Annotated in this window: 217 protein-coding genes, 1 other RNA gene, 2 pseudogenes and 2 riboswitches (2 of these 222 cut by a window edge); of the genes and pseudogenes, 125 read left to right on the top strand and 95 right to left on the bottom strand. The window is 74.1% G+C overall.

All coding sequences use genetic code 11. The annotated features are described in order from the left end of the window. Positions 1-705, bottom strand: partial view of an acyl-CoA dehydrogenase family protein gene (locus FB558_RS03215; RefSeq protein ID WP_142047926.1) — the 5' portion only. Its footprint begins 438 nt before the window's first position; the window shows 705 of its 1,143 coding nt (coding positions 1-705); the start codon lies at positions 703-705; its stop codon lies off the left edge, out of view. A gap of 90 nt (positions 706-795) precedes the next feature. On the opposite strand from FB558_RS03215, the gene FB558_RS03210 reads away from it, so the two are divergent. Beyond that, complete coding sequence (locus tag FB558_RS03210) at positions 796-1,809, top strand: alpha/beta hydrolase (RefSeq protein ID WP_142053644.1); 1,014 nt, start codon at positions 796-798, stop codon at positions 1,807-1,809. Between the two features lie 12 nt (positions 1,810-1,821). On the opposite strand, the gene FB558_RS03205 is transcribed toward FB558_RS03210, so the two are convergent. Then, positions 1,822-2,526, bottom strand: a complete 705-nt coding sequence (locus FB558_RS03205) for a dienelactone hydrolase family protein (RefSeq protein ID WP_142047924.1) — start codon at positions 2,524-2,526, stop codon at positions 1,822-1,824. Between the two features lie 126 nt (positions 2,527-2,652). On the opposite strand from FB558_RS03205, the gene FB558_RS03200 reads away from it, so the two are divergent. Genes FB558_RS03200 through FB558_RS03180 form a run of 5 tightly spaced genes read left to right on the top strand, consistent with a single transcriptional unit; the run spans position 2,653 to position 8,326 of the window. Continuing rightward, the gene (locus tag FB558_RS03200) at positions 2,653-4,014 is read left to right on the top strand and encodes an FAD-binding oxidoreductase (protein ID WP_142053642.1); all 1,362 of its coding nucleotides are present in this window, start codon (positions 2,653-2,655) and stop codon (positions 4,012-4,014) included. Next, entirely contained in the window at positions 4,014-5,240 is a 1,227-nt protein-coding gene (locus FB558_RS03195; RefSeq protein WP_142053639.1) for an SAM-dependent methyltransferase, read from the top strand. Before FB558_RS03200 ends, FB558_RS03195 begins: the two co-directional genes overlap by 1 nt. Before the next feature lie 17 nt (positions 5,241-5,257). Continuing rightward, on the top strand, positions 5,258-6,658 hold the full coding sequence (locus tag FB558_RS03190; protein ID WP_142047923.1) for a WS/DGAT/MGAT family O-acyltransferase: 1,401 nt from the start codon (positions 5,258-5,260) through the stop codon (positions 6,656-6,658). Positions 6,659-6,697: 39 nt separating this feature from the next. Further along, a complete protein-coding gene (locus tag FB558_RS03185) occupies positions 6,698-7,357 on the top strand; it encodes a GNAT family N-acetyltransferase (protein ID WP_142047921.1) in 660 nt (219 codons plus the stop codon). Positions 7,358-7,399: 42 nt separating this feature from the next. Beyond that, a complete protein-coding gene (locus FB558_RS03180; RefSeq protein ID WP_142047919.1) occupies positions 7,400-8,326 on the top strand; it encodes a GNAT family N-acetyltransferase in 927 nt (308 codons plus the stop codon). A 7-nt stretch (positions 8,327-8,333) separates the two neighbouring features. Here FB558_RS03180 and FB558_RS03175 read toward each other — a convergent pair whose 3' ends face one another. Genes FB558_RS03175 through FB558_RS03165 form a run of 3 tightly spaced genes read right to left on the bottom strand, consistent with a single transcriptional unit; the run spans position 8,334 to position 9,848 of the window. After that, on the bottom strand, positions 8,334-9,161 hold the full coding sequence (locus FB558_RS03175) for a fructosamine kinase family protein (protein WP_425467963.1): 828 nt from the start codon (positions 9,159-9,161) through the stop codon (positions 8,334-8,336). Further along, the gene (locus FB558_RS03170; protein ID WP_246106231.1) at positions 9,158-9,637 is read right to left on the bottom strand and encodes a low molecular weight protein-tyrosine-phosphatase; all 480 of its coding nucleotides are present in this window, start codon (positions 9,635-9,637) and stop codon (positions 9,158-9,160) included. Before FB558_RS03170 ends, FB558_RS03175 begins: the two co-directional genes overlap by 4 nt. A gap of 31 nt (positions 9,638-9,668) precedes the next feature. Continuing rightward, complete coding sequence (locus FB558_RS03165) at positions 9,669-9,848, bottom strand: MerR family DNA-binding transcriptional regulator (protein ID WP_246106230.1); 180 nt, start codon at positions 9,846-9,848, stop codon at positions 9,669-9,671. 252 nt (positions 9,849-10,100) lie between these two features. On the opposite strand from FB558_RS03165, the gene FB558_RS03160 reads away from it, so the two are divergent. The 5 genes and pseudogenes from FB558_RS03160 (at position 10,101) to FB558_RS03140 (ending at position 14,621) form a co-directional block, all read left to right on the top strand. Then, positions 10,101-10,352 carry a hypothetical protein gene (locus FB558_RS03160; RefSeq protein ID WP_142047915.1) on the top strand — a complete coding sequence of 84 codons (252 nt, stop codon included), beginning with the start codon at positions 10,101-10,103 and terminating at the stop codon, positions 10,350-10,352. Between the two features lie 9 nt (positions 10,353-10,361). Beyond that, entirely contained in the window at positions 10,362-11,432 is a 1,071-nt protein-coding gene (gene cobC / locus FB558_RS03155; protein ID WP_142047913.1) for an Rv2231c family histidinol phosphate aminotransferase CobC, read from the top strand. Between the two features lie 74 nt (positions 11,433-11,506). Continuing rightward, positions 11,507-12,652, top strand: a complete 1,146-nt coding sequence (locus FB558_RS03150) for a Nif3-like dinuclear metal center hexameric protein (protein ID WP_142047911.1) — start codon at positions 11,507-11,509, stop codon at positions 12,650-12,652. Positions 12,653-12,823: 171 nt separating this feature from the next. Beyond that, positions 12,824-13,561: a zinc ribbon domain-containing protein gene (locus FB558_RS03145; RefSeq protein WP_142047909.1), complete on the top strand. Its 738-nt coding sequence runs from the start codon at positions 12,824-12,826 to the stop codon at positions 13,559-13,561. Continuing rightward, positions 13,558-14,621, top strand: a pseudogene (locus FB558_RS03140) (histidine phosphatase family protein). Before FB558_RS03145 ends, FB558_RS03140 begins: the two are co-directional and overlap by 4 nt. Before the next feature lie 7 nt (positions 14,622-14,628). On the opposite strand, the gene FB558_RS03135 reads toward FB558_RS03140, so the two are convergent. From FB558_RS03135 to FB558_RS03125, 3 genes are all read right to left on the bottom strand, one after another. Further along, positions 14,629-15,117, bottom strand: a complete 489-nt coding sequence (locus FB558_RS03135; RefSeq protein WP_142047907.1) for an SRPBCC family protein — start codon at positions 15,115-15,117, stop codon at positions 14,629-14,631. Positions 15,118-15,169: 52 nt separating this feature from the next. Next, on the bottom strand, positions 15,170-16,294 hold the full coding sequence (locus FB558_RS03130; RefSeq protein WP_170231165.1) for a tetratricopeptide repeat protein: 1,125 nt from the start codon (positions 16,292-16,294) through the stop codon (positions 15,170-15,172). Between the two features lie 103 nt (positions 16,295-16,397). Continuing rightward, a complete protein-coding gene (locus FB558_RS03125) occupies positions 16,398-17,162 on the bottom strand; it encodes a sulfite exporter TauE/SafE family protein (RefSeq protein WP_142047903.1) in 765 nt (254 codons plus the stop codon). Between the two features lie 96 nt (positions 17,163-17,258). On the opposite strand from FB558_RS03125, the gene FB558_RS43060 reads away from it, so the two are divergent. From FB558_RS43060 to rnpB, 3 genes are all read left to right on the top strand, one after another. Further along, a complete protein-coding gene (locus tag FB558_RS43060; RefSeq protein ID WP_170231164.1) occupies positions 17,259-17,408 on the top strand; it encodes a hypothetical protein in 150 nt (49 codons plus the stop codon). A 56-nt stretch (positions 17,409-17,464) separates the two neighbouring features. After that, entirely contained in the window at positions 17,465-18,040 is a 576-nt protein-coding gene (locus FB558_RS03120; RefSeq protein WP_211366051.1) for an AMIN-like domain-containing (lipo)protein, read from the top strand. 28 nt (positions 18,041-18,068) lie between these two features. Continuing rightward, positions 18,069-18,470, top strand: an RNA gene (gene rnpB / locus FB558_RS03115) — RNase P RNA component class A. A 123-nt stretch (positions 18,471-18,593) separates the two neighbouring features. Here rnpB and FB558_RS03110 read toward each other — a convergent pair. Together FB558_RS03110 and FB558_RS03105 are read right to left on the bottom strand one after the other, a co-directional pair. Continuing rightward, on the bottom strand, positions 18,594-19,760 hold the full coding sequence (locus tag FB558_RS03110; protein WP_142047901.1) for an FAD-dependent monooxygenase: 1,167 nt from the start codon (positions 19,758-19,760) through the stop codon (positions 18,594-18,596). Positions 19,761-19,765: 5 nt separating this feature from the next. Then, entirely contained in the window at positions 19,766-20,380 is a 615-nt protein-coding gene (locus FB558_RS03105; RefSeq protein ID WP_142047899.1) for a TetR/AcrR family transcriptional regulator, read from the bottom strand. A 149-nt stretch (positions 20,381-20,529) separates the two neighbouring features. On the opposite strand from FB558_RS03105, the gene FB558_RS03100 reads away from it, so the two are divergent. Further along, on the top strand, positions 20,530-21,882 hold the full coding sequence (locus tag FB558_RS03100) for a TrkH family potassium uptake protein (RefSeq protein WP_142053631.1): 1,353 nt from the start codon (positions 20,530-20,532) through the stop codon (positions 21,880-21,882). Then, on the top strand, positions 21,875-22,552 hold the full coding sequence (locus FB558_RS03095) for a potassium channel family protein (RefSeq protein WP_246106229.1): 678 nt from the start codon (positions 21,875-21,877) through the stop codon (positions 22,550-22,552). The genes FB558_RS03100 and FB558_RS03095 overlap by 8 nt, the downstream gene beginning before the upstream one ends. Before the next feature lie 115 nt (positions 22,553-22,667). Here FB558_RS03095 and FB558_RS03090 read toward each other — a convergent pair whose 3' ends face one another. From FB558_RS03090 to FB558_RS03080, 3 genes are all read right to left on the bottom strand, one after another. Continuing rightward, positions 22,668-24,635 carry an APC family permease gene (locus FB558_RS03090; protein ID WP_211366048.1) on the bottom strand — a complete coding sequence of 656 codons (1,968 nt, stop codon included), beginning with the start codon at positions 24,633-24,635 and terminating at the stop codon, positions 22,668-22,670. A gap of 301 nt (positions 24,636-24,936) precedes the next feature. Then, positions 24,937-26,067 carry a flavin-containing monooxygenase gene (locus FB558_RS03085; RefSeq protein WP_142047897.1) on the bottom strand — a complete coding sequence of 377 codons (1,131 nt, stop codon included), beginning with the start codon at positions 26,065-26,067 and terminating at the stop codon, positions 24,937-24,939. A 97-nt stretch (positions 26,068-26,164) separates the two neighbouring features. Continuing rightward, positions 26,165-27,070, bottom strand: coding sequence for a helix-turn-helix domain-containing GNAT family N-acetyltransferase (locus FB558_RS03080; RefSeq protein ID WP_142047895.1), 906 nt, complete (start codon positions 27,068-27,070; stop codon positions 26,165-26,167). Positions 27,071-27,183: 113 nt separating this feature from the next. Between FB558_RS03080 and FB558_RS03075 the strand changes: the two genes are divergently transcribed. The 7 genes and pseudogenes from FB558_RS03075 (at position 27,184) to FB558_RS03050 (ending at position 33,811) form a co-directional block, all read left to right on the top strand. After that, positions 27,184-28,545, top strand: coding sequence for an NAD(P)-binding domain-containing protein (locus FB558_RS03075; protein ID WP_142047893.1), 1,362 nt, complete (start codon positions 27,184-27,186; stop codon positions 28,543-28,545). 91 nt (positions 28,546-28,636) lie between these two features. Next, the gene (locus tag FB558_RS03070) at positions 28,637-29,911 is read left to right on the top strand and encodes an MFS transporter (protein WP_211366044.1); all 1,275 of its coding nucleotides are present in this window, start codon (positions 28,637-28,639) and stop codon (positions 29,909-29,911) included. Positions 29,912-30,019: 108 nt separating this feature from the next. Beyond that, positions 30,020-30,403, top strand: a complete 384-nt coding sequence (locus tag FB558_RS03065) for an ArsR/SmtB family transcription factor (RefSeq protein WP_142047889.1) — start codon at positions 30,020-30,022, stop codon at positions 30,401-30,403. After that, positions 30,400-31,497 (top strand): ACR3 family arsenite efflux transporter, encoded by a 1,098-nt coding sequence (gene arsB, locus FB558_RS03060; RefSeq protein WP_142047887.1) that lies wholly within the window; start codon positions 30,400-30,402, stop codon positions 31,495-31,497. The genes FB558_RS03065 and arsB overlap by 4 nt, the downstream gene beginning before the upstream one ends. Beyond that, positions 31,494-31,658: pseudogene (locus FB558_RS45440) on the top strand (arsenate reductase ArsC); the annotation flags it as partial. The gene arsB and the pseudogene FB558_RS45440, both read left to right, overlap by 4 nt. Before the next feature lie 78 nt (positions 31,659-31,736). After that, positions 31,737-32,153, top strand: coding sequence for an arsenate reductase ArsC (locus FB558_RS43785; RefSeq protein WP_211366490.1), 417 nt, complete (start codon positions 31,737-31,739; stop codon positions 32,151-32,153). Positions 32,154-32,557: 404 nt separating this feature from the next. Continuing rightward, positions 32,558-33,811 carry an AI-2E family transporter gene (locus FB558_RS03050; RefSeq protein WP_142047883.1) on the top strand — a complete coding sequence of 418 codons (1,254 nt, stop codon included), beginning with the start codon at positions 32,558-32,560 and terminating at the stop codon, positions 33,809-33,811. A 36-nt stretch (positions 33,812-33,847) separates the two neighbouring features. Here FB558_RS03050 and FB558_RS03045 read toward each other — a convergent pair whose 3' ends face one another. After that, positions 33,848-35,581, bottom strand: a complete 1,734-nt coding sequence (locus FB558_RS03045; RefSeq protein ID WP_170231163.1) for a SpoIIE family protein phosphatase — start codon at positions 35,579-35,581, stop codon at positions 33,848-33,850. A gap of 180 nt (positions 35,582-35,761) precedes the next feature. After that, the gene (locus tag FB558_RS03040; protein ID WP_142047879.1) at positions 35,762-36,751 is read right to left on the bottom strand and encodes an acyl-CoA desaturase; all 990 of its coding nucleotides are present in this window, start codon (positions 36,749-36,751) and stop codon (positions 35,762-35,764) included. 381 nt (positions 36,752-37,132) lie between these two features. On the opposite strand from FB558_RS03040, the gene FB558_RS03035 reads away from it, so the two are divergent. Both FB558_RS03035 and FB558_RS03030 read left to right on the top strand, forming a co-directional pair. Further along, positions 37,133-37,819, top strand: coding sequence for a TetR/AcrR family transcriptional regulator C-terminal domain-containing protein (locus FB558_RS03035; protein WP_246106228.1), 687 nt, complete (start codon positions 37,133-37,135; stop codon positions 37,817-37,819). Next, entirely contained in the window at positions 37,806-38,048 is a 243-nt protein-coding gene (locus FB558_RS03030) for a hypothetical protein (protein ID WP_142047877.1), read from the top strand. The genes FB558_RS03035 and FB558_RS03030 overlap by 14 nt, the downstream gene beginning before the upstream one ends. A 29-nt stretch (positions 38,049-38,077) precedes the next feature. Here FB558_RS03030 and FB558_RS03025 read toward each other — a convergent pair whose 3' ends face one another. Further along, positions 38,078-38,881 carry a class I SAM-dependent methyltransferase gene (locus tag FB558_RS03025; protein ID WP_142047875.1) on the bottom strand — a complete coding sequence of 268 codons (804 nt, stop codon included), beginning with the start codon at positions 38,879-38,881 and terminating at the stop codon, positions 38,078-38,080. Between the two features lie 385 nt (positions 38,882-39,266). On the opposite strand from FB558_RS03025, the gene FB558_RS03020 reads away from it, so the two are divergent. The 4 genes from FB558_RS03020 to FB558_RS03005 all read left to right on the top strand — a co-directional run bounded on the left by FB558_RS03020 (position 39,267) and on the right by FB558_RS03005 (position 44,919). After that, positions 39,267-41,864 (top strand): ATP-binding protein, encoded by a 2,598-nt coding sequence (locus tag FB558_RS03020; protein ID WP_170231162.1) that lies wholly within the window; start codon positions 39,267-39,269, stop codon positions 41,862-41,864. A gap of 138 nt (positions 41,865-42,002) precedes the next feature. Beyond that, positions 42,003-42,275: a DUF4242 domain-containing protein gene (locus FB558_RS03015; RefSeq protein ID WP_142047871.1), complete on the top strand. Its 273-nt coding sequence runs from the start codon at positions 42,003-42,005 to the stop codon at positions 42,273-42,275. A gap of 96 nt (positions 42,276-42,371) precedes the next feature. Beyond that, positions 42,372-44,225, top strand: coding sequence for a DUF6777 domain-containing protein (locus FB558_RS03010; RefSeq protein ID WP_142047869.1), 1,854 nt, complete (start codon positions 42,372-42,374; stop codon positions 44,223-44,225). 103 nt (positions 44,226-44,328) lie between these two features. Next, complete coding sequence (locus FB558_RS03005) at positions 44,329-44,919, top strand: hypothetical protein (protein WP_142047867.1); 591 nt, start codon at positions 44,329-44,331, stop codon at positions 44,917-44,919. Positions 44,920-44,955: 36 nt separating this feature from the next. Here FB558_RS03005 and FB558_RS03000 read toward each other — a convergent pair whose 3' ends face one another. The 3 genes from FB558_RS03000 to FB558_RS02990 form a co-directional block, all read right to left on the bottom strand. Next, entirely contained in the window at positions 44,956-46,227 is a 1,272-nt protein-coding gene (locus FB558_RS03000; RefSeq protein ID WP_142047865.1) for an HNH endonuclease signature motif containing protein, read from the bottom strand. Positions 46,228-46,313: 86 nt separating this feature from the next. Further along, positions 46,314-46,763, bottom strand: a complete 450-nt coding sequence (locus FB558_RS02995; RefSeq protein ID WP_142047863.1) for a MerR family transcriptional regulator — start codon at positions 46,761-46,763, stop codon at positions 46,314-46,316. After that, complete coding sequence (locus FB558_RS02990) at positions 46,760-47,185, bottom strand: hypothetical protein (RefSeq protein WP_211366041.1); 426 nt, start codon at positions 47,183-47,185, stop codon at positions 46,760-46,762. The genes FB558_RS02995 and FB558_RS02990 overlap by 4 nt, the downstream gene beginning before the upstream one ends. A 147-nt stretch (positions 47,186-47,332) precedes the next feature. On the opposite strand from FB558_RS02990, the gene FB558_RS02985 reads away from it, so the two are divergent. Beyond that, complete coding sequence (locus FB558_RS02985; protein WP_142047861.1) at positions 47,333-48,067, top strand: HAD family hydrolase; 735 nt, start codon at positions 47,333-47,335, stop codon at positions 48,065-48,067. Here FB558_RS02985 and FB558_RS02980 read toward each other — a convergent pair. Next, positions 48,037-48,513: a DUF4870 domain-containing protein gene (locus FB558_RS02980; RefSeq protein ID WP_246106227.1), complete on the bottom strand. Its 477-nt coding sequence runs from the start codon at positions 48,511-48,513 to the stop codon at positions 48,037-48,039. The two genes, FB558_RS02985 and FB558_RS02980, sit on opposite strands and share 31 nt — an antisense overlap. An 87-nt stretch (positions 48,514-48,600) precedes the next feature. Here FB558_RS02980 and FB558_RS02975 point away from each other — a divergent pair, with 87 nt between their 5' ends. After that, entirely contained in the window at positions 48,601-49,014 is a 414-nt protein-coding gene (locus FB558_RS02975; protein ID WP_142047859.1) for an adenylyltransferase/cytidyltransferase family protein, read from the top strand. Here the strand turns inward: FB558_RS02975 and FB558_RS02970 are convergent. Continuing rightward, entirely contained in the window at positions 48,977-49,606 is a 630-nt protein-coding gene (locus FB558_RS02970; RefSeq protein ID WP_142047857.1) for a GrpB family protein, read from the bottom strand. The genes FB558_RS02975 and FB558_RS02970 overlap by 38 nt on opposite strands. A 19-nt stretch (positions 49,607-49,625) precedes the next feature. Continuing rightward, the gene (locus tag FB558_RS02965; protein ID WP_142047855.1) at positions 49,626-50,504 is read right to left on the bottom strand and encodes an alpha/beta fold hydrolase; all 879 of its coding nucleotides are present in this window, start codon (positions 50,502-50,504) and stop codon (positions 49,626-49,628) included. A gap of 99 nt (positions 50,505-50,603) precedes the next feature. Here FB558_RS02965 and FB558_RS02960 point away from each other — a divergent pair, with 99 nt between their 5' ends. Beyond that, positions 50,604-51,119: a CGNR zinc finger domain-containing protein gene (locus FB558_RS02960; RefSeq protein ID WP_246106226.1), complete on the top strand. Its 516-nt coding sequence runs from the start codon at positions 50,604-50,606 to the stop codon at positions 51,117-51,119. A 131-nt stretch (positions 51,120-51,250) separates the two neighbouring features. Next, positions 51,251-51,679 carry a DUF3237 domain-containing protein gene (locus FB558_RS02955; RefSeq protein ID WP_170231161.1) on the top strand — a complete coding sequence of 143 codons (429 nt, stop codon included), beginning with the start codon at positions 51,251-51,253 and terminating at the stop codon, positions 51,677-51,679. Between the two features lie 48 nt (positions 51,680-51,727). Here FB558_RS02955 and FB558_RS02950 read toward each other — a convergent pair whose 3' ends face one another. The 11 genes from FB558_RS02950 to FB558_RS02905 form a co-directional block, all read right to left on the bottom strand. Continuing rightward, on the bottom strand, positions 51,728-52,150 hold the full coding sequence (locus tag FB558_RS02950) for a YkvA family protein (protein ID WP_142047851.1): 423 nt from the start codon (positions 52,148-52,150) through the stop codon (positions 51,728-51,730). 31 nt (positions 52,151-52,181) lie between these two features. Further along, positions 52,182-53,069 (bottom strand): acetamidase/formamidase family protein, encoded by an 888-nt coding sequence (locus FB558_RS02945; protein WP_170231160.1) that lies wholly within the window; start codon positions 53,067-53,069, stop codon positions 52,182-52,184. A 10-nt stretch (positions 53,070-53,079) separates the two neighbouring features. Further along, positions 53,080-54,312 (bottom strand): aromatic amino acid transport family protein, encoded by a 1,233-nt coding sequence (locus FB558_RS02940; RefSeq protein ID WP_142047847.1) that lies wholly within the window; start codon positions 54,310-54,312, stop codon positions 53,080-53,082. Between the two features lie 34 nt (positions 54,313-54,346). Continuing rightward, positions 54,347-55,519 (bottom strand): macrolide family glycosyltransferase, encoded by a 1,173-nt coding sequence (locus tag FB558_RS02935; RefSeq protein WP_142047845.1) that lies wholly within the window; start codon positions 55,517-55,519, stop codon positions 54,347-54,349. A gap of 45 nt (positions 55,520-55,564) precedes the next feature. Beyond that, a complete protein-coding gene (locus tag FB558_RS02930; RefSeq protein ID WP_142047843.1) occupies positions 55,565-56,440 on the bottom strand; it encodes an ABC transporter permease in 876 nt (291 codons plus the stop codon). Between the two features lies 1 nt (position 56,441). Beyond that, complete coding sequence (locus tag FB558_RS02925; RefSeq protein WP_142047842.1) at positions 56,442-57,653, bottom strand: quaternary amine ABC transporter ATP-binding protein; 1,212 nt, start codon at positions 57,651-57,653, stop codon at positions 56,442-56,444. Next, positions 57,650-58,324, bottom strand: coding sequence for a glycine betaine ABC transporter substrate-binding protein (locus FB558_RS02920; RefSeq protein ID WP_246106475.1), 675 nt, complete (start codon positions 58,322-58,324; stop codon positions 57,650-57,652). The genes FB558_RS02925 and FB558_RS02920 overlap by 4 nt, the downstream gene beginning before the upstream one ends. A 363-nt stretch (positions 58,325-58,687) precedes the next feature. Beyond that, positions 58,688-59,563 (bottom strand): TauD/TfdA dioxygenase family protein, encoded by an 876-nt coding sequence (locus FB558_RS02915; protein WP_142047840.1) that lies wholly within the window; start codon positions 59,561-59,563, stop codon positions 58,688-58,690. 69 nt (positions 59,564-59,632) lie between these two features. Further along, positions 59,633-59,755, bottom strand: coding sequence for a putative leader peptide (locus tag FB558_RS45630; protein WP_425467962.1), 123 nt, complete (start codon positions 59,753-59,755; stop codon positions 59,633-59,635). A gap of 90 nt (positions 59,756-59,845) precedes the next feature. After that, complete coding sequence (locus FB558_RS02910) at positions 59,846-60,685, bottom strand: pentapeptide repeat-containing protein (RefSeq protein ID WP_142047838.1); 840 nt, start codon at positions 60,683-60,685, stop codon at positions 59,846-59,848. Positions 60,686-60,795: 110 nt separating this feature from the next. Beyond that, positions 60,796-62,151 carry an aminotransferase class V-fold PLP-dependent enzyme gene (locus tag FB558_RS02905; protein WP_142047836.1) on the bottom strand — a complete coding sequence of 452 codons (1,356 nt, stop codon included), beginning with the start codon at positions 62,149-62,151 and terminating at the stop codon, positions 60,796-60,798. 41 nt (positions 62,152-62,192) lie between these two features. Beyond that, positions 62,193-62,306, bottom strand: a riboswitch (SAM riboswitch). Between the two features lie 146 nt (positions 62,307-62,452). On the opposite strand from FB558_RS02905, the gene FB558_RS02900 reads away from it, so the two are divergent. From FB558_RS02900 to FB558_RS02890, 3 genes are read left to right on the top strand one after another with little or no spacing between them, the layout of a single operon-like run. Continuing rightward, entirely contained in the window at positions 62,453-63,337 is an 885-nt protein-coding gene (locus FB558_RS02900; RefSeq protein WP_246106225.1) for a carbohydrate ABC transporter permease, read from the top strand. Beyond that, the gene (locus FB558_RS02895) at positions 63,334-64,155 is read left to right on the top strand and encodes a carbohydrate ABC transporter permease (protein ID WP_142047834.1); all 822 of its coding nucleotides are present in this window, start codon (positions 63,334-63,336) and stop codon (positions 64,153-64,155) included. The genes FB558_RS02900 and FB558_RS02895 overlap by 4 nt, the downstream gene beginning before the upstream one ends. An 11-nt stretch (positions 64,156-64,166) precedes the next feature. Next, entirely contained in the window at positions 64,167-65,483 is a 1,317-nt protein-coding gene (locus FB558_RS02890) for an ABC transporter substrate-binding protein (protein ID WP_142047832.1), read from the top strand. 90 nt (positions 65,484-65,573) lie between these two features. Here FB558_RS02890 and FB558_RS02885 read toward each other — a convergent pair whose 3' ends face one another. After that, on the bottom strand, positions 65,574-66,713 hold the full coding sequence (locus FB558_RS02885) for a Gfo/Idh/MocA family protein (protein WP_142047830.1): 1,140 nt from the start codon (positions 66,711-66,713) through the stop codon (positions 65,574-65,576). Positions 66,714-66,829: 116 nt separating this feature from the next. Then, complete coding sequence (locus FB558_RS02880; protein ID WP_142047828.1) at positions 66,830-67,465, bottom strand: TetR/AcrR family transcriptional regulator; 636 nt, start codon at positions 67,463-67,465, stop codon at positions 66,830-66,832. Between the two features lie 95 nt (positions 67,466-67,560). Between FB558_RS02880 and FB558_RS02875 the strand changes: the two genes are divergently transcribed. From FB558_RS02875 to FB558_RS02865, 3 genes are read left to right on the top strand one after another with little or no spacing between them, the layout of a single operon-like run. Continuing rightward, complete coding sequence (locus FB558_RS02875; RefSeq protein WP_142047826.1) at positions 67,561-68,775, top strand: MFS transporter; 1,215 nt, start codon at positions 67,561-67,563, stop codon at positions 68,773-68,775. Between the two features lie 25 nt (positions 68,776-68,800). Further along, positions 68,801-69,724: an MBL fold metallo-hydrolase gene (locus FB558_RS02870; RefSeq protein ID WP_142047824.1), complete on the top strand. Its 924-nt coding sequence runs from the start codon at positions 68,801-68,803 to the stop codon at positions 69,722-69,724. After that, positions 69,724-70,647, top strand: a complete 924-nt coding sequence (locus FB558_RS02865; RefSeq protein ID WP_142047823.1) for a fumarylacetoacetate hydrolase family protein — start codon at positions 69,724-69,726, stop codon at positions 70,645-70,647. Before FB558_RS02870 ends, FB558_RS02865 begins: the two co-directional genes overlap by 1 nt. Before the next feature lie 100 nt (positions 70,648-70,747). Here FB558_RS02865 and FB558_RS02860 read toward each other — a convergent pair whose 3' ends face one another. Beyond that, a complete protein-coding gene (locus tag FB558_RS02860; protein ID WP_142047821.1) occupies positions 70,748-71,446 on the bottom strand; it encodes a GntR family transcriptional regulator in 699 nt (232 codons plus the stop codon). Between the two features lie 165 nt (positions 71,447-71,611). On the opposite strand from FB558_RS02860, the gene FB558_RS02855 reads away from it, so the two are divergent. From FB558_RS02855 to FB558_RS02820, 8 genes are all read left to right on the top strand, one after another. Next, positions 71,612-72,829 (top strand): serine hydrolase domain-containing protein, encoded by a 1,218-nt coding sequence (locus FB558_RS02855; RefSeq protein ID WP_142047818.1) that lies wholly within the window; start codon positions 71,612-71,614, stop codon positions 72,827-72,829. Positions 72,830-72,956: 127 nt separating this feature from the next. After that, positions 72,957-73,742 (top strand): RraA family protein, encoded by a 786-nt coding sequence (locus tag FB558_RS02850; RefSeq protein ID WP_142047816.1) that lies wholly within the window; start codon positions 72,957-72,959, stop codon positions 73,740-73,742. Positions 73,743-73,767: 25 nt separating this feature from the next. After that, positions 73,768-74,616 carry an NAD(P)-dependent oxidoreductase gene (locus FB558_RS02845; protein WP_142047814.1) on the top strand — a complete coding sequence of 283 codons (849 nt, stop codon included), beginning with the start codon at positions 73,768-73,770 and terminating at the stop codon, positions 74,614-74,616. Then, entirely contained in the window at positions 74,613-75,569 is a 957-nt protein-coding gene (locus tag FB558_RS02840; protein WP_142047812.1) for a carbohydrate ABC transporter permease, read from the top strand. Before FB558_RS02845 ends, FB558_RS02840 begins: the two co-directional genes overlap by 4 nt. Beyond that, complete coding sequence (locus FB558_RS02835) at positions 75,566-76,441, top strand: carbohydrate ABC transporter permease (protein WP_142047810.1); 876 nt, start codon at positions 75,566-75,568, stop codon at positions 76,439-76,441. The genes FB558_RS02840 and FB558_RS02835 overlap by 4 nt, the downstream gene beginning before the upstream one ends. Positions 76,442-76,456: 15 nt before the next feature. After that, the gene (locus FB558_RS02830) at positions 76,457-77,788 is read left to right on the top strand and encodes an ABC transporter substrate-binding protein (RefSeq protein WP_142047808.1); all 1,332 of its coding nucleotides are present in this window, start codon (positions 76,457-76,459) and stop codon (positions 77,786-77,788) included. A 30-nt stretch (positions 77,789-77,818) separates the two neighbouring features. Continuing rightward, complete coding sequence (locus FB558_RS43780; RefSeq protein WP_142047806.1) at positions 77,819-79,798, top strand: enoyl-CoA hydratase; 1,980 nt, start codon at positions 77,819-77,821, stop codon at positions 79,796-79,798. After that, positions 79,795-80,640, top strand: coding sequence for an amidohydrolase family protein (locus FB558_RS02820; RefSeq protein WP_142047804.1), 846 nt, complete (start codon positions 79,795-79,797; stop codon positions 80,638-80,640). Before FB558_RS43780 ends, FB558_RS02820 begins: the two co-directional genes overlap by 4 nt. 43 nt (positions 80,641-80,683) lie before the next feature. Here FB558_RS02820 and FB558_RS02815 read toward each other — a convergent pair whose 3' ends face one another. Further along, complete coding sequence (locus tag FB558_RS02815; protein ID WP_142047802.1) at positions 80,684-81,880, bottom strand: MFS transporter; 1,197 nt, start codon at positions 81,878-81,880, stop codon at positions 80,684-80,686. 172 nt (positions 81,881-82,052) lie between these two features. Between FB558_RS02815 and idi the strand changes: the two genes are divergently transcribed. Together idi and FB558_RS02805 are read left to right on the top strand one after the other, a co-directional pair. Continuing rightward, positions 82,053-82,592, top strand: a complete 540-nt coding sequence (idi, locus tag FB558_RS02810) for an isopentenyl-diphosphate Delta-isomerase (RefSeq protein ID WP_211366038.1) — start codon at positions 82,053-82,055, stop codon at positions 82,590-82,592. A 29-nt stretch (positions 82,593-82,621) separates the two neighbouring features. Next, positions 82,622-83,566 carry a ribose-phosphate diphosphokinase gene (locus FB558_RS02805; protein ID WP_142047798.1) on the top strand — a complete coding sequence of 315 codons (945 nt, stop codon included), beginning with the start codon at positions 82,622-82,624 and terminating at the stop codon, positions 83,564-83,566. Here the strand turns inward: FB558_RS02805 and FB558_RS02800 are convergent. Genes FB558_RS02800 through FB558_RS02790 form a run of 3 tightly spaced genes read right to left on the bottom strand, consistent with a single transcriptional unit; the run spans position 83,563 to position 85,203 of the window. Continuing rightward, a complete protein-coding gene (locus FB558_RS02800; RefSeq protein ID WP_142053615.1) occupies positions 83,563-84,048 on the bottom strand; it encodes a nitroreductase family deazaflavin-dependent oxidoreductase in 486 nt (161 codons plus the stop codon). The genes FB558_RS02805 and FB558_RS02800 overlap by 4 nt on opposite strands. Positions 84,049-84,064: 16 nt before the next feature. After that, positions 84,065-84,604, bottom strand: coding sequence for a hypothetical protein (locus tag FB558_RS02795; protein WP_211366036.1), 540 nt, complete (start codon positions 84,602-84,604; stop codon positions 84,065-84,067). Beyond that, the gene (locus tag FB558_RS02790; RefSeq protein WP_142047796.1) at positions 84,601-85,203 is read right to left on the bottom strand and encodes a TetR/AcrR family transcriptional regulator; all 603 of its coding nucleotides are present in this window, start codon (positions 85,201-85,203) and stop codon (positions 84,601-84,603) included. Before FB558_RS02790 ends, FB558_RS02795 begins: the two co-directional genes overlap by 4 nt. A gap of 68 nt (positions 85,204-85,271) precedes the next feature. Between FB558_RS02790 and FB558_RS02785 the strand changes: the two genes are divergently transcribed. Continuing rightward, positions 85,272-85,637 (top strand): VOC family protein, encoded by a 366-nt coding sequence (locus FB558_RS02785; RefSeq protein ID WP_142047794.1) that lies wholly within the window; start codon positions 85,272-85,274, stop codon positions 85,635-85,637. Between the two features lie 6 nt (positions 85,638-85,643). Here FB558_RS02785 and FB558_RS02780 read toward each other — a convergent pair whose 3' ends face one another. The 7 genes from FB558_RS02780 to FB558_RS02750 form a co-directional block, all read right to left on the bottom strand. Next, entirely contained in the window at positions 85,644-86,666 is a 1,023-nt protein-coding gene (locus FB558_RS02780; protein WP_142047792.1) for a S1C family serine protease, read from the bottom strand. Continuing rightward, positions 86,651-86,947: a hypothetical protein gene (locus FB558_RS02775; RefSeq protein WP_142047790.1), complete on the bottom strand. Its 297-nt coding sequence runs from the start codon at positions 86,945-86,947 to the stop codon at positions 86,651-86,653. The genes FB558_RS02780 and FB558_RS02775 overlap by 16 nt, the downstream gene beginning before the upstream one ends. A 138-nt stretch (positions 86,948-87,085) precedes the next feature. After that, positions 87,086-88,408 (bottom strand): ABC transporter substrate-binding protein, encoded by a 1,323-nt coding sequence (locus FB558_RS02770; protein ID WP_142047788.1) that lies wholly within the window; start codon positions 88,406-88,408, stop codon positions 87,086-87,088. After that, positions 88,405-89,502, bottom strand: coding sequence for a branched-chain amino acid ABC transporter permease (locus FB558_RS02765; RefSeq protein ID WP_142047786.1), 1,098 nt, complete (start codon positions 89,500-89,502; stop codon positions 88,405-88,407). The genes FB558_RS02770 and FB558_RS02765 overlap by 4 nt, the downstream gene beginning before the upstream one ends. Further along, complete coding sequence (locus FB558_RS02760; RefSeq protein WP_142047784.1) at positions 89,502-90,380, bottom strand: branched-chain amino acid ABC transporter permease; 879 nt, start codon at positions 90,378-90,380, stop codon at positions 89,502-89,504. Before FB558_RS02760 ends, FB558_RS02765 begins: the two co-directional genes overlap by 1 nt. 15 nt (positions 90,381-90,395) lie before the next feature. Then, on the bottom strand, positions 90,396-91,115 hold the full coding sequence (locus FB558_RS02755) for an ABC transporter ATP-binding protein (RefSeq protein ID WP_246106224.1): 720 nt from the start codon (positions 91,113-91,115) through the stop codon (positions 90,396-90,398). Between the two features lie 28 nt (positions 91,116-91,143). After that, positions 91,144-92,013 carry an ABC transporter ATP-binding protein gene (locus FB558_RS02750; protein ID WP_142047780.1) on the bottom strand — a complete coding sequence of 290 codons (870 nt, stop codon included), beginning with the start codon at positions 92,011-92,013 and terminating at the stop codon, positions 91,144-91,146. A gap of 99 nt (positions 92,014-92,112) precedes the next feature. On the opposite strand from FB558_RS02750, the gene FB558_RS02745 reads away from it, so the two are divergent. Both FB558_RS02745 and FB558_RS02740 read left to right on the top strand, forming a co-directional pair. After that, the gene (locus FB558_RS02745) at positions 92,113-93,381 is read left to right on the top strand and encodes a PucR family transcriptional regulator (RefSeq protein ID WP_142047778.1); all 1,269 of its coding nucleotides are present in this window, start codon (positions 92,113-92,115) and stop codon (positions 93,379-93,381) included. 344 nt (positions 93,382-93,725) lie between these two features. Then, a complete protein-coding gene (locus tag FB558_RS02740; protein ID WP_142047776.1) occupies positions 93,726-94,691 on the top strand; it encodes an endonuclease/exonuclease/phosphatase family protein in 966 nt (321 codons plus the stop codon). 27 nt (positions 94,692-94,718) lie between these two features. On the opposite strand, the gene FB558_RS02735 is transcribed toward FB558_RS02740, so the two are convergent. Continuing rightward, complete coding sequence (locus tag FB558_RS02735; RefSeq protein ID WP_142047774.1) at positions 94,719-95,912, bottom strand: FAD-dependent oxidoreductase; 1,194 nt, start codon at positions 95,910-95,912, stop codon at positions 94,719-94,721. 68 nt (positions 95,913-95,980) lie between these two features. Here FB558_RS02735 and FB558_RS02730 point away from each other — a divergent pair, with 68 nt between their 5' ends. From FB558_RS02730 to FB558_RS02705, 6 genes are all read left to right on the top strand, one after another. Continuing rightward, positions 95,981-96,556 carry a TetR/AcrR family transcriptional regulator gene (locus tag FB558_RS02730; protein ID WP_142047772.1) on the top strand — a complete coding sequence of 192 codons (576 nt, stop codon included), beginning with the start codon at positions 95,981-95,983 and terminating at the stop codon, positions 96,554-96,556. Between the two features lie 61 nt (positions 96,557-96,617). Then, a complete protein-coding gene (gene dhaK, locus FB558_RS02725; RefSeq protein ID WP_142047770.1) occupies positions 96,618-97,619 on the top strand; it encodes a dihydroxyacetone kinase subunit DhaK in 1,002 nt (333 codons plus the stop codon). Next, a complete protein-coding gene (gene dhaL / locus FB558_RS02720; protein ID WP_142047768.1) occupies positions 97,619-98,260 on the top strand; it encodes a dihydroxyacetone kinase subunit DhaL in 642 nt (213 codons plus the stop codon). Before dhaK ends, dhaL begins: the two co-directional genes overlap by 1 nt. Beyond that, positions 98,257-100,755, top strand: a complete 2,499-nt coding sequence (ptsP, locus tag FB558_RS02715) for a phosphoenolpyruvate--protein phosphotransferase (RefSeq protein WP_246106223.1) — start codon at positions 98,257-98,259, stop codon at positions 100,753-100,755. The genes dhaL and ptsP overlap by 4 nt, the downstream gene beginning before the upstream one ends. Positions 100,756-100,796: 41 nt before the next feature. Then, positions 100,797-101,780, top strand: a complete 984-nt coding sequence (locus FB558_RS02710) for a GlxA family transcriptional regulator (RefSeq protein WP_142047766.1) — start codon at positions 100,797-100,799, stop codon at positions 101,778-101,780. A 47-nt stretch (positions 101,781-101,827) separates the two neighbouring features. Continuing rightward, the gene (locus tag FB558_RS02705) at positions 101,828-102,430 is read left to right on the top strand and encodes a cysteine hydrolase family protein (RefSeq protein ID WP_142047764.1); all 603 of its coding nucleotides are present in this window, start codon (positions 101,828-101,830) and stop codon (positions 102,428-102,430) included. Between the two features lie 12 nt (positions 102,431-102,442). On the opposite strand, the gene FB558_RS02700 is transcribed toward FB558_RS02705, so the two are convergent. Further along, on the bottom strand, positions 102,443-103,657 hold the full coding sequence (locus tag FB558_RS02700; protein WP_142047763.1) for an FAD-dependent monooxygenase: 1,215 nt from the start codon (positions 103,655-103,657) through the stop codon (positions 102,443-102,445). Between the two features lie 143 nt (positions 103,658-103,800). On the opposite strand from FB558_RS02700, the gene FB558_RS02695 reads away from it, so the two are divergent. Next, entirely contained in the window at positions 103,801-104,757 is a 957-nt protein-coding gene (locus FB558_RS02695; RefSeq protein WP_142047761.1) for a TetR/AcrR family transcriptional regulator C-terminal domain-containing protein, read from the top strand. Here FB558_RS02695 and FB558_RS02690 read toward each other — a convergent pair. The 4 genes from FB558_RS02690 to FB558_RS02675 all read right to left on the bottom strand — a co-directional run bounded on the left by FB558_RS02690 (position 104,724) and on the right by FB558_RS02675 (position 108,534). Then, the gene (locus tag FB558_RS02690) at positions 104,724-105,227 is read right to left on the bottom strand and encodes a flavin reductase family protein (protein WP_211366033.1); all 504 of its coding nucleotides are present in this window, start codon (positions 105,225-105,227) and stop codon (positions 104,724-104,726) included. The two genes, FB558_RS02695 and FB558_RS02690, sit on opposite strands and share 34 nt — an antisense overlap. A 174-nt stretch (positions 105,228-105,401) precedes the next feature. Beyond that, positions 105,402-106,463 (bottom strand): sigma-70 family RNA polymerase sigma factor, encoded by a 1,062-nt coding sequence (locus FB558_RS02685; protein WP_142047759.1) that lies wholly within the window; start codon positions 106,461-106,463, stop codon positions 105,402-105,404. A gap of 162 nt (positions 106,464-106,625) precedes the next feature. Then, entirely contained in the window at positions 106,626-107,051 is a 426-nt protein-coding gene (gene dtd, locus FB558_RS02680) for a D-aminoacyl-tRNA deacylase (protein ID WP_142047757.1), read from the bottom strand. 10 nt (positions 107,052-107,061) lie between these two features. Beyond that, entirely contained in the window at positions 107,062-108,534 is a 1,473-nt protein-coding gene (locus FB558_RS02675; RefSeq protein WP_142047755.1) for a DUF7782 domain-containing protein, read from the bottom strand. Between the two features lie 348 nt (positions 108,535-108,882). Here FB558_RS02675 and FB558_RS02670 point away from each other — a divergent pair, with 348 nt between their 5' ends. From FB558_RS02670 to FB558_RS02660, 3 genes are all read left to right on the top strand, one after another. Then, positions 108,883-109,467 carry an HhH-GPD-type base excision DNA repair protein gene (locus FB558_RS02670; protein WP_142047753.1) on the top strand — a complete coding sequence of 195 codons (585 nt, stop codon included), beginning with the start codon at positions 108,883-108,885 and terminating at the stop codon, positions 109,465-109,467. A gap of 13 nt (positions 109,468-109,480) precedes the next feature. Then, positions 109,481-109,864 (top strand): ArsR/SmtB family transcription factor, encoded by a 384-nt coding sequence (locus FB558_RS02665; protein ID WP_246106222.1) that lies wholly within the window; start codon positions 109,481-109,483, stop codon positions 109,862-109,864. A 131-nt stretch (positions 109,865-109,995) separates the two neighbouring features. Then, entirely contained in the window at positions 109,996-110,310 is a 315-nt protein-coding gene (locus FB558_RS02660) for a DUF3099 domain-containing protein (RefSeq protein ID WP_142047749.1), read from the top strand. A 208-nt stretch (positions 110,311-110,518) separates the two neighbouring features. Here the strand turns inward: FB558_RS02660 and FB558_RS02655 are convergent, their stop codons facing one another. Together FB558_RS02655 and FB558_RS02650 are read right to left on the bottom strand one after the other, a co-directional pair. Next, on the bottom strand, positions 110,519-111,382 hold the full coding sequence (locus FB558_RS02655) for a carbohydrate kinase family protein (protein WP_246106221.1): 864 nt from the start codon (positions 111,380-111,382) through the stop codon (positions 110,519-110,521). Beyond that, on the bottom strand, positions 111,379-112,320 hold the full coding sequence (locus tag FB558_RS02650; protein ID WP_246106474.1) for a pseudouridine-5'-phosphate glycosidase: 942 nt from the start codon (positions 112,318-112,320) through the stop codon (positions 111,379-111,381). Before FB558_RS02650 ends, FB558_RS02655 begins: the two co-directional genes overlap by 4 nt. A 10-nt stretch (positions 112,321-112,330) precedes the next feature. Here FB558_RS02650 and FB558_RS02645 point away from each other — a divergent pair, with 10 nt between their 5' ends. Both FB558_RS02645 and FB558_RS02640 read left to right on the top strand, forming a co-directional pair. Next, complete coding sequence (locus tag FB558_RS02645) at positions 112,331-112,579, top strand: DUF3039 domain-containing protein (RefSeq protein ID WP_094927130.1); 249 nt, start codon at positions 112,331-112,333, stop codon at positions 112,577-112,579. Positions 112,580-112,589: 10 nt separating this feature from the next. Next, positions 112,590-113,264, top strand: coding sequence for a class I SAM-dependent methyltransferase (locus tag FB558_RS02640; RefSeq protein WP_211366030.1), 675 nt, complete (start codon positions 112,590-112,592; stop codon positions 113,262-113,264). 9 nt (positions 113,265-113,273) lie between these two features. Here FB558_RS02640 and FB558_RS02635 read toward each other — a convergent pair whose 3' ends face one another. Beyond that, positions 113,274-114,938: a PHA/PHB synthase family protein gene (locus FB558_RS02635; RefSeq protein WP_142047745.1), complete on the bottom strand. Its 1,665-nt coding sequence runs from the start codon at positions 114,936-114,938 to the stop codon at positions 113,274-113,276. Between the two features lie 257 nt (positions 114,939-115,195). Here FB558_RS02635 and FB558_RS02630 point away from each other — a divergent pair, with 257 nt between their 5' ends. Further along, positions 115,196-116,920, top strand: coding sequence for a DEAD/DEAH box helicase (locus tag FB558_RS02630; protein ID WP_142047743.1), 1,725 nt, complete (start codon positions 115,196-115,198; stop codon positions 116,918-116,920). 432 nt (positions 116,921-117,352) lie between these two features. Here FB558_RS02630 and FB558_RS02625 read toward each other — a convergent pair whose 3' ends face one another. Further along, positions 117,353-117,538, bottom strand: coding sequence for a DUF7455 domain-containing protein (locus tag FB558_RS02625; protein ID WP_142047742.1), 186 nt, complete (start codon positions 117,536-117,538; stop codon positions 117,353-117,355). Positions 117,539-117,872: 334 nt separating this feature from the next. On the opposite strand from FB558_RS02625, the gene FB558_RS02620 reads away from it, so the two are divergent. The 6 genes from FB558_RS02620 to FB558_RS02590 all read left to right on the top strand — a co-directional run bounded on the left by FB558_RS02620 (position 117,873) and on the right by FB558_RS02590 (position 124,952). Continuing rightward, complete coding sequence (locus FB558_RS02620) at positions 117,873-118,691, top strand: EamA family transporter (protein ID WP_142053605.1); 819 nt, start codon at positions 117,873-117,875, stop codon at positions 118,689-118,691. Between the two features lie 352 nt (positions 118,692-119,043). Further along, positions 119,044-120,174 carry a sugar ABC transporter substrate-binding protein gene (locus FB558_RS02615; protein ID WP_142047740.1) on the top strand — a complete coding sequence of 377 codons (1,131 nt, stop codon included), beginning with the start codon at positions 119,044-119,046 and terminating at the stop codon, positions 120,172-120,174. Between the two features lie 71 nt (positions 120,175-120,245). Then, positions 120,246-121,019, top strand: a complete 774-nt coding sequence (locus tag FB558_RS02610; RefSeq protein WP_142047738.1) for an ATP-binding cassette domain-containing protein — start codon at positions 120,246-120,248, stop codon at positions 121,017-121,019. Beyond that, complete coding sequence (locus tag FB558_RS02605) at positions 121,019-122,503, top strand: sugar ABC transporter permease (RefSeq protein ID WP_246106220.1); 1,485 nt, start codon at positions 121,019-121,021, stop codon at positions 122,501-122,503. The genes FB558_RS02610 and FB558_RS02605 overlap by 1 nt, the downstream gene beginning before the upstream one ends. Next, positions 122,500-123,702 (top strand): ROK family protein, encoded by a 1,203-nt coding sequence (locus FB558_RS02600; RefSeq protein ID WP_142047736.1) that lies wholly within the window; start codon positions 122,500-122,502, stop codon positions 123,700-123,702. The genes FB558_RS02605 and FB558_RS02600 overlap by 4 nt, the downstream gene beginning before the upstream one ends. 263 nt (positions 123,703-123,965) lie before the next feature. Continuing rightward, positions 123,966-124,952 carry a winged helix-turn-helix domain-containing protein gene (locus FB558_RS02590; RefSeq protein WP_142047734.1) on the top strand — a complete coding sequence of 329 codons (987 nt, stop codon included), beginning with the start codon at positions 123,966-123,968 and terminating at the stop codon, positions 124,950-124,952. Between the two features lie 160 nt (positions 124,953-125,112). On the opposite strand, the gene FB558_RS02585 is transcribed toward FB558_RS02590, so the two are convergent. The 4 genes from FB558_RS02585 to FB558_RS02570 are packed head-to-tail and all read right to left on the bottom strand — an operon-like array spanning position 125,113 to position 130,551. Beyond that, positions 125,113-126,450, bottom strand: coding sequence for a right-handed parallel beta-helix repeat-containing protein (locus tag FB558_RS02585; protein WP_142047732.1), 1,338 nt, complete (start codon positions 126,448-126,450; stop codon positions 125,113-125,115). Beyond that, positions 126,447-128,336 (bottom strand): right-handed parallel beta-helix repeat-containing protein, encoded by a 1,890-nt coding sequence (locus FB558_RS02580; protein ID WP_142047730.1) that lies wholly within the window; start codon positions 128,334-128,336, stop codon positions 126,447-126,449. Before FB558_RS02580 ends, FB558_RS02585 begins: the two co-directional genes overlap by 4 nt. Continuing rightward, entirely contained in the window at positions 128,333-129,586 is a 1,254-nt protein-coding gene (locus FB558_RS02575; RefSeq protein ID WP_142047728.1) for a glycosyltransferase, read from the bottom strand. The genes FB558_RS02580 and FB558_RS02575 overlap by 4 nt, the downstream gene beginning before the upstream one ends. Further along, entirely contained in the window at positions 129,583-130,551 is a 969-nt protein-coding gene (locus tag FB558_RS02570; protein WP_142047726.1) for a 2-dehydropantoate 2-reductase N-terminal domain-containing protein, read from the bottom strand. The genes FB558_RS02575 and FB558_RS02570 overlap by 4 nt, the downstream gene beginning before the upstream one ends. Before the next feature lie 612 nt (positions 130,552-131,163). Here FB558_RS02570 and FB558_RS02565 point away from each other — a divergent pair. From FB558_RS02565 to FB558_RS02550, 4 genes are all read left to right on the top strand, one after another. Then, complete coding sequence (locus FB558_RS02565; RefSeq protein ID WP_142047724.1) at positions 131,164-131,865, top strand: phosphodiesterase; 702 nt, start codon at positions 131,164-131,166, stop codon at positions 131,863-131,865. Positions 131,866-131,906: 41 nt separating this feature from the next. Further along, a riboswitch (TPP riboswitch) is annotated at positions 131,907-132,020 on the top strand. Continuing rightward, positions 132,012-133,040: an ABC transporter substrate-binding protein gene (locus FB558_RS02560; protein WP_142047722.1), complete on the top strand. Its 1,029-nt coding sequence runs from the start codon at positions 132,012-132,014 to the stop codon at positions 133,038-133,040. Its footprint overlaps the riboswitch before it by 9 nt. A 127-nt stretch (positions 133,041-133,167) precedes the next feature. Continuing rightward, positions 133,168-133,926 carry an ABC transporter permease gene (locus FB558_RS02555; protein ID WP_211366028.1) on the top strand — a complete coding sequence of 253 codons (759 nt, stop codon included), beginning with the start codon at positions 133,168-133,170 and terminating at the stop codon, positions 133,924-133,926. Beyond that, positions 133,919-134,692: an ABC transporter ATP-binding protein gene (locus FB558_RS02550; RefSeq protein ID WP_142047718.1), complete on the top strand. Its 774-nt coding sequence runs from the start codon at positions 133,919-133,921 to the stop codon at positions 134,690-134,692. The genes FB558_RS02555 and FB558_RS02550 overlap by 8 nt, the downstream gene beginning before the upstream one ends. A gap of 7 nt (positions 134,693-134,699) precedes the next feature. Here FB558_RS02550 and FB558_RS02545 read toward each other — a convergent pair whose 3' ends face one another. After that, a complete protein-coding gene (locus tag FB558_RS02545) occupies positions 134,700-135,479 on the bottom strand; it encodes a tetratricopeptide repeat protein (protein WP_142047716.1) in 780 nt (259 codons plus the stop codon). 173 nt (positions 135,480-135,652) lie between these two features. Between FB558_RS02545 and FB558_RS02540 the strand changes: the two genes are divergently transcribed. Next, on the top strand, positions 135,653-135,925 hold the full coding sequence (locus FB558_RS02540) for a hypothetical protein (RefSeq protein WP_142047713.1): 273 nt from the start codon (positions 135,653-135,655) through the stop codon (positions 135,923-135,925). On the opposite strand, the gene FB558_RS02535 is transcribed toward FB558_RS02540, so the two are convergent. Further along, complete coding sequence (locus FB558_RS02535; RefSeq protein WP_142053601.1) at positions 135,902-136,909, bottom strand: LacI family DNA-binding transcriptional regulator; 1,008 nt, start codon at positions 136,907-136,909, stop codon at positions 135,902-135,904. The genes FB558_RS02540 and FB558_RS02535 overlap by 24 nt on opposite strands. Before the next feature lie 309 nt (positions 136,910-137,218). Here FB558_RS02535 and FB558_RS02530 point away from each other — a divergent pair, with 309 nt between their 5' ends. From FB558_RS02530 to FB558_RS02490, 9 genes are all read left to right on the top strand, one after another. After that, positions 137,219-138,175: a formylglycine-generating enzyme family protein gene (locus FB558_RS02530; protein ID WP_425468016.1), complete on the top strand. Its 957-nt coding sequence runs from the start codon at positions 137,219-137,221 to the stop codon at positions 138,173-138,175. Between the two features lie 207 nt (positions 138,176-138,382). Further along, complete coding sequence (locus tag FB558_RS02525) at positions 138,383-138,730, top strand: L-rhamnose mutarotase (RefSeq protein ID WP_142047711.1); 348 nt, start codon at positions 138,383-138,385, stop codon at positions 138,728-138,730. Then, positions 138,727-139,884, top strand: coding sequence for an L-rhamnose isomerase (gene rhaI / locus FB558_RS02520; protein WP_246106219.1), 1,158 nt, complete (start codon positions 138,727-138,729; stop codon positions 139,882-139,884). The genes FB558_RS02525 and rhaI overlap by 4 nt, the downstream gene beginning before the upstream one ends. Positions 139,885-139,973: 89 nt before the next feature. Continuing rightward, on the top strand, positions 139,974-142,010 hold the full coding sequence (locus FB558_RS02515) for a bifunctional aldolase/short-chain dehydrogenase (RefSeq protein WP_142047707.1): 2,037 nt from the start codon (positions 139,974-139,976) through the stop codon (positions 142,008-142,010). A gap of 20 nt (positions 142,011-142,030) precedes the next feature. Then, the gene (locus FB558_RS02510; protein WP_246106473.1) at positions 142,031-143,479 is read left to right on the top strand and encodes a rhamnulokinase; all 1,449 of its coding nucleotides are present in this window, start codon (positions 142,031-142,033) and stop codon (positions 143,477-143,479) included. A 238-nt stretch (positions 143,480-143,717) separates the two neighbouring features. Beyond that, a complete protein-coding gene (locus tag FB558_RS02505) occupies positions 143,718-144,212 on the top strand; it encodes a GNAT family N-acetyltransferase (RefSeq protein WP_246106218.1) in 495 nt (164 codons plus the stop codon). A 145-nt stretch (positions 144,213-144,357) separates the two neighbouring features. Then, positions 144,358-145,542: an acyl-CoA dehydrogenase family protein gene (locus FB558_RS02500; RefSeq protein ID WP_142047705.1), complete on the top strand. Its 1,185-nt coding sequence runs from the start codon at positions 144,358-144,360 to the stop codon at positions 145,540-145,542. Beyond that, positions 145,535-146,647, top strand: a complete 1,113-nt coding sequence (locus FB558_RS02495; RefSeq protein ID WP_142047703.1) for an acyl-CoA dehydrogenase family protein — start codon at positions 145,535-145,537, stop codon at positions 146,645-146,647. The genes FB558_RS02500 and FB558_RS02495 overlap by 8 nt, the downstream gene beginning before the upstream one ends. A gap of 120 nt (positions 146,648-146,767) precedes the next feature. Continuing rightward, on the top strand, positions 146,768-147,904 hold the full coding sequence (locus FB558_RS02490) for an ABC transporter ATP-binding protein (RefSeq protein ID WP_142047701.1): 1,137 nt from the start codon (positions 146,768-146,770) through the stop codon (positions 147,902-147,904). Between the two features lie 5 nt (positions 147,905-147,909). On the opposite strand, the gene FB558_RS02485 is transcribed toward FB558_RS02490, so the two are convergent. Genes FB558_RS02485 through FB558_RS02475 form a run of 3 tightly spaced genes read right to left on the bottom strand, consistent with a single transcriptional unit; the run spans position 147,910 to position 151,509 of the window. Further along, entirely contained in the window at positions 147,910-150,003 is a 2,094-nt protein-coding gene (locus FB558_RS02485; RefSeq protein ID WP_142047699.1) for a xanthine dehydrogenase family protein molybdopterin-binding subunit, read from the bottom strand. Position 150,004: 1 nt separating this feature from the next. Continuing rightward, positions 150,005-151,006 (bottom strand): FAD binding domain-containing protein, encoded by a 1,002-nt coding sequence (locus FB558_RS02480; RefSeq protein ID WP_142047697.1) that lies wholly within the window; start codon positions 151,004-151,006, stop codon positions 150,005-150,007. Continuing rightward, a complete protein-coding gene (locus FB558_RS02475; protein WP_142047695.1) occupies positions 151,003-151,509 on the bottom strand; it encodes a (2Fe-2S)-binding protein in 507 nt (168 codons plus the stop codon). The genes FB558_RS02480 and FB558_RS02475 overlap by 4 nt, the downstream gene beginning before the upstream one ends. A gap of 116 nt (positions 151,510-151,625) precedes the next feature. On the opposite strand from FB558_RS02475, the gene FB558_RS02470 reads away from it, so the two are divergent. Together FB558_RS02470 and FB558_RS02465 are read left to right on the top strand one after the other, a co-directional pair. Beyond that, positions 151,626-152,840: a multidrug effflux MFS transporter gene (locus tag FB558_RS02470; RefSeq protein ID WP_142047693.1), complete on the top strand. Its 1,215-nt coding sequence runs from the start codon at positions 151,626-151,628 to the stop codon at positions 152,838-152,840. Positions 152,841-152,858: 18 nt separating this feature from the next. Further along, the gene (locus FB558_RS02465) at positions 152,859-153,749 is read left to right on the top strand and encodes an ABC transporter substrate-binding protein (protein WP_142047692.1); all 891 of its coding nucleotides are present in this window, start codon (positions 152,859-152,861) and stop codon (positions 153,747-153,749) included. 52 nt (positions 153,750-153,801) lie between these two features. On the opposite strand, the gene FB558_RS02460 is transcribed toward FB558_RS02465, so the two are convergent. Continuing rightward, entirely contained in the window at positions 153,802-154,281 is a 480-nt protein-coding gene (locus FB558_RS02460; RefSeq protein ID WP_142047690.1) for an Lrp/AsnC family transcriptional regulator, read from the bottom strand. Between the two features lie 59 nt (positions 154,282-154,340). On the opposite strand from FB558_RS02460, the gene FB558_RS02455 reads away from it, so the two are divergent. Together FB558_RS02455 and FB558_RS02450 are read left to right on the top strand one after the other, a co-directional pair. Then, positions 154,341-154,763 carry a DUF2000 family protein gene (locus tag FB558_RS02455; protein ID WP_170231159.1) on the top strand — a complete coding sequence of 141 codons (423 nt, stop codon included), beginning with the start codon at positions 154,341-154,343 and terminating at the stop codon, positions 154,761-154,763. Then, complete coding sequence (locus FB558_RS02450) at positions 154,760-155,368, top strand: LysE family translocator (protein ID WP_142047688.1); 609 nt, start codon at positions 154,760-154,762, stop codon at positions 155,366-155,368. Before FB558_RS02455 ends, FB558_RS02450 begins: the two co-directional genes overlap by 4 nt. Positions 155,369-155,383: 15 nt before the next feature. Here the strand turns inward: FB558_RS02450 and FB558_RS02445 are convergent, their stop codons facing one another. Together FB558_RS02445 and FB558_RS02440 are read right to left on the bottom strand one after the other, a co-directional pair. Further along, positions 155,384-157,354, bottom strand: a complete 1,971-nt coding sequence (locus FB558_RS02445) for a hydantoinase B/oxoprolinase family protein (protein WP_142047687.1) — start codon at positions 157,352-157,354, stop codon at positions 155,384-155,386. Between the two features lie 3 nt (positions 157,355-157,357). Then, a complete protein-coding gene (locus FB558_RS02440) occupies positions 157,358-159,394 on the bottom strand; it encodes a hydantoinase/oxoprolinase family protein (RefSeq protein ID WP_142047686.1) in 2,037 nt (678 codons plus the stop codon). Between the two features lie 103 nt (positions 159,395-159,497). Here FB558_RS02440 and FB558_RS02435 point away from each other — a divergent pair, with 103 nt between their 5' ends. From FB558_RS02435 to FB558_RS02425, 3 genes are read left to right on the top strand one after another with little or no spacing between them, the layout of a single operon-like run. Beyond that, on the top strand, positions 159,498-160,697 hold the full coding sequence (locus FB558_RS02435) for a PucR family transcriptional regulator (RefSeq protein ID WP_142047685.1): 1,200 nt from the start codon (positions 159,498-159,500) through the stop codon (positions 160,695-160,697). Between the two features lie 10 nt (positions 160,698-160,707). Then, positions 160,708-162,165, top strand: a complete 1,458-nt coding sequence (locus tag FB558_RS02430; protein WP_246106217.1) for a DUF2252 domain-containing protein — start codon at positions 160,708-160,710, stop codon at positions 162,163-162,165. A 3-nt stretch (positions 162,166-162,168) separates the two neighbouring features. Next, the gene (locus tag FB558_RS02425) at positions 162,169-162,945 is read left to right on the top strand and encodes an alpha/beta fold hydrolase (protein WP_246106216.1); all 777 of its coding nucleotides are present in this window, start codon (positions 162,169-162,171) and stop codon (positions 162,943-162,945) included. 762 nt (positions 162,946-163,707) lie between these two features. Here FB558_RS02425 and FB558_RS02420 read toward each other — a convergent pair. Next, a complete protein-coding gene (locus FB558_RS02420; protein ID WP_142047684.1) occupies positions 163,708-164,625 on the bottom strand; it encodes a substrate-binding domain-containing protein in 918 nt (305 codons plus the stop codon). A 26-nt stretch (positions 164,626-164,651) separates the two neighbouring features. On the opposite strand from FB558_RS02420, the gene FB558_RS02415 reads away from it, so the two are divergent. From FB558_RS02415 to FB558_RS43045, 3 genes are read left to right on the top strand one after another with little or no spacing between them, the layout of a single operon-like run. Next, the gene (locus tag FB558_RS02415; protein WP_211366023.1) at positions 164,652-165,503 is read left to right on the top strand and encodes an ABC transporter substrate-binding protein; all 852 of its coding nucleotides are present in this window, start codon (positions 164,652-164,654) and stop codon (positions 165,501-165,503) included. Positions 165,504-165,509: 6 nt separating this feature from the next. Beyond that, on the top strand, positions 165,510-166,208 hold the full coding sequence (locus tag FB558_RS02410; protein WP_142047682.1) for an ABC transporter permease: 699 nt from the start codon (positions 165,510-165,512) through the stop codon (positions 166,206-166,208). After that, positions 166,205-167,206, top strand: a complete 1,002-nt coding sequence (locus FB558_RS43045; protein WP_170231158.1) for an ABC transporter ATP-binding protein — start codon at positions 166,205-166,207, stop codon at positions 167,204-167,206. The genes FB558_RS02410 and FB558_RS43045 overlap by 4 nt, the downstream gene beginning before the upstream one ends. Positions 167,207-167,228: 22 nt before the next feature. Here the strand turns inward: FB558_RS43045 and FB558_RS02400 are convergent, their stop codons facing one another. Beyond that, the gene (locus FB558_RS02400; RefSeq protein ID WP_142047680.1) at positions 167,229-168,527 is read right to left on the bottom strand and encodes an MFS transporter; all 1,299 of its coding nucleotides are present in this window, start codon (positions 168,525-168,527) and stop codon (positions 167,229-167,231) included. Positions 168,528-168,633: 106 nt separating this feature from the next. Then, a complete protein-coding gene (locus FB558_RS02395) occupies positions 168,634-169,071 on the bottom strand; it encodes a MarR family winged helix-turn-helix transcriptional regulator (protein WP_246106215.1) in 438 nt (145 codons plus the stop codon). A gap of 73 nt (positions 169,072-169,144) precedes the next feature. Between FB558_RS02395 and FB558_RS02390 the strand changes: the two genes are divergently transcribed. From FB558_RS02390 to FB558_RS02335, 13 genes are all read left to right on the top strand, one after another. Next, complete coding sequence (locus FB558_RS02390; RefSeq protein ID WP_142047676.1) at positions 169,145-170,683, top strand: acyl-CoA synthetase; 1,539 nt, start codon at positions 169,145-169,147, stop codon at positions 170,681-170,683. Further along, positions 170,680-171,492: a crotonase/enoyl-CoA hydratase family protein gene (locus tag FB558_RS02385; RefSeq protein ID WP_142047674.1), complete on the top strand. Its 813-nt coding sequence runs from the start codon at positions 170,680-170,682 to the stop codon at positions 171,490-171,492. Before FB558_RS02390 ends, FB558_RS02385 begins: the two co-directional genes overlap by 4 nt. Next, positions 171,489-172,379 carry a 3-hydroxyacyl-CoA dehydrogenase NAD-binding domain-containing protein gene (locus FB558_RS02380; RefSeq protein ID WP_142047672.1) on the top strand — a complete coding sequence of 297 codons (891 nt, stop codon included), beginning with the start codon at positions 171,489-171,491 and terminating at the stop codon, positions 172,377-172,379. Before FB558_RS02385 ends, FB558_RS02380 begins: the two co-directional genes overlap by 4 nt. 9 nt (positions 172,380-172,388) lie before the next feature. Continuing rightward, positions 172,389-173,255: a 4-hydroxyphenyl-beta-ketoacyl-CoA hydrolase gene (gene couO, locus FB558_RS02375; RefSeq protein WP_142047670.1), complete on the top strand. Its 867-nt coding sequence runs from the start codon at positions 172,389-172,391 to the stop codon at positions 173,253-173,255. Between the two features lie 30 nt (positions 173,256-173,285). Beyond that, entirely contained in the window at positions 173,286-174,773 is a 1,488-nt protein-coding gene (locus FB558_RS02370) for a hypothetical protein (RefSeq protein ID WP_142053585.1), read from the top strand. 56 nt (positions 174,774-174,829) lie between these two features. Then, positions 174,830-175,564, top strand: a complete 735-nt coding sequence (locus tag FB558_RS02365; protein WP_425468015.1) for a hypothetical protein — start codon at positions 174,830-174,832, stop codon at positions 175,562-175,564. Then, positions 175,557-180,026, top strand: a complete 4,470-nt coding sequence (locus FB558_RS02360; RefSeq protein ID WP_142047667.1) for a hypothetical protein — start codon at positions 175,557-175,559, stop codon at positions 180,024-180,026. Before FB558_RS02365 ends, FB558_RS02360 begins: the two co-directional genes overlap by 8 nt. Positions 180,027-180,217: 191 nt before the next feature. Beyond that, entirely contained in the window at positions 180,218-181,558 is a 1,341-nt protein-coding gene (locus tag FB558_RS02355; protein WP_246106214.1) for an MFS transporter, read from the top strand. Then, entirely contained in the window at positions 181,555-182,922 is a 1,368-nt protein-coding gene (locus FB558_RS02350; RefSeq protein ID WP_142047665.1) for an LLM class flavin-dependent oxidoreductase, read from the top strand. Before FB558_RS02355 ends, FB558_RS02350 begins: the two co-directional genes overlap by 4 nt. A 55-nt stretch (positions 182,923-182,977) precedes the next feature. Next, positions 182,978-183,403, top strand: coding sequence for a cupin domain-containing protein (locus FB558_RS02345; protein ID WP_211366020.1), 426 nt, complete (start codon positions 182,978-182,980; stop codon positions 183,401-183,403). Between the two features lie 398 nt (positions 183,404-183,801). Then, positions 183,802-184,746, top strand: coding sequence for a DUF222 domain-containing protein (locus FB558_RS02340; RefSeq protein WP_142047663.1), 945 nt, complete (start codon positions 183,802-183,804; stop codon positions 184,744-184,746). A gap of 772 nt (positions 184,747-185,518) precedes the next feature. After that, positions 185,519-185,662 (top strand): hypothetical protein, encoded by a 144-nt coding sequence (locus tag FB558_RS43040; RefSeq protein ID WP_170231157.1) that lies wholly within the window; start codon positions 185,519-185,521, stop codon positions 185,660-185,662. An 11-nt stretch (positions 185,663-185,673) separates the two neighbouring features. Continuing rightward, a complete protein-coding gene (locus FB558_RS02335) occupies positions 185,674-186,252 on the top strand; it encodes an HNH endonuclease signature motif containing protein (RefSeq protein WP_142047661.1) in 579 nt (192 codons plus the stop codon). Positions 186,253-186,396: 144 nt separating this feature from the next. Here FB558_RS02335 and FB558_RS02330 read toward each other — a convergent pair whose 3' ends face one another. From FB558_RS02330 to FB558_RS02310, 5 genes are read right to left on the bottom strand one after another with little or no spacing between them, the layout of a single operon-like run. Beyond that, on the bottom strand, positions 186,397-187,434 hold the full coding sequence (locus FB558_RS02330; protein ID WP_142053579.1) for a LacI family DNA-binding transcriptional regulator: 1,038 nt from the start codon (positions 187,432-187,434) through the stop codon (positions 186,397-186,399). Between the two features lie 32 nt (positions 187,435-187,466). Continuing rightward, positions 187,467-188,252 (bottom strand): enoyl-CoA hydratase/isomerase family protein, encoded by a 786-nt coding sequence (locus FB558_RS02325; protein WP_142047659.1) that lies wholly within the window; start codon positions 188,250-188,252, stop codon positions 187,467-187,469. Continuing rightward, positions 188,249-189,340 carry an extracellular solute-binding protein gene (locus FB558_RS02320; RefSeq protein WP_142047657.1) on the bottom strand — a complete coding sequence of 364 codons (1,092 nt, stop codon included), beginning with the start codon at positions 189,338-189,340 and terminating at the stop codon, positions 188,249-188,251. The genes FB558_RS02325 and FB558_RS02320 overlap by 4 nt, the downstream gene beginning before the upstream one ends. Next, positions 189,337-190,539, bottom strand: a complete 1,203-nt coding sequence (locus tag FB558_RS02315) for a CaiB/BaiF CoA transferase family protein (RefSeq protein WP_142047655.1) — start codon at positions 190,537-190,539, stop codon at positions 189,337-189,339. The genes FB558_RS02320 and FB558_RS02315 overlap by 4 nt, the downstream gene beginning before the upstream one ends. Positions 190,540-190,548: 9 nt before the next feature. After that, a complete protein-coding gene (locus FB558_RS02310; protein WP_142047653.1) occupies positions 190,549-191,865 on the bottom strand; it encodes an MFS transporter in 1,317 nt (438 codons plus the stop codon). A 148-nt stretch (positions 191,866-192,013) separates the two neighbouring features. Here FB558_RS02310 and FB558_RS02305 point away from each other — a divergent pair, with 148 nt between their 5' ends. The 6 genes from FB558_RS02305 (at position 192,014) to FB558_RS02280 (ending at position 198,001) form a co-directional block, all read left to right on the top strand. After that, positions 192,014-192,751 carry an SDR family NAD(P)-dependent oxidoreductase gene (locus FB558_RS02305; RefSeq protein ID WP_211366014.1) on the top strand — a complete coding sequence of 246 codons (738 nt, stop codon included), beginning with the start codon at positions 192,014-192,016 and terminating at the stop codon, positions 192,749-192,751. After that, positions 192,748-193,797: an aldose 1-epimerase family protein gene (locus FB558_RS02300; RefSeq protein ID WP_211366011.1), complete on the top strand. Its 1,050-nt coding sequence runs from the start codon at positions 192,748-192,750 to the stop codon at positions 193,795-193,797. The genes FB558_RS02305 and FB558_RS02300 overlap by 4 nt, the downstream gene beginning before the upstream one ends. Continuing rightward, positions 193,794-194,876, top strand: a complete 1,083-nt coding sequence (locus tag FB558_RS02295; RefSeq protein ID WP_211366008.1) for a Gfo/Idh/MocA family protein — start codon at positions 193,794-193,796, stop codon at positions 194,874-194,876. Before FB558_RS02300 ends, FB558_RS02295 begins: the two co-directional genes overlap by 4 nt. Positions 194,877-194,905: 29 nt before the next feature. Next, positions 194,906-195,808, top strand: coding sequence for a sugar phosphate isomerase/epimerase family protein (locus tag FB558_RS02290; protein ID WP_142047647.1), 903 nt, complete (start codon positions 194,906-194,908; stop codon positions 195,806-195,808). A 192-nt stretch (positions 195,809-196,000) separates the two neighbouring features. After that, the gene (locus tag FB558_RS02285) at positions 196,001-196,954 is read left to right on the top strand and encodes an aldo/keto reductase (protein WP_142047645.1); all 954 of its coding nucleotides are present in this window, start codon (positions 196,001-196,003) and stop codon (positions 196,952-196,954) included. Between the two features lie 81 nt (positions 196,955-197,035). Next, positions 197,036-198,001, top strand: a complete 966-nt coding sequence (locus FB558_RS02280; protein ID WP_142047643.1) for a helix-turn-helix transcriptional regulator — start codon at positions 197,036-197,038, stop codon at positions 197,999-198,001. 62 nt (positions 198,002-198,063) lie between these two features. Here the strand turns inward: FB558_RS02280 and FB558_RS02275 are convergent, their stop codons facing one another. Beyond that, positions 198,064-198,750, bottom strand: coding sequence for a winged helix-turn-helix transcriptional regulator (locus tag FB558_RS02275; RefSeq protein ID WP_142047641.1), 687 nt, complete (start codon positions 198,748-198,750; stop codon positions 198,064-198,066). Between the two features lie 51 nt (positions 198,751-198,801). Here FB558_RS02275 and FB558_RS02270 point away from each other — a divergent pair, with 51 nt between their 5' ends. Further along, a complete protein-coding gene (locus tag FB558_RS02270) occupies positions 198,802-199,221 on the top strand; it encodes a DUF1761 domain-containing protein (protein WP_142047639.1) in 420 nt (139 codons plus the stop codon). A 5-nt stretch (positions 199,222-199,226) separates the two neighbouring features. Here the strand turns inward: FB558_RS02270 and FB558_RS02265 are convergent, their stop codons facing one another. After that, a complete protein-coding gene (locus FB558_RS02265; protein WP_142047637.1) occupies positions 199,227-199,946 on the bottom strand; it encodes a FadR/GntR family transcriptional regulator in 720 nt (239 codons plus the stop codon). 4 nt (positions 199,947-199,950) lie between these two features. Further along, complete coding sequence (locus FB558_RS02260) at positions 199,951-200,736, bottom strand: HpcH/HpaI aldolase family protein (protein WP_142047635.1); 786 nt, start codon at positions 200,734-200,736, stop codon at positions 199,951-199,953. Between the two features lie 137 nt (positions 200,737-200,873). On the opposite strand from FB558_RS02260, the gene FB558_RS02255 reads away from it, so the two are divergent. Both FB558_RS02255 and FB558_RS02250 read left to right on the top strand, forming a co-directional pair. Further along, on the top strand, positions 200,874-202,217 hold the full coding sequence (locus FB558_RS02255) for an MFS transporter (protein WP_342787276.1): 1,344 nt from the start codon (positions 200,874-200,876) through the stop codon (positions 202,215-202,217). Next, positions 202,214-203,227 (top strand): NAD(P)-dependent oxidoreductase, encoded by a 1,014-nt coding sequence (locus tag FB558_RS02250; RefSeq protein WP_142047633.1) that lies wholly within the window; start codon positions 202,214-202,216, stop codon positions 203,225-203,227. Before FB558_RS02255 ends, FB558_RS02250 begins: the two co-directional genes overlap by 4 nt. A 24-nt stretch (positions 203,228-203,251) precedes the next feature. Here FB558_RS02250 and FB558_RS02245 read toward each other — a convergent pair whose 3' ends face one another. The 3 genes from FB558_RS02245 to FB558_RS02235 form a co-directional block, all read right to left on the bottom strand. Further along, a complete protein-coding gene (locus tag FB558_RS02245) occupies positions 203,252-204,529 on the bottom strand; it encodes an alkaline phosphatase (RefSeq protein WP_142047631.1) in 1,278 nt (425 codons plus the stop codon). A gap of 83 nt (positions 204,530-204,612) precedes the next feature. Beyond that, positions 204,613-205,854: an RNA polymerase sigma factor gene (locus FB558_RS02240; RefSeq protein WP_142047629.1), complete on the bottom strand. Its 1,242-nt coding sequence runs from the start codon at positions 205,852-205,854 to the stop codon at positions 204,613-204,615. Then, on the bottom strand, positions 205,851-206,210 hold the full coding sequence (locus FB558_RS02235) for a YciI family protein (protein WP_142047627.1): 360 nt from the start codon (positions 206,208-206,210) through the stop codon (positions 205,851-205,853). Before FB558_RS02235 ends, FB558_RS02240 begins: the two co-directional genes overlap by 4 nt. Positions 206,211-206,350: 140 nt before the next feature. Here FB558_RS02235 and FB558_RS02230 point away from each other — a divergent pair, with 140 nt between their 5' ends. Next, complete coding sequence (locus tag FB558_RS02230) at positions 206,351-206,926, top strand: TIGR03086 family metal-binding protein (protein ID WP_142047625.1); 576 nt, start codon at positions 206,351-206,353, stop codon at positions 206,924-206,926. 30 nt (positions 206,927-206,956) lie between these two features. On the opposite strand, the gene FB558_RS02225 is transcribed toward FB558_RS02230, so the two are convergent. Continuing rightward, positions 206,957-208,312, bottom strand: a complete 1,356-nt coding sequence (locus FB558_RS02225; RefSeq protein WP_170231156.1) for an aminotransferase class I/II-fold pyridoxal phosphate-dependent enzyme — start codon at positions 208,310-208,312, stop codon at positions 206,957-206,959. Between the two features lie 76 nt (positions 208,313-208,388). Between FB558_RS02225 and FB558_RS02220 the strand changes: the two genes are divergently transcribed. The 5 genes from FB558_RS02220 to FB558_RS02200 all read left to right on the top strand — a co-directional run bounded on the left by FB558_RS02220 (position 208,389) and on the right by FB558_RS02200 (position 212,850). Beyond that, entirely contained in the window at positions 208,389-209,375 is a 987-nt protein-coding gene (locus FB558_RS02220; RefSeq protein ID WP_142047621.1) for a substrate-binding domain-containing protein, read from the top strand. After that, positions 209,363-210,178, top strand: coding sequence for a deaminated glutathione amidase (locus FB558_RS02215; protein WP_246106213.1), 816 nt, complete (start codon positions 209,363-209,365; stop codon positions 210,176-210,178). The genes FB558_RS02220 and FB558_RS02215 overlap by 13 nt, the downstream gene beginning before the upstream one ends. 73 nt (positions 210,179-210,251) lie before the next feature. Then, positions 210,252-211,121 (top strand): ABC transporter substrate-binding protein, encoded by an 870-nt coding sequence (locus FB558_RS02210; protein ID WP_211366005.1) that lies wholly within the window; start codon positions 210,252-210,254, stop codon positions 211,119-211,121. Positions 211,122-211,123: 2 nt separating this feature from the next. Beyond that, positions 211,124-212,092 (top strand): amino acid ABC transporter permease, encoded by a 969-nt coding sequence (locus FB558_RS02205; protein ID WP_211366002.1) that lies wholly within the window; start codon positions 211,124-211,126, stop codon positions 212,090-212,092. After that, positions 212,089-212,850 carry an amino acid ABC transporter ATP-binding protein gene (locus tag FB558_RS02200; RefSeq protein ID WP_142047619.1) on the top strand — a complete coding sequence of 254 codons (762 nt, stop codon included), beginning with the start codon at positions 212,089-212,091 and terminating at the stop codon, positions 212,848-212,850. The genes FB558_RS02205 and FB558_RS02200 overlap by 4 nt, the downstream gene beginning before the upstream one ends. A gap of 4 nt (positions 212,851-212,854) precedes the next feature. Here FB558_RS02200 and FB558_RS02195 read toward each other — a convergent pair whose 3' ends face one another. Genes FB558_RS02195 through FB558_RS02165 form a run of 7 tightly spaced genes read right to left on the bottom strand, consistent with a single transcriptional unit; the run spans position 212,855 to position 218,544 of the window. After that, complete coding sequence (locus FB558_RS02195; RefSeq protein WP_142047617.1) at positions 212,855-213,211, bottom strand: hypothetical protein; 357 nt, start codon at positions 213,209-213,211, stop codon at positions 212,855-212,857. Next, entirely contained in the window at positions 213,189-213,980 is a 792-nt protein-coding gene (locus tag FB558_RS02190) for an ABC transporter ATP-binding protein (protein WP_142047615.1), read from the bottom strand. The genes FB558_RS02195 and FB558_RS02190 overlap by 23 nt, the downstream gene beginning before the upstream one ends. Next, positions 213,977-214,774: an ABC transporter permease gene (locus tag FB558_RS02185; protein WP_142047613.1), complete on the bottom strand. Its 798-nt coding sequence runs from the start codon at positions 214,772-214,774 to the stop codon at positions 213,977-213,979. Before FB558_RS02185 ends, FB558_RS02190 begins: the two co-directional genes overlap by 4 nt. Then, positions 214,771-215,610, bottom strand: a complete 840-nt coding sequence (locus FB558_RS02180) for an ABC transporter permease (protein ID WP_211365999.1) — start codon at positions 215,608-215,610, stop codon at positions 214,771-214,773. Before FB558_RS02180 ends, FB558_RS02185 begins: the two co-directional genes overlap by 4 nt. Next, positions 215,607-216,749: an ABC transporter substrate-binding protein gene (locus FB558_RS02175; RefSeq protein ID WP_142047611.1), complete on the bottom strand. Its 1,143-nt coding sequence runs from the start codon at positions 216,747-216,749 to the stop codon at positions 215,607-215,609. Before FB558_RS02175 ends, FB558_RS02180 begins: the two co-directional genes overlap by 4 nt. 20 nt (positions 216,750-216,769) lie before the next feature. Then, positions 216,770-217,546, bottom strand: coding sequence for an SDR family oxidoreductase (locus tag FB558_RS02170; protein WP_246106212.1), 777 nt, complete (start codon positions 217,544-217,546; stop codon positions 216,770-216,772). A gap of 56 nt (positions 217,547-217,602) precedes the next feature. Further along, positions 217,603-218,544 carry a LysR family transcriptional regulator gene (locus FB558_RS02165; RefSeq protein WP_142047609.1) on the bottom strand — a complete coding sequence of 314 codons (942 nt, stop codon included), beginning with the start codon at positions 218,542-218,544 and terminating at the stop codon, positions 217,603-217,605. A 108-nt stretch (positions 218,545-218,652) separates the two neighbouring features. On the opposite strand from FB558_RS02165, the gene FB558_RS02160 reads away from it, so the two are divergent. After that, positions 218,653-219,132: a 2,4'-dihydroxyacetophenone dioxygenase family protein gene (locus tag FB558_RS02160; RefSeq protein ID WP_142047607.1), complete on the top strand. Its 480-nt coding sequence runs from the start codon at positions 218,653-218,655 to the stop codon at positions 219,130-219,132. Positions 219,133-219,142: 10 nt separating this feature from the next. On the opposite strand, the gene FB558_RS02155 is transcribed toward FB558_RS02160, so the two are convergent. Next, entirely contained in the window at positions 219,143-219,559 is a 417-nt protein-coding gene (locus tag FB558_RS02155; RefSeq protein WP_142047598.1) for a nuclear transport factor 2 family protein, read from the bottom strand. Between the two features lie 92 nt (positions 219,560-219,651). Here FB558_RS02155 and FB558_RS02150 point away from each other — a divergent pair, with 92 nt between their 5' ends. Next, entirely contained in the window at positions 219,652-221,262 is a 1,611-nt protein-coding gene (locus FB558_RS02150) for a phytoene desaturase family protein (RefSeq protein ID WP_142047596.1), read from the top strand. Here FB558_RS02150 and FB558_RS02145 read toward each other — a convergent pair. The 3 genes from FB558_RS02145 to FB558_RS02135 form a co-directional block, all read right to left on the bottom strand. After that, complete coding sequence (locus FB558_RS02145) at positions 221,235-221,672, bottom strand: SRPBCC family protein (protein WP_142047594.1); 438 nt, start codon at positions 221,670-221,672, stop codon at positions 221,235-221,237. The two genes, FB558_RS02150 and FB558_RS02145, sit on opposite strands and share 28 nt — an antisense overlap. A 150-nt stretch (positions 221,673-221,822) precedes the next feature. Then, a complete protein-coding gene (locus tag FB558_RS02140; RefSeq protein WP_142047592.1) occupies positions 221,823-223,496 on the bottom strand; it encodes a hypothetical protein in 1,674 nt (557 codons plus the stop codon). 319 nt (positions 223,497-223,815) lie between these two features. Continuing rightward, a protein-coding gene (locus FB558_RS02135) for a thiamine pyrophosphate-requiring protein (RefSeq protein ID WP_142053566.1) crosses the window boundary here: on the bottom strand, positions 223,816-225,462 show its 3' portion. The gene runs 147 nt beyond the window's last position; the window shows 1,647 of its 1,794 coding nt (coding positions 148-1,794); the start codon falls outside the window, past its right edge — the gene reads right to left on this strand; the stop codon is at positions 223,816-223,818.

Below are 225,462 nucleotides of genomic sequence, written 5' to 3'. Positions count from 1 at the left end.
CGCGATCAGGCCGCCGCCGACCTCGCCGAGCACGTTCGCGGCCGGCACGCGGACGCCGCTGAACGACAGCTCCGCCGTGTCCTGCGCCTTGAGCCCGACCTTCTCCAGGCGCCGGCCGCGCTCGAAGCCGGGCATGCCGCGCTCGACGACGAGCAGGGTGAACCCGCGGCTGCCGGCGTCGGGGTCGGTGCGGGCCACGACGATCACGAGGTCGGCCATGATGCCGTTGGTGATGAAGGTCTTCGACCCGTCGAGGATCCAGTCGTCGCCGTCGCGGCGCGCGGAGGTGGCGATGCCCTGCAGGTCCGAGCCGGTGCCGGGTTCGGTCATCGCGATCGCGGTGATGATCTCGCCGGAGCAGAAGCCGGGCAGCCAGCGCCGCTTCTGCTCGTCGGTGCCCAGCCGCAGCAGGTAGGGCGCCACCACGTCGTTCTGCAGGGGGAAGCCGACGCCGCTCGCCCCGGCCCGCGTCAGCTCCTCGGTGAGCACGGCGTTGTAGCGGAAGTCGGCGACCCCGCCGCCGCCGAGCTCCTCGGGCACGTCGGTGCCCAGCAGCCCGGCCTTGCCCGCGGCGAGCCAGACGTCGCGGCTGACCTGGCCGTCGCGCTCCCACTGGTCGTGGAAGGGCGTGACCTCCTTGGCGACGAACGTGCGGGCCAGGTCGCGGAACGCGTCGTGCTCGGCGTCGAAGATGTCGCGCTGCATGCCGGGATCCTGGCATACCCGTCGGTAACTTCCCTAGCGTTAGGCTCTCGTCACGTGGACCTGCCCGCGGCCGCGGCGAACCTCGTCGGCATGGCGTGCGGCGGCGTCGCCGACCTGCGCCGGATGCCCCGGGAGCTGGTCGACGAGGGGCCGCGCGGCGCCCTGTACCGGTACCTGCCGGTGCCCGGCGTCGCGCCCGCCGGCGGCGAGCCGGTGCTGCTCGTGCCGCCGCTGGGGGCGCCCGACTTCGCCTACGACCTGCGCCGCGGCTGCTCGCTCGTCGAGCACCTGCTGGCCGAGGGCCGGCTGGTCTACCTCGTGGACCACGGGCCGAAGTCCTTCGCCGACCGCGGGCTGGGCATGGAGCACTGGGTGGACGACGTCGTGCCGTGGGCCGCGCGGGTCACCGCCGAGGACGCGGGCCCGGACGTCCACCTCGTCGGCTGGTCGATCGCCGGGATCTTCACGGCGCTGGCCGTCGCGGCCGGGGTGCAGGCGGGGCACCCGCTGCCGGTGCGCACCCTCACGATGATCGGCAGCCCCGTCGACGTCTCCGCGGTGCCGTTCGTGGCGCCGCTGCGGCCGCTGGCGATGGTGGCCGGAGGGCGTGGGCTCTCCGCGGTCTACCGCGCCATCGGCAGCTTCCCGGCGCCGCTGGTGAGCGCCGCGTTCCACCTCACCGCCGTCGACAAGCTGGTCACCAAGCCGCTCACGCTGCTGTCCCGGCTCGACGACCGCGACGTGCTCGCGCAGATCGAGGCCGTGGACCACCTCATGAGCAACATGCACGGCTACCCGGGGCGGCTGTTCGGGCAGATCTACCACCTCATGCTGCGCCGCAACGACCTCGCCGACGGCGAGCTGTCGCTGTCCGGGCGCGCGATCCGGCTGGCGGCCGTGGACGTCCCGGTGCTCGTCGTGGCCGGGCGCAGCGACGTCATCGCGCCGCTGCCCGCCGTCCAGAAGGTGGTGGGGCTGCTCACCGGGGCACCGGAGGTGCGGTTCAGCACCGCGCCCGGCGGGCACCTGGGGGTGCTCACCGGGCGCGATGCGCGGACGACGACGTGGTCGGCGCTGGACGCGTTCGTCGCCGACCACGGCTGAGGTCCGAGCGCGTCAGCGCAGGTGGCCGCGGAGGAACTCCAGCGTGCGGTTCCAGGCCAGCTGCGCCTGCTCGGGGTCGTAGGTGCCGAGCAGGTTCTCGTCGTTGAAGAACGCGTGGCCGGCCGGGTAGATGTGGAACTGCGGCGTGACGCCCGACTCGGACTCGATGCGCTGGGCGAGGGCGCGGACCGCGTCGGGGTCGGCCATCTGGTCCTGCTCGCCGAAGTGGCCGAGCAGCGGCGCGGTGAGTCCTGCGAAGCTCGGGAACTCCTCCTTGAGCACGCCGTAGAAGGGTACGGCGGCGCCGATCTTGTCGCCCTGCTGCGCGGCGAGCACCAGCACGAAGCCGCCGCCCATGCAGAAGCCGACCGCGCCGACCCGCGACGAGGTGACGGCCTCGTGGCCGAGCAGGTAGTCGACCGCGCCGCCGAGGTCGCGCGCGGCGTCCTCGACCGGCAGCTCCTGCATGAGCTTGCCCGCCTCGTCGGAGTCGTGGGTGGTGCTGCCGCCGTAGAGGTCGGGCGCGAGGGCCACGAAGCCCTCGGCGGCGAGCCGGTTGGTCACGTCGGCGATGTGGCTCGTCAGCCCCCACCACTCCTGGATCACGACGACGCCGGGCCCGCTGCCGGAGGCGGGGACGGCGAGGTAGCCGTGGGCGGTGCGACCGCCGGAGGGGAACGTGACGTTCTGGAGCGGGTTCTCGGTCACGGCCGTCATCACACCACGAGCACGGGAGCCCCGCAGGGATCCCCCACACCGGGATGATCCGGACGGTGTGACGAACAGGGCTGGTGGGATCGTGTGCGTCGCCGACGGAGCGGGACTAGCGTCGCGGTCATGACCATGACGGGGCGGGACGGGGCGGCCCGGCACGACGCGGCGGTCGCGGACCTCGTCAGCCGGTACCGGGCGCTGCCGCCGGGCACGCGGGTGCGGCTGGCCAAGAAGACCTCGAACCTGTTCCGCTTCGGCGGGGCCGAGCCCACCGGGCGGCTGGACGCGTCGGCGCTCTCCGGCGTGATCTCCGTGAACGGCCCGGCCCGCACCGCCGAGGTGCAGGGCATGACGACCTACGAGGACCTCGTCGAGGCCACGCTGCCGCACCGGCTGATGCCGCTGGTGGTGCCGCAGCTGAAGACGATCACCCTCGGCGGCGCGGTCACCGGGCTGGGCATCGAGTCCACGTCGTTCCGGCACGGGCTGCCGCACGAGTCGGTGCTCGAGATGGACATCCTGACGCCGGAGGGCGAGCTCGTCACGGCCACCCCGGGCGGCGAGCACGCCGACCTGTTCGCCGGATTCCCCAACTCCTACGGCACCCTCGGCTACGCCCTGCGGCTCAAGATCGAGCTGATGCCGGTGGCGCCCTACGTCCACCTCGAGCACCGGCGGGTGGACACGGCGGACCTGGCGAGCGTCATCAGCGGGGTCTGCGGGCCGGACGCGCCGGACTTCGTGGACGGCACCGTGTTCGCGCCGGGGGAGCAGTACCTGACGCTGGGGAGGTTCAGCGAGGACCCGGGGCCCGGGGTGAGCGACTACACCGGTCAGCAGGTCTTCTACCGCTCGATCCGCGAGCGGAGGACCGACGTGCTCACCGTGCACGACTACATCTGGCGCTGGGACACCGACTGGTTCTGGTGCTCGCGGGCACTGGGTGCGCAGCACCCGGTGGTGCGCCGCTTCTGGCCGCGCCGCTACCGCCGCTCGGACGTCTACCGCCGCATCGTCGCCCTCGACCGCCGGTACGGCTTCTCCCGGCTCGCCCACCGGGTCACCCGCACTCCGCAGGAGGAGATGGTGATCCAGGACGTGGAGATCCCGGTGGAGCGCCTCGGGGAGTTCCTCGACGCGTTCCACCGCGACATCGGCATCACGCCCGTCTGGCTGTGCCCGCTGCGGCTGCGCGGGAAGCGCAGCTGGCCGCTCTACCCGATGCAACCGGGCGAGCTGTACGTCAACGTCGGTTTCTGGTCCTCGGTGCCGGAGGAGCCCGGGCAGCCCGACGCGCACAACCGGCGGATCGAGGACCTGGTGGCCGACCTCGGCGGTCACAAGTCGCTGTACTCGACGGTCCACTACGACGAGGCTCAGTTCTGGAAGCACTACAACGGGCCCGCCTACCGGGCGCTCAAGGAGCGCTACGACCCGCACGGCAGGCAACCCGACCTCTTTACGAAGGTCACCGGATCAGGAGGGGCATGATGCAGGTCGCAGAGATCATCTCCGACGTTCTCGGCGAGGACGTGCCGGTACGGGTGGTGGCGTACGACGGCAGCAAGGCGGGGCCGGACCGCTCGGACGTCGCGCTGCGGATCCTCACCCCGCGGGCGATGGCGCGGCTCGTCACCGCACCCGGCACGCTGGGGCTGGCGCGGGCGTACGTCTCGGGCGAGATCGAGGTCGACGGGGACGTGTACGAGGTCCTCGACGCGATGGCCGACGTCGCGTTGCACGACCTGAGCGGCTCCGAGCGGCTGCGGCTGGCCCGCACGCTGCTGCCGGTGTGGCTGCGGCACCGCCAGCCGCCGCCCGACCTCGAGTACCGCCCGCCGGGCCGGCTGCACTCGAAGTTCCGCGACAGCAAGGCGATCGCGCACCACTACGACGTCTCCAACCGCTTCTACGAGTGGGTGCTGGGCCCGTCGATGGCCTACACCTGCGCGGTGTTCCCGACCGCGGACGCCACGCTCGAGGAGGCGCAGGCCGCGAAACACGAGCTGGTGGCGCAGAAGCTCGCGCTCGAGCCGGGGATGCGCCTGCTCGACGTCGGCTGCGGCTGGGGCGGGATGGTCATGCACGCCGCCGCCGAGCACGGCGTCAAGGCGCTGGGCGTGACGCTGTCGCGCAACCAGGCCGACTGGGCGCAGGCCGAGATCGAGCGCCGGGGGCTGGCCGGCCTCGCCGAGGTGCGCCACCTCGACTACCGCGACGCCCCCGAGTCGGAGTTCGACGCGATCAGCTCCATCGGGCTCACCGAGCACATCGGCAAGGACAACCTGCCCAGCTACTTCGCGTCCCTGTACGAGCGGCTGCGCCCCGGTGGCCGGCTGCTCAACCACTGCATCACGCAGCCGCGCACGCCCACGCGCAAGCTCGACGCGTTCATCGCGCGCTACGTCTTCCCCGACGGGCAGCTCGAGCCGGTGGGGCACCTGGTGTCGGTCATGAACGACGCGGGCTTCGAGATCCGCCACGAGGAGAACCTGCGCGAGCACTACGCGCTGACCCTCGCGGGGTGGTGCCGCAACCTCGAGGAGCACTGGGAGGAGGCCGTCGCCGAGGTCGGCATCGGGCGGGCGCGCGTGTGGCGGCTGTACATGGCGGCCAGCCGGCTCGGCTTCGAGCGCGACAACATCCAGCTCCACCAGGTGCTCGGCGTGCGGCTCGACGATCGTGGGCGTGCCGGATTCCCCTTGCGCGGCTGGTAACGGTCCAGAATAGGAGCGTGGTCGACCGACTCTCGCCGCTCGACGCGTCCTTCCTGTTCGCCGAGCACCGCACGGCGGCCATGCACGTCGGCGCGGTGATGACGTTCGCCCCACCGGCGGGCGGCCCGTTCGACCCGGACGCGTTCACCGCCCTCATCGGACGCCGGCTCGCGCTCGTGCCGCGCTACCGGCAGAAGGTGCGGGAGGTGCCCGGCGGGCTCGGGCTGCCGGTGTGGGTGGACGACCCGGAGTTCGACCTGGCCTTCCACGTGCGCCGCTCGGCGCTGCCCGCGCCGGGCACCGAGGAGGTGCTGCTCGACCTCGTCGGGCGGCTGCTGGCCCGCCAGCTCGACCGGTCCCGGCCGCTGTGGGAGGTCTACCTGGTCGAGGGCCTCACCGACGGCCGGTTCGCCGTGGTCACCAAGAGCCACCACGCGATGGTCGACGGCCTCGCGTCGATGGACATCGGCGCGGTGCTGCTCGACCGCACCCCGGAGCCCCGCGAGACGCCCGCCGACGAGTGGCAGCCCGCCCCGGAGCCGTCGGCCGTGGAGCTCGCGGCGTCCGCGGCGGCCCACGCGCTGCGGCGCCCCCGTGACGTGCTGGACGTGGCCGGACGCGCGCTCACCGACGTACGGGAGGCCGCCGCGGTGGTCGGGAAGACCGTCGAGGGCGTGCTCGCGGCGGGCCGCAGCGCTGCGGCCACCCGGCCGGTCCAGCCGCTCAACGCCGCCACTGGCGAGGCGCGCCGGTACGGGATGCGGCGCACGGCGCTCGCCGACCACCGCGCGGTCCGCAAGGCGCACGGCGGCACCGTCAACGACGTGATCCTCGCCGTGGTCGCGGGCGCGCTGCGCCGCTGGCTGATCAGCCGGGGTGAGCCGCTCACCGCCGACACCGCCGTCCGCGCGATGGTGCCGGTCAGCGTCCGGGCCCGGGCCCGCCGCGGGGCCGACGTCCCGGCCGGCAACCGCATCTCGGCCTACCTGGTGGACCTGCCCGTCACCGAGGACGACCCGCTGGCCCGGCTGGCGGTCCTGCGGGACGCGATGGAGGTGCACAAGCGCAGCGGACAGGCCGTCGCCGCCTCCACCCTCATGCGCCTGGTCGGGCTCGCCCCGCCCATCGTGCACAGCCTCGGGGCGCGGCTGGCCAGCCAGTACTCCAGCAACTTCTACAACGTGCTGGTCACCAACGTGCCCGGGCCGCCGCGGCCGCTGTACGCGATGGGCGCGCGGATGCTCGACATGTTCCCGGTGGTCCCGCTGGCCGGCGGCCAGGCCGTCGCCATCGGGATCACCTCCTACGACGGCGGTGTGCACTACGGGCTCACCGCCGACCGCGACGCCCTCCCCGACGTCGACGTCCTCGCCGAGGCGCTCGTCGACTCCCTGGCCGAGCTGGTGGAGCTCTCCTGACGTTCCGGACGCTGAGACCCGCGTGGTCTACTCGCGGGCGTGATCGACGAGCGGCTCGCCGCCCACCTGCGCACCTGGCTCGGCCGCTGGCCGGGCGACGGACCCGGGCCCACGGTGGTCGGCTGGCCCGCGCGCGACGAGCCCGGGTGGGACGGCGGCCTGCACCGCGTCCTCGGCGTCACCACGCCGGAGCACGGGGTCCTGTCGGTGCCACCGCCGGTCGCGGACGTCGTCAGGGCGTGGCTGGCGGCCGGGCGGGACCCGGCCGGCATCCCCGCGGCCACGGGCATCGCCGGACGCTGGTTCGACGGCGTCTTCCGCTGGTGCACCGCGCCCGCCCCGCTGCCCGACGCGGGGGAGTGGCGGCCGGCGGGCGAACCGTCGGTGCCGGAGTGGTTGCGCCCCTTCGGCGGTGAGGTCCTGGTGGCCGTCGACCCGGCGAGCGGGGAGCACCTCGCGGGCGTCGGCGTGAAGCGGCACGACGCGCACGGCCGCGAGCTGGCCGTCGTGACGGCCCCCGCGGCGCGCGGGCGCGGCCTCGCCCGGCGACTCGTGGCGCAGGCAGCCCGGCGCGTCCTCGACGAGGGCGCGGTGCCCACCTACGTCCACGCGCGCCGCAACACGGCCTCGGCGGCGGTCGCGACGGCAGCCGGCTTCCCGGACGTGGGGTGGTCACTCCTTGGTGTCGAACCGGAGTAGCCCGGGCGTCCGTTCAGGGTAGGAGCAGTGCATCCTGCCGGGATGGACATCGAGGTGCGGCCGCTCGAGGCGCCCGGCGTCGCGGCGGCGGACGAGGTCTTCCGCGACGCGTTCGCCACCGTCCTCGGCGGCGACGTGCACCGCGACACCGCGCTCGTCCGCACCCGGTTCCGGGCGCCGCACACGGCCGCGCTCGCCGCGTTCGTCGACGGCGAGCTGGCCGGCTCCGCCCTGCTCGCCCGCTGGGGCAGCGTCGCCTACCTCGGGCCGCTGTCGGTGACGCCGAAGCTGTGGGGCCACGGCATCGGCGCGCGGCTCGTGGCGGCGGCCGTCGACGTCCTCGACGGGTGGGGGGCGGGGCACCAGGGACTGTTCACGTTCGCGCAGAGCCCACGCCACCACCGCTTCTACGAACGGTTCGGCTTCTGGCCGCGGTTCCTGACCGCGATCATGTCCCGCCCGGTGACGGGCGGTGAGCCCGTGCTGGGCTGGCGGCTCTCGGCGGCCGCGCCGCCTGCCCGCGCCGCGCTGGTGGACGGGTGCGCGGCGGTCACCGACGCGATCCACCCCGGGCTGGACGTCCGCGGCGAGATCGACGCCGTCCTCGACCAGGGCCTCGGCGACGTCGTGCTGATCGGCGAGCCGGAGACGCCGCGCGGGTTCGCGGTGTGCCACACCGGCGCGGGCACCGAGGCGGGCAGCGGCATCGCCTACGTCAAGTTCGCCGCGGTGCGCCCCGGCCCGGGCGCGGGGCCCGCCTTCGCCGCCCTGCTGGCCTCCTGCCAGGGCCTCGCCGCCGAGGCCGGTGCCGCCCGGCTCACGCTCGGCGTCAACACCGCCCGCCACGACGCCTACCGCCAACTGCTCGCCGAGGGCTTCCGCACCGACATCCCCGGCGTCACCATGCACCGCCCCAACGAGCCCGGCTACGACCGCGAGGACGTCCGCCTGGTGGACGACTGGCGCTGAACGCCGCCTACCCGGCCCGCAGGGCCGCCCGGGCCGCGGCGAGCGCCTGCGCCGCGTAGCCGCCGCCGAACAGCACCACGTGCACGAGCAGCGGGAACAGCTGGTGCAGCGGCATGCGGTCGCGCCACCCCGCGGCCAGGGGCGCCGCCTCGTCGTACGCGGCGAGCACGGCGTCCAGGTGCGGGCAGCCGAACAGGGCGAGCATCGCGAGGTCGGTCTCGCGGTGCCCGCCGTGGGCGGCCGGGTCGATGAGCACGGCCCCGGCCGGCGACCACAGGACGTTGCCCGACCACAGGTCGCCGTGCAGGCGCGCCGGCGGCTCCGCGGGGCCGGCGAGCGCGGGCAGCCGGTCGGCCACGGCCTCGACCTCGCGCGCCGCGTCGGGGCCGAGGCCCCCGGCGTCGCGGGCGCGGCGCAGGTAGGGCAGCAGCCGGTCGGCGGCGTACCACTCGGGCCAGCTCGGGGCCGGCGCGTTGCGCATCGGGGCGCCGCCGATGCGGGCGTCGACCGGGCCACCGGGCGGCGGGGCGCCGAACGCGGGGGCGCCCGCGGCGTGCATCCCGGCGAGCGCCCTGCCCAGCTCCGCGGCCGCGGCGGTGTCCGGCGCCGCGGCCGCCACGAACTCGGTGACCAGCCGCCCGCCGCCCGCCTCGAGCACCGCGGGCACGGGCGGTCCGTCCGCGGCGGCGAGCCAACGCAGCCCGGCCGCCTCGGCGTCGACGGCCGCCTGCTCCCCGTCCTTGACGAGCACGGTTCGCCCGTCGGCGAGCGTGACGCGGGCCGCGCCACCGCCGAGCGGGACGCGCTCGTGCACGGCCGTCCCGAGGACCGTCACCTGTTCTCGCGGACCCACTCGAGCATCCCCGGCATCGCCGCCCGGATCATCTCCAGCACGGCGGTGAAGCCGTCGTCGTCGCCGTAGTAGGGGTCGGGCACCTCCGCGCCGGGCGGGGAGTCCGGGTCGAACGAGCGCAGCAGCCGCACCCGGTCCGGCTCGGGCACCATCGCGCGCAGCGCGCGCTGGTGCGACCGGTCGAGCGCGACGATCAGGTCGGCGCCGAGCTGCTCCGCGTCCACCTGGCGGGCGACGTGGTCCACGCCGTACCCGCCGGTCCGCAGCACGGCCGTCGCGCGCTCGTCGGCAGGCGACCCGATGTGCCAGCCGCCGGTGCCCGCGCTCGACACCTGCACGTCGTCGGCGAGGCCCGCCTGCTCCAGCTCGTGCACGAACACCTTCTCGGCGATCGGCGAGCGGCAGATGTTGCCGGTGCAGACGAAGACCACGGACAGGCTCTTTGACTCGGGGTGCACCTCGTCAGTCTCCGCCCGCGTCAGGGGTGGATCACTCGGGGTCACGTTGCCGCTGGTCCCGCAGCTCCCGACGGACCTTGTCGGCGTCCCAGCGGTGATGACCACCAGGGGTCGTCCACTCCGGGGTGATCAAGCCCTCGCGCGCCCACTTCAAGATCGCGGAGTGAGAGACGCCCAGCTGACGGGCCAGCTCGCCGGAGGTCAACGACACGAGCCGACGGTAGTTGCGAGTTGTGCGAGTTGCCGATGGCTGTGTCAGGTGTGGTTGATCTCCCAGATGTGCGTGAGCTGCTAGTTGTGCGAGTTTGGCGCAATGATGAGCGCTGTACGTCACACATGAGTCGGGCCGCCGGGGTGCGCGAACACCGCCGACGGCCCTTGATCCGCAGAGAGGCCCTGCGAACCCGTGAACACCTTCTCATCGGACACGCGCGACGACCCGCGGGCCGGGACCCGTGTCCCCGTGACCCGCAACGAACGCGAGTTCATCCGACTCGCCGACGCGCTCGGCGAGTGGCCGACCCTGGTCGCGCGGTTGCTGCGTGGTCACGGCGAGGTCGGGGTCTGCTCGGGCTGCACGATGCCGGGCGGCCGGAACACGATCACGGCGCCGTGTCCGGTCCGGTACCTCGCCCTCCTCGCGCAGACGCGACTGGAGCGCGTGCGGTGGCGGGAAGCGATGTTGCCGGCGGTCGGGGAGGCACCGCCGCCGTAGGCTCCCTGCATGGATCATGCGTCCTCCGACCCGCTGCGCCACCACGGCGACGTCGACGCACGCCCGGGGCTGCTCGACTTCGCCGTGAACGTGCAGGGCAGCGGCCCGCCGCCGTGGCTGCGCGACCGGCTGGTCGCCGCCCTCGACGGGATCGCCCGCTACCCGGCCGCCGCGCACGACGCGCAGGCGCGGGAGGCGGTGGCCGCGCGGCACGGCCGGCGCGCCGACGAGGTGCTCGTGCTGGCCGGGAGCGCCGAGGGGTTCGCCCTGCTCCCGGCGCTGCGCCCGCGGCTGGCCGCGGTCGTGCACCCGGGGTTCACCGAGCCGGAGGCCGCGCTGCGCTCGGCCGGGGTGCCGGTCGTGCGCGTCCAGACCCGGGAGGCCGACGGGCACCGGCTGGTGCCGGCGGAGGTGCCCGCGGAGGCGGACCTCGTCGTCGTCGGCAACCCGACCAACCCGACCGGCGTGCTGCACCCGGCCGCGGACGTGCGGGCGCTGGCCGCCCCGGGCCGCGTGCTGCTCGTCGACGAGGCGTTCGCCGACGCGGTGCCGGGCGAGCCGGAGACCCTCGCCGGGGCGGCGGACGTGCCGGGGCTGCTGGTGTTCCGCAGCCTCACCAAGACCTGGGCGCTGGCCGGGCTGCGCGCGGGCTACGCGCTCGGCGACCCCGCCCTGCTGGCCCGGCTCGCCGCGCCGCGCCCGCCCTGGCCGGTGTCGACGCCCGCGCTGGAGGCGGTGATCGCGTGCTCCGCGCCGTCGGCGGTGGCGCAGGCGCAGGACGCCGCGGATCGGCTCGCGGTGGCCAGGGCGGCGCAGGCGGAGCGGCTGGGCGCCCTCCCGGGGGTCACCGTGCTGCCGGGACAGGCTCCCTACCTGCTGCTCCGGCTGCCGGACGGGTGCGGCGAGCGGGTCAGGGGCGCCCTGCGCGACGCGAAGATCGCGGTGCGCCGCGGCGACACCTTCCCCGGCCTGAGTCCCGACCACATCCGGGTAGCGGTGCGCCCCGCGGACCAGGTCACCCGGCTGGCCGCGGCGCTGGCCGACGCGATCCGCATGACGAACGGCACGGTCGTCGGCTAGGTAGCGACGAGAGTGCCGTTCGTCGGCTGGGAAGCTGCCCCACCGATCACCGGATCGTTCCCCGAGGAGGAACCATGACCGCGACCGTGGGCGACGTCATCGCCGCCCTGGAAGCCGCCTACCCGCCGGCACTGGCCGCCGACTGGGACGCCGTGGGGCTCGTCTGCGGTGACCCCGGCGAGCCCGTGTCGTCGGTGCTGGTGGCGGTGGACCCGGTCCCGGAGACGGTCGACGAGGCGCTCGACGGCCACCAGTTGCTCATCACCCACCACCCGCTGCTGCTGCGTGGCGTGCACGGGGTCGGCGCGGACACGCCGAAGGGTGCGCTGCTGCACCGGCTCATCCGCGGCGGCACGGCCCTGTTCACCGCGCACACGAACGCCGACTCCGCCGACCCGGGCGTCTCCGACGCGCTGGCCGCGGCGCTGGGCCTGGACGTGTCCGGCCCGCTGGTCACCGCGGCGGCCGACCCGCTGGACAAGATCGTCACCTTCGTCCCGACCGGGCCGGCACTCACCGCGGTGCACGACGCGCTCTCCGCGGCGGGCGCGGGCCGCCTCGGCGACTACAGCCACTGCTCGTTCGCCACGGCGGGCACCGGCCAGTTCAAGCCGCTCGAAGGCGCGCACCCGGTGATCGGCGCGGTCGGCAGGCTCGAGCGCGTGGCCGAGACGCGGCTGGAGATGGTGCTGCCGCGACCGCGGCGGGCCGCGGTCGTCGCCGCGCTGCGGGCGTCGCACCCCTACGAGGAGCCGGCGTTCGACGTGCTCGAGCTGGCCGAGCTGCCCTCGGCGCGCGGGCTCGGCCGGATCGGCGCGCTCCCCGCGCCCGAGCCGCTCTCGGCGTTCGCCGCGCGGGTGCGGGCGGCGCTGCCCGCGACGGCATGGGGGGTCCGGGCTGCGGGTGATCCGGACCGGCCGGTCCGCACCGTCGCCGTCTGCGGCGGGGCGGGCGACTCCGCGCTCGGCGCCGCGACCGCCGCGGGCGTCGACGCCTACGTCACCGCGGACCTGCGCCACCACCCCGCCTCGGAGCACCTGCTCGCCGGCACGGTCGGCGAGCCGACGCCCGCGCTCGTCGACGTGGCGCACTGGGCGTCGGAGTGGCCGTGGTGCGCGCAGGCGGCCGGCGTCGTGCGCGCCGCACTGGGCGACGGCGTCGAGGTGGCGGTGTCGGTGCGACGCACGGATCCCTGGACCGTCGGCGTCGCCGCGGGCTGACCGGGTCGCGGCCCGCCGGCGAACGAACGGCACCTTCGTTGCGCCCTATCGTACGAAGGTGCCGTTCGTTCGGCCGGCGGCCGCGCCGGGCGCCCGCGTGACGCCTGCCGAAGGCGGCCCGGCTCGAGGCGGTAGCGTCGGGGCCCGCATCCCGCCGGAAGGACCTCTCTCGTGAAAGCCGACCCCGCCGTCCAGCGCCGGCTGCTCGACCTGGCCGAGGTCGACGGTGAGCTGGCGCGGCTCGCGCACCGCCGCCGCACCCTGCCCGAGCACGCCGAGCTCACCGCCGCCGAGGAGGCCGTGCGGGCGGGCAAGGACAAGCTCGTGGAGGTCGAGACGGCCGCGGGTGACCTCGACCGCGACATCCGCCGCATCGAGCGCGACGTCGAGGGCGTCCGCGCCCGCACCGAGCGGGACAACCAGATGCTCGCGAGCTCCGGGATCGGCGCCAAGCAGGCCACCGACCTGCAGCACGAGCTGGAGACCCTGGCGCGCCGGCAGGGCGTGCTGGAGGACGAGCAGCTCGAGGTCATGGAGCAGCGCGAGGCCGTCGGCGTCGACGTCGAGCACTCCCGCGGCGTGCTCGCCGCGGCCGAGCAGGAGCTCAGCGCGATCACCGAGCGGCGCGACAACGCCCTCGCCGACATCGACGCGTCCGAGGCCGGGCGCCGCCGCGCGCGGGAGGAGGTCGTGGCCACCATCCCCGCCGACGTCCTCGCCGTGTACGAGCGGCGCCGCGAGCAGCGCGGCACCGGTGCGGCCCTGCTGGTGGCGCGGCGCTGCCAGGCGTGCCGGCTGGAGCTGGACCGCACCGCGATCGCCGAGCTGAAGGCCGCGCCGGCCGACGAGCTGGTGCACTGCGAGGAGTGCGGCGTCATCCTCGTGCGCACGGAGGGGTCGGGCCTGTGAAGGTCGTCGTCGAGGCCGACGGCGGCTCGCGCGGCAACCCCGGTCCGGCCGGCTACGGCGCGGTCGTGCTCGACCCGGACACCGACGAGGTGCTCGTCGAGCGGGCCGAGGGGCTGGGCGTCGCCACCAACAACGTCGCCGAGTACCAGGGCCTGATCGCAGGGCTGCGGGCCGCCATCGAGCTGGGCGCCACCGAGGTGGACGTGCGGATGGACTCGAAGCTGGTCGTCGAGCAGATGTGCGGGCGCTGGAAGGTCAAGCACCCGGCCATGCAGCCGCTCGCGCTCGAGGCGCGCGGACTGGTCGGCCAGATCGGCGCCGTGCGCTTCGAGTGGATCCCCCGCCTCCGCAACTCCCGCGCCGACGCCCTCGCCAACCAGGCGATGGACGCGCAAGCAGCGCTGTGAGCGCGCCGGCATCGGCGTCCTGGACGGGGCAGGTCGGCACCCCCACCCGGCTCCTGCTGCTGCGCCACGGGCAGACCGAGTTCTCGGTGCAGCGCCGCTACTCCGGGCGCGGCGACCCCGAGCTGACACCGCTCGGCCACGCGCAGGCCGCGGGTGCGGCCGCCCGGCTCGCGGGCGTTCCGGACGTCGCCGCCGTGCTCACCTCGCCCCTGCTGCGGGCGCGGCAGACGGCGGCCGCGGTCGCAGAGGCGACGGGCGCGCCGCTGGTCGTCCGGGAGCGGCTGGTCGAGACCGACTTCGGCGCCTGGGAGGGGCTGACCTTCGCCGAGGCCCGGGCCCGCGACCCGCGGCTGCACGGGGAGTGGCTGGGCTCGGAGGAGGTCGCCCCGCCCGACGGCGAGAGCTTCGCTGCCGTCGGCAGGCGCGTGGAGGCCGAGCGCGCCGAGCTCGTGCAGGAGCACCCGGGCGCCACCCTGGTGCTGGTCAGCCACGTCACCCCGATCAAGATGCTGCTCCGCGACGCCCTGCAGGGCGGGCCCGGGGTGCTCTACCGGCTGCACCTGGACCTGGCGGCGCTGTCGATCGTCGACTTCTACCCCGACGGCGGCGCGAGCGTCCGGCTCGTCAACGACACGAGCCACCACCCCACCTGAGGCCCGATCATCCGGCGGCGGTCTCCCGCTCGGCCGCGGCCGCGACCCGCTGCAGGGTCTGGTGCATGCCGTGGCGCAGGTCCGTGCGCCGGTCCCGGCCGCCGAACAACGTGCCGATGATGAACCAGCCGAGCCGCGTGATCGGCCGGGTGACCTCGTAGCTCTCGGTCACCCGCGTGCCGTCGCCCTCGGGTTCCAGCCGGTAGCGCCACACGAGCGTGCCCGCGAACGGCTCGGTGCGGCTGATCGTGAACTCGCGGCCGGGGTCGGCGACCAGGACGACCGGCGTGTTCCGCCAGGGCGGTCGCCGCGGCAGCTTGTTGGTGGCCCGGAACCGCGCGCCGACCGCGGGCCCGTCCGCGCCGTCGAGCCAGACGCAGCGCAGGATCTCGGGACTGAACTCCGGCATCCGCGTGACGTCGGAGACCAGCCGGTAGACGACGTCGGGCGGGGCCGGGACGTGCACGCTCAGCTCGTCGCGATCGAGGGTCTGCATCGTCGGCTCCCTTCCGCGGGAGACCGGAGCGTGGCGCCGAGCGGCGCCCGCGTCAACCCCTCGGGTCACCCCCGTGCCGCCGGGCGTCGCGGGTGACCGGGTGATCGGGGCCGAAGACCCGCTCCGCGGCGGGCAGCAGCTCCCGGAACAGGGCCGCGGCCTCGTCGGACCGACCCATCTCGAGCAGCAGCTGCCCGAGGTTCGCCGCGGTGAACAGCGTGCCCTCGTGCTCCGGCCCGAGGAGGTTGCGGTGCTCGGCCAGCACCTCCCGGTAGAGGACCTCGGCCTCGTCCTGGCGGCCGCGGTGCCGCACCAGCTCCGCGAGGTTGCTGCGGGCCACCAGCACGCCGGGGCTCCCCGGCCCCGACAGCCGCTCCTGGTCGGCGACGACGCCCCGCTGGAACCGCTCGGCGTCAGGATCGTCGACGTCCATCGCGACCTGGGCGAGCAGGGTGCGGACGTTCGTCGTGTGCAGGTGATCGGGGCCGAGGAGGCGCTCCGCGTCGGCGAGGGTCGCCTTGTAGACGGGGAGCGCCTCGTCCGGGTGGCCCGCCAGGCGCCACAGGTCGGCGAGCATGCCGCGTTCGTCGAGGACCTCGGCGGAGTCGCGGCCGAGCTCCTGCTCGACGTGGGTGAGCACGCCCTGCTGGTGCCGGGCCGCCTCCCGGTGCCGGTTCCGCTCGTCGAGGAACCGGACGAGGGCTCGGCGGAGCGCGACGACGTGGTCCGCGGGCGGGTCGGCGGCACGCGCGTAGCCGTCGAGCGCGGCGCGGAAGAGCTCCTCCGCCTCGGCGTCGCGGCCCAGGTGGGTGAGGGCGCGGGCGAGGTGGCCCTGCACATCGAGCGTGGTCGGGTGCTCAGGGCCGAGGACGTCCGCGCACGGGCCGAGCAGCGGCCGGAGCACCGCCTCGGCCTCGGCCGGTCGACCGGCCGCCAGCTCGAGCACCCCGAGGGTGTACCCGGCGCGGAGCGTGTCCGGGTGCCGGTGCCCGTGGTGGCGGGTGCGCTCGGCGAGGGTGGCGCGCCAGTGCGCGGCCATCCCGTCGACCTCGCCGGCGTCCGGGGTCATCGTGAACGTCGTCCGGACGGCCCCGCCCTCCGTGGGGCCACCGCTCTGCGCGCGCCCCGCGCGCCGTCTCCACCAGCGTTCCTTCGGCAACCTGCCCCCCGGCGTCACGTCCAGATCCCCGCGATCACGCTATCGGTGGGGACGACCGGTGACCAGCGGTGAACGGACGGTTCCTGCTCGCGACCGTCGCTCGACGGTCGTCGCCGTGCCCTCAGGACCCGGTGAGCAGCAGGTACACGCCGACGGCCACACCCAGCAGGACCACGGCCCAGCGCAGCACGGACTCGGGGGAGCGGCGGGCGACCTTCGCCCCCACGTACCCGCCGACGAGGGTGGTGGGCGCCAGCACCGCCACCGCCAGCCAGTCGACGGGAGCACCGATCGCGAAGTAGACCACCGTCACCGTGGCCACCACCAGCGACAGCAGCCCCTTGAGCGCGTTGAGGCGCACGAGGCGGTCGTGCGCGAACAGCGACAGCGTCGCGATCAGGATGACGCCGAGAGCCCCTCCGAAGTACCCGCCGTACACCGCGGCGAGGAACACGGACGGCAGCAGCGTGACGAGCCGGTCGGGGGCGCCCGCGGTGGGTGCCGTCCACCGGCGGATCAGGGGCTGCAGCGCGAACAGCACGCTCGCGAGCAGGACCAGCACCGGCACGACGGCGTTGAACACGGAGGTGGGCAGCACGAGCAGGAGCGTGCAGCCGATCGCCGACCCGACCGCCGCGACGGCCGAGGTGAGCACGATCCGGCGCCGCTGGCCGTTCAGGTCCTGGCGCGCACCGGCGACGATGCCGAGGTAGCCGGGCCACTGGGCGATGGAGTTCGTGACATTCGCGGCGAGCGGGGGCAGGCCGACCGCGAGCAGGGACGGGAACACCAGCAGCGAGCCACCGCCCGCGGCCGCGTTCACCGCACCGGCCACCAGACCCGCGACGAGCAGGAACGCCAGCGAGCCCGGCGACGCATCGATCACGGGGTTCCACGCTAGTTGGGCCGAACGCCGCAGCCGCCGTCGCGCGTCGCGCGTCACGCGTGGGGAGCGCGACACTCTCCGGGGCAGGATGGAGGGGTGACCGACGACGGCGAGGGCGGCGACCCGGTGTGCTGGCTCGGCGCGCTGTGCCCCGAGTGCGGGGCGATGCCCAGCGAGGGAACGGACCGGTGCTGGCGCTGCGGGGCCGAGCGCCCCGACGAACGGCGCGGTGACGAGGCAACCTGAGAGACCACCGGAACGTCTTCGAGGTGTGGCGCATCCACGACCTTGAGGAGGTCGCCGTGTCCCGTGCCGCTCGCCAGCTGCTGACCGCGGTGCTCGCGTGCACCGCCGTCGCCCTGCCCGTCACCGCCGCGACCGCACCCACCGTGGTGCCCTCCGCCGCGACCGCGTGCGACACCCCGTGGGGGAGCACCGTGGAGCGCGTCGACGAGATGGGGGGCGGCCCGCTCACCGAGGTGCGTACCGGGCGGCACGACTGCTTCGACCGGGTCGTGTACACCCTCGCCGGGCCTCCGGTCGGGTACTACGTGGAGTACGTCGACCAGGTCACCCAGGACGGTTCCGGCAAGGTCATCCCGGTGCCCGGCGACGCCCGCCTGCTGGTGCGGCTGCGCCACCCGGCCTACGACAACTCCGGCACGCAGACCCTGGTCCCGCCCGCCACGGCGGGCCAACCGGTCGCCGACGTGACCGGCTACGAGGCCCTGCGCTCGGTCGTCTACGCCAGCAGCTTCGAGGGCGACACGGTCCTCGGGGTCGGCGTGCGGGCGCGCCTGCCGTTCCGCGCCCTGGTCCTCGACGGACCCGGCGGCGGCGCACGCCTCGTCCTCGACGTGGCGCACCGCTGGACGTGATCCCCTGCGGGTAGACTGCCGACGCGGACGAGCTGGCCGGGCGGCCGCGTCGACGATCTCCGGATCGCCGCCGAGGAAAGTCCGGACTCCGCAGGGCAGGGTGGTTGTCAACGGCAACCCGGGGTGACCCGCGGGAAAGTGCCACAGAGAACAGACCGCCTCGCACACACCGTGCGGGGTAAGGGTGAAACGGTGGTGTAAGAGACCACCAGCACCCCGGGTGACCGGGGTGGCTCGGTAAACCCCACCCGGAGCAAGGTCAAGAGGCTCCCGTCCGCGGGAGCTGCGCAGGCGTTCGAGGGCGGCCCGTCCGAGCCTGCGGGTAGACCGCTCGAGCCTGCCGGTGACGGCAGGCCTAGATGGATGGTCGCCGAACGGTGCGCCGCGAGGCGCCCGGGAACAGGATCCGGCTTACAGGCCAGCTCGTCCGCCCCACACCTTGAGCTGTGGGGAACGCAGTCCTCGATCGTTCGGGGCACACGTCGACGCCGACGGGGCGTGCACGGTCGAAATCGCAGCCCTCGGGGCGGGACGAGCGCCGGGGAAGCTGCGGTCAGCCTTTGAGCTGGAGCCTGCGTTGCAGGAGACGACCCATCGGTGGCAGGGCGGCCATGCGGAGGGGGAGGTCGCGTAGCCAGAGTCGCAGCGGGTCGGCGGGGGCGTAGAGGCCTTTGACGCGGCGGCCGAGCTTCTGCTTCCGCTCCGCTTCGGGGCGCAGCTGAGCTTCCCATGCGGCCAGGGCGGCGGGGGCGTCATCGGGGTGGCGCTGGAGGGCGCTGCCGAGCAGTTCCGCGCCGCCGACGGCGAGGGAGGAGCCGTATCCGGCGAAGAGCGTGACGCACCAGGCGGCGTCGCCGAGCAGGACGACGCGGCCGTGGCTCCAGCGGTTCATGACGATCTGGCTGATGGTGTCGAAGTAGACGGACCCGGTGGTGCGCAGTTGGGCGAGAGCGTGGGGTGCGGCCCAGCCCATGCCCTCGTAGACGCGGGGGAGCGCCTTCTGGGGGCCTTCGGCGAGGTCGCGCGCGGGGTCGTCGGTGCGGTAGCCGAAGAATGCCGCGGCGCGGTCCGGGCCGAGGCTGATGATCGCGAGGGTGCGTCCGGTGACCGTGAGGGTGGCGGTGGTGCCCTCGGGGACGGCGTCGGGGCGGCGGTCCATCAGGTAGACGCCGACCATGTGGTCGAGGTCGAGGCGGTGGTCCTGCTCGGGGCCGAAGACCAGTGCCCGGGTGGCCGAGTGCAGGCCGTCGGCGCCCACGAGCAGGTCGGCGTCCACGGCGGTGCCGTCGGACAGGGTCACGTGCACGGCCGCGTCGTCCTGTGCCACGGCGGTGACGGTGGTGCCGTAGCGGATCTGCACCTGGTCGCGGAGGGCCGAGTGGAGGACGTCCTCGATGTCGCCGCGGAGCAGGTTCAGTGCGCGGTCGCCGAGCATCGCGCGCACCGTCGGCCCGGGGACGGAGAAGCGCGTGGTGCCGTCCGGCCTGATGTAGGTCATCTCGTCCGGGGTGATGTGCCGTTCGGCGAGGGCGGGCAGGATGCCCATCCGTTCGGCGGCGTCGTAGCCGATGCCGGAGAACGTCACCGCGTAGCCGCCGGAGCGGCGTGCCGGGGCCCGCTCGACGACGATCGGTTCCCAGCCGATCTGGTGCAGCCGCAGTGCCGCGGCGAGGCCGGCGATGCCGGCGCCGACGATGACGGCGCGCCTGGTCCTGGTCATGTCGTTCAGCTCTTCTCGGGGGTGAGACCCGTGGCGACGATGTCGATCAACAGGTCGAGGATCTGGGGGTGGCGGTCGGGGTCGCCGAGCCGTTCGGCGTTCATCGGGACGAGGAGCACGGTCTGCAGCACACCGATGACCACCGCCGGGTCGTCACCGACGATCTCGCCTTTCGCCTGCCGGGCCGCGATGTGGTCGTGCAGGGCCGTGACGGGGTTCTCGGCCATGCCGGTGACCCGTGCCGGGTCGAGCTTGCGCGCCACGGCCTGCATCTCCTCGGGATGGGTCATGAGGCGGCGCCACAGCGGGTTGGTGGACAGCTCGTCGAGGGTGGCCCGCAGGAACCTGCGCAGCCCCTCCCGGGGATCAGGCGTGGACAGCAGCGCCTCGTCGATCACCTTGCGGGTGACGCGGGCGGTCTGCCGCAGCATGAGCTCGAGGTAGAGGGACTCCTTGGAGTCGAAGAAGAGGTAGAAGGTGCTCTTCGCGACCCCCGCCGGTGCGACGAGCTCCTCCAGCGAGGTCTTGCGCAGGCCTTGCGTGGTGAACAGCTGGTGCCCGGTCTCCAGCAGCAGGCGGCTGATGCGGGCCTTCTCGGCGGTGGAGAACGCGGGCGGCATGGGCGGACCTCTCGTCGGTGCCGCTGTCGGTCGGCACTGCATCCATGAAAACACTTTGGGATTATGTTTTCAAGCGGCTTCCCGGTGACGCCGGACACGGCTCCGCGCAGTGCGGGTGGGTCTAGCCTCGCGCTGTGCCGAGCTCTGCGATGGGACGCCCGGCCCCGGTCCCGTGGTTGCTCCGGCGGCCGGCCGCGGCGGTGGTCGTCGGCTTCGGGGCGGCGGTGGCGGTCGGAACGGTGTTGTTGCTGCTTCCGGTCGCCACGGAGGACGGGTCGTCGGCCCCCGTCGTCGCGGCGTTGTTCACGGCGGTGTCGGCGGTGTGCGTGACCGGGTTGATCGTGGTCGACACGCCGACCTACTGGTCCACGTTCGGCGAGCTGGTCATCCTCGGGCTGATCCAGGTCGGCGGGATCGGGATCATGACGCTGGCGACGCTGCTCGGGCTGCTCATCGCGCGCCGCGTCGGGTTGCGGCTGCAGCTCACCGCGCAGGCCGAGACGAAGTCGTTGGGCCTGGGCGATGTGCGTCAGGTCGTCGGCGCGATCCTGGCGCTGAGCGTGGTCATCGAGCTCGTGGTCGCGGTGCCGCTGACGGCGCGGTTCGCGTTGTTCTACGGCGAGGAGCCGGGCCGAGCGGTGTACCTCGGTGTGTTCCACGCTGTGTCGTCGTTCAACAACGCCGGCTTCGCCCTGTTCACCGACAACATGATCCCGTTCGCCACCGACCCGTGGATCTGCCTGCCGATCGTGCTGGCCGTGGTGCTCGGCGGGATCGGGTTCCCGGTGCTGCTCGAGCTCGGCCGCAGGATCCGCACCGGCAGCCGCCGGTGGTCACTCCACGTCCGGATCACTGTGATCACCTACGCGGTGCTGCTGGTCGTGGGCGTGGCAGCGTTCCTGATCACCGAGTGGCGCAATCCGGCCACACTGGGCCCGCTGGGTATCGGCGGCAAAGCAGTCGTGGGGCTGTTCCACGGCGTCATGCCGCGCACCGCCGGGTTCAACAGCGTGGACGTCGGGCAGCTGTACCCGGCGACCCTGCTGGTCACCGACATGCTGATGTTCATCGGCGGCGGCAGCGCCGGTACCGCAGGAGGAATCAAGGTCACGACCTTCGCACTGCTCGCGTTCGTCATCGCCGCGGAGGTCCGCGGTGAACCCACCGTGCACGTACTGGGGCGGCGCCTCCCTGCCGCGGTGCAACGCCAGGCCCTCACCGTCGCGCTGCTGGGCGTCGGCCTCGTCACCGTCTCGACGGTGGTCCTGCTGTCGCTGACCCCGTTCCGGCTCGACGACGTGCTGTTCGAGGTCGTGTCCGCCTTCGGCACCGTCGGCCTGTCGACGGGGATCACCGCGGATCTGCCCCCGGCGGGGCAGCTGGTGCTGACGGCACTGATGTTCCTGGGCAGACTGGGCCCGATCACGCTGGCGTCCGCGCTCGCGCTGCGCGACCGCGTCCGCCGCTACGAACTGCCCGAGGAGCGACCCATCGTTGGCTAGGAAGAACGATCGTGAGCCGGGCGCCGGCCCGGTCGCCGTGCTCGGGCTGGGGCGTTTCGGCGCCTCGCTGGCTCGGGAGCTGGTGCGCCGCGGATCCGAGGTCCTGGGCATCGACAGCGATCCGGTGATCGCGCAGCGCTACGCCGACGAGCTCACCCACACCGCCGTCGCCGACACCACCGACGTCGAGGCCCTGCGCCAGCTCGACGTCCCGCAGTTCCGACGCGCCGTGGTCGGCATCGGCACCGACCTCGAGGCGAGCATCCTCACCACCGCCGTTCTCGTCGATCTCGAGATCCCGCGGATCTGGGCCAAGGCGGTCAGCCGCCAGCACGGCCGCATCCTGGAGCGGGTCGGCGCGCACCACGTGGTCCTGCCCGAACACGAGATGGGCGAGCGCGTCGCGCACCTGGTGACCGGGCGGATGATCGACTACATCAAGTTCGAGGACGACTTCGCGATGGTCAAGACCCTCGCGCCGCAGGGCATCGTGGGCAGGTCGCTGTCCGAGAGCAGGCTGCGGCAGGCGTTCGGGATCACCGTCGTCGGGGTGAAGCGCCGAGGCGAGGAGTTCACCTACGCGACCCAGGACACGGTGGTGCGGGCCGGGGACGTGCTCATCGTCTCCGGGCGCATCGACGAGGTGGAGGCCTTCGCCAACCGCACCTGACCCGCCGCCCTTCGCCTCGACCTCGCTCGCCTCGACCTCAGTTGACGCGGTCACCCGTGCCGACGAAACCCGCTGCACCCCGTTCCGGCTCCCCGCGCGGGCTGGGGTAGCCGCGTCACGTCGCTCCCGGAGCGGTATCCGCACGGGGCCGTCCGGCGCGTTCGGAGGAGGCGAGCTGCCAGGGGACGCTGGTGACCATCACACCGGGCTGGAACAGCAGCCGGCCCTTGAGCCGCAGCGCGCTCTGGTTGTGCAGGACGTGCTCCCACCAGTGCCCGACCACGTACTCGGGGATGAACACCGTGACGACGTCGCGCGGGTTCGCCGAACGCACGCGCTTGACGTAGTCGAGGACCGGTTTGGTGATCTCGCGGTAGGGCGATTCGATGACCTTGAGCGGCGCCGGCAGCTTCCGGCTGCTCCACCCGTCGAGCAGCCGCCGGGTGTCGGCGTCGTCCACGTTGACGGTGACCGCCTCGAGGACGTCGGGTCGGGTGGCCCGTGCGTAGGACACCGCTCGCAGGGTCGGTTTGTGCAACCTGGACACCAGCACGATCGCGTGGTTGCGCGACGGCAGCACGGTGTCGGCCTCGCCGGCGACCAACTCGTCCGCGACCCGGTCGTAGTGCCGCCTGATGGCGATCATCAGGGCGTAGAAGCCCGCCATCGCGGCGATGGCGATCCACGCGCCGACGGTGAACTTCGTGATCAGGACTGTGGCCAGCACGAGGCCGGTCATGGCCGCGCCGAACGCGCTCACGGCCCGGTACCGGTGCATGCGCCGCTTGCCCGCCGGGTGGGTCCCGGTCCGCAACAGGCGGTTCCAGTGCCGGACCATGCCGACCTGGCTGACGGTGAAGGAGACGAACACGCCGACGGTGTAGAGCGCGAGCAGCCGGGTGACGTCGGCGCGGAAGCCGACGACGAGCAGGATGGCGAACCCGGCGAGGAACAGGATGCCGTTGGAGAAGGCGAGCCGGTCGCCGCGGGTGTGCAGCTGGCGGGGCAGGTAGCGGTCCTGGGCCAGGATGGACCCCAGGACGGGGAAGCCGTTGAACGCGGTGTTCGCGGCGAGCACCAGGATCAGCGCGGTGAACACGACGACGAACAGGAACCCCGCCCGGAACTCGCCGAACACGGCGTCGGCGAGCTGCGCGACGAGCGTCTGCTGGACGTAGCCCGCGGGCGCGCCCGCGAGCTGGACCTCGGGGTCCTCGGCCAGTTTCGCCCCGGTCAGCAGCGCCAGCGCGATCAGCCCCATGAACATGGTGACCGCGATTCCACCGAGCAGGGCGAGGGTGGCCGCGGCGTTGCGCGGCTTGGGTCTGCGGAACGCGGGCACGCCGTTGCTGATCGCCTCCACACCGGTCAGCGCGGCGCAGCCCTGGGTGAACGAGCGCAGGACCAGCAGCGCGAGCGCGAGCCCGGTGAACGGGTCGCCCTCGGCGTGCAGGTCCACGTCGGCGCTCGGTGCTCGGACGTCGTGGCCGAGCAGCAGGATCCGGGTCAGTCCCCACACGATCATGACGCCGATGCCGAGCATGAAGGCGTAGGTCGGGATCGCGAAGGCGACCCCGGACTCCCTGATCCCACGCAGGTTCATCGCGGTGAGCACGACGATCGCGGTGACGGCGAAGGCGACCTTGTGCTCGCCGACGTAGGGGATCAGGGCGCCGAGGTTGTCCGCCGCGGAGGAGATCGACACCGCGACGGTGAGGGTGTAGTCGACCAGCAGTGCGCTGCCGACGGTCAGGCCGGCGCGCCGGCCGAGGTTGACGGTCGCGACCTCGTAGTCCCCGCCGCCCGACGGGTAGGCCTGCACGTTCTGCCGGTAGCTGGTCACCACCGTGAGCAGCACGACCGCGACCGCCAGCCCGATCCACGGGGACAGCGCGTAGGCGGCCACGCCCGCCACCGACAACGTCAGGAAGATCTCCTGCGGCGCGTACGCCACGGACGACATCGCGTCCGAGGCGAACACCGGAAGCGCGAGCCGCTTGGGCAGCAGCGTGTGGGTCAGCCGGTCGCTGCGCTGCGGGCGTCCCACCAGGAGCCGCTTGACGGTCGCGCCGGGCCGGATCACGCGGTGGAGCCTAGGTCGGGCGCAGGGCACCGGCCGTCAAGATCGCGTTAGGATCTCGCGGGCGCGCGGCCCCTCCGGCGTGCGGGGATCCCACCATGAGGGCGTGCGCCTCCCGTGTCCACGGCTCATCTCCGGCAGAGGTGGCTGCATGCGGGCGTGGTCCGGGAGGGCGGTGTCGCCTTGGCTGTTCTTCGTCGTGCTGTGGCTCGGCATCGTCCTCAGCGGGGTCGCGCTCTACCTTCTTGGCCTCTGGGGGTAGGGAGTCTGCGTCGCCGTTGCCCGGCGGCCGGTCGCGCCTCCGTCACGCCGTGCCTGCAGGCTGCCGTTCGCAGCATCGTGGGGCCGGCAGGGCGCCGCGGTTCCGCAACAGCCGGGTGACGACGTAGGCGGCGTCGCGGCCGACCCCGCGCAGGGTCGCCGAGGCGAGGCTGCGCTGCCATTCGAGCCCGACGAAGCCGAGGCCGGGGTGCGAGGTCGACAGGCCGCGGACCTGGAGCGGTCGGCCGTGCTCGTCGAGGGCGCCGAGGTCGGCGAGGTAGGGCAGGTCGGGGCGGTAGCCGGTGGCGAGCATGATGGTGTCGACCTGCTCGGTGCGCCCGTCCGGCCAGGTGACGTCGGTGCCGTCGAGGTCGGTGAACAGCGGCATCCGCGCGGGTTCGCCGCTGTCGATGGCGGCACGGTGGGTGCCGTCGTCGACGACGGGCACGGACGGCGCGGCGCGCAGGTAGGGGCCGACGGGCAGGTGGTCGACGCCGAGCGTGGTGGACCACCAGTGCATGTCGCGGCCGAGGACGATCTGCGGTGCGTACTTCACGGGGGCGCGGGTGGCGAGGGTGACCCGGGCGTGGCGGGCGAGCTCGACGCCGATCTGGGCGGCGGAGTTCCCGCCGCCGACGATCACGACGTGCCGGCCTGCGAACGGCTGCGGGGCGCGGTAGTCGCTGACGTGCAGGACCTGACCGGTGAACGCGTCGAGGCCGGGCAGGGCGGGCCGGTGCGGGTTGCCGAAACCGCCGGTGGCGGCGATGAGCAGCGGCGTGGTCAACGTGTGGTCGCCGGTGCGGACCACGTAGCTGCCGGGAACGCCATCGACGGCGTGGACGCGCTGGTCGGTGCGGATCTCGGCGTCGAGGCGGGTGGCGTAGCGGCGCAGGTAGTCGGCGACCTCGTCGCGGTGGGGGTAGCGGTCGGGGTCCCCGGGGAACGGCAGGCCGGGCAGGGAGCTGTAGCGGGCGGGGGAGAACAGCGTGAGGCTGTCGTAGTAGCGCGGCCATGACCCGACGGGTTCGGGCCCGGCTTCGAGCACCACCGGGGCGAGCCCGGCGCGGCGCAGCGCGTGCGCGGCGGCGAGCCCGGACTGGCCGGCGCCGACGACGATCGCGTCGCACGCGCCGGTCGGACGGTCGGAGCTGGAGCGGGCGGAGCTGGACATGGGCACCTCGAGGTGACGGTCCTCCGTGGGGAGGAACGCGGGCAGGGGTGGGTGACCGCCGACGGTGGAAGCGGCCGGCGGTGGGGTAGCGCGGGAGTCAGTCGGGGTCGGCGGCGCGGCGGCGTTCGAGGAAGACCGTGTCGCGCCAGACGCCGTGGTGGCGCCCGATGCGCTCGCGCAGGCCGAGGGTGCGGTAGCCGGCGGACTGGTGCAGCGCGATCGAGGCCCGGTTCTCGGGGAAGATCGCGGTCTGCAGGGTCCATAGCCCGGCGGCGTCGGCCGCGGTGACCTGCTTGTGGATCAGCGCCTTGCCGATCCCGCGGCCGCGCACGCCCTCGGCGACGTAGATCGAGGACTCGGCCACCCCTGCGTAGACCGGGCGAGCGGACACCGGGGCCAACGCGGCCCAGCCGACGACCCGACCGTCGAGCTCGGCGACCCACCGGTGGCCGGGCAGCCACTTGCGGTCGAGCTCGCGCCGCTCGGGGACCTCGGTCTCGAAGGTGGCGTTGCCGGTGGCGATGCCCTCGCCGTAGATCCGCCGGACCGCCGCCCAGTCGCCGCCCTCCAGCGGGCGGACGGTGACGTCGACGGGCAGGTCGGTGGGGCAGCACGGGCGCGGCCCGAGCATCCCCATCACCGCGTCGGCGGCGTGCGGGAGCCCGGTGCAGCAGGCCGGGTTGACCGACACCAGGGTGGCGGTCTTCTCCTTGCGCATCGTCACGAACCCGACGTCGGCGAGCTTGCGCAGGTGGTGGCTGCAGGTGGACTGGGAGATGCCGAGCTGCTCGGTCAGCTCGCCGACCGTGACCTCGTGCCCGGCGACCGCGACCGCGTGCAGCAGTCGCACCCGCGTCGGCTCCGCGAGGCAGGCGAACCACTCCGCGTAGGTCGCGGCATCGGCGGGGGCGAGCTGGGGCGCCGGGGCGGACACGTCGGTCAGCGGCAGCGCGCCGGGCAGCGAGGGGCGCGATGGCTCGGTGGCGGCCGCGGTGGTGCTCATGCCGCTCAGTATCGACCCAGATCGATGATTGCGTCAATCGAGAGTCGTCGATACAGTCCCGGCCAACGCATCGACGGACGTCGATGGAGTACGGGGATGGCTGAGGAGTGCGGATGAGCGAGGAGCAGCAGGTCGGGCTGCCGGTGGTGGTCGTCGGAGCCGGCCCGGTCGGCCTGGCCGCAGCGGTGCACCTGCTCGACCAGGGGCTGGAGCCGCTGGTGCTGGAGGCCGGCGCGCAGGCCGGAGCCCATGTGCGGGAGTGGCACCACGTGCGGCTGTTCTCCCGCTGGGCCGAGGTCGTCGACCCGGCGGCGGAGAAGCTGCTCGCGGCGACCGGCTGGACGCATCCGGACCCGGACGCGTACCCGACCGGGCAGGAGTGGGCGCAGCGCTACCTGCAGCCCCTGGCTGAGGTCCTCGGCGATCGGGTCCGGTTCGGTGCCCGCGTGGTCGGGGTCGCGCGGCGCGGGCGGGACCGGGTGGTCGACGCCGGACGGGAGTCGGAGCCGCTGACCGTCCACGTGCAGACCACCGGTGGTGAGGAGCGGATCCTCGCCCGTGCCGTGCTCGACGCGTCCGGGACCTGGGCGTCGCCGAACCCGCTGGGCGGGGACGGGCTTCCGGCGGTCGGGGAGCGGACCGCGGCCGGGCGGATCGCCTACCAGGTGCCGGACCTGGTCGACCCGGACGTGCGGGCCCGCTACGCCGGCAAGCGGATCGCGGTGGCCGGTAGTGGGCACTCGGCGCTGACGGCCCTCGTCGCGCTCGTCGAGCTGGCCGGGGCCGAGCCGGGCACGCACGTGGAGTGGTTGCTGCGACGCGGGCGGGTCGGCGACACCTTCGGCGGTGGCGACGCCGACCAGCTGCCCGCCCGCGGGGCCCTCGGCAAGCGCGCCGCGGCCGCGGTCGAGGCCGGCCACGTCACCACCGTGACCGGGTTCCGCACCGTCGCGGTCGAGCAGGCCGTCGACGGCGTGGTGCTGGAGTCGCTCGACGGGCGCCGCCTCGCCCCTGTCGACGAGGTCGTGGTGCTCACCGGGTTCCGCCCGGACCTGTCGTGGCTGTCGGAGGTCCGCCTGGACCTGGACCCGACCCTGCAGGCCGCCCGGGCGCTGGCCCCGCTGATCGACCCGAACGTGCACTCCTGCGGCACCGTCTACCCGCACGGGGTCACGGAGCTCGCGCAGCCCGAGCCGGGGGTGTTCCTGGTCGGGATGAAGTCCTACGGCCGCGCCCCGACGTTCCTGGCGATGACCGGCTACGAGCAGGTCCGCTCCGTCGCCGCCGCGCTCGCCGGGAACAGGGAGGCCGCCGAGCGCGTCGAACTCGTGCTGCCCGACACCGGCGTCTGCGGAGGCGCCGGGCTGTTCGACGACCCGGACCCCACCGCCGAGGCCGGCCAGGGCGGGTGCTGCGGGCCCGCCGAACCCGTCGCGGTGACCGTCGGCCAGGGGCCGGCCGGCATCGACCGTTGACCTGCTGTCCGTATCGGCGCGCCGGCCCCGTGTGTTCGGGGTCGGCCGCGCCGTTCCTGCCCGAAGGCTCACCTGTGAGGACGTGTCGCCCGTGAGGACGCCGGCGGACACCGGACCACTGAGCACCGGCGGGTTGCGCCGCGTGCTGGTCGTACTGTGCGCGACCGAGATCGTCAGCTGGGGGGTGCTGTACTACGCGTTCCCGGTCCTGGCCCCGTCGATCGCGGCCGACACCGGCTGGTCGTTCTCCACGATCACCGCCGGGTTCTCCACGGGACTAGTGGTCTCGGCGCTGGTCGGGATTCCGGCCGGCCGCTGGCTGGACCGGATCGGACCGCGCCCGGTCATGACCGTCGGCTCGGTCCTGGCCGTGCCCGCGGTCGTCGGGATCGCACTCGCGCCGTCGCTGCCGCTGTTCTTCGCTGCCTGGGCACTGGCCGGGGTCGCGATGGCAGGCACCCTCTACCCGCCCGCCTTCGCCGCGCTGACCCGCTGGTGGGGGCCGCGCCGGATGCGGGCGCTGACTGCGCTCACCCTGCTGGCCGGGCTGGCCAGCACCATCTTCGCCCCGCTCACCGCCGCCCTGCTCGGCGCGCTGGGCTGGCGGCACACCTACCTCGCCCTCGCGGTCGTCCTCGCCGCGATCACGATCCCCGCGCACCTGTTCGGGCTCCGCGGCCTCTGGCCCGCGCCCGACCACGCCGAGCATGCCGACCAGCTCGGTGCCGCGCATGCGCCGCAGGACATCGTGCGGAGCCGTGCGTTCCTGCTCCTCGTCCCGGCCATCGCGCTCGGCACGTTTTCCGCGTTCGCGGTCGTGGTCAACCAGATCCCGCTGCTGATCGAGCGCGGGCTGTCGACCTCGGACGCCGCCTGGGCGCTCGGGCTGGGCGGGCTCGGCCAGGTGCTGGGCCGGCTCGGCTACGGCCGGCTCACCACCGCGCTGTCGGTGCGGATGCGTGCCGTGGTGATCCTCGGCCTGTCGGCGGCCGCGACCCTGCTGCTCGGGCTGCTCCCCGGACCCGAGATCCTGCTCGTCGCCGCGGCGATGCTCGCCGGCGCCGCCCGCGGGGTGTTCACGCTGCTGCAGGCCACCGCGATCAGCGACCGATGGGGCGCGGCCCACTACGGGCGCCTCAACGGGCTGCTCTCCGCCCCGGCGATGATCGTCACTGCCCTCGCACCCTGGGTCGGCGCCGCGCTCGCCGTCGCTCTCGGCGGCTACCCCGTCGTGTTCTTCCTGCTGGCCGCCATCGCCGCCCTGGCCGCGCTCCTCGCCACAGGCACCGTTCCCCGACCACCCGCTCCCTCGCCGCCGAGGCCGACCGCGCCCGCGACCGGCCAGGACCAGGTGGATCAACGCTGATCCCGATCAGGAGGTGCAGTTCCGGGGTGAGCCGGCTCATGCGATGACCGTCGATGTTCACCTGCCCGCCCCTTGCCCATCTGGTTCGATGGTGCTGAAGATAGACGGGTGTCGAACCCGCTGCCGCTGCTGATCTCGTCCGCGGCCACCCGCGCCGCGCTCAGCCCCGACGAGGCCACCGAGCTCGCGACGGCGTTCAAGGCCCTCGGGGACCCCGTCCGGCTGCGGCTGCTCTCGTTGATCGCCGCGCACGAGGGGGGCGAGGCCTGCGTCTGCGACATCTCCGGTGCCTTCGACCTGACCGGCCCGACGATCTCGCACCACCTCAAGGTGCTGCGCCAGGCCGGTCTGGTCACCAGCGAGCGCCGCGCCACCTGGGTCTACTACCGGGTCCGCCGCGAGACCGTCGCCCTTCTCGCCGACGTCCTCGTCCCCGGCGGCACGTTGCCCTCGAGCGACTGCTCCTCCGACGGAAGTGAACTCCCCGCATGAGCGCCACCCCCGACATCCACGCAGACCAGGCCGATGAGCCGGTCGTCAAGAAGCTCTCCACCCTCGACCGGTTCCTGGCCGTGTGGATCCTCGCCGCCATGGCGGTCGGCCTCGGCGCCGGCCGGCTGGTCCCCGGTCTCGGCGCGGCCCTGGACGGGATCTCCGTCGACGGTGTCTCGCTGCCGATCGCCCTCGGACTGCTGATCATGATGTATCCGGTGCTGGCGAAGGTCCGCTACGACCGGCTCGGCACCGTGACCGGCGACCGCAGGCTGCTGGTCAGCTCGCTGGTGCTCAACTGGGTACTCGGACCGGCGCTGATGTTCGCCCTGGCGTGGCTGCTGCTGCCCGACCTGCCCGAGTACCGCACCGGGCTGATCATCGTCGGGCTCGCCCGCTGCATCGCCATGGTCATCATCTGGAACGACCTCGCCTGCGGCGACCGCGAGGCCGCCGCCGTCCTCGTGGCGATCAACTCGATCTTCCAGGTCATCGCGTTCGCCGGTCTCGGCTGGTTCTACCTCTCGGTGCTGCCCGGCTGGCTCGGCCTGCCCCAGGCGGACCTGGACGTCTCGGCTTGGCAGATCGCCAAGTCTGTGCTGATCTTCCTCGGGATCCCGCTGGTCGCCGGCTACCTCACCCGCCGGTTCGGGGAGAGGGCCAAGGGCCGCACCTGGTACGAGGAGAGGCTCATCCCGCGCATCGGCCCGTTCGCGCTCTACGGGCTGCTGTTCACCATCGTCATCCTGTTCGCCCTGCAGGGCGACGCGATCACCTCCCGGCCGCTCGACGTCGCCCGCATCGCGCTGCCGCTGCTGGCCTACTTCGCGATCATGTGGCTGGGCTCGCTCGCTCTCGGCAAGGCCGTCGGCCTGGGCTACGACCGCGCCGCCACGCTGGCGTTCACGGCGGCCGGCAACAACTTCGAGCTCGCCATCGCCGTCGCGATCGCGACCTTCGGGGTCACCTCCGGCCAGGCACTCGCCGGGGTGGTCGGACCGCTGATCGAGGTTCCCGTGCTCATCGCCCTGGTCTACGTGTCGCTCGCCCTGCGCAAGCGCTGGTGGGGCGACCACGCAACCGCCCACCGATGAACCCGCGCCAGGGCAGCCGCCCACCGCTGCTCTCCGATGTCGCCGTCCTGGAACGGATGGCGACGGATCTCGCGGCGAAGTTCCCGGGGTTCTTCTCCGAGCAGACCATCTACCGCTACGTCTTCGAGTCCTACACCGCGCTGCGCCGCACCGCGAAGGTCACCACGCACCTGGTGTCGCTGACCCGCAAGTTCGCCACCGACCGGCTCACCGCGCTCGCCCAGTCCGAAGGAGCCATCATGTCCGACGTCCCCGAGGTCCTGTTCGTCTGCGTGCACAACGCCGGCCGCTCCCAGATGGCCGCCGCCCTGCTCGACCACCACGCCCGTGGGCGCGTGCACGTCCGCTCCGCCGGATCCGCACCCGCCGACACCGTCAACCCCGCCGTGCGCGAGGTGATGGCCGAGATCGGCCTGGACCTGTCGAAGGAGTTCCCCAAGCCGCTCACCGACGACGTCGTCCGGGCCGCCGACGTCGTCATCAGCATGGGGTGCGGCGACGCGTGCCCGGTCTACCCGGGCAAGCGCTACCTCGACTGGGACCTCACCGACCCCGCGGGAAAGAGCGCCGAGGAGATCCGCCCGATCCGCGACGACATCGACGCCCGGGTCAGGGCACTGCTCGCCGAGCTCACCACCCCCGCCGCAACCCGGTGAGCCCACAGATGTCAGAGGTGGAAGCGGGTTCTCGGGTCCACGGGGCGTCCGGAGCCGACGCTCGGTTCGGCGTCAGGCCCCGTCGTCGAGCATGTTGCTCCTGTACTCGATCAGTCAGACTTCATCGCGCGGCACGTCGAAGCACGCGACTCCGGGGTCCGTGCCGCCGCGTTCGCGGGGCTGCTGGCACCGGGGCCCCGGGGAGCGGGATTCGCATGACGAACGGCACTTTCGTCGGCTAGGTACCGACGAGAGTGCCGTTCGTCCGGGTGGGAGCCTGACGATTGCCGATCATTCTGCGTACGACCTCGCCCGGCGATGCGGCTCGGCCTCATCCGAAGCTGTTCCGTTCGGGCAACCGCCATCAGCGGGTACGCCCAGGCGAGCACGACGAGGGAGGCGCGATGGCGACCACAGGACCCGAGCAGGTGCCCGCTCCGGCAGGTCCGGCCGCCGCCGCTCGGCCTCCACGCTCCCGGGTGGATGGCGTCGAGCGCACCGGACGCGGTCCGCTCGACGATGTGCGGCCGTTCGTCCCGAGGGCACTGCGGATCAGCGCGGCGCTGGGCTGGCGGTTGCTCGTCGTCGCCGCCGCCTTGTACGTGATCGGCGCGGTGGTGGCGTACCTGGCGGCCATCGTCGTCCCCGTCGCGATCGCCCTGCTGCTCGTCGCCCTGCTGTCCCCCGCGGTCGGCTGGTTGGCCCGGCACCACGTGCCCCGGGGTCTGGCGACGGCGCTGGTGATGGTCGGCGGCCTCGCCGGACTCGGCGGCGTGCTCACGTTCGTGATCATCACCTTCGTCCGCGGACTTCCCGAGCTGGGCAACCAGCTCTCCACCAGTGTCGACGCCGTCGTGACCTGGCTGACCACCGGTCCGCTGCAGCTGAGCGAGCTGCAGTTGCGCAGCATCCAGGACGAGGTATTGGCGACGCTGAGCGCCAACCAGTCGTCCATCACCGCCGGGGCGCTCACCACCGCGGCGACGATCGGGGAGGTGGCCACCGAGCTCCTGCTCGTGGTGTTCGTCCTGATCTTCTTCCTGCACGGCGGGCAGGGCATCTGGCAGTTCGTCCTGGGTGCGGCGCCTGCCGACGTCCGCACCCGGGTGGACGTGGCCGGGCGGCGCGGCCTGGCCGCGCTCGTGAGCTACATCCGGGCGACCGCGATCGTCGCCGTCGTCGACGCCGTCGCCATCGGGATCGGACTCGCCGTGCTCCGCGTCCCGCTTGCCGTCTCGCTGGCCGCGCTGGTCTTCCTCGGCGCGTTCGTGCCGATCATCGGTGCCGTGGTCGCCGGCGGCGTCGCCGTGCTCGTCGCCCTGGTCGCGCAGGGCCCCGTATCGGCCTTGATCGTGCTGGCCATCATCGTCGGGATCATGCAGCTCGAGGGCCACGTCCTGCAGCCCCTGCTGCTCGGCCGGGCCGTGAAGCTCCACCCGCTCGCCGTGATCCTCGCCATCGCCGCAGGACTGCTCGCCGCCGGCATCGCCGGAGCGCTGCTCGCCGTCCCGTTGCTCGCCGTGCTGAACTCCGGGATCCGTTCCCTGCGCAGCGACGCCGACCTGCACACCCGTCCTCAGGACGTCCACACCAGCGAACCCGAGGCCACCGGCCCCGACGAACCCGGCATCGACCGGCAGCCGGAGCTGACGGGCTGACGAGCCCGCCGCCTGCCGATCAGCCGTTCCCGGTGCTCATCCGCGGCGGCGCAGCGCGATGAGTGCGATGTCGTCGTCGCCGGGAGCATCCGCCAGGAGGTCGTCGCACAGCGGACCGAGTTGCCGGCCGGCCATCGCGGTGGCGCGGCGAACCAGCCGGGCCAGGCACTCGTCGAGGTCCACGCCGCGTCGCTCGATCAGCCCGTCGGTGTAGAGGAGCAGCGTCGCGCCGTCCTCCAGGGTGATCCGACCGTCGCCGCGGGGCGTGTCGAGCACGAAACCGAGCGCGCCGCCGCTGTGGCCGTCGAGGACGTCGACGGCTGCGTCCGGATGGATGACCAGCGGCGGTGGGTGCCCGGCGTTGGACCAGGTGACGGTGTGGCTCCGCTGATCCCCGTCTCCGTCTGGGCCGGCCGACAGGCGTGCGTAGATGCCGGTGGTCAGCGTCGCGATCCGCATCCCGATGAGCACGCGGTTGAGCGCGTCGAGGACGACGGAGGGCGGGGCGTCGAGGTGGTAGGCGAAGGCGCGCAGCATGCTTCGCAGCTGGCCCATGACAGCGGCCGCGTCGACGTCGTGGCCTGCGACGTCGCCGACCACGCACGCGAGATCACCGCCGGGCAGGCGGAAGGCGTCGTACCAGTCCCCGCCCACCGCGGCGTCGATCGCGGCGGGTCGGTAGCGCACGCAGATCTCCACGTCGTTCACCTGCGGCGGCGGTTCGGTCATCAACGCGTGTTGCAGCGCCAACGAGTTGTCGCGGACGTGCTCGTACCGCCGACCCTGGTGGACCGCGACGGCTGCGTGATCCGCGATCAGCTGGAACAACTCGAGATCGTCGTCGGAGTAGGGCGTGCGTGCGGCTGCCCCGGCGAACACGATGACCGCCCGCACGAGCCCGTCGGACAGAACCGGGACCGCCGCCACGCCGTGCAGGTCCAGGACTGTGATCAGATCGACGAGGCCGGCCTCGGCCGCCCACTGCGGCCCACCTCGACACGAGGAGAGGATCGGCCGGCCGGCCGCGATCGCGGCGGTCACCGGGTCGTCGCCCGGCCACCGGACCGTCCTCCCCTCCGGCAGAGCGCGTGAGCGGACATCGTCGCGCACGGCGGCCACACTGCAGTGGGTGACGACCGGCAGCCGCGGAGCCCGACCACCCCGCACCGGGCGATCAAGGACATGGACGACGCAGGCATCTGCGAGTACGGGCACGGCGGCTCCGGCCAGCGCGCTCAGCTTCGCCTCCGCGGCGAGCATCGTCGTGGACGCCGTCACGATCCGCAGCAGCACCTGCTCGCGAGCCGCCCGGCGCTCGGCCGACCTGCGCGTGAGCACCTCGCTCGTCGTCTCGACGGCGACGACGAGGACCCCGCGCGCCCGTCCGTCCGCATCGGTCACGGGCGACAACGACACGGTGAAGTACCCCTCCTCGACCTGCCCGTCGCCGTCGCGGTCGAAATCCATCCGCGCGTCGGTCGCACCGTAGGGCTCGCCGGTTCGCCCCACGTCGTCGAGGAACCCGAGCAACCTCGACCCGTCCACCAGCTCCGGCAGCGACTCGCGGAAGGTCAACCCGAGCACCGGCCGGCCACCGGTCAACCGATGGAACGTGTCGTTGGCGTAGATCCACCTGTGTTCCGGACCGTCGAGAACGGCGATGGCGGCAGGGGCGCTGTCCAGAGCGCCGACGAGCCACGGGCGCTGGTCGAGCCCGGTGCGCAGCACGAGCTGCACCACATCGGGCCGCACGGGGGCCGGATCGCTCACCACCACACTGTAGTGAAGAAGCCGGATGCGCAGCGGCGCGTTGCCCGCCGACGCGCGTGCGGCCCTGGACCAGTGAGCCACGCCGGGATGCGCAGGTCCTGCAGGGCCTGGTTTCCGCCGGCGACGGGAACCAGGGTTCGCTCCAGGAAGGGCGTGGGCCTCGGCGAGGGGGAGGTCCGGTCAGGTGCTCGGCGCGGCCGGGTCGGCGCTGAGCTTGGCGATGCGTGAGGTGGTGGGCCAGCGCACGTCGCGCGCCCAGCCCAGCTTCTCGAAGGCCCAGATGACGCGGGCGGACATGTCGACCTGTCCGGGCTGCACGCCGTGGCGGGCGCAGGTGGGGTCGGCATGATGCAGGTTGTGCCAGGACTCGCCCATGGACAGGACTGCCAGCGGCCAGAAGTTGGTGGCCTTGCCCTGCGCGGTGAACGGGCGGTCGCCGATCATGTGGCAGATCGAGTTGATCGACCAGGTGACGTGGTGCAGCACGGCCACGCGGACCAGCCCGGCCCAGAAGAATGCCGTGAGGGCGCCCCAGAATGACATGGTGATCAGGCCGCCGAGCAGGGCGGGCGTGAGCAGGCTGAGCACGGTCCACAACGGGAACAGCCGGCTGATCCGGGCGATGTCGCGGTCGGCGAGCAGGTCGGGGGTGAACCGGGCGGCGTTGGTGCGGTCGCGGCCGAAGAGCCAGCCGAGGTGGGCGTGGAAGAAGCCCTTGGCGAGTGCGGCAGGGGTGGTGCCGAACAGCCACGGGGAGTGCGGGTCGCCCTCCTTGTCGGAGAACGCGTGGTGGCGGCGGTGGTCGGCGACCCAGGTGATGACATCACCCTGCAGCGCAGTGCTACCGGCGATCGCGAGCCCGTTGCGCAGGACCCGGTTGGCCTTGAAGGCGCGGTGGGTGAAGTAGCGGTGGAACCCGACGGTGACGCCGAACCCGGAGAGCAGGTAGAAGCCCGCGGCGAGCCCGATGTCGAGCCAGCTCAGCCCCCATCCCCAGGCCAGGGGTATCGCCGCGACCAGCGCGAGCATCGGGAGCAGCGTGAAGGCGTAGACCAGCGCGCTCTCGCCCGGTGGGCGCCTGCCGTCGAGGACGGGCTTGGCGCGGCCGCTCTGGAGGTCACGGCTGGGTGGCGGGCCGCCGCGTGCGGCCGGGGCGGTCACTGTCGTCATGGTCTGAGTTCTCCTCGGTATGTCGGAACGGGCGGAGTCGTGCTGTGGCCGGTCGATTCGGTGCCGTGATCGTGAAGGTTGCGTCCGGACGACGCCGCGGGCGTCTCGAAAGCCTGCTTCGCCTCCGCGGCCCGGTGGCCCTCGTCGTCCACCGCGAGGGTCGGTCGGTACAGGGATACCCGGAATCGGTCACCTGTAGCACTACATCCGCCGACTACGACATAGCGCTATGATGTAGACACTACGGTGTAGCGGTTCGTACTTCAACCGGAGGTGGGGCAGCACACGGTGACGAGCACGGAGGTGGGCAGGGTGGACGGTGACGCCACACGGAACGGCGGCGCAGGGGCTGCTCGATCGGCGGTCGGGCGACGTTCCGGGTTGTCCCGCGCCGAGATGCTCACCACGGCGCTGGCGCTGATCGACGCCGACGGGGTCGAGGCGCTGTCCATGCGCCGGCTCGGCAAGGCGCTCGGCCGTGACCCGATGCGGCTCTACCGGCACGCGTCCAGCAAGGAGGCACTGCTCGACGGCGTGGTCGATCTCGTGCTGTCCGAGCTGACGGTCCCGGCCGTGCCCGAGGGTGATGACTGGGAGAACGCGCTGCGGCGCACCGCGCACGCCTTCCGGGCGCTCGCCCTCGCCCACCCGCACGTCGTGCCGCTGCTGGTGACCCGCCCGCTGGCCACCCCGCTGGCCATGCGCCCGCTCGGCACGCTGCGCCCGCTCGAGGCCCTGCTGGACCTGCTCATCGGAGCCGGCTTCGACGGGCGTGGCGCGCTGCACGCCTACCGGCTCTACATGGGGTTCCTCTACGGGCACGTGCTCAACGAGCTGCAGGAACGCGTGCAGGATCCGGACGAGAGCGACGACCTGCTGCGGCTGGGCCTCTACCGGCTGCCGGTCCGCGAGTTCCCGCGGCTGCGCGCGCTGGCCGGCGAACTCGCCGCATACGACGGCGAACGAGAACTCGACGAGGGTCTGGACATCGTCCTCGCCGGCCTGCGTCCGCGAGGACGCTCCGACGTGCAGGCATGTGAAGGGAGAGCCCGAGATGCGACCAAGTGACAAGATCACGCACATCGTTCCAGCCGCGGGCTACTACGCGGTGTACCGAGAAGGAGGCGCGACGACCTACAACCCCGTGGCGGCGTGGGTGGTGGTCGAGGACCGGAACGGGATCCAGCGCGTGGACGGCATCGATCCCAGCCGGGTGGGCTGGGACGGCTCGCCCTGCAGCCATGCGGCTGAGTTCGTCGAGTTCGTCTACCGCGAGGAACGCGAGCGGCGTCGCTGAGAACGGGGCGGCGCCTCTACAGCGAGCAGTTACCCGTTCTCGGGGCGGTACCCGCGCACACTCCACGCCCGCGCGGACAGGGTGATCGACCCGTCCGGCGCAACTGGCAGACGTTCGCGCAACAGGTCGCGCAGGGCGGACCGGTGATCGTCGTCAAGCGTCGTGACGTACCCGGGAGCGGGCCCCTGCCCGCCGAGGAAGGGTGTCCAGAGATCGTCGAAGTCACGGAACACGGTGACCACCTCGATCGCCTCCACGGTGACATCGGTGAGGCCGGCGCCGGTCCAGAGCGCGCGCAGCGGATCCGGTCGGCACAGCGGGAACCGCCGGCCCTCCGCCCGGTCGGCGACGCCGGGATCGAGGGCGGTGGCCGCATCCCAGAAGTGGCGGATCATCACCATGCCGTCGGCGTAGTCCCAGACGTAGGCGGCGACCACACCCTCCGGGGTCGCGACCCTGGCCATCTCGGCGGCGGCGCTCTCGGGCTCGGGGACGAAGTTGAGCACCAGCCCGCTCACCACGGCGTCGAACCGGGCATCGGGGACGGGCAGCGCGCGGGCGTCGCCCGTCGCGAACTGCGCTCCCGTGCCGGTCAGGCGATCACGTGCGTGCCTCACGAAGTTCTCGGACGGGTCGATCCCCCGGACTTCGGTCGGCTGCGTCGCCCGCAGAACCGCAGTCGTGAGCGCACCGGTGCCGCAGCCGACGTCGAGCCAATGCAGACCGGCCGGCGCGTCCAGCGAACTCACGAAGGGCTCGGCGATCCGGCGGCTCCACCGGCCGATGTAGCGCTCGTACGCCGCGGCGGCGTTCCACGCTTCGTTGACGCTCATGTCGTCCCCGTCCTCACGAGATCTGCGGGCGCCGTGCTCGCCGCGCAAGGAGCCCGGCGGGTGCGCGGTCCGATCCGCGAGCGTGGCACCTCCGCCGCCGTCTGGCGACCGGCCCAGTGGACGCGGCCGGAATGCGCGCGGCCGATCGGTCAACGGGCGCATCGGGGCTGGTCGGCGCGGGTGAACGGCCCGATACTCGTCCCGTGGCGCTCATGGAGCGGGACGCGCTGCCGGGGGTGGTGGCCGAGCACCTGGACGGTGCCGCGGCCGGGTCCGGGCGGCGGGTGCTGCTGTGCAGGTCTCGCACCCGGCGTGCACGGTCGCGCGGACGTGGTGCGCCCCCTCCGGGGCGGTCGACGTGACCTCGGCAGATCCTGGGGAACAGGTGCTCCTCGAACGGGAGGGCGTGCTCGGCGCGCTCGCCGACCACCTGGCGCGGGCCGATCGCGGCACGGGACGGCTGGTGTTCCTGCACGGCGAGGCCGGCGTCGGGAAGACCGCGGTGCTCGACCGGTTCGCGCTGACGGCGCGCACCACGGCCGAGGTCCTGACCGGGTGGTGCGACCCGTTGAGCACGCCGAGACCGTTGGGGCCGTGGCTGGACGTCGCGCCCGGCCTCGGCGGGGACGTCGAACGCGAGATGGCCCGCGCGTCGGGCTCACCGGGCGGTCTGTCGCACGTCCTCCGGCTGTTGAGGACGGAGTTCGAAGCCCGCACCAGCACCGTCGTGGTGCTGGAGGACCTGCACTGGGCGGACGAGGCATCCCTCGACCTGCTCTGCCTGCTGGCCAGGCGGCTGAGCCGGTGCCGCGTCCTCGTCGTCGCCTCCTATCGCGACGACGAGATCGCCCCGAACCGCCCGCTCCGCGTGCTGTTCGGACATCTGGCGGGCGTGCCGGGCGTGTATCGCGAGGCGATCGAGCTGTTGAGCCTGCCCGCCGTGGCCCGGCTCGCGGCGGGCAGAGGGCTGGACGTCGATCAGCTGTACCAGGTGACCGGGGGCAACCCCTTCTACGTGACCGAGGTGCTGGCCGCCGGCGGAGCGGGGATTCCGGAGAGCGTCGCCGACGCCGTGGCGGCCCGGCTGAGCCGGGTCTCCACCGCCGCGCGGGACGTCGCCGAGGCCGTGGCGATTCTCGGTTCGCCGGCCCCGGTGCCCCTCGTCGTCCGCCTCAGCGGCCAGGCGTTGACGGCGGCCGACGACCTGCTGAGCGCCGGCCTGCTGCGAGCGTCGGCGGGCGGGCTCGGCTTCCGGCACGAGCTGGCTCGCAGGGCGATGCTGGACACGATCCCGCATGCGCGTCGGGCGAGCCTGCACGCTCAGGTCCTCGAGCTGCTCCGGACCGACCCGGTAGGCGGAGAGGACAGCGCCGTGCTGGCCCACCACGCGGCGGCCGCCGGGGACGTAGGGGCGGTACTCGTGCACGCACCCGCCGCGGCGCGCATGGCGGCTGCTGTGGGCGCCTATCGCGAGGCGGCCGCCCACCTGCGTCGCGCCGTGGCGGTCTGCTCAGGGCTGCCGCCCGGGCAGCGTCACTCCCTGGTGGAGCAGTTCGGCCAGGTCGCGGCCGTGGCCAACGAGCTCACCGACGCGGCTACCGCGCTGCGCTCCGCCGCGGAGCTGCGCCATGCGGCGGGGGATCGGCTGCGGGAGGGAGACGACCTGCGCTGGCTGTCGTACGTGTTGTGGCCGTTGGGCCGGTGCGCCGAGGCCGTGGAGATCGGGGACGGCGCGGTCCGGGCTCTCGACGATCTGCCGCCGTCCCGCGAGCTGGCGGAGGCGTACGTCAACATGTGCCGGCTCGGCACGCTCAGCCAGAGCGGTGTCGCGAACGCGCGGCGCTACGCGGAACGCACCATCGCTCTCGGCCGCGAGCTCGAGGATCCGGAGACCGTCTGGGAGGCGCGGTTCCACCTCGCCCTGACCCGGTTCGTCTGCGCCGAGGACGGGGATCCCGAGGCCGCGTGGACGGAGGCCGAGGCGGCTCGGGACGGCGCGCTGCACGCTGGGTTCGTCGACGCCGCGGCGTTCATGACGATGCTGATGGGGATGTGCTCGGCATGGCACCGTGACCACGGCCGTGCCGACGCGGCGTACGACCTGCTGGAGCGGTTGTCGACGGATCGGGACCTGCTGAGCTTCGGTGCGGTGAACCGTGCGCAGCACAGCTACCGCCTCCTGCAGGACGGCCGGTGGGACGAGGCGGCCGCCACCGCCGCGGCAGTTCTCGATCACCCCGGCCCACCGCCCGTCGCGCGGGTGTTGCCGCTCGCGGTGCTCGGCCTGATCCGCGCCCGTCGAGGCGATCCGGAGGCGTGCGAACCGCTGGCCGAGGCGCTCGCCGTTCCCGAGCCGAACATGACCCTGCTGGCCAGGGCGTTCCGGGCCGAGGCGGCGTGGCTGGAGGGCGACGACGAGCGGGCATCGGCCGAGGCACACCAGGGGCTCGGCGCCGCCACCGGCCACACCGATCCCTGGCTCACCGGCGAGCTCGCCCGCTGGGTCTTCTTGTCCGGCGGCGACGTCCCTGCCGTCCGCGCCGCGGGACCGGTCGCCCTGGAACTGGCCGGGGAGTGGCGGTCGGCTGCCCAGCGGTGGGAGGAGCGTGGCTGCCCGTACGACGCGGCGCTCGCCCGGCTCACCGGTGACGTGCCCGCGCTCCTGCAGGCGCGGCAGACGTTCGCCGCGTTCGGCGCGCATGCCGCCGAGCGCATCGCGGCGGCGCGGCTGCGGGCAAGGGGAGTGCGCTCGGGAGCCCGGGGGCCCCGGGCGGCGACCCGGGGCAACCCGCACGGGCTGACCACCCGGCAGCTCGAGATCCTCCGTCTGGTGGCCGAGGGGCTGACCGGGCCGCAGATCGCCGCGCGCCTCCACCTGTCCCCGAAGACCGTCGATCACCACGTCGGCGCCGCGCTCACCGTGCTCGGCGTGCACAGCCGCGCGGACGCCGTGCGCGCCGTGTTCGGCGGGAACGATCGCTGAGCTCTGCTCCGTCACCGGCCGGGCACGCGGCGTACTTGGGGTGCGAGCCCGGTGAATCTGGGGTGTCCCGCCCGATGAGTCCGACACCGACCGACTTCTAGTGTCTCCGCTCGACATCAGCGGGACCGGGAGGGTGCGGTGCCTCGGTACTTGATCGAACGCGTGCTTCCGGAGGGCCTCGGCGCCTTCCTCGTCGAGCACCCGGTGTCGCAGATCGTCCTGACCAACACCGAGCTCGGCGTGGCCTGGCTGTACAGCTACGTGGACTCGGGAAGCACGTGCCTCTTCTGCCTCTACGAGGCGCCGACCCCCGAGGCGATCCGCAAGGCCGCCCGCCGGGCCGGCCTGCCGATCACGGTGATCCACCGGGTCACCGTCCTCGAGCCGCACGCATATCCGTCAGCGCCATGAACCAGCGCCGGGCCGTCGCCGGCCACCGGGAGCTCCACGAGCTCGGGTTCGAGACCCCTGTGCACATGGCCGACCTGTCCACCTGAGGAGAACCGGATGAACCACGTCCGAGGACCGGACCGCAACCAGGGGGCGAACCCGCCGTCCCGGCCCGGGAGCAGCACGTCCGAACATCGACGACCCGGGTACCCGAAGATCGCACTCGCGGCGGCGGGCGCGATCGCGTTGGCGCTCGCCGGTGGGGTGTACTGGGCCGTTCAGGCGCCCGGCACGGGACAGGTGCGGCCGGTGGCCGCCCAGGTGCAGCTCGAGCCCGTCTCCACGGCGGGAACCAGCCCGTTCATGACGCCGGTCGGCGCCGACCAGGCCGGGATCACCCCACCGGCGGGCACCGGCGGCGAGTTCACCGGCGACACCCAGGGGCTCTACGGCGAGACCGGCGACGAACCCAGCTGTGACAGCCCGTCGCTGCTGGCCAACCTGCAGACCGACCCGACGAAGGCAGCCGCGTGGGCGGAGGCCGTCGGGATCGCCACCGCGGACATCCCCGGCTACGTCCACAGCCTGAACCCGGTCGTGCTGCGCTCGGACACCGCGGTGACCAGCTACGGGTACGAGGACGGCACCTTCTTCGCCTACCCGGCCGTGCTGCAGGCCGGCACCTCGGTGTTCGTCAACGGCTACGGCGAACCCAGGGTCAAGTGCTTCAGCGGCAACCCGCTGAGCGAGGCCCAGTCGTACCCGCAGGCCGGCCACGCCGGCCCCGCCTGGGGGCACTTCCAGCCGGCCACGGTCACCTATGTCCGGCCCGCGTCCACGGTCGTCCAGAACTACACCGTGGTGAACGTCAAGAACGGCGGGTCGGGCCACCGCCCCGGCAAGCACTGGCCCGGTGAGGAAGGCGGCTACTGCACGCGGCACCCGGACTCGGACAAGTGCAACGGCGGCAAGCCCACCGGTCCGACACCGGCAGAGATCAAGGAGCAGGAGAAGCTCGACAAGGCGGCGGCGGACGCGCGGCAGCTGGCGGAGCAGGCCCGCAAGGGCGCGACCGAAGCCCGCGCGAAGGCCGACCGGCTGAACCAGGAGGCCGGCCAGGCCCAGCTGGAGATGGAGAAGGCGAAGGGCGCCTTCGATGCCAAGGAGAAAATGCACGAGGCGCTCGCGAATGCTCTCCTCCCGGCCGAGCTGGCCGTGTACGAGGCGATCAAGGCTTACGAAAAGTACCCGACGCCCGAAAACCTGACTGCGCGGGAGCAGGCGAAGCGAACCTACAACCAGCTCACAGACGCCTATAGCAAGGTTGCTGCCGAGACGGCTCAGGCGAAGAAGGACTTCGAGGCCGCCGAAGCGACCGCACGGGAGAAGGCCGACCAGGCGAAGTACGCCGGGTCTGCGGCGACGAGCGCCGAGGGGGGTGCGGCGCACGCCGAGGAGGTGGCCAAGAAGTCCGAGGAGGCCGCCGAGCAGGGGCCGGTGAAGAAGCCCAAGCCGCGCGACGGCAACGAGGTCGGCAACGGCGACAAGGCCGGCGAGGTCGGAGCGAACCCGCAGGGTGAGACGCCGCAGGACGGCGACAAGCCCGTCGACCCGCCGATGCCGCCCGCGGAGGCCGAGCCCGGTGGGGGAGCCCGGCCCGGCGAGCCCGAGCAGCAGCTCGGCCCGGACAACGGCGTGCCGCTCGAGCAGCCGTCGGCCTGCCCCGACGCCGCCCGCCCGGAGCAGCCCGGCTGCGAGAACCCGCCCGAACCGGCCACCGAGGCCGAGCCCGAGGAACCCGCTCCCGACAACGGGGCCATCGAGGCCGAGCCCGAGCAACCCGCGCCCGGCGCGGGGCAATCGCCACAAGGCGCCGACGGCAGCGACCAGCAGCCGCCCGAGGGCCCGTCACCACAGGACGAGAACACCGAGCAGCCGGACACCGACGGCCAGCCAGGGGAAGGCGGCTGAACCCGACCGGAATCACCGGCCCAACCAGAGCCCGGGCTCCAGTTCACGGCACGGACCGGAGCCCGGCTCCGTCCCTTCCACCACTCATCTCGGGAGCGCACCCATGAACCGTCTCCGTCAGAGCCGAACCGCGGCCACGATCGCCGTGGTGATCACCGGTCTCGCGGTGGTCTACACCCTTGCCCTGCTGGCAGGCCTCCCGGACCCGGGCTGGGCCCACCTGCCCCGCGGCATCATCCACCTCGGCGAGCTCGCCGCCGTCGTGGCGCTGGCCCTGTGCGGCGCCGCCGGCGGGGAACTGCTCGCACGGATCGGTCTCGCCGCGGCCGGTCTCGGCGCGCTGCTGCTGGCCGTGGCCGAGGTCGGCACCGAGGGCAGCCCCGCGCTCAGCAACACCCTGTTCACCATCGCGCCGGTCCTCGTCGGGCTCGGCCTGGTCCTGGCCGGCATCGCGGTGATCCGCACCGGTCTCTGGAGCAGCTGGCGCAGGTACGTCCCCCTCGTGCTGGGAGCCTACGTCTTCGTCGTCATGACCCCGGTCATCGCGGCCTCGGGCGGACCGCCCGCCGTCGCCTCCCTGTGGGTGCTGACGGGCTGGGAGGTCCTCTGGGTTCTGATCGCCGTTGCCGTGCTGACCGAGACGGCCCCCGCGGTACGCGACAGCACGGCCCCGGTCGTGGAAGGGAGGACCTGAGCTACGCTTCCAGGTGGCCGAATCGAGAAGGCCGCCTCAGGGATTCCGCCGGGGTCGTTGCTGCGGATCGATCCACTTCGGGGGGATGAACTCCGGTCTCCCGTCCCGCATCTGGACCGTCCATCCGGAATGGTGGATCAGGCGGTGGTGCGCCTTGCACAACATCACCAGGTTGCACAGCACGGTGTGGCCGTCGTGTTCCCATTCGAGGATGTGGTGGATTTCGCACCAGGCCGGCGGACGATCGCAGCCGGGGTGGGCGCATCCGCGGTCGCGGGCGGTGACCGCGCGGCGTAGTCCGTCGGGGATGACCCGGGTGGAGCGGCCCACATCGAGGGGTTGTCCGCCGCCGTTCATGACGATCGGGACGACGGCGGCGTCGCAGGCGAGCATGCGCAGTGACTCGGGGGTGAGGGTGCCGCCGAAGTCCAGCATCGCCGACCGTGCCCGCTGCTCCAGGTCCTCCAGTCGGATGATGACGTTGAGCTGCGGCCGGCGGCCGCCGGTGTCGGGCAGGGTGTCGGCCTCGCCGTGGGCGAGGACGTACCCGCAGGCATCGGCCAACGCTTCGGCCTGGCGTTGTGCGGTGGGGCGCTGGTCGTCGCGGCCGAGGGGTGTGGAGTTGGCGTCGATGACGGTGGCGATCGCGTCGAACATGGCTGCGTCCTCGAACCGGCCGGTGATCTTCCCGCCGGATCCGTCGCGGTGACGACGCAGGTGCAGTGCGTTGACCGGGGCGGGTGGGGTGTCGTCGGGTTCGGGGCCGTCGTCGTCGAGGGCTTCGATCAGCTGGGCACCGAGGTTGCGCAGTTGCGTGGGCCGGTACTCGCCGGCCAGGGCGGCGAGTTGTTCTTCCAGCCCGCCGCGTTGGGCGTCGGTGAGCCGCCCCGCCGCCGGGGTGTTCAGCAGGCCGGCGATGACCTCGACGTGACGCAGACCGGCTTGCCCGGCGGCGAACGCCTTCGCGGTGGCCGGCAGCCGGGCGGGGAGCATGGTGCCGTCGAGGCCGATCTGCTCGCACGCCTGTTCGGCGGCGAGGACGCGGCGGTGGGCTTCGTGCCGGTCACAGCCGAGTAGGTCGGTCAACGCGCCGGTGGTGTCGCGGTAGCCGCGTTCGGCGAAGGTCCCACGACGTTGCAGGATGGCCGTCGTGGCGACTGTGAGGTGCTCCAACTGCCGGGAGAGGCCCTCGCTGAGGGTGAGCACCGACAACAGCTCGGAATCCGAGGCCAGTCCTGATTCCGCGGCCTGCCGCAATTCGTCGAACGCCTCGTGGAGGTGTTCGTATGCGGTCGCGACTGCGGGCATGTCTCGAGTTTAATAGAACATGTGTTCGAAGGCGGCGGCCGTTCGGGTGATGAATGCGTTTGCGATTGTGAACGCTGGTGGTGGAACTACTGATTGCGTGGTCGCCCGGCGAGATGCTCGGCTTCTTCGCCCAGGTCGGCGAACGGGATGGGGCAGCCCGGCGTGCACGAGCACTCCGCGAGGTCGCTGCACCCGGCGGTGATCACGTCGGTCAGGGTGGCCCGCACCAGGTCCAGCTCGGCGATCTTTGCCTCGACCTCGGCCCGCTTCCGGGTCGCGGCCTCGCGCAGGCCCGGGCGGGGGCCCCGGTGCGAGCCGACCTCGATCAGCTCGGAGATCTCGTCCAGGGTGAACCCGAGCCGGGCGAGTCCCCGGATGACGCGCAGCACCGTGACCGACTCCGGGTCGTACTCGCGGTGCCCGCCCAGGGTGCGCCGCGGGGCAGGCAGCAGCCCCCGGCGCTCGTAGTAGCGCAGCGTCTGCACGTTCACCCCGGCCGCCCTGGCCAGCTGTCCCGATCGCAGCGTCCGGCTCACGTGGTCGCTCGCGGGTCGGCGGCGACGCGCGCGGCGGCGGCCCGGCGGGCGAGGCCGTCCAGCACGGCGATGCGCGCCTCGGGCACCCGTACGTCCAGCGTGAGGCCGTCGGCGACGGCAGCCACTCGGAAGCCGAAGAACGTGCAGCACGAGGACTCCCGCGCCGTCAGGTCCCGGGCACGTGCCTCCACGCCGGCCTCGGCCTCGAGGTGCAGCCGCAGCCAGGTCGGCGCCCGCCGTTCCACGCCGCGCAGCGACCTCGCGAACAGCGCGTCGAACTCGGTCTCGCGCAGCGGCCGCTCGGGCGTCGGCAACGTGCACGCGTCGACCGGTGCCCAGGCCGCCGGCGCCGGCTCGGCTCCGGTCGCCGGGGCCATCGCGTCGCTGGTCCCGCCGGGCCTGCTCGCACCCGTTCCGCTCACTGCGACCACCTCCTGGCGGCCCGCCCACGGGGCCCGACGCCCACGCTAAACCCGTACCCGGGTATCGGATTCAAGAGCACGATGACGCAGACCAGCGGTTGTCCGGCGCTCGTTGTGCCGGGATCGGGTCGTGGATACGGTGCCGGGGTGCAGCAGGGGACCGCAGGTCGCGACTCTCCTCGGGTCGTCACCTTCGACCTCTTCAGCGCCCTCACCGACTCCCGGCGCGGTGCCGCTGCCGCCTTCGGCGAGATCGCCGCGGAGCGCGGCTGGTCGGTGCCGGGGGAGGAGCTCTACGACGTCTGGGACCGGCACAACAAGGAGCAGCAGCGCCGTGCCGTCGCCGGTGCTCGGACGTCGTTCCGGGAGCTGTCGCTCGCTGCCCTCCGCCTCGCGTACGAGCAGCTCGGACTGCGCGGGCGCCCGGAGGCCGATCTCGACCTCCTGTGGCGGAGCGTGGCGCGGTGGCCGCTCTGGGCCGACGTCGCGGAGGGGGTCGCGGCGGTCGCGGCGCATGCCTCGGTCGGGATCCTGTCCAACGTGGACGACGAGCTCGTCGTCACCACCCGCGCCTACCCGCTGGTCGATCCGCGGTGGGTGCTGACCTCGCAACGGCTCGGGGCGTTCAAGCCGGGGCCGGCGATCTACCTGCGGGCGGCGCGGGCCGCACCCGGGCTGGTGCACGTGGCCGCATCGGCGCGGGACGTCCGTGGGGCGTTGGAGGCGGGGATCCCGACGGTGCGACTCGTCCGTCCGGGGCACCGGGTCGACCCCGGGGGGCCGGCCCCGACCGTCGAGATCTCCGACGCCCGGGACCTCCCGGGCGCCCTCGCCCAGCTGGGGCGTGCCGGTCAGGACAGCACGCGGATCTGGAACGGGTAGTCGTAGGGCCGGTCGTCGGCGGCGCGGACCGCGCCCTTGATGTGGCACCACGCGGACACCAGGAACAGCACGATGATCAGCGGGATGCCGATGATCGCGCCGATGACGGTGGCGATCAGCAGCCAGCTGAGCAGGTAGAGCAGCCAGAAGGACAGGTTGAAGTTGAACGCGCCGGCGGCGGCCCGGCGGGGGTACGGGTCGTCCTTCTTCACGAGCCAGACGAGCAGCGGGCCGAGCAGGCTCAGCGTTCCGGCGCTCAGCAACGCCGCGATCGGCGCGGACAGGTGGGCGAGGATCGCGGCGACGCGTCCGCTCCCGGACGGTGTGGACGGCGTTCCGTACTGGCGCGGTTGCGACATCGGGTCCTCTTCCTCCGCGGTGGCTTCGTCCAGGGTCAACGACCGGGCCCGACTCGTGGTGCCGGGCTCGGTCGGCTCGAGGCCCATGTTGGTGACGTCGACACCTCCGTGCAGACTGCAGCGCGGCGGTACTGCTGCGTCGACGGTCGGAACGAGCGAGGGAGCCACCCACCCGTGCGGGTCTACGTGGACATGGTCGGCGACCTCTTCCACCCCGGCCACGTGGCGCTCCTGCGGGCCGCTCGGGCGTGCGGCGACCACCTGGTCGTCGGCGTGCTGGCCGACGAGGTGGTCGAGGCGTACAAACGTCGACCGGTCATGACGCTCGCCGAGCGGGTCGCCGTGGTCGGGTCGTGCCGCTACGTCGACGAGGTGGTGCCGGCCGCGCCGTACCGGGTGACGCTCGACTTCCTGGAGGCGCACGACATCGCGGTGGTCGTGCACGGTGACGACGTCTCGGCGGAAGCGGTCGACGAGGTGTTCGGGGAGGTGGCCGCGGCCGGGAAGCTGAGGCTGGTGGGCTACACCCCCGGGGTGTCCACCACGGATCTCATCGGCCGGATCCGGCGGCGAACCGACCTGGGCTGACACGCTCGGCGGCGCGCGCCCAGGCGCGCATCTCCTGGTCGGTCTCGTCGAAGAACGCGGTCTTGGACCGCGTGTAGTCGTCGGCGTCCCCGTCGCCTGCGTGCCGTGCCGCGAGCCGGCGCTTGACCTGCTGGTACCGATCCGCGTGTTCGGGATTGCTGCGCAGCCAGTCGCGGAAGAGCAGGACGAACTGCGCGAACGGCGAGTCCGCGCGGCGGATGTGCAGGATGGCCGCGCGTTCGGGGTCGTGGAAGAGCCGCTTCTCGTACAGGGCGGGGTCGGGCGGGTCGCCCGGGCGCGGGTTGTCCCGGTGGACGCCCGGCGAGTCGGGCCGGGACCCTGGTGCGGGGACGAACCCGGTAGGGGCCACCAGGTCCGCCAGGTGGCCCAGCGCCGGCAGCGAAGGCATCCGCACCTGCAGATCGACGACGGCTTTGGCGGCGAGGCCCGGCACCGCCGTCGATCCGATGTGCGCGTAGTCGAAGCGACCGGAGTCGGCGAGGGGTCGGAGCGCCGCCGCCACCTCGTCGAGCAGCCGTGCCGCCTGGTCGGGCCACCCCGGCTCGTAGTCCACGATCACGGCGACGGGCACGGCATGATCCTATGCGTCGTCAGCGGTGCGGGGCGCCGACGGTGCGCCCGAGGAAGCCGCGGATGTACCCCACGGCCGTGTCGAGCGCGCTCTCGAGCAGGAAGTGGCTGCCGTCGATGAGGTGGATCTCGGCGTCGGGCAGGTCGCGGGCGAAGGCGGTGGCCCCGGCCGCGTCGAAGATCTCGTCGCCGCGGCCCCAGATCGCCAGCAGCGGGACCCGGCTCGTGCGGAAGTACTCGTGCACCGCCGGGTAGAGGGGCGGGTTGGAGGCGTAGTCGCGGAAGAGCGCGAGCTGGATCTCGGGGTTGCCGGGCCGGTTGACCTCGGCGTGGTCGGTGGTCCAGGTGTCGGGGTCGACGAGGTCGGGCTCGGGTGCGCCGGTGAGGTACTGCCACCGGATCGCGTCGAGGGTGAGGGCGGCGCGGACCGGGCCCTCGGTGTCGGGGCCGGGCGCCTGCGCGTAGGCCCACAGCGGTGACCAGAAGGAGCCGACGAAGCCCTCGTCGTAGGCGTTGCCGTTCTGGCTGATGACCGCCGTGACCGCGGTGGGCCTGCGCAGCGCGAGGCGCCAGCCGATGGGGGCGCCGTAGTCCTGCACGTACATCGCGAACCGCTCGACGCCCAGCTGGTCGAGCAGGGCCTCGGTGACGTCGGTCAGCGCGTCGAAGGAGTAGGCGAACTCGCTGACCGGCGGGGTCGCGGACCGCCCGAAGCCGATGTGGTCCGGCGCGATCACGTGGTAGCGGTCGGCAAGGGCGGGGATCAGGTTCCGGAACATCCGCGAGCTGGTCGGGTAGCCGTGCAGCAGCAGTACGACGGGCGCGTCGGCGGGGCCGGCCTCCCGGTAGAACACGCGCTGCCCGTCGACTTCCGCCGTCCGGTGGTGGGTCTCGGTCATCTCTAACCTCTAACGAGAGTTTTGGTGGTTGTTTGCCCTGCGCATCCCACCGCTCGTCGCCTAACTTGTCAAGTCCTCGCAAGCGGTTAGGATGGTCGCGTGCCCGACCTGGCGACGCGTGCGGACGAGCTGCTGCTCCTCGAGCTGCTGAACACGACCCCGGTCGTCGACGGCAGCCCGCAGGACCTATTGGGAGACGGGGACGAGGCGTCGGCATGGGTGCGGGACCGCGGCGGAACGGGATCGACGGCCGAGGTCGCCCGGCTGCGGCGGGTCCGCGACCGGCTCCAGGCGGTGGTCCGGGGGGTCGACCCCGCGACCGTGCTGGCGCCGCTCCTCGCCGACGTCCACCTGCGCCCCGAGATCGGCGACGCGGGGCTCACGTGGCGGCTCGCCGTCGAGGACGCCGAACGCCTAGCGGCGCGCGTGCTGGTGGCGTGGGGGCAGGTGCAGGAACGGATGCCCGGTCGGCTGCGCCCCTGCGCCAACGAGGAGTGCTGCTTGTTCCTGCTCGATCGCAGCAAGCCGGGCACGGCGCGCTGGTGCTCGATGAAGATCTGCGGGAACCGGCTGAAGGCGCGCCGCCACTACGAGCGCGCCCGCGGGGGACGATGAACGGACGGTCGGACCGCCGCCCCGGGAGCGGTCTCCGGTCCCCGGCGGTGCCCGGCCATGCGTAGGTCTGCGTATGTCGAGCGATGTCCTCCGCTGGGAGGATCGGCCGTTCTCGATTCCGAGGAGGCGCGATGGCGCTCGAACTCGTGCCGCTCTGCACGCTTCGGGTCCAGCTCAAGCCGCCGATCGAGGTCGGCGCCGGACCGGCGGGAACGCGACTGATCTTCGAGGTCGCGACCGCGAAGCTGGAGGGGGATCGGCTCAACGGTGAGGTGACGGGCTCCGCTGCCGCGGACTGGCTGGTCATCGGGGCCGAGGGCACGGCCTCGCTCGACATCCGGGTGACGTTCCGCACCGATGACGGCGCGATCATCTTCGGCCAGTACACCGGCCGGGCCGACGTGTCGAACGGTCTGGAGCCACCCATCACGATCTACGTCGCCCCGCGCTTCGAGACCGGTGACGAACGCTACGCGTGGATCAACCGCATCCAGGCGATCGGCAAGGGGGTCGTCCAGGACGATCTGTCGCTCGACTACGAGTGGTACGAGGTGCGCTGAGGCGCTGCCGGGTCGGGCCGGGCGCCGGGACTCCCGCAGGCCCGGGCGTCAGCCCGCCGTCCGGTCGACGCCGGTGAGCCGCACGACGACGGCGAAGCCGTCCTCGGTGCCCGGCCAGTGGGCCCGCACCGCGTCGATCCCGGCGCGCCGGATGACACCGCGCAGCACGGCGCCGGCGATGATGGCGTCCTCGGCGTAGCCCAGGACGGGGATGAAGTCGGGCACCAGGTCGAACGGCATGGCCAGGTAGGCCAGCAGCAGCGCGACGCGCACGCGGACGCCGCGGGGAAGGGTCTCGTCCGCCGCCAGCCTGCGGACCAGGCGCAGGACGTCGGGGAGCAGCCGCAGCGCCTCCCGCAGCAGCCCGCCTGCGGGACGCACGCGCAGCAGGACGAGGACGAGGGCGAGCCAGACCAGCGCCACGGTGGCGACGAGGCCGATGCCGAGGTCCCACCAGAAGGAGCCGGTCACGGCTCGGTGTACCCCGTCGCGGCCCGCTCCACTACGCGCCGGTCCAGGTGGCGGGGCACCACTGCCGGGGCAGCCGCACCCGCACCGTCACGCGCGGGTTGACGACCTGGCTCACCTGCAGGTCGGCGACGATGCTGGTGAGGCGGTAGGCGTCCGGCCACGCGATGTCGTGCCCGGCGGCGACGATCCGCACGGCCTCGGCGAAGCCGGCCCGCACCGCCTCGTCGACGGTGGTGGCGCTGGCCAGCACGTGCACCGCGTCGGCCGAGAACAGCAACGGCCAGGTCCCCTCGTGCCGGGGGAGCCGCTCGACCGACAGCCGCACGCGGCCGCCGATCTCCACACCCGTCCCGCCGAGCTCGCCGTCGCCCATCACGGCGTGCAGGTCTCCCGCGGCGAGGCCGAGGCCGGGCTGGTTCGCCCGGAACGCCACCGCCGCGCCGGCGCGGACGAGCTTGGTGTCGAGGTTGCCCCCGTGGCGGCCCGGAACCGACGACGGGACGGTCTCACCGTCGGTCGCCACCCCGATGATGCCGATCATCGGATCCAGCGGGACCCCGACCTGCTCGGTGAGCCACACCCGGCCGGACGCCACGGGCAGCAGCCGTGTCGACGCCTGCTCCACGCGCTCGCCCAGCACGCCGAGCCCGGGGGCCACGGCCATCACGCCCGGCCCGCGCACCTCGACGTCCTCGACGTTCACGCGGACCCAGTCGCCCGGCGCGACGCCCTCGACGTGGACCGGTCCGGTGGCGCGGTTGAACCGCGTCATGTCGATGTCCGGCCGCAGGACGTCGGCGGAGGTGAACTGCCCGTCGTAGCAGTCCACCGTCTCGAGGGTGAAGCTCTCACCCAGGCCGACGGTCGCCGCGGGCTCGTACCGCGGGCCGAAACGGGTGACGGCGGCGGTCGCGCGCACTACCTGCAACTCAGGCCCAGCCCTGCGGGACCAGCCCGACGATCGTCAGCAGCGAGTACAGGAACGCCAACCCGAACACCGCGACCAGCAGCACCTGGACGACGGGGTGCGCGACCCAGCCGGCCTGCCACTCCGGCTCGCGGTCCCCGCGCGAGCGCGCCCGGCGCAGCATCAGGACCGGGATGATCGACATGATCGCGCCGGCGAAGCCGCCCGCGTACCCCAGCGCCGAGACGAACCCGGCCAGCCCGAGCGCCGCGATCAGGAACGGCGGCACGGCCACGAGCGCGACGCCCATCAGGCGGTGCCGGACGGATCCGGTGGCGGGCCAGGAGAACCGGTCGAAGATGTTGGTCAGCAGCGTCAGCCCGATCGCCCAGAAGGACGTGAGCATTGCGAGCAGGGCGAACACGTTGGCGCAGTAGTAGGCGACCGGCCCGAGCCGGTCGGCCCACGCGAGCGTGACGACCGGCGTGATGGCGTCCGGGCCCATCATGCCGAGCGCCGCGAGCGGCACCAGAGCGAGGAAGAACCCGGTCGCGCACATCCCGGCGATCACCGCGCGCGGCAGGGCCCGGGGGGAGTGGGCGAGGCCGCGGGCCAGCTCGGGCACCGTGTACTGGGCGATGAACGCGAACACCGCCAGGTTCACGATCGGGATGATGAAGTAGGGGCGCAGGTAGACCAGGTTGGCACCCTCGACCCCGGGGCCGAGCAGCGTCCAGCCCACCAGCACCACCATCAGCACGACCATGCCGGCCGTGATCGCCTGCTCGGAGCGGCCGGTGGCCTTGAGCCCCAGCCAGACGACCACGACGCCCGGGACGTAGAACAGCAGGCTGCCGAGCACCTGCGGGATCCCGAACAGGTCGGCGAGGATCTGCCCGCTGCCGCTGGCGTAGGCGATCAGGGCGCCGAGCCCGTTGACGGAGATGCCCGCGAAGATCAGCCAGGAGCCGGTGTTGCCGAGGTACTTGCGGGCCAGGCCGGACAGCTGCAGCGGCGTGTCCGTGCGCAGCGCCACCTCGGCGACGTAGAGCATCGACGCGGTCGTCAGGAACCCGGCGACCAGCAGCGCCAGGAGCAGCGCCGGGAAGCCGCCCGTCCGGGAGCCGTAGGGCAGGCTGAGGATGCCCGCGCCGATGTTCGCGCCGAAGATGATCGCGACGCCCTGCCAGAAGGTGATCCGTTCCCGGCTCAGGCCCGCGAACCGTCGGGCGTCGGGCTGTTCGGCTTCCGTCACGACGGTGATCCTCTCGCGCGCCGCGCGGAGCGGGTCAGCCGAGGTGCTCCTCGACCACCTCGGCGCCCCGCACGACCCCGCCGCCGTCCGCGACGCTGCGGCGCATGCGGGCGACGTTCGCCCGGATCCGCCCGTCGGAGGCGACGCGGGCGACCGCCTCCGCGAGGACGTCCGGGGTCAGGGCTGCGGGGTCCAGCCGTTCGCCGAGCCCGAGCTCGACCACCCGGTCGGCGTTGGCGACCTGCTCGGGCATCTGCGGGACGGCGACCAGCGGGACGCCGTGGGCCAGTGCCTCCATCGTGGAGCCCATCCCGGCGTGGGTGACGAAGGCGGAGGCGTGGCGCAGGACCGCGAGCTGGGGGAAGCGCGCCCGGACCTCGAACGCGGGCGGGATCGGGCCGAGCGCCGCCGGGTCGGTGCCGCCCACGGTCATCGCGACCTGCCAGTCCCCACCTCCGAAGGCCTCGAGGCAGGTCCGGTAGAACTCCGGCTGCTCGGTGAAGATCGTGCCCAGCGAGACGTAGAGGAGCGGGCGGTCCGGGGCGGGCGGTGACCACGGCTCTCGCTGCTCGCGGCGGCCCAGCAGGGGACCGAGGAAGTGGAAGCGGCCGTCGAACGTCGCGCCGTGCGGCTGGAACTCCCGGGGGACGAACACCAGGTTCACCGCCTCGGTGACGTCCATCGTGCCCGCCACGTCCAGGTCGACGCCGTGCTCGGCGGAGAAGTCGGCGCAGTCGGCGGCGAGGCCGGCCATCTCGGGGTGCGCGGGCGGGATGCCCGCCAGCATCTGCGCGTCGAGCGAGTACTCCTCGTTCTCGGCCAGGTTCGGGATGCAGCGCACGGCCGGGATGTCCAGCTCGGCGGCCACGAGCCGGGCGGGCCAGTTCGTGACGTCGTAGCAGATCCCGTCCGGGCGCTCGGTGCGCGCGTGCTCGAGCAGCACGGGGTAGGTCGCGCGCAGCGCGCGGAAGTAGTGCCGGAACCAGAACGCGATCATGCCCGCGTCGACCCGGGCGGGCGGGACGAACGGGGGGAGCGGCGGCAGGGGCACCCAGCGCGCCCCGGCGCCGCGGGCCGCGTCACAGAACTCCTCGGACGTGGCGTAGTCGACCCGGTGCCCCCGCTGGACGAGCTCCTCGACGAGCGGCAGCGTCGGCGTGACGTGGCCGTGGCCGGCGAGCGCGACGAACAACAGGTGCTTCGGCACGCCGGCCAGGGTAGGAAGCGGTGCGCCCGGCCGCACCCGGTTTGGTCAGGCGACCGCCGCGGGCCTGCGCTGCGGCACCAGCCGCCGCCACAGCCCGCGGGCCGGGCGCTGCGCGAACGAGGCCGTGAGGCGGTCGAGGAAGATCGCCAGGATGACGACGGCCAGGCCGCCCTCGAAACCCGCGGCGATGTCGAGCTGGGTGACCGCCTGGACCACGACGCTGCCCAGGCCGTCGGCGCCCGCGAGCCCGGCGACGACCACCATCGACAGCGCCAGCATGATCACCTGGTTGATCCCGGCCATGATCGTGGGCAGGGCCATGGGCAGCTGGATCTCGCGCAGGATCTGGCGCGGGTGCGCGCCGAAGGCGTGCGCGGCCTCGACGACCTCCGCGTCGACCCCGCGGATGCCGAGCTCCGTGAGCCGCACGGCGGGCGGGATCGAGAAGATCGTGGTGGCGACGACGCCCGGGACGACCCCGATGCCGAAGAAGAACACGGCGGGGATGAGGTAGACGAACACCGGCGTCGTCTGCATGAAGTCCAGCACCGGGCGCAGCACGGTGCTCGCGGTGCGGTTCTGCGCGGCCCAGATCCCCAGCGGCACCCCGATCGCGGTGGCGAGCACGGCCGCGACCAGCACCACCGCCAGCGTCTCCATCGTCTCGGGCCACAGGTTCATGGACGCGACGAGCAGGAACGCCACGACCGTGAAGACGGCGAGACCGACTCCGCGGGCCAGCAGCGCGACGACGCCGAACACCGCGATCCACACCAGGTACGACGGTCCGAGGAGCACCGCGGTGATCGCGTCGACCAGCACGGTCAGCACCGCGCTGATCGCGTCGAACAGGCCGGGGACGGTCTGCAGCAGCCAGGTGATGAACTGCTCGACGGCGGCGCCCAGGTCGATCCGCGGCATCTCAGCTCCTGGTCGGCGCGGCGGAGAGGGAGGCGAGCACTGCGGCCCGGGGCACGACGCCGAGCAGCCGCTCGTGGTGGTCGATCACGGCCATCGGCACGGCGTGGCGCCCGAGGCGATCCATGAGGTCGATCAGCGGGCGGTCGGGTTCGGTGGTGGCGAAGTCGTGGCGCAGCCCGTCGCGGCCCACGGTGTCGTGGCCGTTGCGTGCGGCGTGCGCGAGCCACTCGTCGTGCACGACGCCGAGGATCCGCTGCTCCTGGTCGACCACGTACGCGTCGGTGGTCTCGAGCGTGCCCATGCGGCGCAGCGCGTCGTCGGGCCGCTCGTCCACCCGCAGCACGAGGCGCGCCTCGCGCAGGACGTCCTCCGCGGTGAGGACCCGGCTGCGGTCGACGTCGGAGACGAAGTCGGCGACGTAGTCGTCGGCGGGGTGCGCCAGGATCTCCGGACCGGTGCCGAGCTGCACCTGCCGGCCGTCCTTGAGCAGCAGGATCCGGTCGCCGAGGCGCATCGCCTCGTTCAGGTCGTGGGTGATGAAGACGATGGTCTTGTCCAGCTGCTCCTGCAGCCGGATCAGCAGCGCCTGCATGTCGCGGCGGATCAGCGGGTCGAGGGCGGAGAACGGCTCGTCCATCAGCAGCACGTCGGTGTCGGCGGCGAGCGCTCGCGCCAGCCCCACCCGCTGCTTCATGCCCCCGGAGAGCCGGCCCGGCAGCGCGTCACCGCGGTCGCCGAGACCGACCTGGTCGAGCGCCCACTGCGCGCGCTCCCGGCGGTCGGCGTCGCCGACGCCGCGGATCTGCAGCGCGTACGCGGCGTTCTGCAGCACCGTGCGGTGCGGCAGCAGCGCGAAGTGCTGGAACACCATGCTCATGTGGTGGTTGCGCAGGTCGCGCAGCTCGGCGTCGTCGAGCCCGCCCAGCTCGCGGTCGCCCACCTCGATGGAGCCGCTGCTGGGCTCGATCAGCCGGTTGAGCAGGCGCACCAGCGTCGACTTTCCCGAGCCCGACAGGCCCATGACGACGAACAGCTCCCCGGGCTCCACCGCGAACGAGACGTCCTGCACGGCCAGGGTGGCGCCGGTGCGCTCCTGCACCGCGGCGCGCTCGGCGCCGTCGCCCGCCATCGCCAGCGCCTGCCGCACCGCCGCCGCGGGACCGAAGACCTTCGTCAGCTCCCGGCACCGGATGGCCGGGGACTGCGTGGTCATCCCGCCAGCCACTGCTGCACCACCTGGGGGTTGGCCTCGACCCACTCCGTCGCCACGGCGTCGGGCGACTCGCTGTCGACGTCGACGCGGCGCAGCATCGTCTCGATGTCGGCCAGCGGGAGCTCGAAGCGCTGCAGCATCGCGTAGAAGGCCGGTGCCTCCTGCTGCAGGTCGGTGCTCGCCGCCGTCCACGCCGAGTAGTCCGGCATCGCGCAGGCCCCGTCACCGGTGGTGAAGCAGCCCGGCTGGAACGGTGTCGGCTCCTGCAGCTGGGTCATGTCGAACTCCGCGAACACCCAGTGCGGGTGGTAGAGGTAGACCAGGATCGGTTCCTGGCGCTCGTACGCCCGGCGCAGCTCGGCGAGCTGCGCGGCCTCGCTGGCGGTCACCTGCTCCAGGTTCACCCCGTAGCCCGCGAGGCGCTTCGCGTTCTGCTCGGTGGTCACCCAGCTCGGGTCGGCGTCCACCAGCCGGCCGCCGAGGGCGGCGGCGTAGTCGTTCAGCTGCGTGACGCTGGTCAGCCCCTCGAGCGGCTGCCCGGGCCGGGTCGCGTAGGTGGGCACGAACCAGCCCTGGGCGGCGCCGCCGTAGGTCTCGTGCACCATCGTCACCCGGTCCGCGGCGGACTCGGCGAGCTCCTGCTGGTTGGGCATCGCGACCTCGGTGAGCAGGTCGACGTCCCCGCGCTGGGCGCCCGCCCACGCCGGTGCGGGCCCGAGCGCGGTCGTCTCGATCCCGGCGACGCCCAGGTCCGGGGTTCCTGGCCACCACCTCGGAGAGGATCGCGTTGGTCAGGGCGGCGGCGCTCCACGGGAACTCGACGGCCGCGACCGTGACGCCCTCGCCCGACGTGGACTCCCCATCGCCGGTGGTGTCGGCAGGGGCGCCGGTGCAGGACGCGAGCAACACCGTCGCGGCCACCGCCGCGCAGAGCGCGCCACCGCGGCGGCGCCGGAACGAACCGAGCATGTCGGGGTCCTTCCGTCGAAGGGCAGGGCATCACCCAAGCAGGTCCGCAGGAAACCCGCAGGCCGTCAGGGCTTCCCGGGGAGTACCCCGATGGGCGCGTCGCCGCGCAGCGTGACCCGGTGCATGACGCGCCGCGCATCGCCGTAGTCCCGGTTCGCGTAGTGGGCGGTGTCCCGGTTGTCCCACATCGCGACGTCGCCGACCCGCCAGCGGTGCCGCACGACGTGCTCGGGCTTGGTGATGTGGGTGTAGAAGAGGTCCAGCAGGAACCGGCTCTCCGCGTCGGACACCCCGACGATGTGGCTGGTGAAGCCCGGGTTCACGAACAGCGACCGGCGGCCCGTCTCCGGGTGCACCCGCACCACCGGGTGCTCGACGGGCTCCAGGCCGCGGTAGCGCTCGCCGTCCCAGAGGCTGCCCTCGCCGCCCCTGCGCTGCGCGAGGTAGTAGCCGAACTCGCGGGTGCCGTCGTGCACGGCGGTGAGCCGGTCGGCGAGGTCGCGGACCGGCGCGGACAGCGAGGCGTAGGCGAGCTCCAGGTCCGCCCAGTTCGTGTCGCCACCCGAGGGTGGCAGCGTCACGGCCCGCAGGATCGACCCCAGCGGCGGCCTGCGCACGAACGTCACGTCGGTGTGCCAGACGTCGGCGAAACCGTTGTCGGCGCTGTCCAGCGCGTAGATCTCGGCGTGCGCCTCGTCGATGCCGGGGACGACCGGGTGGGACGCGGTGAGCGTGCCCAGCCGGTTGCCCAGCGCCACCTGCGCGTCGGGGTCCAGGTCCTGGTCGGCGAAGAAGAGGACCTTGTGGGCGGTCAGCGCGGCCCGGACCTCGGTGATCACCGCGTCCGGTGCGGTGGCGAGGTCGACACCGCGCACGGCGGCGCCGAAGCCGGGGCCGAGGCGGTCGACGTCGAGGGTGGGGGCGGCGAGCGTGCGGGTCATGGGGCTCCTTCGGGCAAGAGCAGGACGCGCGGGTCCGCGGGACGGGGCGCGAAGACGTGGGGGCGGCGCTCAGCGACAGAGCGCGCCGGCCTGCAGGCGACACAGGTCGACGTGGATGCGTCCCACGAGGACCAGGGCGGCGGGCACGTCCGCGATCCTCACCGCGCATCGGGCGCGAACGCAACGAGGCATCCGGATCGTGGACGCAGGCGAGGTGTCCCGGCGCGCCTGTCCGGACAGAGGAACAGCCGGGTAGGCGCAGATGTCCGGACGAAGCGGGCGTCAGCGCCTGCGGCGGCGGCGCCGTGCGGGTTCCGCGCGCTGCGGCCAGTGCGCGGGGTGCACGAGCGGCTCCGACAGCGCCGTGCGGGCGTCGCCGCGGGCCGCGGCCAGCTGCGCCTGCGTGAGGAACAGCGCGCCGGTGAGGTTCGCGGCCGCGAGGTCCGCGCCGCGCAGGTCGGCCCCGATGAGGTCGGCGCCGCGCAGGTCGGCTTCCCGCAGGTCGGCACCCACGAGCAGGGCGCCGCGCAGGTTCGCCCCGCGCAGGTCGGCCCCGCGCAGGGCGGCGCCGACGAGGTCGGCGCCCCGGTGGTTGCGGCCCCGCGGCCGGGCCCGCTCGCTCACGCGCAGCAGCAGCTCGCTCACCTCGCGGCGGTGCGCCTCGACGTCCAGCTCGACGAGGCCGGCGGGATCGAGGCGGGTGAGCCGGTCCGTGGCGGCGAGGGCGGCGTCGAGCTCGTCGTGCAACGGCGCCGCCTGCGGCAGCGCGCGGGCCTCGGTGAGGTACCAGAGCAGCTCGTGCAGCGTGCGCATCACGGGGAACACCGCGAACATCCGCGCAGCCTCGTCCGGGCTGCGGCGCCAGTCCCGCCCGCCGAACGTCACCTGCACGACCTGCTGGCCTGCGCCGAAGCAGTCGTAGACGGTGCAGCCCGGGTAGCCCGACTCGCGCAGCTGCCCGTGGATGCCGCACCGGAAGTCGTCGCGCAGGTTGCGGCAGGGGGTGCCGGCGGGCTTGTCCGCGGCGAAGTCGGCCGACGCGGCGAACGGCAGGGCGGTGCAGCAGAGCGCGGCGCAGCGGGAACAGTCGGCGTGCAGGTGCGCGGGGACGGGAGAGGACATCACCCCCATTGTCCCTCGCGCCTGTCGCCGGAGCGGGATCCGCATGACGAACGGCACCTTCGTCGGCTAGGTACCGACGAGGGTGCCGTTCGTCGGGTGGGAGCCTGGCGTCAGTGGCCGCAGGCGGGCCGCGGGGGACTGGTGGTGGGGCCGACGCCGAGCGGGTCGAGGTCACGGGGGTCGGGCGTCGGACTCCAGCGGCCGTCGACCACGGCGTAGCTCCACGCCGGGCCGTCGGTGACCAGCCACTCCAGCGCGTCCACGAGCCGGTCGACGTCGGCGGCCGTGGTGCCGATGCCGAAGCTGGCCCGCACGGCGCACCCGTCCTCGGTGCCGGCGAGGCGTTGCAGCAGCGGGTGGGCGCAGAACTTCCCGTCGCGCACGCCGATCCCGTGCTCGGCGGACAGGTAGGCCGCCACGAGCCCGGCGGGCCGGCCCTCGACGACGAACGTGGTGACGGCGACCCGGTCGGCGCTGTCGGGCCAGATGCGCAGCGTGCGCACGCCGGGGATCGCGGCCAGGCCCGCCTCCAGTCGGGCGAGCAGCGCGGCCTCGTGGGCGGGGTCGAGGCCGGCCTCGAGGTGGCGGCACGCCTCGGCGAGCGCGGCGGCGCCCAGGACGTTGGGCGTGCCGGCCTCGTGGCGGTGCGGGGCGGGCGCCCAGGTCACCTCGGTGACGCCCTCGGCGTCCGGCACGCGCACCGCGCGCACGGCGCCGCCGCCGGCCAGGTGGGGCGGGGCGACGTCGAGCCAGTCACGGCGCCCGATCAGTGCGCCGGCGCCGTAGGGGGCGTAGAGCTTGTGGCCGGACAGCGCGAGGTAGTCGACGCCGTCGGCGGCGATGTCGATCCGGCGGTGCGGCGCGAGCTGCGCGGCGTCGACCACGACCCGGGCGCCCGCGGCGTGCGCGAGCGCGGTGATCTCGGCCAGGGGCAGCACCTCGCCCGTGACGTTGGAGGCACCGGTGACCGCCAGCAGTGCGGGCCGGTCGGCGGCCAGGGCGCGCCGCAGGTCGGCGAGCGTCTGCTCGACGGTGCCGGCCGCGCGCAGCACCCGCCCCGGCCCCCAGGCCAGCAGGTTCGCGTGGTGCTCCACGTCGAGCCGGAGCACAGGGCCGGGCACGCATCCGGCGAGCAGGTTCAGCGCGTCGGTGGTGTTGCGGGTGAACACCACGACGTCGTCCTCGCGCGCTCCGACGAAGCGGCCCACGGTCTCGCGCGCCCGCTCCAGCACCGTGGTGCTGACCTGCGAGGCGTACCCGGCGCCGCGGTGCACGCTGGCGTAGTAGGGCAGCAGCGCGGTGACGTGCTCGGCCACGGCCTCGAGCGCGGGCGCGCTGGCCGCGAGGTCGAGGTTGGCGTAGCGGACGCGCTCGCCGGTGACGAGCGGGACCTGCAGGTCCGCGCCCACCACGCGGGGGAGCGCGGGCGCGCAGACGGCGGGACGGGTGGGCAGCACAGCGGTCATGACGGTCCTCCGGACCCTCTCCAGGACCCGGACGGCGCTCGGGTCCGCGCTTGCCGGCCGTGTCTGCACGGCGGCCTGGTCGTCACCCGGAGCACCCCACCGCGGAGGAGGGTTGCCGGCCAGCGAGCCGGGGCTTGGCGCTGGCGCTCTTGACCTGGCGCGCAGGTTACGGGCGTGCGGCGGGGCCGGTCAAGCCGATCCCGGCGATCACGGCCGTTGTGACGTCGGCGGGTGCGGCCCGGTGGCTTGACAGCGGAAGGCCGGCGATCTTAGCTCCGAGCACCGGTTGCGGAGGGTGGACGTGAGGCAGGTGCGGGTGACCGGACGCGAGTCGCGCACGGCGTACCTGCTGCTCGGGCCCAGCCTGTTCGGCGTCGCCGCGTTCCTGGTGCTGCCGATCCTCGTCGTGGCGTGGCTCGCGCTGCACCGCTGGGACCTGATCAGCCCGCGCACGTTCGTCGGGCTGGAGAACGTCGTCGCCGTGGCGTCGGACGGCCGGTTCGCGCGGTCGCTGCTGGTCACCGCCGTGTTCGTGGCGATCGTGATCCCCGCGCAGACCGTGCTGGGGCTCGTCGCGGCCCTGCTGCTCAACCGGGGCCTGCGCGGTTCGTCGGCCTTCCGGGTGCTCTACGTCCTGCCGTGGATCTGCGCGCCGCTGGTGCTCGGCGTCGTCTGGCGCTGGATCCTCGCGCCCACCGACGGCGCCCTCAACGCGCTGCTCGGGCGCCGCGTCGAGTGGCTGGCCGACCCGGTGCTCGCGCTGCCGTCGGTGGCGGCGGTGACGGTGTGGACGCAGGCCGGCTACGTCGCGCTGTTCTTCGTGGCCGGGTTGCGCGCGATCCCCACCGCCGTCACGGAGGCCGCCCTGCTCGACGGGGCGGGCCCGTGGCAGCGGTTCTGGCGGGTCACGCTGCCGCTGCTGCGCCCGACGCTGTTCTTCGTGCTGGTCACCGGCGTCATCTCCAGCTTCCAGGTGTTCGACTCGGTCTACGCGCTCACCCCGAACGGCGGACCGCAGGGCGTCACCGACGTCGTCGCCGGGCGGATCTACTACGAGGCGTTCGAGCAACGCGCGGTCGGGCAGGCGGCGGTGATGGCGCTGGTCCTGTTCGCGCTGCTCGTGGTGGTCACCCTCGTGCAGCAGCGGTGGTTCGCCCGCCGCACGACCTACGACCTGTCGACGTGAGCCGGCTGCGGACCGCGGGCGCCTACCTGCTGCTCGTCGCCGGCGCGGTGCTCACGGTGGCCCCGTTCCTGCTGAGCCTGTCCACGGCGCTGAAGTCGCCGCAGCAGTTCGCGTCCGGGTCCGTGCTGGGCCCGCCCGCCCCACCCACGCTGGAGAACTTCGGCGAGCTGTTCGGCGAGCGCTACGACTTCGTGTCGCCGATCGCGGTGACGGCCCAGGTCGTCGCCGTGATCCTGGTCGGGCAGCTCGCGTTCTCGGTCTTCGCCGCCTACGCGTTCGCCCGGCTGCGCTTCCCGGGCCGCGACGCGCTGTTCTGGGTGTACCTGGCCACGCTGATGGTGCCGCAGGCCGTCACGATCATCCCGCTCTACACGCTGTTCACCGACCTCGGCCTGCGCAACACGTTCTGGGCGCTGGTGCTGCCCCAGCTCTTCGGGTCGCCCTATGCGATCTTCCTGCTGCGCGAGCACTTCCGCGGCATCCCCGGCGACCTGCTCGACGCCGCGAAGCTCGACGGCGCCGGCACCCCGCGGATCCTCTGGCACGTCGTGGTGCCGGTGAGCCGGGGGATCATCGCGACGCTCGCGATCATCACCGTCGTCACGCACTGGAACAACTTCCTGTGGCCGCTGGTGATCACCACCGGCCGGCAGTGGCAGGTGCTGACGGTCGCGACGGCGGGGCTGCAGTCGCAGTACAACAGCAACTGGACGATCGTCATGGCCGCGGCCACGGTGGCCATCCTGCCGCTGATGGTGCTGTTCCTGATCTTCCAGCGACACGTCGTCCGCTCGATCACGATCACCGGGTTCCGGTAGGAGGAGACCTGATGAGACTCCAGCGTCTGGCTACGGCGGCGGTCGCCGTGCTGGCCCTCGCCGCGTGCTCGCCCGCGGGCCCGGACAGCGCGCCGTCGGAGGAGGGCGTGACGACGGTGACGGTGCGGCTCTGGGACGAGCAGGTCGCCGCCGCGTACGAGGAGTCGTTCGCGGAGTTCAGCCGGCAGAACCCGGACGTGCGGGTGCAGCTGAACCTCGTGCCGTGGGCCGACTACTTCACCGGGCTCACGCTCGACGTCTCCAGCGGCACGGCCGAGGACGTCTACTGGCTCAACAGCTCCAACTTCGGCGCGCTCGCCGACGGCGGCAAGCTGCTCGACGTGGGCGCCGAGCTCGCCGACGAGGTCGAGGCCTGGGTGCCTGCGGCGGTGGAGCAGTACTCGCGCGGCGGCACGCTCTGGGGCGTGCCCGCGCTCACCGACGGCCGGATCGTCGTGTACTACAACACGGCGATGGTCGAGGCCGCGGGCGTCGACCCGGCGAACCTCACCTGGCACCCCGCCGACCCGGCCGCCGACACCTTCCTGCCCGCCGCGCGGCGCCTCACCCGCGACGCCGCGGGCGCCACCGCCGACCAGCCCGGCTTCGACCCCGGCTCCGTGACGCAGTACGGGTTCAACGCCGGCCGCGACCTGCAGGCCATCTACTACAACTTCGTCGGCTCGAACGGCGGCCGGATCCAGGCGCCGGACGAGAGCCTGACGTTCACCGACCCGAAGACCACCGAGGCGTTCGGCTACCTGGTCGATCTGATCAACACCCACCACGTCGCGCCGTCGGCCGCCGACACGAACGACAACGGCGACTTCAGCCGCGACCAGTTCCTGCAGGGCAAGATGGCACTGTTCCAGTCCGGCACCTACAACCTCAAGAACATCGCCGACGGCGCGGGCTTCGAGTGGGGCATCGCGCCGCTGCTCGCCGGGCCGGAAGGCCGGGGCAGCGTCGTCAACAGCGTGATCGCCGCAGGCAACGCCGACAGCCCGCGCCGCGACGCGATCCTGCGGGTGCTGCGCTGGATCGGCTCGGAGGAGGGCGCGTCCTTCGTCGGCGCGGAGGGGGCCGGGCTGCCCGCCGTGACGGCCGCGCAGCGGGGCTACTACGACTACTGGGCGGCCCAGGGCGTCGACACCCGGTACTTCGGCGACGAGGGCGGCACCGCCACGATCCCGGCGCCGTCCGGCCCGAAGTTCGAGGCGGCGTCGACGGCGTTCAACCCGATCCTGAACGAGGTGTTCGCCGCCCGCACCCCGGTGGCGGAAGGCCTGCAGCAGGCGCAGGACACGGGCAACGCGGCGCTCCGCTGACCCCAAGACCCCCGACCCCCGGCGCACCTTGGAGCCTTACTGCTGTTCCAAGGGCCGGAAAACAGCAGTAAGGCTCCAAGGTGCGGCAGGTCAGGACCAGGGGGCGGGGAGTTCGGCGAACAGTGTGAGGTCCTCTGCGCAGCGGCGGACCAGGTCGTCCACGCCGACCACCACCGGGCGGCCGTCGATCTCCTCCACGGCTGCGGGCGGCATCGCGCGGGCGGGGCCGTCGCGGCGCACGGCCTCCAGCAGGTGCATGAACGGCTCGCAGTCGGCCAGCGGGCACAGCAGCGGTACCGCCGGGTCGTGCAGGTGGGCCACCAGGTTGTCCAGGAGGACCTCGCGCCCCGGCGGCGCGCCGACCTCGGCGCCGTCGGCGGTGCGTCCGGTGAGGGTGTCGGTCGTGTACTCCAGCTCCAGCCGCCCGCGCTCGCCGTGCACGACGATCACCGGCATGCGGTGCTCCGCCGCGCAGAGCGTGACGGCCACGACGATCGGGATGCCGCCGACGGTGAGCCGGACCGACGCGGTGTCGTCGCCCTCGGGGGACGCGACCCGGTAGCGCTGCAGCTCCACGCCGACGTCCGCGCCGGCGGGTACGCCCGCCACCCGCAGCGCGGACGCGGTGGCGTGGGCGAAGGCGTTGGTCAGGGCGCCGTCGGTGACCGGAACGCCGTCCAGCTCCATCCGCCCGGCCCATGCGGCGCGGGCGAAGTAGGCGCGCTCGCGCACCCACGCCCCGTGCACGCCGACGCCGCGCAGCGGGCCGAGCGCGCCGTCGGCCACGAGCCGGGCGGCGTGGGCGAGCGCGCGGGAACCGAACGACTGGAAGCCGACCTGGCAGACCTTCCCCGCGCCGGCGACCTCGGCCGACAGCTCGCGGAACTGCGCCATCGAGGCCGTCGGCGGCTTCTCCAGCAGCAGGTGCGACCCCGCTGCCAGTGCCAGCCGCGCGAGCGGGAGGTGCGTGTGGATCGGTGTGGAGACGATCGTGACGTCCGGGCGAACGCGCTCGAGCAGCTCGGCCGCGTCGGCCAGCACCGGCACGTCCGCGCCGCCGGGCAGGGCGCGCACCCGCGCGAGCGACTCGGGCGCGGGCGGCCGCGGGTCGGCGAGCCCGGCCACCCGCACCGCGCCGGTCCCGGCGAGGCGGAGCAGCCCGTCGAGGTGCACCTGCCCGTAGCCGTGCACGCCGATCAGCGCGACGCGCAGGGGCTCGTCGATGGCCATCGTCCTCCTTCGGAAAGCGGTTGCCAGCCTACGCGGAGCGGTCGCACACCAATTCCCGTGCTGCCACACCGACTGCAGTCGGTGTGCGAGCGCGGATGTCGGTGTGCGAGCAGGTGTCAGCCGTGCCGCCAGCCCGCCGTGATGAACGAGCGGAGCAGTTCGACGTTCGACGCCGGCGGGGGAGTGGTGGCGAGGTTGCCGATGCGGTCGTCGAAGGCGCTCTGGGTGAGGGCGCCGACGGCGAAGAGGTAGCTCCACTCGTAGAACCCCGCCGGTTTGCCGGGCAGGGCCCGGCGCAGCGCGGCGATGAACTCCCGGGCCATCGGGTCGAACAGTTCCCGGATGACCGGGCGCTGCATGCTGGAGGGGTCGGCGGCCTCGCGGAGCACGAGCCTGCGGTACGCGGTGCCCTGCTCGGCGAGCGCGATCACCGGATCCATGAAGGCGCTGACGATGCGATCGAGCGCGTCGGGTGCGTCCAGGTCCTCGATCGCCTCGAGCATCCGCAGCCGCTCCTCGTTGACGTGCTGCCGGCGGGCGAAGACGGCCGTGTAGAGCGCGAGCTTCGACTCGAAGTGGTAGCCGATCAGCGAGAGCTTGACGTCGGCCGCCGCGGCGATCTGCCGCAACGTCGTGCCGTGGTAGCCGGCCTCGGCGAACACGCGCTCGGCGGCGTCGAGGATGCGCTCGCGCCGCTCGAGGGGCGGATCGGTGACCGTGTCGTCGACGGTGCCGCCGGCAGGGGCCTGCATGTCGCCACCGTACTGGACGGGCGTGCAGTCGGCTCTTGACCACACTGACTGGACGTCCGTACAGTCCGCCGAGACCGTTTCGAAGGGGAGACGCGATGCGACGCACGCGGTGGGTGGTGCTGGGCGGGAGCTTCCTCGCCTACATGTTCGACGCAATGGAGATCATCCTGCTGTCGCTGGCGCTGCCCGCGATCCGCGAGGACCTGCAGCTCGGCGCGGCCGAGGCCGGCCTGCTCGCCACCGCGACGCTGCTCGGCATCGGGTTGTCCAGCCTGCTGGCCGGCTACGTGTCGGACAACTTCGGCCGGCGGACAGCGCTGATCGCCTCGCTCGTGACGTTCGGGGTGTTCACGGCGGCGCTCGCGGTCGTGCCGAGCTTCGAGCTGTTCCTGCTGCTCCGGTTCGTCGCCGGCTTCGGCCTCGGCGGGGTGTGGGGCGTGGTGTCGGCCTACGTCGTGGAGACGTGGCCGAGCGAGTCGCGCGGGCGGGCCGCGGCGTTCGTGCTGAGCAGCTTCCCGGTCGGCGGGGTCGTCGCCGCGGTGCTGTCGGGGGTGTTCCTGCCGGACTGGCGGACGATGTTCCTCGTGGCCGGTGCGGGGGTCGTGCTGCCGCTGCTGGTCGTGGTCGCGTTCTTCCCCGAGTCGAAGGCATGGGTGGATGCCAAGGCCGCGGACCCCGGTGGCCGGGTGTCGATCACCGAGATCTTCGCGCCGCAGGTGCGCCGCCGTACGATCATCGCCACGCTCGTGGCCGGCCTCGCCCTCACCGGCTGGTGGGGCGGCTCGACGTGGTTGCCGACCTACCTGGCCACCGAGCGCGGCATCCCGACGGCGACGGTGGCGGTGTTCATGACGGTGCTGAACCTCGGCATGTTCGTCGGCTACAACGTCTTCGGGCTGATCGCCGACCGGATCGGCCGCCGCTCCGCGATCATCCTCTCGCTGCTCGGCGTGGCCGTGACCCTCCCGCTCTACGCCCTGACCAGCAACCAGACGGCACTGCTGTGGTTCGGGCCGCTGTTCGCCTTCTTCGCCGCGTTCACCGGCCTGTTCGGCTCCTACATCGGCGAGCTGTTCCCCACCCGCATCCGCACGACCGGCGCCGGGTTCTGCTTCAACGTCGGCCGCGGCGTCTCGGCGTTCGCGCCGTTCGGGCTCGCCGCGCTGGCCACGGTCACCGGCCTGTCCGGCGGCCTGCTGGTGTGCGCGGCGTTCTTCGCCGCGGCGGGGCTGCTGACGTTCCTGCTGCCCCGCACCGACCGCCCCGCGGCGCGCGAGGTGCCCGCCGCCGTCCGCCCCGCCACGACCTGACCCGGCACGACCCTGAGAGGACCCGATGACGACCCTCGCCCCGCCCGAGCTCACCGAGCTCGCCGCCGGCGTCTTCGCCTACGTCCAGCCGGACGGCAGCTGGATGATCAACAACACCGGCGTGGTGGCCGGGGAGACGGGGCCGTTGCTGGTGGACATGACGTCCACCGAGGCGCGCAACCGGGCGTTGCTCGCGGCCGCCGCGGGCGTCTGCCCGGGGCCGCCACTGGCCCTGGTCAACACCCACCACCACGGCGACCACACCTTCGGCAACTGGCTCATGCCGGCGGGCACCCCGATCATCGGGCACGTGCACTGCCGGGAGGACGTGCTGGCCGCCGGGCTGGTCGCCGCCCGGGTGCTGGCCGGGCCCGACTACGGGCACCTGGAGGTCCGGCCGCCGGACCTCACCTTCACCGGGAGCATGACCCTGCACCTGGGGGACCGGCAGGTCGAGCTGATCCACGTCGGGCCCGCCCACACCCGCAGCGACGTGCTGGTGTGGCTGCCGCAGGACCGGGTGCTGTTCGCCGGCGACCTCGCCTTCGCGGGCGGCCAGCCGTTCCTCGCGGAGGGCAGCCTCGCCGGCTACCCGGGGGCGCTCACCCGGATCCGGGAGCTGCAGCCCGAGATCATGGTGCCCGGGCACGGGCCGGTGTGCCGGGGCGCGGAGATCCCCGCGCTGCTCGACGACCTCACCGACTACGCCGCGTTCGTCGACGCCGTGGCGCGCGAGCACCACCGGGCGGGCCGTCCGCCGCTGGAGGCCGCGCGGGCCGCGGCGGACAACCGGTTCGCCTCCTGGCAGGAGAGCGAGCGGCTCGTCGGCAACCTGCACCGGGCCTACAGCGAGCTCGACGGGAACCCGCGCGGCACCCGGATCCCGCTCGACTCGGTGTGGCCCGACATGGTCGCGTTCCACGGCGGTCCGATCGGGTGCTTCGCCTGATGCGCTGGGTCACCTACCGCGCCGCGGACGGCGCCGAGCGCGCCGGAGTGCTGCGCGAGGGCCGGGTGCACGGCCTCGACGGGTCCCTGCTCGCGCACCTGGAGTCGGACGGCGGGCTGGCGGCCGCCGGTGACCGGGCCCTCGCGGCGCCGGTGGAGGTCGTCGACCTCGCCGACGTGGCGCTGTGCGCGCCGGTGCCGCGGCCGCCGTCGGTGCGCGACTTCCTGTCCTTCGAGGAGCACCTGCGCAACGCCGTGCGCGCGCTCGGGCGCGAGGACGTCCCGCCGGTGTGGTTCGAGCAGCCGGTCTTCTACTTCACCAACCCCGCCGCGATCCGCGGCCCGGACGCGGAGATCCCGATCTCACCGGGCTGCGCGGCGTTCGACTACGAGGTGGAGGTGGCCGCCGTCGTCGGCCGCGCGGGCAGCGACCTCACCCCGGAGGAGGCCGAGTCGCACATCGCCGGCTACACCGTGTTCTGCGACTGGTCGGCCCGCGACGTCCAGGCCCGCGAGTCGACGATCGGGCTCGGCCCGGCCAAGGGCAAGGACGGCGCCACGTCGCTCGGCCCCGTCCTCGTGACGCCCGACGAGCTCCAGCCCCACCGCAGCGGGAAGGGCTACCGCCTCGCGATGCGCGCGGCGGTGAACGGCCGCGACCTCGGCGGCGGCAGCTGGGCCGACATCCACTGGTCGTTCGGCCAGATGCTCGCCTACGCCTCCCGGGGCACGCAGCTGCGCCCCGGCGACGTGATCGGCAGCGGCACCGTGGGCACCGGCTGCCTGCTGGAGCTCTCCGGCCTGCACGGTTCGCAGCGCTACCCGTGGCTGCGGCCGGGGGACGTCGTCACGGTGGAGGTGGAGCAGCTCGGCGCGGTGACGGGCCGGATCGTGCCCGGCCCGGACCCGGTGCCCCTCGGCTGAGCCGGCCGCCGGCCCCGACCGACCGCTCGCACACCGACATCTGCGCTCGCACACCGACTGCAGTCGGTGTGCGAGCGCTGGAGTCGGTGTGGGAGCGGGTTCACTCCGGCTCGCGGCGCTCGGCGAAGCTGCGCTCGCCGTGCACGGCCAGCTCGTCCAGCACGGCACGGGGGTCCCCGGCCTCGATGAGCTCGTACAGGTAGCGGTGGCGGGCCACGTGCTCCACGAGCGTCTCGTGGTAGCGCTCGCGGGTGTCGAGGTTGCGCGACATGCACAGCAGCATCTGCTGCTGCACCGAGCGGTAGATCTCCGAGAGCCGCCGGTGCCCGGCCAGCCCGACGATCGAGGCGTGGAACGCGTAGCCGTCCTCGACGAGCGACCCGCGGTCCTCCTCGCGCGCGTCGCGCTCCATCCGCTCGACCGCCTTGCGGCAGACGGCGAGCCGATCGCGGTCCTGCACGGGCACGCCCAGCTCGACGGCCATCCGCTCCAGGCCGGTCCGGAGGGTGAGGATCTCGAAGACGTCCTGGTCGGTGAGCGTGGCCACGGTGGAGCCGTAGCGCGGCCGGGTGACGACGAGCCCGTCGTTCTGCAGCAGCCGCAGCGCCTCGCGCAGGGGAGGGCGGCTGATGCCCAGGTGCTCGGTGAGCCGCTCCTCGATGAGCCGCTCGCCCGGCGCGAAGGCGCCGGAGAGGATCATCTTGCGGATCGACTCCGCGGCCAGCGACACCAGGCTGGGCGGGTCGATCCGCTCGCCGGGCCGGGTGCCCCTCGCCCCGGCGGCGTCGACGCTGGTCATGTCGCCCTCCCTGTTCCGACTGCCCTCAGCATCCCGCACCCGGCCGTGCCGCCCGGCGCCGAGCCGGTCGCCGCGCCGATGAGTTGTGCGCGCCCGCCGGGTCTGCCTCGATGGCGATTCCCGGGGCGACTCCCGACGCCCGGATCACGGAACGGAGCACTGCACATGACGACCTCCCCCACGACGACCTCCACGAACGGCTTCTGCGGGCCCGGCCTCGAGCGGCTGCACCGCGTGCTGGCCGGGCACGTCGAGGCGGGGCGGGTACCCGGCCTGGTCACGCTGGTGGACCGGCACGGCGAGACGCACGTGGACGCGATCGGGACGGCCGAGCTCGGCGGCACGGTCCCGGTGCGGGCCGACACGATCTTCCGGATCAGCTCGATGACCAAGCCGATCACCGCGGCCGCCGTGCTGATGCTCGTCGAGGAGTGCCTGCTGCGGCTGGACGAGCCGGTCGACCGGCTCCTGCCCGAGCTCGCGGACCGCCGCGTGCTGCGCTCCCCGGACGCGCCGCTGGACGACACGGTGCCCGCGGAGCGGCCGATCACCGTGCGCGACGCGCTCGACTTCCGCCTCGGGCTCGGGATGATCCTCACGGCGGAGGCGTTCGGCCACCCGTTCTTCGCCGCGGCCCAGGAGCTGGGCGTCTCCGGCTTCGGCCCGCCGCGCCCGGACCTCCCGCACACCCCGGACGAGTGGCTCGCGCGGGTGGCGACGCTGCCGTTGCTGGACCACCCGGGCCGGCGCTGGAGCTACAACATCGGGTCCTACGTCCAGAGCATCCTCGTCGAACGCGCCTCCGGGCGGCCCTTCGCCGAGTTCCTCCGGGAGCGGATCTTCGAGCCGCTCGGGATGCGCGACACCGGCTTCACCGTGCCTGCGGCGGACCTCGACCGGTTCACGGCCGCGTACGGCGTCGGCGAGGACGGCGCCCTGGCGCCCTACGACCCGCGCGAGGGCGGTGCCTGGTCGCGCGAGCCCGCCTTCCCCGAGGGCGCGGGCGGCCTGGTCTCGACGGCCGGTGACTACCTGGCGTTCGCGCGGATGCTGCGCGACGGGGGGACCTACGGCGGGCAACGCCTCCTGTCGCGCCGCGCGGTCGCGCTGATGACGTCGAACCGGCTCACCCCGCAGCAGTGCCAGGAGTCGTTCGGCGGCGTCGACGGCTGGGGCTTCGGCGTCGGCGTCGGCCTGCGCGGCGACGACCTGTGGCGCACGCCGGGACGCTACGGCTGGGACGGCGGGATGGGTACCTCGTGGTACACCGACCCCGCCGAGGGCCTGGTGGGGATCCTGCTGACCCAGCGCCTCGAGTTCCCGACCGCCAACCCCGTCTGGCTCGACTTCTGGACCTCGGTCTACGCCGCGCTGGAGGCGTGAGCGCACCGCCGACCGCGACATCGCGCCACCTCCGATCCTTGCGCCCGTCTTTTGACTGTTGTAGACAATAGCCGACTCGCAGCGGGGCGCAGGCCCGGCTGCCGGAGGACAACGCGAAAGGCGCCCGATGACGACCGCGCACGACCAGTCCGCTCCCACCGGCTCCGAGACGGCCGGCCCCGCGAAGGCCGACCCCGAGAACCTCGGGTCGCTCTACCAGCACCTCCGCGTGGCCGACGTGGCCGACGCCCTCGACGGCATCGGCTACTTCGACCTCACGCTGATGTCGCCGGAGATCCGCCCGCTGTGGGAGGGGATGCGGTTCTGGGGGCCCGCGGCCACGCTGCGCTGCGTGCCGGCCAACAAGCCGATGTGGAAGCTCGACACCACCGAGGAGATCGTCGGCGCGCACGGCATCTGGTTCGGGAAGTACGGCCACAAGCGCCTGCCCGACGGGCTCGAGCCGGGTCACGTCGTCGTCACCGACTCCGGCGGCGGTCGCGAGGTCGGGTTCTGGGGCTCCGAGAACACGATGGGCGCGATCGTCAAGGGCGCCAACGGCGTCATCACCGACGGGTACTGCCGCGACACCGACGAGGTGATCCGCCAGCGCACGCCGGTCTGCGTGCGCCACCGCGGCCGCACGATCATCCCCGGTCGCATCGAGGTGGTGGAGGTGCAGACGACGATCGCGTGCGGCGGGGTGCAGGTCCGCCCCGGCGACATCGTCGGCGCCGACGGCGACGGCTGCATCGTCGTGCCCGTCGAGGTCGCGCACGAGGTCGCGACGCACGCCCGCGCGATCCTGCTCGCCGACATGGCCGCCCGGCGCAAGCACTACGCCGCACTGGGCCTGCCCGCCGACAGCACCGTCGACATCGACGCCGTCGAGGCCTACTACGCCGGCGTCTGAGCCGGCCCGTCCCCAGGAGCAACGCATGGCAGCGCCGCTCACCTCCGTAGGCCTCGTCGGCCTCGGGAACCTCGGCCTCCCGCTCGCCACCGCGCTCGTGCGGGCGGGGTGGGACCTCGCCGTCCTCGACGCGCACCCCGAACGCGCCGAGCCGGTCGTCGCGCTCGGCGCGACCGCGGTGCCGGACGTGGCCGCACTCGCCGACCGCGACGTGCTGGTGCTCGCCGTTCCCGACGACGCCGCGGTCGAGGAGGTGCTGCAGGGCTACCTCGCCCTGGACCGCCCCGGCCGCGCCGTGGTCGTGCACAGCACCGTGCTGCCGCAGACCGCGACGCGGCTGGCCGAGGTGGCGGCCGCGCACGGGGTCGACCTGATCGACGCCCCCGTGAGCGGGGGTGCCGAGCGTGCCGAGAAGGGCACGTTGACCGTGATGGTGGGTGCCGAACCGGCCGTGCTGGAGCGGGTGCGCCCGCTGCTGGACGCCGTCGGCGACCCGGTCCTGCACGTCGGCCCGGTCGGCGCCGGGGCGGCGGCGAAGCTGGCGAACCAGCTGACGATGTTCGCGAACCTCGCGGGCGTGTACGAGGCGATCGACTTCGCCGCCGCGCACGGCGTCGCGACCGACGCGCTGCTCACGGCCCTGGAGACCAGCCTCGGGGACTCGTGGATCGCCCGGAACCTCGGGTTCTGGGACCGCACGGCCGCCGCGTACGACGAGAGCGGCACGCCGGTCGCCGCGCGCCCCTGGAGCAAGGACCTGGCCGAGGTGGTGCAGGCAGCGCGCGCCGCCGAGGTGCCGGTGCCGCTGGCCGGCTGGCTCGCGCAGACGCTCGCCGGTCGGGTCGAGGCCCACGCGCGGGAGGCGGCCCGATGACGGCCGGGACGGTGAGCCCGGTCGCCCCGACGGCGTCAGCGCCGCCGCCGTCGGGGAGCGGGCCGAGCCGGCGCACCCGCGAGGCGCTCGCGGCCTACGGCTTCCTCTCGCCGTGGATCGTCGGGATGCTGCTGCTGACCATCGGCCCGATGCTCTACTCGCTGTACCTGTCGTTCACCCGCTACAACCTCATGACCCCGGCGCAGTGGGTGGGTTTCGACAACTACGTGCGGATGTTCACCGCCGACCCGCGCTACCTCGCGTCCGTCGGCGTGACGCTGCGCTACGTCGCGATCTCGGTGCCGCTGCTGCTGGTGGTGTCGCTGCTCGTGGCGATGGTGCTGAACAAGGGCCTGGCGTTCCTGTCCGGCTACCGCGCCGCGTTCTACCTGCCGTCGCTGATCGCCTCGAGCGTGGCGATCGCGGTGCTGTGGCGGCAGGTGTTCGGCCAGGACGGCATCGTCAACGAGGCGCTCGCCCTCGTGGGCATCGAGGGCGGCAGCTGGATCGGCAACCCGGGCACCGCGCTGTACACGCTGGTGGTGCTGCACGTCTGGTCGTTCGGCTCCACGATGATCATCTTCCTCGCCGGGCTGCGGCAGGTGCCGAAGGAGCTCTACGAGGCGGCCGCGGTGGACGGGGCGGGCGCCGTGCGCCGGTTCCTGCACATCACGCTGCCGATGCTGACGCCGCTGATCTTCTTCAACCTGCTGCTGTCGACGGTCAACGCGTTCCAGGCGTTCACCCCGGCCTACGTGATCTCGAACGGCGAGGGCGGGCCGCTCGACTCGACCCTGTTCTACACGCTCTACCTCTACCAACGCGGCTTCGCGAACCTCGAGATGGGCTACGCGTCGGCGATGGCGTGGGCGCTCGTGGTCGTGCTGGCCCTGTTCACCGCGGGCCTGTTCGCCAGCGCCCGGTTCTGGGTGCATTACGGAGACGAACGATGACGGCCCTGGCTCCCCGCCCGCTGTTCGGGCGCCGCCGCTCGCGCAACCCGCTGGTGATCGCGCTCGCCCGGCACGCGCTGCTGCTGGCGATCCTGGTCGTCATCCTCTACCCGCTGCTGTGGATGGTGGGCGCGTCGTTCCGGCCGAGCAACGAGGCCTTCGGCACGCTCTCGGTCTGGCCCACGCACTTCACCACGGAGAACTACACCGAGGGCTGGAGCCTGGGGAACCTCAACTTCTCCCGGTTCTTCCTGAACTCGCTGGTGATCACGCTGCTCTGCGTGGTCGGCAACGTGGTGGCCTGCTCGATGGCCGCCTACGCGTTCGCGCGGCTGAGTTTCCCGCTCAAGAGGACGATGTTCGCGCTGATGCTCGGCACGATGCTGCTGCCCTACCACGTCACGCTGGTGCCGCAGTACGTCCTGTTCAACGAGCTGGCCTGGATCAACACGATCCTGCCGCTGGTGGTGCCGAAGTTCCTCGCCACCGACGCGTTCTTCATCTTCCTGATGGTGCAGTTCATCCGGACCCTGCCCCAGGAGCTCGACGACGCCGCGCGCCTGGACGGCTGCGGGCACGTCGGGATCTTCCGGCGGGTGGTGCTGCCCCTGGCGATCCCGGCGCTGGGCACCACCGCGCTGTTCACGTTCATCAACACGTGGAACGACTTCCTCGGTCCGCTGCTCTACCTCGTCCGGCCCGAGACGTGGACCGTCGCCCAGGGCCTCAACGGGTTCCTGGACGCCACCGGCGAGTCCGCCTACGGGCCGCTCTTCGCCATGGCAACGCTCTCGCTCGCCCCGATCGTCGGGTTCTTCCTCGCCGCCCAGCGGCTGCTCATCGAGGGCATCGCCACCAGCGGGCTGAAGTAGTAGAAGGGAACAACGGTGTTCATCAAGAAGGCACTCGCGGCCGGCTCGGTCGCGCTCGCCCTGGTGGCGACGGGCTGCGCGGGCGGCACGTCCATCGGCGACAACCCCAACGAGGGCGCCGACGGCACCGGTGAGGTCGCCGGGAACATCCGCGTCGCCTGGTGGGGCTCCGGCCCGCGCAACGAGGTGACCAACGCGGTGATCGACCTGTTCACTTCGGCGCACCCGGGCACGACGGTGGAGGGGGAGTCGGCCGACTTCCAGGCCTACATCGAGCGGCTCAACGTGCAGGCCTCCAGCGGCAACCTGCCGTGCGCCACCCAGCTGCAGGGCCGCCAGCTGAACGACTACACGACCAAGAACGTGCTGCTCGACCTGCAGCCGATGGTCGACGCCGGGACGATCGACGTCTCGCAGATCCCGCCGGAGGTGCTCGACACCGGCCGCGGGCTCGACGGCAAGCTCTACATGATCCCCTACGGCGCCGCCTACGACGCGATGACGGTGAACCGCACGCTCGCCGAGCAGGCCGGGGTGGGCCTGCCGCCCGACGGCTACGACTGGGAGGCGTTCGCCGAGTGGGCCGGGCGGGCCCAGCCGGGTCTGCCCGAGGGCGTCCCCGCGGTGAACCTCGGCGGCGGGCTGCCCAACAACTTCATCGCCTACGTCGCCGGGCGTGGCGAGTCGCTGTTCGCCGACCGGCAGCTCGGCTTCTCCGAGGACCTGCTCGTCGAGTACTGGGACATGTGGGAGCGCATCCGCACCGCCGGTCTCACCCCCACCCCTGAGGTCAACGCCGAGGAGCCCGACCAGACCGAGCAGCGCTTCGTCGCGCAGGGCAAGGTGCTCGCCGACAACCTGCCTGGCAACGCTCTCACCCCGGCGCAGAAGACGCTCGACGGCACGCAGCCCGGCCAGCAGCTGGTGACGCTGCCGCTGCCGTCGGGGCCGGCCGGCTCCGGGAACGTGCTGTTCACCTCGGGCTTCGCCATCCCGACCACCTGCGACAACATCCCGGCCGCCGCGGCGTTCGTCGACTTCTTCGTCAACGACGACGCGGGCGCGAAGGCGTTCCTCTCGGCCAACGGCGCGGTGACCAACAGCCGGCACCTGCAGCAGCAGCTCGACGACCCGGCGCTGCCCGCGCTGAAGCGGGCGGAGCTCGACCTGTACCAGCGGATCGTGGCGCAGGAGCCGGTGAGCGTCGTCTACCCGCCGGGGTACCAGGCGAGCTTCGAGAACGCGTTCGTCCGGGCGTACGAGAGCATCGTCTTCGCCGGCACGCCCCCGCGCGAGGCGGCGCAGGCGTTCATCACCGAGGTCAACACGGTCCTGGCGACCACCTAGAGCCCCGAAAACGAGCGGAGGGAACAACGCATGGCGACCCCTGAGGGCGCACTCGCGGGCATGACGGTCCTCGACCTCACCCAGGTCATGGCCGGCCCGTTCTGCACGATGATCCTCGCGGACCTCGGGGCCGACGTCGTCAAGGTCGAGAACCCGGAGTCGGGGGACCAGACGCGCGCGTCGTTCGGCCAGGCCGGGACGGGCGCGGACAGCAAGGCGTTCCTCGCGCTCAACCGCAACAAGCGCAGCGTCACCCTCGACCTGAAGTCCGACGAGGGCCGCGCCACCTTCCACGAGCTGGTGCGCTCGGCCGACGTCGTCGTCGAGAACTGGCGCCCCGGCGTCGCGGCCAAGCTCGGCGTCGACCACGCGACGCTGGCCCCGCTCAACCCCGGGCTGATCTACGCGAGCGTGTCCGGGTTCGGGCAGACCGGCCCCTACGCCGACCGGCCCGGCTACGACCTGATCGCGCAGGCCATGGCCGGCGTCATGAGCGTCACGGGCGAGCCGGGGGACCGGCCGGTGAAGGCCGGCATCCCCATCGGTGACCTGGGAGCGGGCCTGTTCACGGCCGTGGGGATCCTCGCCGCGTGGGCGTCGAGGCAGCGCACCGGCGAGGGGCAGTACGTGGAGACGTCGCTGTTCGAGGCGGCGCTGGCGCTGTCGGTGTGGGAGTCGACGGAGTTCTGGGCCACCGGGGAGGCGCCGCAGGCGCTCGGGTCGGCCCACCGGATGTCGGCGCCCTACCAGGCGCTGGCCACGCGCGACGGGTTCGTGACGGTCGGGGCGAACAACGAGCGGCTCTGGCAGCGCCTCTGCCGGGCCCTCGAGGTGGAGCACCTGGCCGACGACCCGCGGTTCGCGACCAACACCGACCGGATGGAGCACCGCGCGGAGCTGGTGGTGGAGCTGGAGCGCCGCCTCACCGAGGAGGACACCGGCACCTGGGTGGAGCGGCTGCTCGCCGCGGGCGTGCCCGCCGGCCCGATCCAGGACTACCGGCAGGTGCTCGAGGACGACCCGCACGTCAAGGCGCGCGGCATGGTGGCGACCGTCGAGCACCCGGTGGAGGGTCTGGTTCCGGTGCTCGGGTCGCCGTTGCACCTGTCGCGCACACCTGCCTCCGTGCGGCTCCCGCCGCCCTTGTTGGGGGAGCACAACGGTGAAGTGCTGGCCTCCGCGGGAGCTGTCGTGAGCGGCGACGAGTGCCCCGGCACGCCCCTCCACCCACGACCGCAGGGCGAGGTGCGCAGCAGGCGCGACGGCCCGGTCCTGCACATCGAGCTGGCCAACCCGGCCCGTCGCAACGCGCTGACCTGGGAGATGTACGACGAGATGCAGAAGCTCTGCGTCGCGGCGCGCGCCGACCCGGACCTGCGCGTCGTGGTGCTGCGCGGGGCGGGCGAGGCGTTCGCCGCCGGCACCGACATCGCCCAGTTCACCGAGTTCTCCTCAGCCGCCGACGGCCTCGACTACGAACGTCGGGTCGGCGCCGTGCTGGCGGACCTGCTCGCCGTGCCGGTGCCCGTGCTCGGCGTGGTCGACGGCCCCGCCGTCGGCGGCGGGCTGGCCATCGCCGCGTGCTGCGACGTGCTGGTGGCCACCGACCGCGCGGTGTTCGGCGCGCCCATCGCGCGCACGCTGGGCAACTGCCTGGCGCCTGCCGTGGTGGCCCGGCTGCAGCAGCGCCTCGGTGCCGGCCGGACCACGGCCATGCTGCTCACCTCCCGCACGATCGACGCCGCCGAGGCGGCCGCCGCGGGGTTCGTGCACGCCGTCGTGCCGCCCGGGGAGCTCGACGAGGCCGCCGCGGAGCTGACCCGCAGGATCGCGACCGGCGCGCCCCGCACCCTCGCCGGGCTCAAGGAGATCGACCGTCGGCTCGCCGCGGCCGGGCCGGGGGACGTGGACGCCGACGACGTCCTCGCCGACTGCTACGGCAGCGCCGACTTCCAGGAGGGCGTCGCCGCGTTCGTCGCGCGCCGGCGTCCGGAGTGGACGGGCCGGTGAGCGCGGACATGCGGATCGACACCCACCACCACTTCTGGCGCACGGCGGCGCAGGAGCAGCCGTGGCGCGGCAATGCGCACGCCGAGCTGGCCGCCGACTTCGAGCCCGCCGACCTCACCCCGCTGCTGGAGGCGTCCGGGGTGGCGTCCACCGTGCTCGTCGAGTCGGTCGACTCCGCGGAGGAGAACGACCGGCTGGCCGCCTACGCCGCCGCCTGCCCTCAGGTCGCCGGCGTCGTCGGGTGGCTGCCGCTCGCCGACCCCGACGCCGCCCGCGCCGAGCTCGCCCGCGCCGACCGGACCCGCTGGTGCGGCGTCCGCTGCCTGGTGGCCCGCGAGCCGCTGGACTGGCTCGCCCCCGACCTCATGGCCGAGCTCGCCGCGCTGGACCTTGCCTGGGACGTCGTCCCGGTCATCGACGCGCAGGTCGAGGCCGTCGTCGCACTCGCGCACCAGGTGCCCGACCTGCGGATCGTCGTCGATCACCTGGCGCGGCCACCCCTGGACGGGGGCAGCGTCGACGCCTGGTCGGACCGGCTCCTGGCCCTCGCGGAGTGCCCGAACGTGGCGCTCAAGGCCTCGGTGGGGATCGACGTGCTCTCGTCGTGGGAGCGGTGGGAGCCGGGCGCGCTGGCCCCGGTCGTGGCCGAGGCGGTGACGGCGTTCGGCCCCGACCGCGTCATGCTGGCCAGCAACTGGCCGGTCGTGACGCTGCGCGCCGACTACGCCACGGCCCTGCGCGACCTCGACGCCGCGGTGGTGGCGGCGGGCGTCGACGCGGCCGGGCTGGCGGAGGTCCGCGCGGGCACCGCGCTGCGCTGGTACCACCTGCCCCGCGGGTGACCCCGCGACCGTTCCCGGCCGACGCACCCCGCGTCCGCCGGCGCTACCGGTCGACCGGGCGCGTCGGCGGAGACGGGGTGCGTCGGCGCAGGATCAGGCCGAGCCCGGTGAGCGCCGCGACCGCGGCGGCGGCGATCGTCGTGGCGGCAACGCCGGCGAGCGCGGCCGCCGTGCCCGCCGCGAGCGGTGCGACGGCGAGCCCGGCGGTGTAGGCCAGGTTGTAGAGCGCGTACGCGGCGCCGTACGCCGGCGGGCGGGTGTGCTCGGCGAGGCCGCCGATCAGCACGAGCGTGGGTGCCAGCACCAGCTGGGCGCCCACCCCGACGGTCACGACGCCGGCGATCGACGGTCCGGGGGCCGGCAGCCCGCACAGGGCGAACCCGACGGCCGCGAGGAGCGTGCCGACCGCGGCGACCCGGGTGGCCCCGAACCGGTCGGTGAGCGCCCCCGCCAGGGGCGCGGCGAGCCCGCCGAGCAGCGCGGCGGCGCCGAACACCAGGCCGATCGCCGTGATGCCCAGCCCGAGGTCCGACAGGTGCAGCGGGAGCACCGGCTCGGCGAACGCGATCGCCGCGGCACCGAGCGCGGTGAGCCCGATGAGCAGCCCGGCCCGGGGCCCGCGCGCCACCACGCGCAGCGGCGTGGCCGCGGGCGTACCGCCGACGGGGGCGATCCAGAGCAGCCGGGCCACCGCGTCGGCCGCGGCCAGCGCCGCGACCAGCAGGAACGGGGCGCGCGGGCCGAACGCCGCGGCGAGCGGCCCGGAGACGGCGGGCCCGAGCAGCACTCCGACCCCGACGGCGGAGAGCGCGAGGCCCATCACGGTGCCGCGCCGGTGCGGCGGGTGCGTGGCGGCGATCAGCGCGAGCCCCGCGGACCAGGTCGCGGCGGCGGCGACGCCCTGGGCGGCCCGTGCGAGCAGCAGCACGGTGAGCCCGAGCGGACCGGGGGTCTCGACGGCGGCGGCGAACAGCGCGGTGGCGGCGGCCAGCGCGAGCAGGCCCGCGAGCAGGGGAGCGCGCGGTCCGCTGCGGTCGACCCAGCGCCCGACCAGCGGTATCGCGACCAGCATCGCCACCGCGTAGACCGCGAACAGCGCTCCCGCCGCGCCGGGTGAACCGGCCACCGCGGGGAGCACGGGCAGCAGCGGGACGAGGCTGCCGTAGAGGAACATGTCGACGGCGAGCGCGAGGCTGACGACCGCGACGGCGACGCGCGGGCGCGTGGGGACGGGGCTCACGCGGGAGTGCCTCCGGGTACGGCCAGGGGGACGAGGTCGGCGACGAGCCCGCCGCGGGTGCCTGCCGGGTCATCGGGCCTCCGGCGCACGCCGCTGTTCATACAGGCGCGGGCGTGTGAACGGCAACGGGGTCGACGCGCGGATCTCCCCGGCATGACGCACAGTGGACCGCGTGACCGCCCCGGAACAGGTCGTCCTCCTCGACGACGACGGCCGCGCCATCGGCGTCGCCGACAAGGCCACGGTGCACGGCTCGACCACGCCCCTGCACCTCGCGTTCTCCTGCTACGGCTTCGACCGGGAGGGCCGGCTGCTGGTGACGCGCCGCGCGCTGCACAAGCCGACCTTCCCCGGCGTCCGCACCAACACCTGCTGCGGGCACCCCGGCCCCGGTGAGGCGGTGGAGGACGCCGTGCGCAGGCGGCTGGACCACGAGCTCGGCCTGCAGGCCGAGGACCTGCGGCTCGTGCTGCCCGACTTCGCCTACCGCGCCTCCGCGGGCGGCGTGGAGGAGAACGAGCGCTGCCCCGTCTACGTCTGCACGCTCGTGGGGGAGCCGCGGGCGCGGCCCGACGAGGTCGAGTCGGTGGAGTGGTGGGGCTGGGAGGCGTTCCTCGCCGCGGCCGACGCGGGGGCGCTGTCCCCGTGGGCCCGGCTGCAGGCCCCGTTGCTGGAGGCGCGGCGCGAGGACTGGGCCCCCGTGCCCGCCTGAGCACGGGGGGTGGCAGGCTGGGCACCGCGATGAAGGAGATCACGATCTTCAGCGGCTCGGCCCACCGGGAGCTCGCCGCCGCGATCTGCCACCACCTCGAGGTGCCGCTGGCGCCGTCGCGGGTCACGCGGTTCTCCAACGACTGCCTCGAGGTGCAGCTGCAGGCCAACTGCCGCGAGCGCGACGTGTTCGTGGTGCAGCCGCTGGTGCCGCCCGTGCAGGAGCACCTCGTCGAGCTGCTGCTGATGCTGGACGCCGCCCGCGGTGCCTCGGCCGCGCGGATCAGCGTGGTGATGCCGCACTTCGCCTACGCACGCTCGGACAAGAAGGACGCCCCGCGGATCTCCATCGGAGCCCGGCTGGTGGCCGACCTGATGAAGACCGCGGGTGCCGACCGGGTGCTCACGATGACGCTGCACTCCCCGCAGGTGCACGGCTTCTTCGGGATGCCGGTCGACCACCTGCACGCGCTGCACGAGCTGGCGAAGCACTTCCGGGCCGGGGACCTGTCCCGCTCGGTCGTGGTGTCACCCGACCTGGGCAACGCCAAGGAGGCCTCGCGCTTCGCGCGGCTGCTCGGCACCCCGGTCGCGGCCGCCGCGAAGGAGCGGCTCTCCGACGACAAGGTCGTGATCAGCTCGATCATCGGCGACGTCCGCGGCAAGGACGTGGTGGTGCTCGACGACGAGATCGCGCGCGGGAGCACCATCGTCGAGCTGCTCGACCGGCTCGTCGAGCACGACGTGGCGTCGGTGCGGGTGGCCTGCACGCACGGGCTGTTCAGCGACGGCGCGCTGGAGCGGATCGGGCGGCGCGACGACGTCACCGAGATCGTCTGCACCAACACGGTGCCGATCCCGGACGCCGACCGGGCGCCCAAGCTCACCGTCCTGTCGATCGCGCCGGCCCTCGCCGAGGCCGTGCGCCGGATCCACAACGGCGAGTCCGTCAGCGTGCTGTTCGACGAGCACTAGGACTCGTCAGGTCCCGGGCGCAGCGCGACCAGCGGGACGCCGCGCTCCGGGTCGGCGCCGAGCCGCTCGTACGCTCCCGGGGCGCTCACGTCGTGCCCGATCGTGCGCATGAGCGCGGCCGCGGTGCGCGGGTGGGACCGGGCGTAGGCGGCGAGCCTGCGACCCGACTCGGCAGGGGGCAGCACCTCCGCGCGGCCCGTGCGGCGGCGCCACCCGACCTGGAAGCGCACCCGCGGCTCGGCGCGGACGTTGCGGAACCACTGCGCGCGGGCGCCGTACCCGGACGCCACGACGTAGTCCTCGCCCTCCCTGCCGACGACCTCCAGGACGACCCGGCGCTCGCGCCCCGTCGTCCGCCCGACATGGTGGAGCAGGACGAACCGGGGGCCGAGCAGGCCGCCGAGCCCCAGCCGGAACAGCAGGACCGGCGCGCGGTGCACGGCGCGCTGCAGGCGGGTGCGGGGTGGGCGGGCGAAGAACATCACGGTGCCTCCGGTGTCACGGTGCGTCCTCGGGCAGCAGGTGGCCCAGCAGCAGCTTGACCAGCAGGACGGGGATGACCCAGGCCAGGAACGCGGGCAGCGGCACGGCCACGAGGGCGACCACGCTGCCGACCGCGGTGACCGCGAAGGCGAGCGGGCGACGCAGCCGCGGGCCGGCCAGGACCACGGCGACGGCACCGCCGACGGCCAGGCCCCAGCCGAGCGCGCCCGCCGCCCAGCCGAAGCCGGGCACCAGCAGGGCGAGCAGGAACGGCTGCACGTGCGCCGCCACGAATGCGAGCCGGTGCGCGCCGGAGCGGCCGGGGCCGTGGAAGCGCCGCTTCGCCGCGGGTGTCGCGTTCACGACGGCGCCGCCGACCAGGTCGAACGCGACGGCGGCGAGCACGGCCACCGACCACCACGGCAGGCCCGCCCCGTGCGCGGCGGCCGCGGCGAGCGCCGCCCCCGCGGCGCCGGCGAGGTAGCAGAGCCCGCTCTCGGCGGCTCCTGCGGCGGGGGCGACGAGGACCGCGTTGACGCGCGCGAGCGCCGTCACGGCCGCGCCCGCAGCCCGTCGAGGCAGACCGCGACGACGACCGCGTCCATGCCGGCGATCGGCAGCCCGGGATCGACCACCCACTGCAGCAGGAACCCCTCGACCGCGCCGACGACGACCGCCGCGTGCGCGGGGGAGACGTCGTCGCGCACCTCGCCGCGGCCGGCCGCCTCGGCCAGCAGCGCGCCGATCGCCTCCCGGTACTCCGCGTAGAGCGCGGCCATGTCCAGTGGCACGTCCACGTCGCCGCGGCGTCCGAGCGACCAGAGGTCCAGCAGCACGCGGGCGAGGTGGGGGTCCGCGGTGGCGGCGGCGAGGACCCCGCGGACGAGCTCGGCGAGCCGCTCCAGCGGCGGCTCCGCGCCGGAACGGGCGCGGGCGAGCACCTCCCGGGACGCCCCGGCGAGCGCCTCCATGGCCGCGTCGAGCAGGGCGTCGCGGCTGTCGAAGTAGAGGTAGACGCTGCCCTTGCCGACGCCCGCGGCGGCGGCCACGTCCTCGATCCGGGTGGCCGCGAAACCCTTGCTCGCGAACACCCGTACGGCGGCGGCCAGGATCTCCTCCCGGCGCGCGGCCCGGTCGACCCGCCTCGGGCTCATCCGGCACTCCTTCATGGCTGACTGGTCAGTCATGTTAGTGCGGACCCCCGAGCGGGGAAAGGGCGGGCATGGTCAGCAGGGTGCTCGCGGTGGCGGTCGACTGCCGGGACGCCGAGCGCTGCGCCACCTTCTGGTGCGCGGCGCTCGGCACCGAGGTCGAGGGGCGGTGGAAGGACGCGCACGGCGTCGAGTACGTGCAGATCGGTACCGGGGACGGCGGTCCGCTGCTGCTGTTCCAACCGGTGCCGGAGGCCCGGTCGGGCAAGAACCGGTTGCACCTGGACCTCGCGCCGGCGACGGGGACGCATGAGGCCGAGGTCGAGCGGCTCGTCGGGCTGGGGGCGACCCGGCTGTCCGACGAGCCCGAGCACCCGTGGGTGGTGCTGGCCGACCCGGAGGGCAACGAGTTCTGCGTGCTGCCCCCGCGCGAGTAGCCGCGCTCAGCCGGACTCGGAGCCGATCGTCACCGGCAGATCCATGCGCTGGCCGTCGCGCGATACCGCCACGGTGGTCTGCTGGCCCGGATCGGTGTCGCGCAGAGCGCCGAGCAGGTCCTCGATGCTGCCGACCTCCTGGTCGCCGAGCGCCACGATCACGTCACCGGCCTGCACGCCCGCGGCCGCGGCCGGCCCGCCCGGCGGCACGCGGGTCACCAGCGCTCCCGACTCCACGCCCAGGTCGTAGGCCTGGATGATCTCGGGCGTGAGCCGCGCGACGTTCACCCCGAGCACGGAGTGGGTGGCCGTGCCGTCGGCGAGCAGCTGGTCGGCGATGTCGACGGCCGTGGCGGCGGGGATCGCGAAACCGAGCGAGACGGCGCCCGCGGCGGGCGGGATGTAGGCCTCGTTGATCCCGATCACGCGGCCGCTGGCGTCGAGCAGGGCGCCGCCGGAGTTGCCCGGCGAGATCGCGGCGTCGACCTGGATGAGGTCGACGAGCGCGGAGGACTGCGTGGCGGATCCGGGGATCTGCCGGTTCAGGGCGGAGACGATCCCCGAGGTCACCGTCCCCTCGAAGCCGAGCGGGCTCCCGATCGCCAGCACCGGGTCGCCGGGGCGGGGCAGCTCCGTGCGGTACTCCGGCACCGGCAGGCCGCCCCGCGCGGTGCGGATGACGGCGAGGTCGGTGACCTCGTCGGTGGCCAGGACGGTGCCGTCGGAGGAGGTGCCGTCGGCGTAGTCGATCGTGACCCTGGTGGCGCCGGCCACGACGTGCTGGTTGGTCAGGACGACGTCGGGCTGGTAGACGACCCCGCTGCCCACGCCCTCCCCGGTGCCGACGGTCACGACGCTCGGCGCCAGGCGCGCGACGACGTCGGCCGCGGACGGCGTCCCGCCCGGTGGCGCGTCGGCCGTCGCGGGCGGCGCCTCGGTCGCCGGCGGCCGTTCCGGTGCCGCTGTCGTGCATCCCCCGAGGAGGGCCCCGGCGAGCACGAGGCCCGCTGCCGTCAGTCCGGTCCGCATACCGCTCCTTCTACCCGAGCAGGGCCGAGCACGAACGTGGCGACGACCCCCGCACGGGTGACGAGCCCGACCTGCTTCTGCAGCTGGACGACGCGCTGGTCGTCGAGGCCAAGGTGCTGGCCGCGCACACGGGTCGGACCTTGAGCCAGCTCATCGAGGATGCACTGAGGCAGACGCTCGTACCCCGGCAGCGGGGCGACCGTGTCGAGGTCCGCCTGCCGACCAGCCCGGGCGCGCCGATCGCCGACGTGTCGCTCGACGACAACGTGGCGCTGGATCACCGCCGACCGAGGGTTCGCGCGGTATCCACGATTGCGGTGGCGGCATCCACTGGACCCGGACCGGTAGCGCCTGCAGAGCCACCTCCCTGTCGTCCGGCGTCCTGGAGGTGGCTCTGCCGACATCGGAGGTCTGCTCGCTCAGCTCGCCGGCTGCACCTCGGGGATGCCGTTCGCCGGTGGCGTCGCCCGCTCGCCCGTCGCCTCCGTGATCGGGGCCTCGCCGTTGTCGGTGACCAGCACCGGGGTGAGGCTCTCCGTCGTGCCCCCGGTGATCCGGGTGACCTCGACGCCCGCGATGCCCGCGTGCCGCTCGGCGGAGTAGCGGAACGGTGCCGCCCACGGCCCCTCGAACGTGGCGCCCGCGTTCTCGATCGCCGCGACGATGCCCTCGCGGGTCGGGTCCGGCCCGGCGGCCTGCAGGGCCTGCACGAAGGTGTAGGCCTCGGCCATGCCGTAGATCCGGAAGTTGGTCAGCTCACCCTCGCCCCCGTGGGCGTCCCAGACGCGCGCGAACAGCTGCGTCCAGGGGTTGTCGGGCTGGTCCACCCCCGGCAGGTACTCGGTGGTGATCACGCCCTCCAGCAGCCCCGCGTCGGTCACCGCCCCCTCGGAGAACCGCGCGAGGAGCGAGCCGACGAGCGCCGGGTCCGAGCCGATGTTGGAGTAGATCCACTGCGGCTGGTAGTTCAGGCGCAGCGACTGCAGCTGCGACAGCGCCGTGTAGGACGGCACGTTGAACCCGATCACGAGATCGGCACCCGCGGCCTGGAGCGCGGCGATCTGCGGGGCGACGTCGGTGTTGCCGGGCGTGTACCGCTCGGCGGCCACGATCTGGTTCTCCAGGTACCTGCGGGCGCCGATCTCGGCGTCCCGGCCCAGGTCGTCGTCCTGCAGGAACAGGCCCACCCGCGCCTGCGGGAAGTTCTGTGCCACGTACTGCCCGATGATCTTCGCCTCGACCTCGTAGTCGGGCTGCCAGCCGAACGTCATCGGGTTCTGCTCGGGCTGGTCCCACAGCAGCGAGCCGGAGGAGACGAACAGGTCGGGCACGCCCTCGCTGTTGAGGTAGTCGAGCACGGCGGAGTGCGTGGGCGTGCCGAGCCCGCCCATGATCGCGAAGACCTGGTCCTGCAGCACCAGCTCGTTGACGACCTGGCTGGTCTGGGTGGGGTTGTAGGCGTCGTCGCGGAAGACGTACTCGATCTGGCGCCCGTTCACCCCGCCCGCGGCGTTGACGAAGTCGAAGTAGGCCTTCGTGCCCGTCGGGATCTCGCTGTAGCCCGGCGCGGCCACACCGGTGAGCGGGAAGTGGGCGCCGACCTTCACGGTCGTCTCGGTGACGCCGACCTCGGCGGCGCCGTCCCCACCCGCGCCGCCGCCCTCGTCCGGGCGGCCGCCCGCCCCGCACGCGGTGAGCAGCAGCGCCGCCGCCAGTGCGGCGCACAGACCCCTTGCCTTCATCCCGTCCTCCTCCGGCGAGCCCAGACCTTCTTCAGCACGCCCACGGCCCCCGACGGCGCGAGCAGCATCACGAGCACCAGCACCACCCCGTAGACGAACGGGGCGAGCTGCGCGGCCTGCGTGCCGTCGAGCCCGGCGCCGATGCCGAGGTTGGTGACGGCGGGTGGCAGGAACACCAGCAGCGCGCTGCCGAGCAGGGCGCCGACCAGGCTCCCGAGCCCGCCGACGACGACGGCCGTGAGCAGCCCGAGCGAGAGCACGATCGTGAACCCGCTGGGTGCCGCCAGCCGCACGACGACGCCGAGCACCGCGCCCGCGAGCCCCGCGCATGCCGCGCTGACCACGAACGCGAGCACCCGGACCTGCCCCAGCCGGATACCGGCGAGCTCGGCGGCCACCTCGTCGTCGCGCACGGCGCGCCAGACCCGACCGATGCGCCCCGCCATGAGGTTGGCCAGCAGCAGCAGGACGAGCAGCAGCGTGCCCCAGCCCAGGTAGGCCAGGTACTTCGCGCTCGGCGTCTCGTGGGCGAACAGGAAGTAGATCCCGGCGTCGAACCAGCCGGGCACCTCGGGCGAGGAGATCCGCAGCCCCTGCTCGCCGCCGAGGGTGTGGTCGAAGTAGATCGCGAGCCCCGGCACCGCGACGGCGAGCGCGAGCGTGGCGCCGGCGAGGTAGGGCCCGTGCAACCGGGCGGCCGCGGCCCCGACCACGGCGCCGACCAGCGCCGTCACCGCCGCGGCGATCAGCATTATCAGCGGGAGCGGCAGCGCGCCCTCGCCCTCGGAGCCGAGCAGCAGCCCGGTCGTGTACGCCCCGACGGCCATCAGCGCCCCGTGCCCGAGCGAGATCTGCCCGTTCAGCCCGGTGAGGACGGTCAGCCCGGCCGCGGCGATGGCGTAGTAGGACATCGTGGCGAACTGCGAGTTGCGGAACGGGCTGGTCAGCTCCAGCACGAGCACCACGGCGACGAGCGCGACCACGATCACCAGCGCGTGCCGCGCGAACGTCGAGCGCGGCCGCCAGCGGCGCAGCTCCGCCAGCCGGCGACGGGCCGGTGCCGCGGTGGCGGGCCGGTCGGTCTGCTGCACCATCACACCCTCCGCGCCGCGGTACGGGCGAACAGCCCTTGCGGCCGCACCAGCAGCACCGCCACGAGGATCGCCAGCGCCGCGAGCGCGACGAGCTCGCTGCCCAGGTAGCCGCTGACGTAGGACAGCAGCAGCCCGATCGTCAGGCCGCCGACGACGGCGCCGCCCGGCGAGTCGAGCCCGCCGAGGACGGCGGCGACGAACCCGTAGACGATCACCGCGTCCATGTAGGCCGGGAAGACCAGGCTCCCGCCCGCGATGAGCAGCCCGGACAGCGACCCGACCACCGCCGCGAGCGCCCAGCCCAGCGTCAGCATCCGGCCCACGCGCACGCCGAGCAGGCGCGAGACCTCCTGGCTGAACGCGGCGGCCCGCATCTTCAGGCCGAGGTCGGTGAACCGGAACAGCGCCACGAGCGCGAGCATCACGACGACGACCGCGACGATCACGAAGATGCTGTTGGCGGTGAAGGCGATGTTGACCCCGCCGACGGTGAAGCCGCGCAGGTCGAACGGGGCCGGGAAGGACCGGAAGGTCGAGCCGAACAGGATCGCCGCGAGCGCCTGCAGCGCCACGAACAGCCCGAGCGTGACGATCACGGCGTTGAGCTCCGGCCCGCCCTCGACGGGACGGATGACCAGCCGCTCGACGACCGCACCCAGCACGAGCCCGGCCAGCAGCGCCACGACGAGGCCCGCCCAGTAGGACTGGCCGCCCTCGATGACGGTGAGGGCGAGGTAGGTCGTGAACATGCCCATCGCGCCCTGTGCGAAGTTGACGATGCGCGTGGAGCGCCAGATCAGCACGAGCGCGAGCGCGAAGGCGGCGTAGACCGCGCCCTGGCCGAGGCCGGTCAGCGTGACGTTGAGGAACTGCTGCATCGCGCTCCCTCTTGCTCAGAATCCGAGATAGGCGTGGCGGAGGGCGTCGTCGGCGGCGAGGGTGGCGGCCCGGTCGCGGGCCACGACCCGGCCCAGGTTCAGCACGATCCCGTCGTCGGCGATGGCCAGCGCGCTGCGGGCGTTCTGCTCCACCAGCAGCACCGTGGTGCCCTCGGCGTCGACGAGCCCGCGCAGCAGCGCGAAGATCTGCCCGACGATCCGCGGCGCCAGGCCGAGCGAGGGCTCGTCCAGCAGGAGGACCGACGGCCCGGACAGCAGCGCCCGCCCGATCACCAGCATCTGCCGCTCCCCGCCCGACAGGACGTGCGCGTCGCGGCGGCGGCGCTCCGCCAGCGGGGGGAACATCTCGTAGACCTGCGCGAGCCCGCGCTCGGTCTTGCGCCGGGACGCCCCGAGCATCGCCCCGAGCCGCAGGTTCTCCTCCACGGTCAGCTCGGTGATCACCCCGCGCCCCTCGGGGACGTGGGAGATCCCGGCGCGGGCGATGTCCTCGGCGGGCGCCTTCGTCAGGTCGGCCCCGTCGAGCAGCACCTGCCCCGCCTGCGGCCGCACGAGCCCGGAGATCGTCCGCAGCAGCGTGGTCTTGCCGGCCCCGTTGGCGCCGAGCACGGCGGTGACCCGCCCCGGCTCGGCCGCGATGTCGACCTCGTCCAGCGCGGTGACGGGCCCGTAGGCGGTTCGGAGCCCTCGCACTTCGAGGAGCCCGGCGCTCACGAGGTCCTCCCCCTGCAATCCCGAGCCCTCATCCCTGCGCCTCCTCGCCCAGGTACGCGTCGATGACCGCCGGGTCGTCGCGGACCTCATCCGGGGTGCCGTCGGCCACCACCCGGCCGAAGTCGAGCACGGTGATCCGGTCGCAGACGCTCATCACCAGGTCCATGTGGTGCTCCACCAGCACCACCGACATGCGCGCGGTCAGCGAGCGGATCAGCTCGCCCAGCTCGGCCATCTCGTCGGCGCCCAGGCCGCTCGCGGGCTCGTCGAGCAGCAGGAGGTCGGGCTCGCAGGCCAGGGCGCGGGCCAGCGCCACGCGCTTCTGCACCGGGTAGGGCAGGCTGCCGGGCAGCCGGTCGGCGTAGCCGTCGACGCCCAGCTGCGCCAGCGCGACCATGGCGCGCTCGCGCAGGGCGCGCTCGTCGCGGTCGGCGCGGGGCAGGGCGAACAGGGTGGACGCGAAGCCGGCCCGGCGGTGCCGGTCGGCGCCCACCATGACGTTCTCCACCACGGTGAGCCCGCGGAACAGGCCGACGCCCTGCAGCGTGCGGGCGATGCCCATGCCGGCGAGCCGGTGCGGGCGCAGGTCGTCGACGGGCTCGCCGTGGCGCAGCACCTGGCCGGTGTCGGGCCGCACGAACCCGCAGCAGACGTTGAACAGCGTGGTCTTGCCCGCGCCGTTGGGCCCGATGACGCCGTGGACGGTGCCCGCGGCGACGCCGAGCGAGACGTCGTCGAGCGCGACGAGCCCACCGAACCGGACGCCGACGCCGGCCACCGCGAACACGGTCTGCTGCGCTGCAGGTGCGGGTGGGCTCACGGCGTGCGTCTCCCGGGGTTCGGGGGCGGCGGTGACCCCGGCGGCCGGGGTGACGCACACTTTGGGCGCAGCGCCCATCCGGCACCATGGGCGCAGCGCCCAGTATCGACGCCGTTCGACTGGGCAGAGCGCCCGCAGGGCTGGACGCCGCTGTGCGCGCTGCTGCACAGTGCCCGGATGGTGCCCAGCGGGCGTGGCGACACCGCAGCGGGGGCCGACGCGGGCCGCGCCGAGGAGGGACGCCCGGGCCGGCGGCTGCCGCCCGCCGCGGACGAGGCGCTGCGCATCCTCGGCGCCGCACTGCTGGAGGACCTCGACGGCCTCGCCGACCGGCTCACCGTGCTGGTGCTGCAGCGCGAGCCGTCCTACGCCGAGCGCGAGATGGTGGAGGAGCTGCGCGCCGCGTGCCGACGCAACATGCAGCGGGGCGCCCAGGTGGTCGCCGACCGCGTGCCCGACGGCGTCGACCCGGAGGACACCTCGCGCGAGACCGGCCGGCGCCGCGCCCGGGAAGGGGTGCCGCTGGAGGTCGTGCTGCGCGCCTACCGGCTGGGCGGGCGCGTGATGTGGGAGGCGCTGCTGTCGGCGTCGCGCCTCCGCTTCGCCGGCCGCTACGACGAGGCGCTGCTGGACGCGGCGAGCTTCGTCTGGCGGGTGAACGACAGCAGCTCGTCGGCGCTGGTGCAGGCCTACCGGCTCGAGGAGCTGCGGATGCAGAGCCACGACCTGGGCCGTCGCCACGCCGTGCTCGACGGGCTCATCGAGGGCCGCGGCGGGGACCCGGCGTTCCTGCGCGACGCCGCGAGCGTGCTCGGCCTGCCGGAGGCGGGTGCGGTGCTGTGCGTCGTCGCGCCGGTGGACCCCTCGGGCACGGACCCGCTGCGCGCGCCGCTGGAGGCGCTCGCCCCGCACGGCGTCGGCTCGGCCTGGTTCGTCCGGCCCCGCGACGAGGTCGGCATCGTCGCGCTGGGCCACCGGCCCCCGCAGGTCGTGCTGGACGCGCTGCGCCCGTGCGCGGTCGGGCGGGTGGGCGTCTCGCCCGTCGTCGACGGGCTGGGTGCCCTCGACACCGGCTACCGGCTGGCGCACACCGCGGCCCGCACGCTCGCCGGGCCCGGGCTCGCCGTGCTGGACGAGCGGCTGCCCGAGGCGCTGCTCGCCGACAGCCCCGAGCTGGCCCCGCGCCTCGTGCGGGGTGCCCTCGGTGGCCTGCTGGAACTGCCGCCCGCCGACCGCGACACGCTGCTGGAGACGCTGGAGCAGCTGCTCGCCCACGGCGGCTCGCCCACGCACGCGGCCGCCGCCCTGTTCTGCCACCGCAACACCGTCATCTACCGCATGCGGCGCATCGAGGCCGTCACCGGCCGCTCGGTCGCCGACCCCCGAGACCGCCTGCTGCTCACCCTGGGAGTGATGGCCGCCCGCAGTGAGCGGCAGGGCGCGTAGGGCCCCGCTCGAGATCGTTCGCATCCGCACACCACGGCGGCCGGTGCCGCCGCGACGTGCTTCTCGGGGCGATCAGTCACCGGTGATCCCTCCGACGAGCGCACCATGGCTGTCGGCACCGCGCTCGGGCACGGTTCGGAGTGATCACCCCCCGACGGCCGGCCTGCCCGGCGGTTCGTGGTCGAGCGCGCGCCACCGGCCCGGCGTGATCGGGCGGAACCAGCGGTGGCGATAGCCTGGCGGCGACCGGGGCGGCCCGCGGAACCGGCCGCGCGCCGCGCTCGTTGACCCCGTGCCCGCCGACGCGACTGCCGGGCGCCCTCGCCAGGAAGGAACCGGCATCGATGATGGCCGTGGTTGCCGCGCTCGTCCCGCCCCGCCTGCGGCGCCCGCTGCGGGAGAAGGCGTTCGCGGCGCGGGCCGTCGCGACCGGTGGCCCGTCCACGCTCGCCGCCGTCGTGCAGCCGTGGCGCCCGCACCTGGCGGCGTCGGCGCTGGCCGGGGCCGCGCTGCTGGCGCTGCGCCCACGTCGGCGCCCGCTGGCGGTGGCCCTGGCCGCCACGGGGATCGCGGCAGGCGCGCCGGTGGTACCGCGGGCCCTGCGCGGGCCGGTCACCCGCCCCGCGCCCGAGGACGTCACCGTCCTCACCGCGAACGTCCTGCACGGCCGCGCCGACACCGGCGCACTGGCGGGGCTCGTCGCCCGCGAGGGGCCCGACTTCGTGGTGCTGCCCGAGGCCGGCGGCGACTTCCGAGACAAGCTGATGCCGTTGCTCGCCGACCTGGGCTACCGCTCGTGGGTCGCCTCGGGCGGCGGCAGGGCCGACGGCTACGACGTCACCCTGCTCGTCGGCGAGCGGGCAGGCGACGTGCAGGTGCGGCCGGCCACCGGGATGCGGCTACCCCACCTGGAGGTCACCGGCGGGATCCTCGGTGAGCGCACGCTGCACGCCGTGCACACCACCGCACCGATGTCGCGACGCGGCACGGCGCGCTGGCACGACGAGCTCGGGCTCATCGCCCGGTGGTGCGCGGGCCCGGTGGCGCCGCTGGTGGCCGGCGACCTCAACGCCACCCTCGACCACCCCGCGCTGCACGCCGCGCTGGGCCGCTGCCGCAGCGCGGCCGCCGGCACGGGCAGCGGCCTCGTCGGCACGTTCCCGGGCGGGCTGCCGCGCCCGCTCGGCATCCAGATCGACCACGTCCTCGTCCCGGCCGCGGCCGTCACCACGCGGTTCGACGTGCTCGACCTCCCCGGTAGCGACCACCGCGCGGTGCTCGCCGGCGTGCGCCTGCCCGCGACCGCCTGATCGGGGTCCCCGGCTCACGGCGCCGGCCTACCGCGCGCCGGCGACCGGGCCGCGGGCGTCCGCCGGGTCGAACCGGTACTGCGCGGCGAGCGAGCGCACGGCGAGCCCGGGCGGCACGCACCGCAGCACGGCGTCGCGGAGCCTGCCCCGCACGCCGGTGAGGCCGAGCAGCCGGTGCATCCGGCGCGACTCGCGCTGCAGGGCGGCCGTGCGCGCCCCGCGCCGGGCGTCGTACGCGCGCAGGGCGGCGGGCACGTGCGCGGCGGCGGCCCCGTCGAGCACCGCGCCCAGCGCCACGGCGTCCTCGAAGGCCTGGCAGGCGCCCTGGCCGAGGTCGGGGGTCATCGCGTGGCCCGCGTCGCCGAGCAGCGCGATCCGCCCGAGGGCGAGCGCGGGCAGCGGACGGACGAGCTGCTCGGTCTCCACGACGTGCACCGCCTCCGGCGCCGTGGCGTCGACCAGCGCGACGGTGCTCGGGTGCCAGTCCGCACGGCGGGCGCGCAGCCAGCGGTGCCGCTCCCGGGGGTCGGCCGGGGAGGGTCCGCGCCAGGTCGCGTACCAGTAGACGCCGCCGTCGGCCAGCGGCAGGCAGCCGAAGCGGTCGCCGGTGCGGTGGTCCACCAGCTCGCCGAGCACCAGCGCGACGCCTGCGGGTGCTGCCGGCGCCACGGCGCGGGCGGCGTGCTCACCGGAGCCGGCGAGGCCGGGGTGGTCGGGCAGGAGGGCGCGGCGCAGCCGGCTGTGCGCCCCGTCCGCGACCACGACGGCGTCGGCGCGCACGGGCTCCCCTGGCGCCGCGCGCTCGAGTTCCACCTCGACCTGGTCGCCGCGGTCGCGCAGCCCGACGACCGGTGTGCCGGTGTAGACCGTCCCGGCCGGGAGTGCGTCCGCGAGCAGCCCGTGGAGCCATGAGCGGCGCACGGCCACCAGGGGAGCGCCGGTGCGCTCGCGCACCGCGGTCTGGTCGGCGGTGAGCAGGGCCCGGCCACGCCGGTCGCGCAGCCCACCGCCCGCGGCCATCGGGCCGGCCTGGCCGCGGACGGGTTCCCCGAGCCCGAGCGCGTCGAGCGCCAGCACTCCGTTGGGCATGACCCCGATTCCCGCCCCGCTCTCCCGCAGCGCGGGAGAGCGCTCGAGCACCGTGACGAGGTGTCCCGCGCGATGCGCTGCGACTGCGGCCGCGAGCCCCCCGAGGCCCGCGCCGACGACCACGACGTGCATGACGATCCCCCTCCTCTACGCTTGTAGAGACGACCGTACCGCACCCGGCTCTACAGGAGTAGAGGGATTTGACCGACCGCCGCACCGAGATCCTCGACGCCGCCCTGCACGTCCTGGCCGAGCACGGCATGCGCGGCCTGACCCACCGCGCCGTCGACGCCGCCGCCGGCATCGCCACGGGGAGCACCTCCTACTACTTCCGCAGCCGGTCCGCGCTGGTCACGGGGTGCGTCGAGCGGCTGCTGGAGGTCGACCTCGAGGTGGAGAGCACGGCGACCGCCGCCGCGGACGATGCCGCGGGCCTCGTCGACGTGCTCGTCGCGGTCGGGGTCGCGCTCGCGACGACCGAGCGGCACCGCACCCTCGCCCGCTACGAGCTGAGCCTCGCCGCCGTGCGAGACCCGGAGCTACGGGCCGGCATGGTGCGGGCAGGCGACGTCATCCGGGCCCGCGGCGCCGCGGCGCTGGGCGCGATCGGCGCCGTCGAGCCCGGTCGCGCGGCCGAGCAGCTCATGGCCGTGCTCGACGGCCTGGTGCTCACCGCGCTGGTCCGCGGCCCGCGCGAACCCGCCGCGCTCGCCGCCGCGCTGCGCCCGACCCTGGAGCGCGTGGTGCGCGGCGAACCCGGAGTCGATCGGGCGTAGCGCGCGGTAGCGGGGGAGCCGTAGGGTCCGCGAGATCGTCCCATCGTTGCGGAGGGCCGGCGTGAAGAAGCTGATCAACGATCCCGCCGACGTGGTCACGGAGGCGCTGAGCGGCATCGCCGCGGCCCACCCGGACCTGCGGGTCGACCTCGATCACAAGATCGTGTTCCGGGCGGACGCGCCCGTGCAGGGCAAGGTCGGGCTGCTGTCGGGCGGCGGGTCCGGGCACGAGCCCCTGCACGGCGGGTTCGTCGGCCCCGGGATGCTCGACGCCGCCTGCGCGGGCGAGGTGTTCACCTCACCCGTGCCCGACCAGATGCTCGAGGCCACCCGCGGCGTCGACGGCGGCGCCGGGGTGCTGCACATCGTCAAGAACTACACCGGCGACGTCATGAACTTCGACATGGCCGCCGAGCTCGCCGCGGCCGAGACCGGGGTCGAGGTCGTGTCCGTGGTCACCGACGACGACGTGGCCGTGCAGGACAGCCTCTACACCGCGGGCCGTCGCGGCGTCGGGGTCACGGTGCTCGTCGAGAAGCTCGCCGGCGCGGCGGCCGACGAGGGCCGCGACCTCGCCGGGGTGGCCGCGGTGGCCCGCCGGGTGAACGAGGCGGGCCGCAGCATGGGCGTCGCGCTCACCTCGTGCACGGTGCCCGCCGCCGGGCGCCCCACGTTCGACCTGCCCGAGGACGAGATGGAGATCGGGATCGGCATCCACGGCGAGCCGGGCAGGCGCCGGGTGCCGCTCGCGCCGGCGCGCGAGGTGGCCGAGATGCTCGTCGAACCGGTGCTCGCCGACCGCGACTTCCACGGCGAGGGCGGCGTGCTCGCGTTCGTCAACGGCATGGGCGGCACCCCGCTGCTGGAGCTGTACGTGATGTACCACGAGGTGGCGCGGATCCTCGCGAAGTCCGGGGTGCGCGTGGCCCGGTCGCTGGTGGGGCCCTACATCACGAGCCTGGAGATGGCCGGGTGCTCGCTCACCCTGCTGCAGCTGGACGACGAGCTGCTGCGCCTGTGGGACGCCCCGGTCCGCACGCCCGGCCTGCGGTGGGGTGCCTGATGGCCGACCAGCCCGCCGCCATCGACGCCGCCGCCCTCGACCGCTGGGTCCGCGCGTTCGCCGCCGCCGTCGCCGAGCACGAGGAGGAGCTCACGCGGCTCGACTCGGCGATCGGGGACGCCGACCACGGCGCCAACATGGCCCGCGGCATGAAGGCCGTGGTCGCGAAGCTCGACGACGCCGCCCCCGCCGGCCCGGCCGCGCTGCTGAAGCAGGCCGGGATGACGCTGGTCAGCACCGTCGGCGGGGCGAGCGGCCCGCTCTACGGCACGTTCTTCCTGCGGATGGCGGCCGCGGCGGGCGACGTCGACGCGCTCGACCAGGCCGGGTTCGCCGAGGCCCTGCGCGCGGGGGTCGAGGGCGTGGTCGCGCGCGGCAAGGCCGAGGCGGGCGACAAGACGATGTACGACGCGCTTGCCCCCGCCCTCGACGCGCTGGACGCGGCGCTGGGCGGCGAGGACACGAGCGGGGCGCTGCACGCCGCGGCGGACGCGGCGGCGCAGGGTCGCGACGCCACCACCCCGATGCAGGCCCGCAAGGGTCGCGCCAGCTACCTCGGCGAGCGCAGCGTCGGCCACCAGGACCCGGGCGCGACCTCGGCGGCCCTGCTGCTGCAGGCTGCGGCGGACACGCTGGGGTGAGCGCGCTCGTCGGGCTCGTCGTCGTCTCGCACAGCCGGGCGCTGGCCGACGCGGCGGTGGCGCTGGCCCGGGAGATGGCGCCGGGGGAGCTGGCCATCGAGGTGGCCGCCGGGCTCGACGAGGCCACGTTCGGCACCGACGCGGTCGCCATCGCCGCCGCGATCGGGGCGGCCGACTCCGGCGCCGGCGTCGTCGTGCTGATGGACCTGGGCAGCGCGGTGCTCTCCGCGGAGCTGGCCCTCGACCTGCTCGACGACCCGGCCGCGGGGGAGCGGGTGCTGCTGTGCCCGGCGCCGCTGGTGGAGGGGCTGGTCGTCGCGGCCGTGACCGCGGCAGGCGGGGCCGACCGCGCGGAGGTGGCCGCCGAGGCGGCGAGGGCCCTCGGGGGCAAGCAGGCCCAGCTCGGCGCGCCGCCGGACGCGGCGGCCGGCGGCGGTCCGGTGGATGGCCCTCGTGCTCCTGCCGGTTCGGGTGCCGACACCACCGAGTTCACGGCCGAGTTCACCGTCGCCAACGCGCACGGGCTGCACGCCCGCCCGGCCGCGCGGCTCGCCGCCCTCGCCCGCGGCCTGGACGGCGCCGAGGTGCGGGTGCGCAACGTGACCACGGGCTCGGACCCGGTGCCGGCCGCGAGCCTGGCCGCGCTCACCGCGCTGGGCGCGCTGGCCGGGCATCGTGTGGAGGTGAGCGCGACGGGCCCGCGCGCGGCCGCCGCGATCGACGCCGTGCTGACGCTCGCCGCCCGGCGCTTCGACGAACCCGACGCCGCCCCGGCACCGCCGGCGCCGTCGCCGGCGCCGTCCGGGGACGGGCCGCTGGCGGCGTCGCCCGGGATCGGCATCGGGCCCAAGCGGGCAGCGGACCCGCAGGCCCCGGTGGTCCCGGACGAGCCCGGCGGCGACCCGGCCACCGAACGCGCACGCCTGGACGCGGCACTGCCCGCCGTCGCCGCGGAGATCCGCGCCGGCCGCGACGCCGCCGCCCGCGAGCTCGGGCCGGCCGAGGCGGCGATCTTCGACGCGCACCTGCTGCTGCTCGACGACCCCGGCCTGCTCGCCGGCGCGCGCGCCGGCATCGACGGTGGCGCGTCCGCGCCGCGGGCCTGGGCCGACGCCACCGACCGGTCCGCCACCGCCCTGGAGGCCCTGCCCGACCCGTACCTCGCGGCCCGCGCCGCCGACGTGCGCGCCGTCGCCGCCCAGGTGCTCCGGGCGCTCGTCGGGAGTCCCGCCGTCGCTGCGGCGGACGAGGGCGGGCCGGCCGCCGTCCTCGTGGCCGCCGACCTCACCCCGGCACAGGCCGCCGCGCTCGACCCGGAACGCGTGGCAGGCGTCGTCCTCGCGGCGGGCAGCCCGACCGCGCACAGCGCGATCCTGCTGCGCGCCCGCGGGGTGCCTGCGGTCGTCGGGGCCGGCGCTGCGGTGCTCGACGTGCCGGACGGCACCGTGCTCGCCCTCGACGGCGAGACCGGTGAGCTCGCCGTCGACCCGCAGGCCGCCGCGCTGGCCGGGTTCCGCGACCGGGCCGCCGCCCGGGCCGAGCGGGAGGCGCAGGCCCGGCGGCACGCCGCGGACCCGGCGGCGACCCGCGACGGAACCACGGTGCTCGTCGGCGCCAACGTCGGCTCGCCCGCCGACGCGGCCGCCGCGGCGGCGGCCGGGGCTGACCTGGCGGGGCTGGTGCGCACCGAGTTCCTGTTCCTCGGCCGGGCCGCAGCCCCGGACGTCGACGAGCAGCAGGCGGCCTACACCGAGATCGCCGAGGCGCTCGGCGGGCGCCGGATCACGGTGCGCACGCTCGACGTCGGCGGCGACAAGCCGCTGCCCTACCTCCCGTTGCCGGCCGAGGCGAACCCGTTCCTCGGGCTGCGCGGCATCCGGCTGGCCGCCGGGCACCCCGGGCTGCTCGCCGACCAGCTCCTCGCCGCCGTCCGCGTGGCGCACGAGACCCCGGTGAGCCTGATGTTCCCGATGGTCGCCGCGCTCGACGAGCTGGTGACCGCCCGCCGGGCGCTGGACGCCGCGATCGCCGCGGAGGGGCGCGGCACGCCGCCCGGGTTGCAGGTGGGGATCATGGTGGAGGTCCCGGCCGCGGCGCTGAAGGCGGCCGCGTTCGTCCCGCACGTCGACTTCTTCTCGATCGGCACCAACGACCTCACCCAGTACGCGCTGGCAGCCGAGCGCGGCAACCCGGCCGTCGCGGCCCTCGCCGACCCGCTCGACCCGGGGGTGCTGCGCCTCGTCGACGCCGTCTGCCGGGCGGCGGGGGAGCGGGCACTGGTGGCGGTGTGCGGCGAGGCCGCCGCCGACCCGGTGGCCGCGGAGCTGCTCGTCGGGCTCGGGGTGCGCGAGCTGAGCACCGCGCCGCCCGCGGTGCCGGGCACCAAGCAGGGTGTGCGTGAGCTGGACGTGGCGCTCGCCGCGCCCCGCGCCGCCGCCGCGCTGACCGCCGACGGCCCCGCCGCCGTCCGCGCCGTGGCCGGATCTGACAGGTAGCCGTCATTGCGGCCATGACCGCGCCGCGTGACGATGGATGCGTGCCCAGCCCCCACCGCGTCGTGATCGCGGTCTTCCCGGACGTCGACCTGCTCGACGTCACCGGCCCGGCCGAGGTCTTCGCGTTGGCCAACCGGGTGACCGAGGGCCGGGCGGGCTACGAGGTCCGCCTGGCGGGCCCCGATGCCGGCCCGGTCGGCACGTCGGCCGGCGTGCGCCTGCTGGCCGACCTCGCCTTCGCCGACGTCGGCGCCGCGGTGGACACGCTGCTGGTGCCCGGCGCGGTGGACCTGCAGCCGGACGGCCCGGTGGCCCGGGTCGACGACGCCGTGGTCGAGTGGGTGCGGTCCACGGCCCCGCACGCGCGGCGGATCGCGTCGGTGTGCGTGGGCGCGCACGTGCTCGCGGCGGCCGGGCTGCTGGACGGGCGGCGGGCGACCACGCACTGGTCGACCGCGGCGCAGCTCGCGGCGCAGCACCCGCAGGTGCGGGTCGACGCCGACCCGATCTTCGTCCGCTCCGGCCGGGTGTGGACCGGCGCGGGCATCAGCACCTGCATCGACCTGGCGCTCGCGCTGGTGGCCGAGGACCACGGCGAGGAGCTCGCCCTCGCCGTGGCCCGGCAGCTGGTGGTGTACCTGCGGCGGCAGGGCGGCCAGAGCCAGTTCAGCGTGCCGCTGAGCCGGCCCGCCGCGGCGCGCAGGGACATCGACGAGCTGCGCGTGTTCGTCACCGAGCACCTCGACGAGGATCTGTCGGCGCCGGTGCTGGCCGCGCGCATGTGCCTGAGCGAGCGCCACTTCGCCCGGGTCTTCCGCGAGGAGACCGGCACCACGCCTGCCGCCTACGTCGAAGCCGCCCGGGTGGAGGCGGCCCGCCGGCTGCTGGAGACCACCGACCGGCCGCTGGAGCAGGTCGCGGCGACCGTCGGGATGGGCTCGGTGGAGACCCTGCACCGCGCCTTCCGCAAGCAGATCAGCACCACCCCGGCGGCCTACCGCCGCCGCTTCCGCACCGCGTCCTGACCCCTGCGACGCGCGAGCCACACCCTCTCCCGAAAGGCCCCCTACCCATGCCTGCCTCCGCGACCCTGCGCGACGTCATCGGCCTCGACAACACGCTGCCCCGCCTCGCAACGGCCACCCTGCTCATGATCGACTTCCAGAACACCTACCGCACCGGCGTCATGGCCCTCGACGGCGTCGAGCCCGCCCTCGCCGCCGGGTCCCGCCTGCTGGCCGCCGCCCGCTCGGCCGGCACGCCGGTGGTCCACGTCGTCAACGACGGGGGCGAGGGCACGCCCTACGACATCCGCGCCGAGATCGGGGCCATCAGCCCCGAGGTGGCGCCCACGGGCGGCGAGCCGGTGGTGGTCAAGGGCTTCCCCGACGCCTTCCACGGCACCGACCTGGAGCAGGTCCTGCGGGACCTGGGCGCCGGAACCGACCTGGTGGTGGCCGGGTTCATGACCCACATGTGCGTGACGTTCACCGCCCAGGGCGCCTTCCACCGGGGCTACCGGCCCACCGTCGTCGCCGAGGCGACCGCCACCCGCTCCCTGCTCGCCCCCGACGGCAGCACGGTGCCCGCCGCCACCCTCCAGACCGGGAGCCTGACCACCATCGCCGACCTCTTCGGCACGGTGGCCCCCACGGTCGGCCACCTCGTCGGTTGACCGGAGGAGCGGTCACGAGGAGAGCGACGCCGCCCGGCCGTAGTCGGGGAGCGCGATGTTCCCGGCCTTGGCGAACTGCGCGGCGATCAGGGGCCGCAGCGGCCAGCGGGTCATCCACCGCATCGAGGCCGTCCGCAGCCCGATCTGGAACCGGGACAGCGGCGCGTAGCCGCCGACGCCCCCCGGCGGCAGCTTCTGGGCCTCGACGACGTAGGGCCGCATCACCTCCTCGTACCGCCCGAACGCCACGCGGTGGTCGCCCCCGGCGGCCGCGAGCTCGCCCGCGAGCACGTACGCCCCGACGAGCGCGAGGCTCGTGCCGAGCCCGGTGAGCGGGGTGGGGCAGTAGCCCGCGTCGCCGAGGAGCGCGACCCGCCCCGCCGACCAGCGGTCCAGGTGCACCTGGCTCATCGCGTCGAAGGCGAAGTCCGGTGCCTCGCGCATCGCCGCGACGAGCGCAGGGGCCTCCCACCCGACGCAGGCGAAGCGCTCGGCCACGATCTCGCGCTGCCGGGCCACGTCGCGGCGGTCGTAGGGGATCGGGTCGGAGCGGAAGCCGAACCCGGCCTTGATCTCGCCGGGCCGCCGGCCCGGCCGCGCCGACGCGACGAGCCCGCCGGGAGCGTTGTGCATCATGTACCAGCCGTCGAGGTCGATGTCGGCCGGCGCGGTGAACCAGGCGATGTAGCAGCCGAGCGGGCGGACGGCCTGCGGCTGCGGGCCGAAGGCGATCGTCCGGACCGCCGAGTGCAGCCCGTCGGCGCCGATCACCAGCCCGAAGCGGCGCGGCGCCGACTTCTCGAACGTGACCGTGACGCCGTCGTCGTCCTGGGCGATGCCGGTGACCGTGTCGTCGAACAGGTACTCGGTGCCGGGGGGCGTCGCGCGGTGGAGCACCTCCGCGAGGTCGCCCCTGAGGATCTCGATCTCGGAGACGATGCCCTCGCCGCCGAAGGCGTCCGCTCCCATCCGGGCGCGGATCCGGCCGTCGTCGTCCACGTAGGCGATGCCGCGCTGGTCGAGGGCCACGGCCCGCGCGTCGTCCATCAGTCCCATGCGTTCGACGACGGTGCGCCCCGCGCCCCGCAGGTCGACGGCCTGGCCGCCGGGGCGCAGGGCGGGCGCCCGTTCCACGACGGTGGGCCGGAAGCCGTGCTCGCGTAGCCAGTACGCCAGCGCGGGTCCCGCGATGCCGGCGCCGGAGATCAGGATGTCGGTGTTCTTCACGAGCGGAGCGTACGTCGTACAGACACCTTGTACAAGCGTTCTGCCAGCGGTGATGAGCATTCGAGCTGCACTAGTGCACTAGGCAGGGGGGCGAGCAGGGCTACTCTCGACCCCTGATCGAGGTGCACTAGTACGGAGGAGACGTGGACGACAGCCCGCCCTACGCGCGGATCGTGGCCGACATCCGTCAGCGGATCGAGTCCGGCGAGCTCGCCCCCGGTGACCGGGTGCCCTCGACCCGGGAGATCACCCGGCGCTGGGGTGTCGCGATGGCCACGGCCACCAAGGCCCTGGGCGTGCTGCGCCGGGACGGGCTCGTGCGCGCCGAACGGGGCTCGGGCACCGTCGTGGAGGCCCGCCCGGGCCCGGTGCCCGGCCCGGGGCGCCCGCGGCGCCCGGCCGCGACCGACGGGGCGCTGGACCCCGACCGCATCGTCGGCGCCGCGATCGCGATCGCCGACCGGGAAGGGCTGGCCGGGCTGTCGATGCGGCGCGTGGCCACCGACCTCGGCGCGGCCACGATGGCGCTGTACCGGCACGTGGCGGACAAGGACGACCTCGTGCTGCGGATGCTGGATGCGGCGATGGGCGAGTGGCGCCCCCCGGCGGACCCACCGGCGGGCTGGCGGGCGCGGTTGGAGGCGGCGGCGCGGCAGTTGTGGGCGCTGTTCCGCCGCCACCCCTGGCTGGCCCCGGCGATGTCCATGACGCGCCCGCAGCCGCTCGCCAGCGGGCTCGCCTACTCGGAGTGGACGCTGGCCGCGCTGGACGACAGCGGGGCCGACCGGGTCACGGCCTTCACCGCCTACCTCACGCTCTTCAACTACGTGCGCGGCACGGCGGTCAACCTCGAACCCGAGGTCGAGGCCGAGGCGCAGAGCGGGATGGACCCCGACGCGTGGATGGACACCCAGGTGCCGTCACTGCGCGCGATGCTCGCCGATGGCGCGTTCCCGGTGTTCGAGCGGATGCTCACGACGCCCTACGACTTCGACCTGGACACGTTGTTCGAGTTCGGCCTGCAGCGCCTGCTCGACGGCTTCGCGGTTCTGCTCGAGCCGCCGGTTCAGACCGCGCCCGGATCGGACGTGACGCCGTAGCGACCGCGGTAGTAGAGCAACGGCAGCCGGGCGGGATCGGCACCCAGGTCGACCACCCGGCCGACGGCGATCGTGTGGTCGCCGCCGTCGTACTCGTTCCACAGTGTGCAGTCGATCCAGGCGCTGACGCCGTCCAGCACCGGCGCTCCGGACGGGCCGCGCCGCCACGGCACGCCGTCGAACTTGTCCACGCCCGAGCGGGCGAAACCGATGCTGAGCTCCTGGTGGTCGGCGGCCAGCACGTTGACGCAGAACGTGCCGGCCGCGCGGATCCGGGGCCAGGTGGACGAGGTGCGCGCGGGTGCGAAGCTGACCAGCGGCGGGTCCAGCGACAGCGAGGCGAACGACTGGCAGGTGAAGCCGACGGGCCCGTCCGGACCTGCGGCCGTGACGACGACGATGCCGGACACGAAGTGGCCCAGCACCTCCCGCATCACGGCGGGTGAGACCGGTCCGACGGATGCCCCCATGGCCCCGACCCTAACGCCGCGGACGGCGCCACCCGTCAGGGTGAACTCCGCCGTTCATCCGGTGCGTCGCCACCACGGCGGCTCCGCGGGTGCGGTACACACGCCGCGACCGGCGCCACCCGGCTCACGGGGAGCCCATTCGGGTGGCGCCGGTCCGGCTTTCGGATCGGGCCGTCAGCTGGCGTAGGCGCGCAGGCGGTCGGCGCGCTCGCCGATCCGCAGCTTCGCCATGACCTCGCGCTCGATCTGGCGCACCCGCTCCCGGGAGAGCCCGAAGCGGCGCCCGATCTGGTCCAGCGTGCGCGGCTGGCCGTCGTCCAGCCCGTAGCGCATCCGGATGACCTGCTGCTCGCGGTCCTCCAGCGTGGAGAGCACCCGACGCAGGTCGTCGTGCAGCAGGTGCGAGATCACCGTGGTCTCGGCGTCGGCGGCCTCGCCGTCCTCGATGAAGTCACCGAGCGGGGCCTCCTCCTCGGACCCGACCGGCATGTCGAGGCTCACCGGGTCCCGAGCGTGGTCGAGCAGGTCGGCGATCTTCTCCTCCGCGATGCCCGACTCGGCGGCCAGCTCCTCGTGGGTGGCGTCGCGGCCGAGCTTCTGGTGCAGGTCCCGCTTGATCCGGGCCAGCTTGTTGACCTGCTCCACGAGGTGGACGGGCAGGCGGATCGTGCGCGCCTGGTCGGCCATGCCGCGGGTGATGGCCTGGCGGATCCACCAGGTGGCGTAGGTCGAGAACTTGAAGCCCTTGCTGTAGTCGAACTTCTCCACGGCGCGGATGAGGCCGAGGTTGCCCTCCTGGATGAGGTCCAGCAGCGGCATGCCGCGACCCGTGTAGCGCTTGGCCAGCGACACCACGAGCCGGAGGTTGGCCTCCAGGAGGTGGTTGCGGGCGCGCCGGCCGTCGCGGACGATCGCCCGCAGGTCGGCGGCGTACTGCTTGTCGAGCTCACCGGGGGCGGCCTGGTCGAGCACGTGCTGCGCGAACACCCCGGCCTCGATGCGCTTGGCCAGGTCGACCTCCTGCGCCGCGGTCAGCAGCGCGGTCTTGCCGATGCCGTTGAGGTACACCCGGACGAGGTCGGCCGCGGGGCTCTGGGCGTCCAGGTCCTCCGCGGACAGCTCCGGGATCTCGATCCGGTTGCCGGTGGTGGTGTCCAAGGCATCGGAGTCGGTACGCTGGCCTGGAATGGCCGGCCGGCGGGTCTTCGCGGGCCGGTTGATGGTGGGCGCTGTCATGTGGTCCTCCCCTTGCGCGACCCGGGCGGGGCGTCTGCGTCAGCTGCCGCCGGGGCTCTCATGGGCGTCAACGCGTCCATGCCGCACATCGTTCCCACGACGCGGTTGTGTGCTCGTGCACTCTCAGCGAGCCCTCAGAACGTGTGCCCGCACGACGCGGGCTCACACCTCCACGAGCACGGTGAACGGTCCGTCGTTCACCGACTCCACCGCCATCGCGGCGCCGAACACGCCCGTGGCCACCGGCGCGCCGCGCTCGCGCAGCGCCGCCACCACCGCCTCGACCAGCGGCTGGGCCCGCTCCGGTGGCGCGGCCGCCGACCAGGACGGGCGGCGGCCCTTGCGCGTCTGCCCGTAGAGCGTGAACTGGCTCACCACCAGCAGCGGCGCGCCCGTGTCGGCGCAGGAGCGCTCCCCGTCGAGGATGCGCAGCTCGTGCAGCTTGCGCGCCATCACCGGCACCGCGGCGGCCGTGTCCTCGCGGTGCACGCCGAGCAGCACCAGCAGCCCGGGCCGGTCGATCGCGCCGACGACCTCGCCGTCCACGCGCACGGCCGCGCGCGTCACGCGGGCGGCCACCGCCCTCATGTGAGAGTCCTCACGCCGGCACCAGCACGCCGTGCCGCACGAACTCGCGCACGGCTGGCAGGGTCGCCGCGACGAGCTCCCCGGACGGCCGGTCGTGGGCCACGGCCAGCAGCTCCACGAGCTCGCCCAGCGCCAGCGCCCCCTGGCAGCCGGCCAGCAGCGCCGCGGCCGGGCCGTCCACCTCGTGGCGCCAGCGCGGCCCGTCGGTGCGGGCGACCGCGGCGCCGACCTCGGTCCAGCCGTCCGCGCCCGGCTCGGCGTAGGTCTCCAGCACCACCGACGGCGCCACGGTGAGCGGCGCGGCGAGCAGCGCCTCGTCCGCGGCGTGGGCGCGCAGCCAGTCGACCCGGTCCAGCCAGCCCGCGGTCTCCGGGCCGAGCGGGTCGCTGACCTCACCGAGGACGTCCTCGAACACGACGGCCGGTTCCGCGTCGGTCCGCCGGACGGTCAGGAATCCGAACCCGACCGCCTCGACGCGCTCGCGTTCCATCCAGTCCAGCCACGCGCCCGCCTGCGCCCGCGCCTCGGGGGAGGTGAGGTCCAGGCCCGCGTCGCGCTGCCAGGTGCCGACGTGCAGCGCCGGGTCGGACACCTCGCGCTGCACGATCCAGGCGTCGACGCCCGGGGGCAGCCAGGACCGCACCCGGTCGGGCCAGTCCTCGCCCCGCACGTGCAGCCACGACCCGAGCAGCTGCGCCACCCCGCCCGGCTCCAGGTGCCCGGGCAGCGCCCGCAGCAGCGCGGCGAGGGCGGCATCGCCGTCCTGACCGGAGTCGCGGTAGACGTAGTCCACCCGCGCCGGGCCGGGCACGAACGGCGGGTTCGACACGATCTGGTCGAACCGCCTGCCCGCCACCGGCTCCAGCCAGGGCCCCTCGAGCAGCTCGACGTCGACCTGGTTGAGCGCGAAGGTGGCGCGCGCCATCGCGAGCGCCCGCGGTGCCACGTCGGTGGCCGTGACGGCGCCCGCGTGCCGCCCCGCGTGCAGCGCCTGCACCCCGCACCCGGTGCCCAGGTCGAGCAGCGACCCGACCGGGCGGCGCACGGTGGCGGCGGCCAGCGTGAGCGACGCGGCGCCCACCCCGGTGACGTGGTCGCGGTCCTGGCGGCGGGCGTCGAGGTCCGACAGCACCCACCACTCGCCGTCGTCATCGGCGTAGGGGCGCAGGTCGAGCGCGGCTCCCCACCCGTCGCCCGCGGGGACCAGCAGGCCGGCGTCCCGCGCCTCCGACGGGGTGAGCGGCGCGAGCGCCGCGGTGACGGCGGCATCCGACTCGACGCCCCCGAGCAGCAGCAGCCGCACGAGCACCCCGAGCTCGCCGCCCTCCCGGGTGGCGCGGAACGCGGGCTCGACCTCGCCGCGGCCGAGCGCCGCGTGGGCCGACGGGCCGAGCAGCTCCCGGACGCCGTCGGTGGTGAAGCGGGCGCGCCGCAGCGCGGTGCGCAGCGACTCGGCGGAGGCGGGGGAGAGGTGGGGAAGCACGCGCACAGTTTCGCCCCGGGCCCCGAGAGCGAACGCGCGGACCCGGACAGTCGGCTCGCACACCGACTTCGACGCCGGCACACCGACTGCAGTCGGTGTGGGAGCGCAGAACTCGGTGTTCGACGGACCGAGGGTCGCGGTGGGAGGCCGAGCGGCGCCTGCGGCGACTGCGCGGCCGCGGGAGCCGGCACCGCCCCGCGGAGCCCTCACACATCGACTCCGGTGCTGCCACACCGACTGCAGTCGGTGTGGCAGAGCAGCAATCGGTGTGCGAGGTGCCTCGGGCGCAGGCGCGACCGGGTGCGCGTTCGGCTCCGCCGCGGCCGGCCGCGGCGCTACCCTCCTCCCGTGGCCCTCTGTCTCGCCCAGGACGCCGACGCCGACGCGCTGCTCGACCGCGACCCACTGGCCCTGCTGATCGGCATGCTGCTGGACCAGCAGTTCCCGATGGAGCGCGCGTTCGCCGGCCCCGGCCTGATCGCGCAGCGCCTCGGCGTCACCGAGCTGGACGCGCACGCGCTCGCCGCCCACGACCCGGAGGCGCTCGTCGAGGTCTTCCGCGGCCCGCCGGCCGTGCACCGCTACCCGGGCTCGATGGCGGCGCGGGTGCAGGCGCTCGCCGCCGCCGTGGTCGAACGGTACGACGGAGACGCCTCGGCGATCTGGCGCGACGTCGACGACGGCCGCGAGCTGTTCCGCCGCCTCGCCGCGCTGCCCGGGTTCGGCACCCAGAAGGCGCAGATCTTCACCGCGCTGCTGGGCAAGCAACGCGGCGTCACCCCGGCCGGCTGGCGGGAGGCGGCGGGCGGTTACGGCGAGGACGGCGTGCACCGGTCGGTGGCCGACGTCGTCGACGCCGGTTCGCTGGTCCGGGTGCGCGAGTACAAGCAGGCGAAGAAGGCCGCGGCGAAGGCCGCGAAGGCCGGGGGCTGAGCGCGTGCACCGGGTGCCCGCGGCCCGACGGGACGCGCGCGTCATCGACCCCGACCAGGTGTGCGACGCCGCCGCGGTGCTCGCCGACGCCGACCGGGTGCAGCACTCCGCCGCGGTGCTCGACGCGCTGGGTGACGCCAACCGCCTGAGCATCCTGCTGGCCCTGCACCACGCCGGCGACCTCTGCGTCTCCGACCTGGCCTTCGCCGTGGGGATGAGCGACAGCGCCGTCTCCCACGCCCTGCGGTTGCTGCGCGCGCACGGGATGGTCAGCGCCCACCGCGAGGGCCGGCTGGTGCGCTACCGCGTCACCGGCGAGCTCACCACCCGCCTGCTGGACGTGGTGTCCGACGGCGTCGTCGGCGACGTGGTGCTGCACGCGCACCAGCACGGCTGACACGCCGGCCGCACGCCGCGGGGTCGGCAGGCGCGGCCGCCCCCCGAGTGGCACGATGGGAACCGCGAGGTGGGGATGCGCAGTCGGCCTCACCGGGACGGCGCCCACCGGCGCCAGCGAGGGAGTTCGCCGTGGCAGAACCGCAGCGCGACGCCGATCCGGTGCTCATCACCGATGCGGCCCGCTCCTACGAGGAGGAGCTGGCGGTGCGGAAGCGGCGTTACAAGATCATGATGGGCATGCGCATCCCGTGCATGATCCTGGCTGCGGCCTTCTACCAGATCCCGTGGCTGGCGGTCTCGCTGCTGGTGCTCTCGATCCCGCTGCCCTGGATGGCCGTGCTCATCGCCAACGACCGGCTGCCGAAGAAGGCCGAGGACGTCAACCGCTACCAGGCCGACCGGCGCCAGATCGAGCGCCGCGAGCACCCGGTCATCGACGGTTGACGGGGTCGACCAGGTCCGTCCGCCGGCTTTGATCATGTGGCTGGGGCGCGGTCTGAGCCGCGGCAGGCCCTCGCGACCGCGCTGACGTGCACCTCCGGTCATGATCGCCAGGAGTGGTGTGAGGGCGGCAGATCTGCCGCCCTGGTACCACTCTCGCTGACCATGGCTGTGGATGCCGGCGCACCTTGCGGTGGTCCGGTTCCACCCCCTATCGGTGACCGGGGCCCCGCGTGGGCCGCGCGCCCAGCTGCGCCACCGCCGCGGCACCCGCCGCGCACCCGGCCCGCAGCGCGGTCACCGGGTCCGCGCCCGCGAGCCACGCGACCAGCAGCCCCGCGTCGAAGGCGTCCCCCGCCCCGGTGGGGTCGGTCACGTCCACCCGTGGCGCGTCGGCCGTCCAGGTGCCGCGCCGGTCCACCCAGCGGGCCCCGCGCCGGCCGTCGGTCACGGCCACCGCGCCGACGACGTCCAGCAGCACCTCCGCCGACCCGCCGAGGGCCCGCCACTCGGCGGCGTTGGGCAGCAGCAGGTCGACGCCGTGCACGTCGGCGGTGAACGCCGGGGTGAGGGCGGGGGCCGCCTGCGGGTCGACCGAGGTGCTCAGCCCCGCCGCGCGGGCGGCGGCCAGCGCGGCCACCCCGGCGGGCCGTGACGCCGGGTCCAGCAGGACGTAACCGGACAGGTGCAGGTGGTCGGCGCCGCGCAGCGGCGGGAGGTCGGCAGCGGCGAGGCGCGCGGCGGCGCCGCGGTCGGAGAGCATCGTGCGCTCCCCGTCGTCCAGCAGCACGACGACGGTGCAGGTCGGCAGCTCCGCGTCGACGGCCAGCGCCGTCCTGACCCCGGCCGCGCGCAGCTCCGCGGTCGCCGCGCTGCCCGCCGGGTCGTCGCCGACGCGACCCACGAGCGTGACCTCGGCGCCCAGGTGCGCGAGCCAGGCGGCGGTGTTGGCGCCCGCGCCGCCCGCGCGCGAGCGGATCCGCGCCGGCACGTCGGCCCCCGGCACGGCGGGCGACCGCGGTTGGACGAGCACGTCGACCGCGAGGTCGCCCACCACCACGACGCGGGGGCTCACCCGCCGTCCGCGGCGAGCGCCGCGGCGACCTGCGCGGCCAGCTCGGCGTTCGCCCGCACCAGCGCGAGGTTCGTGCGCAGGCTCGCACCCCCGCTGCCCTCGTGGAAGTGCTCCAGCAGCACGGGTGTGACGTCCTTGCCCGTGACGCCCCGCGAGGCGATCAGCGCGAGCCCCTCGTCGAGCAGCCGGTCGTGCAGCACGGCGTCGAGCTCGGCGTCCGCGGGCACCGGCTGCGCCAGCACGGCGCCCGCCCGCTGCCCCAGTGCCCGGTGCGCGCGCCACACCGCGGCGGCCTCGGTGGGGGAGTCCACCCGCCACGGGACCGGGTGGCCGGAGTCGCGCCGGTAGAAGCCGGGGAAGGTGTCGGTGCGGTAACCCAGGACGGGCACGGACTCCGTCTCGAGCACCTCCAGCGTCGCGGGCACGTCGAGGATCGACTTCACCCCGGAGCAGACGACGAGCACGCCGGTGACCGCGAGCGCGGCCAGGTCCGCGGAGACGTCCCAGCTCTCCCGCGCACCGCGGTGCACCCCGCCCACACCGCCGGTGGCGAACACCTGCACGCCGGCGGCCTGCGCCAGCGCCGCGGTGGCGGCCACGGTCGTCGCGCCGTCGCGGCCCAGCCCGACGGCGGCGCCGAGGTCGCGCGCCGAGAGCTTCGCGAGCCCGTCCCCGCACACCCGGTCCAGCTCGCGCGCCGACAGCCCGACGCGGGCGACGCCGTCGAGGACGGCCACCGTGGCCGGCACCGCACCGTTCGCCCGGACGGCGGCCTCGAGCTGGTCGGCCGCGGCGCGGTTCTGGGGGGCGGGCAGCCCGTGGGCGAGCAGGGTGCTCTCGAGGGCGACGACGGGGCGCCCCGCGGCGACGGCCTCGGCGACCTCGGGGGAGGGCTGGAGCGGAACCGGCGGGGAGACGGGGGAGCGCACGTGGGGCATCATGGACGACATGGCCACGCAGGTGCTGCCCGACGTCGACACCCGTCCCGAGGGCACCGACACGACCGGCGACGACACGCCGAAGATGTTCCACTACGTCAAGAAGAACAAGATCGCGGAGAGCGCCGTGCTCGGCAACGTCGTGGTGGCACTCTGCGGGGAGACCTTCCCGGTCACCCGCTCGCCCAAGCCCGGCTCGCCGGTGTGCCCGGAGTGCAAGGAGATCTACGAGTCGCTGCAGTCCGGGGGCGAGGACTGATCGGCCCCTCGTGGTGAGCGACCACCCCGCGCGAGTACCGGGCGACGTGCCGCCCGGGTCCCGGGTGCCCGCGCGCAGCGCCGTGCGCGCCTGGGTCTACGACCGGATCATCGCCGGCATGACCGCCACGTGGTACCGGCAGGTCCTCGAGCGGCTGCCCGACGGCGCGCGCCTGCTGGACGTCGGCATCGGCACCGGGGCGGCCCTCGCGCGGTGCGCCGACGTGGTGCGCGCCAAGCACCTCGCCGTCGTCGGCCTCGACATCGACCGCGACTACCTCGCGCGCTGCCGCGACGCCCTGGGCCGCGCCGGGCTCACCGGGCAGGTCTCGCCCGTCCTCGGCTCGGTGTACGACCACCGGGGCGGCCCGTACGACGCGGTCTACTTCAGCGCCAGCCTCATGCTGCTGCCCGACCCGGTCGCCGCCATCGCGCACGTGGCGTCGCTGCTCGCGCCCGGCGGCCGGCTGTTCAGCACGCAGACCTTCCACCACCGGCGCTCCCCGCTGCTGGAGCGCGCCAAGCCGCTCGCCCAGCACGTCACCACGATCCACTTCGGGCGGGTCACCTACGAGCACGAGTTCCGCAAGGCCTTCGCCGACGCCGGCGTCGAACTCGAGGAGCTCGTCACGATGCGCAGCACCCGCCGCTCGTCCTACCGCCTGGCCGTCGCCCGCGCCGCATAGCCCACCCGGTCAGCGCTGCTGCACGTACTGCCCGGGCGCCGGGGCCAGCGCGTGCAGGCCGCGGCCGCCCAGCTCGGGGGGCGCGTCGTGCAGCGGTCCGCTGCGGGCGGTGAGCCAGGCGACGTGGTCCTCCCACCAGGAGCCGGGGTGCTCGGCGGCCGACGCGAGACGCCGGTCCGGATCGCCGTGCGCCCCGTCCACCGCCCGGAACCGCACGTCCGCGCCCCCGGGCGGGCTCACCAGCGACGCCACCTGCCCGCCCGCGGCCAGCACGAAGCGGCACGCGCCCCCGAGGAGGCACGTGGCGGCCCACGCGTCGCGCCACGGCGTGACGGGATCGGCTGCGCCGGCGACCAGGTAGCAGTCCCGGTCGACCTTCGCGAGGTCCAGCGGCGTGCCCAGCAGCCCGGCCGCCCCCGGCACCGCGAGCGCTGCCCGCGTCGCGACGTCCACCAGGTCGCGGTGCAGGCCGGCCGGGAGCCGGGTCGTGTCGCCGAGCCAGAACAGCGCCTCCGACGCCGCCGGCTCCGCGCCGCAGAGGTAGGCACGCACCGCCTGCGGCCACAGCAGGGCGTCGGGCGCGCGCCACGCCAGCTCCGCGAGCAGCGGGCGGGCGTCTAGGTGCCCGGCCCGCTCCGACGCGGCCACCGCCGCGGCGGCGTCCCGCGGGGCCTGCCGGACGCCCAGCACCGCACCGGCCAGTGTGACCGTCGCCACGCGGTCCTGCGCCCCCGTGGCCGCCAGGTGGGCCAGCAGCATCGCCGTGAGCGTGGCACCCGCGCCGAATGCCATCAGCGACGAGCGCGGGGTGCGGGCGATGTGCTCGGCCGCGTCCACCGCGTCCAGGACGGCGCGGGCGTAGGTGTCGAGGTCCCAGTCCGCGTGGTCGGCCAGCGGGTTGCGCCACGAGAGCGCGAACACCTGCACGCCCGCCCGGACGAGGTGCTCGACGACGCTGCGCCCGGGCGCCAGGTCGGCGACGTAGTGGCGGTTGAGCACCGGTGGCACGACGAGCAGCGGCACGTCGTGCACCAGCTCGGTCTGCGGCAGGTACTGGACGAGCTCGACGACGGGCGTGCGCAGCACCACCGCGCCGGGCGTCGCGGCGACGTCGGCGCCCACCTCGAACGCGCCGCCCCCCGCGCCGGGGACGGACGCCGTGGCGACGTCGGCGAGCAGCCGGCGCACCCCCTGGACGGTGCTGGCCCCGCCGGTCTCGACCGCGGCGCGCCAGACCTGCGGGTGCAGCGGCGTGCTGCTCGGGGCGAGCAGGCCCGCGAGCCCCGCGACCGCGGTGCGCACGCGGGCGTCGTCGTCGGGTGCGAGAGCGGCGTCGGTGACCAGCGCGTCCGCGGCCGTGCTCGCCGCGAGGTGGGCCTGGGCGAGGCGGCGCAGGAACGGGTTCGTCGTCCACGCCGGGTCGGCGTAGCGGGCGTCGTCCGGGGCGGGGGCCACCCGGGAGCGGCCGAGGCCGATCCGTGCGAGCTCGGCCACCACGCCCGCGCCCCGGCGCACCACGGCCACCGGCCGGCCAGCCAGCGCCGCCGTGCAGCGGAGCCCGGACGTGCCCGGCAGCAGCCGCAGCGGACCCGTCGCGGCGTCCGCGAGCAGCGCGTCCAGCCCGGTGACCGCCGCCTCCGCCGCGAGCGGCGGGAACGGGTGCTGATCGGTCATGGCGGCTCCTGTCGTGCCGGCGGACCCGGCCTCGGCAGCATGGGCGGGGCGCCGGTCCGCGGGCAAGTCCGGCCTCACCCGGTCGGGCGGCTCCCGTCCCCCAGGATGCCGCGGCGACACCCCGGCGGGTCCCGACGGACCGCGCCGCGCCTCCCGGTTACCCTGATCGGCGCCCCGCAGCGCCGCGAGGGCCCCGCGATGACGCGGGTGCCCGTGCCGGGCCGTTCCCCCGAGCAGTCGAGACGTCAGGGAGATGTGTGTCCGCGCCGACCCCTCAGGCCCAGCAGATCGCTCCCTCCTCGCGCCCCCTGCGGGCCTGGCAGCGCAGCGCGCTCGCCCGTTACCTCGCCGCCGCGCCCCGCGACTTCCTCGCGGTCGCCACGCCCGGCGCGGGCAAGACGGCGTTCGCGTTGCGCGTCGCCTCCGAGCTGCTGGCCGACCGCGTGATCGAGGCGATCACCGTCGTCGCGCCCACCGAGCACCTCAAGTACCAGTGGGCCGCGTCCGCCGCCCAGGTCGGCATCGCGCTCGACCCGGAGTTCCGCAACTCGATGGGCGCCACCTCGTCGGACTACCGCGGCATCGCCGTCACCTACGCCGGGATCGCCGCCCACCCGCTGTTGCACCGGGCGCGCACCGAGAACCGGCGCACGCTGGTGATCCTCGACGAGGTGCACCACGCAGGCGACGCCCGCTCGTGGGGCGACGGTGTGAAGGAGGCCTTCGACGGCGCCACCCGGCGCCTCACGCTCACCGGGACACCGTTCCGCAGCGACGACAACCCGATCCCGTTCGTCGACTACGTGCCCGACGCCGACGGCGCCCTGCGCAGTCGCGCCGACCACGCCTACGGCTACGCGGAAGCGCTCGCCGACGGCGTCGTGCGGCCGGTCGTGTTCCTCGCCTACTCGGGCATGTCGAGCTGGCGCACCAGCGCGGGCGAGGAGATCAGCGCCCGGCTCGGCGAGCCCATGACCGCCGAGCAGACCGCGCGGGCCTGGCGCACCGCGCTCGACCCCGGCGGCGAGTGGATCCCCGCCGTCCTCAAGGCCGCCGACCGGCGCCTCGAGGGGCACCGCGCGGGCGGGATGCCCGACGCGGGCGGGCTCGTCATCGCCTCCGACCAGACCACGGCCCGGGCCTACGCCGCGATCCTCACCGAGGTGACGGGCACCCCGCCCGTCGTCGTGCTGTCCGACGAGCCGGGCTCCTCGGACCGCATCGCCCGGTTCGCGGAGTCCGAGGACCGCTGGATGGTCGCGGTCCGCATGGTGTCCGAGGGCGTCGACGTGCCGCGGCTCGCCGTCGGCGTCTACGCCACGAGCGCGTCCACACCGCTGTTCTTCGCCCAGGCCGTGGGGCGCTTCGTGCGGTCCCGGCGGCCGGGGGAGACGGCGTCGGTGTTCCTGCCGAGCGTGCCGGTCCTGCTCGGGCTGGCCAGCGAGCTGGAGGCGCAGCGCGACCACGTCCTCGGCGAACCGCACCGGCCCGACGAGCAGTGGGACGACGAGCTGCTCGCCCAGGCCCAGCGCCAGCAGGACGAGCCGGGGGAGGACGAGAAGTCGTTCACGGCCCTCGGCGCGCAGGCCGAGCTGGACCAGCTGATCTACGAGGGCACGTCGTTCTCCGCCGACGAGGAGGACTACCTCGGGCTACCCGGCCTGCTCGAGCCCGAGCAGGTGCGCACGCTGCTCAACCAGCGGCAGAAGGAGTGGCTGACGCGGTCGCAGCAGCGCAGGCAGGAGACCGCCGCGGCCCCGCCCCCACCGCCCGCCGAACGCCCGCAGCTGACCGTGCGCGAGCAGCTGAACAAGCTCCGCAAGGAGCTGAACACCCTGGTGGCCCTGCACCACCACCGCACGAACAAGCCGCACGGCGTGATCCACAACGATCTCCGCAAGTCCTGCGGCGGGCCGCCCACCGCGATGGCGAGCATCGAGCAGCTGGAGGAGCGCATCGCCACGATCCGCTCCTGGCGCTGACCCCACCCCGCGAGTCCCCCGTCCCGACAGGGCGAGTCTCCCGTCCCGACAGGGCGAGTCTCCCGTCCCGACAGGGCGAGTCTCCCGTCCGAACAGGGCGAGTCTCCCGTACGCGCCGGGTGGGTCTCCCGTCCGAACAGGGCCGGGTCTTCCGTCAGGGTGGGGCAAATCTCACGCCGGGCCCCCGTACGGGGGTTGCCTTGTCGCTGCGGAACTCACCCTGTCCGAAAGGGCAACTGTCACCGCTCGTTCGGGAGACTCGCGCTGCTCGTTCGGGAGACTCGCGCTGCTCGTTCGGGAGACTCGCCGGGGCGGGACGGGGGACTCGCGCTCTTCGTTCGCGGCCCGGGTGGGGAGACGGCGACGGGGCGGGGACCGTGTGGTCCCCGCCCCGTCCGTGGCATGTGATCGGGCCGGCTGCGCCGGCCCCGGTCAACTGCCGGACTGCACGTCGATCTCCAGCTCTCGGAGCTTGTCGGCGTGTGCCCGGGCGTGGTGACCGCAGAACAGCAGTTCGCCGCCCTTCGGCAACACCGCCCGGACCTTCGCAGCCGCTCCGCAACGGTCACAGCGGTCAGCGGCGGTCAACTCGGGCCGGGTCAGGGTTCCTGGCTGCATAGCGGTCTCCCTCCGTCTCGATCCCGGGTCGGGCCCGGAATCGCTTGCTGTGACGACCGCTTGCGCGGTGCGCCCCACTCTCCCAGACGTACAGCACCCCTGCACGTGTTCCCGTGGCGCGTCGCGACGGTCGTCACGTACCGACGGCGCGATGACACTCCGGGGCCTCCTGCAGATCCAGTTGACTACGAGTGAATGATGGGGTGCCGCGGGTGACACCGCAAGGCGACCGGTGTAAACACTGCCGTCGGGTCGACTACGCTGGGCACACGTGCTGAGTGGAGTGGCGACGCGGGTCCCGGCGCCCGTCCTGTTCATCGTCGGCGGCGTGTCGATGTACGTCGGCGCGGCGCTGGCCGTCGGGTTGTTCGACCGGCTGTCGCCCACGGCCGTCGCGGTCCTGCGCCTGTTCGGCGCGGCCGCGGTGCTGATCGCCTGGCGGCGGCCGCGCTGGGAGGCCTGGCGCGGCGTGCGGCTCGCGCGCGCCGTGGCCTTCGGGCTCGCGACCGCCCTGATGAACATCGCGTTCTACGAGGCCATCGCGCGGCTCCCGCTGGGCACCGTGGTGGCGATCGAGTTCTGCGGTCCGGTGGCCGTCGCGGCGGCGGCGTCGCGGCGTCCGCGGGACGTCGCGGCGGTGCTGTTCGCCGCGGTCGGCGTGCTGCTCATCGCGGATGTGCGCTGGTCAGGCAGCCCTTCGGGGGTGTTGTGGGCGTTGGGGGCGGCCAGCATGTGGGCGGCCTACATCGTGCTGGGGAAGCGGGTGGCGAGCGGGGGCAACGGCCTGGACGACATGGCCGTGGGCTTCGTCGTGGCGGCCGTCCTGCTCTCGCCGTTGCTGCTGACCGCGGGCCCGGGCGGGTTCGCCGCGCTGGCCGACCCGCTGGTGCTGGTGCTGGGCGTCGGGGTCGGAGTGCTGTCGAGCGTGGTCCCCTACGTGCTGGACCAGGTGGTGCTGCGGCGCGTCGGCCAGGCTCGGTTCGCGGTGCTGCTGGCGCTGCTCCCGGCCACCGCCACGGTGATCGGGCTGGTAGCGCTCGCGCAGGTCCCGACGCTGCTGGAGCTCCTCGGCATCGGCGCGGTCGTGACCGCGGTCGCCCTCCGGACCCGCGACGGGGACGTCCCGGCCGCGGTGGGCCGAACGGGAGGATGACCACGCAGAGTGACGCACGTCGCCTTCACGATGCGTCACGCGTTTCCGCCTGATCGAGTGAGCATGCGACGCGCGGGTGAACCTGCCTCGCCGACGAACGGCACTCTCGTCGGCTAGGTACCGACGAGAGTGCCGTTCGTCGGTGGGTGGTGCGGGGCCGCGCCGCGTCCAGCTCCGCTTCTCACAACAAATCCCCGTCCTCGTGACCCGATCGTGACCGGATCGCCATCACTTGAACGATCCAGTGTGCTTGGCGCCACCCCGATCGGGGACATACGTTGTCCGCCACAACATTTCGTTCGACTTCGCCCGTGCTCCGGCTCGGGGTCCCCGACGCTGTGGAAGGACGACCATGCGCATCAGGAGAACCGCGCTCGCGGCCGCGGGACTGGGGCTCGCCCTCGTGCTCGCCGCCTGCGGCCAGAACGCCGCCGCTCCCTCGGCGCCCGCGGAGGAGAGCGCCGCGCCGGCCGGAGGGGCCAAGGTCGGTGTGATCCTCCCCGAGACCGAGAGCTCCGCCCGCTGGGAGGGCTTCGACAAGCCGCTCCTGGAGGAGGCGATGCGGGCCGAGGGCCTCGACGCCGACATCCAGAACGCGCTCGGCGACGAGCAGAAGTTCTCGACGCTGGCCGACAGCATGATCGCCAGCGGCGTCAAGGTGCTGGTGATCGCGTCGATCAGCAGCGAGTCCGGCTCGGCCGTCGCCGCGAAGGCCAAGGCCCAGGGCATCCCGACGATCGACTACGACCGGCTCAACCTGGGCGGCTCCAGCGACTACTACGTCTCGTTCGACAACGAGAAGGTCGGCGAGCTGCAGGGGCAGGGCCTCGTGCAGGCGCTCGACGCGAAGGGCACCCCGAACCCGTCGATCATCGAGATCGAGGGCGCTCCGACCGACAACAACGCCACGCTGTTCTACAACGGCCAGCAGCGGGTGCTCGGCCCGAAGTACCAGTCCGGTGAGTACCGGCTCGTGCAGAGCCAGCAGATCGAGGACTGGGACAACCAGATCGGCGGCACCACGTTCGAGCAGATCCTGACGGGCAACGGCGGCCAGGTCGACGGCGTCGTCGCCGCGAACGACGGCCTGGCGGGCGCGATCATCACCGTGCTCGCGAAGTACGGCCTCAACGGCCAGGTGCCGGTGACCGGCCAGGACGCCACCCCGGACGGCCTGCAGGCCATCCTGCGCGGCGACCAGTACATGACCGTCTACAAGCCGATCGTCCAGGAGGCCGAGGCCGCCGCCAAGCTGGCGGCCGCACTGGCGAACGGCGACACCGCCGCGGCCGACGCGCTCGCCACCGACACGGTGGCGGACCCGCAGGGCAACCGCGAGGTCAAGTCGGTGCTGCTCGAGCCGCAGCTGATCACCCGCGAGAACGTCAAGACCGTGGTCGACGAGGGCGCCGTGCCGGCGTCGGACATCTGCGTCGCGGACACCGCCGCGGCCTGCCAGGAGCTGGGCATCGCCACCAGCTAGCTCGTCGACCCGCGTGTGCGGAGGGCGCCGTCACGAGCGGCGCCCTCCGGCACGCGTACCGGAGGTAGATCATGAGTGAACCGATCCTGCAGCTGCGCGGGGTGAACAAGAGCTTCGGCGCCGTGCAGGTGCTGCACGAGGTGGACTTCGACGTGCGGGCCGGCGAGGTCACCGCGCTCGTCGGGGACAACGGCGCCGGCAAGTCGACGCTCGTCAAGTGCGTCGCCGGCATCCACCCGATCGACGGCGGCGAGGTGCGCTTCGACGGCGCCCCGGTCGCGATCCACGGCCCGACCGACGCGTCGCACCTGGGGATCGAGGTCGTCTACCAGGACCTCGCGCTGGCCGACAACCTCGACATCGTGCAGAACATGTTCCTCGGCCGCGAGCGGGGCAAGCCGTGGCTGCTCGACGAGGCGGACATGGAGCAGGCGGCGCGGCGCACCCTCGCGTCGCTGTCGGTGCGCACCGTGACGTCGGTGCGGATGCCGGTGGCCGCGCTGTCCGGCGGACAGCGCCAGACCGTGGCCATCGCCAAGGCGGTGCTGTGGGACTCCAAGGTCGTGCTGCTGGACGAGCCGACGGCCGCGCTCGGCGTCGCCCAGACCCGCCAGGTGCTCGACCTGGTGCGCCGGCTGGCCGAGCAGGGCCTCGCCGTGGTGCTGATCAGCCACAACATGGCCGACGTGTTCGAGGTGGCGGACCGGATCGCCACCCTCTACCTGGGCCGGATGGTCGCCCAGGTGCCCACCAAGGACGTCACCCACGGCCAGGTCGTGGAGCTGATCACGGCCGGGCGCTCGGGTGACCTCGGCCTGCAGCGACCCGAGAGCGTGGTCGTCTGATGGCTGCTGACAAGATGCGCACGGAGGAGACCCAGGTGGAGAGCACGGCGGCCCCCGCGGCCACGAGTGCCGCGGAGCGCGCGGCGCCGGCGTCCGCGCGCTCCGCCGACTTCGGCATCGACACCACCGCGCGCACCACGGGCGAGGCCGTTCGGGCCTACGTGCGCAACCTGCGCAACGGCGACCTGGGCGCGCTGCCCGCCCTGCTCGGGCTGGCGGCGCTGTTCGTCCTGTTCACCGTGCTCGACTCCGGGGGCACGTTCCCCAGCCTGCTGAACCTGGCCAACCTGCTGCAGCAGGGCGCGGGGCAGACGATCATCGCGATCGGCCTGGTGTTCGTGCTCCTGACCGGCGAGATCGACCTCGCGGCCGGCACCGCGTCCGGGCTGGCGGCCGCCGTGATGGCGCTGCACCTGGTCAGCAACGGCAACCTGCTGGGCGGCATGGGCACCACGGTGTTCGTGATGTTCCTCGTGGTGGTCGTCGTCGCGATCGTGATCGCGCTGATGCTGCGCATCTGGTTCGGCGCCGCGCTCTCCGCGGTGGCGCTGGTGCTGATGCTGGTCGGGTTCCCGCCGAACCCGTGGCTGGAGATGCTGCTGGCGGTCTGCGTCGGCGTGGTGATCGGCTGCCTCACCGGCTTCGCCGTGGCGAAGCTGGGCATGCCCTCGTTCGTCGTGACGCTCGCGCTGTTCATCGCGTGGCAGGGCGTGATCCTGCAGCTCATCGGCGACGGCGGCACCCTCGGCCTGCGCGACGACGTGATCATCGCCGTCGCCAACGGCAACCTCTCGACGCTCGGCAGCTGGGTCCTGTTCGTGGTCGGCGCGGGCGGCTACGCCGCGGTGCTGCTCTACCGGCAGGCGTCGCGGCGCCGGCTGGGCCTGGTGGCGCAGCCGACCGGGCTGGTGCTGATGAAGGTCGGCGCGGTGGTGGTGCTGGCCGCGGTGGCGACGTTCCTGCTCACCCTCGACCGCTCACCGGGCCTCACGCCGATCTCGGGCGTCCCCTACGTGGTGCCGGTCGTGCTGGCGCTGCTCGTCGCGGGCACCTACCTGCTCGACCGCACCCGCTTCGGCCGGCACGTCTACGCCGTGGGCGGCAACCGGGAGGCCGCCCGTCGGGCCGGCATCGACGTGGTCCGGGTGAAGGCCACGGTGTTCGTGATCGCCTCGGCGTGCGCGGCCATCGGCGCGATCGTCTACTCGTCGAAGGTCGGCTCGGTCTCGCCTGCGGCCGGTGGTGGCAACACGCTGCTGTTCGCCGTGGGCGCCGCGGTCATCGGCGGTACCTCGCTGTTCGGCGGGCGCGGCCGGGTCAGCAACGCCGTGATCGGTGGTGCGGTGCTCGCCACCGTGAACAACGGTCTCGGGCTGCTCGGCCAGCCCGCGTCGGTGGTGTTCCTGGTCAACGGCGTCGTGCTCCTGCTGGCCGCGGGCGTCGACGTGCTCTCGCGGCGGCGGTCGGCGGTCGCCGGCACGTGAGTCGCACGTGGGGCGGTGACGGTGGCGGTGGTGCGTCCAGCGCCACCGCCGGCGCCCGCCCGGACGAGGCGCGCCGGCACAACCGGGCGGCCCTGTTGCGGCGCCTCCACGTGGACGGGCCCTGCACGCGGGCGACCCTCGCGTCGGAGCTCGGGCTGAACCGCAGCACGATCAAGTCGGTCGTCGACGGGCTCGCCGAGGCCGGCGTCGTCACCGAGGCGGTGCCGGCGCAGCGCAACGGGGCCGGACGGCCGTCGCTGATGGTGCTGCCGGAACCGGAGGCGGCGGTCGTGCTCGCCGTCGACATCCGCGTCGAGCAGGTCGCGATGGCGATGGTCGGCATCGGGGGGCAGGTGCTCGGGCGGCACAGCTGGAACCTGCACCCCCGCACCCGCACGCCGGGTGAGGTGATCACCCACATCGCCGAGTCGGCCCAGCTGCTCGCCGACGAGCTGGCGGTCGCCGCCCGCGGGGCCGGGGTGTCGGTGCCGGGCGTGGTGCGCCGTGACGACGGGCTCGTGCACGAGGCACCCAACCTCGGCTGGCGCGACGTCGCGCTCGGCGCGCGCCTGGCGGCGGTCCTGAAGATCCCGGTGCAGGTGGCCAACGACGCCGAGCTCGGCGCGCTCGCCGAGCACGTCCGCGGCGAGGCCCGGGGTGTGGACGACCTCGTCTACGTCTCGGCCGACCGCGGAGTGGGCGGCGGGGTGATCGCCGGGGGACGGCCGCTGCGCGGCACCCGCGGTTACGTCGGCGAGATCGGCCACCTCGTGGTCCGCCCCGGGGGCCGCGCGTGCTACTGCGGCTCGCGCGGGTGCTGGGAGACCGAGGTGGGGGAGGCGGCCCTGTGCCGGGCGCTCGGGCTGCCCGAGGACACCCCGCGCGGCGTGGTGGTCGCCGAGCTGCGCTCGCTCGCCACGGTCCCGCTGCCCGGCCCGCTCGACGACTTCGCGGAATGGCTCGCCACCGGCCTGGTGACCGTCGTCAACGTGGTCGCGCCGGACCTGGTCGTGCTCGGGGACCTGTTCACCGCACTCCCGCACGCCGTCGTCGAGCGGGTCCGCGCCCAGGTGCACGAACGCAGCCTCGTCAGCCGGGCGGTGGGCGGCACGCGCGTCGTGACCAGCCCCCTCGGCCGCGACGCCAAGCTGGTCGGCGCGGCCGAGCTGGCCTTCGAGCCGGTCCTGGGCGGCGTGTAGTCGCCGCGACGGGGCCGTAGGCCCGGGCGGCGAGATCCAGCAGGTGCTGTCCCCGCCGCCCGGGCTGTCCCCGCGCCTGGCCGGCGCCTCGAGGCCGAGCACCCCGGCGCGTCCTCGCCGCGGCCACTCGACCGGGCAGCCCCAGGCGGGTGAGGGCGCCGACCCCCCAGTGCGGCGCCGTCAGGGATGATGCCCTGGACGGGTGACGCGGTCGCGGCCATTTCGCCGATCGTGGAAGTGTTCGTCAGCGTTCGGGGGAAGGCATGGACGGGCCGGTCAGCCGGGTACGAGTGGATCCGCGCGCCGCGGTGCGCGTGGCCTTCGACCCGTACACGAGCGTGCTGGCGCTCGCCTGCGCGGGCGTGCGGGACCGGCTTCGGGGCCTCGACACGGTGCCCGCCCGCGTCGCGGCCCGGATCCCGCGCCACGGGGTGCAGGCGTTCGCGCGGCTGGTGGCGCCGGGGCGTTCGGTCGGGCCGGAGTGCGTGACGCCCGCGGAGCCCGCGGCCGACACCGACGTCCCGGCCGAGGTCGACCGGTTGCGCGGGCTCACCGACGCGGAGGTCCACGACGACCTGGACCGCACCTTCGGCGGGTCGCCACCGCCGCACTGGCTGGCCGTCGCGGACGCGCCGGCGCGGTGGGCCCGCGACGTCGCCGACGGGCTGGAGGCGCTATGGCAGGGCGTCGAGCCGGTCTGGCGGCGCGAGTCGGAGCTGCGGGTCCGCGAGGCGGAGCGCGTGGGGGCGGCGGCCGCCCGCGGCGCGCTGGACGTGGTGCTCGCCTCGGCGCACCCGCGCGGGCGCGCCGAGGACGGCGCCCTCGTCTTCCCGGACCCCGAGGGCACCGACCTGGACGCCGTGGGTCGCCTCGTCGTCCTCACACCGGTGCTCAACCGGCTCGACGTCTCGATCAGCAACCTCGAACGGGCCGGGCTCGTCTGGCTGGCCTACCCGGTTCCGGGCACGCCCGGCCCGGCGCCGCATCCCGGGGGCCTGGACGCGTTGCTCACCCCGGTCCGCGCGCAGCTGCTCCGGGCGCTGGACGGGGAGCGGTCGATGTCGCGGGTGGCGGAAGGCTCGGCGATCGCGCCGAGCGTGGCCACCCACCACGTCCATGCGCTCGTGGCGGCCGGTCTCGCCCGTCGCAGGCGGGAGGGGCGGCACACCCTGGTCTCGCGGACGGGCCGCGGCGCCGCGCTGCTCGAGCTGTACGACGCCGCGGCCCGAACCCCCCGCGGGAACCACTAGTGTCCCCCGCCGGAAGCCCGCCGAATAATTCGGCGGCCCAGCTCCACGCTGCGCGCACCGGTCGACGACCCGAGTACACCCGGTACGAGGCCCGCCGCCCGGCACACGCAGCGAGAACCTGGATCCACCGACTTACCCAACGGCCTTCCGGCGGGGAACACTAGTCGACCAGGAGGTCGCCCTCGCGGTTGTCGTGCACCGTGTTGGCGTTCTCCGACGCCCCGACGGGCGCGCCGCGCGAGACGATGCCGGCGCGGTTGCCGACGACCGTGTTGCCGGTGACGTCGACCGTGCCGCTGCTGTCGACGTAGACGCCGTAGCGCGTGTTCTCGGCGAGGACGTTGTCGCGCACCGCGGTGCCGGTGGCCTCGCTGACGACGCGCACGCCGTCGTTGCCGTTGCCGCGGATCTGGTTGCCCTCCACCACGGTGTCCCGCGCGGTCTGGGTGATGCCGACACCGGCCTCGCCGTTGTCGTAGACCTGGTTGTCCCGGACGGTGGTGGCGGTGGACTCGTTGATGTTGATGCCCTGCGCGGCGTTGCCGAAGGTCTCGTTGCCCTCCACGACGTTCCGGTCCGACCGCTGGTACATCACGATCCCGTGGTGGTCGTTGCGGTAGACGACGTTGTCGCGGATCACGCTGTCGGAGACGTCCTCGGCGAGGATGATCCCGTGCTTGCCGTTGTCGTGCACGGTGTTGCCCTCGATGCGCAGGCCGGTCGAGCCGGTGTGCGGGTCGATGCCGTACAGGACGTTGTCGTGGAACTCGTTGCGGAGCACCGCCAGGCCGTTCACCTCGTAGGTGTAGAGGCCGTAGTAGAGGTGCGACACGATGCTGTCGGTGATCGCGCCGCCGGTGCCGGCCGTGCGCCAGGACAGGCCGTAGGACTCCACGTCGCCGTGGCCGAGGTGGCGCAGCTCGGCGTGCTCGATCGTCATCTGCGCGCCGTCGCGGGCGAGCAGGTAGCTGCGGCCGTCGCCGGGTTCGGTGTCCACCCGGCCCTGCGCCGGGTCCCACGAGGTGACGCAGGTGCCGTTGACGTCGAGACGTCCGCCGAGCACGGTCATCGACACGAAGCGGCTCGCGCCGCTCTCCAGCTGCAGCCAGCGGACGTCGGGCGCGGCGATCCGCAGCTCCGCGCCCCCCTGCACGACGAGGTCGGCGCCGAGGCGCCACTCGCCGGGGGCGACCTCGCGCAGCGCGTCCGGGGCGTTCACGGCGCCGGCGAGGGCCGGCAGCGTGACGCCGGTGCCGCCGGCGAGCACGAGCCGGTTCGCCGCCGCGTCGTAGCGGGCGTCGAGACCGGCGGGCGCGGGCGCAGGCGTGGCCGGGGCCGCCGCGGCCTCGCGGACGCAGGGCAGCGCCGGGTCGGCCGCCGCGGGCGCGGCGACCTCCCGGCGGGGGAGCGGGTCCGGTGGCGCCGCGGAGCACGCGCTCGCCACGACGATCGTGAGGAGCGCGAGCACCACGAGACGGAGCCCGCGGCGCCCGCTCACGTCGCACCCATCGGCATGCCCGGGCGCCAGCGCTTCCGCGGGATCGCGCCTGCGCGCCGCTGCCGCGCGGAGTGGATCTCCTCGAGCACGACGGCGAGCAGGATCAGCGGCACCCCGACCGCGCTGAGCAGGTTCAGCGGGGGCAGGCTCAGGTCGTTGACGCCCTGGATGTCGACCTCGCCGCGCACCGACTCGAGCGCGTGCACGCGGGAGTCGACGAGCAGGAAGGGGCTGCCCGGCGCGGTGTTGACGCCGAGCTGGACCGCGTCGACCGTCACCTGCTCGGCGTAGACCGGCTCCGGCGAGCGGGAGTGGATCCCCTCCTCGATGCCGCTGATCTCGGAGTTCGTGATCGTGGTGGCCGCAGCCACGTCGATCCCGGTGCTGGCGCCGTCGACCTGCAGGCCGGTGATCCGGCCGTCCGGGCTGAACGTGCGCACGGCGTCGGACTCGACGCCGGTGACGGTCAGCCCGCTCATGACGACGCCGGTCGTGGCGGGGGCGGTGACGACCCCGTCGCGCCCGCCGGTGACGGTGAGGTCGGCGAGCTCGACGTCGCTCGCGCCGCGCTCGACCCGGACGCCCGAGCGGGCGTCGCTCACCTGCACGTTCCGGAGCGTGACGTCCTTGCCGCCGAGGGCGGCGCCGTCCACGCGCGCGCTCGCGAAGGTGGAGTTGCGCGCCTCGAGCCCGGTGGTGCTCTTCTCGACGACGAGCCCGCGGCTGCCGCCGGTGGTGTGGATGCCGTCGAGGACGATCCCGGTGCTGCCGACGTGGGTGAACACGCCCATGCGCTGCTCGGTGGCGTGGAAGTCGGTGACGGTGACGTCGCTCGAGCGGGACAGCCGCAGCCCGCCGCCCTCGTCGGACTCGGTGGTCACGCCGCTGACCCGGGTGCCGGTCTGGCCGACGACGGCGACGCCGAAGGCCGCGTTGCCCGAGGTGGCGATGCCGCTCACCGGGCGGTCCGTGCTGTCGCCGGTGACCAGCACGCCGTTGTCGCCGTTGCCGATCGCGCGGACCCCGCTCATGGTCGTGCCGGTGTCGCCCGCGAGCACCAGCCCGTCGTCGACGGACTCCTGGATCGTGACGTCCTGCAGGGCCACGTCCTCGGACCTGGCGAGCTGCAGGCCGACGCTGTTGCGCAGGAGGGTGGTGCGGGTGAGCGAGCCGGTGGCGCCGGTGTGGAACTCCACGCCCGCGTCGCCGCTGTCGGTGCCGACGCGCGGGGTGCCCAGGTCGCTGATCGTGGTGTCGGTGGCCTCCAGGTGTCCGCCGCTGGACGCGACGATCAACGGCCGCCCGCCCGCGGTGGCGGGGACCGGCTGCCCGGTGGCCGGGTCGAGGGAGGTGACCGTGACGCCGGTGAACGTGATCTCCCCGCCGCCGGTGTGCAGGGACGCCGCCTCCTGCGGCGTCGCGCCACCGACCAGCTGCAGCGTCCGCACCCCGTCGCCCGGCCCGCCGACCTGCAGGTCGGTGGTGCGGACCAGCACGACGGCGGCGTCGAGGACGGCCGTGCCGTCGGTGACGGTCAGCCAGCTGTCGGGCAGCGCGCGCTCGAGGTCGTCGATCGTGACCGGGCCGCCGCCGTGCCAGACGGTGCGGGTGAGACGGCCCTCGCTGACCACGTCGATCCGGTCCGGACGCACGATGGTCATGTGGTGCGGGCGGCCCCGGCCCTCCCAGGTCCGGCGCGCCGAGGCGGACCGGTCCGGGTCGACGACCTGGGTCGGGGCCTGCGTGGCGGACGCCGCCGCCGGGGCGGCTGCGGCGTCCGGGACGGCCAGGGCGGTGCCGGGGGCGAGCCCGACGCCGATGGCCGCGGCCGCGCCGGTCGCGACGATCCGTCCGACCCAGCGCCGGCTCGTGGACGCGGTGCTCATGCCGCCCTCCGCAGCGGGATGACGTTGTCCCGGTGGTCGTCGTGGTGGTCGTCGTGCCCGTGGTCGTCGTGGGTGGTGCGGACGACCTCGCCGTCCTCCACGGCGACCTGGCGGGTGAGCCAGGCCTGCGTGCGGATGGTGAGCAGCGCCTGGATCTTGATGAGCGCCATGACCCACGAGACGACGACGTAGGGGAGGATGAAGAAGAACGACGAGGGCCGCCGCCGGATGTGCGGCAGCAGCTTCGCCGAGCGGCTGATCTGCCACCACAGGAGCAGGACCCCGGCGAACATCCAGTTGCCGGTGGCCAGGGCGATCCCCATCACGATCGGTCCGACCAGCAGCGTGAAGCTCGAGATGCCCTTGTCGATCATCGTGTAGGCGAGGAACGGGTGGCGCCACACCCACGGCTTGGACAGCGCGCGCAGGTCCGAGCGCCAGGTGTTGCGCGCCCAGCGCAGCCGCTGCCGGAAGAAGATCCGCCAGCGGTCGGGGAAGGTCGACCAGACCTCGGCCGTGCGCTGCATGTAGGTGAGGTGCCCGCGTTCCAGGACCAGCGTGGTGAGGCGCTTGTCGTCACCCGACAGCGAGCGGACGCCCCAGAACGTCTCGTCCATGAAGTCGTCCTCGATCTCCAGCAGCAGTTCGCGCCGGTAGACCGCGGTGCGCCCGGACAGGCACGAGACCGCCTTGCCCAGCAGGCTCTGGCTGGCGTTCTCGTCGAAGTAGCGGTGGTCGAGGAACATGTCGGTGATGCGGGCGAGGAAGCCCTTCGAGCCGTAGACCGACTGGCGGGTGCCGACGCCGCCGATGCGGGGGTCGGCGAACGGCTTGCTCACCTCGGCGGCGACGGTGGGGGCCCAGATCGTGTCCGAGTCCACGAGCGCCACCAGCTCGGTGCGGGCGGCGCGCCACCCCTTGCGGAGCGCGTCGCGCTTGCCGGGCACGTCGGTGATGACGACGGTGACCGGGTAGCGCCGGGCGATGTCCTGGCAGGTCTTGTCGGAGGAGTCGATCACGAGGATGACTTCTTCGACGCCGTTGGCCAGCCAGGACTCGATCGCCGCCGCGAAGATCTCCGGGTCCTCCTGGTAGGTGGGGACCACGATGCTCATCGGCAGCCGGCGACCGTCCGCGATCGGCTTGTACATCACCGCGGGGACGCGGCGGATCAGCCACGCTCCCCAGCGGATCAGGCCGAGCACCCCGAGCGGGGTGCCCAGCACGTAGTAGTACAGCGGCAGGTTCATGCCGACTCGCGCTCCTGCGCAGATCCGACGACGACGCGCGCCGCACCCGCGGGCCCGCGCAGCTGGTCGGCCGCGGCGTGCGCCGCCTCCTCCACCTCGTGCGAGACGATCGCGGCGAGCCGGTCGTTGGTCTCGACCACGGCCGAGAGCAGGGGCATGTCCACCCCGATGCGGTCGGCGAAGCCGAGGAAGCCCTGGGTGTCCTTGGGCAGGCAGACGCCGCCGTAGGGAGCTCCGCCGCGGATGCCGTACTCCGGGTTGATCGAACCCTCCGCCGAGCGGGCCACGGTGGCGGCGATCGGGTCGAGGTCCACACCCAGCTTCTGCGCCACCAGCCACATCTCGTTCCAGAAGCTGATCTTGGTGGCGTTGTAGATGTTGTGCGCGGCCTTGATGAACTCGGCCTGGGCCGGGTCGGCGAAGGTGCGCAGCTCGCCGCCGAAGGGCGAGAGCAGGTCGCGCAGGCGCTCGACCGTCTGGGGGTCCCGGCTGGCGACGACGGTCATCCACGGGTGCGCGAAGTCCTCGGCGGCGGAGACCGCGCGCAGGAACTCGGGGTTGGACGCGAGGCCGAAGCCCTCGCCCGCGACCATGCCGGAGTGCTCCTCGAGGGTGGACTTGACCAGGCCCTCGGTGGTGCCCGGGGGCACGGTGGAGCGCACGACGACGGTGTGGCGGGTCGGCGAGCCGGCCAGCGCCCGTCCGACGGCCGCGGTGCCCGCGCTGAACGCGGACAGGTCGTAGCGGTGCCCGTCGTTCGGGGTGGGCAGAGTCAGGAAGAGCAGCGACTCCGGCTCGTCCGACAGGTCGATCTCGCTGCGGACGTCGAACCCGCGCGCGGCGAGCTCGGCGATGCGGGGCTGGGAGACATCGATGAACGTCACCTCGTGCCCGGCCTTCAGGAACCCCTCACCGGTCGCCGCCCCGACGACACCGGAACCGATGATGAAAATCCTGGTCTTCACGAATGTTCCCCCTCTTGACGATTGATCCGATTCCCGGCAAGCTTCCGACCGGATCCCGGCAGGCACGGCGGATCGCCGCCGCACCAGGTGTTGCGGATGGGTGGACGTCGTCGTCCACCGGCTGTGGTACCGGTGTCCGGTCGACGTCGACCGGGGCCAGCAGCACGCAAGTCACCCGCTGGGCGACGGTGCTCGCGCACACTCCGTGCAGGTCAGGCCGATCGTTGGCGCGGCCGGAGACGGCTCCCGGGGAAGTCGTCCGGTGTAGCGCCCCCGCCGGACGGGCCCCCCGTCACCGGGAGTCGAGATCGGTCGAATCAGTACCGCGGACCGGCTGTTCGCCGGTGAAACCCCACAGCAGAAACACTATCTCAACGCTCCCTGAGATCGTCTCAGATTCCCGTCACGCTGCGTCCGTCACGGGTCACCGGCCGCGACTCGTGGTCGTCTTCACGCCGAACTCGCTTTATTCCCACGGCTGTGAGGAGCGCATATGTCGCGGGGCCCCGTCCGGCGGTGTGGCGGGACTCTCGACCGGGCCGCTCCCGCCTGTGACCCGACCCACTGGGTCAACGGCCGTTGCGGGAACGGCCGGCCCGGGTGACGGGCCCGGTGCACCCCTTCGAGCGCTTCCACCGGCCCCGCAGCGGGAACGCCACGACCATGCCGCGACAGCTGGTCTCCGCCGTGTTCGCCGCGATCGCGCGGTGGCGCGCCGCGCGCGCCTTCCACCCGCGGGGCGAGCTGTTCGACGCCCGCGTCCACCTCGCCGACCGCGCCTCCGTCGTGGCCACCGCGCTCGGCGGCACCGGCGAGCGTCCCGCGCTCGTGCGGCTGTCCAAGGGGGCGGGCACCCCAGGGGCGCTCCCGGACCTGCTCGGCGTCGCCGTCCGCGTCGAGGTGGGCGGGCACGTCCTCGACGTGCTGTTCACCAGCGGCCGCCGGTTGCTCGCCCCGTCCACCGGGTGGAGCAGGCGGTCGTACACGACCCTGCTGCCGTACGCGGCCGGCGGCAGGCGGGTGGTGCTCGGGCTCGAACCGGAGGAGCCGTGGCGGCCCGGCGGCGCCGATCCGGGCACGGCGCGGGTCGCCCTGCCGCTGGCGTTCACCCTCACCGAGCGGCAGCGCGGTCGTCCGGCGAGCCCGATCGGCCGGCTCGTGCTCGATGCGGCGCACCCCGGCGACCCGGTGGCGTTCGACCCCACCCGCAACTCCCACCCCGACCTGCAGCTCGCGCCGCCGCTGCGGCGGCTGCGCGCCTGGGCCTACGCCGGGTCACGGCGGGGCCGCGGCGCGCAGGGCCGGGGTGGCTGAGCCCGGCCGCGTGCCGTGCGCCGGTGGCGCCCCGTATCCTCGACCCGACCCACGGGAGCTCCGCGTTCCGGAGCTGAGAGGGCGGCAGGACCGGCCGCCGACCGTTCGCACCTGACCCGGTTAGTACCGGCGTAGGGAGGAACTCGGTGGCACCCGTACGCGCATCCCGGATCCTGGCCGCCCTCGCGGCGGTGGTGGCGCTCCTGCTCGCCGGCTGCGGCGGCGGTCAGGGCGGCTCCGGCGGCGAGACGATCCGCATCGCCCTGGACTGGACGCCGAACACCAACCACACAGGCCTCTACGTGGCCCAGCAGCAGGGCTGGTTCCGCGAGGCGGGGCTGGACGTGCAGTTCCTGCCCTACAACAACACCTCGCCGGACACACTCGTGTCCTCCGGTGCCGCCGAGGTCGGCATCAGCTTCCAGGACTCGTTCACGTTCTCGAAGGCGGCGGGCGCCGACATCACGTCGGTGATGGCCGTGCTGCAGCACTGGGCCACGCAGATCGCGGTGCGCGCCGACCGGGCCGACATCACCTCCCCGCGCGACCTCGACGGCACGACCTACGGCGGGTTCGGAGCCGCCTACGAGGAGCCCAAGATGCGCGCCGTGATCCAGGACGCGGGCGGCACGGGCACCTTCGAGACCGTGGTGCTCGGTACCGCGGCCTACGAGGCGCTGTACGCGGGCGAGGTCGACTTCACCGAGCCGTTCATCGCCTGGGAGGGCATCGAGGCGGAGCTGCGCGGGCAGCCGTTGAAGACCTTCGCCTACACCGACTACGGATTCCCGGACGCCTACAACGTCCTGCTGGTCGCGAACACCCCCTGGCTCGCGGCCGAGCCGGAGGTCGCCACCCGCTTCGTGCAGGCGGCGCAGCGCGGTTACCAGCTCGCCGCCGACGATCCCGCGCAGGCGGCCCAGCTGCTCATGGACGCCAACCCCGGAGCGTTCTCCGAGCCGGAGCTCGTCCGGCGCAGCCAGGAGATGCTGGCCGCCGAGTACCTGCGCGACGAGCGGGGCCTCGTCGGCACGCAGACGCTCGAGAAGTGGTCGGGCTACTCGGGCTGGGTGTTCGACTCCGGCGCCCTGACCGGACCGGACGGCGCGCCGCTCGCGGACCGGCCGGACTTCGCCACCTGGTTCACCAATGACCACCTCGCGCCGACGCCCTGACCCGGAGGGCGTCGTGGTGTCCGAGAGCGCGGTGCACGGTGTCGGGACGGGGGACTCGCCCGGGCGGAACGGGAGACTCGCCCGGTCGGAACGGGGGACTCGCCGGGTCCGGACGGGAGACTCGCGGGTGTGGGGGCGGGTCGCGCCGCCGCTGGTGCTCGTGGCGCTCGGGCTCCTGGGCTGGCAGTGGTACGTCACCGCGGCCGGCGTGCGGCCGCAGGTGCTGCCCTCGCCCCTGCGCGTGCTCGAGCAGGGCTGGGCGTACCGCGAGCAGATCTGGGCGAACACGGTGCCGACGCTGCAGGTCACCGCGGTGGGCTTCGGTGTCTCGCTGGCGCTGGGGTGGGCGCTCGCGGTCGCGGTGGACTTCTCGCCGTGGCTGCGCCGCGCGCTCACGCCGCTGCTGGTCGCCTCCCAGACGCTGCCGATCATCGCGATCGCCCCGCTGCTGATCATCTGGTTCGGCTTCGGCCTGCTGCCGAAGGTCGTGGTGATCGCGCTGGTGACGTTCTTCCCGATCGCGGTCGGCCTGATCGAGGGTTTCGCCGCCACCGACCGCCAGGCCACCGACCTGCTGCGCAGCATGGGCGCCTCGCGCTGGGCGCAGTTCCGCTACGTGCGCCTGCCGGGCGCGCTGCCGCGGTTCTTCACCGCTCTGCGCATCGGCATCACCTACGCCGTCACCGGGGCGATCTTCGCCGAGTACGTCGGGGCGACGGCCGGGCTCGGCATCTTCATGAGCCTGCAGAAGAACTCCTTCCGCACCGACCTCGTGCTCGCCGCCGTGCTGGTCACCGCCCTGCTCTCGGTGACGCTGTTCCTGCTGACCTACGCCGTGGAGCGGCTCGTGATCCCCTGGTACCGGGCGGAGCGGGCCGATGCATGAGAGCAAGCTGCAGCTCGACGACCTGCACAAGGCGTTCCCCGGCCCGCTCCCGGTGCTCGACGGCGTGGCCTTCGACGTGGCGCCGGGGGAGTTCGTCTCGGTGATCGGCCCGAGCGGGTGCGGAAAGTCCACGCTGTTCAACGTGATCGCCGGGCTGGAGCGCCCGGACGCGGGCCGCGTCGTCGTCGACGGGGAGGACGCCACCGGGCGCGTCGACCCCTTCGCCTACATGCCCCAGCGCGACCTGCTGTTCCCGTGGCGCACCGTGCTGGACAACACGACGCTCGGGCTGGAGGTCGCCGGGGTGCCGCGACGCGTGGCCCGGGACCGCGCCCGCGCGCTGTTCGCACCGTTCGGCCTCGCCGGGTTCGAGACGGCGCGCCCGCACGAGCTGTCGGGGGGCATGCGCCAGCGCGCCGCCCTGCTGCGCACCGTCGTGCAGGACCGGGCCGTGCTGCTGCTCGACGAGCCGTTCGGCGCCTTGGACTCGCTGACCCGCACCGACATGCAGACCTGGCTCGAGGAGGTGCGCGCCCGGTTCGGCTGGACCGTCCTGCTGATCACCCACGACATCCGTGAGGCCGTCTTCCTCTCCGACCGGGTCGTCGTGCTGGGCCCGCGCCCGACCCGGGTGCGGCAGGAGGTGGCCGTGGACCTGCCCCGCCCCCGCGGCGTCGAGCTGATCACCTCGGTGCGGTTCGCGGAACTGGAGGCCGCGCTACTGGCCGCATTGCGCGGCGATTCCCACGGCGATTCCCGCGCCTGAACGCAATTCAGGCGGGAACCGCCTCCGAATCCGTGAGAGGGGCCGAGTGGAAAGCGGCTGCGGTGTCCTCGCGCAGCGCGACGGTCTCCGGGTGCTCGGGCCCGAGCAGCGCGGCCGCGTCGTCGGCGGCCCGCCGGAACGTCGCGACGGCCTGGGTCGTGCGCCCGAGCGAGGCGAGGCAACCGGCCACGTTGGCGCGCAGCGCGATGGTGTGCTCGTGGCGTGCCCCCCACGCCCGTTCCGCGTCCTGCAGGGCGGCGCCCAGCAGGGTGAGGGCCGACTCGACGTCGCCCGCCTCGGCACGGGCGAGCGCCATCCCCATCCGCGAGACGAGCGTGTCCGGGTGCGCCGCACCGAGCACGCGCCGACGCTCGGCGGTGACGCGGCCGGACAGCGACAGCGCCTCGTCCACCTCGCCGACCAGCCGGTACGCCGTCGCCAGCGCGTCGGCGGCGGTGAGGGTGCGCGGGTCGTCCTCGCCCAGCACCCGCACGCGGTCGGAGAGGTTGGCGGCCATCAGCTCGAGGCCGCGCTGCCACTGGCCCGCCCCGACGCACGCGGTGGCGAGGTTGCCGGCGACCGTGAGCGTGCCGGGGTGGTCGGCCCCGAGCGTGCCGAGGCAGCGCGCGAGCACGTCCTCGAACCCGGCGACGGCCTCGGCGGGGCGCCCGGCCGCGCAGTGGGTGGCGGCGTCGCCGTTGCGGCGGGCGAGCGCGGCGACGTCCTCGCGGCTCGGGGCCTCCGCACCGCGACCGCGGGCCTCCCGCGACCACCACACCACCGTCATCACCTCCGGAATTCCGGATCCGACGCTACGTGAGCCGCGCCGCGGGCGTCGATCTCGATCACGGCGGGAGCGACGGTTTGTGACGCAGATCGGCGCGCATTTCGCATTCGCCGCGGAAATCGTCACGGCCGGTGTGTGGGCGATGACCAGCCGTGGTCCGTACCATCCTGTGCGTGCGTGTGACCCGCAGCGCCCGCAAGCACGGGATCACGGCCGACGACATCCGACGCGTGCTGGCCGCGCCGCTGCGCACCGTGGTGCAGGGTGGCGAGCGCGGGCCCGTCGAGCTGCACATCGGGCTCACGCCGCGCCGCGACCTGCTCGAGGTGGTGGTGGCCCCGGGCGATCCGGTGGTGGTCCTGCACGCGATGCGGCTGCGCCCGTCGAACTACCGCTACCTCGCCGACCCACCCCGCTGGGGGTCAGCGGACGGCGCCCGGGGGTAGGTGGGTCGATGCCCGCACCACGAGCTCGGGCGCGAACACCACCTGCTGGTGGTCGTGGTCCCCGGTGCCGCGCGCCTCGTCGAGCAGCAGCTCGGCCGCCGTGCGCCCCAGCAGCTGGCGGGGCTGGCTCACCGAGGTGAGGGGCACGGCCGCCGCCTCCGCGAACTCGATGTCGTCGTAGCCCACGATCGCGAGGTCATCGGGCACGCGCATGCCGAGCCGCACCATCTGCTGCAGCAGTCCGAGGGCGAGCAGGTCGTTGGCGCAGAAGGCGGCGGTGGGGCGGCGCGCGGCGGGCATGCCGGCGATCCGCTCGCCCGCCCGGCGGCCCTCCGCGACGTTGAGCGCCGCCGTCTCGATGACGACGAGCTCGGCGCCGGATGTGCGCGCCGTGGCCGCTTCCGCCCCGCTGATCCGGTCCGCGACCTGGCCGATCGCGCGGGGTCCGCCGACGAAGGCGATGCGCCGGTGCCCGGACTCGAGCAGGTGCGTGACGGCGAGGTCGCCGCCGAGCACGTCGTCGACGGTGACCGAGCAGTGGCCAGGGCCTGCGCCGCGGTCCACGACCACGACCGGCGTGCCCCGGCGGGAGAGCGCGGCGATGCGCGGATCGCCCGCGTCGACGGGCGTGATCAGCACCCCCTCCACCCGCTGCTGCTCGAGCAGGTCGAGGAAGCCGGCCTGGCGGCCCGCGTCCTCGGCGCTGTTGCACAGGAACAGCGCCAGCCCCACCGCGTCGGCGGCCTCCTGCACCCCCTCGGCCACGTCGGTGAAGAACGGGTTGGAGGTGTCGAGCACGACGTAGGCCAGGGTGCGGCTGCCGCCGCCGCGCAGCTGGCGGGCCGACTCGTTGCGGACGAAGCCCATCGCCTCGATCGTGGCGAGCACCCGCTGCCGCGTGTGCTCGCTCACCAGCTCCGGCCGGTTGAGGACGTTGGAGACCGTGCCGAGCGAGACGCCCGCCTGCAGCGCGACGTCCTTCATGCTCGGGGCGCCCCGTGGGGTGGTCCCCGCTGTCACGCGCCTCGCCTCCCCGATGCGGCCGGACCTGCACGATCCTCGAGATCCTACTGCGCCGTGCGGCGGAGGCCGGGGTGGCGCGCGTACCGCGTGGGGGTCACCCGGGCCAGGGCGCGCCCGCCCGCGATCGGCGAGGGGCACCCCACTGCGGGCGGCGGAGGCGGCGGGCGCCGGCGCACTGAAACGCTTCAGGTGCATCGCCGGTGAGCGGGCGAAGGGCCTCGGCCGACCCGAGCTCCCCGTGGCCGTCCTACGGTGGAGTGCGTGGAGTCCGTGCCGTCGTCCTCGTGCTGCCCGCCCGCGCGCGGCAGCGTCACCCCGCTCGACCCCGTCCGCCCGCCGGTCCCCGCGCGCGGCGCGGCCGCGCCGTCGGGCGGGTTCGTCGCGCTGCCCGGCGGCGTGTTCGCCATGGGCAGCGAGGACCGTGACGCGGTGGCGGGCGACGGCGAGGGGCCGGTGGCCCCGGTGCGGGTGCGACCGTTCGCGATCGCGACCTGCGCGGTGTCGAACGACGAGTTCGCGGTGTTCGTGGAGGACACCGGCTACGTGACGGAGGCGGAGCGCTTCGGCTGGTCGTTCGTGTTCGCGGGGTTCCTGCCCGGGACGCTGCGCGGGGCGTCGCCCCGACCGGAGGGCACGCCGTGGTGGTGCGGCGTTCAGGGCGCCTGGTGGCGCAGTCCCGAGGGGCCCGGCTCGGACCTCGACGGGCGCGGTGACCACCCGGTCGTCCACGTCTCCTGGCACGACGCCGACGCCTACGCGCGGTGGGCGGGCGGGCGGCTGCCGACCGAGGCGGAGTGGGAGTACGCGGCGCGCGGCGGCCTGTCCGGCGCCCGTTTCGCCTGGGGTGACGAGCTGACCCCGGGAGGCGAGCACCGCTGCAACATCTGGCAGGGCCGGTTCCCGACGCGCAACACGGCCGAGGACGGCTACGCGGGCACGGCGCCGGTCGACGCGTTCCCCCCGAACGGGTACGGCCTGCACAACGTGGCCGGCAACGTCTGGGAGTGGTGCGCGGACTGGTGGGCCACCGAGCACGCGCGCACCCCGGGCGGCGAGCCCGTCACGGACCCCCGGGGCCCGGACCGCGGCACGGCGAAGCTGATGCGCGGCGGCTCCTACCTGTGCCACGACTCGTACTGCAACCGCTACCGCGTGGCCGCGCGCACGAGCAACTCGCCCGACAGCTCCTCGGGCAACCAGGGCTTCCGCATCGCCCGCGACGCCTGACCCGCCGGCGCTCGCACACCGACTGCTGCGCTCCCGCACCGACTGCAGTCGGTGCGTGAGCGCCGGAATCGGTGTGCGAGGCGGGGTGGGGGTCGGGCGCGCGTCGCTGCGCGGGACCGTTGACGGTGCTGGCTCCCGCCGCCTAGAGTGAATTGAAAGGTTTCATTCCCGGCCGCCACCGCTTCGCCGACTGGGGGATCGACGTCCGTGCGCTACTGCTTCCTGCTCCAGGTCCGGCCCGACCGGATCGACGAGTACCGCCGACGCCACGCCGCCGTGTGGCCCGACATGCTCGCGGCGCTGCGGGACTCCGGGTGGCGCAACTACTCGCTCCACCTGCGTGCGGACGGCCTCTTGGTGGGGTACGTCGAGAGCGACGACCTCGAGGCGGCGCAGCGGGCGATGGCCGCCACCGAGGTCAACGCGCGGTGGCAGGCCGAGATGGCCCCGTTCTTCGTCGACCTCGACGGTCGGCGCCCGGATGAGGGCTTCGCGGTCCTCGAAGAGGTCTTCCACCTGGAGGACCAGCTGTCCCGATCGGAGATCCAGAGGTGACTGACGTCCGGGCCGCACTGCGGCAGCAGCGCATCGAGACCCCGTCGTGGGCCTACGCCAACTCCGGCACCCGGTTCAAGGTGTTCGCGCAGGCCGGTGTGCCGCGCAACCCGGAGGAGAAGATCGCCGACGCCGCCGTCGTGCACCGGCTCACCGGCGTGGCCCCCACCGTGGCGCTGCACATCCCGTGGGACCGGGTCGAGGACTACGGCGCGCTCGCGAAGTACGCCGCCGACCAGGGCGTCGGCATCGGCGCCATCAACTCCAACGTCTTCCAGGACGACGACTACAAGCTCGGCTCGGTGACGAACCCCGACCCGGGGGTGCGCCGCAAGGCCACCGACCACCTGCTCGAGTGCGTCGACATCATGGACGCCACCGGCTCGCGGGATCTGAAGCTGTGGTTCTCCGACGGCACCAACTACCCGGGCCAGGACTCGATCCGGGCGCGGCAGGACCGGCTCGCCGAGGCCCTGCGTGAGGTGTACGACCGGCTCGGCGACGACCAGCGGATGCTGCTGGAGTACAAGCTGTTCGAGCCGGCCTTCTACACCACCGACGTGCCGGACTGGGGCACGTCCTACGCGCACTGCATCGAGCTGGGCCCCAAGGCGACGGTGTGCATCGACACCGGCCACCACGCCCCGGGCACGAACATCGAGTTCATCGTCGCGTTCCTGCTGCGGGCCGGGAAGCTGGGGGCGTTCGACTTCAACTCCCGCTTCTACGCCGACGACGACCTGATGGTCGGCGCCGCCGACCCGTTCCAGCTGTTCCGGATCATGCACGAGATCGTTGCCGCCGACGCGCTCTCCGCCGAGGCGGGCATCGCGTTCATGCTCGACCAGTGCCACAACATCGAGGCCAAGATCCCGGCGATCATCCGCTCCGTGATGAACGTCCAGGAGGCCACGGCGAAGGCGCTGCTCATCGACGCGGATGCCCTCGCGGCGGCGCAGCGGGCCGGTGACGTCCTCGCCGCGAACGCCGTGCTGATGGACGCCTACAACACCGACGTCCGCCCGCTGCTGCGCGAGCTGCGCGAGGAGATGGGCCTGGACCCGGACCCGATCGCCGCCTACCACCGCTCCGGCTACCAGGAGCGCATCGTGGCGGAGCGGGTGGGCGGCGAACAGGCCGGCTGGGGCGCGTAGGCCCTCCCGGGTTGCAGCAGAGTGGCTTTGCTGCAACCACGTTGCGTGAAAGTGGCTGTGCCGCAACCCAGAGACCCCCGGAAGGGATCATGACTCACCCCACCGTCTCCGAGCTCATCGCGCGGAGCAACCGGCTCGGTGCCGACCCGACCACCACCAACTACGCCGGCGGCAACACCTCGGCGAAGGGCTCGGAGACCGACCCGGTCACCGGCGCGCCGGTCGAGCTGCTGTGGGTCAAGGGCTCCGGTGGCGACCTCGGCACCCTCACCGAGAAGGGCCTGGCCGTGCTGCGGCTGGACCGGATGCGGGCGCTGGTGGACGTCTACCCGGGCGTCGAGCGCGAGGACGAGATGGTCGCCGCCTTCGACTACTGCCTGCACGGCAAGGGCGGGGCGGCGCCGTCGATCGACACGGCCATGCACGGGCTGGTGGAGGCCGAGCACGTCGACCACCTGCACCCCGACGCCGGCATCGCGCTGGCCACCGCGGCCGACGGGGAGGCGCTCACCAAGGAGGTCTTCGGCGACCGGGTCGTGTGGGTGCCCTGGCGGCGCCCGGGGTTCCAGCTGGGCCTGGACATCGCGGCGGTGAAGGCGGCGAACCCCCAGGCCGTCGGCGTGATCCTCGGCGGGCACGGCATCACCGCGTGGGGCGCCACCAGCCAGGAGTGCGAGCGGAACTCCATGGAGATCATCCGCACCGCGCAGGCCTACCTCGACTCCCGGGGCGCGGCGGAGCCGTTCGGACCGCTGCGCCCCGGCTTCGAGGCACTGCCCGAGGACGAGCGGCGGGCCCGCGCGGCCGCACTCGCGCCCGTGGTGCGGGGGCTGGCGTCCACCGACCGTCGCCAGGTCGGGCACTTCACCGACGCGGACGTCGTGCTGGACTTCCTGTCCCGCGAGAAGCTGGAGCCCCTCGCCGCGCTCGGCACGAGCTGCCCGGACCACTTCCTGCGCACCAAGGTCGCACCCCTCGTGCTCGACCTGCCCGCCACAGCTCCCCTCGAGGACGTCGTCGCGCGGCTGCGCGAGCTGCACGCGGCCTACCGCGAGGACTACCGCGCCTACTACGAGCGCCACGCCACTCCGGACTCCCCGGCGATGCGCGGAGCCGACCCGGCGATCGTGCTCGTGCCGGGCGTGGGCATGTTCAGCTTCGGCGCGAACAAGCAGACGGCGCGCGTGGCCGGCGAGTTCTACGTCAACGCGATCAACGTGATGCGCGGCGCCGAAGCCGTGTCGACCTACGCGCCGATCCCGGAGTCGGAGAAGTTCCGCATCGAGTACTGGGCCCTCGAGGAGGCCAAGCTCGCGCGGATGCCGAAGCCCAAGCCGCTCGCGGGGCGCGTCGCGCTCGTCACCGGCGGCGGCTCCGGCATCGGCAAGGCCATCGCGCAGCGCCTCGCGGCCGAGGGCGCGTGCGTGGCCGTGGCCGACCGGGACGCCGAGGCCGCGGCCGCCGTCGCCGCCGAGCTCGGGTCGACCGACGTGGCCGTGCCGGTCACCGTGGACGTCACCGACTCCGCCGCCGTGGCCGCCGCGGTGGACGCCGCGGCGCTGGCGTTCGGTGGTGTCGACCTCGTCGTCAACAACGCGGGGCTCTCGATCTCGAAGCCGCTGCTGGAGACCACCGACGACGACTGGGACCTCCAGCACGACGTCATGGCGAAGGGGTCGTTCCTGGTCTCCCGTGCCGCCGCGAAGGCGATGGTGGCGCAGGGCATGGGCGGCGACATCGTCTACATCGCCAGCAAGAACGGCGTGTTCGCCGGCCCGAACAACGTGGCCTACGGTGCCGCGAAGGCCGACCAGGCCCACCAGGTGCGGCTGCTGGCCGCGGAGCTCGGCGGGCACGGGATCCGCGTCAACGGCGTCAACCCGGACGGCGTGGTGCGCGGCTCCGGGATCTTCGCCGGCGGCTGGGGTGCGCAGCGGGCCGCCGTCTACGGCGTGCCCGAGGAGGAGCTGGGCGCGTTCTACGCCCAGCGCACCCTGCTCAAGCGCGAGGTGCTGCCCGAGCACGTGGCCGCGGCGGTCTTCGCCCTCACCGGTGGCGACCTCACCCACACCACGGGCCTGCACATCCCGGTCGACGCCGGGGTCGCCGCGGCCTTCCTGCGCTGAGGGCGGCGGGCGTGGCAGGCGTGCGGGTCGCGGCGGTCGACCTCGGGGCGTCCAGCGGCCGGGTCATGGCCGCCGAGGTGGGCCCCGACCGGCTGGAGCTCACCGAGGCCGCCCGGTTCCCCAACGGGCCGGTGCGGCTGGGCGACACCCTGCACTGGGACCTGCTCGCGCTCTACCGCGGCCTGCTGGACGGGCTGCGCGCCGCTGGCCCCGCGCTGGACGCGGTCGGCATCGACTCGTGGGGCGTCGACTTCGGCCTGCTCGACCGCACGGGCGCCCTGCTCGGCAACGTCGTGCACCACCGCGACGCCCGCACCGACGGGGTGGCGCAGCGGCTGGGGGAGACGTTCCCGCCCGCGCAGCTGTACGGGGCCACCGGCGTGCAGGTGATGCCGATCAACACGATCTACCAGCTGGTGGCGGCCGCCGGCACGCCGCAGCTGGAGGCGGCCACCGACCTGCTGCTGCTGCCCGACCTGCTCGCGTACTGGCTCACCGGGGCCCGGCGGGCCGAGGTGACCAGCGCCTCCACCACGGGTCTGCTCGACGTCCGCGAGCGGGACTGGTCGGCCGAGGTCATGCGGCGGGCCGGCATCGACCCGGGGCTGTTCGCGCCGCTCGTCGAGCCGGGGGAGCGGGTCGGGGAGGTCGCGCCGCACGTGCTGGCCGACACCGGCTTGTCCGGCCCGGTCCCGGTGATCGCGGTCGGTTCGCACGACACGGCGTCGGCGGTGGTCGGGGTGCCCGCCGAGGGGGAGCGGTTCGCGTTCATCTCCTGCGGCACCTGGTCGCTCGTCGGCGTCGAGCTGGACGCGCCGGTGCTCACCGAGGAGAGCCGGGTGGCGAACTTCTCCAACGAGCTCGGCGTCGACGCCACGGTGCGCTACCTGCGCAACGTCATGGGCCTGTGGCTGCTGCAGGAGTGCCTGCGGGCCTGGCCCGGCGCCGACCTGCTCGCCCTGCTCGACGACGCGGCGCGCGCCCCCGCGTTCGCCGCGGTGGTCGACGCGGGGGACCCGGGGTTCCTCGCGCCGGGAGACATGCCCGAGCGGATCGCTGCGGCGTGCCGGCGCACCGGCCAGGAGCCGCCGCGCGACCGCGGCGCCACCGTGCGGTGCGTGCTCGACAGCCTCGCGCTCGCCCACCGCCGCACGGTCCGGGAGGCGGTGGCGTTGTCCGGCCGCGCCGTCGACGTCGTCCACGTGGTCGGCGGCGGCGCGCGCAACGCCCTGCTCTGCCAGCTCACGGCCGACGCCTGCGGCCTCCCGGTCGTGGCGGGCCCGGTGGAGGCCACGGCGCTGGGGAACGTCCTGGTGCAGGCCCGCGCACTGGGCGCGGTCCGCGGCGGCCTGCCCGAGATGCGCGCCCTGCTGCGCGCGACGCAGCGGTTGGAGCGCTACGAGCCGCAGGGCGACGACCGCGCCTGGGCGGCGGCGGAGCGGCGGCTGGGGCAGCCGGCTCCCGCCTGAGCCCGCTCGCACACCGACTTCGTGTCCCACGCACCGACTGCAGTCGGTGCGGGACCGCAGATGTCGGTGTGCGACAGCGGTGATCGATGCGAGGTGCACGGTGGCGCTGGCGGACCAGCCGTGGTGTGCTGCTCGCTCACACACCGACTTCGTGCCTCACACACCGACTGCAGTCGGTGTGTGAGCACCGAAATCGGTGTGTCACCTGCCGGGGGCGGCGGCGTCGTACGGTCGGGGCGTGCTGCGGATCGAGACCGTCCCGTTCGACCACCCGGAGGCCACCGCGCTGCGGGAGGCCCAGCGCGCCGAGCTCGCCGCCCGGTACGGCACCCCGGACAGCGAGCCGGGTCCGGCGCCGACGGCCGCGGACACGACGGTGTTCCTGCTCGCCCGGGACGCGGACGGCGCCGCCGTCGGGTGCGGGGCCCTGCGGGAGCTGGAGCCGGGCGCGGGCGAGGTGAAGCGCATGTACGTGGTGCCGCAGCGGCGGCGCGGCGGGGTGGCCGGGGCCGTGCTCGCCGCCCTGGAGGCGGAGGCCGCCCGTCGGGGCTGGACCCGCCTGCTCCTGGAGACCGGCACCGCGCAGCCCGACGCGATGGCCTTCTACGAGCGCCACGGCTACCGGAGGATCGAGAACTACGGCCACTACGCGAACTCGACGCTCTCGGTCTGCTACGAACGCGCGGTGGAACCCCGTCCCGCCCTGACGAACGGCACTCTCGTCGGTCCCTAGCCGACGAGAGTGCCGCTCGTCAGAGCTCGAGGGGCGGCCCCGCGCACCACGCCGGGGCCGGCCCGTGCCGCGGAACCGGTGACCGGCACCGCGCGATCCGTTACGGTCAGCGTTGACCGTCAGCGAGTGTCGGCACGGAGGTGTCATGGACGACGACCGCGCCAGGGTCGAGGAGGCCGCCCGGAAGGTCGTGGAGTCCCACGACCCCCGTTCGCTGCCCACGAGCGAGTTCCTGGGCGCCTGCTTCGATGCCGGCCTGTCCTGGGTGCACTTCCCCGAGGGGCTCGGCGGCCTCGGGGTGTCGCGGGGGCTGCAGGCCACCGCCGACGCGATCCTGCAGGAGGCGGGCGGGCCGAACCCGTTCTCGCTCAACCCGATCGGCCACGGGATGGCGGCGGCCACCGTGCTCGAGCACGGCTCCCCGGAGCTGGCACGCGACCTGCTCCGACCGCTCGCGACCACCGAGCACATCTGGTGCCAGCTGTTCTCCGAGCCCGGGGCCGGGTCCGACCTCGCCGGGCTCGCGACCTCCGCGGTCCGGGACGGCGACGAGTGGGTCGTCAACGGGCAGAAGGTGTGGACGAGCCTCGCGCACCGCGCCCGCTACGCCCTGCTGCTCGCGCGCAGCGACCCCGACCAGCCCAAGCACAAGGGGCTCACCTACTTCGTGCTCGACATGCAGGCCCCGGGCGTCGAGACCCGGCCGCTGCGGCAGATGACCGGGCAGGCCGAGTTCAACGAGGTCTACCTCTCCGACGCCCGCATCCCCGACTCCCACCGCCTCGGCGAGGTCGGCAACGGCTGGCGGGTCGCGATGACCACGCTGATGAACGAGCGCTCCGCGATCGGCGGGTCGTCGTCCGTGCGCGGCGAGGGCACGATCGCCGAGGCGGTGGAGCTGTGGGCCCGCTACCCGCAGCGGCACACCCCGGTGCTGCGCGACCGGCTCGCCGCGCTGTGGACGCGCGCGGAGGCGCAGCGGCTCACCGACGAGCGCGCGCGGCGCTCGGCCACCACGGGTTCGCCGGGGCCGGAGGGCTCCATCGCGAAGCTCGTCAACGCCGAGCTCAACCAGCAGGTCTACGAGTTCTGCATGGAGCTGATCGGGCCCGAGGCCACGCTCTACGGCGACTACACCCAGCGCGAGATCACGCGCATGGAGGACTACCGCGGGCCGGTGCAGCAGCGGTTCCTGCGCGCCCGCGCCAACACGATCGAAGGGGGCACCTCGGAGGTGCTGCGCAACATCCTCGGCGAACGGATCCTCGGCCTGCCCGGTGACCTGCGTGCCGACGCCGGCAAGCCGTGGAAGGAGATCCCCCGTGGCTGAGTACCTGTTCTCGGAGGAGCAGCAGGACCTGCGCAGCGCCGTGCGGCAGTTCTGCGCCGACCGGTTCGACGAGGCCACCGTGCGGCGGCTGATGGACAGCGACACCGGGCACGACCCCGCGCTGTGGGCGCGGCTGGGCGGCGAGCTGGGCGTGCTCGGGCTGGCGGTGCCCGAGGACCGCGGCGGCGCGGGCGGCGGGATCGTCGACCAGGCGATCGTCGCGGAGGAGTTCGGTGCGGCGCTCGTGCCCGGCCCGGTGCTGGGCACGGTCGGCCTCGCGATCCCCGCGCTCGTCGCGGCCGGGGGCGAGGAGCTGCTCCCCGCACTCGTGGCGGGGGAGCGCACGGGCGCCCTCGCCGTGCCCGCCGACGCATTGACCGCCACGGACCCGACCGTCACCGCCGACGGCCACCGGCTCACCGGCGAGGTCGCCCAGGTCGTCGACGGTGCGGCCGACGTGCTGCTGGTGCCCGCGCGCACCCCGGACGGCCTCGCGCTCTACGCCACCGACGGCGGCGAGCGCACCCCGCTGTCCACCCTGGACCGCACGCGCCGCCAGGCCCGGGTCCGGTTCGACGCCACGCCGGCGCGCCTGCTCGCCACCGGCGCCGATGCGGGGCGCGCCGTCACGGCCGCGCTGCACGTCGGCGGGGCGCTGCTCGCGGCCGAGCAGGTGGGAGGGGCGCAGCGGATGCTCGACCTCACCGTCGCCTACGCGGGCACCCGGCTGCAGTTCGGGCGTCCGATCGGCTCCTTCCAGGCGGTCAAGCACCGGTGCGCGGACATGTTCGTGCTCGTGGAGCACGCCCGCTCCGCCGCCCAGCACGCGGCGTGGGCGTTGCAGGACGGGAGCGACGACGCCGACCTCGCCGTCGGGATCGCGCAGGCCACCTGCTCGGAGGCCTACCAGCGGGTGACGTCCGACGCCGTGCAGCTGCACGGCGGGATCGGCTTCACCTGGGAGCACCCCGCGCACCTGTACCTCAAGCGGGCCGTGAGCGACGCCGCGCTGCTGGGCGGCGCCGCGGCGCACCGGGAACGGATCGCCGCGCGGGTGCTCGACACGGCGCGGGCGACGGGGTCGCCGGCGGTGGCGAGCGGCTAGCGGAGCTTGCGGAGCGAACATCGGAGCTGCGGTCGTCAAGCGGTTATCGGGCCTCTGACCTGCGATCTTGCGACCCAACTCGGGTGACAGCGGTGCGGGGCGTGGCTAGCGTTCCACCTCGTGGACGGTGGGGAGCAGCGCACGGGGCTCGAGGACGTCACCGTGACCTACGGCGGCGAGCCCGCGCTGCGCGGCGTCACGCTGCTGACCCGTCCCGGGGAGGTGCTCGCGGTCGTCGGGCCGTCGGGCAGCGGCAAGACCACCGCGCTGCGGGCCGTCGCGGGGCTCCAGGCGGTCCGGCGGGGCCGGGTGCTGGTGGCCGGGCAGGACGTCACCGGCGTGGCAGTGGCGCGGCGCGACGTCACGATGGTCTTCCGCGAAGGGTCGCTCGTGCCGTTCCTCGACGTGGCCGCGAACCTCACGCGCTCGGCCGGCGCGTTCGGCGTCGCGCCGCCCGAGGCGGCCCGGCGGGTGGCGGCCCGCAGCAGGCTGCTGGGGCTGGTCCGGCTGCTGCCGCGGTTGCCCCGCACCCTGTCGGCCGGGGAGAACGGGCTCGCCGGTGTCGGCCGTTCGCTGGTGCGCACGCCGCGGGCGTTCCTGTTCGACGAGCCGCTGGCGCACCTCGACGCGGCCGAGCGTTCGCGCACCCGCCGCACGATCGTCGACGCCGTGCGCACCTCGGGGGTGGGCGCGCTCTACGTCACGCACGACCAGGCCGAGGCGATGGCCGTCGGCGACCGGCTCGCCGTGCTGCACGACGGCCGCATCCGCCAGCTCGACCGGCCCCGCCAGGTGTACCGGGCTCCGGCCGACGTGTTCGTCGCCGAGTTCGTCGGCGGGCCCGGCCTGGGACTGCTGCCGGCGCGGCTGGTCGCGTCGGGCGGTTGCGCGGGCTTCCAGGTCGGCGGGCGCACTCTCCCGCTCTGGGGGCCGGTGCCGGCTGGGCTCGCCGCCCATGTCGGGGCGCCGGTGCTGCTGGGTCTGCGCGCCGAGGACGTCGCGGAGGCTGGACCGGGCGCCGATCCGGCCTCGGTCGCGCTGCCGGTGTCGGTGCGCCGCGTGGAGCGGCCGGGTGCCGACGCCGTGGTGAGCGCCGAGGTCACCGTGCCCGGGGAGGCCGACGGGGCCTCCGTGGTGGCGCGCGTGCCGGGCGGCTCGGCGCTGCGCGAGGGCGCCCGTGCCGAGCTGGTCGTGGACGCCCGGCGCGCGCACGTCTTCGACCCGGTGTCGGGGGAGGCGCTCCTGCACCCGGCCTGACCGGATCAGGTGTCGGGCAGGGCCGCCAGCAGCTTGTCGAGGGTGATCGGGAGGTCCCGGACGCGCACGCCGGTGGCGTGGTGGACGGCGTTCGACACCGCGGCCGCCGTGCCGACGATCCCGATCTCGCCGATGCCCTTGGCGCCCATCGGGTTGACGTGCGGGTCGGCGCCGTCGAGCCAGTGGGCCTGCACGTCGCCGACGTCGGCGTCGACCGCCACGTGGTACTCGGCGAGGTCGTGGTTGACGACGTGCCCGAACCGCGGGTCGAGCACGCTCTCCTCCTCGAGCGCCATCGACAGGCCCATGGTCATCCCGCCGAGGAACTGCGAGCGCGCGGTGCGCGGGTTGACGATGCGCCCGGCGTCGAACACGCCGAGCACCCGCGGCACGCGGATCTCGCCGGTGTCGGCGTGCACGCGCGCCTCGACGAACTGCGCGCCGAACGCGAACATCGCCCACTGCTCGGCCTCGGGGTTCGGCCCGGAGGAGCCGTCGATCTCGTCGCCGTCGTCGGGCTCGGTGCCGAACTTGTCGCGGAACGCCCGCGCGACCGCGACCAGCGCCGAGCCCCAGCTCGACGTCCCCGACGACCCTCCGGCCACCGAGGCGGTGGGATGGTCGGTGTCGCCGATGAGCACGTCGACGTCCTCGCTCGGCACGCCGAGGGCGTCGGCGGTGATCTGCGGGAGGACGGTCCAGGCGCCGGTGCCCAGGTCGGCGGCGCCGATCCGGGCCACGTAGCGACCCCGCTCGAACCGGATCACCGCGCTGGAGGGCTGCCGCATCGCCGGGTAGATCGAGGACGCGACGCCGGTGCCGACGAGCCAGCCGCCCTCGCGGTGCGCAGCCGGACGCGGGTCGCGGCCGGCCCAGCCGAAGCGTGCGGCGCCCTCGCGCAGGCACTCCACGAGCCTGCGGCTGGAGAACGGCTTGCCCGACTCCGGGTCGACGTCGGGCTCGTTGCGGATCCGCAGCTCGACCGGGTCGATGCCCAGTTCGCAGGCGAGCTCGTCCATCGCGACCTCGGGCGCGAACATCCCCGGGCACTCGCCGGGTGCGCGCATCCACGAGGGCACCGGCACGTCGAGCGCCGCGAGGCGGTGCGTGGTGCGCCGGTGCGGCGCGGCGTACACGTGCCGGCTCACCACGGCGGTCTGCTCGGCGAACTCCTTGATGCGCGAGGTCTGCTCGACGACGTCGTGGGCGATCGCCGAGAGCCGGCCCTCGCGGTCGGCGCCCAGCTGGACGCGCTGGATCGTCGGGGTGCGGTAGCCGGCGAGGGAGAACATCTGCTGGCGGGTGAGCGCCAGCTTCACCGCGCGCCCGGGCACGGCGCGGGCCGCCAGCGCGGCGAGCACCACGTGGGCGTGCGGCACGCCCTTCGACCCGAACCCGCCGCCCACGTACGGGCAGATCACCCGCACCCGCTCCGCGTCGAGGCCGAACACCGCGCAGATCGCGCTGCGCGCCGGGTGCACGCCCTGCGTGGAGTCCCACAGCGTCAGCGACGTGCCGTCCCACAAGGCGGTCGTGGCGTGCGGTTCGAGCGGGTTGTTGTGGTACATCGCGGTCGTGTAGGTCTGCCGGACGGTCACCGGCGCCTCCGCGAGCGCTGTCTCGACGTCGCCCTCGGTGGTGTCGGTCGGGAACGCCGGGTTGACCTTCTCCGGGGCGTAGAGGTCGTCGCGGTCGGCCGCGAGCGTGACGTCGTGGGTGTCGTCGGCGTAGTCGACGTGCACGAGGTCGGCGGCGCGCCGTGCCACCTCCGAGGTCTCGGCGACCACCACGCCCACGAACTGGCCCCGGAAGGCGATGTCGGTGCTCTGCAGCACGGCGAGCTCGGCGTCCTCGGCTGCGGGCAGCCGTTCCGCGGTCAGGGGCGTGAGCACGGCCAGCACGCCCTCGAGCGCCTCGGCGGCCGCGGTGTCGATCGCGTTCACCCGCCCGCGGGCGATGCGGGACTGGACGGGGTGGCAGTACGCCGCGTGCTCCACCGGGGTCTCGTAGGCGTAGACGGCCAGGCCGCGCACCTTGTCGGCGCCGTCGCGGCGGACGAGGTCGCGCCCGATGGCGTGGGGCTCCAGCAGTTCGGTCATCTCACGCCTCCTCGACGGCCAGCTCGCGCAGCACCGCCACGAGCGTGCGCGTCAGCAGCGGGATCTTGAACGCGTTGCCGCCGTCGATGCCGTCCTGCGGGCGGGCGTCGGAGAGCTCGGCGTCGGCTGCGGCGCGGAAGCTGCGGACGTCCGGGGCCGCCCCGCGCAGGACCTCCTCGGCGCGGTGGGCGCGCCACGGCTTGTGCGCCACGCCGCCGAAGGCGACCCGCGCGTCCCGCACCACCCCGCCGGCCACGTCGAGCGCGGCGGCCACGGAGACCAGCGCGAACGCGTAGGAGGCGCGGTCGCGCACCTTGCGGTAGCGGGAGCGGCGGGCCATCGGCAGTGGCGGGAGGTCGATCGCCGTGATCAGCTCGCCGTGCGACAGCACGGTGTCCTGCTCGGGCCGGTCCCCGGGCAGCCGGTGCAGGTCGACGAACGGCAGCGTGCGCTCGCCGTCGACGCCGAGCACGTGCACGCGGGCGTCCAGCGCGGCCAGGGCCACGGCCATGTCCGACGGGTGGGTGGCGATGCAGTGCCGCGAGGCGCCGAGCACCGCGTGCCCGCGCGTCGCGCCACCGACGGCGGCGCAGCCCGAGCCGGGGTCGCGCTTGTTGCACGGCGTCGTGACGTCCTGGAAGTAGACGCAGCGGGTGCGCTGCAACGGGTTGCCGCCCGTCGTCGCCATGTTGCGCAGCTGCCCGGACGCGCCCGAGAGCAGGGCCTGCGCGAGCACCGGGTAGCGCTCGCGGACGCGCCGGTCGGCGGCCAGGTCGCTGTTGCGCACGCCGGCGCCGATCCACAAGCCGCCCCCGTCGTCGTCGCGGATCTCGGCGGAGGTCAACGCGGTCACGTCGACCAGCAACCCCGGCTCCGCGACGCCGAGCTTCAGGTGGTCGACGAGGTTGGTGCCGCCCGCGAGGAACGCCGCCTCCGGGTCGGCGCTGACCACCCGGACCGCGTCGGCGGCGTCGCCGGGAGCCTCGTAGGCGAACGGCCTCATCGCGCGCCTCCCGCGGACGTGACGGCCGCGCGGATGCCGGCGTAGGCGCCGCAGCGGCACAGGTTGCCGCTCATCCGCTCCGCGACCTCCTCGTCGTCCAGGTGCGGTTCGGCGCCGTCCGGGGTGACGATGCTGGCCCAGCCCGCGTCGAGCTCGTCCAGGACACCGACCGCCGAGCACACCTGGCCGGGGGTGCAGTAGCCGCACTGGTACCCGTCGTGGTCGAGGAACGCCTGCTGCACCGGGTGCAGCGCCCCGGCGGGTGCGAGCCCGTCGGCGGTGGTGACCTCGTGGCCGTTCCGCGTGACGGCCAGTACGAGGCAGGACAGCACCCTCCGGCCGTCGAGCAGCACGGTGCATGCCCCGCACTGGCCGTGGTCGCAGCCCTTCTTCGGGCTGATCACCCCCAGCCGCTCGCGCAGCGCGTCGAGCAGGGTGGTGCGGGTGTCGACGGTGACCTGCCGCGGCCGGCCGTCGACGTGCAGGGTGATGTCGGCGTCCATGACCCCTGCTTTCCCCGGGGCCTCCTCGTTACACCGGTACGCCAGATCGGCGAGCCGATCTGTGACACCTGCCGGGGCGTGCAGCGTCCTGCGTCCGCGCGACGTAGGAAGGACGGGTGACCGGCTCCGTCCCCACCCGCGTGCCGCTGGGGCGCGTGCTCGCCCTGGGCGGGCTGTCCGCGTTCGGCCCGCTGGCGCTGGACCTCTACCTCCCCGCGCTGCCGCAGCTCGCCGCGGACCTGCGCACGCCGGAGGCGTCGGCCCAGCTGACGCTCTCGACGTGCATGGTCGGGCTCGCGCTCGGGCAGCTGCTGGTCGGCCCGGCCACCGACCGCGTGGGCAGGCGGTGGCCGCTGCTGGCCGGCGTGGGGCTGTTCGCGGTCTCGGCGGCCCTGTGCGCGCTGGCCCCGTCGATCGAGGTGCTGCTCGCGCTGCGGCTGCTCACCGGGATCGCGGGTGGTGCCGGGCTGGTGATCGCGCGGGCGATGGTCCGCGACCTCTACGACAGCGCCGCCGCGGCGCGGGTGTTCGCGCTGCTCATGCTCGTGAGCGGCACGGCGCCGGTCGCGGGGCCGGTGCTCGGCGGGCAGCTGCTGCGCGTCACCGACTGGCGGGGCGTCTTCGGTGCGCTCGCCGCCATCGGTGCGGTGCTGTTCGCGGCGGCGCTCACCCAGCGCGAGACCCTGCCGCCGGAGCGCCGCCGCGCGGGCGGGCTCGGGGTCGTGGCCCGCACGCTGCGCGACGTCGCGCGCGACCGGACGTTCCTGCTGCCCGGCCTCGTGCAGGGCCTGGGGATGTGCGCGATGTTCACCTACATCGCGATGGGCAGCTTCGTGCTGCAGGACCCCGCCGTGGTGGACGGGGCCCTCGACGCGCAGGGTTACGCCCTGGTGTTCGCGGTGAACGCGCTCGGGATCGTGCTCGCCGGGCGGATCAGCGCGTGGTCGGTCGGGCGGGCCGGCCCGCGGCGCCTGCTGGGCGCGGGGGTCGCGGTCGAGCTCGCCGCGGCGCTGGTCCTGCTGGTCTGCGCGCTCACCACCCGGTCGGTGTGGGCGCTGCTGCCGCCGCTGTTCGTGCTCGTGTCCTGCACCGGCCTGCTCATGCCGAACGCGACGGCGCTGGCGCTCGGCGGACAGGGCCACCGGGCCGGTACGGCGTCCGCGCTGCTCGGGGTGCTGCAGTTCGCATTCGCGGCCACCGTGCCGCCACTGGCCTCGCTGGGCGGGGTCACCCCGGTCGTCATGGCCGCGACGATCCTCGGCTCGGCGCTCGCGGGAGGCCTCGCCTACGTGGCGGTGTGGCGGATGCGGCAGCCGGTGCCCGCGGGCTGACCGGCCTACGCTTCGCCCGTGCGGATCGCCTCGCTGCTCCCGGCGGCCACCGAGATCGTCACCGTCCTCGGGCGCGCCGACGACCTGGTGGCGGTGACCTACGAGTGCGACGCCGACGCCCGGCGGCGCGCGGCCGTGGTCGTGGACACGGCCTTGCCTGCCGGCCTGGAGCCCGCCGCGATCGACGCCGCGGTCCGCGAGCGCGTGGCGCGGGGCCTGCCGTTGTACGAGCTGGACCGGGCCGCGCTGGCAGGCCTGGCGCCCGACCTGATCCTCACGCAGGACCTGTGCCGGGTGTGCGCGCTGCCCGCAGGCACGGTCTCCGAGGCCCTCGCGGCGATCGGCTGCGCCGCGGACGTCCTCTCGGTCGATCCGCACACCGTGGACGAGGTGCTCGCCGCGGTCGTCGCGATCGGGGAGCGGGCGGACGCCGCGGCGGAGGCCGAGGCACTGGTGGCACGGCTGCGCGCCCGGTTGGCGGCGGTGGCGGGCGTCGTGGCGGGCCGGCCGCGACCCCGCGTGCTCGTGCTGGAGTGGGTCGACCCGCCGTTCCTCGCCGGGCACTGGGTGCCCGAGCTGGTGCGCCGCGCGGGCGGGGAGCCGGTCGGCGGGGCGGACGGCGGGCGCAGCACGTCGGCGGAGTGGGCGCAGCTGGCGGCGCTGCCCGTGGACGCGGTGCTCGTCGCGCCCTGCGGGTACGGCCTCGACGACGCCCTGGCGCAGGCCGCCACCGTGCGCGAGCGGTTCCCCGACGCCCCGGTGTTCGCGATCGACGCCGACTCCTACGTCGTGCGCGCCGGGCCGCGGCTCGTCGACGGGATCGAGGCGATCGCGTGGGCGCTGCACGCGGACGCCGTGCCGGAACCGCCGCCGGGGCGGATCGCCCGCGTCGGCCCGCCCGGGCGCTGATCGGTAGGGGGACCGCGCCCGGCGCACGGCGATCAGCTCGGACCCGGGCTCGTCACGGGACGCGCGTCGGCCGGACCGGCGACACCCGCGGCCGGTCGAAGATCAGGTGGGTCTGGGCGTGGCCGATCTCCGGGCGGGTGGTGAGGTGGTCGACGATCAGCCGGTGCAGGTGGGCGCTGTCGGCCACCGCGACGTGGAGGAAGAAGTCGTCCGGTCCGGAGACCGTGTAGAACGCGAGGGTCTCCGGCAGCGCCAGTACGGCGGCGGTGAGCGACTCGACCAGCTCCCGGCGGTGCGGGCGCAGCTGGATGGCGATGAACGCGTGCAGGCCGCGCCCGACGGCGGCCGGGTCCACCACCGCGCGGACCGCCGTGATCACGCCGAGCGCGCGCAGCCGCCGCACCCGCTCGTGGCACGACGACGTCGGCAGCCCGACCCGGGCCGCCAGCTCCTTGTTGGTCACGGACGCGTCGTCCTGCAACTGCTGCAGGATCCGCCAGTCCACCGGATCGAGTTGGGCGTCACGAGGCATGGCCCGGACAGTATCCGGAGTGGTTTGCGAGAAGTCGGACGATCCCCGAGATTCGTGGGGTGCCTCCCCGCTGTGTCCTCGTCCTCGACCCCGCCGCTCCGCGGTGGCTGATCGCCAACGCCTCGGCCGTGCTCGGCGCCTCCGCGGGCGCCGCGGGTGCCGCCACGCTCGGACCCGACCTGACCGACGCCTCCGGCTCCCGCTGGCCGGGCATCGCCGAGATCGTCGTGCCCGTGCTGGCCGCGCCGCCCGCCGAGCTCGCGGCGCTCCGGGCCGCCGCACCGGACGCCGGTGTCACCGCCCTGGCCTTCCCCGACCTCGCGCAGGCCTCACCCACCTACGCCGCTTTCGAAGAGGCGATGACCCGCACGCCCACCGACGGGATCGGGCTGCACGCCGTCGCGCTGCTCGGGCCGGGCAACGCCGTCCGCAGGCTCACCAGGCACCTGTCCGCCCTCGCCGACCCGGTGCCGGTCCCGTGAGCATCGAGCGCTGGACCGCGTTCGTCGGCGTCCTGCTGGTGGTGCTGTGCACGCCGGGACCGGACTTCGCGGTCGTGCTGCGCCACGCCCTGGAGCACCCGCGGCGCGGGGCGCGGGCGGCCGCGGGCATCGTCACGGGGCTGGCCGGACACACGGCAGCCGCGGCACTGGGCCTCTCCGCCGTGCTGGCGGCCCGGCCCGACGTGCTCACCGCGATCCGCCTGGCGGGGGCCGCCTACCTCGCGTGGCTCGGCGTCCAGGCGGTGCGTTCCGCGTTCCGGCCCGCACCCGCTTCGGAGGCCCGGGACGCCCGCACCCCGCACCCGTACCGCGACGGGCTCGCCACGAACCTGCTCAACCCCAAAGCGCTGCTCTTCTTCCTCGGGCTGATCCCGCAGTTCGTCGTCCCGGGCCCGGCGATGACCGCGCAGCTGCTCCTGCTCGCCGCCACCACCATCGTCGCGTCGGTGCTGTGGTGGGCGGTGGTGATCCTCGTGGCCGGGCGGGGCCGTGCCGCGCTCGCCCGCGCCCGGGTGCGCCGTGCGGTCGACGGCGTCACCGGCGGGGCGCTGCTGGGTGTCGCGCTCACCGTCGCCCGGGGATGAGCGGCGGTGGGTGGCTCAGCCCCAGTACGCCGCCGCCCGCTTCGCCATCAGCTCGCGGTTCCGCCGCGTGGTGTTCTCGTGCAGCTCGCCGGTGCCCCAGTCCACGATCACCCCGTAGCGGCGCACCAGATCCAGGATGTCCAGCTCTCCCTCCCGGTACCGTCGTGCGACGTCCGCGGCGTCCTCCTCCAGCCAGCCGCGGCGCGCTCCGGCGATCTCGCGGCGCAGCTCGTCGGTGGCGGTGCGGTCGATCTCGTAGCGGTCGAGCTCGGGGTCGATCGGTGTGATCACCACGCCGTAGTCCCGTGCGGCGCGGGCCACCGAGACGTAGCCGTCCACCACGTCCTCCACCACGGCCGCCGGATCGCGCTCCAGCGGGTCGCCGAACCCGCCACCACCCGCGGACGGGCGGGTGAAGGCGTCGCCGGGCCGGACGGGCACGCCGGAGAAGGTCGCGCCGAGGAAGCGCTCCTCCTCGGTGCCCCTGTTGAGCCACACCCCGTGGGGGACCGATGGCAGGCCGCCCTCGATCCCCCACGTGATCGAACGCGCCCGGTCGCAGCAGTACGACATCACGGTGCTCTCGCAGTCGGTGAGCGTGCCACCCTTCTCCAGACCGCAGCCGCCGCGGTGGCGGCCCGGCCCGCCGGAGTCGGCCACGATGCGGTGCGCCGAGGTCAGCACGGGGGACAGCCGCTCCTGTCCCTCGACCGGCTGCACGGCGAGCCCGGCGCCGAACACGGGCGCAGTGGCGCCGGAGCCGTCCTTGGTGGCGCGGCCACCCCAGCCACCGGCCATCCAGTCGTACCACATGAAGTAGGCGCGATCGGCCGTCCGCGCGTCGCGGCCGCCGACGAGCAGGTACTCGAGGTTGAACGCGCAGGCCATCGCGCGCTCGGGCATCACCTGCGACCAGATCTCGAAGATCCCGTTCATCAGCTTCTCGTAGGGCCCGGAGCAGAACCCGGTGACGGCATGTGGCCAGCCGGCGTTGACCACCGTGCCCTCCGGACCGATGTCGGCCTGCACCACGCGGTAGAAACCGGAGTTCAGCGGCACCTCCGGGAAGAACGTCTTCGTCCCCGCGTACAGGGCCGAGTGCGTGGTGCCGTAGCCGGAGTTGAGGAATGTCGAGACTGCGGGCGCGCTGCCGGCGAGGTCGTAATGGATGCCGTCCTCGTCGATCGTCATCGACACGACGACCGGCACGAGCCCCTCCGGCTGCCCTGGGTCGGCGTCGAGGTGGTCGACGGTGCTCCACGTGCCGCGCGGCAGCTCGGTGAGCCGGTGGCGCACGATTCGTTCGACGTAGTCCTGCACCCCGCCCATCGCCGCGACCACCGTGTCGGTGCCGTAGCGGTCAGCGAGCCGCAGCACCTCGCGCTCGCAGACGGCGGTGGCCTCGGCCTGTGCGTTGAGGTCGCCCATGCTGCTGTAGGGCGATCGCGTGTTGGACACCAGCAGTTGGGCCACGTCGTGCAGCATCCGGCCGCGGTGCCAGATGCGCACCGGCGTGATCCGCAGGCCCTCCCCGAAGTGCTCGCTCGCGTTGACGTCGAACGAGCCCGGCACGGTGCCACCGATGTCGGCCCAGTGCCCCTTGTTCTGGGCGAACCCGATGATCCGGTCCTCGACGAAGATGGGCCGGATGAAGCTGACGTCGTTGAAGTGGGTGCCGCCGCGGTAGGGATCGTTGATCGCGAAGACGTCGCCGGGATGCACGTCGTCGCCGAACTCCTCGAGCACGGCCTTGCACTGGAAGTGCAGGGTGCCGACGTGCACCGCGATGTCGGCGCTGCCCTGCATCACGGTGTTGCCCTCTGCGTCGCAGAGTGCGGAGGAGAAGTCGCGCGCGTAGATGACGAACGAGTAGCAGGTGCGCATGATCTGCTCGCTCATCAGGTCCACCGCCGTGGCGAACGCGTTCTTGAGCACCTCGAAGGTCACCGGGTCGAGGTCGGCCGGGGTCGCGGGTGTGCGGGTCATGGCTCAGGCCTCCGTCAGGTGGATGCGGATGTTCAGCCACTCGTCGACCTCGGCCCGCGTGCCCGGCGGCACCAGCGTGGTCGCGTCCAGCTGCTCGATGATCGCCGGGCCGGTCAGCGCGGCGCCGGCGGGCAGCGCGTCGCGGTCGTGCACCGGGGTCGCGATCCGGCCCGCGCCCTCGAAGTAGACCTCGCGGGTCTTCATCGCGGCCGGCGCCGGTACCCGCGTGGCCTCGGCCGGCATGAACGCGGGCTTGGGCGTGGTGCCGATCGCGGTGAGCCCGAGCTGGTAGATCTGCACGGGCGTGTCGTCGCGGCGGAACGCGTACTCGCGCTCGTGCTGCTCGTGGAACAGCGCGACTGCCTCGCCGAGCGCGCCCGGTCCGCTGCCGCACCGCACCGTGAGCGAGCGCCACTGGCCCAGGTAGCGCATCGAGACCTGGCGCTGCAGCACCGCGTCGTCGGCAGCCACGCCCTCGTGGCGCAGCCGGGCGGTCGCCTCGGCCTCCAGCCCGGCGAAGGCGTTCTCGAACTCCTCCTCGTCGGCCTCGTGTGCGACGGCGCCGAACATCGCCGACAGATCGTGGCGGATGTCGACGAGGAGGCAGCCCAGTGCTGAGGTGACCCCCGGATGTGGTGGGACGATCACGGTCGGGATGCCCAGCTCACGCGCCACCTCCGCGCCGTGCAGCGCGCCCGCGCCGCCGAACGCGACGAGCGCGAAGTCGCGCGGGTCGTACCCGCGACGGATCGAGATCAGCCGCACGGCGTCTGCCATGTTGGCGTTCGCGACCTGGAGTACGGCGCTCGCCGCCCGCTCCAGGTCGAGCCCGAGCGGCGCGGCGACCCGATCGAGGACGACCCGCTCCGCGAGCTCGGGGGAGAGCACCTTGGCGCCGCCCGCCAGCGAGGTGCCGAGCCGGTCGAGCACGAGGTTCGCATCGGAGTTGGTCGGCTGCGTCCCACCCATGTCGTAGCAGGCGGGTCCCGGGTCGGCCCCCGCCGACTGCGGTCCGTTGCGCAGCGAGCCCGCCTCGTCGATATGGGCGATCGAGCCACCACCGGCGCCGATCGTGAGCACCTCGATCGACGGGAAGATGATCGGGTAGCCGAACTCGACAGACCACTCCTTCGTCACGCGGAGCTCGCCGCCGTGCACGAGGGAGATGTCGGTGCTGGTGCCACCCATGTCCAGACCGATCGCGTTGGAGAAGCCGCACTGGCCCGCGACGTGCCGGGCGGCAATGGCCCCGGCCGCGATTCCCGAGGCTGCCAGCCGAACGGGGTAGCGCTCCACCATCCGGGGGGTCATCGACCCGCCGCCCGAGTGCAGCAGCAGGAGGTCGCCGGTGTAGCCGCCCGCTTCCAGCCGCTCGGCGAGCCGGCCGACGTAGCCGCTGACCAGCGGGGCGAGCACCGCGTTCGCGACGGTCGTGGTGAACCGGTCGTGCTCGAAGATCTCCGGCAGGATCTCCGCGCTCGTCGAGACAGCCGCACCCGGCAGCTCCTCCTCGAGGATCTCCCGCATCCGGATCTCGTGCGCGGGGTTGACGTAGGAGTTGAGGAAGCAGACGGCCACCGTCTGGACGCCGCGGCGGCGCAGCAGGGCCGCCAGCCGGCGGGCACCCTCCTCGTCGAGTGGCGTGACGACCTGACCGGAGTAGTCGATCCGCTCGGTGACCTCGAAGCGGTCCCGGCGGCGGATGTAGGGCGGCGCCACGTCGCGGTACGCGTCCCACAGGTCGTCCTTGGTGCCGTCGCGGATCTCGATGACGTCACGGAACCCGGTCGTCGTCACCAGCGCAGGGGGGCGGAAGTTCCGAGTGATGAGCGCGTTGGTGGCCACCGTGGTGCCGTGTGAGAACAGCGAGACGCCGGCCAGGTCGATGTCCGCGCGCTCCACGCCGTCCAGGACCGCGCGCATGGGATCGTCGGGCGTGGAGGGCACCTTCGTCACGCGGATCGCGCGACTGCCCTCGTCGAAGATGCAGACGTCGGTGAAGGTCCCGCCGACGTCGACGGCTACCCGTTGTTTCGCCATCCGATGCCTCCTGCTCGCGTTGCCGGGAGACTCTGCAGGAGGTTGTGCCAGCGGTCACTGTGAAGTCTCCAAGGAACTGGGATCGCAGTTGTAGGTTCGGACGATGGACGCCGAGATTCGGCTGCTGCGCCGCACTGTGTGGCTGCAGAACGACCTCCTGCAGGCGCTCGCGGCCGACGACCCCGTCCACGCCCTCGTCGCCCGGCTCGCGGCGCTGAGCAAGGGCAGCGCCGTCCTCTACGAGGCCTCGGGCCGGATCGTCGCGAGCACCGGACAGGGGCCGCTGCGGCTCATCTGGGAGGAGATCGGCGCCCGGGAGGTGGCACCGCAGCAGTTCGCGGTCGGGCGGTGGGCCGTGGTCACGCGCCCGCTGCTACTGCGCGGAGCCGGCTACCGGCTGGCCATCGCGTCCCGCAGCCGGACGCTGGTCGACGAGGTCGGGTCGCTGCAGCTCGAGATGGCCGAACGGGTGCTGGCGGCGGCGAACGCCGTGCGGGCGCTGGCAATGGGGCAGGAGCGGGCGGAGGCGGCGCGTCTGATCTCGGCGCTGCGCGTCGGGATCCCCTCCTCACGGGTCCGCCAGACCTGGGATCGGCTGCGCCCGTTCCGCATCCGGGCAGGCCAGGACCTTCGCGTCGTCGCCGCCGCACCGGGCGCGGGCACCACGGAGACGGCGGATCCGCGACGTCCCTCCGACGCCCTGCTCGAGGAGGCCCACCTCGAGGGCGTCGGCGTGGTCCTCGCCGACGAGGACGACCCCGATGAGCACTCCACACCCCTCACGGCCGTGCTCGCCGACGGCCCGGCGGCTGATCGTTGGCTCACGCTGCTCGCCGGCACGCACGTCACGGGCGTGAGTGGCCCCTTCGGCGACCTCACCTTGTCGGCGCGTTACTTCGGCGAGGCGCTCACCGCCTGGCAGGTGGCCACCCGCAGGCGCGAACGCGGGGGCAGCGCGACGACCGTGCGGCTCGACGAGGTCGACTTCGCGACGTGGTTGCTGACCCGCCGCGACGACGCCCAGGTGGCGGCCCGCTTCGACCGGCACTTCGGGGCACTGGCGGCCCGGCCGGAGCTGGCAGGCACCGTGGTCACCTACCTGGCCTGCGACCAGGACGTGCGGCGCACGGCCGAACGGCTCTACGTGCACGCCAACACCGTCCGTTACCGGCTGCGGAAGGTCGAGCACCTCCTCGGCGCGCCCATCGCCGCGGCGGGCACCATCGCGAACCTCTACCTGGCCTTCCAGGACGAGGTCCTCGCGGCTGTGGTGGAACCGGGCGCGGCGGCGCGGCGCGCGTAGCATCGCCGACGTGACCGGCCCCTCCGACCTGCACCCGGTCGCCCCACCCACCCCTCCCGGGCGCGTGCACGCGCACACCGTGCTCGCCGACGCCGACGGCACCCCGTACTCCTCGCTGCGCCGGCGCCCGGTCGAGCGCGCCGAGCGGTACGCGCTGGGCAAGGCGCTGCGCAAGCGGGTGCCGCGCTCGTCGCTCGCGGACTGGGACCCGCCGGTCGACCGCCCCGATCCCGTCCAGATGATCATGGAGAGCCACGAGGGCCGCGTCGGCAGGCTGGTGCCGGTGCGGGTGGGGCGGATGATCGCCTCGCCCTACGGGTTCCTGCGCGGCACGGCGGTCGTGATGGCCCACGACGTGGCGCAGCTGCCGGCCACCGGCATCACGCCGGTCGTCTGCGGCGACGCCCACCTGGGCAACTTCGGCTTCTACGCCTCGCCCGAGCGCGACCTGGTGATCGACCTCAACGACTTCGACGAGGCCCACCCCGGCAGCTGGGAGTGGGACCTGCGCCGGCTGGTGGCGAGCATCTGGGTGGCCGGGCGGCAGAACGGCGCAGGCGAGGACGCGTGCGGCGTGGCGGTCACCGAGTGCGTCGCCGCGTACCGGGAGGAGGTCCGCCACCTCGCCGACCAGCCCCTGCTCTCGCGTTCCTACCAGCGCCTCGACGTCGACCGGCTGGCCAAGAGCAGCCCCAAGCCGCTGCGGGCCGAGGTGGTGCGCGCCGCCAAGCGCGCCCGGCACCGCACCAGCGACCGGGCGGTGCCGCGCTTCACCCGCCAGATCGAGGGGAGGCGGCGCATCGTCGAGGAGCCGCCGCTGATCACGCGCGTGCCCGAGCCCGACGCGGACCGGATCGCGGCAGCGCTGGACGACTACCTGCGCACCCTCGCCCCGCACTGGCAGCGCGTGCTGGGCGGGTACACGATCGTCGACATCGCGCACAAGGTCGTCGGCGTCGGCAGCGTCGGGTTGCGCGCCTACGTGGCCCTGCTCGAGGGCTCCTCGCCCGACGACGTGGTGTTCCTGCAGCTCAAGCAGGCCCGCCGCTCGGTCCTGGCGCGGTACGTGCACGGCGACTCCGCACTCCACGCCCACCAGGGGCAGCGGGTCGTCGAGTACCAGCAGGCGCTGCAGACCGTCAGCGACCCGCTGCTGGGCTGGACCACCGTCGGGGAGCGCCAGTACTACGTGCGCCAGTTCCGGGACATGAAGGGCGCCGTGGCCCTGGACGCCATCGACTCCGAGGCCCTCGACGACTACGCGGGCGTGCTCGGGCACCTGCTCGCGAAGGGGCACGCCCGCACCAGCGGGGCGTCGATGATCGCGGGCTACGTCGGGCGGTCGGACCGCGTCGACCAGGCCTTCCGCCGGTTCGCGCGCGCCTACGCCGACCAGACCGAGGCCGACCACGCCGCGCTGGTCCGGGCCGTGGACCGCGGGTTGCTGCCCGTCGAGCGGGGGGTGTGAGCCGTGCCCATCGGCGAGCTGACCGCTGTCCTGCCGTGGGACCGCGTGCGGAGCACGACGCGCCACCTCGCGCGCTCGCTCGGGCCGGCCGTCGGGCTGACGACGCCCGCGCTGCTGCGCCACCCGGTGTGGCGCTCCCGCGCGGTCGACGGCGCCGGCACCGGTGTGGTCGTCGTGCCGGGGTTCGGTGGCCTGGACGCCAGCATGGCCGTGCTGCGCCGGTGGCTGCAGCGGCGCGGCTACGTCCCCGCCGGTGCGGGGCTCGGCGGCAACGTCGGCTGCACCGCCGACCTGGTCACGCGCCTCGAGCGGCGCGTGGAGGAGCACGCGAGCGCGACCGGTGGCCCGGTCGTGCTCGTCGGGCACAGCCGGGGCGGCATGCTCGCCCGGATGATCGCGGCCCGGCGGCCCGACCTGGTCCGGGGGCTCGCCATGCTCGGCAGCCCCGTGCTCGACCCGCTCGACGCCCGCGGTCTCGCTCAGCTGCTGCTGCCCGCCCTCGTCGGGCTGTCGGCACGCGGCGTGCCCGGCCTGCTCGACGGCGACTGCCTGACCGGCGCGTGCGGCGACACGACGGCCGACGGCCTCGCGGCGCCGCTGCGGGTGCCCGCCGTCGCCATCTACTCGCGGGAGGACGGCGTCGTGGGCTGGCGGTCCTGCCAGGACCCCGAGGCGGAGTGGGTGGAGGTCACCAGCAGCCACACCGGGATGGGCACCGACCCGCAGCTCTACGCCGCGCTCGCCACCCGGCTCGCGGCCTGGACCTCCGCCACGCGCTGACGCCCGCGCCGGGGCCACCGCACCGCCGTCTACCGTTCGCCGGCCCGTGCAACGCTGGGCCGCGACGCCGGCCGCCGACGCCCCCCGTCGACGGGTCGCGTGGGCCGAATCGGGGGCGTGCGCGGAGACGGGGGGCGGGTTGCGGTGGGCGCGCCGTTCCCGGCTCGAGGCGAACTGCGTCACTCCGCGCCCAGGCGTCACTCGCAGTCGGCCCAGTGCCCTGCCCGACCGCCGGTGTCGGGGTGGCCCGGTTGGCAGAACTACCGGGTGACGTGGTCACCTGGGCAGCCGTCCCCGACATGGCCCCGGCCGGTCCACGACGAGACCGTCGCCGCCGGGTGCCACTTATCCGGCTGTGGTGCCGTTCCCGAACCCCTTCGACACGGTCCTACCCGACACCAGCAGATCACCCGGGCGCCCCGACCTCATGATCAGCAAGTCGGCGCGTTCCCGTGTTGAAAACGCCCGATAACGCGCCGACACCTCGATCATGACCGGCACACGGGTCACCAAGCACCGAGATGGCCGACGATCACAGCCTCAGAGGGTGCAACGGGACCACCGCCAGGTGCGCACCCACCCAGCACCCGCGGCCGGAGACCCATGACGTCGACCTGGTCGTGCACGGGCGCGTTCCGCGGAACGCGGGAACGGCCATCACCCCGGCGAGACGTACGTGAGCGCGGCCGCGAGGACCCTGATGTGCGACTCACACCGCACCGCGGCATGATCGCAGTCGGCGAACGTGTACGGTCGGCGCGCTCAGGCGCCCAGCTCCTCCACGCGTCCCGCGCTGCCCGCGTCGTAGCCGCCCAGCGCGGTGACGGCGGCGCGGACGTCCGGCTCGTGCAGCGCGGCCACCAACGGGGCCGCGGCGTCGAGCGCGTCGCCGGTGAGCACGACGTCGTAGTCCTCGCAGACCAGCGGCACGAAGTCCAGGTCGAGGTCGTGGGCCACCGAGCGGACGCCCAGCCCGGCGTCCACCACGCCCGAGGCCACCGAGAGCGCCGTCTCCAGGTGCGAGCCGGTCTCCGGGCCGCGCAGCGCGTCGGGGTCGTGGCCGGCGGCGAGCAGCAGCCGGTCGAGCAGCACGCGGGTGCCGGTGCCGTGCCGGCGCTTGGCGACGCGGAGCCCGGCCAGGTCGGCGGCCGCCGCGAGGCCGCGCGGGTTGCCGGGAGGCACGAGCAGACCCTGCTCGCGGCGCCAGAGGTGGATCAGGTGCGGCCGCAGGCCGCGCAGCAGCCCGCGCGCGAACGGGGCGTTGTAGGTGCCGGTGTGGTGCAGCAGGTGCACCGCCGCGCCGTCGGCGTACCCCTGTCGCACAGCGCGCAGCCCGCCGAAGCTGCCCTCCGTGCTCACCGGGCGCAGCCCGCGGCCCAGCCGGCGGATGACGACGTCGAGCGCGGGGTCGTCGCTGCCGGCGAGCCGGAACACCCGCTCGGCGTGCAGGAACCGTCGCGCGGCCACCGCCCCGTCCGGTGCCACGCGGGTGCGGCGCCGGTCCGCGGTGACGATCACGCCGGCGTCGGCCAGCGTGCGGACCGCGCGCCCGATCGTCGACGCGGTGGTGCCGAACCGCTGGGCGAGCTCCCGCACGCCGGGCAGCTCGGCGCCCTCGGCGAGGTCGCCGTCGCCGATCCGGCCCGCCAGGTCGGCGCAGATCTCCCGGTACCGCGTCACGCCTGCGGACTCTATAGTCCCGGTCTGTGCCAGCACAGATGCGCGCAGTTCTCGCCGGTGTCGTCCTGCTCGTGCTGGCGGCGTGCGGGTCGCCCGCGGAGGGCCCGGCGGCGGGCCCGTCCGCCGAGCGGTCCCTGATCCTGGCCACCACCACGAGCACGCAGGACTCCGGCCTGCTCGACGAGCTGCTCCCGGCGTTCACCGAGGCCACCGGGTGGGGGGTGAAGCCGATCGCCGTGGGCAGCGGGCAGGCGATCGAGATGGGTCGCCGCGGCGAGGCCGACGTGCTGCTGGTGCACTCACCCGCCGCCGAGGAGGAGTTCGTGGCCGAGGGCACGGCCGGGCGGCGGCTGCTCGTGATGCACAACGACTTCGTGCTGCTCGGCGCGGAGGCCGACCCGGCGGGGGTCCGGGGGCTCGCGGTGGACGAGGCGATGCGGCGGATCGCGGCGTCGGGGGCGGTGTTCGTCTCGAGGGGTGACGAATCCGGTACCCACGCGCGGGAGAAGTCGCTGTGGGAGCAGGCCGGTGTCGAGCCCGCGGGGGCGGGCTACCAGGAGACCGGCCAGGGCATGGGCGCCACGCTGCGGGTGGCCGCCGAGAAGGCCGGCTACACGCTGGCCGACCGCGCCACGTACCTCTCCCAGCCCGACGGGCTCGCGGTGCTCGTCGAGGGTGACCCCGGCCTGCTCAACGTCTACCACGTGATCGAGGTGACGACCCGCGCCGGCGACCGCGTGCAGCCCGAGGCCGCCACCGCGTTCGCCGACTGGATCACCGGCACCGATGCGCAGCAGCGCATCGGCGAGTTCGGGCGCGCCGAGTTCGGTCAGCCGCTGTTCGTGCCCGACGCGGGCAAGCCCGACCCCACCGGCTGAGCTGTCGTGGACGTCCTGCGCGACGGGCTGCTGGAGGCGCTGCGGCTGCTGCTCGGCGGTGACGCGGAGACCTGGGCGATCACCCTGCTGACGCTGCAGGTGTCGCTCACCGCCACGGCGGTCGCGGCCGCCGTCGGTCTCCCGCTGGGTGCGGCGATCGCGCTCGGTGAGTTCCCCGGCCGCAGGCTGCTGCTCTCGGCCGCGAACACCGGGATGGGCCTGCCGCCGGTGGTCGTCGGGCTGTTCGTCACGGTGCTGCTGTGGCGCAGCGGGCCGCTCGGCGGGCTCGGCCTGCTCTACACGCCGGCGGCCATGGTCGTGGCGCAGGCCGCGATCGCCACACCGGTCGTGGTGGCGCTGGTCGCCGCGGCGCTGCAGCAGGTCGACCCGGAGTTCCTCGTGCAGATGCAGGGGCTGGGCGCCACGCGGGCACGGGCGCTGCTGGCGCTGTTCGCGGAGGCGCGCCTGCCGCTGCTCGCGGCGGGGATGGCGGCCTTCGGCGCCGTCGTCAGCGAGGTGGGCGCGGCGCAGATGGTGGGCGGCAACATCGCGGGGGAGACCCGCGTGCTCACCACCGCGGCCGTGCTCGCCACCAGCCGCGGCGAGTTCGCGCTGGCCATCGCGTTCGGATTGGTATTGCTGCTCATCGCGTTCGTCGTGAACCTGGTGGCCACGATGGCGGGCCAGCGCGAGCGCGTCAGGTGAGCGGCCGGATCGGTTGCCGGGACCTGCGGGTCGTCGCGCGGGGCCGGGAGCTGCTCCACGTCCCGGCGCTCGACGTCGCCGCCGGTGAGGCGCTCGCCGTGCTCGGCCCCAACGGCGCGGGCAAGTCGACGCTGTTGCGGGCGCTCGGCCACCTCGGTGGGCTGCGGAGCTCCGGTGAGGTGCTGCTCGACGGGCGGCCCGCCGGGCCCCGGGAGCTGCGTCCCGCGGTCGCGGCGGTCCTGCAGCGGCCGATCCTGCAGCGGGGGAGCGTCGCGGCCAACGGCGCCGCGGGCCTGCGGATGCGGGGCGTCGGGCGCGCGGAGGCGCGGGAGCGCTCGGCGCCGTGGCTGGACGCGCTGGGCGTCGGGCACCTCGCGGACCGCAACGCGCGCACGCTCTCCGGCGGGGAGGCGCAGCGGGTGGCGCTGGCTCGCGCGCTCGCGCCCGAGCCGCGGGTGCTGCTGCTCGACGAGCCGTTCGCCGGGCTGGACGCCACCACGCGGGCCGACCTGCTCGCGGACCTGCGCGCGGTCCTCGACGGGCTGGACACCGCCGTCCTGCTCGTCACCCACGACCGGTACGAGGCCGCCGCGCTGGCCGGCACGACCGCGCTGCTCGTCGACGGGCGGATCCGCCAGCTCGGGCCGACCGCGCGGGTGCTCGACGAACCGGCCGACGTCGACTGCGCCCGGCTCGTGGGGTTCACCAACGTGCTCCCGGCTGCCGTGACCGGCCGGGCGGGGCTGCTCGTCGCGCGTCCGGAGCACTGCCGCGCGGTCCGCGACGGGGACGGTGACGTGCGGGTTCCCGGAACGGTGCGCCGGGTCGTGCGGCTCGGCGGGCCCACGCGCGTGGACGTGGACACCGCCGCCGGGACGCTGGCCTGCCTCGCCCCCGGCGACGGCGATCTCACGGCGGGCGCCGCCGCCGCGGTCGTCGTGGAGGAGTCGCAGCTGCGCACGATCCACAGCCCGACGAGCGGCACTCTCGTCGGTTAGGTGCCGACGGGAGTGCCGTTCGTCAGGCTGATTGGTGCTCGTCCCGTTCGCTGGACAGGTTCCGGTGGGACGTCTCGCCCAGGGCGACGATGCTCCCGACGCTCACCAGGCAGCACGCGGCGATGATCGCCGAGACCGCCCCCGTGCCCGCCGAGCCACTGAGCACCGCGGCGAACACGACCGGCGCGAGGCCCGCGCCGATACCGGCGATCTGGTAGCCCAGTGACGCGCCGGTGTAGCGCGACCGCGTGGGGAACAGCTCGCTGTAGAGCGCGGCCAGTGGCCCGTACATCGCGGCGTGCACCACGCCCTGCCCGAGCACGACCACCAGTACCAGGAGCGCAACCGAGCCGGTGTCGATCAGCGGGAAGATCAGGAAGCTCCAGCACGCCATCGCCACCGCGCCGGCGAGCACCACGGGGCGACGGCCCACCCGGTCGGACAGGGCCGAGAACCCGATGATCCCGGCGATCGCGGCCACCGAGGAGACCGTCAGCGCGTTGAGCACGGTCGGGCGCGGGAACCCGGCCTGGACGGCGTAGGCGATCACGAACGTCGTCAGGGTGCCCTGCGCGACGAACGCGCCGAACCCGACGCCCACCGAGAGCGCCAGGGTGCGGGGATGCCGGCGCAGCACCTCCACCAGCGGCGGGCGTTCCTTCCCCGGCGACGCGGCGGCGAACACCGGTGTCTCGTCGACCTTCGCGCGCACGAACAGGCCGATCACCAGCAGCACCGCGCTGAGCAGGAACGGGATCCGCCAGCCCCATGCGAGGAACTGCTCCTCACCGGTGGCGCCGGAGGCCAGCGCCAGCACCAGCGTCGAGAGGACCATGCCGCTGGGGGCGCCCGCGTTCGTGAAGCTCGCCCACAGCCCCCGCCGCGAGGTGGCGTGCTCGGCCGACATGAGCACCGCACCACCCCACTCGCCGCCGACCGCGACGCCCTGCGCGATCCGCAGCACGATGAGCAGCACCGGGGCCAACGCGCCGACCTGCTCGTACGTCGGCAGCAGGCCGATGAGCACGCTGGCGACGCCCATCAGCGCCATGGTTAGCACCAGCATCCGCTTGCGGCCGAGCCGGTCGCCGAAGTGGCCGAACAGGACGCCGCCGAGCGGGCGGGCGAGGTAGCCGGTGGCCAGCGTGCCGAAGCTCGCGACCGTGCCGACCAGTGGGTCGAGGTCGGAGAAGAACACCCGGTTGAACACCACCGCCGAGGCGGTGGCGTAGAGCAGGAAGTCGTAGTACTCGATGACGCTGCCGAGGTAGCTGGAGAGCACCGCCCGGCGCAGCTGGGTCTGTGGACGTCGATCGGTCATGCGGGTGGCCTCCCTGCCAAGGCGGGGTGCGCCCCGCGATCCGCTGCCGGGGAATGTAGGGATTCCTGTCACTCGCGTCAACGAGACGGATGGTGCGGATCCGGACCTACTGCGCCGGGCCGTTCGCCAGTGCCGTGCGGCAGCGGTTGAGGTAGTCGCGCAAGGCGGTACGTTCGGAGGCGGCCAGGTCGGCGAGCATCCGTTCCTCCAGCGCGCGCACCTGCGGTTCCACCCGCTCGAGCAGGGCCTCGCCCGCGGGGGTGAGGCTCAGCAGCAGGCGGCGGGCGTGGCGGGGGTCGCGGTGGCGGGTGATGAGCTCGCGGCGTTCGAGGGCGGTGACGAGATCGCCCATGGACTGCGGGGTGACGAAGGCGTTGCGGGCCAACTCGGCGCTGGTGAGGCCTGCGCGGCGGGCGAGCACGGTGAGCGCGGTGTACTGCAGCGCGGTGGTGCCCGACGGGCGCAGCAGGTCGTCGAGGTGCGCCCGCACCGCGAGCTCGACCTGCTTGACGGCGTAGAGCAGCGACGGCGGCGCGTGTTCCACGGAGCACCCCCATCTTGTCGTCCCGGCCCCAACAGAGTATGAGTAAGGATTCCTGTCACTCGTGAGGGGACACGTGAGGACCGCAGACGCTCCCGCAGGGCTCGGCAGCTGGCCGGCCCGGCGCGCCCGCATCGACCCGGACCGCCCCGCGCTCGTCGAGGGCGAGCGCACCCTGACCCACGCCGGGCTGGCCCGGCGCACCGCCCGGCTGGCCGGTGCCCTCGCCGCGCTCGGCGTGCGCCCGGGGGACCGCGTCGCCTACCTCGGCGTGAACGCCACCAGCGTCTTCGAGACGTTCTTCGCGACCTGGCTGCTGGGCGCAGTCGCGGTGCCGCTGAACTACCGGCTCGCGGGCGCCGAGATCCGGTACATGCTCGACGACGCCGGCGCGTCGGTGCTGGTCCACAGCCCGGACGCGGACGCGCTCCTGGCCTCCGCGCGGCCGCTGCCCGCCGGCGTGCGGCACCTGCTCGCCGTGCCGGGGGAGTACGAGGAGGCGATCGCGGCTGCGGAACCGCTCGCGGCGCCGCCCGCCGTGGGCCTGGACGCGCCCGCGATCCTGCTCTACACCTCCGGCACCACGGGCAGGCCCAAGGCCGCCGTGCTCACCCACGGCAACCTGACCTGGAACACGATCAACCAGCTGGCCCACGTCGACGTGCTGTCCACCGACCGGGCGCTGTGCATCGCCCCGCTGTTCCACTGCGTCGGGCTCGGGCAGGTCACGCTGCCGACGTTGTTCAAGGGCGGCAGCGTGGAGCCGCTGCCCGCCTTCGACGCGGGCGCCGTGCTCGCCAGGATCGCGCAGGCGCGGATCACCAGCTTCTCGGCGGTGCCGACGATGCTGCAGATGATGGTCGAGCACCCGTCGTGGGACGCGGTGGACCTCGGCTCGCTGCACACCGTGCTCTACGGCGGATCGCCGGTGCAGGAACGGGTGGCACGGGCCTGGCTCGAGCGCGGCGTCCGGGTCCGGCAGGGCTACGGCATGACCGAGGCCTCGCCCGGTGTGTACATGGTGCCCGGGGAGGGCGGCACCGAGCGCCCGGTGTCGGTGGGGGTGCCGCACTTCTACACCGACGTCGCGATGCTGCGCGACGGCGAGGTGGGGCCGCTCGCGGGCGAGCCGGCCGAGCTGCTGGTCCGCGGCCCGCACGTGTTCGCCGGGTACTGGCAGCGGCCGCAGGAGACCGAGGCCGTGTTCGTCGACGGCTGGTTCCGCTCGGGTGACGTGCTGCGCGTGGCCGACGACGGCTGGGCGGACGTCGTCGACCGGGTGAAGGACGTGATCATCTCCGGCGGGGAGAACATCTACCCGGCCGAGGTCGAGGCGGTGCTCGTGCAGCTCGACGACGTCGCGGACGCCGCGGTGGTCGGCGTACCGGACGCCCGGTGGGGAGAGGTCGGCGTCGCCTACGTGCAGCCCCGGCCCGGCGCCGTCCCGCCCGAGGCGCAGCTGCGGGCCCACATGGAGGCCCACCTCGCCCGCTTCAAGATCCCGAAGTACGTCGAGCTCGTCGACGCGCTGCCCCGCAACGCCACCGGCAAGGTCCGCCGGGTGGAGCTGCGGGAGCGGGCGGCGGCGACCGTTCCCCCGGAAGGACCCGCATGACCGACGAGCACGAGCACGTCCGCCCGTTGCTCCCGCCCACGCTGCGCAGCGAACGCCACGGCGCGGACGGGGAGATCGCCGTCCTGCGCCTGGCTCGGGCGGCCAAGCGCAACGCCCTGGACGACGCGACCGTGCTGGGCATCGAGTCGTACTTCACGACCCTGCCGGCGGACGTGCGGGTGGTCGTGCTCGCCGCGGACGGCCCGCACTTCTCCGCGGGGCTCGACCTCTCCGAGCTCGTCGAGCGCGACGCGTTCTCCGGGATCGCGCACTCGATGATGTGGCACCGCGTCTTCGAGCGGATGGAGCGCGGGCGCGTACCGGTGATCGCGGTGCTGACCGGCGCGGTGATCGGCGGCGGGTTGGAGCTGGCGTGCGCCGCGCACGTGCGGGTGGCCGAGCCGAGCGCCTTCTACGCGCTGCCGGAGGGGCAGCGCGGGCTGTTCGTCGGCGGTGGGGCCTCGGTGCGGCTGCCGCGGCTGATCGGCACCCACCGGATGGCGGACATGATGCTCACCGGCCGCGTGCTCGACGCCGAGGAGGGCCACGCCCTGGGCATCACGCAGTACCTCGCCGACCGGGGGGAGGGCCTCGCGCTGGCGCTGGAGCTGGCGGAGAAGGTGGCCGCCAACTCCCCGGTCACGAACTTCGCCGTGCTGCAGGCGCTGCCCCGCATCGCCGAGGCCGCCCCCGACCAGGGGTACCTGATGGAAGCGCTGATGGCGGCCGTCGCCGGCGCCGACGCCGAGGCCCAGGACCGGATGCGGGCGTTCCTGGAGGGCCGCGCCGCGAAGGTGGGCCGCGGATGACCCCCGTGACGCGCGTGGCCGTGATCGGCACCGGGGTGATCGGGGCGAGCTGGGCGACGCACTTCCTCGCCCACGGCCTCGAGGTGATCGCCAGCGACCCGGCACCGGACGCCGAGGCGCGCCTGCGGGAGTCGGTCGGCGTCGCGCAGGACCGGCTGGCGTTCACCGCCGACCCGGCCGAGGCGGGCGCCGCAGCCGACTTCGTGCAGGAGAGCGCCCCCGAGCGGCCCGAGCTCAAGCACGCGCTGTTCGCGACCCTGGACGCCGCGGCCCGCCCGGAGGTGGTGCTGGCCAGCAGCTCCTCGACGCTCCTGCCGAGCGCCCTCGCCGACGCCTGCACGCGGCACCCGGAGCGCGTGCTCGTCGGGCACCCGTTCCACCCGCCGCACCTGGTGCCGCTCGTCGAGGTCGTACCGGGCGGGGCCACGGCGGAGGCCGCCGTGGAGGCGGCGATGGCCTTCTACGCGGGGGTCGGCAAGAAGCCGGTGCGGCTGCGCCGCGAGCTGCCCGGCCACCTCGCCAACCGGCTGCAGGCGGCCCTGTGGCGGGAGGCGTACGCGCTCGTGCAGAGCGGTGCGGCGAGCGTCGCGGACATCGACACCGCGATCGCCTACGGCCCGGGCCTGCGCTGGGCGCTGCTCGGACCGCTGGCCACCCAGCACCTGTCCGGTGGCGCCGGCGGGCTGGCGCACGTGCTCGCCCACCTGGGCCCGCCCACCGAGGCGATCTGGCGCGACCTCGGCGAGCCGGAGATGACGCCCGAGCTCGTCGCCGACCTGGTGGCGGGCGTGGAGGAGGAGCTGGGCGGCGCCGACCCCGTCGCGCTCGCCGCCCGCCGCGACGCCGCCCTGCGCGCCGTGCTCGCCGCCAAAGCCGACCTTCCCTAGGAGCCCCCGTTGGACATCGCCGCCCTCGACGCGATCGACGTGCACGTGCACGTCGAGCAGGACAGCCACGGCTGCTTCGCCCTCGACCAGGAGCTGATGGACGCCTCGGCGGCCTACTTCCGGTCCGGCCAGGACCGCACCCCGACGGTCGCGGCGATCGCCGAGCACTACCGGGAGCGGAACACGGCTGCGGTGATCTTCACCGTGGACGCCACGGCCGCGACCGGGCACCCGGCGCTGTCCAGCGAGGAGATCGCCGACCTCGCCGCCGAGCAGGCGGATGTGCTGATCCCGTTCGGGTCGGTCGACCCGCACGCCGGGAAGGCGTCGGTCGCGCGGGCCCGGCGGCTGGTCACCGAGCACGGCGTGCGCGGGTTCAAGTTCCACCCGAGCATGCAGGCGTTCGAACCGAACGACCAGCGCCACTACCCGCTCTACGCCGCGATCGCCGAGCTGGGCGTCCCGGCGCTGTTCCACACCGGTCAGACCGGCATCGGCGCCGGCCTGCCCGGCGGCCACGGGATCAAGCTGCGCTACTCGGCGCCGATGCTGCTCGACGACGTCGCCGCCGACTTCCCGGAGCTGACGATCGTCATGGCGCACCCGTCGGTGCCGTGGCAGGACGAGGCGATCTCGATCGCCACGCACAAGGCGAACGTCTACATCGACCTGTCCGGCTGGTCGCCGAAGTACTTCCCGCCGCAGCTGGTGCGCGCGGCGAACGGCCTGCTGAAGCACAAGGTGCTGTTCGGCTCGGACTTCCCGGTGATCACGCCCGACCGCTGGCGGGCGGACTTCGCGAAGTTGGAGATCAAGGACGAGGTGCGCCCGCTGATCCTGAAGGAGAACGCGGTGCGGATGCTCGGTCTGGCCTGATCCGCGGGGCCCGTAGAGTGCCCGTCCGTGATGGCGGACGGGGGTGCGGTGCGGCCGGTGGACGAGGGTGTCTCCCGCCGTCTCAAGGCGCTGGCGTGCACCGCGCCGCTGCACGACCTCGACGCCCGCAAGTCCCGCCTCGACTGGCTCGACGCCTCCCGCTACCAGATGGCGGAGATCGCGTTGCAGGCCATCGACCAGGTCACCCTCGCGATGGACTTCGACCACGGCGCCGACCAGGCGCAGGTGGTGCGGCGGTTGCGGCCCTTCGTCGCGGCGCAGGCACCGGCCGCCCCGCCGGGGGAGCACGAGCGCGTCGGGCACTGGGTGATCGAGAACCTGATCAACGTGGGCAGCCTCGACCGCGGGTTCCAGGCCGACTACGGCAGCGTCGACGCCGAGGGGCGCTACGTGCGCCGCCGCTTCGACTTCAAGCTGCTGGTCGAGGTCGCCGCGCCGGACGGCGAGGTGTACCTGCGCTCCTCCGACGAGGCGATCAACGTCCTCGTCGGAGCGCTGGACACCGACGTCGAGTCCGCGCAGGTCGCGGCCGAGGTCAAGCTGGAGAACCTGATCAGCCGCGGCCGGCTGGGGGACGCCCGGCTCGCCGCCGAGCAGGCGCGCTACCGCACCGTGCAGTACGCGGAGGCGCTGCGCCAGAAGCTGGACGCCACCCGCCGTGACGTCCGGACGGTCGACTGGCTCACCGCCGTGCCTGCGTTGCTCGACGAGGCGCTCACGCACATCGAGTCCCGCTACCGCGCGGAGACCGCGATCCTGGCCAACATCGCCGACGCCCGCGACGAGGCCACCGAACCGGGTCGCCGCCGGCAGGCCGCCGAGCTGGTCGACGTCGTCAACGACTGCATCCAGCGCCACACGCAGCTGCAGGCGCGGCTGCAGGAGGCGGGAGCGACGTTCCGCGCCGAGCAGGACCGCCAGCAGTTCAGCGGGCGGCCCCAGCGCGGCGCGATCGACGTGTTCGGTCAGCTGCTGCGCCCCTGCCTGGCCCTGGACACCGTGACGGCCACCGGGCCCGCCTCGGCGTTCTTCAGCGCGGGCGCGGGCGTGCGGGTGCCGAGCGTGCCGAGCCTCACCGGGCTGGTGGAGACGTTGCTGACCCCGCCGGTGGAGCGGGACCCGCTCGGCCAGCCGGTGGTGGAGCCCGACCTCGAGCCCGCCGCCGCGGAGCGGTTCGGCGAGCGCGCGTGGTCGCGGGCGGCCGCGGTGCTGGACGAGGTCCCGGTGCGCCGGCTCTCCGAGCTCCTCGCGCAGGCCCGCGACGTCGACCCCGACCTGCCCGCGCTCGTGGTGCTGCGCGTCGTGCACGGCGTCGGCTCGGCCATCGGCACCGCGCGCAACCACGGCGACCCGCGCGTCCTGCTGGCGCTCGACGACGGCACCGTGCTGCGCGACCCCGAGTTCGGCGGGTCCGACCTGCTCGTCGCCACGGCCGACGTGCTCCCCGAAGCAGAGGGCATCGAGCAGGAGAGCGACGTGCAGGAGGAGGTGGCGTGAGCCGGGAGGTGTCGGCCCAGGACGTCGAGTCCGCGGCGCGCCTGGTGGCGCACGGCATGCGGCCCAAGGCACTGCCCTCCCGCGACGCCGGCTACGCCGAGCTCGTCCGGCGCTACCGCGACGACGACGCGTTCGCCGACGCCGTGCAGCGCGTGGCGGCGGGGCTGGGGCTGGTGGTGCTCGCGGCCGGACCGCAGTCGGGGATCGTGCTCGCCGCGGTCGAGGAGTCGGTGTTCGAGATCCGGATGGACGAGTACGCGCGGCGCACCGTGCTGCAGAACCGGCAGGCCGACAAGATGCTGCACGGCCTCGCGCACCTCGCGGCGGCGGCGCTCGCGTTCCCGCGCCCGGACGACCTCGGCGACGACAGCTACGTCGGGCGCGTGTCGGTCGACCAGGTCGACGGGGCGGTGCGCGAGGCGTGCCGCGTGCTGGAGGAACGCACATCCGGCGAGGAGACGGACCCGGAGTCCGACGCCCCGCAGCTGGAGGCGGCGTGGCGGGCGTGGCTGCGCCGCCCCGAGACCACGGCCACGAAGGACGGGCGCGCCGGCGAGGCCACGACGCGCGGCATCGTCGGGAAGGCGCTGCGGTTCCTCGCCGACCAGGGCTTCCTCGTCGCCGTCGGCACCGAGGGCGCCTACCGCACCACCCCGCGCTACCAGGTGCAGGTCCGCGAGCTGGCCGCGCAGCGCGCGTTCGACGAGCTGCTGGAGCTGGGCGTGCTGCCGGTGGCGTCGGCGACCGGCAGCCTGCGCGCTCCGGCCGGGCTGGAGGTGCCGGATGTATGAGCTCGCCCGCGTCCGGCTGTTCTCCGTCGGTCCGCCCGGTGCGCGCTACTCCGACGTCACGCTCGACCTGCGCGGCGTCGGCCCGGCCGTGCGCGGCGTCGCGGCGCAGGCCGACCTGTTCGCCCCCGACGACCTGGAGCGGGTGCCGCGGCGCCCGTCCCCGGCGTCGGTGCTGTTCCTGGAGAACGGCGGCGGCAAGTCGGTGCTGCTGAAGCTGGTGTTCTCGGTGCTGCTGCCGGGACGGCGCCAGGTGGTGGGCACGACCAGCACCACCGTGCTGGAGAAGTTCGTGCTCGGCGAGGACGTCGCCCACGTCGTGCTCGAGTGGATGCACACCCGCACCGGGCAGCTGCTCGTCACCGGAAAGGTGTCGGAGTGGCGCGGGCACGTCACTTCCTCCGACCCGGAGAAGCTCGGCGCCGCCTGGTACTCCTTCCGGCCCGGCGCCGGCTTCGGCCTGGACGAGCTGCCCTTCACCGTCGACGGCCGCCGGGTGACCACGGCCGGGTTCAAGGACCGCGTGCAGGAGGAGCACCGCAGGCGGCCCGCGCTGGAACTGGTGTGGGAGACCGGCCCGCGGGACTGGACGCGCCACCTCGCCGACGCCGGGCTCGACCCGGAGCTGTTCCGCTACCAGCGCGCCATGAACGCGGGCGAGGGCGAGGCGGCCGAGGCGTTCGCCTTCCCCAGCGACGAGGCGTTCGTCGACTTCCTGCTGCGCGCCGTGCTCGACCCGGACGAGCCGCAGAACCTCGCCGACCTCGTCGCGGGCTACGCCACCCGGCTCGCGCAGCGGGCCGACCTGGAACACGAACGCGATTTCGTCGAGGGCACCCTGGCCCGCCTCGGCCCGCTGACCGGGGCCGAGCGCGCCGCGGCGGCCGCCCGCGACGGGGAGGCGACCGCGCAGGCGGGCGCGCGCACACTCGCCGCCGCGATCGCGGCCCGGCGGGCGGCCGAGGACGAGCGCGCGGGCGCCGCGGCGGCGGCGCACGCCGACGCCCAAGAGCGGGTGCGCGGCGCCGAGGCGGAGGAACGCAGGCGCCACGGGATCGCCACCGAGCTGCGCCGGCGCGTCGCGCTCCTGGAGCTCGCGGCGGCGCAGGACGCCGAGGCGGCCGCGCGGCGCGCGCACGACGAGGCGGAACGGCAGGTGGCGGGCTGGCAGGCGGTCGAGCCGCTGCTGCGCCACCAGGTCGCCGAGGCCGAGGCGCGCCGGTTGCGCGGCGTGGTCGACGCCGAGCAGGAACGGGCCCGCCCGGCGTTGCGCGCGCGCCAGGACGCGGCCCGCGCGCTCGCGGCCGGGCTGCGCGCCATGGCAGGCGAGGCCGATGCCGCGGCCGGAGCCGCCGAGGAGGCGGCCACGGCGGCGGACGGGCGGGCCGACGCCGCACGCGCCGCCGAGCTGGCCGAGGCCGGGAACGCGGCGACGCACGCGGCGAGCGCCGAACAGGCCCGCGGCGAGCTGGCGCGCGTCGAGCGGGCGACCGCGACGGCCGTCACGGCGGGGCACCTCCGTGAGGGCGAGGACGTCGCCGCGGCCGGTGCCGCCGCGGAGGCGGAGGCGGGCTCGGCGGCCGAGGAGCTCGCCGCGCTGCACGCCGAGCTCACCGAGCTGCGACGGGCGCGCCGCGGTGCCGACGAGCGGCGCAGCGCGGCCCGCCGAGCCGATGACGCCGCGCGGGCCGCCGCCGAGCGCGCCGAGTCGGTGTTGGCCGCGGCCATGGCCGCCCGGGACGCGCTGGCCGGGGAGGGACGGCTCGCCGACCTGCTCGGGGTGGAGGAGATCCGGCCCGACACCGACGCGTCCGCGCTCGAGGAGCGGCTGGGCGCCGCGATCGGCGCGGGGGACCGGCGGCGCACCGAGCTGCTCGCCGCCCAGGAGCGCGACACCCGTGCGTTGCGCGCGCTCGGTGACGGCGGCCTGCTGCCCGAGCCCGCGGAGATCGAGCAGGTGCTCGGCGTGCTCGAGGCCGCGGGCATCACCGCCTACTCCGGCTGGCGCTACCTCACCATGCTGGACGGGGCGCGGCGCGCGTCCGTCGTCGCGCGGCTGCCGCACCTGGTGTCGGGCGTGCTGCTGAACAACCCCGGGGACGCGCCGCGGGCGCGCGAGGAGCTGGAGCGGGCGCGCCTGCTGCCGTGCGCGGCCGTCGCCGTCGGCGCCACGGCCGCCGTCGCCGAGGAGGGCGCCGCGCCCGGCGTCGACTTCGTCGTCCCGCCGAACCCGGCGATGCTGGACGAGGCGGCCGCCGAGCAGGTCCGGGTGGAGCTGGACCGCGAGACGCGCGACCGTGCGGAGGCGCTGGAGACCCTCGGCGCGGCTCTCGACGCCGACCGCGCGCTGCTGGCCCGGCTGCAGGCGTGGCGCGCGCAGCACCCGGTGGGGGAGCTCGACGCGCTCGGCGAGGCCGCCGAGAGCGCGCGTACCGCCGTGGCCGCCACGGCGCGGGAGGCCGATGCGGCGGACGCCGAGATCACCGCGCTCGACGACCGGGCCGACCGGCTCGAGCAGGAGGCTCCCCTGCTGGACGCCGCGGCGGCATCGGCCCGGGCCCGGGCGGCGGCGCTCGCCGCGGTGCTGGCCGAGGTGCGCCGCCGTCCGGAGCTGGACGAGCAGGTCCGGGCGGCCACGGCGGGCGTGGAGCGGGCCGAGGCGGGCGCGGCGAGGGCCCGCGGCGAGGCGGCAGCGGCCCGCCGGGAGGCCGAGGAGGCGCGCCGGCGCCGGGACCGGCAGCGAACCGTCGCCGACAACAGCCGCACGGAGCTGGCCGACCTGCCCGTGGACGGCGCCGACATCGACGCCGAGGCGGACGGGCCCGCTGCGGACGCCCCCGCGCTGGGCGTGCTGCGCGCGGAGTACCGCAACGCCGAGGCCGCGTACGCGGCGGCCGAGGTGGACGCGGACCTGCGGGGGCGGCTCGGCGAGGCCGAACGCGCGGCGCGGGCCGCCCACGCCGCGATCGAGGAGCTGCCCGACGCGGCGCGCGCCGTGGCCGACGCGCTGCTGCGCTCGCCCGACGCCGCCGACCCGGCGTCGCGCCGCAGCGCCACCGCGCAGGCCCGCGACGCGTTCACCCGCTGCGCCGAGCAGCTGCGCGAGGCCGCCGCGGAGCTCGCACTGGCGAAGAAGGAGGCAGGCCGGTTCACCGCGCCCACCGGTGCGGGGGATGGGCCGATCGAGCCCTACGGCGAGCCCGAGGACGTCGAGCACGGGCGGGAGCTGGTCGAGCGGGCCGAGCAGGACGCGCGGTCGGCCGCGGCGCGGACTGCCGACGCGCGAGCGGCCGCGGCGGCGGCGGAGTCCGCGCACCGGGCGGCCGAGTCGTCGGCGCAGGGGTTCCGGCACGTCGTGGCCGGCCTGGACGACGCGTTCCTCGAGGGCGGCGCGGAGCCGGGTTACGCCTCGCCGTTCCCCGACGACGTCGACGCCGCGCTGGCGCGGTGGAAGGACGCCCGCGCGGCCGTCCGCGACGCCGCCCGCGTCCGCGCCGCCGCGGACAAGGAGGTGCGCTCCGCGGTGGACGCGGTGGCGCAGTTCGCGCAGGAGGCGCGCTTCTCCGGCGTCACCAGCCCGGTGCGCAGCCACCTGCTCGGTGTGGCCCGCACGGACATGCCGGGTCTGGCCGGCGACTGGGAGCGCGCACTGCGCCCGCGGCTGCGCTCGCTGGAGGACGACCTGGCCAACATCGGCAGGCACCGCTCGGGCATCGTCACCCGGCTGCAGGGCATGGTCGGCGAGGCGCTGCGCACGCTGCGCCTGGCCCAGCGGCTCTCGGAGCTGCCCGACGGCCTCTCGGACTGGTCGGGCCAGCAGTTCCTGCGCATCCGCTTCGACGAGCTCACCGACGCGGCGCTGCTGCACGAGCTCGGCGAGGTCGTCGACCGCACCGCCCACGAGCGCAGCGGCACCGCCCGCGAGCGCCGTGACGGCATGTCGCTGCTGCTGCGCGGCGTGCGCGCGGCGATGCCGAAGGGCGTGCGCGTCGAGATGCTCAAGCCCGACGCGGTGCTGCGCACCGAGCGGCTGCGGGTCTCGGAGATCCGCGACGTGTTCTCCGGCGGCCAGCAGCTGACCGCCGCGATCGTCCTCTACTGCACGATGGCGGCCCTGCGCGCCCACCAGCGGGGGCAGGGTCGCCGCCCGCACGCGGGCGTGCTGTTCCTGGACAACCCGATCGGCCGCGCGTCGGCCGGCTACCTGCTGGAGCTGCAGTTCGGCGTCGCCCGCGCGCTGGGCGTGCAGCTGATCTACACGACGGGGCTGTTCGACGCGGGCGCCCTGAGCGCGTTCCCGCTGATCATCCGGTTGCGCAACGACGCCGACCTGCGCGCGGGCCGCAAGTACCTGTCGGTCGACGACCGGGTGGCCCGCCGTCTCACCGAGCTCGGCGCGCCGGACGGCACCGGGCAGGTGGCGGCGACGCGGGTGTTCCGCAGGCCCGAGCCGGTCGCCCCGTGACGCACCGAGAGCGTGGTCACAGTCGACTCGGCATCCGGCCCGAGGGCCACATATCGTCTACCGCTGTGCCGGACCAGGGACTGACGCGCCGCCGCGTGATCGACCTGTGCCGTCGTGCCCCGGGTGACTGTCGACGCTGACGCCCGTCTCCGCGTCCACTCCTCGCCCGATCCGCTCCCCGGGGGCCCGCCTTGTCCGGCACGTCCGCACCCATCGCCACCGACCCGCGCCAGCAGCGCCGCGCGGCCGTGGCCAGCCTCGTCGGCACCACCATCGAGTGGTACGACTTCTACCTCTACGCCACCGCCGCCGCGCTGGTGTTCGGCCCGCTCTTCTTCTCCGACGTCGACCCGGCCGCCGGTGTGCTCGCCTCGTTCGCGACGTACGCGGCGGGGTTCGGGGCGCGCCCGATCGGCGCGCTCGTGTCCGGGCACCTCGGCGACCGCGTCGGGCGCCGGTCCATGCTGGTCGCGTCGCTGCTGCTGATGGGCGTGGCGACCGCGGGCATCGGCCTGTTGCCGACGTTCGGCCAGGTCGGTCTGCTCGCCCCGGCACTGCTGGTCGTCCTGCGCCTGCTGCAGGGCGCGGCCGTCGGCGCCGAGTGGGGCGGGGCGGTGCTGATGTCGGTGGAGCACTCGTCGGGCCGCCGCCGCGGCCTGTTCGGCAGCTTCCCCCAGATCGGCTCGCCCGCAGGGATGCTCCTGGCGTCCGCGGTGTTCGCCGGGATCCGCGGCGGCCTGGGGGAGGAGGCCTTCCTCGCCTGGGGCTGGCGGATCCCGTTCCTGCTCAGCCTGGTGCTGGTCGGGGTCGGCCTCGCCGTGCGGCTGACCGTCGCCGACCCGGAGGTCTTCCTGCAGGCTCGCGAGCGCGCCGAGCTGGTGCGTAGGCCCGTGGTCGAGGTGGTCCGCAGCCACCGGCGCAGCCTGTGGGTCACGATCGGGATGCGCATGTCGCAGAACGCGCTCTACGTCCTCTGCACGACGTTCGCGCTCACCTACCTGGCCGGCGGCACGACGGCCGACCCCGACGCGGGCCTCACGGCGGTGATCGTGGCGTCCGCGATCGGGCTCTTCACCACCCCGCTGTGGGCGATGCTGTCCGACCGCGTGGGCAGGCGCCCGGTGTACCTGGCCGGCGCGGTCGGCGCGGGCCTGTTCATGATCGTGTTCTTCCTGCTGCTCGACACCGGCTCCACCGCGCTGATCGTGCTGGCCATGGTGATCGCGGTGAACGTCTTCCACGACGCGATGTACGGTCCGCAGGCCGCGTGGTTCAGCGAGCTGTTCGCCACCGAGGTGCGCTACAGCGGCGCGTCGATCGGTTACCAGTTCGGGTCGGTGCTCTCGGGCGGCACGGCGCCGCTGATCGCGGCGGCACTGCTGCTGGCCGGGGGCGGGCGGCCCTGGTTGATCTGGGGGTACTTCCTGGTGCTGTCCGTGATCACGGTCGCGGCGACCCTGCTCGCGCCGGAGACACATCGGAGCTCGATCGCCACCGGCCCCGTGCGGACGCCGGCGGGGGTGGCACGGTGACCCGCATCCTGCTCAACGCGTTCGACATGGCCTGCGTGGGGCACCAGTCCGCGGGCCTGTGGCGCCACCCCGACGACCAGGGCCACCGCTACACCGACCTCGACTACTGGACCGAGCTCGCACAGCTGCTCGAACGCGGTGGCTTCGACGCGCTCTTCCTGGCCGACGTCCTCGGCGTGTACGACGTCTACGGCGGCTCGCGCGACGCCGCCGTCCGCCAGGCCGCGCAGGTGCCGGTGAACGACCCGATCATGCCGGTCTCGGCGATGGCCGCGGTCACCCAGCGGCTGGGCTTCGGCGTGACGGTGTCGGTGGCCTACGAGCAGCCCTACGCGCTCGCGCGCCGGATGACGACGCTGGACCACCTGACGAAGGGCCGCGTCGCCTGGAACGTCGTGACCTCCTACCTGGAGAGCGCGGCCCGCAACATGGGCCGCGGCCAGCAGATCCCGCACGACGAGCGCTACGAGCTGGCCGAGGAGTACCTCGAGGTCTGCTACAAGCTGTGGGAGGGCTCGTGGGAGCCCGGCGCCGTCGTCCGCGACGCCGAGCGCGGCGTGTTCACCGACCCGGCGAAGGTGCACGACATCGCGCACAAGGGCCGCTACTACGAGGTGCCGGGGCCGTTCCTGTGCGAGCCCTCGCCGCAGCGCACGCCGGTGATCTTCCAGGCGGGCGCATCGCCGCGGGGCAGCCGCTTCGCCGCGGCGCACGCGGAGGCCGTGTTCGTCAGCGGCCCGACGCCCACGGTCCTGCGGCGCTCGGTCGACCGGATCCGCGAGGCCGCTGCGGCGGCCGGTCGCGACCCGAGCGCGATCAAGATCTTCGCGATGCTCACGGCGATCTCGGCCGAGACGGACGCGGCCGCCATTGCCAAGCGCGACTCCTACCTCGAGCTCGCGAGCCCCGAGGCCGCGCTGGCGCTGTTCGGCGGCTGGAGCGGCGTCGACCTCTCCGGTGCCGACCCCGACCAGCTCCTGGAGTACGTCGAGACCGACGCCACCCGCTCGGCGCTCGCCGCGTTCACCACCGCCGACCCGGACCGGGAGTGGACGGTCGGCGAGCTGGCCCGGTTCGTCACGGTCGGCGGGCGCGGCCCCGTCGTGGTGGGTTCGGGCGCGACGGTCGCCGACGAGCTGGAGCGCTGGGTGGACGAGTCCGGCGTCGACGGGTTCAACCTCGCCTACGCCGTCACGCCCGGCACGTTCGTCGACTTCGTCGAGCACGTCGTGCCCGAACTGCGCCGCCGTGGGCGGGCGCAGGAGAGCTACGCCGCCCCGACGCTGCGGGAGAACCTCGGCACCGCGCCGGGGCCGCAGCTGGCAGACGACCACCCGGGGGCGCGGTACCGCCGGCTGGGGTAGGGCGCGTTCCCATTCGTCCAATCGCCAGGTGTCCCCACCCGGCTACGGTCGACGGGTGGACGCAGATCCTGCACGCCGGCACCCGATCCACCTCGCGCCCGGTGCGGGGCGCCGGTACGAGATGGGGCGGATCAACGCCGTGTTCAAGGCGGACGGGGCGGAGACGGCCGAGCGCTACTCGATCTCGGAGTGGTGGCTCGAGCCGCACACCACGGGCCCGGGCGCGCACACCCATCCCGAGGACGACGCCTTCTACGTGCTCGAGGGGACGATGACCTTCCGCGTCGGCGATCGCTGGTTCGACGCGCCGGCGGGGTCGTTCGTCCTGGCCCCGGGCGGCACCACCCACGACTTCCAGAACCGCACCGACGAGCGGGCGGGGGCGCTGAACGTCTCCGCTCCCGGCGCCTTCGAGCCGCGGATGCCGGGGATCGTGGACTGGTTCCGCGCACACCCGCCCGGAGACCCGGCGGACGCCTGACGGAGCGAGCTCCGGAAGCGGGATCCGCACGACGAGCGGGTTTTGCGGGTGAGCGGAACACCAGGGTTGTTCGATCTTGCATGGACAGCTCTGGTGTTCCGTTCACCTGCGAGAGGGGGCGGCTCGGCGCTGGTTCTCGTGGGAGTGGCTGCGGTGGGCGGGCCGTTCCCGGCTCGGGGCGAGCCGGCACACCCTCGTCCCGGCCTTCCGTGCGATCACTCCGGTCGCGTGTGCGACTCACGGTGCGGGGGCGGCCGGGTTGGCGCCACTACCGAGAGCTCCTCGCGTCCGCCAGAGAATGTCACCGTTCGTCATGGTCGACTGCGCTTCTCGGGTGAACTCCCGGGAGGTGTCGAGAACGACCCCGAACTGTCAGGGATCGAACGTAAGTTCGACTCATGGCAGGAGTGGCGGAGCTCGTGGATCAGGCGGTCAGCACACCGCCCGGCCCGCAGCTGTCCGCCCTGCTGAACCGGCTGCCGTGGAGGACGATCCCGAACAGCCGGCTGGTCGAGGTCGTGCAGGCGCGTTCCCGTCAGCGCGCGCACGAGGAGGCCGAGTGGCTGGCCGGCGTGGTCGAGGTCGCCCACACCGTGGCCCTGGCCGAGCTGGGTGCGGATCGGGCCGAGTCGGTGGCGCGGGCCGGGGAGGCGTTCGAATGGGCATCCCACGAGATCGCGGCCGCTCTGACCTGGACCCCGACCGCCGCTGACCGGGAGCTCGGTTTCGCCCTCGGCCTGGTCGAACGCCTGCCGCTGGTCTACGCCGCTCTGCACCGTGGCGAGATCGACCGCGGTAAGGCGCGGGTGTTCGTCGAGTACCTCGACCCCGCCCACGGCGAGGTCGGCGAGGAGCAGTCGCGGCGGTTGTGCGAGCGGTTCCTGCCCGCGGCGCCCGGCCTGACCACCAGGCAGCTCGGCGACCGGATCTACCGGGCGTTGCACGCCATCGACCCGCACTACCGGCGCCGCCGCTACCGCCGCGCGGTGCAGGAACGCGGGGTGGCCCTCTACCTCGATCCCGCCACCGGAACCGCCACCCTCGTCGGCACCGGGTCTACCCGCGGACGAGGCGGCCGCCGCGGCCGAGCGCCTGGACCGCCTGGCCCAGGCCGCCAGACGGGCCGGGCACCCCGGGACGCGCCGGCGGATCAGCGCGGACCTGTTCCTGGGGATGCTCAACGGCGCCTTCCACGGACTGACCGAGAACGAGATCATCCAGCGGCTGCTGAGCACCTCCCGCCCAGAAGACCTCCCCGACGACGACACCCCCGCCGCAGGCGAGGCCGACACCGCCACCGCCGGCAACGGCACGTCCGCCGCTTCCACCACGACCGCTGCTGACGCCGCCGCCGCCGCTGACGCCGCTGACTCGGACGCCGACGCTGATGTCGCGGACGCTGACGCTGATGTTGCCGACGCGGACGCGGGCGCGGGCGCTGATGTCGCGGACTCGGACGCGGACTCGGACGCGGGCGCTGGCGCTGATGTCGCGGACGCGGACGCGGACTCGGACTCGGGCGCGGGCGCTGATGTCGCGGACTCGGACTCGGACGCGGCCGCTGGCGCTGATGCCGCTGACTCGGACGCGGACGCCGACCCCGCTAGCACTGACGCCGCTGAGGCCGCCCCCGCTGAGGCCGTCGCACTCGCCGGCGCCGGCGCCGCCGACAGTTCCGCCGGAACGTCTGCCGGGACTGGCGCGGACAAGACCGCCGGGACTACCGCCACCGAAGCCTCCGCCACCGAGAACCCTGGTACTGGAGCCGCTGGTGGTGTCGCTGCGGCCGGGAGTGCTGCCGCCGCTGCCGGCACTACCGCTGCCGCTGGTACTTCCGCTCCCGCTCCCGCCGGGACCGCCGCCGCTGTCGGGGCGGGCGCCGCCGGTGCCGGCGCGGCCGCCTCGCCCCAGGCCGGTGGCGGGGCGGGGCCGGACCGGCGCACCCGGGATCGGGTCGGCACCCGCGAGGGTGTCGAGATCCGCGTCGGGCTGGCGACCCTCGCCGGGCTCGACGACCGGCCCGGCGAGATCCCCCGGGTCGGACCGATCGGCGCGCACCTCGCCCGTGACGCCGTCGCCGCCCAGCGCCGCGGGGCGGCCTGGCGGTTCGTCGTCGTGGACCACACCGGCCACCTGCTGCTGGCCGGAGTGCTGCGCCGCCGACCCCGCACCCGCCCCGACACCGGCGCCGACACCGGTGGCGGCGGGCGGGGGTCGGGCTCGGATCGGGTGCGGGCGGGGCGGTCGAGGTCCACCTGACGGTCGAGGAGATGCAGCGCTTCGCCGCCGACCCCGTGCTGGGTGACTGGCACGGGTTGCTGGCCGAGATCGCCGCCCAGTGGGCCCGGCGCGACGAGCTGCGGGCGCGGTTGGCCGCGCACCCTGACGCTCGCTTCGCCCGCGGGCCGTTGGCTGATCACATCCGGGCTCGTGACCGCTACTGCTGCGGCCCCGGCTGTACCCGCTCCGCCCGCTCGGCCGACCTCGACCACACCCACGAGCACAGTCGCGGTGGGAAGACCGTCGAGGCGAACATCGGTCCGGGATGCAGGCGCCACCACCGCGACAAGGACCGTGGTTGGACGCTGACCCAGCCCGAGCCGGGGTTGTTCCGGTGGGTGAGCCCGTTGGGGCGGGTGTACCTCACCCGCGGCGAGCCGATCCGCCCGGACCTGCCCGACCTGGACCCTGGGCCGGGACCGCATCCGGGTGAGGAGAGCGATGTGCAGGCCGAGCGGCGACTGCGCCGCTACGACCGGAAGATCCTCGACGGCCCCGGGGCCGACCCACTGCGGCCGCCGCCTCCGCGGGCGGGCCCGGCACCTCATGACGAGCCACCGCCGTTCTGATCGGCTGAGGGGCCGGGGACGGAACCACCGGCAGGGCGTGTCGTCCCAGGCCGCATGGCCTTGTCCCGATCCGCCCGGGCCGGCACCGCGGCCGCAGCTGCCCCGCACCGCAGCCTTGGCGTCGCGCCACAGCCGGAACGGCGCCTACGTGCTCCCGCGCACCACGACGCGGAAGCCGACGTCGTGGCAGCGTTGCGCGACGTCGCGGCGGCGCATCCGGTCGAGCAGCAGGGCCGCTCCGGTGGCGCCGATCTCCGCGTTCGGCACGGCGACCGTCGTGAGCGCGGGGACGAGGTGACGGGCGATCTCGAAGTCGCCGAACCCGGTGAGCGCGAACCGGCCCGGGATCTCGATGCCGCGGCGCACGCAGGCCAGCAGGGCGCCGGCGGCGAACACGTCGCTGGAGAACATCACCGCGTCGGTGTCGGGGTAGCGCTCGAGGACCGCGTCGAGCAGCGTGACACCGGTGTCCATGGTGACGGCCTCGGGGCCGGCGTCGACCTCGCGGGGCGGCGTGCCGAGCAGGTCCCGCACGGCGTCGCGGTAGCCGGCGAGCCGTTCCGCGGCGCGCGGGTCGCCCGGCAGCTGGCGGCCGGCGAAGGTGATCCGGCGGCGCCCCCGCTCGACCAGGTGGGCCACCAGGGCGGCGGCCGCCGCCGTGTTCGAGAACCCGACCAGGACGTCGACGGGGTCCTCGGTCCAGCCCCACGTCTCCACGACGGGGATGCCCGCGGCGGCCAGCAGGGTGCGGGTGCCGGCGGTGTGCTGGGTGCCGACCAGGAGGAAGCCGTCCGGGCGGCGGCCGAGGAAGCTGCGGACGAGCTCCTCCTCGTGGTCGGGCCGGTACTCGGTGGTGCCGAGGAAGATCTGGTAGCCGTGCGGCGCGAGCGCGGACTCGAACGCGTGAACCGTCTCGGCGAACACCGACGTGCTGATCTGCGGGACGATCGCGGCCACCGCGCGGCTGCGGTTGGACGCCAGGTTGCTCGCGGCCAGGTTCGGCACGTAGCCAGTGGTGGCGATGGCGTTCTCGACCCGCTCGCGGGTCTCGTCGGCCACCGCGTCGGGGTCCCGCACGACCCGCGAGACCGTCTGCGGCGAGACGCCGGCCGCCGCGGCCACGTCGTTGAGCGTGACCGAGCGCGTCGCCGAGCGCCGGCGCGGGCGGCGGCGGGGCTCCATCACGCCGGGAACGATATCCGGGGGGTGATCCACTACCGGCGGCGGAACACGGGCGGGCGCTTCTCCGCGAAGGCCCGGCGGCCCTCGGCGGCGTCCTCGGTGGCGAAGCAGATGGTCTGCAGGTCGCGCTCGTAGGCCATGGCCTGGTCCTCGGGCAGCGTGAACGCCGCACGCAGGTTGACCTTCGCCGTCTCGGCCGCGATCGGGGCGCGGGAAGCGATCGTCGCGGCGATCTCCCGGGCCCGCGGAAGCAGCTCGGCGGGCGCGACGACCTCGGTGACCAGGTGCCACGCGAGCGCCCGAGCGGAGTCGACCCGCTCACCCGTCATGATCATGTAGGCGGTGTTGGAGGGCCCGATCGCGTGCGCGAGGAACGTCGTCATGCCACCGCCGCCGATCCAGCCGAGCGTGATCTCGGGGGCACCGAAGGACGCGGTCTCGGCGGCGATGCGGATGTCGCAGGACAGCGCGGTCTCCAGGCCGCCGCCCAGCGCGTAGCCGTTGACGGCGGCGATCGTGGGGGTGCGGGCGGCGCGGATCGCGTCGCAGTAGTCGGTGCGGTTGCGGAAGTCCCACGGGGTGGCGTAGCGGTCCAGCTCGCGGACGTCGGAGCCGGCCGAGAACGCGCGCTCACCCGCGCCGGTGACGACGATCGCGCGGACGTCGTCGGTGGTGTCGCACCACCGGAGGGCGCGCACCAGGGCTTCCGACATCTCCGGGGTCACCGCGTTGAGCTTGGCGGGGCGGTTCAGCGTGATCGTCGCGACCCGGTGCTCGACCTCGAGCAGGACGTCGTCGGTGGCGGGCACGGGGTTCATGCGTTCTCCTCCTGTCGCGCGCGGCTCGCCGCGGGGAGCGCGCGCATGCGGTCCAGCCCGTTCGCGGGGTCGAGTTCGCCGGCCAGCACGTCGCGGACGACGGCCGATGCGGCGATCTGGAAGCCGATGTAGCCGGCGTAGCGGGGCCGCACCCAGGCGTCCTCGCAGGTCGCGGCGGTGCGCGAGTAGAAGCGCCCGGTGTCGAGCGCCGGGTCGGTCCAGGCGGCGCGGGCGCTCGGCTGGCCGCTGTGCGCCGGCAGGAAGCCGCACTGCGCGTCGGCCGACATCAACCAGCGGACGTGGGCGAGCAGCTCGGGCGTGGGCCGGCAGCGCGCGCTCACCGCGATGCCCGTGCCGCCGAGGGTGGAGCCGCGCCGCCCGGCCGCGGCCGGTGCGTCGGTGAACGCGACGCGCCCGGCGTAGGTGACGTAGCCGTAGACGAGCGGGACGTGCCAGAGCCGGTCGGTTGCGGCCATCAGCTCCAGCAGCCCGATCGGGTTGAGCGCGCGGGTCTCCGCCGGGGCGTGCGCGTCGATCGCTGCCATCAGCTCGAGCGCGGCGAGGCCGGTCGCGGTGGGGACGAGCCCGGTCGAGTCGTCGGGTGGCGCGCCCAGCGCGACCGCGATCGAGGCGAACGTGAGGTAGGCGTGCGGGCCCGCCAGCGACAGCGCGACCGGGCCGCGGTCGGCCAGGCGCACGACCTCGTCCCAGGTGTCCGGAGCGTCGCCTGCGAGGTCCGTGCGCGTCGCCGCCACCTGGGTCGCCGCGTCGAGCGGCAGCGCCCACTGCCGGCCCCCCAGCGCGTACGAGCGCATGGTCGGGCCGATCGACGCCGCGGCCCACGCCCGCAGCTCGGCGGCGGGGAACAGGTCGTCGAGCGGGGTGAGCGCCTCCGTCGCGAGCGCCTCGCCCAGGTGCGGGTGGTCGAGCACGACGAGGTCGTAGCGGGCGCACAGGTCGTCGACCGGGTGCGCCTCGAACCCCTCGAGCGGCTGGACGTCCCACTCGACCAGCTCGCCGGCCGCGGCGACGAGTGCGTCGCGGCCGCGGGGGTGGTCCCAGGTGATGCCGCGGAAGGGGGGTGTCACGAGGTCTCCACGACGACGCCGGACTCCAGCAGTCGGGCCACCTCGTCGTCGGCCACCCCGATCTCGGCGAGCACCTCGCGGGTGTGCTCGCCGGTCAGCGGGGCGCCCCGCTCGATCCGCGGGGGCGTCGCGGAGAACTTGTAAGGGAAGCCGGGCACCGTGACAACGCCCTCGGTGGGGTGCTCGTAGGTCACGAACGTGCCGTTGTGCCGGACCTGCGGGTCCCGCAGCAGGTCGGCGTAGCCGTACACGGGCCCGGCCCAGATCCCGGCGGCGGCGAACGCGTCGAGCCAGTGCTGCGACGGCCGGGTGCGCAGGCGCCGGGCGGTCGCGGCGAAGATCTCGTCCCGGTGGGTCCAGCCGTGCTCCTCGTCGACCATGTCGAGGAAGGAGTCATCGCCGATGATCTCCCCGAGCGTCTTGAGTGGCGGGAACGCGAGCACGAGGTAGCCGTCGGCCGTCTCGAACGCTCCGTAGGGCGAGCGGATGTAGACGTGCGCGTGCGGCTGTTCCGAACGCTCCTGGGGCAGGCCACCGACCGTGTGCACCGACAGCTCCTGCATCTGCAGCGTGGTGATCGCATCCAGCATGTTGACCGTGACGAGCTGGCCCTCACCGGTGCGCTCGCGGTGCAGCAGCGCGGCCAGCACCCCCTCGAAGGCCGTGGACGCCGTGACCGCGTCCACGAGGTACTGGCCCGCCGCGCGGGGTGCCTCGCCGGCGCGGCCGGAGGAGAGCATCGCGCCGGACATCGCCTGCAGCAGCAGGTCCTGGCCGGGGCGCTGGGCGTAGGGGCCGTCCTCGCCGTAGCCGGAGATCGAGACGTAGACGATGGACGGGTTGATCGCCTTGAGCGACTCGTAGTCCACTCCGAGGCGCGCGGCGACGCCCGGGCGGTAGTTCTGCAGGAACACGTCCGCGCCCGCGACGAGCTTGCGCAGCACCTCCTGGCCCTGCGGGTCCTTGAGGTCGACGGCGAGCGAGCGCTTGTTCCGGTTGAGCGAGAGGAACGAGACGTTGATCCGGTTGCCGCTCGCCCCGCCAGCGGCGGCGTGGCGCTGCCACTCGCCGGCGACCGGCTCCACCTTGACGACGTCGGCGCCGAGGTCCCCGAGCCGCTGCGCGGCGAACGGGCCGGCCATCGCGATCGAGCAGTCGAGCACGCGGTATCCGGTGAGGATCCCTGGGGCGGTGGTCATCTCGGCTCCTCAGACGGACGTCGGGACGGAGGCGGACCGCTTCTTCGCGGCCACGTCGGGGTTGGTCTCGGGGGACAGCCATGCCGACAGCGCCGAGACCCCCGCGAGCACGACGACCAGGAGCGCGACCAGCCAGGCGCTGCCACCTGCCGCGACGACGAGCGCCGTGGCGACGAGCGGGAGCGGGCCGCCGACCAGGGCGCCCGTGACCTCGCGGGCCGTCGCGATCCCGGAGAAGCGGACGCGGGGCGGGAACAGCTCGGCGTAGTAGGAGGCCTGGACGCCGAAGATGGCGCGGTCGGCGACGTGCGCGACGATCACGGCGATGTAGAGCAGCGCGACGCTGCCCATCTCGATCAGGGCGAAGAACGGGTAGACGAACGCGATCAGGAACAACGCGCCGCCGATGATCACCGGGCGGCGCCCGACCCGGTCGGACAGCGCACCCCAGGCCACGGTGGCGGCCGACCCGACGAGCCCGGAGACGACCACGCCGAGCAGTGAGACGACGGCCGGGTAGCCCAGGTTGTTGATCGAGTAGGAGAGCGCGAACGTCTGGAAGATGTAGGTGAGGCTGCCGCCGAAGTTCACCCCGGCCGCCAGCAGGAGCTTCCTGCGGTGGTCGCTCCACAGCTCCCGGAACGGGGAGCGCCGGGCCTCGCGGGCCTCGGACTCGATCTCCCGGAACTCCTCGGTCTCGGGCATCCGCACGCGGATCCAGAACGCGACGCCGACGCCGACCACGGACAGCAGGAACGGGACCCGCCAGCCCCAGGTGTCGAACGCCTCCCGCGGCAGGAGTGCGAAGAGGGCGAACACGCCGGTGGCGAGCATCATCGCCACGTCGACGCCCGCGGCGGGGATGCTCGTGAAGAACCCGCGCCGCACGCGCCCGGACTCGCCGGCCACGACGACCGCGCCGCCGTACTCCGCGCCCGCGCCGAAGCCCTGGACGACCCGCAGCAGGATCAGCAGCGCCGGGGCCCAGTAGCCGATCGCCGCGAAGTTGGGCAGCAGGCCGATCGCGATCGTGGACAGCCCCATCATCAGCACGGTGGCGAGCAGCACCGGCTTGCGCCCGATGCGGTCGCCGAGGTTGCCGAAGACGATGCCGCCGAGGGGGCGGACCACGAACCCGATGGCGTAGGTGGCGAAGGCGATCATCGTGCCGACGACCGGGCTGACGTCGCCGAAGAACTGCGTGTTGAACACCAGGACCGCGGCCGACGAGTACAGGAAGAAGTCGTACCACTCGATCACCGTGCCCATCGCGCTGGCCGAGACCGGCACCCAGCGCTTCCGGGTCGCCGCGGCATCTTCGCTCATGCGTTCTCCTCTGGTGTTAGCGCTACCGATAGCGCTAACATCACGCTAGGCAGCCCCGGATCGCGATGTCAATCGGGGGCGCATGATCGCCGTCACGAGGGGGTTCGCCGATGAACCGGTCGCTGTTCCGTCCCTGCGCGGTCGCGGCGTGACCGCCGCGCTGGTCACCGGCGCCGCCGGGGCGCTGGGCCACGCCACCGCGGTCCGCCTCGCCGCCGACGGCCTCGACGTCGCCGTGCTCGACGTCGACGAGGCCGGCCTGGAGCGCACCGTCGAGGACGTCGGGAAGGCGGGCGGGCAGGCGCTGCCACTGCGCGTGGACCTGCGTGACGCCGCGGCGATCGAGGCCGCGGTCGCCCGCACGGAGGCCGAGCTGGGCCCGCTGCGGGCGCTGGTCAACAACGCCGCGGTCTACCCGAGCAGGCCCTTCCTCGAGGTCCCGCTGGCCGAGTACGAGCAGGTCGTGGCGGTCAACCAGCGCGCCTACTGGGTGGCCGCGCAGGCCGCGGGCCGCCGGATGGCCGACGCGGGGGAGGGGGCGATCGTGAACGTCGCCTCGATCACCATGCACGGCGGTTGGGCCGACCTCGCCGCCTACGTCTCCACGAAGGGTGCCGCGGCCGCGTTCACCCGCGCGCTCGCGCGCGAGCTCGGCCCGCGCGGCGTGCGCGTCAACTGCGTCTCGCCCGGTGCGTTCCCGACGGCCGCCGAGGAGATCCACGAGAACCCCGAGGAGTACCAGCGGTTCGTGCTGGACCGGCAGGCGCTCAAGCGCCGCGGCCGCCCCGAGGAGCTCGCCGCGGTGGTGGCGTTCCTGCTCGGGCCCGACTCCTCGTTCGTCACCGGGCAGTGCATCGAGGTCAACGGAGGGTGGGTGATGGCGTGAAGATCGACCGTGCCGAACTGGCGAGGCGAGCAGGGGACGTCAGCGCGGCGGGCGGGGTGCGCGCGGTCGTGCTCGACGACGGCGCCGAGCGCGGGATCAGGGCGCTGGAGTTCCGCACCGGAGCGGGTCTGAACTTCGACGTGCTCGTGGACCGCGCGATGGACCTGGGTACCGCGGAGTTCCGCGGCAACGGCTTCGGCTGGCGCTCGGCCACCGGGTTCCGCCACCCGGGCCTGCACGAGTACCGCGACGACGACGGCCTGTCGATGATGCGCAGCTTCTCCGGGCTGCTGCTCACCGCCGGCCTGGACCACACGCTGTTCACCGCCGAGGTCGACGCCTCGCAGTACCGCTACCCGCACCGCGCCGGCGTCTGGAACGGGCTGCACGGGCGCGTCGCCAACATCCCCGCCCGGCTGCACGGCTACGGCGAGCGCTGGGTCGACGAGCACACCTGTGTGCTCTGGGCCGAGGGCGAGGTGCGCCAGGCCGCGATCTTCGGCGAGCACCTGCGGCTGACCCGGCGCATCGAGGCCGAGGTCGGCGGCACGGAGATCCGGCTGGTCGACACCGTGCGCAACGCCGGGTTCGACCCGACGCCGCACATGTACCTCTACCACGTCAACGTCGGCTGGCCGTTCCTCGACGAGGGCGCCCGCTACGAGCTGCCCCTGGAGGGCACGCTCTGGCAGAGCGACAGCGTGGCCGAGCAGGGCGTGTCGCACACCGAGATGCCCGCGCCGCAGAAGGGCTTCGTCGAGCAGGTCTACGAGCACGAGCTGAAGCCGGACGCGACCGGGAAGGCGCGTCCGCGGCTGGTGAACGAGCGGCTCGGGGTGTTCTTCGAGCTGGAGTACGACACGGCGCAGTTCCCGGCGTTCTTCCAGTGGATGCACCTGCGGGAGGGCGCCTACGCCGTGGGCTTCGAGCCGTCCACCCACCACGTGCAGGGCGAGCTCGCCGCCCGCGAGGACGGGTCGATGACGTTCCTCGAACCGGGCGAGGAGCGCCGCTACGAGACGACGTTCCGGGTGGGGGAGCTGTGACCGGCGATCTCCTGCCCGACCAGCCGGTGCGCAGCCGCGAGTTCGGCATCGGCGCCGTCGGCGCCGGGTTCATCATGGCCGACGTCCAGCTCGACGCGTACGCCCGCGCGGGCTTCCCGGTGCGGGCCATCACCTCCCGGACGCGGTCGAACGCCGAGGCCGTGGCCAAGCGCTGGGACATCCCGACCGTCCACGACACCGTCGAGGAGCTGGTCGCCGACCCGTCGGTGCAGATCCTCGACGTCGCCTACCCACCGCACCTGCAGCCCGACGTCATCCGGGCGGCCCTGCGCCACGACCACGTGCGCGGGATCCTCGCGCAGAAGCCGCTCGCGCTGGACCTCGCCGCGGCCACCGCGCTCGTCGAGGAGGTCGAGGCGGCCGGCAAGGTCATGTCGGTCAACCAGAACATGCGCTACGACCAGTCGATCCGCGTGCTCAAGCAGCTGATCGACCGCGGCGAGCTCGGCGAGGTCGTCACGGCGACCGTGGACATGCGCGCGGTGCCCCACTGGCAGCCGTTCCTGCGCGACTACGACCGCCTGACGATCGCCAACATGAGCGTCCACCACCTCGACGCGCTGCGGTACCTGTTCGGCGAGCCCGAGGACGTCTACACCGCGGCGCGCGCCGACCCGCGCACCACGTTCGCCCACGTCGACGGCATCGTGGCGAGCACCCTGCGGTTCCCGGGCGGCGTGCTCGCGCTCTCGTTCGAGGACGTGTGGGGCGGCCCCGTGCAGGAGGGCGTCGAGGGCGACGTCGCCATCCGCTGGCGCGTCGAGGGCACCCGCGGACTGGCCACCGGCACGCTCGGCTGGCCCGACTTCCCCGATGGCAGCCCGTCCACCCTGCGGTACTCCAGCGAGACGTCCGGTGGCTGGGTCGAGCCGACCTGGACGACGCAGTGGTTCCCGGACGCCTTCGGCGGTGTGATGGAGCAGCTGCAGCACGCCCTGGCCACCGGCGAGCCGCCCGCGCTCCCCGCGCGGGACAACCTGAAGACGATGGCGCTGGTCGAGGCCACCTACCGATCGATCGCCGAGCGGCGCGCCGTGTCGCCGGCCGAGTTCCTCTGACAGAACCCCTTCCACGAAGGAGTGGCCCCATGCTGCCCGTCGGCATCTTCTCCGGCATCTACCAGCACGACCTCGACGAGGCCGCCCGCCGAGCGCGGGCGCACGGCTTCGGCTGCGTGCAGTTCGACCTCGACTTCACCGATGCCCGGTTCGCCGAGCAGGGCCTCACCGAGGCCGAGTGCAAGGAGATCCGGGACACCTACCGCCGCCACGACCTGCCGATCGTCTCGGTGTCGGGCTACACCAACATCATCCACCCCGACCCGGAGGAACGGCAGGTGCGGCTGAACCGGCTGCGTGCGCTCATCCGCAACGGCCGCAACCTCGGCACCCCGTACGTGATCAGCGAGACCGGCACGTACAACGTCGAGAGCGACTGGGCCCCCGACCCCCGCAACCTCACCGAGGCCGGCTATGCCGAGTGCCTCGACGTGGTCGGCGGGCTGGTGGAGGAGGCCGCGAAGCACGACGCCGTGTTCTGCGTCGAGACCTACGTCAACAACGTCATCGGCACGATCGACGCCACGCTGCGGCTGTTCCGCGACATCGCGAGCCCGCACCTGGGCCTCGTGATGGACCCGACGAACTACTACGAGGACCACAACCTCGACGACATGGACGGCGTGCTGCGCCGCGTGTTCCGCGAGCTGGGCCCCCACATCAGGATCGCGCACGCGAAGGACGTCGACCGCGCCACCGACGCGAACGAGAAGCACGCCGACACCGGCGCCGCCGAGTACCTGTCCTTCCGGGGCGTCGGGGCGATGGAGCTGCACGGCCCCGGCCAGGGCGCGCTGAACTACCCGCTGTACCTGCAGCTGCTCGCCGCCCAGCACCCGAACATGCCGGTGATCATCGAGCACGTGACGGAGGACGAGGTCCCGGCCGCGAAGAGGTTCGTGACGGACGCGATGATCGAAGTGGGCGTCTGACCCCCGAACTCCACGCTCGGGCGCAGGCCGGTCCGGCTCGAGGGCCGGCAGGTGACGTGCCCCCCGGCAGCGACCGCGCGCAGCCGGGGGGCACTCGCGGTACCCGGCACAGCAGGCACTCCCCGGACGCGAGGTGCAGGGGTTCTCTGGACGTCGAGCAGGCCGACCGGAGAACGAGCATGGAGGAATGACATGACGAGCGAGACGCTGAGAGTGCCGGCGGTGGCGCTGGGCACGTGGGCCTGGGGAGACAGCGGCGACGCGGGCGAGGGCTACTTCGGCAGCCGGCTGACCGCATCCGGTCTGCGAGAGGTCGTCGAGAAGGCGCAGGCAGGCGGGTTCACGGTGTGGGACACCGCCGTGGTCTACGGCACGGGCCGCTCGGAGTCGGTCCTCGCCCGGGCGCTGAAGGGCTACGACCGCAGCGAGTACCAGCTGTCCACGAAGTTCACCCCGCAGGTCGCGGGCGACGGCGACGATCCGGTGGCGGACATGCTGGAGCAGAGCCTCGACCGGATGGGCACGGAGTACGTGGACCTGTACTGGATCCACAACCCGGCAGACGTGGCACGGTGGACGCCGCTGCTGATCCCGCTGCTGGAGAGCGGAAAGATCAGGCACGTCGGCGTCTCGAACCACAACATGGAGGAGATCGCTCTCGCCGATCAGATCCTCGGCGAGGCCGGCTTCCGCGTGGAGGCGGTCCAGAACCACTACAGCCTCCTGTACCGGAGCTCTGAGCGCGCGGGCGTCCTCGACCACTGCCGCGAGCACGACGTGCGGTTCTTCTCCTACATGGTCCTCGAACAGGGGGCGCTGACCGGCACGTACGGTCCGGCCCACCCGTTGCCCGAAGGCAGCAGTCGGGCCGCCGCGTACAACGGGATCCTGCCCCGGCTGCAGACGCTGACCGAGCGGATGGGGGCGATCGGCGAGGACCGGGGCGCGTCCGCCGCCGACGTCGCCACCGCCTGGGCCATCGCCAAGGGGACCACCCCGATCATCGGGGTCACGAAGGTGGGTTACATCGACGGTCTGACCCGGGCCTGCGGCATCGAGCTCGCCGACGAGGAGATCGCGGAGCTGGAGGCGCTCGCGGATGCCACGGATGTCGACACGCGCGGCTTCTGGGAGCGCGAGATGTAGCAGCTGTCGCCGGACCCACCGTCTCGCGACCGGTACTGCCAGTGCCTCCCTCCAGGTCGAGTGCACACCTACCGTGGGCACATGGGCTCGATCGACCCCCGCAACGAGATCCGGGAGTTCCTGAGCACGCGACGTGCCCGGATCACGCCCGACGAGGCCGGTCTGCCCGCCTACGGTGGCAACCGCCGCGTGAAGGGCCTGCGTCGCGAGGAGGTCGCCATGCTCGCCGGCGTCTCGGTCGACTACTACATCCGCATGGAGCGCGGCAGCCTGGCCGGCGCCTCGGACGGCGTCCTCGAGGCACTCGGCGACGCGCTGCGGCTCGACGAGGCCGAGCGCGCCCACCTGTTCGCCCTGGCCCGCGAGAGCCGAACACGCAGCACCCGCCGCGGCAGGCGCGCCGCCCCCTCCACCATCCGCCCCGCGGTCCAGCAGGTGCTGGACGCGATGACCGACGCACCCGCCTGGGTGGGCAACGGCCGACTCGACGTCGTCGCGACGAACCGGCTCGCCCGGGCGCTCTACTCCCCGGTGCTCGCCGCCCCTCGACGGCCGGCCAACATGCCCCGGTTCGTCTACCTGAACCCGGAGGCAGCCGAGGAGTTCTTCGTCGACCACGACCGGATCGCCGACGACGCCGCAGCCATGCTCCGCCTGGAGGCCGGCCGCAACCCCCACGACAAGGCACTCATCGAGCTGGTCGGTGAGCTGTCCACCCGCTCCGAGCGGTTCCGCCGCCGCTGGGCATCCCAGGACGTGAAGTTCCACCCCAGCGGCCGCAAGCGGCTGCGCCACCCCGTCGTCGGCCGGCTCGACCTCGACTCCGAGTCGATGGAGCTCTCCTCGGCGCCAGGGCTGCAGCTCTACGTCTACACCGCGGCCGCCGGCACACCGACCGCCGACGCGCTCACGATGCTCGCCTCCTGGGCGGCCTCCCAGGACGGCGCGTGGGAACAGGGTGGTCGGCGGGGTGCGGAAGAAGCATGCGAGGACGTTCTCGGTGATCGAGGAGCTCCAGGCGCAAGCCGACGCGAACGACGGGCGTGACGCTCTTGGCGGGTGGCGAGATCAGTGCGCGCGCGTGCGGCGGCCGAGCTCCTGCGTGGCTGTCAGCCGCCGGTCGTCGGCGGGATCGGAGGAGCCGCGTTCGCCTCGCCGGCGGCAAAGACGGTCCGAAGGACGTCCGGGTCGCCCCGGAACTCGCCAAGGGCCAGTGCCTGCTCGATGCTGATTCCTCCGGCGGCAAGTGCGACGATGACGTCCGGCGCGGCGGCGAGGACCGTCTCCGGCTCGTCATCGGGGCGGACGAATGCGCTGGGCCCGTCCTCGTCGATCCTCAGCACCATGAGAAGGCCGTCCGTCTCGATCCCGATCTCCACGGGACCCGGGACGGTCGCGCCTGCGAGCAGGGCGGGCAGTGCGAGGGTCAGCCAGCGCGGCTGGAACGCGTCGTCGCCGCGTCCCGTCGCCAGCAGCGGCGCTCCCCATCGACCGAGCGCTTCCATGGGCTCCCGCAGTCCCATGCCCCAGGGCGTGAGGGCGTAGGCGACGCCCGACTCCTCCAGCCGGCGCTCCACCACCCCGTTCGCCTCCAAGGTCCGCAGCCGTTCGGCCAGGAGGTTCGTCGCGATGCCCGTGAGCGAGGTCTTCAGCTCGGTGTAGCGCATCGGACCGGGAAGGAGCTCGCGCACGATGAGCAGAGTCCAGCGCTCACCCACGAGGTCCAGGGACCGCGCGAGAGCGCAGAACTGCCCGTAGGTGCGGGACCTCTTCGACTGCTGGTTGACTTTCTCCATCACGGTTGATGATATCAACTGCGAAGGTCGTCGTCGAGAAGAGGGGCTCCCGTGGACGTGAGCATCGGTTGGCCGGCTGTCGTGGCCGCGATCGTGGTCGGGATGGCGATAGCGTGGGTCTGGTACAGCGACTGGGGCCTCGCCGGCGGCGTCTGGCGGAAGCTGACCGGGGTGACCGAAGAGGACTCGATCAGAGCCGGCAAGGGTCCGTTCGCGGTCCTGGTGGTGTCGATCATCGTCACCGCGCTGGCCCTCGCCGCCGCCTGCTCCGTCGCATCCGTGTTCTTCGGCAGTGATTCGGTCTGGCCGGCTCTGGCCGTCGGCTTCACCGCATGGCTCGGCTTCTCGGCCTCGACCCTTGCTCAGCACAACAGCTTCGAGCAGAAGCCCGCTCAGCTCACCGTGATCAACAGTGCGTACCAGTTCGTGCTGTTCCTGGGCATGGGCCTCGTCATCGGCCTGCTCCAGTAGCACGATCAGGGGGTGGTGGACAGCGAGCGCTCCAGGCGGGCGCTCGCCCGTTCCATGTGCTCCTCCATGGCTGCGGCCGCGGCCTGCGGGTCCTTCCGCTCCACCGCTCGGAACACCGCGTCGTGCTCGGCCAGGGTGGCCGCGGTGTCGCCGTCGGCGCCGACCGCCCGCTGGATCCACACCCGCAGCAGGGCGCGCACGCTGTGCAGGATGTCGCGCAGCACCGTGTTGCCCGCGATCCGCGCGACCTCGAGGTGGAACTCGACGTCGGCCTCGGTGAACTCCGCGACCGCCTGCGCCGTCTCGCGCATCCGGTCCAGCCGCGCGCGCAGCCGGGCCACGTCGTCGTCGGTGGCGCGCTGCGCGGCCAGGCGGGCCGTCACGGCCTCGAGGTGGCGGCGGGCCTCGACGAGGTCGCGGGTGTGGCGCTCGCCCAGCATCAGGCCCCAGTCGATCGCCTGCGGCAGCAGGTCGGAGACGGTGCCGCGCACATAGGTGCCCGAGCCCACGCGGACCTCGACGATCCCGAGCACCTCGAGCACCGCGATCGCCTCGCGGATGGCCGACCGGCCGACCCCGAGGGTCTCCGCGAGGCGCCGCTCCGAGGGCAGCCGCGTGCCTGGCCGCTGCTCGCCGCCGGTGAGCTCGTCGAGCAGCCGGCGCGCCACCTGGCTCACCGGGCTGTCGCGCCGGATCGGCGCCACCCCGGCGCCCGGCGCTGCCATCGCGTCAGCTCCCGGACGAGGTGGCCGAGCGGATCGCCGTGATCCCGGCCGCGAGCGCCTGCTGGTAGAGCCACAGGTCGCCGTTGTAGGCCAGCAGCGAGTAGCCCCGAGCGACCAGGTCGGTGGCCTGCTCGACGGACGTGGGCATGAAGCCGGCGATCGTGCCCGTGTCCGCCGCGGCCTTCGCGACCCGGTCGAGCGCGGCGAGGTAGTCCGGGTGGTCGAACTGCCCGGGGATGCCCATGGAGTTGGTGAGGTCGAAGTGCCCGACCCAGACGACGTCCACTCCGGGCACCGCGGCGATCTCCTCGACGGCCTCCAGGCCCGCCACCGTCTCGATCTGGCAGATCACGACGTTGTCGCTGTTGGCCCGGCGCATGGTGGCGACGTTGTCGCCTGCGCGGTAGTCGTCGTGGGCCACGCCGAAGGCGGCGCCGCGGCTGCCGTCGGGCGGGTACGTGGCCCAGTCCACCAGCTGCGCGGCCACCTCGGCGGAGCCGACCATCGGCGCCATGATCCCGCTCGCCCCGACGTCGAGGGCCCGGCTCACCGTCGTGCGGTCGAAGGCCGACGGGATCCGGATCCAGGCCGGCGCGCCGGTGGGGCGGGTGGTGGCCACGAGCCCGCCGAGGGTCTCCCACCCCCAGCCGGTGTGCTCGGCGTCGAACAGCACGAACTCGGCCCCCGCGTGCGCCGCGAGGCGCCCGATCCCGTGGGTGGCGAACTCGAACACGAACGTGCCGAGCACGAGGTCGCCCGCGCGCGCCTTCTCGATCACGGGGAGGGTCACGGCTCCACCTTCCTCTCGCCGGTGTGACTCCCGTCAGGCAACAAGTCGGCGCCCTGCATGTCAACCGGTTGACCAATTTCTGGGGGCGTGGTTACGGTCGCCGGGCCGGCACCGTCGCCGCCAGAGGGAGGTCCTCCGTGACACCCGTCGATCCCGACCCCGTCGAGGCGTCCGCCATCCGCAAGGTCGCCGTGCGGCTCGTGCCGTTCGTCGCCCTGATGTTCTTCATCAACTACCTGGACCGGACGGCGATCGCGTTCGCCGGGCCGAACGGCATGAACGCCGACCTGGCGCTCTCCGCGGCGCAGTTCGGGTTCGCCTCCGGCGTCTTCTTCATCGGCTACATCCTGTTGGAGGTGCCGAGCAACCTCGCCCTGCACCGCTTCGGGGCGCGGCGCTGGCTCGCGCGGATCATGGTGTCCTGGGGTGTCGTCGCGGCCCTGTTCACCTGGGTGGGCAACGCCGAGAGCCTCTACGTCCTCCGCTTCCTGCTCGGCGTGGCCGAGGCCGGCTTCTTCCCCGGCGCGATCCTCTTCCTCACCCAGTGGGTGCCCGCCCGGCACCGCAGCCGCGTGCTGGCATTGTTCTACCTCGCCCAGCCGCTCACCACGGTGATCGGTGCCCCGCTCGCGGGCGCCCTCATCGCGGGCGGGGACGGGCTGTTCGGGCTGGAGGGGTGGCGCTTCATGTTCCTCGGCGTCGCGCTGCCCGCGGTCGTGGTCGGCGTCGTCGCCTGGTTCTACCTCCCCGACCGGCCCGCCGACGCCCGCTGGCTCGACGCGCGCGAGAAGGCATGGCTCACCGCGGCCCTGGAGCGGGAGGCCGCCGAGACGGCCGGGAAGGCGCGCCACTCCGGCTCCGTGCGTCACGCGCTCGTCGACGGTCGCGTCTGGTGCCTCGCGTTCGTGGCGTTCGGGTTCATCTACGGGCTCTACGCGCTGGCGTTCTTCCTGCCCACGATCATCGCCGGGTTCGAGGCGGGGGCAGGCCAGGAGTTCGGGGTGTGGGAGACCAGCCTCGTCACCGCCGTGCCGTACCTGCCGGCCGCCGTCGTGCTCTACCTGTGGTGCCGCGACGCCACCCGGCGCGGGGTACGGACCTGGCACGTCGCGCTGCCGGCCGTCGTGGGCGGGGTGAGCATCCCGCTGGCCCTCTACGCCGGATCCCCCGCGGCGACGATCGCCGTGATCACCGTGACGGCGTGCGCGATCTTCGCCGGCATGCCGAACTTCTGGACGTTCCCGCCGCGCTTCCTGCACGGGGCCGCCGCGGCCGCCGGCATCGCGCTGATCAACACGGTGGGCAACACCGCGGGCTTCGCCGCCCCCTACGTCACCGGGGCCCTCGCCGACCTCACCGGCTCCTACCACGTCCCGATGTTCGGGGTGGGCGCGCTGATGCTGCTGTCGGCGCTGCTCATGGTGCGGGTCAGCCGGGCCGCCCGCACCGATGCCGTCACGACCGAGAGGACGAGCCGATGACCTTCCAGGTCGGGCTGACCGGCGATTTCCTGACCCCGGACGGGCGGATCGGCTGGGGTGACATCGGGCTGTCGCTGCTCGCGGACGACCCGGGTGTGGAGCACCGGTTCCTCGACGTCACGGCGGGGGAGGTGCCGCCCGGGCAGCTCGCCGGCCTGGACGCGCTGATCGGTCTGCTGCCCCGGGTGTCCGCCCGCTCGCTGGAGCAGGCCGACCGGTTGCGCATCGTGGCCCGCTTCGGCGTGGGCTACGACAACGTCGACGTCGCCGCGCTCACCGCGAACGGCACGCTGCTCACGATCACCCGCGACGCCGTCGCCCGCCCCGTGGCGCAGGCGGCGCTGGCGCTGGTGCTCGGGATCTCCCACCGCCTGCTGGACAAGGACCGCCTGGTGCGCGAGCACCGCTGGCAGGACCGGCTCGACCACATGGGCACCGGGCTCACCGGGCGCACCGTCGGCTTCGTCGGGTGGGGCAACATCGGCCGGACCGTCAGCACGATGCTCGCGCCGCTCGGGATGCGCCAGACCGCCCACGACCCGTACGCCGACACCGCGGCCGCAGCGGCCGCGGGCGTCGAGCTCGGCGACCTGCACGCGGTGCTCGCCGGGGCAGACGTCGTGCTCGTCACCGCGGCGCTCACCGAGGGCACCCGCAACCTCGTCGACGCGGCGGCACTGGCCCGCATGAAGCCCTCGGCGTTCCTCGTCAACGTCGCGCGCGGGCCGATCGTCGACCAGGACGCGCTCGCCGCCGCGCTGACCGCGGGCCGCATCGCCGGCGCCGCGCTCGACGTCTTCCGGGAGGAACCGCCCACCCCGGACGACCCGATCCTCTCCGCTCCGAACACCCTGTTCAGCCCGCACGCCACCTGCTGGACCGACGAGCTCGCGCTCGCGAGCGGCACGGCCGCGATCCGGTCGGTGCTCGACGTGCGGGACGGACGGCGGCCGCAGCACGTGGTGGACCCCGAGGCGTTCGCACACCCGGCGCTGGCCCACCTGCGCTAGCGCGTCCCCGAACCGTGCCCGCACTCAGTTGGCGAGGCTCATCGACTCCATCACTCCGGTGAACACCTGGGTGTTCTGGATCTCGCCCTCGAACGCCTCCGCGCCCGGCCCGCCCGCCGTGATCGGGGTGGGCGCGTCCGTGTGGTCGGCGGTCGACCAGTCGACCCACAGCTGCCGGTCCGAGTCCGCGGCCGGGAACGGGCCGTCCTCGCCCGCCGGCGGGGCTCCGGGGGCGGTGGCGGTGACCTCCATGCCCCCGGTCTCGTGGTCACCGGCGACCACGACCAACGTGTCCGGGTGCCCCGCCTGGAACTGCAGGGCGGTCTCGACGGCGCCCTCCAGCGCCCGTCCCGCCTCCAGCACCTGCGCGGCGTTGTTGTGGTGGGCCATCTCGTCGATGCCCTCCTCCTCGACGAGGAGGAAGAACCCGGCCTCGCGGCGCTCGAGCGCGCGCAGCGCGGCCTGCGTCATGTCGGCCAGCGGGACCGCGGGCGCGTACCGTCCCTCGCCCTCGCCGCCCTTCTCGAACATCTCCTGGTCGGCGAAGAGACCCAGCAGCCGCTCGTCGTCCGCGGCCGCGAGTCCTGCGGCGTCGGAGACGTGCGTGTAGCCCAGCTGCGTGGCCCGCGCGATCAGGTCGCCGCGCGACCGGCCGTCCTCGTCGGTGCCGTCCTCGTCAGCGCCGTCCTCGTCGTCCCGCTCGTCGTCCTCTGCGCCGCGCTGCGACCCCTCCGGGAGCCAGTGGTCCCGCCCTCCGCCGAGGACGACGTCCACCCGGGCGTCCTCCAGGTACTGCTCGGCGATCTCGCTCTGCAGGTCGCGGTCGCCGACGTGCGCGGCGAACGCCGCCGGGCTGGCGTCCGTGACCTGCGAGGTGGTGACCAGCCCGGTCGCCTTCCCGGCGTCGCGGGCCAGCTCCAGCGCGGTCGTCAGCGGCTCGCCGTCGACGTCCACGCCGACCGCCCCGTTGGTGGTCCGCACGCCGGTGGCGAACGCGGTGGCGGCGGCCGCCGAGTCGGTGACCTGGTCGTCGGCCGCGGGGGAGGTGTCGACCGACCCGGTGACGTCGAGGCGGTCCATCGCGAGCTCGCCATTGGGCCCGGCGACGGCCATGCGGAGGAACTCGCGCTGCGGCTGACCGAGGCCGTCCCCGAGCAGGAGGATGACGTTGCGCGCCACCTCCTCGCGTGCCCCCGCCTCCGGTGCCCCGCTCGGGGCCGTGCTGCACGCGGCGGGCAGCACCACCGCGACGGCCAGTGCGAGCGCCCTGGTGGCGCGGGTGCGGGCGGACGGTGGAGCCACGCGCGATCCAACCTCCGGCAGTCGGGGGACCCGGGCAGCCTAGTAGTCCGCGGCGGTGGGACGCGGCGCCCCGGCCCGCGGGTTCAGCACCTGCTCCCGAGCGCGTGCAGGCGGCCGTCGAGGAACCGCTGTTCGGCGGGGTTGGTGGCCAGCTCGCGGGCTCGGCGGTAGGCCGCCACGGCCTCGGGGGCCCGTCCCAGCCGCCGCAGGAGGTCGCCGCGCGCGGCGTGGAACAGCCGGTACCGCTCCAGCCCGCTGATCTCCTCGACCAGGTCCAGCCCGCGCTGCGGGCCGTCCGCCATCGCGACGGCCACCGCGCGGTTGAGCGCCACGACCGGGCCGGGCCGGTGGCGGGCCAGCTCGTCGTAGAGGGCGACGATCTGGGGCCAGTCCGTCGTCGCGGCATCGGCCGCGCCCGCGTGCACCGCCGCGATGGCCGCCTGCAGCTGGTAGGGCCCCGGCCGGCCCCGCCGCAGGGCCCGCTCCACCAGGGCGAGGCCCTCGGCGATCTGCGCGCGGTCCCAGCGGGTGCGGTCCTGCTCCTCGAGCAGCACCAGCTCCCCGTCGGGCCCCGTGCGGGCGTCGCGGCGGGAGTCCTGCAGCAGCATCAGCGCCACGAGGCCGAGCGGTTCGACCTCGTCGGGCATCAACGTGGCCACGAGCTTGCCCAGCCGCAGCGCCTCCGCGGTGAGGTCGGGGCGGACCAGCCGGTCACCGGCCGTGGCGAGGTACCCCTCGGTGAAGACCAGGTAGACGACGGCGAGCACCCCGGCGAGGCGGTCGGGCAGCGCGGCCTCGTCCGGGACGGCGAAGCGGATCCGCGCGTCGCGGATCTTGCGCTTGGCCCGTACCAGCCGCTGCGCCATGGTCGCCTCCGCGACGAGGAACGCCCGCGCGATCTGCGCCGCGGTGAGCCCGCCGACCACCTGCAGCGTGAGCGCGACCCGCGCCTCGAGGGCCAGCGCCGGGTGGCAGCAGGTGAACAGCAGGCTCAGCCGGTCGTCGCCCACGCGGGCCAGGCCGTCCGGCAGCTCGTCCGGCATCCCGTCCACGCTCCGCTCCTCCCGCGCGAGCTGCGCGTACTTGGCCTCGCCCACGCGGGTGCGACGGATGCGGTCCAGCGCGGCGCGGCGGCCGACGGTCACCAGCCAGGCCGCGGGATCGCGCGGAACACCGTCCGCGCCCCAGGTGCGCAGCGCCGCGGCACACGCTTCGGACAGGGCCTCCTCGGCGAGCTCGACGTCCCCGAGCCCGCGGACCAGCGCCGCGAGCACCCGCGTCCGCTCGGCGCGGAAGACCCGCTCCAGTACCGCCGCCGGTGTCACCCCGCGGGCTCCATCGACACCTGCAGGATCGGGCGGACCTCCACCGCCCCCTCCGCCGCCAGCGGGCACATCGTGGCGTAGGCGAGCGCCTCGTCCAGGTCGGCGCAGTCGAGGATGAAGTACCCCCCGAGCTGCTCGGCGGTCTCGGCGAACGGGCCGTCGGTCACCAGCGCGTCGCCGTCGCGCACGCGGACGGTGGTGGCCGAGTCGGTGGTGTGCAGCGGGTCGTAGCCGCGCAGCACGCCGTCCTCGGCGCAGCGCCGCGTGAACGCCCGCACCGCCGCGACCTTCGCGGCCCGCTCCGGCGTTCCGGCGTCCGCTCGCTCGCACCCGTAGACCAGCAGCATGTAGCGCATCTCCCGCTCCTCCCCGCAGCTATCAGACGGTAGCCCCAACCCGAGGACGAACGGGGCCGAGCGAGATCGACCGGCTCCGGTGTCGAGTCGGTCGGCGACCGTTCGTCCTCGGAGGTGTTGACCCGAGACAGGGAGAAGAAATGCCCGAGACCACCATCGACCGCTACGTCCGCGCCCAGGACGGCTTCGACCACGTCGTCGCCGCCCTGCCGGCCGGCCGCTGGGACGACCCGTCGGCCTGCGCCGGCTGGACCGCCCGCGACGTGCTGGGCCACGTCGTCTGGGGCCAGGACCTGGTCCGCCACCTGGCCACCGGCCGCCCCTTCACCTCCGACGAGGGCGCCCCCGGCGCACCCCACCCGGGCACCCTCATCGGCGCCGACCCGCTCGGCACCTGGCGGGCCGCCCGCGCCGCCAGCCTCCCGACACTGACGCCGGACGCGCTCGCCCGGACCGTGAGCCTCCGAGCCTTCGGCGAGGTGCCGCTGGAGTCGTTCGTGACCGCGCTGGTGACCGACTTCCTCGCCCACACCTGGGACATCGGAGCACCAGCGGGCCTCGACGTGCGTCTCGACCCGGACCTCGTGCCGGGCTGCTTCGCGTGGTCGCGCACCTTCGACATGCGCGTGCCCGGCGGGATCGGACCGGAACTGACGCCGCCGGAGGGCGCGGACGAGCAGACCCGCTTCCTCGCCTACCTCGGTCGCGCCGCCTGAGAGCTCGCCCCCGCGGCGATGGCCGGGCGCTCAGCGGGCGCGGACCGCCAGGGCGAGCGCGTCGGCCACCGCCTCCGGGTCCGGCACCGCGATGCCGGTCGAGACGCGGATCGCGGGGTCGCCCGGGCGGGTCCGGCTCTCCGCGGAGGTCGCGACCGCGATCCCGTGCGACGCGAGCACCAGTTTCGCCTCCTGCTCGCTGCGCACCGGGACCCAGACGGCGAGGCCGTCCGGGCCGCGCGCCGGGACACCGCGCTCGGCGAGCAGCCCGAGCATCGCGTCCCGCCTGCTCCGGTAGACCTCCCGCGCGTGGTCCACGGACGCGCGCGACGATGCGTCGGTGAGGAGCCAGGCCAGGGCGTTCTGCAGGACGCGACTGGTCCAGCCCGCGCCGAACTGGCGGTGTACCCGGACGCGCTCGATGGCCTCGCCCGCTCCAGCCATGACGGCCAGCCGCAGGTCCGGGCCGTGCGACTTCGAGTAGGTGCGCACCAGGACGGTCTGGTGGGGGAGCAGTTCCCCCAAGCCGTGGTAGGGCTGCGCGGCGAGCTCGCCGAGCCCGTCGTCCTCGACGACCAGGATCCCGGTGCCCTCCAGGATCGCGGCGATCTGATCACGACGCTCCGCGGTGGTCGTGGAGGACAGGAAGGAGCTGCTGCGGGGTTCGTAGACGAACGCGACGGGCTGCGCGCGCACCGCCTCGGCCAACGAGGCGGGCACCGGTCCGGAGGCGTCGAGCGACACCGGCACCACGCGGGCCCCGACGTTGTCGAGGATGTCGAGCAGCCGCGGGGTCGCCGGGTCCTCGACCGCGACGTACTCCCCGGGCACCACGCTGGTGCGCAGCAGCATGAGCAGCCCCTCGTAGCCGCCGTTCACGGCCATCCGGTGCTGCGTGGGGAACGGCCAGGACCCTGCGATCGCCGTGCCGAGGGGGCCGCTCATCGGCATGACCTCGTACGAGTTGAGGTCCGGATCGCCGACGGCGTGCTCGAACGCGGGCCGCAGGTCCGGCAGCAGGGCGGGGTCGGGCACCGCGCGAGAGAGGTTCACGGTCCGCTCCGGCCAGAGGTGCGCGATGTTCTCGTAGCGGGAGGGCCGGGAGACCGCGAGCCCGCCCTGCACGCGGATGCCCTGCCGCCCACCGCCGGCGAGGATCTGCTGCTTGCGCAGCGCGGTCCACGCGGCGGAGACGGTGGCCGGACTGACGCCCAGCCGCGGCGCCAGGGCGCGCACCGTGGGCAGCCGCGTCTGCGGCACCAGTGCGCCCGCGCGGACCAGTCGCGCGATGGCGGCGGCGATCCCGGCCGCCGTCGGTTCGGCGATCTGCTCGGCGAGCCACGCCGCGGAGATCGTCGGGACGCCGTCGGGCGTGGCACCGCTCATCCGAGTGTCCCTCCTTTTGTCCAGGAACATTCACAAGTATTGTCCAGCAACTCTGGCTGAACATATGGTGCCGGACGTGGACCTGCACCTCGGCACCCGGCACTGGGACCACGTCGTCCCGATCGCGCTGGGAGACGTCTCGGCCCCCGGCGTGCGGTTGTCCCGGCTGGACACCACGCCGGACCTCTGGAGCGAGCCGGGGTACGCCGCCGCCGAGACCTCGTTCAGCCGTTACGTCCGCGCTCGCGCCGACGGTGACAACCGGGTCGTCGGGCTGCCGGTGTTCCTCATGCGCGGCTTCCGGCACCGCTGCATCCTCGTGCGGCGGGACTCGGCCGCCGAGCGCCCGGAAGACCTCGTGGGGGCACGCATCGGGCTCACCGGCTGGCCGGACAGCGGCAACACCTGGACCCGCGCCGTGCTGCGCGAAGCCGGCGTCGGAGTGGACGACGCCCAGTGGCGGGTGGGCCCGCTGACCGCCGCGCACCCGGCGTTCGACCGGATCGGCGGCGTGCGCGTCGGCCCGAACGTCCGCCCGACCGACGGCGGCGCGGCGCTCGTCGACCTGTTGGAGACCGGCGAGCTCGACGCCGTCATGACGCCGTTCATGCCGCCCGGCTTCCACCGGACGGGCTCGCCGCTGCGCACGCTGTTCCGCGCCCCGCGGAGCGCCGAGCAGCGCTGGTTCGACACCCACGGCTTCGTCCCCGGGATCCACCTGCTCGGCGTCCGCGCCGACGTCCTCGCGCGCGAGCCCGGTCTCGCACAGGAACTGGTGGACCTGTTCGAGGCCGCCAAGCGGGTCAGCGCGGCGCGGCGCACGAAGCTCGTGGACGTCAGCCCGTGGCTCAACGAGGAGGTCGCCGCCACGACCCGCGTCTTCGGCTCCGACTGGATGCCCTACGGGTGGTCGCCGAACCGCCGGATGATCGCCGCGTTCCAGGAGGAGCTCGTCGCGCAGCGCCTCCTCGCGGCGCCGGTGCCCGACACCGACCTGTTCCCGTTCCGGCCCGACCCCGCCCCGCAGTACGACGTCGTGGAGGACGCCGCATGGACAGCCTGAAGGTCGCCGCCGGCCAGTTCGCCGCGAGCGGGGACTGGCGCGCGAACCTGGAGACGTGCGCCGGCATCGTGCGCGCCGCCGAGGCCGACGGCGTCGACCTGCTGGTGCTCCCCGAAGGGGTGCTCGCCCGGTTCGTCGAGGACCGCGAGCGCATCCGCGAGCACGCCCAACCGGTCGACGGACCCTTCGTCACCGGTCTCGCGGACGTGACGACCGGTCTCGGCGTGACCGTGGTCGTCGGCATCCACGAGCCGTCGACCGGGGACAAGCCCTACAACACGCTCGTCGTCCTTCGCGACGGCGCGGTCGTGCAGGTCTACCGCAAGCTGCACCTCTACGACGCGTTCAGCATGGCGGAGTCGGACAACGTCACCGCCGCCGACGTGGTGCCGCCGCTCGTCGACGTCCGCGGGTTCGCCGTCGGCCTCATGACGTGCTACGACGTGCGCTTCCCCGAGCTCGCGCGGCTCCTGGCCACCGCAGGGGCCGATGTGCTGGTCCTGCCCGCCGCGTGGGTGCGCGGGCCGCTGAAGGAACACCACTGGCGCACCCTCGTCACCGCGCGGGCGCTGGACAACACCGCCTACGTCGTGGCCAGCGGCGAGTGCGGTGCGCGCAACATCGGCCAGAGCCTGGTCGTCGACCCGCTCGGCGTGCCGATCGCGCAGGCCGGTGAGGACCCGGCCACGATCACCGCCCACGTCACCCGCGAGCGGCTCGACGCCGCGCGCCGCCGGCTGCCGGTCCTGCAGAACCGGCGGTTCACGGTCGACGCCACCCCCCGACCGCTGCTCGTCCCGTGAAAGGAGCAGGAGTGCGACTCCCCCGTACCTGCGTCCTCGGCGTGCTCGCCGCCTCGGCCGTCGTGCTGAGCGCGTGCACCGCCGACCCGGTCCCGCAGACCCCGGCCGGCGGGGCGTCGCCCGCGGCGGCCCCGGTCGCCGCGCAACAGCTCAACCAGGCCCTGCACGCCGGCTGCCGGAGCAGATCCGGCAGGCCGGCACCATCGTCGCGGTCAACACCGGCTCGTTCCCGCCCTACACGATCGTCGGCGCGGAGGGCACCCCCATGCAGGGCGCGACGGCCGAGCTGTCGGACGCGGTCGGGCAGATCCTCGGCGTCGAGATCCGGCACGAGACGATCGACGGCCTCGCCAGCGTGCTGTCCGGCATGCAGGCCGGGCGCTACGACCTCGACATGGGCCCGGTCGGTGACTTCCCGGAGCGCCAGGAGCAGGCCACGTTCGTCGACTGGGTCCAGGAGTACGTCGTCTTCGCGGTGCAGAAGGGCAACCCGAAGGGGATCGACGGGCTGGAGACCACCTGCGGCACCCGCATCGCCGTGCAGGCGGCCGGCTCGGCGGAGCGGGTCATCAAGGAGCAAGCCGAGAAGTGCGCGGCCGAGGGACAGCCGGCCATCGACGTGCAGTCCTACAAGGACCAGCCGTCCTCGATCCTGGCCGTGCAGTCCCACCGCGCCGACGCGTTCTTCTCCTCGCAGGCGCCCCTGACCTACTTCGTGCAGCAGTCCGGCGGCGAGCTCGAGCTGGCCGGGCAGGGCAAGGCCAACGGGTTCGACGACCTGTTCCAGGGCGCGGTCGTGCCGAAGGACTCGCCGCTCGCCGACGTGCTGCTCGAGGCCATCCAGCGCCTGCACGACAACGGCACCTACGAGGCGATCATGACCAAGTGGGGCCTGGAGGGCAACATGCTCGACTCGCCGGGCGTCAACCTGGGCAAGGCTTGATCGTGGCCGCGACCGGGAAGACCACCGGGCGGCCTGCGCCGCCGGCCGCGGAGGGTCCCGCCCTGGACATCCGCGACGCCTCGCGCCGCAAGCACCCCGGGCGCTGGGTCGCGGCGGCGGTCGTCGCGGTGCTGGCCGCCCAGCTCGGGCACATGCTGGTGACCAACGACAACTTCGGGTGGCCGGTCGTCGCGAGCTGGTTCACCGCTGAGTCGATCATGCGCGGGCTGGGCATCACGCTGATGCTCACCGTGATCGCGATGGTGATCGGCATCGTGCTCGGCGTGCTGCTGGCGGTCTGCCGCATCTCCGGCAACCCGCTGCTGCGAGCCGCCGCGAGCGCGTACATCTGGTTCTTCCGCGGCACGCCGACGCTCGTCCAGCTGATCTTCTTCTACAACCTGTCCGCGCTGTTGCCGGAGATCTCGTTCGGCATCCCGTTCGGGCCTGCGTTCGTCACGTTCACCACGAACAGCCTGATCACGCCGCTGCTGGCGGCGATCCTCGGCCTGGGGCTGAACGAGGGCGCCTACATGGCCGAGATCATCCGCGGCGGCCTGCTCTCGGTGGATCCGGGGCAGCGGGAGGCCGGGGCGGCGATCGGGATGACCAACTACCGGATCATGAAGCGCATCGTGCTGCCCCAGGCGATGCGGTTCATCGTGCCGCCCACCGGCAACCAGGTGATCAGCATGGTCAAGGCGACCGCGCTGGTGAGCGTCATCGCGCTGTCCGACCTGCTCTACACCGTGCAGTCGATCTACAACCGGACGTTCGAGACCATCCCGATGCTGCTCGTCGCCTGCGTCTGGTACCTGATCCTCACGTCGATCCTGTTCGTCGTGCAGTCGTTCATCGAACGGCACTACAGCCGGGGCGACCGGCACCAGACGCCGAGCTTCTGGGACTTCCTGCGCATCCGACCGAAGGCGGGCGCGCCGACCACGGTGAGCGGAGGGCCGGCCGGATGACGACCGTGCTGGAGGCGACGGGTGTCCGCAAGAGCTTCGGGTCCCACGAGGTGCTGCGCGGCATCGACCTCGAGGTCGAGGCGGGGGAGACCGTGGTGATCCTCGGGCCGTCCGGCAGCGGCAAGTCGACGTTCCTGCGCTGCATCAACCTGCTCGAGTCGCCCGACGGCGGGCGCATCCTCGTCGGCGGCCGCGACGTCGGCTTCGACGTGCGCGGGGAGCGGCTGCACGAGCTCTCCGCCGTGGAGGTGGCCCGGCGGCGGCGTGCCATCGGCATGGTGTTCCAGCAGTTCAACCTCTTCCCCCACATGACCGCCCTCGAGAACGTGATCGAGGGGCCGGTCGGTGTGAAGGGCGAGAAGCGTTCCGACGCGGTGGCGCGGGCCACCGCCCTCCTCGCGCAGGTCGGGCTGTCCGGGCGGGAGAAGTCCTACCCGCGACAGCTCTCCGGCGGGCAGCAGCAGCGGGTGGCGATCGCCCGGGCGCTCGCCATGCAACCCACGCTGATGTTGTTCGACGAGCCGACCTCGGCCCTCGACCCCGAACTGGTCGGTGAGGTGCTCCTGGCCATGCGGGGTCTCGCCGAAGGCGGGTTGACGATGGTCGTGGTGACCCACGAGATCAGTTTCGCCCGGGAGGCCGCCGACCGCGTGGTCTTCATGGACGACGGGCTCGTCGTCGAGCAGGGCCGCCCGGAGCAGGTGATCGACGCCCCGCAGCACGAGCGGACCAGGGCCTTCCTGGCCCGCTTCCTCTGACCGGTCATCCCTCCTGGGGAACGGTGATCGTCTCGATCCAGTACTCCCGCGCCAGTGCGTCCACCCCCGCGGGCGAGGTTCCGCGCAGGTGCACGACGTTCCCGGTGGTGCCGGCGATCCGCCCGTGCTTCTGCAGCTCCAGGACGTGGTAGCGCTCGGGCGGGAAGTCGAGCACCACGTCCACGGCGAAGCGGCCGCGCTCGTCGGGGTCGGCGCCCACACCGGGACCGGCCTTGCCGATCGCCTGCACGGAGAGCCAGCCCTGGTAGAGCAGCACCAGCAGGACGACGACCGCGATGCGACGCAGCGCCGTGTTGCGGACAGCGCCGCGAGCGGCCCTACGCAGGGTCGGCGACGGCATGCGACTCGTCCCCCGCGAGCAGGTCGGTGATGCGGTTGCGGGTGCTGCGGAACTGGTCCAGCTCGCCGGTGGTGCGCCAGTCGCGCGGCCGCGGCAGGTCGACCGTGACGATCTCGTGCACCCGGCTCGGCCGTCCGGTGAGCACGACGACCCGGTCGGACAGGAACACCGCCTCGTCCACGTCGTGGGTGACGAAGAAGACGGTCGGGCGCCGCGCCTGGAAGATCCGGGTGAGGTCCTCCTGCAGCTTGCGACGGGTCTGGGCGTCGATGCTCGCGAACGGCTCGTCCATGAGCATCACGGCCGGCTCGTTGGCGAGCACCCGTGCGACGCCGAGCCGCTGCGCCATGCCGCCCGACAGCTCGTGCGGGTAGCGGTGCTCGAACCCGGCCAGGCCCACGAGCTGCAGGTACTCCGCGGCGGTCGCCTCCCGCTGGGCCTTCGGGACGCCGCGCATGCGCAGCCCGAAGGTCACGTTGCCCTGCACCGTCTTCCACGGGAACAGGGCGTGGTCCTGGAACACCACGCCCCGGTCCGGGCCCGGCCCCTGCACCGGTCTCCCGGCCACGCTGACCGTGCCGCCGCCCGCCTCGACGAAGCCCGCGACGATGTTCAGCACGGTGGTCTTGCCGCAGCCGCTCGGGCCGAGCACGGACACGAACTCGCCCTCGGCGACGTCGAACGACACGTCGCCGATCGCGACGACGTCCTCGCCGGTGTAGGCGTCGGTGTAGGTCTTGTGCAGGTGCTCGATCTGCAGCGCGGTCATGCGGCGGCCTCCTGACGGACCAGTCCCCAGCGTTCCACCGTGGCGCGCTCGAACGGCGCGAGGAACAGCGCGTCGAGCGCGTACCACAGGATGCCCAGCACGATCATCCCGAGGAAGACCTCGGCGACCTCCCCGACGCGGCGGGCGTCGAACATCATGAACCCGATGCCGCTGGTCCCGACGATGATCTCGGCGGCGACCAGCGCCCGCCAGCCGTAGCCGAGCCCCGTGCGCACACCGCTGGCCACCGCGGGCAGCGCGCCCGGCACGATCACCTCGACGAACACGCGGAACCGGCCGGCGCCGAGGCTGCGGGCCGCCCGCACCAGCTCCCGCGGCACCTGCTCGATGCCGGCCACGACGCTGAGCACGAGCGGGAAGACGATCGTGTAGACGATCACGAACGTCACCGCGGTGAGGCTGAACCCGAACCAGACGATGACGATCGGCAGCCAGGCGATGTCGGCGATCGCCTGGAAGAACAGCAGCAGCGGCCAGGTCAGCCTGCGCAGGACCGTCGACATGCCGACCAGGAACCCGAGCGGGAGCCCGATCAGCAGCCCGAACAGCACGCCGTACCAGAGCCGGGTGAGCGAGTCGGACAGGTAGCCGGGCAGCACCCCGCGCTCCAGGAGCCCGCCGAGCTCGGCCAGCACGACGTCCGGGCCGACGAAGAACGCGGGCGGGAAGACCGCCAGCTCCGCGAGCAGCCACCACAACGCCACCACCGGCACGAACGGGCCGAGGGTGCGGACCGCCGCGGTGCGGGTCAACCTGCGGGCGAGCACCGTCACGACACACCGGCCGTCATGCCCCAGCGCTGCACCGTGCGCCGCTCCAGCGGGGCGAGCAGCAACCGGTCCATCGCGAGCCAGAGCAGCCCGATGATCACCATCGCCGCGATGATCACGTCCGTCGAGAACGTCTTCTGGGCCAGGAACAGGGCGTAGCCGAGGCCCGCGCTGGTCGCGATGATCTCCGCGGCCACCAGGCCGCGCCAGCCGTAGCCCAGGCCGACCCGCAGCCCGGTCACCACGCTCGGCAGCGCACCCGGCAGCAGCACCTCCCAGAACATCCGCAGCCGGCCGGTCCCCATGCTGCGCGCGGCGCGCAGCAGCGGGAGCGGGATGCGCCGCACGCCCAGCACCGTGTTGTAGGTGAGCGCGAAGAACATCGCGTTCCACACGATGAAGATCACCGCTCCGTCGCCGTAGCCGAGCCACAGCGTCGCGATCGGGATCCAGGCGATGCCGGCCAGCGCCACCGAGAAGCGCAGCAGCGGCGCGAAGAACGCCGAGAGCCGCCGGCTCGCCCCGAGCGCCACGCCGAACGGCAGCGCGGTGACGACCGCCAGCGCCGAGCCGATCAGCACCCGGCGCAGGCTGGCGCCCAGGTGGGCGAACAGCTCCCCGCTCGCGGTCATGTCGACCAGTGCCGCCACCACGTCGGTGACCTGCGGGAAGATGCGCATCGGCACGCCGGTGGCGGCCACGACCGCGGCCCACACCGCCAGCAGCGCGGCGAACGGCGCGAGGAACCAGAGGGCCGACCGCAGCAACGACCGCGGGGGTGACCTCCGGCGGCGGGGCCGCGCCCGCACCGGCGGGGGCGGTGCTGCGGTGGCGGTCACGTCGCCGGGCAGGCCGCGAGCGCGGCCTCGCGGTCGTAGGCGTAGTCGGCGCCGATGCGGGCCGGCTCCGGGATCGCCGGCAGGTCGTCGAACAGCTCGGGACGTTCCGCCACGACCGTGGTGATCGGGCCGGGCACGAACCTGTCGGCCACCTCGAACCCGGGCTCGGTGACGCCTTGGTCGGCGAGCATCTGCGCCACCGTGTCCAGCGCGGCGTAGTTGCAGGCGGAGAACCGCGGGTCGAGCTGCGCCACGTTGTACTGCATGGCCTCGCTCGCCACCTCCGGTGCGGTGCCGGGCAGCCAGCGGGTGGCCGCCTCGGCCGCCTCGTCGGGGTTCTCGCGCATCCACTGGTCGGCCGCGGCGCGCGCGGTGAGGAACCGCGTGACGACGTCCGGGTTCTGCTCCACGAACTCCCGCATGGCGACGATGTAGCCGACGTAGGGGATGTAGCCCCCGCCGCGCACGACCTCCTCGGCCCCCTGCACCTGCTGCGCGATGGTGATCGGCCAGGGGTCCCACACGATCGCGGCGTCGATGCCGCTGGTCTGCAGGGCGACCGGCATGTCCGGCGGCGCGGTGTTCACGACCTCCACCTCGTCGACGGGGATCTGCAGCTGCTGCAGCAGTCCGATCAGGTACAGGTGGTTGATGGAGCCGATCGACACGGCGATGCGCTTGCCGCGCAGGGTCGCGAGGTCCTCGCCGTTGATGCCGGAGCCGGGCCGCGCGACGACCGCCATCGTGTCGTCGATCGCCCGCTGGCTCGCCGAGCCGGAGTAGTTGCCGAGCAGCACGAGGTCGAGCCCGCGCTGCGCGGCCCCGATCGCCGGGGTGCCGACCTGGATGAAGTCGACCTCGCCCGCCTGCAGGGCGTTCAGGGAGTCGACGCCCGTGGGGAACGGCTGCGCCAGCCGCACGTCGAGCCCCTGCTCCTCGAAGGCGCCGGTCTCCAGGCCGATCGGGAGGCCGAGCTGGTCGACCGCGGACACGTAGCCCGCGTCGACCGTGACGAGCTGCGGCGCCTCGCCGCCGCTCACGTCGTCGTCGATCGTCGCACCACCGCCGCAGGCGGCGAGCAGGAGCGCGAGTGGCCCGCCCGCCAGTACGGCGAGGCGGCGGCTGCTCAGGTGGCTCATCGTCGAACCCTCCGATCTGCTTACCGGGCCAACCAACCCCCGTCGACGACGAGAACGTGCCCGTGGACGTAGTCGGCTGCGGGGGAGGCGAGGAAGACCGCGGACCCGGCGACGTCCGCGGGCTCGGCCCAGCGACCGGCCGGGATGCGCGCGAGGATCTCGTCGCTGCGGGTCGGGTCGCTGCGCAGGGCCGTCGTGGTGGCGGTGGTGACGTAGCCGGGCGCGACCGCGTTGACGTTCACGCCGTGCGGTGCCCACTCGTTGGCGAGTGCGCGGGTGAGCCCGACGATCGCGTGCTTGCTGGCCGTGTAGGAGGGAACCACGAGCCCGCCCTGGAAGCTGAGCAGCGACGCGACGTTGATGATCTTGCCATGCCCGCGGGCGACCATCCGCCGTCCGGCGGCCCGGCACAGCTCGAACGCCGCGTGCAGGTTCACCTCGACGACGTCGTACCAGTCCTCGTCGGCGAACTCGGCGGACGGGCCGCGGCGGATCAGGCCGGCGTTGTTGACGAGGACGTCGACGGCGTGGGCGTCCAGCAGGCGCTCGACCGCGGCGCGGCGGGCGGGACGGTCGGCCAGGTCCAGCAGCTCCGTGGTGACCGCGGCGCCCGTGGCCGTGGCCTCCTCGGCGACCGGGGCGAGGTTGTCGCGATCGGACAGCAGCAGCAGATCCGATCCCGCCGCCGCAAGACCGAGGGCGATCGCCCGGCCGATCCCCGAGCCTGCGCCGGTGACCATGGCCAGGCGACCCTTCAGCCCGAAGGGGGAGGCGGGGGCGGGACCGTCGGGCGGCACGGGACCGACGGTAGGAGCCGGGCGGGGAGGGGGTGAAGGCCGAGTTCCGGATAACGCTATTCGGAAGCCGGATCCTCCGTCCCGTCCGGCCGGGGCTGTTGCACGATCTGCTGGAGCAGGGTGCGGGCTGCCGCGGTGAGCAGCCGGGTGGAGTCCCAGTAGACGGCGACCCGCCGCCCCGCCGCGCCCTCCAGCCGGCGCACGCACAGGTCGCTGGTGTCGGTGACCTGCGCGGCGAGCGAGTTGGTGACCCCGACGCCGAACCCGTGGCGCACCAGCGACACCAACGTCTGCGGCTGGTTGGTGGCCTGCACCGGTTCCAGCTCGAACCCGCACTCGCGGAACAGGCGGTAGGACTCGAACTCGCCGGTCTCCGGCGCGTCGAGGCGCCCGATCGACAGCAGCGGGTGCGCGGCGACCGCGGCCACCGGCAGCGGCTCGGGCAGGTTCGCGAGCGGGTGGTCGGGCGGGTGCAGGGCGACGAGCGGTTCGCGCCACAGCACGTGCTGGCGCACCGTCGCGCGCGCGGGCGGTGGCGTCATCGGCCGGATGCACAGGTCGACCTCGCCGCCGGCCAGCGCCTCGTCCAGCTCCAGGGTCGAGCGCTCGACCAGCACCACCCGCACGTCCGGGCTGATCCGCGCGGCCTCCCGCAGCACGAGGGGGACGAACGCGGCGCTGGCGCTGGGGTGGCTGCCCAGCGTGACGACGCCGCGCGCGCCGTCGCGCCACGCCGCCATCGCGGTCTCCGTGGCCTCGACCTCGCGCAGGATCGTGCGGGCGTGCTCGGACAGCGCCTTGCCCGCCTCGGTGAGCTCCACGGGCCGCTTGCGGCGGTTGAACAGCGGCAGGCCCACCCCGCGCTCCAGCGCCGCCACGTGCATGCTGATCCGCGGCTGGGACCGGTGCGTCACCTCGGCGGCGGCCACGAAGCTGCCCGTCTCCACCACGGCGAGGAACGAGACGAGCCACTCCAACCGCAGGTCCGCTCTCAGCACCGCGCGACCCTATGCGCGCCGCCCGACGCGCGCACCATCAGCGCGGCGGATGCCGGCATCCGCGAAGCGTGGTTCACGCGGCGTCCGGAGCGGGGTACAACGGGGCGCATGAGCGAGCTTGCGAGCGAGCACGCGGCCGACTTCCTCGTGCAGACGGCCGATCTGCCCTGGGTCCCGCAGGGCTCGGACAACGTCTGGTTCAAGCCGGTGCGCATCAACCTGGAGAAGGGCAGCTGGGTCAACCTCCTCAAGGTCGCCAAGAGCGGCGTGGTCAACCGCCACCGCCACCTCGCCGAGGTGGAGGGCTGGGTGCTGCAGGGCCGGTGGCACTACATCGAGCACGACTGGCAGGCCTCTCCTGGCGCGTACGTCTACGAGCCGCCCGGCGACGTGCACACCCTCGTCGCGGACGTCGAGGACGAGTCGGAGCCGATGATGACGCTGTTCTTCATCCACGGCCCGATCGAGTACATGGACGCCGACGGCAACCTCGCCTGGGTCGAGACGGCCGAGCGGAAGCTCCAGCGCTACACCGACTACTGCCGGGAAGCGGGGATCGAGCCGAAGCTCGACGGCATCCTCTTCTGACCGCCACGGCTCACGCCGCGCCGAACGCCCTGGCCACGGCGAGGCTGTCCTCGTAGACGTGGTGGCGGGTGATCAACCCGTCCGTCACGGTCAGGTGCAGGGCGAACGCGGCCGTGTAGCGGCGGCCCGTGGGCTTCGCGGTGTTGCGGAACTCGCCGAGCAGCACCGCGTCGCCGCCGTCGACGAGGACCGCCGTCAGCGTCGTCGTGCTCTCCTGCGGGACGTGGTGCTCGGCGATCAGCCGGAAGTGCTCGGCCACCCCGGCACGGGTGGAGCGGTGCCGGATCCAGGGCACCGTGTCCGCGTAGTCGCCGTCGGGCCAGTCCAGCATCCACTCGACCTCGTCGGCGTACAGCGCCGCGATCCGCTCCGGATCGCCCTCCGCGCTCCGGCGCAGGAACTCGTCGATGGTCGTCCTCGTGCTCATGCGTCCATCCTCGCGCCCCGCGGTGCGCCGCTCCATTACCCCTGAGGTCATCTGCGGGTGCCGGGTGCCGCGGCGGGGGCGATAGTGGCGCCATGACGATCCGAACCGCCGACGCCGTCGTGATCGGCGGGGGCCACCACGGGCTCGTGGCGGCCGCCGTGCTGGCCGACGCCGGCTGGGACGTGTGCCTGCTGGAGTCCGCCGAGGTCCTCGGCGGGGCCGTGCGCTCCGCCGAGCTGCACCCCGGCTTCACCGCGGACCTCTTCAGCGCGTTCTACCCGCTCTCGGCCGCGTCCCCGGTGCTGCGGTCGTTGGAGCTGGAGCGCTGCGGGCTGCGCTGGTCGCACGCCCCCGCCGTGCTGGCCCACCCGATCCGGCCCGACGGGGCGCAGGCGGCCGTCCTGCACCGCGATCGGGAGCGCACCGCCGCGGGCCTCGCCGAGAACCACCCGCGCGACGGCGACGCCTGGCTGGCGCTGTGCGCGCAGTGGGACGCGATCGGCGACGCGGTGCTGCGCACGGTCTTCACGGCGTTCCCGCCGGTGCGGGGGCCGGCCGCGCTGCTGCGCCGCATCGGCACGGCCGACGCGCTGCGGCTGGCCCGCTTCCTCGCGCTGCCGGCCCGCCGGATGGGGGAGGAGCTGTTCGCCGGTGAGGGTGCCCGGCTGCTGCTCGCCGGCAACGCCGTGCACGCCGACGCCCCTCCCGACGCCACCGTGAGCGGCGTGTTCGGCTGGCTGCTCGCGATGCTGGGACAGAAGCACGGTTTCCCGGTGCCGGTCGGCGGGGCGGGGGAGCTCGCCGCCGCCCTCGCCCGCCGGGCCAGGGGAGCGGGTGCCGAGCTGCGCACCGGCGAGCACGTGGAACGCATCGACGTGCGCGGCGGCCGGGCCGTCGCCGTGCACACCGCCACCGGCCTGACGGTGCGCGCCCGCCGCGCCGTGATCGCCGACATCGCGGCGCCGATGCTCTACCGCGACCTGCTGCCGGCCGACGCGCTCCCGCCTCGGCTGCGCGCCGACCTCGACCGCTTCGAGTGGGACACCCCCGTCGTCAAGGTCAACTGGGCGCTGGACGGGCCCATCCCGTGGCGCAACCCGGGCGTGGCCGGAGCCGGCACCGTCCACCTCGGCGCCGACGAGGCCGGGCTCACCCACTGGTCGGCGGACATCGAGTCACGGGCGCTCCCGCAGACCCCGTTCATGCTGTTCGGGCAGATGACCACCGCCGACCCCGGCCGGTCCCCGGAGGGCACGGAGAGCGCCTGGGCCTACACCCACCTGCCGCGGGGGGTGAGCGACGACGACGCGGCCGAGGAGCTGGCCCGGCGGGTCGACGCGACCGTCGAGGAGTTCGCCCCCGGCTTCGGCGCCCGGGTGCTGCACCGCGACGTCCAGCGGCCGGGCGACCTGCAGGCCACGGACCCCAACCTCGTGCACGGCGCCGTCAACGGCGGCACGGCCCAGCTGTTCCAGCAGCTCGTGTTCCGGCCGGTGCCGGGCCTCGGGCGCCCCGAGACCGTCGTCGGCGGGCTGTACCTGGGCAGCGCCTCGGCCCACCCCGGTGGCGGTGTGCACGGCGTGTGCGGCTGGCTCGCCGCCAGGGCGGCCCTCGGGGAGCAGCGGGCGCTCGGCGCGGTCCGGCGCCGCGTCACGTCGGCGGCGCTGGAACTGGTCTACCGGGACTCGCCCTCGGCCAGGTAGGCGAGGCGGCGCAGCGACTCGACGTTGCGGGGACGGATCAGGACCGACTGCGCGGCCTCGGGCACCAGGCGGCCCGGGCCGCTGCGGGCCACCTCGGACATCTCCACCTCGCAGCCCTGCGCCCGCTCCTGGAGCACCAGCCGGATCTCGGCCTCCCCGAACGGCCACCCGCGGGCGCGCAGCACGAGCTCCCGCTTCGGCACGCTGGCCAGCACCGTGGTCGTGTCGTTCAGCAGCATCGGCCAGGTGCCGACGGAGTGGTGCAGGCTCGCGCCCACCCCCGGCCACGCCGGGTCGACCTCGCGCATCCGGGAGGCGCCGACCACCCAGGACGGGTAGAGCCAGCCGTCGGCGAGGACGGCCCAGACGGCGTCGGCAGGGGCATCGATGGTGCGGCGCACGGTGACCACGCCGGAAGCGTAGATCGGCCACGGGTGGGGCGGCAGTCCGGACGGCCGGTTCCACCACGGGAGGGCGCTCGCCCGGGGCGGAACGGGATTCGCGGGACGAACGGCACTTTCGTCGGCTAGGTATCGACGAAAGTGCCGTTCGTCCGGGTGTTACTCGGAGTCCTCGTCGGCATCGGTGTCCGTGTCGGCTTCGGTGTCGGTGCCTGCCTCCGCATCCCCGTCCGCGTCGGCGGCTGTGTTCTCGTCGCTGTCCTCGGCGTCGCCTTCGCCGGTGTCGCGACCGCTGTCACCGGCAACGCGTTCGCCGTCCTCGGGCTCGCCGTCGTCGCTGCGCTCGTCGTTCTGCGGGATGTCGATGCCGGTGTCCTGCGACGTCGTGCCGGACGCGTCGGTCTCGGCGGGGGTGCGGCTGTCGCCGTCGCCGCTCGTGCGGGACGGGAGCGGGCCGGCGTCGTCGGTGTTCTCCTCGTCCTCCTCGTCGGCGCCACCCACGCCCCGCCCGAGCCCCTCGACGGTGTCGGCGAGCGCGTCGTCGCCACCGACGGTCGTGGCGGGGAGCTCCACGGCCGGCAGCTCCACGTCGGGGAGCGGGACCGTGGCGGGACCGAGCGTCACGTCGGGTGTCTGCAGCCGCGTGCCCGAGACGGCCGCCCCGGGGACGGTGAGCTCGGGGCCCGTCTCGGCGTCCAGCGCGATCCCGGCCCCGCTGAGTGCGACGTCGGGGGTGCGGAGCCCGGTGGCGGAGGTGGCGAGCGGGCCGGCCGCGGCGCCGGAGACCGCGAGGTCGGGGACGTCGACGCCGGTGCCGCTGGTGGCCACGGCGACCTCGTCGGGGGCGACCGCGGCGGACAGGGCCGGCGGTGCGACGCGCGCCGGCCCCAGCGTCACCGCGGGCGTGCGGACCGGGCCGACGACGGGCACCTCCGCGCCCACGGTGGGCACGTGCACCTGCGGTGTCGTGAGGTCGCCGGGCGTGGGGGCGACACCCGTTCCGCCGCCGGGCCCGCCCGGAGCCGCACCGCCACCGGGGGCGCCCGGGGGGTTGCCGGGAGCGCCGGGGACAGCGGGAGCCCCCGGAGGGCCACCGGGGACAGCGGGAACCCCCCGAGGGCCACCGGGCGCACCGGGAGGACCCGCGAGCAGGCCGGGCGTGGTCGGGGACCCGCCGGCGCCGGACGACGGGGCGAGCGGGGTCCCGCCCGGCGGGGTGCCGGGTCCGCCGGGCGGGACGGTCCCCGTCCCGGGCGTCGCGGCGGGTCCGGTGGACCCGTCCCGAGCTCCGGACGGAGTCGAGGGGAGGTGGACCGACGCGGCGGCCGAAGCGAGGAGGGGAGCATCGAGCTCGGACGGGACGACCTCGGCGAACAGCTGACGCACCCCGGCGAACGTGGCTCCGTCCGCCGGGTCCGCGGAGAGCGCGAGCCGGCTCGGGCCCGGGGAGGCCGCCCCCGCGGCGTCCGACAGCGGGGCGCCGAGCGCGGGGGCCGGGGCGGAGTGCCGGACGGCGTTGTCGACGAGCGTGCTGCCGACGACCGCCGTGGCGGCGAACAGCGCGCCCGCCGCCGCGGTGGCCTTGCGGACGCTCCGGCGGGGCGGCGTGGCATCCACGAGCCGGTCGCGGCCGCGCGGCTGCAACGGCCGGTCGGCGGTGTGCGGGCCGCGCCCCTCGCGCCGCAACAGCGCCGTCACCGAGATCGCCGACCCGGGCACCGCCGCGGCGCGGGCGGGACCGGCCCCCGCCGCGCACCGGGCGAGCAGCTCGGCGACCGTGATCGTGGCGGGTGCGCCGAGACGGGTTGCGTGAGCGGGGACGGGCGGTTCCACGGTGGGCCTTCCGGAGTGCCGTTCGTGCAGGTCGAGAGCGGCTGGGAAGTCGATTCCTACTCCGTGGGCGTTTCGCCCTGCCAGACGTCGTTCGCCCGCTCGTCCCGCATCACCTGAACAGTCCCGGAACCGGCCGCGGTGCCGCCGGGCGTGCCTGCGCGACCGCCCACCGCCGCAGACGCCGGTCCAGGCGGCCGGGAGGGCGCAGGCGTCGGTCCGAACGGCTCATTCCTGCCGCCGGCGACGGCGGGGACCCGCCCCCCGGGCCGGTGACGCTGCGTGTGCGCGCGGCACCCGTCCGGACGCAGTCCGATCGCCGTCAGTGGCGCCGGCCGGGCAGCGCCTCCTGCAGCTTCGTCTTGAGGCCCTGGGCGACGAGGTGGAAGGCGTCCGGGTCGCCCTTGAGCACGGCCTGCAGCATCGACTCGGCCTGTTCGAACGTGGCGTGCGGCGGGATCGGCGGGACCTCCGGGTCGCAGCGCACGTCGAGGACGGCCGGACGGTCGGCGCTCAGCGCCCGCTCCCAGGCCGGCCCGAGCTCGTCGGGCGCGGTCACGGTGATCGCCTCGAGGCCGATGCCGCGGGCGAAGTCGGCGTACGAGACGTCGGGGAGGTTCTGCGACTCCTCGAACTTGGGCGCCCCGCCCATCGCCCGCAGCTCCCACGTGACCTGGTTGAGGTCGTTGTTGTGCAGGACGCAGACCACGCACCGCGGATCGGACCAGCGTTCGGCGTAGCGGCGGATCGTGAGCAGCTCGGCGAGCCCGTTCATCTGCATCGCGCCGTCGCCGGTCAGCGCGATCGCCGGCCGGCCGGGATGGGCGAACTTCGCGCCGATCGCGTACGGGACCGCGGGTCCCATCGTCGCGAGGGTGCCCGACAGCGAGCCGCGGACGTCGCCGCGGATGCGCAGCATGCGGGCGTACCAGTTCGCGACGGAGCCGGAGTCGGCCGTGACGATCGCGTCAAGGGGCAGGCGCTGGGAGAGCTCCCACACGATCCGCATCGGGTTGACGGGGTCGGCGTCGAGCATCGCCTGCCGCTCCATCGTGCCCCACCAGCGCGCCACGCCCTCCTCGACCAGCTCCCGCCAGGCGCGGTCGGTGGGCCCGGACAGCAGCGGCAGCAGCGCCGCCAAGGTGGTGCGCGCGTCACCGAGCAGGTTGACCTCGGTCGGGTACCGCATCCCGATCAACCCGCCGTCGATGTCGATCTGCACGGCCCTGGCCTGCCCGAACTCGGGGAGGAACTGGCTGTAGGGGAAGTTCGAGCCGACGATGAGCAGGGTGTCGCAGTCGCGCATCAGCTCGTAGGACGGGCGCGTGCCGAGCAGCCCGATCGACCCGGTGACGAACGGCAGATCGTCGGACAGCACGTCCTTGCCGAGCAGTGCCTTCGCGACCCCGGCACCCAGGACGTCGGCCACCTGCTCGACCTCCGCGGCGGCTCCGCGGGCGCCCTGTCCGACCAGGATCGCGACCTTCTGCCCCGCGTTGAGCACCTCCGCGGCGCGGGCGAGCTCGGCGCCGTCGGGTACGAGGGTCGGCGCGGCGAGCCCCGGTGCGCTCGAGGGCACCTGCTTGAAGGCGTGGGCAGGCGGGGAGTAGTCCTCGTCCTGCAGGTCGCTCGGGATGATCAGCGCCGTGGGCGCGCGGCGGGCCATCGCCGTGCGGAAGGCGCGGTCGAGCGCGTTGGGCAGCTGCTCGGGGACGTTGACCTCGACGAGGTAGTCGCTCGCCACGTCCTTGAACAGGGCCTGCAGGTCCACCTCCTGCTGGTAGGCCCCGCCCATCGCGCTCCGCTCGGTCTGCCCGACGATCGCGACGACCGGGACGTGGTCGAGCTTCGCGTCGTAGAGGCCGTTGAGCAGGTGGATGGCACCCGGGCCGGACGTCGCCGTGCAGACGCCGACCTGACCGGTGAATTTCGCGTACCCGACGGCCGCGAACGCGGCCATCTCCTCGTG

It is taken from the genome of Pseudonocardia kunmingensis (assembly GCF_006716445.1).
In the GTDB taxonomy this organism is placed as follows: domain Bacteria; phylum Actinomycetota; class Actinomycetes; order Mycobacteriales; family Pseudonocardiaceae; genus Pseudonocardia; species Pseudonocardia kunmingensis.
The sequence above is the reverse complement of the archived record's forward strand: the minus strand, read 5'-3'. Positions and strand labels throughout refer to the sequence as shown.

Excerpts from the sequence above, each read along its gene's own strand:
- FB558_RS03210 (WP_142053644.1), top strand. The coding sequence starts at position 796 with ATGGCGTGCGGCGGCGTCGCCGACCTGCGCCGGATGCCCCGGGAGCTG.
- FB558_RS03205 (WP_142047924.1), bottom strand. The coding sequence starts at position 2,526 with ATGACGGCCGTGACCGAGAACCCGCTCCAGAACGTCACGTTCCCCTCC.
- FB558_RS03200 (WP_142053642.1), top strand. The coding sequence starts at position 2,653 with ATGACGGGGCGGGACGGGGCGGCCCGGCACGACGCGGCGGTCGCGGAC.
- FB558_RS03195 (WP_142053639.1), top strand. The coding sequence starts at position 4,014 with ATGCAGGTCGCAGAGATCATCTCCGACGTTCTCGGCGAGGACGTGCCG.
- FB558_RS03180 (WP_142047919.1), top strand. The coding sequence starts at position 7,400 with ATGGACATCGAGGTGCGGCCGCTCGAGGCGCCCGGCGTCGCGGCGGCG.
- cobC (WP_142047913.1), top strand. The coding sequence starts at position 10,362 with ATGGATCATGCGTCCTCCGACCCGCTGCGCCACCACGGCGACGTCGAC.
- FB558_RS03150 (WP_142047911.1), top strand. The coding sequence starts at position 11,507 with ATGACCGCGACCGTGGGCGACGTCATCGCCGCCCTGGAAGCCGCCTAC.
- FB558_RS03135 (WP_142047907.1), bottom strand. The coding sequence starts at position 15,117 with ATGCAGACCCTCGATCGCGACGAGCTGAGCGTGCACGTCCCGGCCCCG.
- FB558_RS03110 (WP_142047901.1), bottom strand. The coding sequence starts at position 19,760 with ATGACCAGGACCAGGCGCGCCGTCATCGTCGGCGCCGGCATCGCCGGC.
- FB558_RS03105 (WP_142047899.1), bottom strand. The coding sequence starts at position 20,380 with ATGCCGCCCGCGTTCTCCACCGCCGAGAAGGCCCGCATCAGCCGCCTG.
- FB558_RS03100 (WP_142053631.1), top strand. The coding sequence starts at position 20,530 with ATGGGACGCCCGGCCCCGGTCCCGTGGTTGCTCCGGCGGCCGGCCGCG.
- FB558_RS03085 (WP_142047897.1), bottom strand. The coding sequence starts at position 26,067 with ATGTCCAGCTCCGCCCGCTCCAGCTCCGACCGTCCGACCGGCGCGTGC.
- FB558_RS03080 (WP_142047895.1), bottom strand. The coding sequence starts at position 27,070 with ATGAGCACCACCGCGGCCGCCACCGAGCCATCGCGCCCCTCGCTGCCC.
- FB558_RS03075 (WP_142047893.1), top strand. The coding sequence starts at position 27,184 with ATGAGCGAGGAGCAGCAGGTCGGGCTGCCGGTGGTGGTCGTCGGAGCC.
- arsB (WP_142047887.1), top strand. The coding sequence starts at position 30,400 with ATGAGCGCCACCCCCGACATCCACGCAGACCAGGCCGATGAGCCGGTC.
- FB558_RS43785 (WP_211366490.1), top strand. The coding sequence starts at position 31,737 with ATGTCCGACGTCCCCGAGGTCCTGTTCGTCTGCGTGCACAACGCCGGC.
- FB558_RS03050 (WP_142047883.1), top strand. The coding sequence starts at position 32,558 with ATGGCGACCACAGGACCCGAGCAGGTGCCCGCTCCGGCAGGTCCGGCC.
- FB558_RS03040 (WP_142047879.1), bottom strand. The coding sequence starts at position 36,751 with ATGACGACAGTGACCGCCCCGGCCGCACGCGGCGGCCCGCCACCCAGC.
- FB558_RS03030 (WP_142047877.1), top strand. The coding sequence starts at position 37,806 with ATGCGACCAAGTGACAAGATCACGCACATCGTTCCAGCCGCGGGCTAC.
- FB558_RS03025 (WP_142047875.1), bottom strand. The coding sequence starts at position 38,881 with ATGAGCGTCAACGAAGCGTGGAACGCCGCCGCGGCGTACGAGCGCTAC.
- FB558_RS03010 (WP_142047869.1), top strand. The coding sequence starts at position 42,372 with ATGAACCACGTCCGAGGACCGGACCGCAACCAGGGGGCGAACCCGCCG.
- FB558_RS03005 (WP_142047867.1), top strand. The coding sequence starts at position 44,329 with ATGAACCGTCTCCGTCAGAGCCGAACCGCGGCCACGATCGCCGTGGTG.
- FB558_RS03000 (WP_142047865.1), bottom strand. The coding sequence starts at position 46,227 with ATGCCCGCAGTCGCGACCGCATACGAACACCTCCACGAGGCGTTCGAC.
- FB558_RS02980 (WP_246106227.1), bottom strand. The coding sequence starts at position 48,513 with ATGGGCCTCGAGCCGACCGAGCCCGGCACCACGAGTCGGGCCCGGTCG.
- FB558_RS02965 (WP_142047855.1), bottom strand. The coding sequence starts at position 50,504 with ATGACCGAGACCCACCACCGGACGGCGGAAGTCGACGGGCAGCGCGTG.
- FB558_RS02955 (WP_170231161.1), top strand. The coding sequence starts at position 51,251 with ATGGCGCTCGAACTCGTGCCGCTCTGCACGCTTCGGGTCCAGCTCAAG.
- FB558_RS02930 (WP_142047843.1), bottom strand. The coding sequence starts at position 56,440 with ATGCCGCGGATCGACCTGGGCGCCGCCGTCGAGCAGTTCATCACCTGG.
- FB558_RS02925 (WP_142047842.1), bottom strand. The coding sequence starts at position 57,653 with ATGACCACGCAGTCCCCGGCCATCCGGTGCCGGGAGCTGACGAAGGTC.
- FB558_RS02915 (WP_142047840.1), bottom strand. The coding sequence starts at position 59,563 with ATGACCCGCACGCTCGCCGCCCCCACCCTCGACGTCGACCGCCTCGGC.
- FB558_RS45630 (WP_425467962.1), bottom strand. The coding sequence starts at position 59,755 with ATGCCTCGTTGCGTTCGCGCCCGATGCGCGGTGAGGATCGCGGACGTG.
- FB558_RS02910 (WP_142047838.1), bottom strand. The coding sequence starts at position 60,685 with ATGTCCTCTCCCGTCCCCGCGCACCTGCACGCCGACTGTTCCCGCTGC.
- FB558_RS02905 (WP_142047836.1), bottom strand. The coding sequence starts at position 62,151 with ATGACCGCTGTGCTGCCCACCCGTCCCGCCGTCTGCGCGCCCGCGCTC.
- FB558_RS02890 (WP_142047832.1), top strand. The coding sequence starts at position 64,167 with ATGAGACTCCAGCGTCTGGCTACGGCGGCGGTCGCCGTGCTGGCCCTC.
- FB558_RS02885 (WP_142047830.1), bottom strand. The coding sequence starts at position 66,713 with ATGGCCATCGACGAGCCCCTGCGCGTCGCGCTGATCGGCGTGCACGGC.
- FB558_RS02880 (WP_142047828.1), bottom strand. The coding sequence starts at position 67,465 with ATGCAGGCCCCTGCCGGCGGCACCGTCGACGACACGGTCACCGATCCG.
- FB558_RS02875 (WP_142047826.1), top strand. The coding sequence starts at position 67,561 with ATGCGACGCACGCGGTGGGTGGTGCTGGGCGGGAGCTTCCTCGCCTAC.
- FB558_RS02870 (WP_142047824.1), top strand. The coding sequence starts at position 68,801 with ATGACGACCCTCGCCCCGCCCGAGCTCACCGAGCTCGCCGCCGGCGTC.
- FB558_RS02865 (WP_142047823.1), top strand. The coding sequence starts at position 69,724 with ATGCGCTGGGTCACCTACCGCGCCGCGGACGGCGCCGAGCGCGCCGGA.
- FB558_RS02860 (WP_142047821.1), bottom strand. The coding sequence starts at position 71,446 with ATGACCAGCGTCGACGCCGCCGGGGCGAGGGGCACCCGGCCCGGCGAG.
- FB558_RS02855 (WP_142047818.1), top strand. The coding sequence starts at position 71,612 with ATGACGACCTCCCCCACGACGACCTCCACGAACGGCTTCTGCGGGCCC.
- FB558_RS02850 (WP_142047816.1), top strand. The coding sequence starts at position 72,957 with ATGACGACCGCGCACGACCAGTCCGCTCCCACCGGCTCCGAGACGGCC.
- FB558_RS02845 (WP_142047814.1), top strand. The coding sequence starts at position 73,768 with ATGGCAGCGCCGCTCACCTCCGTAGGCCTCGTCGGCCTCGGGAACCTC.
- FB558_RS02840 (WP_142047812.1), top strand. The coding sequence starts at position 74,613 with ATGACGGCCGGGACGGTGAGCCCGGTCGCCCCGACGGCGTCAGCGCCG.
- FB558_RS02835 (WP_142047810.1), top strand. The coding sequence starts at position 75,566 with ATGACGGCCCTGGCTCCCCGCCCGCTGTTCGGGCGCCGCCGCTCGCGC.
- FB558_RS43780 (WP_142047806.1), top strand. The coding sequence starts at position 77,819 with ATGGCGACCCCTGAGGGCGCACTCGCGGGCATGACGGTCCTCGACCTC.
- FB558_RS02805 (WP_142047798.1), top strand. The coding sequence starts at position 82,622 with ATGAAGGAGATCACGATCTTCAGCGGCTCGGCCCACCGGGAGCTCGCC.
- FB558_RS02800 (WP_142053615.1), bottom strand. The coding sequence starts at position 84,048 with ATGTTCTTCGCCCGCCCACCCCGCACCCGCCTGCAGCGCGCCGTGCAC.
- FB558_RS02790 (WP_142047796.1), bottom strand. The coding sequence starts at position 85,203 with ATGAGCCCGAGGCGGGTCGACCGGGCCGCGCGCCGGGAGGAGATCCTG.
- FB558_RS02785 (WP_142047794.1), top strand. The coding sequence starts at position 85,272 with ATGGTCAGCAGGGTGCTCGCGGTGGCGGTCGACTGCCGGGACGCCGAG.
- FB558_RS02780 (WP_142047792.1), bottom strand. The coding sequence starts at position 86,666 with ATGCGGACCGGACTGACGGCAGCGGGCCTCGTGCTCGCCGGGGCCCTC.
- FB558_RS02770 (WP_142047788.1), bottom strand. The coding sequence starts at position 88,408 with ATGAAGGCAAGGGGTCTGTGCGCCGCACTGGCGGCGGCGCTGCTGCTC.
- FB558_RS02765 (WP_142047786.1), bottom strand. The coding sequence starts at position 89,502 with ATGGTGCAGCAGACCGACCGGCCCGCCACCGCGGCACCGGCCCGTCGC.
- FB558_RS02760 (WP_142047784.1), bottom strand. The coding sequence starts at position 90,380 with ATGCAGCAGTTCCTCAACGTCACGCTGACCGGCCTCGGCCAGGGCGCG.
- FB558_RS02750 (WP_142047780.1), bottom strand. The coding sequence starts at position 92,013 with ATGGGCGCTGCGCCCAAAGTGTGCGTCACCCCGGCCGCCGGGGTCACC.
- FB558_RS02745 (WP_142047778.1), top strand. The coding sequence starts at position 92,113 with ATGGTGCCCAGCGGGCGTGGCGACACCGCAGCGGGGGCCGACGCGGGC.
- FB558_RS02740 (WP_142047776.1), top strand. The coding sequence starts at position 93,726 with ATGATGGCCGTGGTTGCCGCGCTCGTCCCGCCCCGCCTGCGGCGCCCG.
- FB558_RS02735 (WP_142047774.1), bottom strand. The coding sequence starts at position 95,912 with ATGCACGTCGTGGTCGTCGGCGCGGGCCTCGGGGGGCTCGCGGCCGCA.
- dhaL (WP_142047768.1), top strand. The coding sequence starts at position 97,619 with ATGGCCGACCAGCCCGCCGCCATCGACGCCGCCGCCCTCGACCGCTGG.
- FB558_RS02705 (WP_142047764.1), top strand. The coding sequence starts at position 101,828 with ATGCCTGCCTCCGCGACCCTGCGCGACGTCATCGGCCTCGACAACACG.
- FB558_RS02690 (WP_211366033.1), bottom strand. The coding sequence starts at position 105,227 with ATGGGGGCATCCGTCGGACCGGTCTCACCCGCCGTGATGCGGGAGGTG.
- FB558_RS02685 (WP_142047759.1), bottom strand. The coding sequence starts at position 106,463 with ATGACAGCGCCCACCATCAACCGGCCCGCGAAGACCCGCCGGCCGGCC.
- dtd (WP_142047757.1), bottom strand. The coding sequence starts at position 107,051 with ATGAGGGCGGTGGCCGCCCGCGTGACGCGCGCGGCCGTGCGCGTGGAC.
- FB558_RS02650 (WP_246106474.1), bottom strand. The coding sequence starts at position 112,320 with ATGCCCCACGTGCGCTCCCCCGTCTCCCCGCCGGTTCCGCTCCAGCCC.
- FB558_RS02645 (WP_094927130.1), top strand. The coding sequence starts at position 112,331 with ATGGCCACGCAGGTGCTGCCCGACGTCGACACCCGTCCCGAGGGCACC.
- FB558_RS02635 (WP_142047745.1), bottom strand. The coding sequence starts at position 114,938 with ATGACCGATCAGCACCCGTTCCCGCCGCTCGCGGCGGAGGCGGCGGTC.
- FB558_RS02625 (WP_142047742.1), bottom strand. The coding sequence starts at position 117,538 with ATGCAGCCAGGAACCCTGACCCGGCCCGAGTTGACCGCCGCTGACCGC.
- FB558_RS02620 (WP_142053605.1), top strand. The coding sequence starts at position 117,873 with ATGTACGTCGGCGCGGCGCTGGCCGTCGGGTTGTTCGACCGGCTGTCG.
- FB558_RS02615 (WP_142047740.1), top strand. The coding sequence starts at position 119,044 with ATGCGCATCAGGAGAACCGCGCTCGCGGCCGCGGGACTGGGGCTCGCC.
- FB558_RS02610 (WP_142047738.1), top strand. The coding sequence starts at position 120,246 with ATGAGTGAACCGATCCTGCAGCTGCGCGGGGTGAACAAGAGCTTCGGC.
- FB558_RS02605 (WP_246106220.1), top strand. The coding sequence starts at position 121,019 with ATGGCTGCTGACAAGATGCGCACGGAGGAGACCCAGGTGGAGAGCACG.
- FB558_RS02590 (WP_142047734.1), top strand. The coding sequence starts at position 123,966 with ATGGACGGGCCGGTCAGCCGGGTACGAGTGGATCCGCGCGCCGCGGTG.
- FB558_RS02580 (WP_142047730.1), bottom strand. The coding sequence starts at position 128,336 with ATGAGCACCGCGTCCACGAGCCGGCGCTGGGTCGGACGGATCGTCGCG.
- FB558_RS02575 (WP_142047728.1), bottom strand. The coding sequence starts at position 129,586 with ATGAACCTGCCGCTGTACTACTACGTGCTGGGCACCCCGCTCGGGGTG.
- FB558_RS02550 (WP_142047718.1), top strand. The coding sequence starts at position 133,919 with ATGCATGAGAGCAAGCTGCAGCTCGACGACCTGCACAAGGCGTTCCCC.
- FB558_RS02545 (WP_142047716.1), bottom strand. The coding sequence starts at position 135,479 with ATGACGGTGGTGTGGTGGTCGCGGGAGGCCCGCGGTCGCGGTGCGGAG.
- FB558_RS02535 (WP_142053601.1), bottom strand. The coding sequence starts at position 136,909 with ATGAAGGACGTCGCGCTGCAGGCGGGCGTCTCGCTCGGCACGGTCTCC.
- FB558_RS02515 (WP_142047707.1), top strand. The coding sequence starts at position 139,974 with ATGACTCACCCCACCGTCTCCGAGCTCATCGCGCGGAGCAACCGGCTC.
- FB558_RS02500 (WP_142047705.1), top strand. The coding sequence starts at position 144,358 with ATGGACGACGACCGCGCCAGGGTCGAGGAGGCCGCCCGGAAGGTCGTG.
- FB558_RS02485 (WP_142047699.1), bottom strand. The coding sequence starts at position 150,003 with ATGACCGAACTGCTGGAGCCCCACGCCATCGGGCGCGACCTCGTCCGC.
- FB558_RS02480 (WP_142047697.1), bottom strand. The coding sequence starts at position 151,006 with ATGAGGCCGTTCGCCTACGAGGCTCCCGGCGACGCCGCCGACGCGGTC.
- FB558_RS02475 (WP_142047695.1), bottom strand. The coding sequence starts at position 151,509 with ATGGACGCCGACATCACCCTGCACGTCGACGGCCGGCCGCGGCAGGTC.
- FB558_RS02460 (WP_142047690.1), bottom strand. The coding sequence starts at position 154,281 with ATGCCTCGTGACGCCCAACTCGATCCGGTGGACTGGCGGATCCTGCAG.
- FB558_RS02445 (WP_142047687.1), bottom strand. The coding sequence starts at position 157,354 with ATGACCCGCACACCCGCGACCCCGGCCGACCTCGACCCGGTGACCTTC.
- FB558_RS02440 (WP_142047686.1), bottom strand. The coding sequence starts at position 159,394 with ATGGCGAAACAACGGGTAGCCGTCGACGTCGGCGGGACCTTCACCGAC.
- FB558_RS02435 (WP_142047685.1), top strand. The coding sequence starts at position 159,498 with ATGGACGCCGAGATTCGGCTGCTGCGCCGCACTGTGTGGCTGCAGAAC.
- FB558_RS02400 (WP_142047680.1), bottom strand. The coding sequence starts at position 168,527 with ATGACCGATCGACGTCCACAGACCCAGCTGCGCCGGGCGGTGCTCTCC.
- FB558_RS02385 (WP_142047674.1), top strand. The coding sequence starts at position 170,680 with ATGACCGACGAGCACGAGCACGTCCGCCCGTTGCTCCCGCCCACGCTG.
- FB558_RS02380 (WP_142047672.1), top strand. The coding sequence starts at position 171,489 with ATGACCCCCGTGACGCGCGTGGCCGTGATCGGCACCGGGGTGATCGGG.
- FB558_RS02370 (WP_142053585.1), top strand. The coding sequence starts at position 173,286 with ATGGCGGACGGGGGTGCGGTGCGGCCGGTGGACGAGGGTGTCTCCCGC.
- FB558_RS02365 (WP_425468015.1), top strand. The coding sequence starts at position 174,830 with ATGCGGCCCAAGGCACTGCCCTCCCGCGACGCCGGCTACGCCGAGCTC.
- FB558_RS02360 (WP_142047667.1), top strand. The coding sequence starts at position 175,557 with ATGTATGAGCTCGCCCGCGTCCGGCTGTTCTCCGTCGGTCCGCCCGGT.
- FB558_RS02340 (WP_142047663.1), top strand. The coding sequence starts at position 183,802 with ATGGCAGGAGTGGCGGAGCTCGTGGATCAGGCGGTCAGCACACCGCCC.
- FB558_RS02335 (WP_142047661.1), top strand. The coding sequence starts at position 185,674 with ATGCAGCGCTTCGCCGCCGACCCCGTGCTGGGTGACTGGCACGGGTTG.
- FB558_RS02330 (WP_142053579.1), bottom strand. The coding sequence starts at position 187,434 with ATGGAGCCCCGCCGCCGCCCGCGCCGGCGCTCGGCGACGCGCTCGGTC.
- FB558_RS02325 (WP_142047659.1), bottom strand. The coding sequence starts at position 188,252 with ATGAACCCCGTGCCCGCCACCGACGACGTCCTGCTCGAGGTCGAGCAC.
- FB558_RS02315 (WP_142047655.1), bottom strand. The coding sequence starts at position 190,539 with ATGACCACCGCCCCAGGGATCCTCACCGGATACCGCGTGCTCGACTGC.
- FB558_RS02310 (WP_142047653.1), bottom strand. The coding sequence starts at position 191,865 with ATGAGCGAAGATGCCGCGGCGACCCGGAAGCGCTGGGTGCCGGTCTCG.
- FB558_RS02290 (WP_142047647.1), top strand. The coding sequence starts at position 194,906 with ATGCTGCCCGTCGGCATCTTCTCCGGCATCTACCAGCACGACCTCGAC.
- FB558_RS02285 (WP_142047645.1), top strand. The coding sequence starts at position 196,001 with ATGACGAGCGAGACGCTGAGAGTGCCGGCGGTGGCGCTGGGCACGTGG.
- FB558_RS02280 (WP_142047643.1), top strand. The coding sequence starts at position 197,036 with ATGGGCTCGATCGACCCCCGCAACGAGATCCGGGAGTTCCTGAGCACG.
- FB558_RS02275 (WP_142047641.1), bottom strand. The coding sequence starts at position 198,750 with ATGGAGAAAGTCAACCAGCAGTCGAAGAGGTCCCGCACCTACGGGCAG.
- FB558_RS02265 (WP_142047637.1), bottom strand. The coding sequence starts at position 199,946 with ATGGCAGCGCCGGGCGCCGGGGTGGCGCCGATCCGGCGCGACAGCCCG.
- FB558_RS02250 (WP_142047633.1), top strand. The coding sequence starts at position 202,214 with ATGACCTTCCAGGTCGGGCTGACCGGCGATTTCCTGACCCCGGACGGG.
- FB558_RS02235 (WP_142047627.1), bottom strand. The coding sequence starts at position 206,210 with ATGCGCTACATGCTGCTGGTCTACGGGTGCGAGCGAGCGGACGCCGGA.
- FB558_RS02230 (WP_142047625.1), top strand. The coding sequence starts at position 206,351 with ATGCCCGAGACCACCATCGACCGCTACGTCCGCGCCCAGGACGGCTTC.
- FB558_RS02225 (WP_170231156.1), bottom strand. The coding sequence starts at position 208,312 with ATGAGCGGTGCCACGCCCGACGGCGTCCCGACGATCTCCGCGGCGTGG.
- FB558_RS02215 (WP_246106213.1), top strand. The coding sequence starts at position 209,363 with ATGGACAGCCTGAAGGTCGCCGCCGGCCAGTTCGCCGCGAGCGGGGAC.
- FB558_RS02200 (WP_142047619.1), top strand. The coding sequence starts at position 212,089 with ATGACGACCGTGCTGGAGGCGACGGGTGTCCGCAAGAGCTTCGGGTCC.
- FB558_RS02195 (WP_142047617.1), bottom strand. The coding sequence starts at position 213,211 with ATGCCGTCGCCGACCCTGCGTAGGGCCGCTCGCGGCGCTGTCCGCAAC.
- FB558_RS02190 (WP_142047615.1), bottom strand. The coding sequence starts at position 213,980 with ATGACCGCGCTGCAGATCGAGCACCTGCACAAGACCTACACCGACGCC.
- FB558_RS02175 (WP_142047611.1), bottom strand. The coding sequence starts at position 216,749 with ATGAGCCACCTGAGCAGCCGCCGCCTCGCCGTACTGGCGGGCGGGCCA.
- FB558_RS02160 (WP_142047607.1), top strand. The coding sequence starts at position 218,653 with ATGAGCGAGCTTGCGAGCGAGCACGCGGCCGACTTCCTCGTGCAGACG.
- FB558_RS02155 (WP_142047598.1), bottom strand. The coding sequence starts at position 219,559 with ATGAGCACGAGGACGACCATCGACGAGTTCCTGCGCCGGAGCGCGGAG.
- FB558_RS02150 (WP_142047596.1), top strand. The coding sequence starts at position 219,652 with ATGACGATCCGAACCGCCGACGCCGTCGTGATCGGCGGGGGCCACCAC.